This is a genomic window from Pedobacter sp. T50_32 (assembly GCF_057652195.1).
In genome coordinates this window covers 461,371-665,824 of sequence record NZ_JBYFBY010000003.1, presented here as the reverse complement: position 1 = coordinate 665,824, position 204,454 = coordinate 461,371, and the positions used below count along the sequence as shown (strand labels likewise).

191 protein-coding genes, 2 tRNA genes, 1 pseudogene and 1 riboswitch (1 of these 195 cut by a window edge) are annotated in these 204,454 nt (G+C 39.1%); of the genes and pseudogenes, 102 read left to right on the top strand and 92 right to left on the bottom strand.

Annotation, left to right across the window (positions count from 1 at the left end; genetic code table 11):
- Window positions 1–299: 299 nt before the first annotated feature.
- The 3 genes from AC23ME_RS13575 to AC23ME_RS13565 form a co-directional block, all read right to left on the bottom strand.
- Window positions 300–503 (bottom strand): hypothetical protein, encoded by a 204-nt coding sequence (locus tag AC23ME_RS13575; protein ID WP_487728307.1) that lies wholly within the window; start codon window positions 501–503, stop codon window positions 300–302.
- A gap of 62 nt (window positions 504–565) precedes the next feature.
- The gene (locus AC23ME_RS13570; protein WP_487728306.1) at window positions 566–2,722 is read right to left on the bottom strand and encodes a sugar nucleotide-binding protein; all 2,157 of its coding nucleotides are present in this window, start codon (window positions 2,720–2,722) and stop codon (window positions 566–568) included.
- 52 nt (window positions 2,723–2,774) lie between these two features.
- Entirely contained in the window at window positions 2,775–3,917 is a 1,143-nt protein-coding gene (locus AC23ME_RS13565) for a glycosyltransferase family 1 protein (RefSeq protein ID WP_487728305.1), read from the bottom strand.
- A 582-nt stretch (window positions 3,918–4,499) separates the two neighbouring features.
- Here AC23ME_RS13565 and glf point away from each other — a divergent pair.
- The gene (gene glf / locus AC23ME_RS13560) at window positions 4,500–5,672 is read left to right on the top strand and encodes a UDP-galactopyranose mutase (RefSeq protein WP_487728304.1); all 1,173 of its coding nucleotides are present in this window, start codon (window positions 4,500–4,502) and stop codon (window positions 5,670–5,672) included.
- Window positions 5,673–5,734: 62 nt separating this feature from the next.
- Here the strand turns inward: glf and AC23ME_RS13555 are convergent, their stop codons facing one another.
- The 8 genes from AC23ME_RS13555 to AC23ME_RS13520 all read right to left on the bottom strand — a co-directional run bounded on the left by AC23ME_RS13555 (window position 5,735) and on the right by AC23ME_RS13520 (window position 11,286).
- A complete protein-coding gene (locus AC23ME_RS13555; RefSeq protein ID WP_487728303.1) occupies window positions 5,735–6,472 on the bottom strand; it encodes a sensor histidine kinase in 738 nt (245 codons plus the stop codon).
- The gene (locus AC23ME_RS13550) at window positions 6,469–6,816 is read right to left on the bottom strand and encodes a PAS domain-containing protein (RefSeq protein WP_487728302.1); all 348 of its coding nucleotides are present in this window, start codon (window positions 6,814–6,816) and stop codon (window positions 6,469–6,471) included. The genes AC23ME_RS13555 and AC23ME_RS13550 overlap by 4 nt, the downstream gene beginning before the upstream one ends.
- A gap of 240 nt (window positions 6,817–7,056) precedes the next feature.
- A complete protein-coding gene (locus tag AC23ME_RS13545; RefSeq protein WP_487728301.1) occupies window positions 7,057–7,380 on the bottom strand; it encodes an FAD-dependent oxidoreductase in 324 nt (107 codons plus the stop codon).
- Window positions 7,362–7,970, bottom strand: a complete 609-nt coding sequence (locus AC23ME_RS13540) for an NAD(P)/FAD-dependent oxidoreductase (protein WP_487728300.1) — start codon at window positions 7,968–7,970, stop codon at window positions 7,362–7,364. The genes AC23ME_RS13545 and AC23ME_RS13540 overlap by 19 nt, the downstream gene beginning before the upstream one ends.
- Window positions 7,971–7,980: 10 nt before the next feature.
- Window positions 7,981–8,472 carry a CinA family protein gene (locus tag AC23ME_RS13535; RefSeq protein ID WP_487728299.1) on the bottom strand — a complete coding sequence of 164 codons (492 nt, stop codon included), beginning with the start codon at window positions 8,470–8,472 and terminating at the stop codon, window positions 7,981–7,983.
- A gap of 6 nt (window positions 8,473–8,478) precedes the next feature.
- The gene (locus AC23ME_RS13530) at window positions 8,479–9,144 is read right to left on the bottom strand and encodes a DUF6766 family protein (RefSeq protein ID WP_487728298.1); all 666 of its coding nucleotides are present in this window, start codon (window positions 9,142–9,144) and stop codon (window positions 8,479–8,481) included.
- 10 nt (window positions 9,145–9,154) lie between these two features.
- Window positions 9,155–10,684, bottom strand: coding sequence for an FAD-dependent oxidoreductase (locus AC23ME_RS13525; protein WP_487728297.1), 1,530 nt, complete (start codon window positions 10,682–10,684; stop codon window positions 9,155–9,157).
- 92 nt (window positions 10,685–10,776) lie between these two features.
- Entirely contained in the window at window positions 10,777–11,286 is a 510-nt protein-coding gene (locus AC23ME_RS13520; RefSeq protein ID WP_487728296.1) for a ferritin-like domain-containing protein, read from the bottom strand.
- Window positions 11,287–11,604: 318 nt separating this feature from the next.
- Between AC23ME_RS13520 and AC23ME_RS13515 the strand changes: the two genes are divergently transcribed.
- From AC23ME_RS13515 to AC23ME_RS13505, 3 genes are all read left to right on the top strand, one after another.
- The gene (locus AC23ME_RS13515) at window positions 11,605–11,892 is read left to right on the top strand and encodes a hypothetical protein (protein WP_487728295.1); all 288 of its coding nucleotides are present in this window, start codon (window positions 11,605–11,607) and stop codon (window positions 11,890–11,892) included.
- A gap of 212 nt (window positions 11,893–12,104) precedes the next feature.
- Window positions 12,105–12,431 (top strand): hypothetical protein, encoded by a 327-nt coding sequence (locus AC23ME_RS13510; RefSeq protein ID WP_487728294.1) that lies wholly within the window; start codon window positions 12,105–12,107, stop codon window positions 12,429–12,431.
- Between the two features lie 24 nt (window positions 12,432–12,455).
- A complete protein-coding gene (locus AC23ME_RS13505; protein WP_487728293.1) occupies window positions 12,456–13,493 on the top strand; it encodes an SDR family oxidoreductase in 1,038 nt (345 codons plus the stop codon).
- Between the two features lie 21 nt (window positions 13,494–13,514).
- Here AC23ME_RS13505 and AC23ME_RS13500 read toward each other — a convergent pair whose 3' ends face one another.
- Together AC23ME_RS13500 and AC23ME_RS13495 are read right to left on the bottom strand one after the other, a co-directional pair.
- A complete protein-coding gene (locus tag AC23ME_RS13500) occupies window positions 13,515–13,778 on the bottom strand; it encodes a SemiSWEET family sugar transporter (protein ID WP_487728292.1) in 264 nt (87 codons plus the stop codon).
- Window positions 13,779–13,796: 18 nt separating this feature from the next.
- Window positions 13,797–14,420, bottom strand: coding sequence for a DUF4142 domain-containing protein (locus AC23ME_RS13495; protein WP_487728291.1), 624 nt, complete (start codon window positions 14,418–14,420; stop codon window positions 13,797–13,799).
- A gap of 357 nt (window positions 14,421–14,777) precedes the next feature.
- Between AC23ME_RS13495 and AC23ME_RS13490 the strand changes: the two genes are divergently transcribed.
- Window positions 14,778–15,422: a response regulator gene (locus tag AC23ME_RS13490; RefSeq protein WP_487728290.1), complete on the top strand. Its 645-nt coding sequence runs from the start codon at window positions 14,778–14,780 to the stop codon at window positions 15,420–15,422.
- Between the two features lie 123 nt (window positions 15,423–15,545).
- Here AC23ME_RS13490 and AC23ME_RS13485 read toward each other — a convergent pair whose 3' ends face one another.
- From AC23ME_RS13485 to AC23ME_RS13475, 3 genes are all read right to left on the bottom strand, one after another.
- A complete protein-coding gene (locus tag AC23ME_RS13485; RefSeq protein ID WP_487728289.1) occupies window positions 15,546–16,664 on the bottom strand; it encodes a PAS domain-containing sensor histidine kinase in 1,119 nt (372 codons plus the stop codon).
- 114 nt (window positions 16,665–16,778) lie between these two features.
- Window positions 16,779–17,714: a manganese catalase family protein gene (locus AC23ME_RS13480; protein WP_487728288.1), complete on the bottom strand. Its 936-nt coding sequence runs from the start codon at window positions 17,712–17,714 to the stop codon at window positions 16,779–16,781.
- Between the two features lie 12 nt (window positions 17,715–17,726).
- Window positions 17,727–17,972: a hypothetical protein gene (locus AC23ME_RS13475; RefSeq protein ID WP_487728287.1), complete on the bottom strand. Its 246-nt coding sequence runs from the start codon at window positions 17,970–17,972 to the stop codon at window positions 17,727–17,729.
- 201 nt (window positions 17,973–18,173) lie between these two features.
- Here AC23ME_RS13475 and AC23ME_RS13470 point away from each other — a divergent pair, with 201 nt between their 5' ends.
- Both AC23ME_RS13470 and AC23ME_RS13465 read left to right on the top strand, forming a co-directional pair.
- On the top strand, window positions 18,174–19,376 hold the full coding sequence (locus tag AC23ME_RS13470; protein ID WP_487728286.1) for a zinc-dependent alcohol dehydrogenase: 1,203 nt from the start codon (window positions 18,174–18,176) through the stop codon (window positions 19,374–19,376).
- Window positions 19,377–19,380: 4 nt separating this feature from the next.
- Window positions 19,381–19,863, top strand: coding sequence for a hypothetical protein (locus AC23ME_RS13465; protein WP_487728285.1), 483 nt, complete (start codon window positions 19,381–19,383; stop codon window positions 19,861–19,863).
- A gap of 82 nt (window positions 19,864–19,945) precedes the next feature.
- Here the strand turns inward: AC23ME_RS13465 and AC23ME_RS13460 are convergent, their stop codons facing one another.
- Window positions 19,946–20,116, bottom strand: coding sequence for a hypothetical protein (locus AC23ME_RS13460; protein ID WP_487728284.1), 171 nt, complete (start codon window positions 20,114–20,116; stop codon window positions 19,946–19,948).
- A gap of 142 nt (window positions 20,117–20,258) precedes the next feature.
- On the opposite strand from AC23ME_RS13460, the gene AC23ME_RS13455 reads away from it, so the two are divergent.
- The 6 genes from AC23ME_RS13455 to AC23ME_RS13430 all read left to right on the top strand — a co-directional run bounded on the left by AC23ME_RS13455 (window position 20,259) and on the right by AC23ME_RS13430 (window position 23,368).
- Window positions 20,259–20,471 (top strand): KTSC domain-containing protein, encoded by a 213-nt coding sequence (locus AC23ME_RS13455; RefSeq protein ID WP_487728283.1) that lies wholly within the window; start codon window positions 20,259–20,261, stop codon window positions 20,469–20,471.
- A 104-nt stretch (window positions 20,472–20,575) separates the two neighbouring features.
- Entirely contained in the window at window positions 20,576–20,797 is a 222-nt protein-coding gene (locus AC23ME_RS13450) for a hypothetical protein (RefSeq protein WP_487728282.1), read from the top strand.
- A 6-nt stretch (window positions 20,798–20,803) separates the two neighbouring features.
- Complete coding sequence (locus tag AC23ME_RS13445; protein ID WP_487728281.1) at window positions 20,804–21,013, top strand: hypothetical protein; 210 nt, start codon at window positions 20,804–20,806, stop codon at window positions 21,011–21,013.
- 70 nt (window positions 21,014–21,083) lie between these two features.
- The gene (locus AC23ME_RS13440; RefSeq protein ID WP_487728280.1) at window positions 21,084–21,254 is read left to right on the top strand and encodes a hypothetical protein; all 171 of its coding nucleotides are present in this window, start codon (window positions 21,084–21,086) and stop codon (window positions 21,252–21,254) included.
- Window positions 21,255–21,316: 62 nt separating this feature from the next.
- Window positions 21,317–22,075 carry a DUF72 domain-containing protein gene (locus AC23ME_RS13435; RefSeq protein WP_487728279.1) on the top strand — a complete coding sequence of 253 codons (759 nt, stop codon included), beginning with the start codon at window positions 21,317–21,319 and terminating at the stop codon, window positions 22,073–22,075.
- A gap of 204 nt (window positions 22,076–22,279) precedes the next feature.
- Window positions 22,280–23,368, top strand: coding sequence for a mechanosensitive ion channel family protein (locus tag AC23ME_RS13430; protein ID WP_487728278.1), 1,089 nt, complete (start codon window positions 22,280–22,282; stop codon window positions 23,366–23,368).
- Between the two features lie 7 nt (window positions 23,369–23,375).
- Here AC23ME_RS13430 and treY read toward each other — a convergent pair whose 3' ends face one another.
- The 7 genes from treY to AC23ME_RS13395 form a co-directional block, all read right to left on the bottom strand.
- Complete coding sequence (treY, locus tag AC23ME_RS13425) at window positions 23,376–27,383, bottom strand: malto-oligosyltrehalose synthase (RefSeq protein WP_487728277.1); 4,008 nt, start codon at window positions 27,381–27,383, stop codon at window positions 23,376–23,378.
- Window positions 27,376–29,214 carry a malto-oligosyltrehalose trehalohydrolase gene (treZ, locus tag AC23ME_RS13420; protein ID WP_487728276.1) on the bottom strand — a complete coding sequence of 613 codons (1,839 nt, stop codon included), beginning with the start codon at window positions 29,212–29,214 and terminating at the stop codon, window positions 27,376–27,378. The genes treY and treZ overlap by 8 nt, the downstream gene beginning before the upstream one ends.
- A gap of 11 nt (window positions 29,215–29,225) precedes the next feature.
- On the bottom strand, window positions 29,226–29,615 hold the full coding sequence (locus AC23ME_RS13415) for a hypothetical protein (protein WP_487728275.1): 390 nt from the start codon (window positions 29,613–29,615) through the stop codon (window positions 29,226–29,228).
- Window positions 29,616–29,645: 30 nt separating this feature from the next.
- Entirely contained in the window at window positions 29,646–31,289 is a 1,644-nt protein-coding gene (glgX, locus tag AC23ME_RS13410) for a glycogen debranching protein GlgX (protein WP_487728274.1), read from the bottom strand.
- 50 nt (window positions 31,290–31,339) lie between these two features.
- A complete protein-coding gene (locus AC23ME_RS13405; protein WP_487728273.1) occupies window positions 31,340–31,555 on the bottom strand; it encodes a DUF3606 domain-containing protein in 216 nt (71 codons plus the stop codon).
- Between the two features lie 149 nt (window positions 31,556–31,704).
- Window positions 31,705–33,201 (bottom strand): MBL fold metallo-hydrolase RNA specificity domain-containing protein, encoded by a 1,497-nt coding sequence (locus AC23ME_RS13400; protein ID WP_487728272.1) that lies wholly within the window; start codon window positions 33,199–33,201, stop codon window positions 31,705–31,707.
- Window positions 33,202–33,373: 172 nt separating this feature from the next.
- Window positions 33,374–33,511: a hypothetical protein gene (locus AC23ME_RS13395; protein ID WP_487728271.1), complete on the bottom strand. Its 138-nt coding sequence runs from the start codon at window positions 33,509–33,511 to the stop codon at window positions 33,374–33,376.
- Between the two features lie 49 nt (window positions 33,512–33,560).
- Here AC23ME_RS13395 and AC23ME_RS13390 point away from each other — a divergent pair, with 49 nt between their 5' ends.
- Window positions 33,561–33,779 carry a hypothetical protein gene (locus AC23ME_RS13390; RefSeq protein ID WP_487728270.1) on the top strand — a complete coding sequence of 73 codons (219 nt, stop codon included), beginning with the start codon at window positions 33,561–33,563 and terminating at the stop codon, window positions 33,777–33,779.
- Between the two features lie 842 nt (window positions 33,780–34,621).
- A pseudogene (locus AC23ME_RS13385) lies at window positions 34,622–35,401 on the top strand (recombinase family protein); the annotation flags it as partial.
- A gap of 742 nt (window positions 35,402–36,143) precedes the next feature.
- On the opposite strand, the gene AC23ME_RS13380 reads toward AC23ME_RS13385, so the two are convergent.
- Window positions 36,144–36,217 (bottom strand) — tRNA-His (locus tag AC23ME_RS13380).
- Window positions 36,218–36,407: 190 nt separating this feature from the next.
- Here AC23ME_RS13380 and AC23ME_RS13375 point away from each other — a divergent pair.
- The 5 genes from AC23ME_RS13375 to AC23ME_RS13355 all read left to right on the top strand — a co-directional run bounded on the left by AC23ME_RS13375 (window position 36,408) and on the right by AC23ME_RS13355 (window position 43,191).
- Window positions 36,408–37,679, top strand: coding sequence for a hemolysin family protein (locus AC23ME_RS13375; protein WP_487728269.1), 1,272 nt, complete (start codon window positions 36,408–36,410; stop codon window positions 37,677–37,679).
- Between the two features lie 139 nt (window positions 37,680–37,818).
- Window positions 37,819–39,324, top strand: a complete 1,506-nt coding sequence (locus AC23ME_RS13370) for an ankyrin repeat domain-containing protein (protein WP_487728268.1) — start codon at window positions 37,819–37,821, stop codon at window positions 39,322–39,324.
- 104 nt (window positions 39,325–39,428) lie between these two features.
- The gene (locus AC23ME_RS13365) at window positions 39,429–39,917 is read left to right on the top strand and encodes a DUF2271 domain-containing protein (protein ID WP_487728267.1); all 489 of its coding nucleotides are present in this window, start codon (window positions 39,429–39,431) and stop codon (window positions 39,915–39,917) included.
- A 9-nt stretch (window positions 39,918–39,926) separates the two neighbouring features.
- The gene (locus tag AC23ME_RS13360) at window positions 39,927–42,122 is read left to right on the top strand and encodes a PepSY domain-containing protein (RefSeq protein WP_487728266.1); all 2,196 of its coding nucleotides are present in this window, start codon (window positions 39,927–39,929) and stop codon (window positions 42,120–42,122) included.
- 70 nt (window positions 42,123–42,192) lie between these two features.
- A complete protein-coding gene (locus tag AC23ME_RS13355) occupies window positions 42,193–43,191 on the top strand; it encodes an FAD:protein FMN transferase (protein WP_487728265.1) in 999 nt (332 codons plus the stop codon).
- On the opposite strand, the gene AC23ME_RS13350 is transcribed toward AC23ME_RS13355, so the two are convergent.
- Both AC23ME_RS13350 and AC23ME_RS13345 read right to left on the bottom strand, forming a co-directional pair.
- Window positions 43,192–43,398 (bottom strand): hypothetical protein, encoded by a 207-nt coding sequence (locus AC23ME_RS13350; protein ID WP_487728264.1) that lies wholly within the window; start codon window positions 43,396–43,398, stop codon window positions 43,192–43,194.
- Window positions 43,399–43,446: 48 nt separating this feature from the next.
- Window positions 43,447–44,070: a LysE family translocator gene (locus AC23ME_RS13345; RefSeq protein ID WP_487728263.1), complete on the bottom strand. Its 624-nt coding sequence runs from the start codon at window positions 44,068–44,070 to the stop codon at window positions 43,447–43,449.
- 204 nt (window positions 44,071–44,274) lie between these two features.
- Between AC23ME_RS13345 and AC23ME_RS13340 the strand changes: the two genes are divergently transcribed.
- The 7 genes from AC23ME_RS13340 to AC23ME_RS13310 all read left to right on the top strand — a co-directional run bounded on the left by AC23ME_RS13340 (window position 44,275) and on the right by AC23ME_RS13310 (window position 54,115).
- Window positions 44,275–45,705 carry an MFS transporter gene (locus AC23ME_RS13340; protein ID WP_487728262.1) on the top strand — a complete coding sequence of 477 codons (1,431 nt, stop codon included), beginning with the start codon at window positions 44,275–44,277 and terminating at the stop codon, window positions 45,703–45,705.
- A 149-nt stretch (window positions 45,706–45,854) separates the two neighbouring features.
- Entirely contained in the window at window positions 45,855–47,141 is a 1,287-nt protein-coding gene (locus AC23ME_RS13335) for a sugar MFS transporter (protein ID WP_487728261.1), read from the top strand.
- 87 nt (window positions 47,142–47,228) lie between these two features.
- Entirely contained in the window at window positions 47,229–47,687 is a 459-nt protein-coding gene (locus AC23ME_RS13330; protein ID WP_487728260.1) for a deoxycytidylate deaminase, read from the top strand.
- A 25-nt stretch (window positions 47,688–47,712) separates the two neighbouring features.
- The gene (locus AC23ME_RS13325) at window positions 47,713–49,773 is read left to right on the top strand and encodes a tetratricopeptide repeat-containing sensor histidine kinase (RefSeq protein ID WP_487728259.1); all 2,061 of its coding nucleotides are present in this window, start codon (window positions 47,713–47,715) and stop codon (window positions 49,771–49,773) included.
- A gap of 287 nt (window positions 49,774–50,060) precedes the next feature.
- The gene (guaA, locus tag AC23ME_RS13320) at window positions 50,061–51,587 is read left to right on the top strand and encodes a glutamine-hydrolyzing GMP synthase (protein WP_487728258.1); all 1,527 of its coding nucleotides are present in this window, start codon (window positions 50,061–50,063) and stop codon (window positions 51,585–51,587) included.
- Entirely contained in the window at window positions 51,544–52,764 is a 1,221-nt protein-coding gene (locus tag AC23ME_RS13315; RefSeq protein WP_487728257.1) for an ABC transporter substrate-binding protein, read from the top strand. Before guaA ends, AC23ME_RS13315 begins: the two co-directional genes overlap by 44 nt.
- A gap of 187 nt (window positions 52,765–52,951) precedes the next feature.
- A complete protein-coding gene (locus AC23ME_RS13310; protein WP_487728256.1) occupies window positions 52,952–54,115 on the top strand; it encodes an RsmB/NOP family class I SAM-dependent RNA methyltransferase in 1,164 nt (387 codons plus the stop codon).
- A 307-nt stretch (window positions 54,116–54,422) separates the two neighbouring features.
- Here the strand turns inward: AC23ME_RS13310 and AC23ME_RS13305 are convergent, their stop codons facing one another.
- The 4 genes from AC23ME_RS13305 to pdxR form a co-directional block, all read right to left on the bottom strand.
- Window positions 54,423–54,998: a MarC family protein gene (locus AC23ME_RS13305; protein ID WP_487728255.1), complete on the bottom strand. Its 576-nt coding sequence runs from the start codon at window positions 54,996–54,998 to the stop codon at window positions 54,423–54,425.
- An 88-nt stretch (window positions 54,999–55,086) separates the two neighbouring features.
- On the bottom strand, window positions 55,087–55,872 hold the full coding sequence (locus AC23ME_RS13300) for a polysaccharide deacetylase family protein (RefSeq protein ID WP_487728254.1): 786 nt from the start codon (window positions 55,870–55,872) through the stop codon (window positions 55,087–55,089).
- A 52-nt stretch (window positions 55,873–55,924) separates the two neighbouring features.
- Complete coding sequence (gene ettA, locus AC23ME_RS13295) at window positions 55,925–57,604, bottom strand: energy-dependent translational throttle protein EttA (RefSeq protein WP_487728253.1); 1,680 nt, start codon at window positions 57,602–57,604, stop codon at window positions 55,925–55,927.
- 387 nt (window positions 57,605–57,991) lie between these two features.
- The gene (gene pdxR, locus AC23ME_RS13290; protein ID WP_487728252.1) at window positions 57,992–59,500 is read right to left on the bottom strand and encodes a MocR-like pyridoxine biosynthesis transcription factor PdxR; all 1,509 of its coding nucleotides are present in this window, start codon (window positions 59,498–59,500) and stop codon (window positions 57,992–57,994) included.
- 136 nt (window positions 59,501–59,636) lie between these two features.
- Here pdxR and AC23ME_RS13285 point away from each other — a divergent pair, with 136 nt between their 5' ends.
- Complete coding sequence (locus tag AC23ME_RS13285; protein WP_487728251.1) at window positions 59,637–61,493, top strand: TonB-dependent receptor plug domain-containing protein; 1,857 nt, start codon at window positions 59,637–59,639, stop codon at window positions 61,491–61,493.
- Window positions 61,494–61,592: 99 nt separating this feature from the next.
- On the opposite strand, the gene AC23ME_RS13280 is transcribed toward AC23ME_RS13285, so the two are convergent.
- The 5 genes from AC23ME_RS13280 to AC23ME_RS13260 all read right to left on the bottom strand — a co-directional run bounded on the left by AC23ME_RS13280 (window position 61,593) and on the right by AC23ME_RS13260 (window position 66,847).
- A complete protein-coding gene (locus AC23ME_RS13280; RefSeq protein WP_487728250.1) occupies window positions 61,593–62,108 on the bottom strand; it encodes a MepB family protein in 516 nt (171 codons plus the stop codon).
- On the bottom strand, window positions 62,083–62,625 hold the full coding sequence (locus AC23ME_RS13275) for a GNAT family N-acetyltransferase (RefSeq protein WP_487728249.1): 543 nt from the start codon (window positions 62,623–62,625) through the stop codon (window positions 62,083–62,085). The genes AC23ME_RS13280 and AC23ME_RS13275 overlap by 26 nt, the downstream gene beginning before the upstream one ends.
- Window positions 62,626–62,726: 101 nt before the next feature.
- On the bottom strand, window positions 62,727–64,064 hold the full coding sequence (locus AC23ME_RS13270; RefSeq protein WP_487728248.1) for an ABC transporter permease: 1,338 nt from the start codon (window positions 64,062–64,064) through the stop codon (window positions 62,727–62,729).
- Window positions 64,057–64,965, bottom strand: a complete 909-nt coding sequence (locus AC23ME_RS13265; protein WP_487728247.1) for an ABC transporter ATP-binding protein — start codon at window positions 64,963–64,965, stop codon at window positions 64,057–64,059. Before AC23ME_RS13265 ends, AC23ME_RS13270 begins: the two co-directional genes overlap by 8 nt.
- 799 nt (window positions 64,966–65,764) lie before the next feature.
- Window positions 65,765–66,847, bottom strand: coding sequence for an AI-2E family transporter (locus tag AC23ME_RS13260; protein ID WP_487728246.1), 1,083 nt, complete (start codon window positions 66,845–66,847; stop codon window positions 65,765–65,767).
- Between the two features lie 173 nt (window positions 66,848–67,020).
- Between AC23ME_RS13260 and AC23ME_RS13255 the strand changes: the two genes are divergently transcribed.
- Window positions 67,021–67,524 carry a hypothetical protein gene (locus AC23ME_RS13255; protein WP_487728245.1) on the top strand — a complete coding sequence of 168 codons (504 nt, stop codon included), beginning with the start codon at window positions 67,021–67,023 and terminating at the stop codon, window positions 67,522–67,524.
- Here the strand turns inward: AC23ME_RS13255 and AC23ME_RS13250 are convergent.
- The 3 genes from AC23ME_RS13250 to AC23ME_RS13240 all read right to left on the bottom strand — a co-directional run bounded on the left by AC23ME_RS13250 (window position 67,521) and on the right by AC23ME_RS13240 (window position 70,000).
- Window positions 67,521–68,087 carry a hypothetical protein gene (locus AC23ME_RS13250; RefSeq protein WP_487728244.1) on the bottom strand — a complete coding sequence of 189 codons (567 nt, stop codon included), beginning with the start codon at window positions 68,085–68,087 and terminating at the stop codon, window positions 67,521–67,523. The two genes, AC23ME_RS13255 and AC23ME_RS13250, sit on opposite strands and share 4 nt — an antisense overlap.
- Window positions 68,088–68,161: 74 nt before the next feature.
- On the bottom strand, window positions 68,162–69,322 hold the full coding sequence (gene dnaJ, locus AC23ME_RS13245) for a molecular chaperone DnaJ (RefSeq protein ID WP_487728243.1): 1,161 nt from the start codon (window positions 69,320–69,322) through the stop codon (window positions 68,162–68,164).
- Window positions 69,323–69,406: 84 nt separating this feature from the next.
- Window positions 69,407–70,000, bottom strand: coding sequence for a nucleotide exchange factor GrpE (locus tag AC23ME_RS13240; protein WP_487728242.1), 594 nt, complete (start codon window positions 69,998–70,000; stop codon window positions 69,407–69,409).
- Window positions 70,001–70,301: 301 nt separating this feature from the next.
- On the opposite strand from AC23ME_RS13240, the gene AC23ME_RS13235 reads away from it, so the two are divergent.
- Both AC23ME_RS13235 and AC23ME_RS13230 read left to right on the top strand, forming a co-directional pair.
- The gene (locus tag AC23ME_RS13235) at window positions 70,302–70,820 is read left to right on the top strand and encodes a glutathione peroxidase (RefSeq protein WP_487728241.1); all 519 of its coding nucleotides are present in this window, start codon (window positions 70,302–70,304) and stop codon (window positions 70,818–70,820) included.
- Between the two features lie 86 nt (window positions 70,821–70,906).
- Window positions 70,907–71,674, top strand: coding sequence for a M90 family metallopeptidase (locus AC23ME_RS13230; RefSeq protein WP_487728240.1), 768 nt, complete (start codon window positions 70,907–70,909; stop codon window positions 71,672–71,674).
- Window positions 71,675–71,983: 309 nt separating this feature from the next.
- On the opposite strand, the gene AC23ME_RS13225 is transcribed toward AC23ME_RS13230, so the two are convergent.
- The 3 genes from AC23ME_RS13225 to AC23ME_RS13215 form a co-directional block, all read right to left on the bottom strand.
- Window positions 71,984–73,615 carry an ABC-F family ATP-binding cassette domain-containing protein gene (locus tag AC23ME_RS13225; RefSeq protein WP_487728239.1) on the bottom strand — a complete coding sequence of 544 codons (1,632 nt, stop codon included), beginning with the start codon at window positions 73,613–73,615 and terminating at the stop codon, window positions 71,984–71,986.
- A gap of 458 nt (window positions 73,616–74,073) precedes the next feature.
- Window positions 74,074–75,165, bottom strand: a complete 1,092-nt coding sequence (gene mnmA / locus AC23ME_RS13220; protein WP_487728238.1) for a tRNA 2-thiouridine(34) synthase MnmA — start codon at window positions 75,163–75,165, stop codon at window positions 74,074–74,076.
- A gap of 185 nt (window positions 75,166–75,350) precedes the next feature.
- Window positions 75,351–76,370, bottom strand: coding sequence for a LacI family DNA-binding transcriptional regulator (locus AC23ME_RS13215; protein WP_487728237.1), 1,020 nt, complete (start codon window positions 76,368–76,370; stop codon window positions 75,351–75,353).
- Between the two features lie 177 nt (window positions 76,371–76,547).
- Here AC23ME_RS13215 and topB point away from each other — a divergent pair, with 177 nt between their 5' ends.
- The 5 genes from topB (at window position 76,548) to AC23ME_RS13190 (ending at window position 81,221) form a co-directional block, all read left to right on the top strand.
- Window positions 76,548–78,392, top strand: coding sequence for a DNA topoisomerase III (gene topB, locus AC23ME_RS13210; protein WP_487728236.1), 1,845 nt, complete (start codon window positions 76,548–76,550; stop codon window positions 78,390–78,392).
- A 226-nt stretch (window positions 78,393–78,618) separates the two neighbouring features.
- Window positions 78,619–78,990 (top strand): SpoIIAA family protein, encoded by a 372-nt coding sequence (locus AC23ME_RS13205; protein WP_487728235.1) that lies wholly within the window; start codon window positions 78,619–78,621, stop codon window positions 78,988–78,990.
- 2 nt (window positions 78,991–78,992) lie between these two features.
- The gene (locus AC23ME_RS13200; protein WP_487728234.1) at window positions 78,993–79,430 is read left to right on the top strand and encodes a hypothetical protein; all 438 of its coding nucleotides are present in this window, start codon (window positions 78,993–78,995) and stop codon (window positions 79,428–79,430) included.
- Window positions 79,431–79,443: 13 nt separating this feature from the next.
- The gene (locus AC23ME_RS13195; RefSeq protein WP_487728233.1) at window positions 79,444–80,004 is read left to right on the top strand and encodes a pyridoxamine 5'-phosphate oxidase family protein; all 561 of its coding nucleotides are present in this window, start codon (window positions 79,444–79,446) and stop codon (window positions 80,002–80,004) included.
- 179 nt (window positions 80,005–80,183) lie between these two features.
- Complete coding sequence (locus tag AC23ME_RS13190) at window positions 80,184–81,221, top strand: S66 peptidase family protein (RefSeq protein WP_487728232.1); 1,038 nt, start codon at window positions 80,184–80,186, stop codon at window positions 81,219–81,221.
- A 16-nt stretch (window positions 81,222–81,237) separates the two neighbouring features.
- Here the strand turns inward: AC23ME_RS13190 and AC23ME_RS13185 are convergent, their stop codons facing one another.
- On the bottom strand, window positions 81,238–82,101 hold the full coding sequence (locus AC23ME_RS13185; protein ID WP_487728231.1) for an MBL fold metallo-hydrolase: 864 nt from the start codon (window positions 82,099–82,101) through the stop codon (window positions 81,238–81,240).
- A 196-nt stretch (window positions 82,102–82,297) separates the two neighbouring features.
- Here AC23ME_RS13185 and AC23ME_RS13180 point away from each other — a divergent pair, with 196 nt between their 5' ends.
- From AC23ME_RS13180 to AC23ME_RS13170, 3 genes are all read left to right on the top strand, one after another.
- On the top strand, window positions 82,298–82,693 hold the full coding sequence (locus AC23ME_RS13180; protein ID WP_487728230.1) for a hypothetical protein: 396 nt from the start codon (window positions 82,298–82,300) through the stop codon (window positions 82,691–82,693).
- A gap of 123 nt (window positions 82,694–82,816) precedes the next feature.
- Window positions 82,817–82,996 (top strand): histone H1, encoded by a 180-nt coding sequence (locus tag AC23ME_RS13175; RefSeq protein ID WP_113635034.1) that lies wholly within the window; start codon window positions 82,817–82,819, stop codon window positions 82,994–82,996.
- A gap of 106 nt (window positions 82,997–83,102) precedes the next feature.
- Window positions 83,103–83,414: a hypothetical protein gene (locus AC23ME_RS13170; RefSeq protein WP_487728229.1), complete on the top strand. Its 312-nt coding sequence runs from the start codon at window positions 83,103–83,105 to the stop codon at window positions 83,412–83,414.
- A gap of 189 nt (window positions 83,415–83,603) precedes the next feature.
- On the opposite strand, the gene AC23ME_RS13165 is transcribed toward AC23ME_RS13170, so the two are convergent.
- Window positions 83,604–83,822 carry a hypothetical protein gene (locus AC23ME_RS13165; RefSeq protein WP_487728228.1) on the bottom strand — a complete coding sequence of 73 codons (219 nt, stop codon included), beginning with the start codon at window positions 83,820–83,822 and terminating at the stop codon, window positions 83,604–83,606.
- A 171-nt stretch (window positions 83,823–83,993) separates the two neighbouring features.
- On the opposite strand from AC23ME_RS13165, the gene AC23ME_RS13160 reads away from it, so the two are divergent.
- Window positions 83,994–86,429: a TonB-dependent receptor gene (locus tag AC23ME_RS13160; RefSeq protein WP_487728227.1), complete on the top strand. Its 2,436-nt coding sequence runs from the start codon at window positions 83,994–83,996 to the stop codon at window positions 86,427–86,429.
- Window positions 86,430–86,476: 47 nt separating this feature from the next.
- Complete coding sequence (locus AC23ME_RS13155) at window positions 86,477–87,253, top strand: hypothetical protein (RefSeq protein WP_487728226.1); 777 nt, start codon at window positions 86,477–86,479, stop codon at window positions 87,251–87,253.
- Between the two features lie 89 nt (window positions 87,254–87,342).
- Here the strand turns inward: AC23ME_RS13155 and AC23ME_RS13150 are convergent, their stop codons facing one another.
- The 5 genes from AC23ME_RS13150 to AC23ME_RS13130 all read right to left on the bottom strand — a co-directional run bounded on the left by AC23ME_RS13150 (window position 87,343) and on the right by AC23ME_RS13130 (window position 93,729).
- Complete coding sequence (locus AC23ME_RS13150) at window positions 87,343–87,711, bottom strand: response regulator (RefSeq protein WP_487728225.1); 369 nt, start codon at window positions 87,709–87,711, stop codon at window positions 87,343–87,345.
- Window positions 87,689–89,233, bottom strand: a complete 1,545-nt coding sequence (locus AC23ME_RS13145; protein WP_487728224.1) for a sensor histidine kinase — start codon at window positions 89,231–89,233, stop codon at window positions 87,689–87,691. Before AC23ME_RS13145 ends, AC23ME_RS13150 begins: the two co-directional genes overlap by 23 nt.
- Before the next feature lie 402 nt (window positions 89,234–89,635).
- Window positions 89,636–90,787: a sensor histidine kinase gene (locus AC23ME_RS13140; RefSeq protein ID WP_487728223.1), complete on the bottom strand. Its 1,152-nt coding sequence runs from the start codon at window positions 90,785–90,787 to the stop codon at window positions 89,636–89,638.
- Window positions 90,788–92,041: 1,254 nt separating this feature from the next.
- Window positions 92,042–93,232: a hypothetical protein gene (locus AC23ME_RS13135; RefSeq protein WP_487728222.1), complete on the bottom strand. Its 1,191-nt coding sequence runs from the start codon at window positions 93,230–93,232 to the stop codon at window positions 92,042–92,044.
- Window positions 93,205–93,729: a hypothetical protein gene (locus AC23ME_RS13130; protein WP_487728221.1), complete on the bottom strand. Its 525-nt coding sequence runs from the start codon at window positions 93,727–93,729 to the stop codon at window positions 93,205–93,207. The genes AC23ME_RS13135 and AC23ME_RS13130 overlap by 28 nt, the downstream gene beginning before the upstream one ends.
- 535 nt (window positions 93,730–94,264) lie before the next feature.
- On the opposite strand from AC23ME_RS13130, the gene AC23ME_RS13125 reads away from it, so the two are divergent.
- From AC23ME_RS13125 to arsB, 8 genes are all read left to right on the top strand, one after another.
- Entirely contained in the window at window positions 94,265–94,930 is a 666-nt protein-coding gene (locus tag AC23ME_RS13125) for a hypothetical protein (protein WP_487728220.1), read from the top strand.
- Between the two features lie 101 nt (window positions 94,931–95,031).
- Window positions 95,032–95,298: a helix-turn-helix domain-containing protein gene (locus AC23ME_RS13120; RefSeq protein ID WP_487728219.1), complete on the top strand. Its 267-nt coding sequence runs from the start codon at window positions 95,032–95,034 to the stop codon at window positions 95,296–95,298.
- Window positions 95,299–95,819: 521 nt separating this feature from the next.
- Window positions 95,820–96,368: a BfmA/BtgA family mobilization protein gene (locus AC23ME_RS13115; protein ID WP_487728218.1), complete on the top strand. Its 549-nt coding sequence runs from the start codon at window positions 95,820–95,822 to the stop codon at window positions 96,366–96,368.
- 1 nt (window position 96,369) lies between these two features.
- Entirely contained in the window at window positions 96,370–97,335 is a 966-nt protein-coding gene (locus tag AC23ME_RS13110) for a DUF5712 family protein (protein WP_487728217.1), read from the top strand.
- Between the two features lie 55 nt (window positions 97,336–97,390).
- On the top strand, window positions 97,391–97,720 hold the full coding sequence (locus tag AC23ME_RS13105) for an ArsR/SmtB family transcription factor (RefSeq protein WP_487728216.1): 330 nt from the start codon (window positions 97,391–97,393) through the stop codon (window positions 97,718–97,720).
- 49 nt (window positions 97,721–97,769) lie between these two features.
- Window positions 97,770–98,234: a DUF6428 family protein gene (locus tag AC23ME_RS13100; protein WP_487728215.1), complete on the top strand. Its 465-nt coding sequence runs from the start codon at window positions 97,770–97,772 to the stop codon at window positions 98,232–98,234.
- Between the two features lie 2 nt (window positions 98,235–98,236).
- Window positions 98,237–98,848: an arsenate-mycothiol transferase ArsC gene (locus AC23ME_RS13095; protein ID WP_487728214.1), complete on the top strand. Its 612-nt coding sequence runs from the start codon at window positions 98,237–98,239 to the stop codon at window positions 98,846–98,848.
- Window positions 98,848–99,879, top strand: a complete 1,032-nt coding sequence (arsB, locus tag AC23ME_RS13090; RefSeq protein WP_487728213.1) for an ACR3 family arsenite efflux transporter — start codon at window positions 98,848–98,850, stop codon at window positions 99,877–99,879. The genes AC23ME_RS13095 and arsB overlap by 1 nt, the downstream gene beginning before the upstream one ends.
- Before the next feature lie 294 nt (window positions 99,880–100,173).
- On the opposite strand, the gene AC23ME_RS13085 is transcribed toward arsB, so the two are convergent.
- Window positions 100,174–101,079 carry a hypothetical protein gene (locus AC23ME_RS13085; RefSeq protein WP_487728212.1) on the bottom strand — a complete coding sequence of 302 codons (906 nt, stop codon included), beginning with the start codon at window positions 101,077–101,079 and terminating at the stop codon, window positions 100,174–100,176.
- Window positions 101,080–101,269: 190 nt separating this feature from the next.
- Here AC23ME_RS13085 and AC23ME_RS13080 point away from each other — a divergent pair, with 190 nt between their 5' ends.
- The 3 genes from AC23ME_RS13080 to AC23ME_RS13070 all read left to right on the top strand — a co-directional run bounded on the left by AC23ME_RS13080 (window position 101,270) and on the right by AC23ME_RS13070 (window position 103,864).
- The gene (locus AC23ME_RS13080; RefSeq protein WP_487728211.1) at window positions 101,270–101,920 is read left to right on the top strand and encodes a LuxR C-terminal-related transcriptional regulator; all 651 of its coding nucleotides are present in this window, start codon (window positions 101,270–101,272) and stop codon (window positions 101,918–101,920) included.
- A gap of 199 nt (window positions 101,921–102,119) precedes the next feature.
- Window positions 102,120–102,275 carry a hypothetical protein gene (locus AC23ME_RS13075; protein ID WP_487728210.1) on the top strand — a complete coding sequence of 52 codons (156 nt, stop codon included), beginning with the start codon at window positions 102,120–102,122 and terminating at the stop codon, window positions 102,273–102,275.
- 95 nt (window positions 102,276–102,370) lie between these two features.
- Window positions 102,371–103,864: an alpha-amylase gene (locus tag AC23ME_RS13070; RefSeq protein WP_487728209.1), complete on the top strand. Its 1,494-nt coding sequence runs from the start codon at window positions 102,371–102,373 to the stop codon at window positions 103,862–103,864.
- A 77-nt stretch (window positions 103,865–103,941) separates the two neighbouring features.
- On the opposite strand, the gene AC23ME_RS13065 is transcribed toward AC23ME_RS13070, so the two are convergent.
- The 3 genes from AC23ME_RS13065 to AC23ME_RS13055 all read right to left on the bottom strand — a co-directional run bounded on the left by AC23ME_RS13065 (window position 103,942) and on the right by AC23ME_RS13055 (window position 106,158).
- On the bottom strand, window positions 103,942–104,133 hold the full coding sequence (locus AC23ME_RS13065) for a cold-shock protein (protein ID WP_138722098.1): 192 nt from the start codon (window positions 104,131–104,133) through the stop codon (window positions 103,942–103,944).
- Between the two features lie 364 nt (window positions 104,134–104,497).
- Window positions 104,498–105,199, bottom strand: coding sequence for a bestrophin family protein (locus tag AC23ME_RS13060; protein ID WP_487728208.1), 702 nt, complete (start codon window positions 105,197–105,199; stop codon window positions 104,498–104,500).
- A gap of 227 nt (window positions 105,200–105,426) precedes the next feature.
- Complete coding sequence (locus AC23ME_RS13055) at window positions 105,427–106,158, bottom strand: acyl-CoA desaturase (RefSeq protein ID WP_487728318.1); 732 nt, start codon at window positions 106,156–106,158, stop codon at window positions 105,427–105,429.
- A 2,342-nt stretch (window positions 106,159–108,500) separates the two neighbouring features.
- Between AC23ME_RS13055 and AC23ME_RS13050 the strand changes: the two genes are divergently transcribed.
- Window positions 108,501–108,878, top strand: coding sequence for a response regulator (locus tag AC23ME_RS13050; protein ID WP_487728207.1), 378 nt, complete (start codon window positions 108,501–108,503; stop codon window positions 108,876–108,878).
- 737 nt (window positions 108,879–109,615) lie between these two features.
- Here AC23ME_RS13050 and AC23ME_RS13045 read toward each other — a convergent pair.
- From AC23ME_RS13045 to AC23ME_RS13025, 5 genes are all read right to left on the bottom strand, one after another.
- Window positions 109,616–110,266: a nucleotidyl transferase AbiEii/AbiGii toxin family protein gene (locus AC23ME_RS13045; RefSeq protein ID WP_487728206.1), complete on the bottom strand. Its 651-nt coding sequence runs from the start codon at window positions 110,264–110,266 to the stop codon at window positions 109,616–109,618.
- Window positions 110,267–110,277: 11 nt separating this feature from the next.
- On the bottom strand, window positions 110,278–110,766 hold the full coding sequence (locus AC23ME_RS13040; protein ID WP_487728205.1) for a DUF6922 domain-containing protein: 489 nt from the start codon (window positions 110,764–110,766) through the stop codon (window positions 110,278–110,280).
- Between the two features lie 106 nt (window positions 110,767–110,872).
- Window positions 110,873–111,649, bottom strand: coding sequence for a tyrosine-type recombinase/integrase (locus AC23ME_RS13035; protein ID WP_487728317.1), 777 nt, complete (start codon window positions 111,647–111,649; stop codon window positions 110,873–110,875).
- 28 nt (window positions 111,650–111,677) lie between these two features.
- Window positions 111,678–112,088: an Arm DNA-binding domain-containing protein gene (locus tag AC23ME_RS13030; protein ID WP_487728204.1), complete on the bottom strand. Its 411-nt coding sequence runs from the start codon at window positions 112,086–112,088 to the stop codon at window positions 111,678–111,680.
- 310 nt (window positions 112,089–112,398) lie between these two features.
- Window positions 112,399–112,471: transfer RNA gene (locus tag AC23ME_RS13025), tRNA-Lys, on the bottom strand.
- 228 nt (window positions 112,472–112,699) lie between these two features.
- Here AC23ME_RS13025 and AC23ME_RS13020 point away from each other — a divergent pair.
- The 4 genes from AC23ME_RS13020 to AC23ME_RS13005 all read left to right on the top strand — a co-directional run bounded on the left by AC23ME_RS13020 (window position 112,700) and on the right by AC23ME_RS13005 (window position 117,009).
- Window positions 112,700–113,263: a UbiX family flavin prenyltransferase gene (locus AC23ME_RS13020; protein WP_487728203.1), complete on the top strand. Its 564-nt coding sequence runs from the start codon at window positions 112,700–112,702 to the stop codon at window positions 113,261–113,263.
- 91 nt (window positions 113,264–113,354) lie between these two features.
- A complete protein-coding gene (gene mtaB / locus AC23ME_RS13015) occupies window positions 113,355–114,677 on the top strand; it encodes a tRNA (N(6)-L-threonylcarbamoyladenosine(37)-C(2))-methylthiotransferase MtaB (RefSeq protein ID WP_487728202.1) in 1,323 nt (440 codons plus the stop codon).
- Between the two features lie 379 nt (window positions 114,678–115,056).
- Window positions 115,057–116,211: a prolipoprotein diacylglyceryl transferase gene (locus AC23ME_RS13010; RefSeq protein ID WP_487728201.1), complete on the top strand. Its 1,155-nt coding sequence runs from the start codon at window positions 115,057–115,059 to the stop codon at window positions 116,209–116,211.
- Between the two features lie 3 nt (window positions 116,212–116,214).
- Entirely contained in the window at window positions 116,215–117,009 is a 795-nt protein-coding gene (locus AC23ME_RS13005; RefSeq protein ID WP_487728200.1) for an inositol monophosphatase family protein, read from the top strand.
- A gap of 30 nt (window positions 117,010–117,039) precedes the next feature.
- Here the strand turns inward: AC23ME_RS13005 and AC23ME_RS13000 are convergent, their stop codons facing one another.
- The 4 genes from AC23ME_RS13000 to AC23ME_RS12985 form a co-directional block, all read right to left on the bottom strand.
- Window positions 117,040–120,195 carry an error-prone DNA polymerase gene (locus tag AC23ME_RS13000; RefSeq protein ID WP_487728199.1) on the bottom strand — a complete coding sequence of 1,052 codons (3,156 nt, stop codon included), beginning with the start codon at window positions 120,193–120,195 and terminating at the stop codon, window positions 117,040–117,042.
- Window positions 120,196–120,544: 349 nt separating this feature from the next.
- The gene (locus AC23ME_RS12995) at window positions 120,545–122,038 is read right to left on the bottom strand and encodes a Y-family DNA polymerase (protein ID WP_487728198.1); all 1,494 of its coding nucleotides are present in this window, start codon (window positions 122,036–122,038) and stop codon (window positions 120,545–120,547) included.
- Complete coding sequence (locus AC23ME_RS12990) at window positions 122,035–122,769, bottom strand: ImuA family protein (protein ID WP_487728197.1); 735 nt, start codon at window positions 122,767–122,769, stop codon at window positions 122,035–122,037. The genes AC23ME_RS12995 and AC23ME_RS12990 overlap by 4 nt, the downstream gene beginning before the upstream one ends.
- A 184-nt stretch (window positions 122,770–122,953) precedes the next feature.
- Window positions 122,954–124,351, bottom strand: coding sequence for a sigma-54-dependent transcriptional regulator (locus AC23ME_RS12985; protein WP_487728196.1), 1,398 nt, complete (start codon window positions 124,349–124,351; stop codon window positions 122,954–122,956).
- 424 nt (window positions 124,352–124,775) lie between these two features.
- Here AC23ME_RS12985 and rpsO point away from each other — a divergent pair, with 424 nt between their 5' ends.
- Together rpsO and AC23ME_RS12975 are read left to right on the top strand one after the other, a co-directional pair.
- A complete protein-coding gene (gene rpsO / locus AC23ME_RS12980; protein WP_487728195.1) occupies window positions 124,776–125,060 on the top strand; it encodes a 30S ribosomal protein S15 in 285 nt (94 codons plus the stop codon).
- Between the two features lie 114 nt (window positions 125,061–125,174).
- Window positions 125,175–127,319, top strand: coding sequence for a polyribonucleotide nucleotidyltransferase (locus tag AC23ME_RS12975; protein ID WP_487728194.1), 2,145 nt, complete (start codon window positions 125,175–125,177; stop codon window positions 127,317–127,319).
- A gap of 69 nt (window positions 127,320–127,388) precedes the next feature.
- Here AC23ME_RS12975 and AC23ME_RS12970 read toward each other — a convergent pair whose 3' ends face one another.
- From AC23ME_RS12970 to AC23ME_RS12925, 10 genes are all read right to left on the bottom strand, one after another.
- Window positions 127,389–128,111 carry a LytR/AlgR family response regulator transcription factor gene (locus AC23ME_RS12970; RefSeq protein ID WP_487728193.1) on the bottom strand — a complete coding sequence of 241 codons (723 nt, stop codon included), beginning with the start codon at window positions 128,109–128,111 and terminating at the stop codon, window positions 127,389–127,391.
- 82 nt (window positions 128,112–128,193) lie between these two features.
- Window positions 128,194–128,853 carry a hypothetical protein gene (locus AC23ME_RS12965; RefSeq protein WP_487728192.1) on the bottom strand — a complete coding sequence of 220 codons (660 nt, stop codon included), beginning with the start codon at window positions 128,851–128,853 and terminating at the stop codon, window positions 128,194–128,196.
- A gap of 20 nt (window positions 128,854–128,873) precedes the next feature.
- Window positions 128,874–129,545, bottom strand: a complete 672-nt coding sequence (locus AC23ME_RS12960) for a hypothetical protein (protein ID WP_487728191.1) — start codon at window positions 129,543–129,545, stop codon at window positions 128,874–128,876.
- A 34-nt stretch (window positions 129,546–129,579) separates the two neighbouring features.
- Window positions 129,580–130,152 carry a DUF3575 domain-containing protein gene (locus AC23ME_RS12955; RefSeq protein WP_487728190.1) on the bottom strand — a complete coding sequence of 191 codons (573 nt, stop codon included), beginning with the start codon at window positions 130,150–130,152 and terminating at the stop codon, window positions 129,580–129,582.
- Between the two features lie 12 nt (window positions 130,153–130,164).
- Complete coding sequence (locus AC23ME_RS12950) at window positions 130,165–131,220, bottom strand: glycoside hydrolase family 5 protein (protein ID WP_487728189.1); 1,056 nt, start codon at window positions 131,218–131,220, stop codon at window positions 130,165–130,167.
- Between the two features lie 23 nt (window positions 131,221–131,243).
- Complete coding sequence (locus AC23ME_RS12945) at window positions 131,244–131,921, bottom strand: hypothetical protein (RefSeq protein WP_487728188.1); 678 nt, start codon at window positions 131,919–131,921, stop codon at window positions 131,244–131,246.
- Window positions 131,922–132,072: 151 nt separating this feature from the next.
- Window positions 132,073–133,170 (bottom strand): RCC1 domain-containing protein, encoded by a 1,098-nt coding sequence (locus tag AC23ME_RS12940; protein WP_487728187.1) that lies wholly within the window; start codon window positions 133,168–133,170, stop codon window positions 132,073–132,075.
- A gap of 20 nt (window positions 133,171–133,190) precedes the next feature.
- Window positions 133,191–133,865 carry a hypothetical protein gene (locus tag AC23ME_RS12935; protein ID WP_487728186.1) on the bottom strand — a complete coding sequence of 225 codons (675 nt, stop codon included), beginning with the start codon at window positions 133,863–133,865 and terminating at the stop codon, window positions 133,191–133,193.
- Between the two features lie 25 nt (window positions 133,866–133,890).
- A complete protein-coding gene (locus tag AC23ME_RS12930) occupies window positions 133,891–134,637 on the bottom strand; it encodes a hypothetical protein (RefSeq protein ID WP_487728185.1) in 747 nt (248 codons plus the stop codon).
- Window positions 134,638–135,042: 405 nt separating this feature from the next.
- On the bottom strand, window positions 135,043–135,498 hold the full coding sequence (locus tag AC23ME_RS12925; RefSeq protein WP_487728184.1) for a hypothetical protein: 456 nt from the start codon (window positions 135,496–135,498) through the stop codon (window positions 135,043–135,045).
- Window positions 135,499–136,056: 558 nt separating this feature from the next.
- Here AC23ME_RS12925 and AC23ME_RS12920 point away from each other — a divergent pair.
- From AC23ME_RS12920 to AC23ME_RS12895, 6 genes are all read left to right on the top strand, one after another.
- A complete protein-coding gene (locus tag AC23ME_RS12920; protein ID WP_487728183.1) occupies window positions 136,057–138,267 on the top strand; it encodes a tetratricopeptide repeat-containing sensor histidine kinase in 2,211 nt (736 codons plus the stop codon).
- A gap of 25 nt (window positions 138,268–138,292) precedes the next feature.
- On the top strand, window positions 138,293–141,403 hold the full coding sequence (locus AC23ME_RS12915; protein WP_487728182.1) for a ligand-binding sensor domain-containing protein: 3,111 nt from the start codon (window positions 138,293–138,295) through the stop codon (window positions 141,401–141,403).
- 183 nt (window positions 141,404–141,586) lie between these two features.
- Window positions 141,587–142,258 carry a ribulose-phosphate 3-epimerase gene (gene rpe / locus AC23ME_RS12910; RefSeq protein WP_487728181.1) on the top strand — a complete coding sequence of 224 codons (672 nt, stop codon included), beginning with the start codon at window positions 141,587–141,589 and terminating at the stop codon, window positions 142,256–142,258.
- A gap of 8 nt (window positions 142,259–142,266) precedes the next feature.
- Window positions 142,267–144,693, top strand: coding sequence for a TonB-dependent receptor (locus AC23ME_RS12905; protein ID WP_487728180.1), 2,427 nt, complete (start codon window positions 142,267–142,269; stop codon window positions 144,691–144,693).
- Window positions 144,694–145,137: 444 nt separating this feature from the next.
- Window positions 145,138–146,205, top strand: coding sequence for a 3-phosphoserine/phosphohydroxythreonine transaminase (serC, locus tag AC23ME_RS12900; protein ID WP_487728179.1), 1,068 nt, complete (start codon window positions 145,138–145,140; stop codon window positions 146,203–146,205).
- A 3-nt stretch (window positions 146,206–146,208) separates the two neighbouring features.
- A complete protein-coding gene (locus tag AC23ME_RS12895) occupies window positions 146,209–147,159 on the top strand; it encodes a D-2-hydroxyacid dehydrogenase (protein WP_487728178.1) in 951 nt (316 codons plus the stop codon).
- 115 nt (window positions 147,160–147,274) lie between these two features.
- Here AC23ME_RS12895 and AC23ME_RS12890 read toward each other — a convergent pair whose 3' ends face one another.
- The 6 genes from AC23ME_RS12890 to AC23ME_RS12865 all read right to left on the bottom strand — a co-directional run bounded on the left by AC23ME_RS12890 (window position 147,275) and on the right by AC23ME_RS12865 (window position 155,307).
- Window positions 147,275–147,421: a hypothetical protein gene (locus tag AC23ME_RS12890; RefSeq protein WP_487728177.1), complete on the bottom strand. Its 147-nt coding sequence runs from the start codon at window positions 147,419–147,421 to the stop codon at window positions 147,275–147,277.
- 1 nt (window position 147,422) lies between these two features.
- Entirely contained in the window at window positions 147,423–147,965 is a 543-nt protein-coding gene (locus AC23ME_RS12885) for a hypothetical protein (protein WP_487728176.1), read from the bottom strand.
- A gap of 44 nt (window positions 147,966–148,009) precedes the next feature.
- Window positions 148,010–149,845: a T9SS type A sorting domain-containing protein gene (locus tag AC23ME_RS12880; protein WP_487728175.1), complete on the bottom strand. Its 1,836-nt coding sequence runs from the start codon at window positions 149,843–149,845 to the stop codon at window positions 148,010–148,012.
- A gap of 10 nt (window positions 149,846–149,855) precedes the next feature.
- Window positions 149,856–151,685: a T9SS type A sorting domain-containing protein gene (locus AC23ME_RS12875; RefSeq protein WP_487728174.1), complete on the bottom strand. Its 1,830-nt coding sequence runs from the start codon at window positions 151,683–151,685 to the stop codon at window positions 149,856–149,858.
- Between the two features lie 24 nt (window positions 151,686–151,709).
- A complete protein-coding gene (locus AC23ME_RS12870) occupies window positions 151,710–154,415 on the bottom strand; it encodes a T9SS type A sorting domain-containing protein (RefSeq protein ID WP_487728173.1) in 2,706 nt (901 codons plus the stop codon).
- 112 nt (window positions 154,416–154,527) lie between these two features.
- Entirely contained in the window at window positions 154,528–155,307 is a 780-nt protein-coding gene (locus AC23ME_RS12865; protein ID WP_487728172.1) for an SAM hydrolase/SAM-dependent halogenase family protein, read from the bottom strand.
- A 104-nt stretch (window positions 155,308–155,411) separates the two neighbouring features.
- On the opposite strand from AC23ME_RS12865, the gene AC23ME_RS12860 reads away from it, so the two are divergent.
- The 6 genes from AC23ME_RS12860 to AC23ME_RS12835 all read left to right on the top strand — a co-directional run bounded on the left by AC23ME_RS12860 (window position 155,412) and on the right by AC23ME_RS12835 (window position 159,583).
- On the top strand, window positions 155,412–156,374 hold the full coding sequence (locus AC23ME_RS12860; protein WP_487728171.1) for a PhoH family protein: 963 nt from the start codon (window positions 155,412–155,414) through the stop codon (window positions 156,372–156,374).
- Window positions 156,374–156,649, top strand: a complete 276-nt coding sequence (locus tag AC23ME_RS12855) for a hypothetical protein (protein WP_487728170.1) — start codon at window positions 156,374–156,376, stop codon at window positions 156,647–156,649. Before AC23ME_RS12860 ends, AC23ME_RS12855 begins: the two co-directional genes overlap by 1 nt.
- Before the next feature lie 214 nt (window positions 156,650–156,863).
- The gene (locus AC23ME_RS12850; protein WP_487728169.1) at window positions 156,864–157,814 is read left to right on the top strand and encodes a phosphoribosylaminoimidazolesuccinocarboxamide synthase; all 951 of its coding nucleotides are present in this window, start codon (window positions 156,864–156,866) and stop codon (window positions 157,812–157,814) included.
- 96 nt (window positions 157,815–157,910) lie between these two features.
- A complete protein-coding gene (locus AC23ME_RS12845; RefSeq protein WP_487728168.1) occupies window positions 157,911–158,297 on the top strand; it encodes an STAS domain-containing protein in 387 nt (128 codons plus the stop codon).
- Between the two features lie 9 nt (window positions 158,298–158,306).
- On the top strand, window positions 158,307–159,218 hold the full coding sequence (locus AC23ME_RS12840; protein ID WP_487728167.1) for a ribonuclease Z: 912 nt from the start codon (window positions 158,307–158,309) through the stop codon (window positions 159,216–159,218).
- A gap of 173 nt (window positions 159,219–159,391) precedes the next feature.
- Window positions 159,392–159,583 carry a cold-shock protein gene (locus AC23ME_RS12835; protein WP_487728166.1) on the top strand — a complete coding sequence of 64 codons (192 nt, stop codon included), beginning with the start codon at window positions 159,392–159,394 and terminating at the stop codon, window positions 159,581–159,583.
- Between the two features lie 294 nt (window positions 159,584–159,877).
- Here AC23ME_RS12835 and AC23ME_RS12830 read toward each other — a convergent pair whose 3' ends face one another.
- From AC23ME_RS12830 to AC23ME_RS12820, 3 genes are read right to left on the bottom strand one after another with little or no spacing between them, the layout of a single operon-like run.
- The gene (locus tag AC23ME_RS12830) at window positions 159,878–160,831 is read right to left on the bottom strand and encodes an MlaD family protein (protein ID WP_487728165.1); all 954 of its coding nucleotides are present in this window, start codon (window positions 160,829–160,831) and stop codon (window positions 159,878–159,880) included.
- Window positions 160,832–160,888: 57 nt separating this feature from the next.
- Entirely contained in the window at window positions 160,889–161,665 is a 777-nt protein-coding gene (locus AC23ME_RS12825; RefSeq protein ID WP_487728164.1) for an N-acetylmuramoyl-L-alanine amidase family protein, read from the bottom strand.
- A 30-nt stretch (window positions 161,666–161,695) separates the two neighbouring features.
- Complete coding sequence (locus tag AC23ME_RS12820; RefSeq protein WP_487728163.1) at window positions 161,696–162,574, bottom strand: N-acetylmuramoyl-L-alanine amidase family protein; 879 nt, start codon at window positions 162,572–162,574, stop codon at window positions 161,696–161,698.
- 56 nt (window positions 162,575–162,630) lie between these two features.
- Between AC23ME_RS12820 and AC23ME_RS12815 the strand changes: the two genes are divergently transcribed.
- The 3 genes from AC23ME_RS12815 to AC23ME_RS12805 all read left to right on the top strand — a co-directional run bounded on the left by AC23ME_RS12815 (window position 162,631) and on the right by AC23ME_RS12805 (window position 168,244).
- Window positions 162,631–165,336: a putative LPS assembly protein LptD gene (locus AC23ME_RS12815; RefSeq protein ID WP_487728162.1), complete on the top strand. Its 2,706-nt coding sequence runs from the start codon at window positions 162,631–162,633 to the stop codon at window positions 165,334–165,336.
- 176 nt (window positions 165,337–165,512) lie between these two features.
- Window positions 165,513–166,766, top strand: coding sequence for a competence/damage-inducible protein A (locus AC23ME_RS12810; protein ID WP_487728161.1), 1,254 nt, complete (start codon window positions 165,513–165,515; stop codon window positions 166,764–166,766).
- Between the two features lie 143 nt (window positions 166,767–166,909).
- Window positions 166,910–168,244, top strand: coding sequence for a dihydrolipoamide acetyltransferase family protein (locus AC23ME_RS12805; RefSeq protein ID WP_487728160.1), 1,335 nt, complete (start codon window positions 166,910–166,912; stop codon window positions 168,242–168,244).
- A gap of 688 nt (window positions 168,245–168,932) precedes the next feature.
- Here the strand turns inward: AC23ME_RS12805 and AC23ME_RS12800 are convergent.
- From AC23ME_RS12800 to AC23ME_RS12790, 3 genes are all read right to left on the bottom strand, one after another.
- On the bottom strand, window positions 168,933–170,177 hold the full coding sequence (locus AC23ME_RS12800; RefSeq protein ID WP_487728159.1) for a homoserine dehydrogenase: 1,245 nt from the start codon (window positions 170,175–170,177) through the stop codon (window positions 168,933–168,935).
- A gap of 100 nt (window positions 170,178–170,277) precedes the next feature.
- Window positions 170,278–171,336 carry a homoserine O-acetyltransferase family protein gene (locus tag AC23ME_RS12795; protein WP_487728158.1) on the bottom strand — a complete coding sequence of 353 codons (1,059 nt, stop codon included), beginning with the start codon at window positions 171,334–171,336 and terminating at the stop codon, window positions 170,278–170,280.
- Between the two features lie 50 nt (window positions 171,337–171,386).
- On the bottom strand, window positions 171,387–172,685 hold the full coding sequence (locus AC23ME_RS12790; RefSeq protein ID WP_487728157.1) for an O-acetylhomoserine aminocarboxypropyltransferase/cysteine synthase family protein: 1,299 nt from the start codon (window positions 172,683–172,685) through the stop codon (window positions 171,387–171,389).
- A gap of 261 nt (window positions 172,686–172,946) precedes the next feature.
- Window positions 172,947–173,057: riboswitch (SAM riboswitch) on the bottom strand.
- Window positions 173,058–173,340: 283 nt separating this feature from the next.
- On the opposite strand from AC23ME_RS12790, the gene AC23ME_RS12785 reads away from it, so the two are divergent.
- Both AC23ME_RS12785 and cysM read left to right on the top strand, forming a co-directional pair.
- A complete protein-coding gene (locus AC23ME_RS12785) occupies window positions 173,341–174,147 on the top strand; it encodes a serine O-acetyltransferase (protein ID WP_487728156.1) in 807 nt (268 codons plus the stop codon).
- 90 nt (window positions 174,148–174,237) lie between these two features.
- Complete coding sequence (cysM, locus tag AC23ME_RS12780) at window positions 174,238–175,110, top strand: cysteine synthase CysM (protein ID WP_487728155.1); 873 nt, start codon at window positions 174,238–174,240, stop codon at window positions 175,108–175,110.
- 147 nt (window positions 175,111–175,257) lie between these two features.
- Here cysM and AC23ME_RS12775 read toward each other — a convergent pair whose 3' ends face one another.
- Window positions 175,258–176,373, bottom strand: a complete 1,116-nt coding sequence (locus tag AC23ME_RS12775) for a trans-sulfuration enzyme family protein (RefSeq protein WP_487728154.1) — start codon at window positions 176,371–176,373, stop codon at window positions 175,258–175,260.
- A gap of 264 nt (window positions 176,374–176,637) precedes the next feature.
- On the opposite strand from AC23ME_RS12775, the gene AC23ME_RS12770 reads away from it, so the two are divergent.
- Window positions 176,638–177,129, top strand: a complete 492-nt coding sequence (locus tag AC23ME_RS12770) for a hypothetical protein (protein ID WP_487728153.1) — start codon at window positions 176,638–176,640, stop codon at window positions 177,127–177,129.
- Between the two features lie 153 nt (window positions 177,130–177,282).
- Window positions 177,283–178,167 (top strand): SDR family oxidoreductase, encoded by an 885-nt coding sequence (locus AC23ME_RS12765; protein WP_487728152.1) that lies wholly within the window; start codon window positions 177,283–177,285, stop codon window positions 178,165–178,167.
- Here AC23ME_RS12765 and AC23ME_RS12760 read toward each other — a convergent pair.
- Window positions 178,157–178,645: a CinA family protein gene (locus AC23ME_RS12760; protein WP_487728151.1), complete on the bottom strand. Its 489-nt coding sequence runs from the start codon at window positions 178,643–178,645 to the stop codon at window positions 178,157–178,159. The genes AC23ME_RS12765 and AC23ME_RS12760 overlap by 11 nt on opposite strands.
- A gap of 190 nt (window positions 178,646–178,835) precedes the next feature.
- Here AC23ME_RS12760 and AC23ME_RS12755 point away from each other — a divergent pair, with 190 nt between their 5' ends.
- The 4 genes from AC23ME_RS12755 (at window position 178,836) to AC23ME_RS12740 (ending at window position 181,633) form a co-directional block, all read left to right on the top strand.
- Complete coding sequence (locus AC23ME_RS12755) at window positions 178,836–179,369, top strand: DUF892 family protein (protein WP_487728150.1); 534 nt, start codon at window positions 178,836–178,838, stop codon at window positions 179,367–179,369.
- A gap of 4 nt (window positions 179,370–179,373) precedes the next feature.
- A complete protein-coding gene (locus tag AC23ME_RS12750; protein WP_487728149.1) occupies window positions 179,374–179,751 on the top strand; it encodes a hypothetical protein in 378 nt (125 codons plus the stop codon).
- Window positions 179,752–179,841: 90 nt separating this feature from the next.
- Entirely contained in the window at window positions 179,842–180,963 is a 1,122-nt protein-coding gene (locus tag AC23ME_RS12745) for a sensor histidine kinase (protein ID WP_487728148.1), read from the top strand.
- Window positions 180,950–181,633: a response regulator transcription factor gene (locus AC23ME_RS12740; protein ID WP_487728147.1), complete on the top strand. Its 684-nt coding sequence runs from the start codon at window positions 180,950–180,952 to the stop codon at window positions 181,631–181,633. The genes AC23ME_RS12745 and AC23ME_RS12740 overlap by 14 nt, the downstream gene beginning before the upstream one ends.
- Here AC23ME_RS12740 and AC23ME_RS12735 read toward each other — a convergent pair.
- Window positions 181,630–181,896 carry a hypothetical protein gene (locus tag AC23ME_RS12735; protein ID WP_487728146.1) on the bottom strand — a complete coding sequence of 89 codons (267 nt, stop codon included), beginning with the start codon at window positions 181,894–181,896 and terminating at the stop codon, window positions 181,630–181,632. The genes AC23ME_RS12740 and AC23ME_RS12735 overlap by 4 nt on opposite strands.
- A gap of 91 nt (window positions 181,897–181,987) precedes the next feature.
- On the opposite strand from AC23ME_RS12735, the gene AC23ME_RS12730 reads away from it, so the two are divergent.
- Window positions 181,988–183,466 carry a glycoside hydrolase family 130 protein gene (locus tag AC23ME_RS12730; RefSeq protein ID WP_487728145.1) on the top strand — a complete coding sequence of 493 codons (1,479 nt, stop codon included), beginning with the start codon at window positions 181,988–181,990 and terminating at the stop codon, window positions 183,464–183,466.
- 75 nt (window positions 183,467–183,541) lie between these two features.
- Here the strand turns inward: AC23ME_RS12730 and AC23ME_RS12725 are convergent, their stop codons facing one another.
- Together AC23ME_RS12725 and AC23ME_RS12720 are read right to left on the bottom strand one after the other, a co-directional pair.
- Entirely contained in the window at window positions 183,542–185,845 is a 2,304-nt protein-coding gene (locus tag AC23ME_RS12725) for a glycosyltransferase family 4 protein (protein WP_487728144.1), read from the bottom strand.
- 38 nt (window positions 185,846–185,883) lie between these two features.
- Window positions 185,884–186,462, bottom strand: coding sequence for a DUF4142 domain-containing protein (locus AC23ME_RS12720; RefSeq protein WP_487728143.1), 579 nt, complete (start codon window positions 186,460–186,462; stop codon window positions 185,884–185,886).
- Window positions 186,463–186,631: 169 nt separating this feature from the next.
- Here AC23ME_RS12720 and AC23ME_RS12715 point away from each other — a divergent pair, with 169 nt between their 5' ends.
- A complete protein-coding gene (locus tag AC23ME_RS12715) occupies window positions 186,632–186,808 on the top strand; it encodes a DUF6496 domain-containing protein (protein ID WP_487728142.1) in 177 nt (58 codons plus the stop codon).
- Window positions 186,809–186,852: 44 nt separating this feature from the next.
- Here AC23ME_RS12715 and AC23ME_RS12710 read toward each other — a convergent pair whose 3' ends face one another.
- Entirely contained in the window at window positions 186,853–187,026 is a 174-nt protein-coding gene (locus AC23ME_RS12710) for a hypothetical protein (RefSeq protein ID WP_487728141.1), read from the bottom strand.
- Between the two features lie 134 nt (window positions 187,027–187,160).
- Here AC23ME_RS12710 and AC23ME_RS12705 point away from each other — a divergent pair, with 134 nt between their 5' ends.
- The 5 genes from AC23ME_RS12705 to AC23ME_RS12685 all read left to right on the top strand — a co-directional run bounded on the left by AC23ME_RS12705 (window position 187,161) and on the right by AC23ME_RS12685 (window position 188,865).
- Entirely contained in the window at window positions 187,161–187,358 is a 198-nt protein-coding gene (locus tag AC23ME_RS12705) for a KTSC domain-containing protein (RefSeq protein ID WP_487728140.1), read from the top strand.
- Between the two features lie 107 nt (window positions 187,359–187,465).
- Entirely contained in the window at window positions 187,466–187,750 is a 285-nt protein-coding gene (locus AC23ME_RS12700; protein WP_487728139.1) for a hypothetical protein, read from the top strand.
- Window positions 187,751–187,774: 24 nt separating this feature from the next.
- Entirely contained in the window at window positions 187,775–188,140 is a 366-nt protein-coding gene (locus AC23ME_RS12695; RefSeq protein ID WP_487728138.1) for a hypothetical protein, read from the top strand.
- Entirely contained in the window at window positions 188,127–188,582 is a 456-nt protein-coding gene (locus AC23ME_RS12690) for a PA2169 family four-helix-bundle protein (protein WP_487728137.1), read from the top strand. The genes AC23ME_RS12695 and AC23ME_RS12690 overlap by 14 nt, the downstream gene beginning before the upstream one ends.
- Window positions 188,583–188,595: 13 nt before the next feature.
- Window positions 188,596–188,865: a hypothetical protein gene (locus AC23ME_RS12685; RefSeq protein WP_487728136.1), complete on the top strand. Its 270-nt coding sequence runs from the start codon at window positions 188,596–188,598 to the stop codon at window positions 188,863–188,865.
- A 1-nt stretch (window position 188,866) separates the two neighbouring features.
- Here the strand turns inward: AC23ME_RS12685 and AC23ME_RS12680 are convergent, their stop codons facing one another.
- Window positions 188,867–190,618, bottom strand: a complete 1,752-nt coding sequence (locus AC23ME_RS12680) for a PAS domain-containing sensor histidine kinase (RefSeq protein ID WP_487728135.1) — start codon at window positions 190,616–190,618, stop codon at window positions 188,867–188,869.
- 140 nt (window positions 190,619–190,758) lie between these two features.
- Between AC23ME_RS12680 and AC23ME_RS12675 the strand changes: the two genes are divergently transcribed.
- From AC23ME_RS12675 to AC23ME_RS12660, 4 genes are all read left to right on the top strand, one after another.
- Window positions 190,759–191,460: an MgtC/SapB family protein gene (locus tag AC23ME_RS12675; RefSeq protein WP_487728134.1), complete on the top strand. Its 702-nt coding sequence runs from the start codon at window positions 190,759–190,761 to the stop codon at window positions 191,458–191,460.
- Between the two features lie 156 nt (window positions 191,461–191,616).
- A complete protein-coding gene (locus AC23ME_RS12670; protein ID WP_487728133.1) occupies window positions 191,617–192,264 on the top strand; it encodes a response regulator in 648 nt (215 codons plus the stop codon).
- A 70-nt stretch (window positions 192,265–192,334) separates the two neighbouring features.
- Window positions 192,335–193,099, top strand: coding sequence for a non-homologous end joining protein Ku (ku, locus tag AC23ME_RS12665; protein WP_487728132.1), 765 nt, complete (start codon window positions 192,335–192,337; stop codon window positions 193,097–193,099).
- 6 nt (window positions 193,100–193,105) lie between these two features.
- Complete coding sequence (locus AC23ME_RS12660) at window positions 193,106–194,152, top strand: glycoside hydrolase family 130 protein (RefSeq protein WP_487728131.1); 1,047 nt, start codon at window positions 193,106–193,108, stop codon at window positions 194,150–194,152.
- Between the two features lie 22 nt (window positions 194,153–194,174).
- On the opposite strand, the gene AC23ME_RS12655 is transcribed toward AC23ME_RS12660, so the two are convergent.
- Window positions 194,175–194,309, bottom strand: a complete 135-nt coding sequence (locus tag AC23ME_RS12655; RefSeq protein WP_487728130.1) for a hypothetical protein — start codon at window positions 194,307–194,309, stop codon at window positions 194,175–194,177.
- A gap of 170 nt (window positions 194,310–194,479) precedes the next feature.
- Here AC23ME_RS12655 and AC23ME_RS12650 point away from each other — a divergent pair, with 170 nt between their 5' ends.
- The 9 genes from AC23ME_RS12650 to AC23ME_RS12610 all read left to right on the top strand — a co-directional run.
- Window positions 194,480–196,525 carry a BatA domain-containing protein gene (locus AC23ME_RS12650; RefSeq protein ID WP_487728129.1) on the top strand — a complete coding sequence of 682 codons (2,046 nt, stop codon included), beginning with the start codon at window positions 194,480–194,482 and terminating at the stop codon, window positions 196,523–196,525.
- Window positions 196,526–196,594: 69 nt separating this feature from the next.
- Window positions 196,595–197,854: a dihydroorotase gene (locus AC23ME_RS12645; protein WP_487728128.1), complete on the top strand. Its 1,260-nt coding sequence runs from the start codon at window positions 196,595–196,597 to the stop codon at window positions 197,852–197,854.
- Window positions 197,855–197,939: 85 nt separating this feature from the next.
- Window positions 197,940–198,614, top strand: a complete 675-nt coding sequence (locus AC23ME_RS12640; RefSeq protein WP_487728127.1) for a hypothetical protein — start codon at window positions 197,940–197,942, stop codon at window positions 198,612–198,614.
- 11 nt (window positions 198,615–198,625) lie between these two features.
- On the top strand, window positions 198,626–199,207 hold the full coding sequence (locus AC23ME_RS12635) for a DUF4199 domain-containing protein (RefSeq protein ID WP_487728126.1): 582 nt from the start codon (window positions 198,626–198,628) through the stop codon (window positions 199,205–199,207).
- 133 nt (window positions 199,208–199,340) lie between these two features.
- Window positions 199,341–200,291 (top strand): glycosyltransferase family 2 protein, encoded by a 951-nt coding sequence (locus tag AC23ME_RS12630; protein ID WP_487728125.1) that lies wholly within the window; start codon window positions 199,341–199,343, stop codon window positions 200,289–200,291.
- Window positions 200,292–200,359: 68 nt separating this feature from the next.
- On the top strand, window positions 200,360–201,325 hold the full coding sequence (locus AC23ME_RS12625) for a glycosyltransferase family 2 protein (protein WP_487728124.1): 966 nt from the start codon (window positions 200,360–200,362) through the stop codon (window positions 201,323–201,325).
- Window positions 201,326–201,400: 75 nt separating this feature from the next.
- A complete protein-coding gene (locus AC23ME_RS12620; protein WP_487728123.1) occupies window positions 201,401–202,276 on the top strand; it encodes a DUF7847 domain-containing protein in 876 nt (291 codons plus the stop codon).
- Between the two features lie 125 nt (window positions 202,277–202,401).
- The gene (locus AC23ME_RS12615) at window positions 202,402–203,901 is read left to right on the top strand and encodes a GH3 auxin-responsive promoter family protein (protein WP_487728122.1); all 1,500 of its coding nucleotides are present in this window, start codon (window positions 202,402–202,404) and stop codon (window positions 203,899–203,901) included.
- 36 nt (window positions 203,902–203,937) lie between these two features.
- Window positions 203,938–204,454, top strand: the 5' portion of a protein-coding gene (locus AC23ME_RS12610) for a 1-deoxy-D-xylulose-5-phosphate reductoisomerase (protein WP_487728121.1). It continues 689 nt past the right edge of the window; only the first 517 of its 1,206 coding nucleotides appear in the window; it begins with the start codon at window positions 203,938–203,940; its stop codon lies off the right edge, out of view.

Sequence of the window (204,454 nt, the reverse complement as noted above, 5' to 3'; positions counted from 1 at the left end):
TGAGGTGGTCAGTTTGCCGCGGAATAGGTGGTCAGCTTAAACCGAAATCAGATGGTCAATTTCAGCGAAATCTCCACGATATGTTTTAACGACTCTGATCGCTTTATAATCGGTTTTTTTGCGAAGTTTCGATGTAGCCTGCTGACCTAAATTTAAATAAGGTTATTAGCTATATCTGGAGCCCATTCCTGTGATTTTGCTACGCAAAAGGCTGATGCGGAAGCTTGATTGTCGGGGTATTGGAATTGAGAAATGTAAGTGGTGGGTGATGAACGCAGTCGGGATGAAAACAAAAACTATCAGCTGAAGTGGACAGTTTGGAACGGAATAGACTGGATACTATTACCGAAATCTACACAAATATCCTCCATCACCTGTTCTAGGTTGCAAAAGGGCTTCACTAGCAGCAGTAGGTCGCCATCCTCGGTAAAATCGGCAATCAGCAGATAGTCGTGGAAATAGAAAAAAAGCTCTTTTCTAAAGGATTCTAGTTGATAGGTCATGGATGGCTTTTAATTGTAATAGGATGGACACCTGTTTGTACATGGCTAATAATATTCCGAATTTAAGTGATTAGCAGAGGTTGAGGGTTTGCCTCCAAGAAGAATCGGTCAAGTCCATTGGAAAGGCTTGGCATCATTTGTCCTCTGTTGCTTTTGAGGTGGCTATGGGCAGGTCTGCGGGCCTGCATCACAATTTCTTTCTGGGAAATGGGAATGAGGAGTGCGCGATCAAGGTCCGAACGGACTGCAATTTCCGTCGCCAGTTCAAACCAGCTCAGTTTCCCATCATTGGAGAGATGCCAGATGCCGTTCTGGTCATCTATGAGCAGATCAATGGTATGATCGACCAGATCGGGAACGTAGGTCGGAGAAATGAACACATCATTTGCTATGTTTCGGGGGATTCCTTTTTGTAGCGACTGTAAGGTTTGGTACACGAAATTGTATTTGTCCCAGGGGCCAAAAAAGGCACTTGTCCGAACGATCAGCGCATTGGGATTTAACTTAAGTACATCAAGCTCGGCGGCAACTTTGCTCTTTCCATAGTTGTTCAATGGATTTACGGTATCCTGTTCTGTATAGCCACCCGTTTTTTGGCCATCAAATACAAGGTCTGAAGAAAAAGTGACCAGTTTGACGCCGTTTTTGGCGCAAGAGGCTGCAAGGAGGACTGGACCATCGGTATTTAATGAGAAGCAGAGGTTTGGGTTGGTTTCGGCAGCATCGACATCTACATATCCTGCCGCATTGATAATTGCCCAGGGCTGATATTTTAGGATGGCCTGCTCAACCTGTTGTGTATCGAGCAGGTTAAGTTCAGCACTATTGGGTGCGATAAAATTAATGTCCCGTGCCGTCAGCTTTCTGACGAATGCACTTCCAAGGGTGCCGCTACTGCCAATGATCAAGATCGGGGCACTTTGTGGGCAGGTGATAGATACAATACCGCCCGATTTGGGATAGATCAGTCTCTTCTCTGTATTCCACCAGCCTTTTCCATCCATCACGGGGTGATGATACAGTTGTCCTTTGGAGATATGGGTGATGAACTTGGAAACGGCAGTGGGCCTGGCTGCACCGGAACTGATATCAAATGCACCGCTTTCATAATTTCCCTTAGGTGTGGTCAATAGTTTGTCCCATCCATGTGAACCCAAAATAGACCAGGCGGTCACCGCCTTGATGTCGATTCCCTCGTGTTTTAATTGTAACGCTGATTGCCAGATGTGGTCGAGCCAACGGAGCTGCTCTTCCCTGCCGCAGTGCAAGTGGGCCTCGGTAATGGCCAAAGGCAGTCTATATCTTTCCCATGCCTGACGGATCAATTTCTTCAGCCCCATTAATTGCGCTTGATGGGTCCTGACGGCTTCAATATCGGCATAATGCTGGCGGCCGTTGCCGCCATGGGTATGCTGTGGATAGGCGGCCAGGTCTTCATCCAGGAAGCGTTCCGAGGTAATGTAATAGTTGAAGCCAAGGATATCGGGGGGTGTGGGATGTTTGGTAAAAAAGAACAGTTCCTCTTTACTGATGCCTTCGGCTATCATGTACTGCCAGAGCGGGTGTCCATGGTCCACCTTTCCGCACAACAGGTCAATGCTGAGCCATCTCCTGTAGTTTTCAAATTGGGCCTGGTGGCTAAGCGGCGGTGTGCTATGGATATGGCCCAAGTCCTCTGTGAGTACAAATTTTGCAGCTGGATTGACTTCCCGGATAGCCTGCATGGCCAATGTCGACGCCCTGCACTCGTTCAGCAGTATACGTAGAAAAGAAAGGCTGTCCCTTTGATGGGGATGCCATAGGCCGTAGAGTCCACAAAACCGTGCCGTGGTTAAAGGTTCGTTAATGGGCGTATAATGGTCAATCCATGGGAATTTTGTGGCTACCGCCCTGGCATAGACGGCGAGCTTTTCGGGAAAATCAGTCGAGTTGATGCCACAGTCCATCGGACCGGAACCATGGTGCACCAGTCCGGCGATGATCGTGACATTTCTGTTTTTTAGAAAGGTTAGGTTGTCCTCGACGGCCCAGGTGATCGGTTGGGTAGTGTCGGGCTGGTTTTTTTCCCATAGCACTGGATACCTTAATTTGGTGATGCCCAATTCACATATACCGTCCAGATAATCTCTGCGGTTATATTGGTCGTGGTAGGATAACTGGTCAAAATAATGATCCTCCACACGGTTGATACTGCATTCTATTCCGCCCCAAACTTCCATTTGATGTGTTGTTTATATTTGCGATTATGATATTTCCCTGGAAGTAAAGTGATCAGCTTGCGATGGAGATCTTGAGTAGGTTGCCCAAGGTAGCGCTGATCTGTGCCTGCATATCTTCGTGTGTTTTGTCCCATGAGATATTCTCTAGGAAGCGCTCGACCTTTGCTGTCCAGGCTTGTCTGTCCTTGCCCTTCAGCTCAAATTTTATGGCGCTGAGGAATCCATCACAGTCCGTAGAGATGTGCACCAGCTTTTTAACGCCATAGGGTTGGATTACATCTCTGATAGGGGTGGATACCACGGGAATGTTTGCGGCCAGATATTCGGGGGTTTTGGTGGGGCTGATGAAACGGGTGGATTCGTTCAGCAGGAATGGGATCAGTGCCACGTCCCAGCCGGCCAGGTAACTTGGCAGCTCCTGATAGGACTTTTGCCCGAGGTAATGGATGTTGTCCCGTCTTGGGAGTGTCCCGGGATCTATCTTGACTACAGGCCCGATAAGTATGAACTGCCATTCTGGTTTTTTTTCTGCCATCTGGGCAATCAGATCAATATCAAAACGCTCGTCGATTACGCCGAAAAAGCCAATCTTAGGCCCGATGATAGTACATTGGTCCGCTGCTTCCGGGAGCTGTTTTGCGGCACTGAAATGGTTTTTGTCGATGCTGCTGGGAAAGGGGAAGATATTGGAATGGTATTGTTTTTTGGCCTCGTACAGGGAGTGTCCACCGGTAAAGACCAGGTCCGCTTTGGCCATGAGCTGCTTTTCTAATTTGGCGATGTCCGGATCGGCAAATTTAAAAGCAAGGAGTTCATCCATGCAGTCGTAGACCGTGAGGCGGGGCTTGTGCTTACTGCTGAATTTTAATGCCATTGGCGTATAATACCAGAACAGGCAGTCATCCAGTTCAAAACCACCGATGAACTCATCGAACAGTTGGGTCAATAAGGCTTCCGTCTGGGAAGGGTCGATATTGTTGGATAGGTGAGGCACGACCACGAAAATATTTTCCGCCCGCTTGTTGATAGATAGGTAGCTGCCCTGCTGGTTGTGGAATACGTGTTCTTCATAAAAATATACGTTGGCATTTTTTGCAAACCTGCTCAATAAATGTTGGGGCCTTTGGTAGACAAAGTCCCATCTGAGGTGTGAAAGGCAGATGAGGTTGCCGGGCATGGTATTAGAATTTTCCATATATGGTTTAATTTTTAGTTATCATTTAAATTATAGTGAGAGGATACTTTAGTTAACGGCCAACAGGGATGTTTTTCCGTTACTTGTTATTCGGTCCAAACGACCGGAGCTTTTTTATGTTGACGCTATGGGATGTTGTTGGAATGCCGAATTGCGTGCTGGTATTTATTAATGGCTTGATCTTTATGACTCGGTATGCATCCTTGCCAGCCTTTTTATAACCAAATCACACGACAACGGTTTTACTTTTTACCGTATAAACTAACAATTGGGTATTTTAATACAGTCAATTCGTATTGGGCATATCTAGATCAGGTATACAACTTAATTTAGCGCAGATTTTCCATTTTCTAACGCGTACTACACGAAGCATCGACTACTTTTGGTACCTTTTAGGTCAAGCTCTCCTTGATTGACCGTTAATACGGTACGGCCAAGTATTTTGGTTGTAGATAAACTCGGTTTACGTGCCACTTGGGATCTTACTACCTCTTTTGGCTTTATAAAAAACTTTTAGATCTCAATCCGCCTTGTAATGATTGGTTATGGGCTGTCCTTTGCGACGATAAACCTTTGCCATTGATGATGGAGATAGATTTAGATAAAGGGAAGCAGCTTAAGGAAAGTGTTTATGATTACCTCATTGTAGGTAGCGGACTTTTCGGGTCGGTGTTCGCCCATGAGGCAAAAAAACGGGGCAAAAGATGTCTGGTAATAGACAAGAGAGGCCATACTGGCGGAAATGTGTACAATGAAAATGTTGCCGGGATCAACGTCCATACTTATGGAGCGCATATATTCCACACCAATGACCAGCGTATTTGGGATTATGTCAACCAATTTGTAAAGTTTAACCATTATGTCAACAGCCCCATTGCAAATTATAGGGGAGAACTTTATAACCTGCCCTTTAACATGAATACCTTCTATCAGCTGTGGAAGGTGAAAACGCCCAGTGAAGCAAAAGAGAAAATACGCTCACAGGTGGAAGGGGTAGCGATTAAAAAGCCGGAAAACCTGGAAGAGCAGGCACTTTCCCTGGTGGGCAGGGATATCTACGATAAACTGATCAAGGGGTATACGGAAAAGCAATGGGGTCGGCCTGCCACCCAGCTGCCCGCGTTTATCATCAAAAGGTTGCCCGTTAGGTTTACCTTTGACAACAACTATTTTTCGGATAAATATCAGGGCATTCCCATTGGGGGCTATAATAAACTGATCGATGGCCTGCTGGAGGGCATCGATGTACAACTGGGGGTCGATTATTTTACGGATAGAACATATTGGGATAGCCAGGCAGAAAATATCGTTTTTACGGGCAAGATAGATCAATATTATGGCTTCCGGTTTGGTCAGTTAAATTATCGCAGCCTGAGATTTGAGCATGAGATCAAGCCAGTAGAGAATTTCCAGGGCAATGCGGTTGTGAACTATACCGAAGGGGAAATCCCCTATACCCGCATCATTGAGCATAAGCATTTCGAATTCGGAACGCAGCAGCAGACGGTCGTTACCAAAGAATTTCCCCAAGATTGGGACGACACCAAAGAACCTTACTATCCGATCAATGATGACCAAAATAATAAAACCTATTTAAAGTACAAGGCTTTGGCGGATGGGGAAGAAAAGGTGGTTTTTGGTGGTCGATTGGCCGAATATCGCTATTATGATATGCATCAGGTTATTGGATCTGCATTAAAGAAGGTTGCTGTACATTTTGAAGGTGCTGTCGCATCGCAAGAAGCAGTGCTGTAATTCCTATCCCATGCTGGGACTCAAATAGCTATCCGGGGCGAGATTCCTGTATTTTAAACTAACTACTTTTTACATTGCTTTAAGTATATTTTAAAGGTAGAGCCCATGCCAGGTTCACTTTCAATGATAATTTTTCCTCCTGTTGCCATCACGATGGTGTGCACAAGGTAAAGCCCTACGCCAGAGCCCTCTGTTGAGGGTTTGATGCGCTGGAATTTGTCGAAAATATGCTCCTGGTCTTTTTTGCTAATGCCGATGCCGTTGTCCTTCACCGCCACAACCAGGAAGTTCTTGTCTTTGTAGGTACTCACTTGAATTTTTGGCGTACGGTCTACGGGAGTGTATTTGATGGCATTGTTGATCAGGTTGTAGAACAGGCTGCGCAGTTTTCGCCTTACAAAGGTAAACTCGGTAATCTGTAGGTCGTAGTCAATGATCGCCTCGCTTTGTAGGGCCTGTGGGGCCAAGGCAAGTCTTACATCTTCCAGCACGTTTTGTACATCCAGGATTTCCTCTTCCGCCTGATAGCGCTGATTAGACCATCGGGCATCTACCAGTCCTTCCACGATTGTCTTGATACCGTTAAGACTGGAGTCCAGGTTTTCCAATAACTTGATAAGTTTATTTTCGGCCTGGTCCGGCTTTCTTTTTAGGAATTCCAAGGTCAGGCCCATGGCAAGTATCGGATTCTTGATGTCATGGGTGATGGTGTCCAATAATAGTTCATGTTCGGCAACAAGCTTTTCCTGTTCCTTTAGGTCTCGTATCCGTGGGGTAATGTCAACGAAAGTGATGATCACACCGTTGGTGGTATTGGTTTTCCGAACGGTATAGGCAGGATATTCATCTGGTACCAGCGCATATCGGTGGTCTGGATTTCCTTTTCAAGGATTTTTCCCGTGGCAATCACCACCTTGATATTATCGATCAGCGTATGGTGGCGGAAATTTTCCCTGATTTCTTCGATAGGTTTTCCCACATGGTCTTCCCGTAGTTTGAACTGTTTCATCGCCGGCGGCGTAAACTTCCGTAAAATTAATTCGGCATCTACAAACAGTTGTGGGATAATGGTATTGGCAAAATAGTTTTCCAGGTCTTCATTGAGTTGTGTAAGATCGGCAATTTGTTGTTTCTGGCTTTGCATGAAAATCGTTTTAGCTATGGAATAACAGCTCAGCCGGATAATTGTGTGGATATATCAAAGGTCGGGGCAGTTCGATGGTGGTTTCGCTGTTATTATGTCGTGATGATTGCCAATATACCCATTTTATTGCCATCTCTGATAACTTGCCTGTTGCTGCCATGTAAGCACGTATTCTGCCTAGCATATACTTGTACTGGCAGGTTATTTGTTCATGATTATTTTGAAATGAAAGCACAAAAATTACCTACTGCTATCTGCTGCAAGCTGCAGGTTGATCATCGCCCCCGCTAGGTTACCAGAGGCTACCGCAGTGGCAATGCTTCTCATGGCCGACACGCAATCGCCACAGGCTAATACGCCGTAGACATTTGTCAAGGAATTATCGACTTCAATTAATCCTTTGTCGGTCAGCTTACAGCCAAGCCTCATGGGCAGGTCGCTATGCTGCCGAAAATCTGGCGTAATATAGAGTACATCAGGATCAAGACTGGTCTCATCTTCAAAAATCACTTTTTTCAGGATTCCCTTTTGATGTATCAGTTCCTTTATAGGCTTTGTAACCACGTCGATGATCCGATCGCTGAGCTGTTTGGTTTGGTACGATTGACGTCCGGCGCCGGCTCTGTCGAAGTTAGGATGGTAAGGCCGGGATTTAACCTGTTGAGCGTTAATGCCATTTGGTAGGCCGCTTCCCCCTTGGAGAGGATGGGAGCTTTTTTGCCACTGAACTCGTAGCCGTGGCAGTATGGACAGTGTACAACGCCCGCACCCCAGCATGCTTTGAGCCCTTTTATCTCTGGTAAGATGTCTGTTACGCCTGTAGCAAAAAGTATCTTTTTACCATAAAAAATATGTCCGGATTCAGTAGAAACTTTAAACCCATTGTCGATTTCCTGTATGTCGACTGCGCGGTCGTCCATTAAGCTGACCGATCTGTAATTTTTGATTTCCTGTTTTGCTACTTCCAAAATTTTTCCCGGCGGATGCCCGTCATGGGTAAGGAAATTGTGGGAGCGTGCTACCTTGCTGTTACAGGAAACACCGCTGTCTATAATCAAGGTGCTGCGTAACGTTCGCCCCAAGGATAGCCCGGCCGAAAGTCCGGCGTAGCTTCCGCCAATAATGATCACTTCAAAATTATTTGGTCGAACCATAGAACGAAGATTAAAAAGATAACTTTTGAAGTGCCCCATATAATTGACCGGCGATATGAATAGTTGCTTTTTGCACAATTTCTTCCTGGTTGCCTTCAAATACTCTCCTTTCTTCAAATAGTTTGGTTTCACCAAACAGGGCACAGAAGAACATGGTACCAACTGGTTTTTCCGCTGTTTCGCTGCCACCTGGGCGGGGTAATCCCGTAATACCGATATGGATATCGGCCGGAATCAGCGAGGTCAGTCCCTTGGTAACGGAAAGGGTAACTTCCTTTGATTCTGGTGTAAATTCGTCAATCAGGGCGGTGGGAACTTTTAGCAGCTTTTCTTTCAGACCTGCATCATAACAAATTAGACCACCCTTAAGAAAATCGCCTGCTTGTGCGCACAAACTGAAGGCAGCAGATACCTGTCCTGCCGTGGCGCTTTCGGCAAAAGCTATGGTTAGTTTTTTAGCAGCCAGTAATCTGCCGCACTGGTCAATGATTTCACGGTCCATAAATAATTATTTTCCTGTTTCTAAATGGGGAGCATCTACCGGTTTGGATTCTGGAGAACCTTTTTGGCGTAGGTAGATCGATAGGAAAACAATCCCTAGCACAGAAAGAAACTCACTTTGCCAGTTTTGAAAGGTTTCGAACCAGAAACGTGGTTCGGTTAGGAAATTGCCGATGCTGATCATAGGTTGGTGTTTAAGCAGGTTCTCCGCATTCTGGTCTTTCCAGCTACCAAACAGATGCATTGCCCAACTTGCCAGAAAAAGGATGGCAAATGCGATGGATAACGAGTGGCTATAGAGTTTCAATAACCATCCACCTTTTCTTACCGGCCAGGGCGCATCTGAATAGGGCTGGGGCTCGCGATCCACTTCCTCTTTTTCGTCCAAAGATTTTGATTCGGCTGAACCTATCTGCCTCAGACGGATAGTCAATAGCACGTATAGTGCCATTTGGAGGAATTCGCTTTCGAAGTTTTCGAATGTAGCAGATAGGAAATGTCCCGACCTCAGATAGGCCGATAGTTCACTTCCTGCCGTATTTTCTTCTGCCAATTGTTGGTTGTATGCTTTCCAACCTGTAAAAGCCTGTCCAGTAATTGCAATTAAAAATAATAAAAGAAAAACTAGGGAGAGACTGTTCCTGTATAAGAAACCCTTTGATTTGCTTGCCATTTCTAAAAGATTATTTTCCGATTTCAATGGTTTTCAGGTCTGCCATTGGTGGGCCGCAAAGTACCCTGCCATCCAGACCGAATCGACCGCCATGGCAAGGGCAGTCCCAGCTTTTTTCTTCGTCGTTAAAGGAAACGATACAGCCGGCATGGGTACAGACCGGACTAAGTGCCGTTATCAGTCCCTCCTTGTCCTTGTAGATCGCCAATTGTGTTCCTTCATGATTCACCACCTTGCCTTCATCTTTACGTATTTCTTTAAACGATTCCAAATCTTCGGCCTTAAAGCGGTCGACTACGAAATGGTAAGCCACGTCGGCGTTTTCTTTGACAAACTCGGTAAACCCTGCGATTGGTTTTATCCTACAGGGGTCAAATAGTTTGGTATACGGATTTTCGTTTTCCAATATCAGATCTGAAATAATGAGCCCGGCCATGGTTCCCCAGGTCATTCCGTTTCCGTTATAGCCGGTAGCCACAAACAGATGGTCTTCAGCCTCGTTCATTTGGCCAATGTAGGGCAGACCATCTATCGGTACATAGTATTGTGAGGACCATTTGTAGGGAATTGCCCCAATGTTAAAACGCTCGCCTGCATATTTTTCCAATTCCTCAAAAGCTTGGCGTGGATCATCGTGACCTGTCTTATGGTCTGCACCACCCAAAATGAGTATTTTTTTTCCATCAACTACGTGTGTACGGAAATAGTGATAGGGCTCCTGCATATCATAGGACAGCGCTGCCGGATGCTGACTGTCATCAGTCAGTGTGATCCCCAAAACGTAGCTGCGGTAGGGTGCGCAGCGAAGACTGAATTTGTTCATGCCTGGAGGGATGTGTGTCGCATAGACCAGGTACGGTGCCGTAAACGTCTGGTTTTGAGCTACTGCAACATATCGGCCATCTTCTTGTTTTACGTCGTTAATGAAAGTTTGGCCTTGGATGGTTCCACCTAAGTCCGTAAACGCTTTTGCTAGGCCGGTAAGGTACTTTAATGGATGGAATTGTGCCTGGCCTTCAAATTTTAACGATTGCAGAAATGAAATGGGCAGGCCATTGGTTGTACTTCGGTCTACATCTACACCGGCGTTCACTGCGGATTCGAAAATTTTGTCGAGCTGTTCGCTTTCTTTTTCAGTTTCTGAGAATAAATAGCCGACCTTGGTTTCCAGTTCACAATCTATTTGATGCTCACTTACTAATGAATGGATTGTTTCTAGCGCAAGCTTTCCGGCATCGGCAACCAATTTAGCGGCTTCCTTACTAAAATCGCTTTCTATTTCTGGATAGGTACTGTCAAAAAATGTATTGATATGTGCAGTGGTACCACCTGTGGTTCCAAAACCGATATTGCCCGCATCTAAAACCAAGCAATTTTTTCCAGCTTTTTGTAATAGCAGAGCGGTGGTGAGGCCACTGATACCAGCGCCGATGATAATTACATCATGTATACCCTGCACTGCATTGGTAGCTCCTTGTCCATCTGGTTGCTGGATATTTTGCCAAGGACTTTGGGTAATGCTATCTCTCTTTAAGCTCATGATCTAGGTGTGGGAAGTTTAGAAAGGAAAAATGGGGATGGCCGCTACGGCTGATGCTAGTTGGATCCGTCGGCAGCCATCCCCAATGTTGATTATGCGGCTACGTTAGCTTCGGAAACTGCAATTTCTGTAAGTTTTACGTCCGTTTCTTTTTCTTGTGCGAGGGTCATTTCTAGTAGTTCTTGGGCTTCGCTATGTCCCATTAACGATGCGTAGGTAACTAAACATCCGTAGCTTGCAATTTCATAATGTTCTACTTTTTGGGCGGCAGAGATCAATGCTGCATCTAATGCCGGATCACCTTCAAATTCTTCGATGATCTCTTCTGCTTCTTCCAGCAGACCTTCCATCGCCTTGCATTTTTTAGCTCTGGCTGCAATTCCAAGGCTAGAAAAAACCTGCTTCAATCGCTCAATCTGTTCTTCGGTTTCTGCACGGTGGGCAGTAAATGCTTCTTTTAACGTACTGCTTACTGAACTATCGGCCATTTTTTTGAGGCCTTTCAGTAGTTGTTTTTCTGCGCCCAGAATATCTTTAAGTTCGTCTACAAAAAGTTCGTGTAGATGCCCGTTGGGCATATTTTCTGTGTTTTGCTTTTTCATGTTGTTTTGATTTTAATGTTCTATGTACAAAGCGTATCCAATCTCCATTTGTTTCCTATTTGATTAAATAGGGTATTTTAAGTTGATTTTTAACATTTATACCTATGTTCTCTGCGTTGATTACGCTACTATTTTAGTCTAAGGTGATTGGTCTTCTAGATGGATAGATTTTCCAAATGCTTTTCTGGCGAGTCATTTGGGACCGTAGTTTTTTTAAGCCATCGAAAAATCAGGTTGTTGGGCTAGCTACGCCTTATCTCAGGCTGGCTACCTGTATTTCGCAATGGTGGTTATGCTGCCGTTGGCCATTCAGCTGCCTTGGCGGGCGTATGGATAAAAACTAGTTTATCGCAGGGCATACTGTTTGTTCACCAATCAAATGGTTTATTAACCCTAAAATTTAGAATGATGGAAAATTTAGCACCACAAGAAGGCAGCCCCAATGGGCAGATTACAAATTCACCTACCGATGGAACAGGTAAGGGGAGTGACAGGCCCAAATCGCCAGATGATGGATTTTCGGACCAGGGGAGCAAAGCGGAAGAACATGATCCGGCCGAACGGGAGCACACTACCGATGCCGATGTGCGGGAAATCCAGAATTAAATCCGGGCCTTAACGATGTAGAAAACCAAGGAAGCGAGGAATTTGATAATGATGAAAGTACAGCTTGACAGATTACGCGTTCGATTGGGAAATCTACGTCTAATTTTTAAAGAAATACGGTTTCTGGGATAATCTAAAACTTTTGGGCAGGTCGATCGCTTAACCTTTACCTGATGGGATGTTCCTATCACTAAACCTTAAAAGATAAAAACATGAACTATCCAGAAAATGAGCAAAGAGATGAACAAGGTTCGGACCAACAAAATAAAAATCAACCTGGCCAGCCGCTAGGTAATAGATCTGAAGGTGCCTTGGACCAAGATGGAGGTCAACAGGAAGATTGGTCTGAAGAAGAACCGGCTATTGATGACAAAAGCGTCGAGGATGGTGTAGCTGAAAGATACGATAAAGACGAGATTGGCGATAGCCAACAAGAGGAAGGCGTAGAAGAAGACGGAGATTTGGAAGATGGGGATCTAACCAAGGAGGAGGATACCGACGAAATTGACGAACAACAGCAAGGCAGTACACTCATTTAAAAAAAAATAAAATCCCATCCACAGATGGGATTTTATTTTTTCAACCTTTTAACAATTAAATCAATGAAAAAAGAAGACAAAATTAGCAGGCGTATGATGTTGGGGGGATTAGGGGTGGGGATGGTTTCTTTAAGTGTTCCGCCAGTTTTTGCCCATACTATCATTACCAATCACATGCCCTTGGCATTGGAAGACCCCAGGGGGAAATATCCAAAGCCGCCATTTAGGGGGCAGCGGCAGCCGTGGCCTGGCTTGGCCGGTAAAATGGATCCCATACCGGACCATGGCGAGAAAAGCTATAAAGGCTCTGGTAGGTTGATGGGCCGCAGGGCGCTCATTACCGGGGGTGATTCTGGAATGGGGCGTGCAGCTGCGATAGCCTATGCCAGGGAAGGGGCCGATGTAGCAATCAATTACCTGCCCAATGAGGAAGAAGATGCTAGAGAAGTGATTGCGCTGATTAGGGCAGCAGGTCGAAAAGCAGTTGCGGTGCCGGGGGATCTTCGTACCGAAGCCTTTTGCCAGCAATTGATAGACCGTGTAGTTTCGGAACTGGGAGGTTTGGATATTCTGGTCAATAATGCAGCCAGGCAACAGGCCTTTGCTTCGATAATGGAATTGCCCAGCGAGGAATTTGATGCGACGATGAAAACGAATATCTATGCGCCTTATTGGACGATTAAAGCGGCATTGCCCCATTTAAAACCGGGTGCCGTAATTATCGGGACGACTTCGGTCCAGGCCACGGATCCTTCTGAGGATCTGTATGACTATGCACAGACCAAGGCGGCCACAACGAGTTATATACGCTCGCTGGCCAAGCAATTGGCACCAAAAGGTATCCGTGTGAACGGTGTAGCGCCAGGTCCGATCTGGACACCTTTACAGGTCAGTGGTGGCGCAACGCAGGAGAAGCTGAAAAATTTTGGCGGGGATACGCCGATGGGCAGACCGGGACAACCTGCAGAGCTTGCCTCCATCTATGTACAGCTGGCAGCAGCAGACGCTAGTTACGCAACGGGGCAGATTTATGGTGCCGCCGGTGGCAGTGGCCAGCCATAGGTTAATTTCGCATTGCTGGGTTTAGGAACTTTTTCTATAAATGGCCTTCAGCACCAGCATTGTCACATCCATAGTGAGGGAAAATGCATTGGTCACTATGATGGGCCAATCTTTCAATAAAATACCGTAGTAGCACCAGGTCGCGTTACCCAATGCTAAAATGATAAACATTAGGGGCGAGACCTGGTCTACTTTTTTCGTGCGTATGACCTTTACGATCTGGGGTGTAGCGGAAACTGCCGTGAGGCAGCCCGCTAAAATTCCAATAAGTAGTTGGGTTTTCATGGCTATCAATACTTTAACCTACTTCTGTTTAAGTCTATCGTTAGTGGTGCGGGGCGAGATGCCGATTTGGCCACCTTGGCTGCCGCGCACCATTTTAAACACGTGGTTTGCTTCCATTAGATGATGTTCCAGGGTCGGCAGTTTGGTTCTGGCAAAATCAGCTAAGCTTTTATTAGCTTCGTTCTTTCCTGCGTTCCTGAACAATCTTACCGCATCTTCATGTTCCATCACCATCAGTTCGGCATAATAGTGGTTACGTTCCTCATCTTTTAGCGAGTCCAGTTTGGAAAGTATCAGCAGTTTCTCTGCCGGCAGGGATGGTGGCAGGCTCAGCTTTTCTTTTAATGCAATTTCCTTTAGTTCTTTTTGTGCCATCAGATGGTCTCTGACCATAATTGTGGCCAAGTTCTGTATATCCCGATTTTCGGTACGCTTGATCATTAAGGCACTACTTTCTATTTCCATCATGCTCCCAATGGCCGCATTAGCCGCAAATTCATTATGGATGCCATCCGCTAAGCTTTGATTGGGCTTTTCCTTTTTGATCTGGTCCAGGTCGTTCTGGCTAGAGGGATTAGGGTTTTGTCTGCACGAAGCCAGAACGCAGCCGAACAGCATCGGTATTAAGATTGATTTTCTCATGATTTGTTGTTTTACTTACCAGTCCAACATCTACATGCGGATATAGTTTAACCAAAAGCTACATCGGGTATAAGCCATTGCCGAATGGCTAAAATACTTGGCGGCCAATCTAAATACTGGTCGGGTCATGCATTTTTTGGTTCGTGGCACCTTAATGATGCCCATGGGGATTAAGCAAAAAATTAATGTAGGCCATAAGGATGTGGCTTATTGGTGACAAATGCTTCGGTACATGTAACTGGGCATGTTTTTGCGTTACTGGCACGCCCAATACTTGTTTTTTGGTCGCCTGTAACTTTCAACCGATTTAGCTGTTACTAATCCGTACCACATCAACTATATTAAATCAAAGCGAAAATGATACGTATTTTATTGGCTGAGGACCATCACATTGTTAGGAACGGCATAAAATTGCTCCTTGAATCCGATGAGGAGATCACGGTAGTGGGCGAGGCCGTTAACGGCGTAGGTGTTTTAGAACTGCTCGTAGATACCGATGTGGATATGGTGATTACGGACATTAACATGCCAGAAATGGACGGGATGGAACTGCTCAGGGAGATAAAGGGCAGCTATCCAAAGGTCAAAGTGATCATGCTGTCCATGCACGATCATGAAAAGTACGTGATCGAAGTATTCAAAATGGGTGGAGATGGCTATCTTTTAAAGAACACCAGTGCTGAAGAACTGATTTTTGCGATAAAACTTATCAGTAAGGGCGATCGATATCTTTGCACTGCATTAACCATGTTTCAGATAGATCGTTTGGCGCAGGGCAAGCTGCATCTGATAGCGCTGAAAGATGAAATGGAGTTTTCGTTGCGTGAACTTGAAATACTACAGTTTATCGCTGAAGGAATGACCAACTTGGAGATGTCGGATAAGCTTTTTCTGAGTAAACGTACCATTGAGGGGCACCGACAAAGTCTGTTGGATAAAACCGGTTGTAGGAACTCTGCTGCATTGATACGCTATGGGGTACAGCACGGATATGTCCAATAACTTTATTCAGGTATTACCAGTGGCAGCAACTACCTCGGTGTTCTTAACAAACTCAGAAAGGTAGGGCAGATAAAGCTAAGCGATATGTCCACATTAAAATAGTTTTTATCGGAAATATGGCATTTAGTATTGGAAATTTCCATCTATGAAATTGGGATGTGGAATAGCTATTTTGATTTCTGTCCCATCTTTTCCACTTGCGATGGATATTTGGCCCTTTAGTAGAGCTACTTTATTGCTGATAGACTTGAGACCAATTCCATGATGCTCACCTTTTGGGTCAAATCCGATGCCATTATCGGCCACCTGGATGCTGATTTCATGCTCCTTTATCTTTAGTGATATCCTACAGGCACTGGCCTGTGAATGCTTGTCCATGTTGTGCACTAATTCCTGGATGATGCGGAACATGGCTAATTCAATGTACTTTGGAACGAGCAGTTCCAGACCATTAAAGTCTAATGAAAAAGAGATTTTACTATCTACTTTCTGACAGACATCTTCGATAGCCGCCCTAACGCCAAAATCTTCCAGTACGGTGGGCATGAGCTCATGGGAAATTCTTTTGGTTTCTTTGATTCCCTGTTCTAGTAAATCTTGTGTATAACTGAGTGTCTGCAAAAAAGTATCGGGAGTGTCCAGGGTCAACCTTGATAGATTTAGTTTTATCCCGTAGAGCAATTGTCCCAGCCCGTTGTGCAGACTTTCAGACATTCTACGCCTTTCTTCTTCTTGCGTAGCTAAAATCGCCTTAAATATTTCTAGCTGTGCCTCTTCCTTCGAACGTCTCTTTTCCTCCTCCAGCTCTTGTTTTATTTGCTGCAGTGCCATCTCTTTGGAAATGTCCTGGGAAACACTGATGACGTGGGTGGGGATACCTTTTGGTGTCCGCTTATAGACGGTCCTGCGGGTGCGTACCCAGGTAGGGATTTTTTTTGCATCCAATAACCTGAAAGTTAATTCTTTTACTTCTCCATGAGGAGCGGCAAGCAGTTCGGAGATGTGCCGATCGAATTGTGCCCGGTCTTGCGGGAATACAAATTCGTCAAAAAGCTTGGCCCCCAGGTCGCCAAGTTCTTGCAGGGTCTTACCAAATAGCGAGAGTACTTTTTGATTGGCATAAACCATTTTCATCCCGCGAAGGTCAATCACATATAGCATTCCGGGAGCTGCATCTGCAATGCCCTGGATGAGTGCCGGATCGTTCAGTAGTCGCTTATTTTGGTCGGATTTTTCGTTCATATGACAGGAGATGGGTAGATGTGCTCGTTAACTAACAAAAAATAGTGCGTGTTTATACAGTTACTTTAATTTTAACAGCCATAGTGGCTACTACCATGGCTGTAATTCTGATCACTAGAGTTTATAATTACTCCATTGGGATTCACCTTTTGGTTCAGCGGCAATTACCTCTTCGCTTTTAAGCTTGCTCATTTTCAAATCCAGTTCCTTTGTTTGCGCTAATTCCCCCTGCTTGGGGTCAGGTAAATCTGTCTGACCCTGGGTATCACGAACATAGGCAATCGGATCTGGAATGAATTCCCAATCCTTGCCCATGCCTGGCATTTCACCTTCGTTCCATGGACCTTTTACACCTTCAGATGGCGACATGTTAAAATATTGTTGGGTAAACCTGGGGTCGGGCTGTAATACCCCTGGAGGGAAATTTGGTGCGATGGTGGACAGTGCCGCTTCGAACATCTTGTAGTGGGCAATCTCCCTGGTCATCAGGAAAGCAAGCGTATCCTTTACATAGGGATCGTCCGTAAACTTCATTAAATGCTCGTATACTAATTTGGCACGTGATTCCGAAGCCAGGTTGCTCCTTAAGTCTACAGTAAGGTCTCCATTGGAATGGATGTAGGATGCGCACCATGGAATGCCCTGACTATTGCTAAGCCTAGGTCCACCGCTGCTTAGGATATCAAAATGTGGATTGGCATCCAACGCTTGGTGGATAAGTGACTCCCTTGCATCGCTGCCGTCCATGGCCTGCATGATCTCTGATTGGTCAGCGGCGTCTTTCAGTTCGCCGTTTACACCTTTAAGCAACATCTGGATGGTGGCACCGACAATCTCCAGATGGCTAAATTCCTCCGTTGCAATGTCCATCAGCATGTCGTATTTATCGGGATGCGGCATTTTTGCGCCGAAAGCTTGGGTGAAATATTGCATGGCCGCGGCCAGCTCGCCATTTTCTCCACCAAATTGCTCTAGTAGGATGTTGGCAAAACGAGGGTCTGGCCTAGAGACCCTGGCGTTGTATTGTAAATCTTTTACGTGGTAAAACATAATGATATAGGTTTATTGGTCAAATTGATCGTGTCCCTGCGTTTTTACAATTTTGTTGTATACGCCAAATAATAGAAATGGTGCGGCCCATTGGCCAATAAAAAGCGCCAAATGTTTTTTTCCAATGCATTTTAAGGTCATTGAGACGCCCATTGCAGCAATCGCGGCTATCAGGTAGGCATCAGAGGGCAGTTTGGAGGTCTGGTTTTCAATCTCCTTGGTCAAATTTCCCTCTTGGGAATCGTTTGCTGTTTCCATAATTTTGATTTTAAGTCTATAACTATGTACCTATAAGCGTGTGCGGTATGGCATTGTTTAACTTTTCGGGAAAAGAGGTATTGGCTTACGTTATTTGCGTCCTATACTCACTTACAGGTCAACTACTGTCCATAGTTTGCGTGCTTTGCCTGTTTTTCCAAAACTGCCGTAGTTAGGTAAACAAAATCGCATAGCGGTTGTATGAATGAGGGTTGCCCTGATGGCAACACCTCACCATTAAAAGAAATCAATATGCTAGCAATGGATTATCGCGGGCCATACAGGGTCCGCACGGTAGAAAAGCCAATGCCCAAGATCCTGCATCCTGAGGATGCGATCGTAAGGGTGACCCGTACGTGTATCTGTGGGTCCGACCTCCATTTATACCACGGCATGGTCCCAGATACCAGGGTCGGGTCAACTTTCGGACATGAATTTGTAGGTGTTGTGGCCGAAGTTGGGCCACTGGTGCAAAAGCTGAAGGTTGGCGACCAGATACTGGTACCGTTCAATATTGCCTGTGGCAAATGTAATTTTTGCAAGCAGGGCCTATTTGGAAATTGTCATGAATCAAATCCCATGGCCACTGCAGTAGGCGGAATATTTGGTTACTCCCATACTGCCGGCGGTTACGACGGAGGGCAGGCTGAATATGTTAGGGTACCTTATGCGGATGTGGGGCCAACTGTTATCCCGCCCGATATGGACCCGGATGACGCCGTTCTACTGACTGATGTGGTACCTACGGGCTACCAGGCGGCAGAAATGGGAGGGATTAAACAGGGTGATACGGTAGTGGTCTTTGGTGCTGGTCCGATTGGGATCATGGCGGCCAGATGTGCCTGGTTCTTCGGCCCTTCCAGGGTAATCATCATTGATCATGTAGATTACAGACTGGAGTTTGCCAAGAATTACGCCTATTGTGAAGCTTACAATTTCAGGGATATGGAAGATCCAGTGGTCTTCCTGAAAAAGGCGACGGACTGGTACGGGGCGGATGTCTGTATAGACTGCGTAGGTTGCGAAGCTGAGGGAAATACGCTCCAGACTTTAAGTGGAAAAGTAACCATGATGCAGGCGGGCACGGGTACAGCATTGCAGTGGGCTATCAACTCCGTTAAAAAGGGAGGTATCGTTTCAATCGTTGGCGTTTACGGCCCGCCGTTTAATCTTATTCCAATTGGTAATGTGCTAAATAAGGGCATCACCATTAGGGCAAACCAGGCTTCTGTCAAGAGGTTACTGCCGAAGCTCATCGCCCATGTCCAGGAGGGGCGACTCAATCCCAAGGCACTTATTACGCATCGAGTTCCACTAGAGGAAGTAGCCGATGCTTATCGGATTTTCTCATCAAAATTGGATAATTGTATTAAAACCGTGCTGATTCCATCGGCAAAACCCTAAAGTCATGAAAAAACAAAATAACAATTATAAAGAAATTCCTGGCTGGGGCATGGATGCCGATCCGGAAAACGAGCCGACTTATCCGATGAAAAATTATACAGGGGATGATCACCATCGGTCGGATTACAAACGTTCTGCGCCACAACCAAAAGATGTGGAGATTTTAATGTCCAATGAACGGCCACGTATTAGTGCGGTATTTGGAAATTCGGTTCCCCCTTCCGGTTTAAGTGGGGTAATCCGCCGCTATGCATTTAAACATAGTGAGGATAGGTACCGCCATTGGCTGCCAATGGTTTTTGCCGACAGGGTCAATATGGTAGAGGGGCTTATAGATGATTTCCGTAGGGGCTACTTTCCCAACTTTTTCGCAGAAGGGGGATTAAAGATGGAATTGAAGCATAATCCGAAAGGCATTGCGGTAAAATTAGCCACTGTCGCCGCCTTTGGCTTCACGCTGTACCTATTGCTCAGAAAGAAAAAGTAAGTAATTGAATCGGGATGAAGGCAGGGGCTGGTTTTAAAATGGCAGGTTGAACTTACAGTCGGGTTGTCACTAATCAAAGAGGTTAAATTTTTTCCTCCTGTTTGGGATCTTTATCCTCTAAATGAATGAACTCGTCTGCCTTCTCCTTTAATGCATTTAACTTGTCCCCTGTTTCTTTCGACTTTGCCCTTAAAATTTTAGACTTTTCCATTAAGCTGTCCACTGCTGCTTTGTTCTTGTCCGTGTTTTCCATATCAACTGGGTTTACCCAAATGTAGTGAATATGTATGGGCTTTATCGGATTTTTATCAGAACAGGTAGTTATTTGGGAGCGTACGTAGGCAGTCCGTATAAATCGGGCCTAATTCAGACGTTATTTTCCAGCTTATATTATTATGCCATCTTCCGTGGTTGCCCATATTGCTTATGATGATGAAAAAGAAGCATTGACTATTGTGTTTCTTTCAGGAGATGCTTATGTATATGAACAGGTGCCACAAAAGATCTATAAAGAATTTAAGGCATGTATTTCTAAGGGGAATTATCTCAATCGTAAAATCAAGAAACTTTTTAAGGGCAAAAGCTTAATTAGCGGTAGGTCGGGTTAATTACGCTTAAGAATAAATAAAATACCTGATTTCGAGTTAATTAGAACATTTCTTGCCCTAGTGGCATTAAACATACAATCAATTTCACAATAAAATAAGAAAAGATGAAAAGATCAATAATCATAGGTGCAATTACGCTCGGCCTTTTTGTCGTGGGTTGCAGTTCAGAAAACAAACGGGAGCAAATGAACGACAGTGCGGGCCCGGATACGAGCTTCATGGATATGGATACTACCGGCGTGGCAGATACTGCTGGACGGGATACGATGTACCGCAACAGTCCAGCTACGTCAGATGGTAACGGAAATAGTGCTCCAAATCCGTAAAATAATATGGGTAATCATCACGATAGCAAGCGGGAAGGGCAAGGCTCTTCTCAGCAACAAGACCGGCCAGCTACTGGGCTTATCGACAAGGAACATCAGCAAAAGGGAGATGATGCAGAGTCTGAAATGGTGGGGAGCGATGCGGATAAGGATAGGGATGGAGCACCCAGTATTGATAAAGACCAAGATAAACAAAACGAAGATAGGAAGGGGTAAAACCCCTTACAAGAAGCAAAGGTAGAACTTAGGTGCTTTTTATTTAGGAATATACCCTTAGGTATGGAGCATGGATCATAGGTTTAATATGGAGAACATGGATGAAGTAGGGCTGGAACATATTCCGCCCCAGAAAGTTGGAGAAAAAATGGACGCGGTGGAAAAACGTTCGTTCAAAGATGAAGTCGATGCAGTTGCGTTTTTTGAGCTGGTCAAATACAGGTTGTTAGATGTTAACTAATAAAGCAGCAAGCTTCGCGAACATTCTGTGCCCAACGGTGTTCTTCCGGTAGCTAAAGGATCATGGAAAATAAATTAAGCAATTGTTATTTTGGTACCAGCGGGCTTCTACTCCCTGTACCCAATAAGCTGCATTATCCCCCAGCGTTCCAGGGACGTTCACGTCTATGCTACTATTCCTCACTGATGAACTCGATCGAGGTCAATAGCAGCTTTTATAAGATACCACAGCCTACTACTATAGCCAAATGGGCTGCCGAAGTCCCAGAGGATTTTAAGTTTACCTTTAAGGTTTTCCGGGAGATTACACACCATAAGGCTCTTGCCTTCAGCCCAGCGGTACTCGATCAGTTCATGGCCGCCGTTTCGGCAGTGGGGCAGAAAGCTGGATGTCTTTTGGTACAGTTTCCCTCCAGTATCAGGATCGGCCAGTTGCGACAGCTGGAAATGCTGATGAGGGCATTGCGGGAAAGGGATATCGAACAGAAATGGCACATCGCATTGGAATTTCGCCACCAAAGCTTGTATACAACTGAATTGTCTGGGCTGTTGAAAGAGTACCACATGGGCATGGTCCTACACGATAAGTTGGGTGCTCCGCCCATGGTAGACACACATCCGGATTTTTCTTACCTCAGAATGCATGGCCCCGATGGGAATTACCGCGGTAGCTATGATGATGGCATGCTTCATGAGTATGCTGGTTATGTATCACAATGGCTTTCTGAAAATAAGGCTGTGTACGTATATTTTAACAATACCATGGGAAGTGCAAATGCCAATCTGGAACGGATGAGAGAGGTTGTCATGGAAATACGCTAACTGTATTATATATCAGCTCGTCTGCAACCTTTGCCTTGACCTATAGAATTACTTCTATGCATAATTAGACTCTAAAAAAATGAATCTGTTAAAACATTAACCTTTGGATTTCCTTATCTAATGACAGGATTAATGTTGCCTACGGATGAGATGATGTGGGCTGATAAATAAATATAGTTTGACTTAACTCACCGATTGCCTGCTATGAAGTATTCTATCCAATCACTAGATAGTTGGCTGCCCGAATGGGCAGAATATATATTGCTATTTGCCGTCATTACCCTTGCCTCACTTTTGTTCAAATGGGTTTTGACCCTGGTGTTGAAAAGGAGCGCTCCTGCGACTGGTTATTCGATGTTGTTTTCTGTACTACGGCACTTGGGCGGACCGCTCAATTTTCTGTTGCCACTTTTCTTTATCAAGGCATCACTCCCTTATTTGAATATGGAAAGGACATGGCTGCGTACCCAGGAGAGGATAGTGGATATGCTATTGGTGATTGCCTTTGCCTACCTGTTGATCAGAACCATCAGGGTCTTTGAGGATTTTGTATATAACACCTATAGCCTGGACAAGTCCGATAACCTTAAGGAACGTAAAATCAGGACCCAGCTGCAGTTTGTCAGGAAGGTGGCCATCTCCCTGGTCGTGCTCGTCGCCATTTCCATCATTTTGCTCAGCTTCGACGGGGTGCGCAAGATTGGTGCAGGTCTGCTGACCGGGGTAGGGATCGGAGGAGTTATACTTGGATTTGCTGCTCAGAAATCCCTGGGCAATTTCTTGGCCGGCCTACAGATCGCCTTTACACAACCCATACGTATAGATGATGTGTTGGTGGTAGAAGGGGAATGGGGCAGGGTCGAAGAAATTACCCTAACCTACGTGGTGCTGAATATCTGGGACCAGCGCCGACTGATCCTGCCTGTCAACTATTTTATCGAGAAGCCTTTTCAGAACTGGACCCGGAATACTTCAGAGATATTGGGTACGGCGTTTATTTATGTGGATCCCACCTTTTCCGTGGATGGGCTGAGAACCGAATTGGAGCGGCTGTTAGTGGCGTCGAGCTTGTGGGACGGACGTGTGGGCCTACTCCAGGTTACGGATATCAGGGAAACCGTGGTAGAGCTGAGGGCCTTGGTAAGTGCCAGGAATTCGTCGGAGGCCTTCGACCTGCGATGTTATGTTAGGGAGCACTTACTAAAATATATCGGAGCAGATGGCCAGGGATTGCCCAAGACGAGGGTTGTCTTGCAGGGCTCAGATGAGCCATTGCTCCAGACAAAAAAATAGGGCCAGTTTATCTATCATAGGCCCTGAGCTGTATCGCCATGTATTCGGCTAATTCATTATAAAATAACTCATTTTCGAGTTTCCATGTCCAATTTCCAACCACTGACGCTGGTATGTTCATCCGGTCTTCAGCACCTTGGTTGAGGAGGTCTTGTATAGGGATCATTGCTATAGCTGCGGTTGAAGCTAATGCTAGCCTAATTAGATGTTGGGCAATGGTTTTATCGTTCACTTTAGTTCCTAGGTAACTGTCAATTCTTGCTTTGGTTGCTTCATCTGTATCTTCTTCGAACCAACCTCTGGTCGTATTGTTGTCGTGCGTACCGGTGTAAACAATACAGTTTGGGTTTTGATATTGATGTGGAATATGTACGGATTGTGCCATATCTTTTCCAAATGCGAATTGCAACACCTTCATTCCAGACAACTCCAAATCATCTCTTAGTTGGTAAACCTCTTCCGTGATCTCTCCCAGGTCTTCCGCGATCAAGGGCAGTTTACCTAGTGATTTTTCTATCGCTTCAAAGAAGGCTTTTTTCGGTCCAGCTTTCCATGTTCCCTTTTTGGCAGTTTTACTACCTGCTGGTACTTCCCAATATTCATCAAAAGCTCGGAAGTGGTCCAATCTTACCTTATCGTAAAGTGCAAGGTTCATTGCCATGCGTTTCTTCCACCAATCAAAGTTTTGTTTGGCCATTGCTTTCCAGTTATACACTGGCATGCCCCAAAGTTGGCCATCTGCATTAAAATAATCGGGTGGTACACCTGCCATACCCAATACACCCCCGTTTTTATCTAGGGCAAAAAGTTTTGGGTTTGCCCATACATCTGCCGAATTGTGCGCACAATAAAATGGGATATCGCCAATCACTTCGATGCCATGTATATAGGCTCTTTGTTTTAGGGCGTTCCATTGCCTGAAAAACACAAATTGCTGCCATTTCAGCTCCCTTAAATCTGAGTGGTGTTCTTGAGTGATATGCTGTAAAGCTTTCTTTTGGCGTTGTTTTAAAGCTGTTGGCCATTGGTGCCATGGTTTGCCATTTTCCAATTGACTGATGAGAACGAATAAAGTGTAATCATCTAGCCAATCATGCTGTTTGCTGCAAAATCCCTCAAATTCATCTTTTGAAATTGTTGAAGGTAGGGTGGTCCAGTTTTGATAAGCTTTTTTTAGCAATATGGTTTTGATCTGTCCGGCTTTTTCGTAAGCTACTTTTTTCTCTTTTTTCAGCTGATGGGAACCAAGTTCTTCCTTGCTAAGCAATCCCCAATTAGCCAGTTCTTCAGGACTGATGAGCAACACATTTCCCGCCATTGCCGAAGTAGAACTATAAGGTGAAAAAGATTGGTTCGCACTAACAGGGTTCATCGGTAGCACTTGCCAATGCTTCATTTTTGCGTCAGCTAAAAAGTCGAGAAAACGGTGCGCCGATGGGCCAAGATCACCAATACCATAGGCAGTCGGTAGAGAGGTGAGGTGCATCAGTATGCCCGCACTGCGTTTTTTCTGGGGAAGATCGATATGGTAAATTGCAAAAGGAAGTCCGTCCAAAAGTTTATCTAAACCGATTTTTCCTTCCTGGTCTATTTCAAGGTTTTGGGAAGTTTGGGCATTTAGCATGTTCGTCACCACTACATTTGCTTGGGTAAGCTCTATTGGCAGGGTTAAACTGATTTCACGCGAATTGAATTGCTTTATCGGCGCTTTGGAAGCCGTTTTATTAAACTTAAAAATTGGTACTACCACCAATAACCATTGGTTGTGATAACGCCTAGTGTAGGCAATAACTTCCGAAGTTTCGTTGCCACTAATCGCCAAAGCTTGGTAATCGCCTTTGTTAAATAACTCAGGATGCTGTTGCCTCAATCGTAGTAATTTTTGCAACAATTGAAGTTTGTCGTTATCGCTGGTTGTTTCTGAATGTAGCGAACTAGCCAATGCACTATCTTTCAACGCTTGTAGGCTTTCGTGTCGAGCTTGGTAAGCTACAGGTCTGCGGTTATCGGGGTCTACCATGCTCAGGTCAAAAAACTCGGTGCCCTGGTAGGTGTCTGGAATGCCTGGCAGTGTATGTTTCAGTACAAGTGCCGAAAGTGAATTAAGCTTGCCAACATTGATTGTTTTTTGTAGAAATGGATGAAAGCTGTTCCAAAAATTACCTTTGGTATCGAGTAATTTTTTGACAAAGTTTTGCATAGCCTCTTCGTAGGCCGCATCCGGTTCATCCCAATTGGAGCGTCGTTTCGACTCGCGGAGTGCTTTTTCCAGATATGCCGGTAAGCGTTCTGGATAATTATCTTGGTTTGGACCTTGCTCGGGGCACGTAGCGACCAAAGTTTGATAGATGAAATATTCGTCATTTTCATCAGGCATTTCTGCTGTCCTTAAAGCTTGGTTGATGGTACGCCATTGGGCGATATTTGCTGTCCATTCGCTGGCAAACGCTGTAAGTGCCGAAAGTCGGGAGCGACTATCTTCAGCACGTTTGGTATCGTGGGTAGCAGAAGCGTTCATGGCTAATGGCCATTGCTTGGCTCTATCTATGATTTGTTGATGGAATTGCTGCACATCCATTCCAAAATGTACTGGCGAATCGCCAACTTCATTGTTCCCAATAAATCTGTGGTAAGTGTACATCAAGGTATCTTCCACACCTTTAGCCATCAGCGGCCCCGTAAATTGCATCAAACGGTTAAAGTAGGAGATGCCCTTGTCATCTTTTATCTCCATATCCAATAAAAGCGCTTTAAACTCAGGTAGTACAATTTTAAACCTGCCTGCTTTTTCTAGTTTTTCGAAAATTTCATTGAAGATTTCTTTTTGGTTTCCTTCTAAACTAGGACCATTGGTGTACAATCGGTACACGGGCAATTCCACTAAAATTGAAGCGATCAGTTCTTTAATAACTAATGGCTGCTGTAGTCTACTGCTGTCTGGCAATAGCTTTAGAGTAAGTTGGTAGAGATTTTCGAGCTCGCCCTGCATATACTTTTCAAGGAAAGCTTTTTTCTTTTCCAGAATTTGCTCCTCCACATTGCCTTGCTTCCCCGTAAACATTTCGTAAGTACGCCCAAAATCCTTTTTGGCACCCATGCAGGTAAACAATTGGTTGGCCAAGCCTAAATAATCGTACCCAGTTGAACCTTGGATTGGCCAGTTTTTGGGAAGTTCTTCTCCGGGTTCCAAAATCTTCTCGACCACGATATAGACCTCATCGCCACAGAGTTCTCGCAACTGATGTAAATAGGCAGTTGGGTCTGCCAGACCATCTACATGGTCAATCCTTAAGCCTTGAAAAATTCCCTCATCCAATAACTGTTTGGTCAACTTATGATAGTCGTCAAAAACCTGTTTTAGCTGCATGTTCAGACAGATCAAACTGTTGACGGTAAAAAAACTACGGTAGTTGATTTTATTGTTGGTTTCCCGATAATTACACAACCTATAATATTGGTTTGTGGCAACTTCCTTGATATCGATGTCTTTAGGATTTGTGTACCTATGGTTGATTGGCCAATAGCTATCGTAATATTTAAGATAGTAATTGCCTTCATTTTCTGCCAATTCCAATTCGTTTCCGTCAATGACCTTCTCCAGATCATCTTCCAGAAAAGGCACCATGATTGGATCTTTTTCCATATCAGCTGTAATCAGGTCGAAATGTTGGCGATAAGCCGATTGTTCACCATTTTTCAATACATCCATCAGCCATCCGTTATCTTGATGGAAGCCCATGTGGTTGGGTACGATATCCTGTAGCCAATACATTTCTTTCGACTTTAGGACCGTCGAAATCTCTCGCAACTCTTCTAAAGTGCCGATTTCCGGATTGATCTGATTTGGGTCGGTCACATCGTAACCATGATTACTACCAGGAACAGCCGTGTAGATGGGCGAAGCATAGATGGTTTTAATGCCCAGCTCGTGCAGATAGGGGATGATCGACTTTAAATTTTTAAAGGTAAAGTCCTTATTAAATTGTATACGGTAGGTTGAAATCGGATCAATCATAGAAGGTGGTATAGGCAATAAAAGATTCGGGTTGAATGGTTAAGTGCGATGAGCATTCGTTTGGCGCATTGGTAGACGTCGAAGGCCCAAGCCATTTTTCTTCGGCAGAATCCAACAGCTTTTGGTCGATGGTCAAATGCGCGGGAATAGACAATTGCTGTACGCTTGAGGAAAAATTTAACAGACATAGGACACTTCTGTCTTCGTGGGCGGAACGGCGTTCTATTATTAAACTATTTTCTACCTGGAATACATGAGCTTTTACAGTGTCAAGGTTCGAAGTTTGGAACATGGTGTACTGCTTACGTAAGGCTATGAGGTGTTTATAATATTGGAACATCGTGGCGTGTGGAGCCTGCTGCATTAGTTTCCAATCCAATTTCGAACGATGGAAAGTGTCTTCAGCTTTTGGATCTGGCGCCTGTCCATCGATGTGCGAGGCGGCAAATTCCTTCCTGCGACCTTTACGTACTGCTTCGATCAAATCCGGGTCGCTGTGGTCAATAAAATACAGGAAAGGGTTGGGGTCCGCCCATTCTTCTCCCATAAACAACATGGGTACAAATGGTGCAGTCAGCACGGCAGCTGCCAATAATTTCTGCATTTCAAAACTGTACAGCGTGCTGCTACGTTCGCCAAGCATACGGTTGCCAATATGGTCGTGATTTTGCGAAAACACAGTGAATTTGGATCCATGATGGCCATGCGCACTTTTCCCAAAGAAATTGTCCCGCTCTTTGGAATACATTCCGGTATAGACATAGGCATCCTGATAAGCCTTTCCCAGATGTGCAATGCCATCAAAATCTGAGTAGTAACCCACCTTAGGTTCGCCGGCGGCTACACGTAGGGCATGATGAAATTCATCTACCCATTGACCATGCATGCCCAGACCATTTTGCGCCACTGGACTGATATATCTCGGATCGTTCAGGTCGCATTCTGCAATGAGGTAATAGGTTCTTCCCGTTTGCTTGCTCAATAAATCAGTCTGTTTGCTAATTTCTTGAAGAATGTGTGAGGCGCTATTGTCCTTAATGGCATGAACGGCATCTAATCTTAAAGCGTCGATATGAAAATCCCTGAACCACATGATGGCGTTTTCAATAATGTATTCACGTACGCCATGTGAGCTACGGTCATCGAAATTTACAGCCTTGCCCCAAGGTGTGCGGTATTTGTCTGTAAAGTACGGGCCGAACTCGTGCAGATAGTTTCCTTCCGGTCCAACGTGATTATAGACTACATCTAATATCACCGCCAGACCTTTGCTGTGGCACAAAGCCACTAATTGTTGTAATGCTTTTGGCCCGCCATAGGAAGCTTGTACTGCAAACGGAAAAACTCCATCGTAGCCCCAGTTTCTTTCTCCGGCAAAAGCAGCAATAGGCATCAGTTCGATTGCGGTCATTCCCAATTCAGTCAGATGGTCAAGTTTTTCCGCAATACCTTCAAAATCTCCACCTTCAGAAAAAGTGCCCGTATGTAGTTCGTAAATAATGTAATCCTTTAATGGGATGTTCTGCCAATCGTCGCCAACTGACATGCCATTAAGGCTAACAGCTTCTGATGGACCATGTACACCTTCGGGTTGGTGCACTGATGCTGGGTCTGGTAACTGTTTACCATCCAAAACAACCCAATATTGGTCGTTTTCTTTGATACTGGCAATGTCATTTGCTTCCCAGCAACCGAAATCTTTTGGGCTTAGGTCGATGATGTTTTTATTTTTGATTGATAGCTGTACTTGCTTGGCTTGTGGCGCCCAGATCCTAAAATTGCCATGGGCGCCATCAAACGTTAGACCTATGTTTCTTTTTTTTACGTTCATGTAATGCGTTTTTAGATGTTTGTCTTTAAAATCAACACTGTTCTGCCCTGTAACTTAAGTTCTTCTCCACTTTGATAGCTGGAGGGTATGTCATCTAGTCCAGTATTTAGGACCAGTTCCCAAGTTTTGCCCCATTCAATATTAGGAAATCGGAAATCTACAGTTTCGTCATGTGCATTGTAGATTACGTAGAAGGCATTATTTTGATCGTAAAGGTAAACTGCTAGTGACTTTGCAAAATCTTCATCCCAATGTATCTCTTCCATTTCTTGGCCCGAGGGTAAAAACCATGCAATGTCGGGTAGTCCGGTTTCGGGTTTGGGTTGACCTCTGAACCATTTACGTTTACGGAAAACTGCATTTTCTGCTCGTAAGGCAATCAGCTTTTTGGTAAAGTCCAATAGTTCTTCATCTATCTCATTCCAGTTTAATCAAGAAATTTCATTGTCTTGGCAATAGGCATTGTTGTTTCCTCTTTGCGTGCGTCCAAACTCGTCTCCTGCTACCAACATCGGGATACCTTGAGATAAAAAAAGTGTGGTCAACAGATTTCGCTTTTGGCGATTTCTTAGGGCTTTGATATTTTCATCATCGGTTTCGCCTTCTTCGCCATAATTGCTTGAGCTATTATGGTCTTCCCCATCCTGATTGTCCTCGCCATTAGCTTGGTTATGTTTTTCGTTGTAGCTGACCAGATCATGTAGTGTAAAACCATCGTGGGCGGTAATGAGGTTCACGCTGGCGGTTGGGCTGCGCTCGCTATCCTGGTACAAATCGGGACTCCCGGTAATACGCAGGGCAAATTCTGCCAGCATGCTTTCTTCGCCACGCCAATAATCGCGAATGCAATCTCGGAACTTACCGTTCCATTCGATCCATCCCTGCGGGAAATTGCCCACCTGATAACCACCTTCTCCGACATCCCAAGGCTCTGCAATCAGTTTTACCTGGGAAATTACCGGGTCTTGCTGGATGATGCTGAAAAATGCTCCCAACATATTTACCTCGTGCAGTCCACGGGCAAGGGTAGAAGCCAGATCGAACCTAAAACCATCTACCTGCATTTCTTGGATCCAATACCTCAAGCTGTCCATCATCAATCGAAGCACGTTCGGCGAGTTAGCGTTCAGTGTATTTCCGGTGCCCGTATAATCCATGTAGTAACGCTTGTCTTCGGTCAATCGGTAATAATCTTCATTATCGATACCTTTAAAAGAAAGGGTAGGCCCTAAATGGTTGCCTTCGGCAGTATGGTTATAAACTACATCCAAAATGACTTCGATACCAGCTTTATGTAGGGCCTTCACCATGTCCTTAAATTCCCTTACCTGCCCACCATTTTCACTATCGGCCGCATACCTGCCGTCTGGAGCAAAAAAGCCGATGGTATTGTAGCCCCAATAATTCGTTAGGCCCTCTTCGGTCAAATGTCGGTCGTTAACGAATTGATGAATGGGCATCAGCTCAATAGCTGTAATTCCCAAATCCTTTAAATAGCTGATGATGGCTGGATGGCCTAATGCGGCATAAGTTCCCCTGATTTCTTCGGGTACGGCTGGATGGAGGTAAGTCAATCCCTTTACATGTGCTTCGTAAATAACAGTTTCGTTATAGTGCGTTCGTGGCTTTTGAACACCTTCCCAATCGTAAGTAGTGTCTATCACCACAGATCTTAACATGTAAGGCGCACTATCCCGCCTGTCCTTGACCAGGTCGTCCTCACCTAAGGTATAGCCGAATAGACTATCATCCCAGGTTAGATCTCCAGTAATTGCTTTGGCATAGGGATCTAGCAATAATTTGTTAGCATTATATCTATATCCGTTGGCTGGCTCATAAGCACCATGTACACGATAGCCATAATGTTGTGCTGGTTGGATACCATAGATATAGATATGCCATATCGATCGGGTTTTTTCCGTCAATTTTATACGTTTTCTCTCCGTTTGGCTCCCGTGTTCGAAGAGGCAAAGTTCTACCGCATCGGCATTGGCAGCGAAAAGGGCGAAGTTCACTCCTTTTCCATCCCAGGTTGCGCCTAGCGGAAAGGGAGATCCAGATGGATAGTTGTTCATTTTACTTCTTTCGGCTGGTGTATTATTAACAGAATTATAAAAAGTTAGTTTTAGTGGGTTTGAAGGTGCTTCTGTCCCGCTGGTCTATCAACGTTTTTGAGATAGGCTGAAATGCATGCAATGCTATTGTTGCAACAGGCACGCACAGCAGATTTGACAGCTTGGGGAGTCACCTGAAAAATTTCTGCCCAAAAATTGATTTGATCTTCTTGTGAACAATCCAATAACAGATCGGGATCGATGGTTTGATGAACTAGCTTTTTCATTTCAATTTGGTTAATATTTATACCTATAAAGGATTGAAAACAGCATTTGTTTAACATTACCACATAACAGGTATTTAATGCGGATATTGGGGCATTTTACGGATGAAAAAGGTGAAATAAACGCAGTGGCTAAGGTAAATTGGTCTTAGCTACTCCATTTCATATTCTTGATGATATTCTGGAATGGAGATATGTTTAAAGCCTTTTGCTCTTAAGCGGTCGGTAAAACGCTGTTGGATATCATATTCGCCATGTACCAAGAAGATCTGCTTGTTCTTGGCGGGATCTTGGCAAGATAGAAAGCGCAGCAAATCCTCATAATCTCCATGGGCACTCATTGATTTGATGACTTCTATCGACGCATTTACCTGTAGCTCTTGACCAAAAAGCCAAACGCTAGGCTGTCCTGAAATGAGCTGTCCGCCCAAAGAATGTGGATCGCAATAACCGACCATCAGGATGGTATTTTTTGCGTTACTGATATTGTTGCGGATATGGTGTCGTACCCTGCCGCCTTCGGCCATGCCCGAAGAGGCAATAATTACACAAGGTCTGGGATCTTCGTTCAGTGCCATAGATTCTGTAGCACTTTCCACAAAGCGTAGACCCTTGAATGCAAAGATATCATCGTCCTGTTGGAGTAGCTGTTTCACCCCGTTATTGTAAACTTCTGGGTGGTTCTTCAGCACTTGGGTCGCCTGGGCTGCAAGGGGACTGTCTACATAATAATTCAGGTCGGGCAGTTTGCCCTGCAGCTCTAGTTCATTCAGTGCAAACAACAGTTCCTGAGTGCGCCCTACGCTGAATGCGGGAATGATGATCTTTCCCTTTTGACGGATACAGGTTTGATCAATAGTTTCCAAGAGCAATTCGGCAATGGGCAACTGGTCCTTGTGCAGGGAATCGCCGTAGGTGGATTCCATGATGATGTAGTCTGCCTGCTCAAAAGTCTGCGGACTGCGCAGCAATAGGTCGGAATATCTCCCGATGTCTCCACTGAAGGTCAGCTGAATGGTCTTTCCCTTCTCCTTGAGCGTTAGGTGTACTGCTGCACTGCCAACCACATGTCCGGCGTCGGTGAACAACAATGATACCTCTTCGTTGTGGTCAAATACCTCTCCGTAATCTACAATCTTAAACAGGCCCATGGTTGTGATGACATCCTGTTCGGTATAGAGTGGTAGCTGTTCCGCTTGGTCGATATTCAATTGCTGGTTGGCATACTCGGCATCCTGTTCGTGTATTTTTGCAGAATCCATCAACAGTACCCTTGCCAAGTCCATTGTAGCGGGTGTGGCATATATTGGTCCTTCGAAGCCTTCTGCAACCAATCTCGGCAATAAACCACAATGATCAATGTGGGCATGGGAGAGTACCATCATGCTGACTTCCGATGGCTTAAAGCCAAAGTAGCCGTTAAGCTTATCGGTAACTTCGCCCATGCCCTGAAACATCCCGCAGTCCAAAAGTATGTGTGTTCCGCTGTCTAATTTAATCAGGTGCTTACTGCCGGTAACTGCTCTTGCAGCGCCGTGAAATGCTACTTTCATATGTTGATTTTTATGGAGTTGATAATAATTGTAGGCAGTTAACAATCTTTTTCCCGTAATGGTTTGCTGATGCTTGAGAATGGATGGGCGAGGCATCTTTACTTCATTTTTGTCTAAGTAAGGTGTCGATGGTTAAGACGTGCTCGTCATAATATTGAGTAGGGATAACTATCTATGATGGCAACGAAATTAGTTTGATCAGATCAGATCTGTAGGGCTTATTGGATTGCGATGGCTTTAACTGTAAATCTACTGACATGATATGCGTTCAATACCTTATCTCACCAAAATGTACTGGAAAGTGGAAAAATGCTAAACCGTTGATGGCCCAATCTGTTGTCTTAGAAAGCACAGGCGGATTCAATATCTTGATCTTATCTGAAGTTTCAGGGATGTTGGTAGCCATACTCAAACGATATTTTTAAGATATGTTAATAAACTCTAAGGACAAAAAAATGTCTGAATTAAAACAGGATGTCCCGATAGCGATATTGCCAGCACTGGCTGATACGGTGGTGGAACTTTTGCCGAATAAAGAAACAGAACTAAAGAAGGTTCAGGTAATAGATTCGGAAAAACCTTTTTTCTTTACCCGCGAGATGGCCTGTATGGACTGCTTTAGATCGGAAACAATACATCACTTGGAATTTTTGCTAAGTAGGGCATGGTTTTAAAAGTCGTGGCTTGATTGCAAATGTTGATGGGAAAACCGATATGGATATTGACGCCGCCCTTTTTTGTCCTTTAGAGTGATCTGGCCATTTAGCCACTTATACCACCTATTACAACCAGTTTTCACTAGTAGTGAAATTTTTTGGATAAATATCCCTAGTAGAGACGTAGAGTCTACTACTGAGCGTGTTTTTAATTATACCGCCCCCGGCCAATTTTTAATCATACGTGAAATATTTTGAAAATCGTATCGGAAAGCCCTCCTTATATGACAAGATTTAATAGCGGTTCGAGGTAAAAAGCGAGAATGTCAAATTCACCAATATTTTAAAATATTTGTGTCAGTTTAATCGATCTTGATTTGAAAAATTGGTCGGGATTTTCTGTCCCGACCAGATTTTAGTTATTTTTTTGAATTACGTTTTTTATCCCTTAGAACGAATTTTTGGGGCTCTAAGTGCCTATGAAAGACAGGTTCATCAAGCTTAGAAATCTTTGTAAAACTCTCTAACAATCGGTTCGGGTCTACTATATCAGTGGGTACCTTAATAACATGTTTTACTCTAGTAGTGATAATGGGTAGGATATATGTTAGAGCTTTGTGAAAAAAACTTTAAATATGTTCCCTAATTGTCGAAATGAAAAGTTTAAGCTTACTCCAATTAAAGCCCAAAAGATCCTATCTAAACATGGAACACATCTTACTTTGGAAGATGTCAAACTCATGTTGGTTTTATTGAGGAAATTGTGTAAATTGTCTGTAAGCGAAATGTTTAACGATGTTTCTGCTTCCAAAAGTCAGGTCCCAATTGAGGGAGATGTTTAACCTTTAAATTTATTTGTTATGCAGGTAGCAGATCTGTATGTGCGAGTCAGTACCGACGAGCAGACTAAGGGCTATTCGCCTAGAAGTCAAGAGGCAGTATTAAGGCAATACTGTGAACTCAGGAACATTAATATTCGGAATGTGTTCTATGAAGATTACACCGCCAAGCATTTTAACCGCCCGGAGTGGAGAAAGATCATGATCATCCTTCGAAAGCAGAAGGGGAAGTCCAATCTTTTACTCTTCACTAAATGGGATAGGTTCAGTCGTAATACCTCGGATGCCTACCAGATGATCGACACGCTTAAGAGGCTAGGGGTAGACCCTCAAGCGGTAGAACAGCCATTAGATCTTACTATTCCGGAAAATAAAATGATGCTCGCTATATACCTGACGGCTCCTGAGATAGAGAATGATAGACGTGGGCTAAATACTAAAGCTGGTATAAGACAAGCTAAAAAGGAAGGCAGATATATGGGTAAGGCACCAAAAGGATACCTGAAAAAAGCGTATGAGAACGGCCGTAGATACATAGATATCAATGAACCTGATGCTTCGATTATGAAATGGGTGTTCGAGGAACTTAGTCAAGGCATCTACTCATCGGAGTCGATTCTGAACATGGCGAGAAAGAAGGGACTTGAGATGGATAAGAATACTTTCTTGATCAGTATTCGGAATCCAACCTATTGTGGTAAGATCAGAGTTCCAGCTTTAGGTGATGAGCCAGCTCATTTGGTGCAAGGGTTACATCAACCACTAATTTCCGAATTATTATTTTATAAAGTTCAGGATATTTTGGACGGAAGGTCGAAACTTTTGACTGGAGTGACAATTGCGACTCCCAAAGATTTACCGTTGCGAAATTTTATTAAGTGCAATAAATGTACGAGAATGCTTACAGGAAGCGCATCAAAAGGAAAAACAACCTATCGGGTCTATTATCATTGCCGCTCTTCTTGTGGTGTACGCTATCGAGCGGAAGATGTCAACGGTGCTTTTGTTGATGAGCTTACCAAATTTGTTCCAAGGGCGGGATACGCACAACTTTTTGTTGAAGGCATAAACGAAGCTTATAATAATAAGCATAGGGCAATTAAAGAGGAACGAGATCTTTTAGTGAAACAAATCAGTGATTTGAATAGAAAAATAGATAATGCGAGGGAGTTGATGCTGCTCGGAGACCTAGAATCTACAGAGTATCGAAAGGTCAAAGAGGAGCATGGTTCGACAATTGCACGTTTGGAGATGCAGTTTTCGGAGATCACTGTCCAGAAGTCGAACTCTTTAAATGTTAAAAAACTGGCTCAAGATGCTGTAAATGCACTTTTAGAGTTGGATAAGCTGTATGATTTGGCCTCTGTTCCGGCAAAAAGATATCTAGTAGGGCTTTTATTTCCTGAAAAATTGAGCTACTCAGATGGTACATGTCGAACTCCTCGTCTCAACCGGGCCGCCGAGCTAATCTATATGGAAAACAAAGAGTTACGGGCAAAAAAAATGGGGCAAAAACCTCTTAAAAAGTCTTTGCCCCATAAAGGGTGGCTGATGGGGCTCGAACCCACGACCCTCGGCACCACAAACCAATACTCTAACCAACTGAGCTACAGCCACCGTATTTTTTAGTGTCACAAAAGTACAACTTTATACATTCAAACCAAATATTTTTTCTCTAAAAAGTTAAAAAAAGCGCAAAATATTAACTGTCAATTATTTGTGTTTAATAGCTGGAGCGATTTTTTAGTTACACGTATAATTTGAATAAGATTAATGCTAATTTGTGAACCTAAAATTGTTATAAACGATGGAAATCCTGATTATTTTTGTGCTAGTGCTGCTCAACGGAATATTTGCAATGAGCGAGCTGTCTTTGGTATCATCAAGAAGATATAAACTTGAAAATGCCGCTAAAAAGGGAAACAGTGGAGCCAAGACTGCATTGGAACTCTCTGACAATCCGACAAGGTTTTTAAGTACGGTGCAAATTGGAATTACCCTAATTGGAATTTTGTTGGGGGTTTACAGTGGTGAAAGTATTACCAAAAATATAGCTCAATCTGTAGCTGAAATAGAGATGTTGGCTCCTTATGCCTCGCAGATAGGTACAGCACTTTCTGTGGTTTTTATCACTTATCTTTCCATTGTGTTGGGCGAATTGTTTCCAAAACGTGTGGGACTAACATTTCCTGAGCCTGTTGCCATCTTGGTTTCACGGCCGATGTTGATCTTATCTAAAATTACATCACCATTTGTATGGTTATTAACTACCTCTAACAACATTCTATTAAAAGTTTTCGGAATTAAGGCTACTAGCGAAAGCAGGGTAACTGAAGAAGAAATTAAAGCTATTGTAAAGGACAGTGCTGCGGGTGGCGAAATCCAAGAGATTGAGCAGCATATTGTGGAACGTGTTTTTGAGTTGGGGGACAAAAAAGTGAGTGCGCTTTATACGCATCGTAGCGACTTGGTGTATTTTAATGAAGATGATGATTTTGAAACCGTACGTAAAAAAATAAATGAAGACAAGCATTCTGCGTATCCAGTTTGTGTTAAAAATAACTTAGATCAAATTAAAGGGTTGGTACTTTTAAAAGATTTGTTTGATGATACCAATCAACCATTTTCTTTAACTCGTATCCTTAGGCAGCCGTTGTTCATTACGGAGAACCGCTCAGCTTATCAGGTAATTGAGCATTTTAAAAAGGAGAAAATGCACTACGCTATCGTGATTAACGAATACGGAACTACTGCAGGAATGGTAACGATGGATGACGTGCTCGACGCACTTATTGGAGATGTAACACAACATTATCAAAAGGAATATGCCATTACCCAAAGGGATGAAAATTCTTGGTTGGTAGATGGTTACTACAACTTGGGCGAGTTTCAGAAGTTTTTCGCCTTAGAGGTAGATCCGGAAGTTACGAGGCAATATACCACCGTATCTGGATTAATCATTTACCATCTGCAACGTATGCCAGAGGTGGGAGATAGGCTTAGTATTGATAACTTGACACTAGAAGTTGTAGATAAGGACGGGCAACGTATTGATAAGATTATGGTGACGAGGGATTAGTGCGAAGTAAATTTTTGATGACACATCTGCTGTAATCGGAAAAAATAGCACGTAAAGCGAAAAAAGAACAAAATACATTATGTAGATTTAGTCTAAATAAGTAATTTCGCAGGCATATTCATAAAGATATCCATTAGAAATGAAGAAAATAGCACTTATCGCCTCATTCGTTTTTGCTTTAGGTTCGGCAAATGCGCAGAATAGAAATACCTTGTTGCAAGGTGATTTTTGGAAACAAAAACCTAGCGTAGACGCTGTTAAAGCTGAAATAGCTAAAGGAAGCAACCCAACAGAGTCTGATCAAAGAGCATTTGACGCTACGTCGATGGCAATTAATGCTGATGCACCCTTAGAAACCATTAAATTTTTGTTAGACCAACCTGGTAATCCGGTAACAAAAGGTACACACCATAGCCGTACTTATTTACACTGGGCAGCAGCAAGAGGTAATGTAGATTTAGTAAATGAATTATTAAAGCGTGGGTCTGATAAAGAAAAGGCAGATAGCTACGGTACACCAATAGTTGCTTATGCAGCTTCAACAGGTCAGGCTAATACTGTACTTTACGATACTTTCTTCAAATTAGGAATTGATGCGAAGAAGAAATATGCAAATGGAGCAAACTTATTATTGTTAAGCATTGCTGGCGATAAGGATTTGAAATTGGTGGAGTATTTCACCAGCAAAGGAATGTCTATAAAAGATGTTGATGCTGATGGAGCTACTGCTTTTGATTATGCAGCTAGAAGTGGCAATATCGATTTTCTGAAAACTATTTTAGCTAAAGGTGCTAAACCAACAAATATGGCACTTTCATTCGCGTCGCAAGGTAGTCGTATGTCATCAGCTTCGCTAGAATTGTATAAATATTTAGTAGAGGATTTGAAATTAAACCCTACGGCAACCAACAAAGAAGGTAACAGTGTTTTGCACAACATCGTTCGCAGGCCAAATCAAGAAGAAATCATTAACTATTTCTTAGCAAAAGGTGTGGATGTAAACAAAGCTAACGAAGAAGGTAACACTGTATTTATGACCGCTGCTGGTGGCAGAAATGTAGCGTTGTTAGAGCTATTGGCTCCAAAAGTGAAAGACATCAATGCTGTAAATAAGAAAGGTGAGTCGGCATTAACTCAAGCAGTGAGCGCTAGTTCTCCAGAAGTAGTTGCCTATTTAATTGGTACGGGAGCAAACGTTAAAGTAGAAGATGCTGCTGGAAACAATTTGGCCTATTACTTAGTGCAAAGTTACAGACCTGCAGGAAGACCGGCTGGCCCTGGCGCTGCACCAGCTAAAGATGAGTTTGCAGAAAAATTAGCCTTGTTAACGGCTAAAGGTTTAGATATTAATGCCGCTCAAAAAGATGGCAGTACTTTATATCACGTAGCTATTGCTAGATTAGATTTGGCTTTATTGAAAAGACTAACAGATTTGAAAATTAACGTTAATGCAAAAAATAAAGAAGGAAATACTGTTTTACACAGAGCTGCGTTAATTTCGAAAGACGATGAGATTTTAAAATATTTGCTATCTATTGGAGCTGATAAAGCAGTAAAAACAGACTTCGACGAAACTGCTTATGACTTAGCAGCCGAAAACAAATTTTTATCAGAAAAGAGCATTTCTGTTAGCTTCTTAAAATAATTGTAATACATAGTAGAATGTGAAACTTCATGGTTTTTCGGACACAAAATTCACATCGAAATAAAATCATGAAAGCTTCATCACCCATAAAAACATATATATTAATGAAAAACTTTCTAAAGATTTGTGCGCTAGGTTTATTACTAACATTTGGTTTGCAGATACAAACGCAAGCCCAAACGTCTAAATATAAATGTATGGTGCAAATGATTGCCTATACAGGTGAAGAGGCTTATATTGTAGTATCGTTAATGAACCCAAAGGGAGATTACGAGAAAACTGTTTATATGATGGGCGATGAAAAGAAGTGGTATAATGGTTTTAAGGAGTGGTTTAAATTCTTCAATAAAAACAAAAAGATCGACGGTAAAACAAGTGCATCTGTTGGCGGTGGCGATAGAGCGTTAATTACAATCGATATAGATGATGCTGTAGTGAATAAAGGCTATAAATTACGTTTCGAGAGTTCTGTAGAAGCTCAAAAATATCACATGGCCGATGTTGAAATTCCCTTAACTACCGAAGCGCTTGCTGGTAAAGCAGATGGTAAAGGCTATATCAAATACATTAGATTTAGTAAAGTACAACCGTAAAAAAATAAGATGACCCTATCCATTTGGCGTTATGCCCATTTGGCACTGGCATTAATTTCATCACTTTTTCTAGTTATGGCATCGGTTACCGGTGCCATACTTGCTATAGATGCAGTGCAGGAGAAGATGCCGCCTTATAAAGTTGCTAATTTTGAAGAAATTACCTTGGCGCAAACGGTGCCAGTTTTAAAAAAAAGTTTCTCCGAAATCAGCGAAATTGATGTTGATCATAATGGCTTTGTTCGCTTAAAAGGTTTTGATGATGAAGGCAACGAGATCGACAACTACATTGATCCTACCAACGGTAAAGTTTTAGGTAAGCCGGTAGAGAAAAGTGAATTTGTAACTTGGAATATTGCTTTGCACCGTTCGCTGTTTTTAAAAGAAACAGGACGAGCAATTATAGGTGTAATTTCCTTTCTATTGGTGCTTATCGCCATTTCTGGCTTAGCTTTGGTTATCCAACGCCAGCGTGGAATGCGCAGGTTTTTTACCAAAGTAATTAGAGAGTATTTTGCGCAGTATTATCACGTAGTTACTGGTAGAATAATTTTAATTCCGGTACTTATTATTGCACTTACTGGAACTTATCTTTCTATGGCGCGGTTCCAGTTATTTCCTCAACAGCACGCCGAACATAAAGAAATAGTAGCGACTGAGGAAATTCCTGCGCAAGCTAATATTGCAGATTTCAAGCTTTTCAAAAACACTAAACTGTCAGAGGTAAAGAAGATCGAATTTCCATTTGCTGATGATCCGGAAGAATACTATAACCTGAAGTTGAACAACAGAGAGTTGATCGTTAATCAATTTACAGGGAAGATAGAGAGTGAGGTTAAATATCCTACAACCTTACTTTTAGAGCATCTGAGTTTAGACCTACATACTGGTCGCACCAATATCATTTGGGCAATTATTTTAGGTATTGCCTGCTTAAATATTTTGTTTTTTATCTATTCTGGATTTGCGATTACCCTTAAACGTAGAGCAACCAAAATCAAGAATAAACATAAGGGAAAAGATGCCGAATATATTTTATTGGTAGGCTCTGAAAATGGAAGTACGCTCCGTTTTGCGAACGCCATACACGAGCAATTAAATGCCCAAGGCAAAATTTCATATTTAACACAGTTAAATCAATATGAGGTTTATCTCAATGCAAAACACTTGTTAATTTTTGCGTCTACTTATGGTTTGGGAGATCCACCTTCTAACGGAAGTAAATTTCTGCAATTGATTGATAAACATCAGCAAAAACATCGAGTTAACTTTTCGGTAATAGGTTTTGGTTCGCATGCTTACCCAGATTTTTGTGAGTTTGCGAAGCAGGTAGATCAAAAACTATTGGCTCAAACTTGGGCAAATCAACTTTTAGGCTTACACACAGTGGATGATAAATCTGCCGTACAATTTGTAAATTGGGTTAAAGCTTGGGGCGAGCAAACTGATATAGAATTGGCAACAACACCGGCCTTATACGCTAAAAAGCCGAAAGGTTTGCAAAAGATGATGGTGTTGGATAGAACAGAGGTTAATGCAGAGGAGCAAACTTTTATGCTGACTATCCGCATTCCTGCCAGAACTAAATTTACATCGGGAGACTTATTGGCTATTTATCCTGCAGATGATAACCGTGAACGCTTGTATTCGGTTGCTCGTTGTAATGGAAATGTGCAGTTGGTCGTAAAACTCCATCAGCCGGGCTTGGGTTCTGGTTATTTGAACAAGCTAAAAGTTGGTGAGGTATTCAAGGCTCGTATGGTCACTAATGCTTCTTTCCATCGACCAAAAAATAGAGCTATTGCCATGATTGGTAACGGAACAGGCATTGCACCTTTCTTGGGTATGATTTCGCAAAGTGCCAAAAACTCAGATAATCGCTTGTACATCGGTTTCCGAAAAGAAACTGCAATTGTAAAACAGCACAAATCGTTTTTAGATCAACAGATACAAAATCACAGGCTAAAGAATTATCAGATTGCTTTTTCACGTGAGCGAAATCATTGTTATGTGATGGATTTGATTAGGAATGATGCAGCCCTGCTTGCAAAATTGTTAAAAGAAGAAGGTGTGATTATGATTTGCGGTTCTTTGTTGATGCAGCAAGATGTAGAAAAAGTACTGAACGAAGTTTGTTTGGAAATAAATGGCAATGCACTTTCGTTTTATAAAGAAAAAGGGCAGTTATTAACGGATTGTTATTAATTAACATTTGTTAAAGAACATGATGAATTCAAACTCATATAGTGTTGTAAGATTGCTTCGTAAACTCGCAATGACGAAGCAATCTCTTATGCTGCTGCTATTGCTTTTATACACAATCGCTACAAATGCCCAAATCCAGCGTCAACGCCCAGTAACCTTAATGGGCAGCCGTTTCGATATTACTATAGTAGCTGCTGATGAAGCACAAGCCGAAAAATATATCGACGAAGTTATATCGGAAATGAGTAGGATAGAAGAATTGATATCCGATTGGAAACCTAGCTCGCAAATTTCAGAGGTGAACCGTAACGCTGGAATTAAGCCAGTAAAAGTAGACAGGGAAGTGTTCGACCTTACAAAAAGAGCCATTTATCTTTCAAAAATTACTGATGGTGCTTTCGATATCAGCTACGCTGCAATGGATAGAATTTGGCGGTTTGATGGTTCTATGAAACAAATGCCTACGCCAGAAGAAATTAGACAGTCGGTAGCTAAAGTAGGCTACAAAAATATTGAATTGGATAGTTTAAATTCTACCATCTTTCTTAAAAAAGTGGGAATGAAAATTGGCTTTGGTGCCACTGGAAAAGGTTATGCAGCGGATAAGGGACGAGAGTTGATGGAAGCTAAAGGCATTAAAGCAGGTATCGTAAATGCTGCTGGAGATATGACCACCTGGGGGACAAAACCCAATGGTAAAGCTTGGAATGTAGGTATTACAAACCCTTTTGATGAAGCAAAGTATCTTGCTATTGTTCCATTAAAACGACAAGCTATTACCACCTCTGGCAGTTACGAGAAATATGTAGAGTTTAACGGAAAACGATATGCGCATATCATTAATCCGGTTACGGGATATCCGGCTACAGGATTAATCAGTGTTACTGTAGTTGGTGAAAAAGCAGAGCTGTGCAATGGTTTTAGCACATCCATCATGGTTTTAGGAAAAGTTAAGGGCTTAGAATTGATCAAGAAGTTTCCCGCTTATAGTTGTGTGATGGTGACTGATGATGGCGAAGTTGTTAAGTCAGCTAATTTTAAAGGGAAAGTGAAAAAGAAGCTGCGATAATCATAGCTTATGTTCATCAATCAACTCCCCAATCTGTTTAGCATAATCATTTCCTAATTCTTGCGAAGTCCAACTGGTTTGTTCATTAACTGAAGCAGGAGTAACAGCACCCATCAATTTACTGCCTTCAAAAATATCATAAGCACCATCTAAGCGTGGTTGGATAGTCAATACTTGACCAACTAAGTTAATTTCAAAAGGTTCCATAGCAACATAATTTGTTAAGGAATAACAAAGCGAAGAAGAACTTGTTTTTTATCTGTAAAACTGGAAATAGGTTTTTACAATAAGCCAAATGGCAAAGCCGATGATAACAACTCCGGCAATTTTGTTCAGTTTTTTTAAGGTGTTTTCTTTAATCCGATAACGGAGTTTACTAGCGTAGAAAGTCTTCAAACCATCAATAGCTAGCTGGGTAGCCATAGCGATAAGGAAACAGAAGATTTTTTCAGGCAACGAAGCTAATTTTACAGAGATAATTCCACTAACCACAACCCAAAACATTAATGTAGAAGGAGTAAGGATACACATTAAAAAGCCTTTTAACACATAACCACGTTTACTCACTTTGATGTGATCGCCTTCTGAGTAGTTAATTTTTACATTAGATAGCAGGTAATAAAGACCCACGCCGACAATAAAAATACCACCAACAATACCTACGTATTTATCGAATTCGCTCTTATATTCAAAAAAATGTGAACCAAAAAGAACGATGGTGATTAAAATAAGGTCGCTTACAATTACGCCAGATGCTAAAGAAAAGCCCGCTTTAAATCCTCTTTCTATACTGGTTTTAATCATAGCGAAGAAAACCGGACCTGTTAAAAACGATGAAATCAATCCCGCCCCAATACCCAAAATAACTGCTTCAAACATGTTTGCTTTCGTAATTTTTGCTAATATGCGATTTTCAGTTTTAAAACGTCAATTTTTAATTCAGTTTTTACAAATCTAGATTTCTGAAGTTTTCTAAAACTATAGGTAGTGCCCTTACTATCAAAGTGTATTTTGTACACTATAATTTTCATAAAAAATTCCTATGTTAGTCAAAATTTTCAAACCTTAAATATTTAACCAAATATGGAACAAAATGTAAAAACCAACTGGGCACAGTTTATCCCTTTAGTAACTGTGTTTTTCTTTTGGGGCTTCGTAGCAGCAAGTAACGACATTCTCATCCCTGTATTTAAAGAAGCATTTAATCTATCTCAAAGCGAGAGCCAGTTGGTATCATTGGCGTTTTATATTGCCTACACTGTTGGTTCTTTAATCTATATCGGTATTTCTGCCTTAATGAAAACCGACTTAATTAACAAAATTGGCTATAAAAACAGTTTAGCATTAGGTCTTGGTATTTCTGCGGTAGGTACTTTGTTATTTTACCCAGCCGCAAATTTGGGCTCGTTCCCATTAATGCTTGCAGGCTTGTTTACCGTAGCTTTGGGTTTTTCTTTACAGCAAACGGTAGCAAATCCTTTGGCAATTGCGTTGGGGCCAGTAAAAACAGGTTCTCAACGTTTAACAATGGCTGGCGGTATCAATAATTTCGGTACTACAATTGGCCCCTTAATTGTAAGTTTTGCAATTTTTGGTACAGCCACGAGCGAAAGTACAACGCTCGATATCGAAAGTGTTAAAATTCCTTACTTAATTCTTGGTGCTGCTTTTTTAGCTGTAGCTATTTTCTTAAAGTTTTCGGCTTTGCCAGACAAACCAGCCTTAGCTGAGGCTGATGTAGAAGAAGTTGGAGGTAGAACATCCGCATTGAAATATCCTCAATTGGTTTTAGGAATGATTGCTATTTTCGTGTATGTAGGTGTGGAAGTATCTACAGCGAGTAATTTGCCTGATTATATGAGCCACAAATTGGGTTTTGCAACGAAAGATATCGCACCATATATTTCGCTTTATTGGGCAAGTATGATGATTGGACGTTGGACTGGCGCAGTTGAAGCCTTTACAGACAAAATCAGTCTGCAAAAAGTATTGAGATTTGTAGCACCGTATTTAGCTTTTGGTGTGTTTTTATTAGTAAATGCTATTGCTAAGCATGATTTGGCTCCGTTTTATGTTTACGGATTAATTATTCTAGTGTTGATTGTAGCAGATGTTTTAAGTAAAGGCAATCCAGCTAGAATGCTAATGATTTTCTCTATAATCGGTATTTTAGCTTTAGTTACTGGTATGTCTACTTCGGGAATGGTAAGCGTTTACGCATTTACTAGCGTAGGTTTATTTTGTAGTACTTTATGGCCTTGTATTTTCACTTTGGCAGTTAGTGGTTTAGGCAAAAATACGAGTCAGGGCAGTAGCTTTTTAATTATGATGATTATGGGTGGAGGATTTATTAGCTATTTGCAGGGTTACGTTTCTGAATATACAGGAATACAGTATAGCTATATCGTAGGTGTACTTTGTTTCGCTTACCTAGTGTTCTATGCATTAAAGGCCAGTTCAGTATTAAAAGCCCAGGGTATCAGCTTCGATAAAAAAGTTTCAGGCGGACACTAGTCCTTAAAATATATTTAAAGATGCCTTCCGTTTTGGGAGGCATTTTTTTTGTGCCAACTCAAACGTTTGCGGAAGTTTTAATTTTTAAGATTATTTAAAATGTTGGTGCTTTTGTTTAAGTTAGGTGAAAATTTAAACCAAACTAAACGATGACTTCTATTCCAGACCAAAAAAAGACGGCATTACTTCCCATGGTAATATGTTGTGCCTTCTTCTTTATTTTAGGTTTCGTAACCTGGGCAAACGGCTCTTTAATTCCATTTGCTAAAAAGGCATTTGATCTCGAAACCGACTTGCAAGCTTTCTTAGTAACCTTTGCTTCGTATATTGCCTATTTTTTCTTAGCTATTCCAAGTTCTTGGATATTGAAAAAAATCGGTTTTCATAATGGTTTGGTGGTAAGTGTGGTGGTATTGGGAGTAGGTTCTTTATTGTTTATCCCGGCGGCAGAACAAAGTAGCTATATCTTATTCTTAACTGCCATATTTGTGCAAGGTTCTGGGATGGCTTTGTTACAAACAGCGGTAAATCCTTATTTAAGTATCATTGGCCCAATAGATAGTGCTGCCCAACGTATTTCTATTGCAGGTTTCTGTAATAAAACAGCTGGCATTATTGCACCGATTGTTTTAGGTGCTTTATTATTGAAAGGTGCAAATGCAGCAGAAGCTAGATTAGCAAACGCTGCTACCGAAGCAGAAAAACAGTCGATATTAAATGAGCTGTTAGATCAATTGCATACGCCATATATCGCATTAGCTGTATTTTTAGGTGTTTTTGCATTGCTACTTAAGTTTGTTAAGCTTCCAGAAGTTAACATGGAAGAGGAAGAAGTTTCTGAAACAGGTATAAGCACTTCCCGTAAAACTATTTTTGATTATCCACATCTCTTCTTAGGTGCGCTTGCCATTTTCTTTTGCGTGGCTGTAGAAGTAATGGCTGGTGATATTATTGGGACTTATGCAAGAGAGTTAGGTACCGTTCCTCAGGTTTTTAGAGATAATGCAACAGCCTTTACTTTAGGTTTTATGCTTGTTGGTTATTTAATAGGGATGATTACTATTCCTAAATTTATAAGTCAGCAAAAAGCATTGATGGTTTGTACCTCTGTAGGTATTTTGTTTACGGTATTATCTGTATTTACTTCTGGTGTAATTTCTTTTTGGTTTGTGGCTTTATTAGGCCTAGCAAACTCATTAATGTGGCCTGCAATTTTTCCCTTAGGTATTAAAGGCTTAGGTAAATTTACCAAAACCGGCTCTGCTATTATGATTATGGGTATTGCTGGTGGTGCAATTTGGCCGTTGGTTTATGGGTTTATGAAAGATAAATTGCATATCGATTTTCAACACGCATTCTTGTATGCAATGTTGCCAGGTTACCTTTACATTATTTACTTTGCGACCAAAGGGCATAAAGCTGGAGCTAGAAACTAAATAGTAGATAGAATTTTTTCCAACACGATAAAAACATTAATTTTGAAAGCTCTTCGATTTTTCGGAGAGCTTTTTTATTCAACCTACATGGCAAAAAAATCCTTCAACGAAATTTATATGAACTTGGCTTCAGATTTGGCTAGTCGTTCGCATTGTGTAAGAGCTCATGTAGGCGCAGTATTGACTAAAGATACCCGCATTATTTCTATTGGTTATAATGGCCCACCGCCAGATACGCACAATTGTGACGAAGAATGGCCTGAAACAGGTTGTGCTAGAGATAGTAAAGGTAGTTGTTCTTTAGCATTACATGCAGAAGAAAACGCAATTCTTTATGCCGTAAAAAACGGTTCAAAAATCGAAGGTTCTACTTTGTATACTACTTTATCTCCTTGCATTGCTTGTGCCAGATTAATTTTATCTTCTGGAATTAGAGAAGTTTTCTACCGCGACTCTTATGCTGCCTATAAAGGCTTAACCAGCGATGAAGGTGTAGATTTCTTGAACAGGTTTGGTGTTAAAACTACTCTTTTAAGGAGTAATTAATTTTTCCTATTTTAGACGGTATAAAATGCCGTTTAAGAAGAAGCTAAATTACGCAAATGTCTTGCTAATTGTTTTTGGTGCTGTTTTGTTGTCATGCGGCAAAAACCAAGAAACAAAGAGTGCCTCGTTTATTGATTCGATAGCCTATGCTACAGATTGGGGCTATAGTGATGATGAGACTAAAAAGGAGAAAGCCTACGATGTTCTACAAAAGACCTTAAGAAATGATAAGTCTCTAAGCCACAAGTCGAGGTACAATATTTACAACGGTTTATATTTCTATCATTTTTTTAAGGGAAATTTCGAGAAGGCGCTTCTTTATTCGGATAGCATGCTCTATGCCATAGATGCTACCAAAAATAAAAAGAAATATATTAAGGAACTGGCAACTGCCCATTACTGTAAAGGTGATGCCTTATTTCGTTTGCAGGCCTATGAATTGGCCTATAAAAACTATTTTTTAGCGAAGAGATTACAGCCGATAATTATAGATCAGTGCGCAAATAGCAATTACAGTTATCGCATTGCGATGATTTTGTTTAGGCAATCGAAATATAACGAGGCTATAAACTATTTCCATGAATGCTTAACCGAAGTGGCAACCTGCCAGCAAAGCTTTACCACAATCTTTAAACAACAAGAGCTGCTAAATAATATTGCTTTGGGTTATTCGAGGCAGGGAAAAATAGATAGCGCTTTGGTCTTCTACAAAAAGTCGATGGACTTTATTAACGCTAATGATACACTACAGGGTAAGAAGAGCTATTTTTTGATTGCTAGAGGAGTGCTGTACGGAAATATGGGGGGCGAGTTTCTGAAACAAAAGCAATATCGGCAAGCAGAAAGCCTACTTAAGAAAAGCATTCTCATTAACGGAAGACACGGTTTTGATAGTGTAGATGTGGTAACTGCGAAAGTGAAGCTCATAAAGGTTTATCTGGAAACGAACAAAACGGATTCTGCCCAAAAGTATTTACAGTCGTTGAACAGTAGCAATAGAAACCTTCCAATACTAGAAAATATTACTTCCTATCATTTGCTTTATGCTAAATACTCCAATCAAATAGGTAACAATAAGCAGGCATTTAACCATCTACAGCGTTATACTACGCTAACAGACTCCGTCCAAAAACAACTTGATAAATTAAAATCTACAAATATCGACGATCAGTTTAGGAATTTGAGCAATGAAACCGAGATTGATAATTTAAAAAGAGAGGCAGAAACTCAACAAAGATACCTCTACATCACAACCGTGTTTATAGTAATGGCAATTATAATTGTGGTGCTAGTTTTTAGCTATTTGAAAAAATCTAAAAAGAATGTTAGACTACTAACCGAGTTAAATGATGAAATCTCTTTACAAAAAGACAAATTACAGGAAGCGCTGACCAAGCTGGGGTTAAGCGATAAGGAGAAAGATACCATTTTACGTGCAGTGGCGCACGATTTAAGAAACCCAGTGGTGGGTATTTCTAGCTTAACAAAGTTGATGATTTTGGAAGATGAGCAAGGCGTAAATGCGGATAAGCTAAAGCTAATAGATGGCGCTTGTAATAATGCCCTAACATTAATAGACGATATTATCGAAGCTGCTGAGAACAAAGAGGAAGTTGACTTTGAAGGTAAAAAAACAAAGGCAAATTTAGTTGAAGTGGTAAAGAACGCAATTGCACTTTCGAGTTATAGAGCTGAGGAAAAACAACAGCATATTAAGTTGAAAACACCTTTTGATAATTTAGATGCTTTAATTTATGCACCTAAAGTAGCTAGGGTAGTAAGTAATTTAATCAATAACGCCATTAAGTTTAGTCAGGTGGGGCAGGATATTGAGGTGGTGATTGAAAAAAACAAGAATGATGCGCTAGTAAAGGTGATTGATAACGGTATTGGTATCCCGGCAAAATATGGTGATGATATTTTCCAATTGTTTACACCATCTAAAAGGTTTGGTACCCAAGGAGAGAAATCGTATGGTCTGGGCTTGTCTATTTGCAAGCAGATTGTAATTGCGCATGGCGGAAAAATTTGGTACGAGCCTAATCCAGCAGGTGGTACTATTTTCTGTTTTACTCTGCCTTTGTAGTTTGGATTTTTGAACCACCTAAGACACCTAAGTTCATTTTAGTTTTATTTTTTTAGTTTAGGTTCACTAAGGTGTCTTAGGTGGTGAATTTTTGTAAAAGATTAAGTTAAATAGACCTGATAGGAGCGAACATCCCGATGTCATCCTGAGCTTGTCGAAGGATATCGGGATAAAGCGGATAGCAGGACTTTAGGAACCTAGTATTACTGATACTGCTCTTCGTAAATTAATGCATAATCAAATCTAAAATCGTACTTCTAAAATCGTAAATTTCATTACCTTTGCGGATGCTAGAAAAAATCATTATCCTCGATTTTGGTTCGCAATTCACACAGCTAATTGCACGTCGTGTTCGCGAATTAAATGTATACTGCGAAATTCATCCATTTAACAACATTCCGGAATTAGATTCTACGGTAAAAGGAGTAATTCTTTCGGGAAGTCCATCTTCTGTGCGCCAAGAAAATGCGCCATTTGTTGATTTGAATTTGTTTAAAGCTTATCCATTATTGGCAGTATGCTACGGAGCGCAGTTTATTGCACAACAAAGCGGAGGAAATGTAGAAGCATCGGCAACGAGAGAGTACGGTAGAGCTAATTTGAGCTTCGTGAATAATGAAAATCCTTTATTTAAAGGCATCTTGGTTGATTCGCAAGTATGGATGAGCCACGGTGATTCGATTACTCAAGTGCCAGAAAATTTCGAAATTATTGCAAGTACTTCTGAAGTAAGAGTAGCTGGTTATCAAGTAAAAGGAGAGCAAACTTATGCTATCCAATTCCACCCAGAAGTTACGCACAGTACAGATGGTAAAACGTTATTGAGCAATTTCTTAGTTGGAATTTGCGGTTGTAGCCAAGATTGGACTTCGGATGCATTTGCAGAAACTACCATTGCCGAGTTGAAAGCGCAATTAGGTGATGATAAAGTTGTTTTAGCACTTTCTGGTGGTGTAGATAGTAGCGTGGCTGCGGTTCTATTGCACAAAGCTATTGGCAAAAACTTACACTGTATTTTCGTTGATAACGGTTTATTACGTAAAAACGAGTACGAGAGTGTATTAGAACAATATAAAGATTTTGGCTTAAACATTAAAGGTGTTGATGCGAAGGATAGATTTTTAGGTGAATTGGCTGGAGTTGAAGATCCTGAGAAGAAACGTAAAATTATTGGTCGTGTATTTATTGAAGTTTTTGATGATGAAGCACACCAAATTCAAGATGTGAAGTGGTTAGCGCAAGGAACAATTTATCCAGATGTGATCGAATCTGTTTCGGTTAACGGTCCATCGGCAACCATTAAATCTCACCATAACGTAGGTGGTTTGCCAGATTTCATGAAATTGAAAGTGGTTGAGCCTTTGAAAACTTTATTTAAGGATGAAGTGCGTAGAGTTGGAAACACTTTAGGTTTAGAATCGTTTATTTTAGGTAGACACCCTTTCCCTGGTCCTGGTTTAGGGATTAGAATTATTGGAGAGGTGACTGCGGAGAAAATTGCGATATTACAGGAAGCAGATCATATTTACATCCAAAACTTGAAAGATGCTGGCTTATATGACCAAATTTGGCAAGCTGGAGCGATATTTTTACCAGTGCGTTCGGTAGGTGTAATGGGCGATGAGCGTACTTATGAGAACGTAATTGCTCTGAGAGCGGTAGAGTCTTTAGATGGTATGACTGCAGATTGGTGTCATTTGCCTTATCCTGTGCTCGCTAAAATATCCAATGAAATTATTAATAAAGTAAGAGGGATTAACCGAGTTGTGTATGATATTAGTTCGAAACCGCCAGCAACTATTGAGTGGGAATAAGCTTTTAGCTTTACTAACTTTTATTGCTGTGTTGGCGAGTTGTTCGCCTAAAATAACTAAGCCGGTGGTGAAAACCCCGGCTAAACCTGTTGAACAGAAACCTGCTGCCAAGTTTACGCAAGGCAACATCAGTGTTTTTGTACCTTTTCAGCTGAACAAGTTTAATTTAAAAACGGTTACCAAAGCACAAATTGGCAAAGCCGATATGGCTATTGATTTCTATCAAGGCTTGATGTTGGGCATTGATTCGGCTGCTAACGAAGGTTTAAACTTTAAGGTAAATGTATTCGACAGTAGAGATGATAACAGTCAGTTGGCTGGTTTGATTAAACGCGATGCTGTTAAAAGCAGTAATTTGCTGATTGGTCCGATATTTCCCGATGGCATCAAGTACATGACGGGTTTTTCGGAAGCTAATAAAATGCCGTTGATATCTCCCTTGGCAGCATCGAAACCTAGTGAGTTTAACAATCCTTACTTAATTTCTGTGGTTAACGATATCGAGCAGCATGGAATTAAAATTGCCGATTATGTAGCGAAACAGTACAAGACAGATCAAACTATTGTGGTGTTGATCAATACCAAAAAGTCATCTGACGAAGCTTTTGCGGCTCCAATTAGGAAGCAATTTGCAGAGAAACATTCAAATTTTGTGGTGCAGGAGTTTTCATCTACCTACGTTTTGGAAACCAAGATGGTAAAGGGTAAGAAGTATGCAGTGATTATTTGCTCAGACGATTCGCCTTTTGTAGCACCAAGCTTAACTAAGCTTCATCGCCTAAAAAATACTGCTGGCTATCCAATTCAAGTTTTCGGACATCCAAATTGGGCAAAACAAACCTATAATATCGATCAATTACAGAACCTGCAAGCGGTGGTAAGTTCTTCATATTATATAGATTATAAAGCTAATAAGGTAATTAATTTTGTGAAAGCGTATCGAGCTAAGTACGAGTTTGAACCTACGGAATATGCTTTTAAAGGCTTTGATGTGGGCTATTATTTTGGTAAGTTGATTGCGAAACACGGAGCGAATTATACAGATTTTATCGTTAAGGAAGATTATAAAGGTTTGCATAACGATTTCGATTTTGGTTATGATGCAGAATATGGGTATTACAATCAGCATTTAATGATGTTACAATATAAAAATACCGCATTAGTGCAGGTAGATTAACCCCTAAATCCCCTAAAAGGGACTTTGAGAAATTGCTTTTTTGTCGGTGCGAGAGGCTAGAAGTACGACGAGTAATCTACCTGTTAGACGCTTTAAGATTGCTTCGCAAAGCTCGCAATGACGGAGGATTTACGGAAGAACTTTTAACCAACAATAAAGCAATTCTACAATACAACAATTTAATTTAATGAAAGTACACCATCATATCAGAGCATTTGAGCAGGTTTTAGCAAGTTACGATGGTAAGTTGCCTTTGCATCGTCATTTGGTTATTTATTTTAAACAGAATAAACAAATGGGCTCGTCGGATAGGAGATGGGCAAGTAGATATATTTACAGTTATTTTAGGTTAGGGAAAGCACTTTCTGCACTGCCAGCTACCGAGCGTTTAGCAATTGCTGATTTTCTTTGCAACACCGATTTAAGTTTAGTTACCGAACATATTTTTCCTGCGGCTGCGGCACATATTACAAAACCTATTGAAGAAAAAATTGCTTTCGTAAAATCGCAATATCCGAATTTTGAGCTAGCCGATGTTTTTCCTTTTAAAAATGAACTATCGGAAGGAATAGATAAACAAGCTTTCTTGTTGTCGTTATTTGTGCAACCAGATTTGTTTATCCGAGTAAAAGAAACGCATTTGCCAACTATTAAAGCTCGAATTGAAGCGACTGGTGTTGCGGTACAAGAACTTTCTGATACTACCTTGGCTTTACCAAACGGAACAAAGTTAGAGCAAATTATTGATGATGCACGTTTGTACCAAGTTCAAGATTTTTCATCGCAGAAGACTGGAGCTTATTTCCAACCACAACCTTATGACTACTGGTGGGATTGCTGTGCCGCATCTGGTGGGAAATCATTGCTAATCCATAGTATCGAGCCAAAAGTAAAGTTGCTAGCCAGCGATGTGAGAGAAACCAGTTTGGGTAATTTGCAAGAACGTTTTATTGCGGCTGGAATTAAGGATTTCCAAAAGAAAACCATTGATTTGTTGCAAAACAACGACCAGATATTACATCACTACGAGTTTGATGGCATTTTGCTAGATGCGCCTTGCTCTGGCGCTGGCACTTGGGGGCGCACACCTGAAATGCTGTATTTCTTTGAAGAGTATAAAGTTGCAAACTATGTGAAGTTGCAGAAAGCTATCGCCGAAAACGTAGTTAAATATTTGAAACCTGATAGGCCTTTAATTTACATGACTTGTTCTGTGTTTAAGCAAGAAAATGAGGATGTGGTGAATTATCTATTAGAGAAATTCCCGCTGAAATTGGAAAGCATGGAATTAATTAAAGGCTACAATGATAAAGCAGATAGCATGTTTGTAGCGAGATTGATTAAGAAGTAAATATGATATACAAGTCGTCGTCATTTCGAACGCAGAGAGAATTGAAAATCAACGAAGTTAAATCTAACATGAGAATAGAGATTGTACCATATGTATAATGTCTTTCGTGAGATCTCTCCTAAGGTCGAAATGACGCGTTATTGAAAGTTATAGCAAATGGGAATTTACTAACTCTTCCCCTTCAACTTTCCACGTAAATAACTGATAGCTTCAAAGAGAATAGCTAATGCTCCAATGTATACCGTAAATTGCTCAAATAAGTTCATCTTCGGTTATTTATATCTTAGATGAATTTAAGCAATTAATGTTACAATCCGGTATTTGTTCTGAAAAGTTTAATCGCGATAGCTAACAAAATTACCCCAAAGCTTTTTCTGAGCACGTTTAATCCGGTTTTTCCTAAAAGCTTTTCTAATCTTGCAGTATTTTTTAGTACGAAGTAAACGAACACCATATTCAATAAAACTCCTACTAATATGTTTTCTGTGCGATATTCTGTTTTTAAGGATAGGAGTGTGGTTAAAGTTCCAGCGCCAGCAATTAGAGGAAAAGCTAGGGGTACAATAGAAACTGTTTCGGGTTCTTCGTCTCTAAAAAAATGGATACCTAAAACCATTTCCATCGCAATAATGAAGATTACTAATGAACCTGCAATTGCAAAAGACTGCACATCTACACCAATGACACTTAAGACAGCTTTTCCACCAAAAAGAAATAAAATCATGATAGCTGTTGCTACTAATGTTGCTTTTTCCGATTGGATATGACCTGCCTTTTTGCGCAAGGAAATGATAATGGGAATAGAACCCAAAATATCAATAATCGCAAACAAAATCATCGAGGTAGATAAGATTTGATTGAAGTCGAAGTGCAGAGGTTCCATACGTTAAAATTTGAAGTAAAAGTACAGCTTTAAATGTTAAAGTTGTAAGAAGATTTTATAATTGCTTGTTAAACTAATGGTTTGGATATCAATTATTCACATTATTTTGCTTCATGTATTTAGCAACATCCAACATCGGAGCAATCCACGCTTCTTGCTCTTTACTTTTGATATAGTTTAATATTTTTCTGTGATCTTCGAGTGTCACATCCATCGGATTTCCACCATCCACACCGTGAAATAAAATAACTAAAAGTGAATTAGTTTCTATCGCTTCATCCACCCATTTTTTCATTTCTGCAAAAGTATGCTTGTTTACAGCGTAGCAATCAATGGCAAACAAATCTACTTTATCAATGGGTTTCATCTCGTGTTTAACGAAACGAGCAGCAACAAAATCCTTCTTAATATCCTTCACAAAGGAAACATTATTGACAACAGTATCTGCACAAGGGTAGGCGAATGTTCGTTCTTTTTTGCCGTCTAAGGCTTCTAAAAAAGCATTACTCATCCTAATTTCGTCGAGCAAACGCGTAACGGTGTAATTGTTAAGATTGTATTCTTTCTTCACCCACTCTCTACCGGGTTTATCGCCAATACAAGGATGATATAAGGTATGGTTTCCAAGCTCAAGACCATTGGTAGCAGCTTTCTTCCAAGCGGATAAATTACTTTTAGCAGTATAAGCAGTGAGGTAAAAAGTAGCTTTTAAATTTAACGAATCTAGTAACGGAATTGCATTAGTAATATGCTGCGGAATAGCATCATCATAAGTAATTACAATTGCAGCCTTTTTATTGTTCCAAGTATTTTGGGCAATGGCACAAATACAGAAACAAATCATCAAACTCAGTAACAATACCTTTTTCATCATCTATTTTAAGTCTAAACCAAAAAAGCCCCGATTTTAGGTCGGGGCTTTAGAATTATCCTAATTTTTTATACCTAATTCTTTTCGGAGTTACATCTCCTAAACGTTTTTTACGGTTTTCTTCGTAATCAGAATAGTTACCTTCAAAGAAATAAACTTGCGAATCGCCTTCGAAAGCTAAGATATGCGTACAGATACGGTCTAAGAACCATCTATCGTGACTAATTACTACCGCACAACCACCAAAGTTTTCTAAAGCTTCTTCCAAAGCACGTAAAGTATTCACGTCAATATCGTTGGTAGGCTCATCCAGTAATAAAACGTTAGCACCTTCTTTTAGCGTAATTGCCAAGTGCACACGGTTACGCTCACCACCAGATAACACACCAACTTTCTTTTGCTGATCAGCACCGTTGAAATTAAATTTAGAAACGTAAGCTCTAGAATTTACTTGCTTGTTACCTAACAACATATTATCTAAACCGTCGGTAATGTTTTCGTAAACCGTTTTCTCTGGATTTAGGTCGTTGTGCATTTGATCTACATAACCTAATTTCACAGTTTCTCCAACTTTAAAATCCCCAGCATCTGGTTGTTCCTGGCCAGTAATTAATCGGAACAAAGTAGTTTTACCCGCACCGTTCGGACCGATAATACCAACGATACCCGCTGGAGGTAAAGAGAAACTCAGATCTTCGAACAACAATTTGCCATCGTAAGCTTTTGAAATATTGTTAGCTTCAATTACTACGTTACCCAAACGAGGCCCTGCAGGAATGAATAGTTCTAATTTTTCTTCGCGTTCTTTCCCGTCTTCGCTTGCTAATTTATCATAGTTGCTTAAACGAGCTTTAGATTTCGCATGACGAGCTTTAGGAGCCATACGCACCCACTCTAACTCACGTTCTAAAGCTTTCTGACGTTTACTTTCTGTTTTATCTTCCTGGGCTAAACGTTTCGCTTTTTGGTCTAACCACGAAGAGTAGTTCCCCTTCCAAGGAATACCTTCGCCACGATCTAATTCTAAAATCCATCCAGCAACGTTATCTAAGAAATACCTATCGTGGGTTACTGCAATTACAGTTCCCTCATAGTTTTGCAAGAACTGCTCTAACCAATCAATACTTTCCGCATCCAAGTGGTTGGTAGGCTCATCTAGCAACAATACATCTGGAGATTGCAGTAACAAACGGCACATCGCTACACGACGGCGCTCACCACCCGATAATACCGCAATCTTTGTTTCTGGGTCAGGACAACGCAAAGCATCCATTGCACGCTCTAACTTGTTGTCTAATTCCCAAGCATTCGAAGCATCAATTTTATCTTGCAACTCACCTTGGCGAGCCATTAACTTCTCCATTTTATCGGCATCAGAATAGTTTTCTTCCAAGCCAAATGCTTCGTTAATTTCTTCGTATTCTTTCAATACAGCAGTAATTTCGGCAACGCCTTCTTCAACCACTTCACGTACTGTTTTTTCTGGATCTAATTCTGGTTCTTGGGCTAAATAACCGACAGAATAACCTGGTGAGAAGACTACCTCGCCTTGGATAGACTTATCTAAACCAGCAATAATTTTTAATAATGATGATTTACCCGATCCGTTTAAACCTACAACGCCAATTTTGGCACCGTAAAAGAAGGATAGGTATATATTTTTAAGAACTTGTTTTTGTGGCGGATAAATCTTGCTTACCCCAGCCATTGAAAATATGATCTTCTCGTCTGACATGTTAAAACTTTATTTCTGCAAAGATGCTGTTATTTCGGGAGAGAAAAAAACGTTTCGGGTTTTAGATTTAATATTAGAAAAGCAATTTTCTGCCGCTATTAATGTTAGTCGGGCTATACGCTACAATCTTTTTGTTTTAGGCATCTTGTCATTCCGAGGTACGAGGAATCTATTTCTTCAGTGCTTGTAACTTTCAGATCCTTCACTGCGTTCAGGATGACAAATAATACAAAAAGTATTTTCGCTGCTATCCCGTTTAGATAACGGAAGACCATGCTATTATTTCAAACCCCTCTCTGCCCTGTGGGCATCTCTCCCTAAAAGGGAGAGAAAAGCAATGATGAAAGTTTTGCGAATTATAACGTATCCATTCCTAAGTACTGCTCTCTACCCTTTGGGGAGAGATGCCGAAGGCAGAGAGGGGCTAATCAATGAACTTCTCAAAATCCCCAATCCCTTTTCCATTTCCTCTATCGTTAAATGCCCAAAGCCAATGCGTATGGCGGTTGTTTTTCTATTTTGGTAAAGTGTGTTTTTCGGAATAAACAAATCGTTTTTCTGGCAATTCTTAGCGAGCTGTAACAGAGAAATAGGAATATTCCATTCTAACCATACTGCTAAGCCTCCGTTAGGAACATTAAATGTTGTTTGATGGCCAAAATGTTTTGCTAATAATGCACAGCAATGATCTCGACGTTCTCGGTAAACTTTTGACGACTTTTTTAAATGGCGATGGATATCTCCCTCGGCAATCATCTCTCCCAAAACCTGCTCCATAACTATATCTCCTTTTCGATCTACGATGCCGAGGTACTTTTGCATTTCGATAACAAAGTTTTGCGGCGCCACAACAAAACCAGTGCTAAAAGATGGTGCTAAAGATTTTCCGAAAGAACCAACATAAATCACCATGCCATCTGTATCTGCACTGGCTAGCGGCATCATCGTATTTTTCTCGTACTGGAAATCATAATCATAATCATCCTCAATAATAACGAAACCATGCTCTTGTGCTAAATTTAGAAGCTGAACCCTACGTTGCGCACTTAAACTTACGGTAGTGGGGTAGTGGTGATGTGGCGTAATATAAACTGCCCTAATTTTCGTTGTTTTCAGTTTTTCTGCCAGTTGGTCTACAACAATTCCATGTTCATCTACCGCGATTGTTTTAACATTTGCACCCGTCTTTTGAAAAATCATATTTGCACTAAACAAACCTAATTCAGCAACTATCACAACATCATTCGGCTCAATTAAGAGTTGTGCAATAATGTAAAGGCTCATCTCTGTACTCCGAGTAATAAGCAGATCATTTTTAGAAATATGTAAACCACGAGAGTTATTCAGGTAATTACTTAACTGTTCTTTAAAGTATTCTCCTGCACGTAACGGATTATCTATTTTCTTGATTGTGTTTTTCCGTTTAAGCGCAGCACTGTATAAGCTCGATAAGTGTTTGATTTCCGTTAAACGGATATCTGGCATCCCGTCGTTAAATTGGTAGGTACAATTAGACTGCTCAAAAGGATTATCTAAGATATTTGATTGCTTAAATGAATAGCCCGTTTGTTTCGGATAATTCGATAAAGAAACCAAGGCATCATAAGGTCGCTCAATAATTCTGGTTTTGTTATCTATGATATAAGCTCCCTTGTTCGGATGAATAGCAATCCAACCTTGTTGATGCAAATCTTCGTAAGCAGCTATTACCGTTTTTCTATGCAGTTGGAGCAATTCGCTTAAAGTTCTGCTGCCTGGCATTTTTGTTCCAGCAACTAAATAACCTCTTTGTATAGCATTTATGAGCTGTTGGGTTAGCTGCAGATAAATGGGTGTCTTCAAATTTCTATCTATCTGAATGAAACTTAAAAAAGGAATATCAACCGGACTACTCATAATCTTAAAACTGGACTATTTTAATGCGCCGGAAAGATACGAGTTTTGCGATATATTATTTAACCACAGAGACACAAAGAAACACTAAGAGATTTTAAAGACGATAACATGTTTCCAACAATAAAGCAATAAAACAATGAAAAAATTTTTATACGCATTAACTCTTATCCCAACATTAGCTATTGCCCAACAAGACACAACTAAACTCAACGAAATCATTATTTCTGAAAACAGATTGCAAACACCTTTCAGCAAACAAGCCAGAAATATTCAATTGATAAGTAAAGAGGATATTGCTAAAATGCCAGTAAAATCTATTAATGAGGTTTTGAGTTTTATTGCTGGTGTAGATGTTCGTCAGCGTGGACCATTTGGTACGCAAGCCGATATCAGTATTGATGGTGGAAGTTTCGAACAAACGCTAATTCTTTTAAACGGCGTAAAAATCTCTGATGTTCAAACTGCGCATCATTCTATGAATATTCCTGTGCCTTTATCTGCTATCGAAAGGATAGAAGTGCTAAAAGGGCCAGCGGCCAGGGTTTATGGGATTAATGCTTTAACGGGAGCAATCAATATCGTCACCAAAACATCGGCTACATCAGCTATTGAAGTAAACCTGCAGACAGGCTCTTCTTTTGAAAACAAGGCAATGGGCGATGGCAGCGGAAAATACGGTGGTGCTTCTGCTCAGCTAGCCTTGAGCATGGCTGGAAAGAAAAGTCAACATTTGTTTGGCTTTGGCGTAACTGATTACAATGGGCAGCGTTATAACAGTAGCACTTACGACCATAAATTTTTCTATCAAGGTAACATCGAATTTGATGAAAAAAACAAACTGAATTTAATGGGTGGCTACATTGACAACGCTTTTGGAGCGAGCGGTTATTATGCAGCACCTGGCGATAAAGAAGCTTTCGAAATTGTAGAAACTGCTTTGTTTGCAGTGGGTTCATCGCACCAGCTAAGCAAAAATTTTAGTTTGCGCCCAAGAGTGAGTGCCCGTTACAATTGGGACGACTACCGTTATTTCCGCAACGATTTGACTAGAGCGAGGTCATTGCATCAAACCAAAGTGTGGTCGGCAGAATTAAATAGCACCTTACATTCTACCATAGGTGATTTCGGGTTTGGATTAGAAAGTCGTTCGGAAGATATTGAGAGTACCAACATAGGCGATAGAGACAGGTACAACCACGGTGCTTATGCCGAATACAAAACTGAAGCTTTTAAGAACTTGCTTTTGAATATCGGTACTTATGTGAATTACAATACGCAGTACGGTTGGCAGGCTTTTCCGGGCTTAGATGCTGCTTATTTGTTTGCACCAAAATGGAAACTGGCATTTAACGTAGGCTCTAGTCAGCGTATTCCATCTTTCACCGATTTATATTTAAACCAACGTCCTGGAAATATTGGTAACCCTAATTTGGTGTCGGAGAATGCTTGGCAATACGAGTTCTCTCTGCAATACAAAGCTCAAAGTTTCTATGTTCAGGGGGGATATTTTTATCGTAACATTTCAGATTTTATTGATTGGGTGAGAAATTCGACAGCTGTACCTTATCAGCCACAAAACTTTGGAAATAACAAAATACAAGGCATAAACTTGACAATAGGACAGGAACTTAATTTTAGTAGTAAAAGTGCCCTTAAATATGACTTGAGCTACAATTATTTGCACGCTGGCGAAATGAGTTATGCAAATAATATCACATCTAAATATGTGGTAGAGAACTTAAAGCATCAGGCTTTAATGAGGTTAAATTACCGTTACAGCAATTGGCAGGCAACATTAGCCAATAGGTGGATAGAAAGAGAACTCAAAAATCCTTATTTAATTACAGATTTCCGCTTGATGTATGGAAAATCTAATTGGAACATTTATACGGAAGTAACCAACTTATTTGATAAAGAATATATTGAAGTTGCTGCAGTGCCGCTACCGAAAAGATGGTTTGCACTGGGCGCTAATTTGAGGTTTGGACTTTAAACTTTGTTTTTCGCGTCATTGCGAGGTACGAAGCAATCTTAAAGCAAATTACTACTTCTTGAGTTGTAAGATTGCTTCGTACCTCGCAATGACGATTAACTAACCGGCAATGACGAAATATGCTTGAAGTTGTGATGCTAGTTTTTTGAAATCTTGCTCATCATCTAAATCAACAAAAAACTCCATTTGCCAAGCTTTGGTTTTTTCGGCTTGCTTATTTTCTGGAATATCCCAGTTGGGATAAACTCTAAAACCTCGTTTGCCTTCTTTAGTAGCGTTAGTTAGAATTTGGTTCTCGGTTAAAGCTGACTTCGAAAAAAGAAACAAACCGCGTTCGCCTTCTTTTTCTACGTAGATGATATAAAAGTCGAAATCATCTTTAACATTAAAAGGTTCGGTTATACCGTTAGCGTTTCTTCGCCAAAGCGTAACAAACTGTCCTATCTTTTTTGGGGTGATTTTAGCTTTTCTAAATTTGACTTTTGAAGTATTTAATTGGAAATTGTAACCAAAGTATTCTTCACATTCTAAGTCGGGTTTGATATCAGCTATCTTAAAATCAAAATGAGTAACTATTGGTTGTAGTACCCTAGTTATTATCGTTGATGATTGCATAAACTACGTGATCCTGATATTTTCCGTCTTTTTTTGTGTGACATTTCAGTATGCCTTCTTTTGTCATTCCGGCGTTCTCCATTACTTTTCCCGAAGCGATATTAAAATCGAAATGCGTTGCAAATATTCTTTTTAACTTTAATTCTTCAAACCCAAATTTAATGATTGCCTTTGTTGCTTCGGTAGCAAGTCCTTTGTTCCAAAAGTCTTGGTGCAGCCAATAACCTAATTCTGCTTTATTGAATTTCTTATCAATACCTAAACCTATACCGCCAATAATTTTACCATGTTCTGGATCTCTAACGGCAAAAATATAAGCACTTTCATTCTCAAAACTATCTTTAGCTAGCTTTATCCAAAATAGCGCACTTTCTTTGGTGTAAGGCTTTGGAATGTTGATCGTGTTTTGATAGTAAACATCATTTTGAAGTGCCTCAACAATATCTTCAGCATCGCTTAATAAAGGCTGATTTAGCATCAATCTATCTGTAATTAATGTGGGATACGTTTTCTGCATTTCTTAAGCTATTCTTTCAATAATATTACTCAAATATTTCTATTATAAAAATAGGCGGATGATTACACCCGCCTATTCCAAAATATTTAATTTAGAAGAGTTTAATTCTTATAAGTAAACCACTTAAACATTTCTTTAAAAGTAGTTTTCTTGCCGTACATTAAAATACCAACGCGGTAAATTCTGCCAGCTATCCACACTGTGGCAACAAAACCAGCAACTAAAACTGCCATAGACAATACCAGCTCCCAAGTTGGTACGCCATAAGGAATACGAACTACCATGGCAATAGGAGAGGTAAACGGCACCATAGACAACCAAAATGCGGTACTGCCGTAAGGATCGTTAGTTACCACACTTAACGAAAGTGCATAGCCCAACAATAGCGGCAACATTACGGGCATCATAAACTGTTGGGTTTCCGTTTCGCTGTCTACGGCAGAGCCGATGGCCGCATATAAAGCACTGTAGAATAGATATCCTCCCAAAAAGAAGAAGATGAAAACAAATACAATTTTACCAATATCTAAGCCAGCTAAACTTTTTTGGATATCGCCAATCGGTCCTGCCTGCGTTGCTGCAGCAGCCATCTGAGGACTAGCCTGCGTAACCTGACTTTGTGCCTGTGCAGCAGCAATTTCCTTCACATCATCTTTATTCACAAAAATGCTCACCGCCGCCGTGCTGATGGCCAAAGTAAGTACAATCCACAACATAAACTGTGTTAAACCAACCAAGGCAATGCCAATAATTTTGCCCATCATTAATTGAAAAGGCTTTACTGAGGATACCATTACTTCGATAATTCTGCTAGTCTTTTCCTCAATTACGCCACGCATTACCTGCACACCGTAAAGCATAATGAACATAAACATCATGATACCTGCAGTGAAGGCAATAAAGCTGCTTGCACCAGCGCTCGATTCTTTCTCATCGCCAGTTTCAGCTATTTTTTTGGTCGTAATGTCAACTTCCGTTTTCAGCTTATCTAAATCGGCCTGCGAAATACCCGATTGCTTCAGCTTTTGCGTTCTAATCAACTCCTCAATATCACCCGAAATACGTCTGTTCAGCGACATTCCTGCTTGTTTAGCGCCAAATAATTCAATTCCTTTTGGGGCCTCTAACGTAAACTCAGGTAAGTAGAGAATATAATCGTATTCAGATTTGTTGAGGTCTTTCTTCGCCTCTTCTAAGCTCGATTTAAGGTAAGTGTACGAAGTATTTTTGTCCGTTTGCAACTGCTCGGTTAAGGTTTTGTTGTCGCTCACCACCGCAACGCTGTCGTGTGTATCCTTAATTCCTTTGTACGTGAAATAGCCAATCAGTGCATAAACACCCGCAATTAACAGCGGTGTTAAGAAAGTCATCACAATGAACGATTTCTTCTTCACTCTCGAAAAATATTCCCTTTGGATAATGAGTAAGATTTTATTCATGGCTTTGCCCTTTCACTTTTTCAATAAAAATATCGTTCATGGTTGGTATCACTTCGTCTAAGCGGTGAATATTCACAATAGGTAGCAATTGCGCCAAAGCCTCGTTTGCTGTACGATTTTCGTTCAACTTTAATTTAACCACTTGGTGTCCCTTCACTTCTTCGCTTTGCAGCACGCTGTAAATTTCGTTGCTGGTAGCGCTGTAATCGCCTTCGTATTCTACCCAATAGGTATTGCTGCGGTAGCTCGCTTTAATATCATCAACCGCACCATCTAAAATCTTTTGCGATTTGTTAATCAGCGCAATGTTGTCGCAAAGTTCTTCCACACTTTCCATGCGGTGCGTAGAGAAAATGAAAGTTGCTCCGTTTTTGTTCAGTTCTAAGATTTCATTTTTAATGATATCAGCATTTACAGGGTCGAAACCAGAGAAAGGTTCGTCTAAGATAATCAGTTCAGGTTGGTGCAAAACTGTAGCTACAAATTGCACCTTTTGCTGCATCCCTTTACTCAAATCTTCCACTTTTTTATTCCACCAATCCTTCATTTCCAGCTTTTCAAACCAATATTTAATTCGTTTGGTGGCCTCTGCACTATTCAATCCTTTCAGTTTAGAAAGATATAGCACTTGCTCGCCAATCTCCATTTTTTTGTAGAGACCACGCTCTTCGGGCAGGTAGCCAATTTGCGAAATGTGTTTGGTGTTCAGGCGTTCGCCGTTGAAAAATACTTCCCCGCTATCGGGAGCTGTAATTTGGGTAATAATTCTAATGAGGGAGGTTTTACCAGCACCGTTTGGACCCAAAAGCCCGAAAATTTTGCCCTTCTCTACTTCCAAACTCACATCATCTAAGGCACGGTGCGTAGCATACTGCTTTACAATATTCTTTACGCTTAACATATCTATCGTTTAGTTTCGATGATAAGATAGCAAAAAGGTGGTTTTGTTACGTAAATTTTATGTTTTTTAGAAAATCGATGTCAGTTTTCATCGGCGGGTGTGGCCCTGTTATCCGTTACAATCTTTTTGATTTCTGTTGCCGTCATTTCGAACGCAGAGAGAAATCTCAAAAATAAATGCATCTATGTAACAGATTTCTCTCTACGTTCGAAATGACGCTCCAAAAAGTATTTTCACTACTATCAGGTTTAATTAACAAACAACTGTGCTTCAATGCCAAAAACACTCCGCCCGTTAGTACCTTTCTACAAGAGGGGTATGCGTGATGAATTCCCTCCGATAAATCGGAGGGTGGTTGAAAACCATGGTGTTTATAGTAATTGTAAAGCTTTGCGGCCTCTGCGTTGCTCTTCTTTTCTTTGCGGTTCAATTTCAACGCAAAGGATTTAAAGTATTCGCAAAGCAACGTAAAGAAAAATCTAAGATGAGGTAAGAACACTTCCAAAAACTAAAATGAACTTAGGTGTCTAATGTGGTTCAAAAAAAGGCGCTTTAAAATTTACTTACCACCTTAGACACCTTAGAAGACCTAAGACATTCGTGAGTATTTAAAAAATTAAGAAAATTATATCTTTAGTTGCTGATAAAAACTAAAATGAACTTAGGTGTCTAAGGTGGTTCAAATATGCAGACATATAAATTCGCAAAGCAAAAACTTCTACGTTCTTATATGCCTTCTATGGTCAAAAAAACTAAACGACCACATAAGACATATACAGTTCATATAAGAGCTAATCGCTTAATCCTTCTTCGTGAACAACCGTTTCACATAATCAATAACACTTGTTCTTTGCTTTCGTGGGTTTTCTGGACCAATTAAATAACCATACGGTTGTAAATCTGGATGACTATCACAAATAATTTTTACCATACCCAACAACGGAATTGCTAAAATCATCCCTGGAATACCCCAAATCATTTCACCCAATACAATAGCCATAATAGTAAACAGCGGATTAATATTCACTTGCTCGCCAACTACCAAAGGTTCTAAAATATAAGTCTGCACAAACTGAACAATGAAATAAGTAACTAACACCCAAATAATTTTGTCGTTGCCGTTACCTTGGGCCAACACTGCCAAAACCGTAATAGATGTGCCAGTTAAATTGCCTACAAAAGGGATAATCTCCAGCAAACCACAAAGCACTGCGAAAAATATAGCATTTTCTACACCAATCAAGCTGAAACCAATGCCGTACATTACCCAAAGCATCCCAATCATAGCAGCTAAGCCGCTAAGATATTTTTGCGAAACTTTGCCTGCTTTATGTACAACTTCATCTGTGTCTTCTTTCTCCTTTCGGGCTACCAATTTCAAAATAAAACGTTTAATGTGACCGCGATAAATTAAAAACAAATACATATAAACGATTACCAATACTGCGTTAACGGCAACACTAAACATTCCAGAAGCAAAGCTAAACAACATATTTCCAGAACTGCCATTGCCACTTTCTATCAATTCTTTCTGCTGTTTTGGGTCTATGCCTACGGTATTGTTGATCCAATTTCTGAAGTTGTTAAAAAGGTTCAGTAACCTAGATTTCATTTCGTCTAGGTTTTCGACCAAACTAGATAATTGTATAGATAGCAGTAAAATAATAATGGAAATACTGCTAATGAAAAGGAGCATGCAACAGAGCCCAGCAATGCCTCTACTCATGCCTTTGCGCTCAAAGTAATTGCTTAGGCGAATAAACAGCATCGATAATACTGCTGCCAAAACAATTGGCACCACAAAAGGCGCAGAGAAGTAAAGTCCAGCAAAGCTTAACGTAAAAAATAAAAGTATGTGAACAGCGTGTTGAAGTTTTTCCATTGTAGGAGATAACACTTCTGTATCATAAAATGTTTATGCATCTTGTTTAACAAAGTTTGTCAACCATTTAGTATTAGCTTAATTTAATGGTTTGAATGAATTTTTAAATATCCGCTTGTAGCGAACACTACCTTTTATGCGTATCTAATTAAAAAGAACCAAATCCTTAAAACATGAAAAAATTTATACTTGCATTTTTGGTGGTATTTGTAGCAAATTTAGGTTGCAAAAAGCTAGACGATGGTGACAAGCCATGCGCTTGTTCGCCTATGGAAGAGACACCGTTAACCTTGGTAATTAAAGGTGCAAATGGTGTAGATATGCTAAATCCAAGTAGTGCTAATGCGTTTACAAGTAATGATATTAAGTTATACTACTTGGATGCAAATGGTGCGCAAAAGCAGATGAATTTCTACATCAGACCTAATTTTAGTGTAGATAATACCAGGTTCGATTTTTATCAATTACACTCTTCTGAAATTGTAAGATTAGCTACATCGCTAACTAAAGATTTTTATTTGAAACTAGGCCAGAACGAGCCAATTAAAATCAATATTGAAAAAAATAAAGATAGTTTTAAGTTCGCTAAGCTAACTGTAAACGGAGTAGAGAAACTACCCGAAACTGGTGACATAAGTAAATACATTCCTAATATTTACTACATAAACGTTAACTAGTCTTTCCAGCCCCAAGGTGCAGTGGGAGTGGCTACAGGCTTATTCAAATCAAATTTTACGGTAAAAATTCTATCGCTCCCAATACGACGGAGATTGTAAGTAAAGCTTTCTCCATCAATGGTAATCCACCAAACATTGCCCACTGCTGCGGGTAATAGGTCTACCGTTTGTTGGTCGGCAGGAAAAATTTGAAGATTGGCTGTTCCGCTGTTTGAAGTTAAGCCACCATACTGTGTTACTTTATCTTCCGAACCATCTTTATGTCTGTGGTCGTGCTTTAATAAAATTCTGTTATCTTTTAATGTTAAAACCCAAGTCCTAGATTTATCATCGCCCACAAAAAAAGGAATTTTAATTAAATCATCGCTGCATTTTCTAACATGCATCACTAATGGGCCATTTTTAAAAGCATCCGTCATACCTTGTATAACTTCTCCTTGATAAGCTTTACCGCAATGTTGTTTGAGTAAATCCCAAAACTGCTGCGCTCCAGATTTTTGCTGTGCGTAAACGTTAACAGATAAAATAATTAAAAGGAAAGGAAATAAGAGTTTTTTCGCCATTTTGATGAGTGCTTTTATCGCAAAATATCAATTTTTAATAGAAACAAAAAATCCCGCTTGATGCGGGATTTACATTATTCGAAATATTCTTTCATTTTATCGAAGAAACTCTTGTCGTTTTTACCAGGTTGTGGTTTAAAGTTTGGAGATTCTCTTAATTTCTCAAGCAACGCTCTTTCTTCACTATTTAAGGCTTTCGGTGTCCAAATATTTACATGGATAATTTGATCGCCTCTATGGTAAGAGTTCACCTCTGGAATACCTTTTCCTTTTAAACGAAGCAGTTTTCCACTTTGTGTACCCGGCTCAATTTTGATTTTAGCTTTACCATCAATGGTCGGAACTTCCACACTAGCACCTAAAGCAGCTTCTGGAATACTTACGTGTAAATCGTAAACTACGTTATTGCCTTCTCTTTTTAGGGTTTCATGAGGAGTTTCCTCAATTAGGATAATTAAATCTCCAGGGACACCACCATTGGGAGCAGCATTCCCTTTGCCAGCCATGCTCAATTGCATGCCCTCACTTACTCCAGCAGGAATATTGATTGAAATAGTTTCTTCGCCGCGAACAGTTCCATCGCCGTGGCATGAACCACATTTTGCAGTAATTTGTTGTCCGCTACCATGACAAGTAGGGCAGGTAGCTGTAGTTTGCATCTGTCCTAAAATGGTATTGGTTACTCTGCGTACCGAACCTGCACCACCACAAGTTTTACAAGTGCTCACCGAACCTTTATCCTTTGCTCCAGTGCCATCGCAGGTTTTGCAGCTAACTTGCTTGTTAACTTTAATTTTTTTCTCAGCACCATTGGCAATTTCTTCCAAGGTTAGTTTTACTTTGATACGTAGATTAGAGCCTTTAACTACTCTACGGCCACCTCTCGATTGTCCGCCACCAAAGAAACTATCAAATGGGCTGCCGCCGCCGCCACCAAAAATATCTCCAAACTGACTGAAGATATCTTCCATGTTCATGCCGCCGCCGCCGTAACCGCCACCAGCAGCACCGCCAACTCCAGCGTGTCCATATTGGTCGTAACGTTGCTTTTTCTCCGGACTGCTCAGTACTTCGTAAGCTTCTGCAGCTTCCTTAAACTTATCTTCTGCAGATTTGTCATCTGGATTTTTATCGGGGTGATATTTAATTGCCAGCTTACGGTAAGCCTTTTTAATTTCTTCCGCCGATGCACCTTTAGCAACTCCTAGTACGTCGTAATAATCTCTTTTGCTCATCTTTTATTAATGATTAAATGACTAAATGAGAAAATGACAAAATGTATTATTCAATCATTCAAAATTTAATCATTCAAAATTTCTCTATGCTCCAACTACAACTTTAGCAAAACGAACCACTTTATCGTTAAGCGTGTAACCTTTTTCTAACTCGTCAATTACTTTTCCTTTTTGCTCATCTGTTGGCGAAGGAATTTGTGTAATTGCTTCATGTAAATCTGTGTCAAAAGGAGTATTTAAGCTTTCGATTTCCTTCAAACCTTTTTGGCTTAAAATGCTCTTCAATTTAGTTTGTACCAACTCAATACCTTCGCGAACTGGCGCAACTTCTGTCGATTTCTCAGTAGCTTTGATAGCACGCTCAAAATCGTCTAACACAGGTAAAAGCGAAACAACGATATCTTTGCCGGCAGTTTGTAACAACTCAACACGTTCTTTTTGAGTACGACGTTTGAAATTGTCGAACTCGGCAAATAAGCGTAAATATTTATCGTTCAATTCTGCCACTTGTTGCTGTAATTTTTCTTCTGCAGATAATTCTACGGCAGGCTCACCAGCCGTGTCATTGTTAGCTTGCTCTGCTATATTTTCAGCTGTATCGTTTACATTTTCTGCCGTTTCTTCGGCGGTATTGTTTTCAATCACTGGTTCTTCGTCCTTTTTCTTCTTATTAAACATGGTATACTCGTGTTTTATTCCAACGGGATTCCTTTGCAAGGCTTGTTCACAAATTTTTTGCCAATGCGAATAAAACAGTCATGCTGTCAGTTTTACGTCAAGTTAGACTCGCAGAATGGCTGCAAATTTAAATTTTGTCAGATTTGGTAAGTATGAAAACTAGTTTAGCTTTCTATTTCCCTTTGTACTAGAAAGGACTACAGCTTGTGTCATAAAATGATAAATGGATGATTTTAGTTTAAAGCATTAAATTGAGCAAAACGTTTTCTTTGTATATTCGTTATCAAATAAAATAAATATCATGATCAATACATTATTAATATTATTCGGCTTATTTGTAGCTCCAAATCCACCTAAAGATGTTTATGGCTTTTCGTTTAAAACATTAGATGGCAAGGAAGTAAAGTTGTCGAAGTTTAAAGGGAAGAAAATTTTAATTGTGAACACTGCTTCTAAATGCGGTTACACTAAGCAGTACGAAGATTTAGAAAAGTTGCACAAACAGTATGGTAAGGATGTAGTGCTAATTGGATTTCCATCAGCAAATTTCGGCGGACAAGAGTTGGGATCTAACGCAGAAATAAAAGAGTTTTGCTCTAGTAAATTTGCAACTACTTTTTTAATTGCAGAGAAAAGTGATGTAAAAGGCGAAGCAATCACACCTTTGTTCCAATATCTTACATCACAAACTAATCCAGATTTTACCGGCGATATTAAATGGAATTTTGAAAAGTTCTTGATCAATGAAAAAGGTCAGCTAGTGCACCGTTACCGATCTGCTGTTAAACCTTTAGATGAGCAGATTATAAAGAATTTTTAGTCATATTGATTTTTTTGTCATTCCAAGGAACGAGGAATCTGTTTAAATTTTAACAGTTCATCGTTCCTTTTTTCATGTAAATTTATATGAACTTATATCCATATCTTATTCTTCTAATTTTTTTCGCAGTTGCGCTCTATTTTATTTTTCGGAAAAAGAAAGTAGTTATAGCTACGTTAAGCAGTACTGATAAAGATCTTCTGCTAAATCATGTAGAATTTTATGCAGAGCTTGATGCTGAAAGGAAATTGATCTTTGAAGAAAAACTAGCTCACTTTTTAGGAAGAACAAAAATTGAAGGCATTGGAGTTGAAATTTCTCCTCTGGATAGAATTTTGGTAGGGGCAAGCGCTGTAATCCCTATTCTTGGTTTTAAGGATTGGGAGTACCGAAACTTAGGGACGGTAGTACTGTATCCAGATACGTTTAATAAAGACTTTCAATTTTCAGAAGGCGATAGAAATATTATGGGGATGGTGGGCGATGGTTACATGAACGGTCAAATGATTTTGTCGCAATCTGCATTGAGGCACGGTTTTTCTAAAAGTGCGGGAAGTGAAAATACGGGTATTCATGAGTTTGTTCATTTACTGGATAAATCTGATGGTGCAACAGACGGTGTACCTCAGTACTTTATGAAGCATGAATATACCATTCCGTGGGTTAAAATGATGCATAAAGAAATTCAGAAAATAGAAGATAATAAATCGGATATAAACCCCTACGCTATTACTAATGAAGCTGAATTTTTTGCTGTTACTTCAGAGTATTTCTTCGAAAATCCAGAGCGGATGAAGGAGAAGCATCCAGCTTTATATGATAGTTTGAGTAAGATTTTCGGGCAACAATTGTAGCCACCACTTCTTGTAACGCTATACGAGTTTAGTTAAATTAGTTTTCGACAATTTCTATAAAAATATAGTCGTCAATTATAGCTGAGAGTTTATCTAGTAGGATGTCTTCTTTTCCATTGATGAAAGAAGCAACCTGAGCTTTAGCGAAAGCATACCATCCATTGAAAAAAAATAAATCCGAGGTATAAAATCTAGGCCTCCTATTTTTTCTACAACAGAACTGCAAAGGCAAATTACTGCTATCCGAAAAAATAGGAGGCCGATTAACCGTTATTAATGGTCGCTGCTAACTGAGAACTGCCAGCTGAGTTATTTCTCAATCTCCTTTAAGCTATCCATTTTTTTATGTGCTAAGAAACCTTTGATGTCTTCAAAATGTTCGCGGACACGCTTGTTGCCAAACTCAAATACTTTTTCAGCCAATCCATCCAAGAAATCCCTATCGTGAGATACCAAAATTAAAGTACCATCGAAATCTTTTAGGGCATCTTTAATGATATCCTTGGTCTTCATATCCAAGTGGTTGGTCGGCTCATCCAGAATTAGAACGTTTACAGGCTCTAACAAGAGTTTAATCATTGCCAAACGTGTTTTTTCACCACCAGATAATACTTTTACTTTTTTGGTAGTATCGTCTCCGCTAAACATGAATGCGCCCAGCAAATCTTTAATTTTTACACGTACATCGCCAACAGCAATTTGATCAATGGTATCGAAAACAGTTAATTCGCCATCTAATAAAGCTGCCTGGTTTTGTGCGAAGTAGCCAATTTTCACATTGTGTCCAACTTTCAATTCGCCCTCAAAGTCAATTTCGCCCATTATGGCTTTAATCATGGTCGATTTACCTTCGCCATTTTTACCTACGAAAGCAACTTTCTGTCCACGCTCTATCACCATATTTGCTTTTTGGAAAACTACGTGATCACCGTAAGCTTTGGTCAACTCTTCAACCATTACTGGGTAACTGCCCGAACGTGGCGAAGGCGGAAATCTTAAACGCAATGCAGAGTTATCAACTTCATCAATCTCAATAACTTCAAGCTTTTCCAACATCTTCACCCTAGACTGTACCTGCAAAGTTTTAGAGTAGGTGCCTTTAAAACGGTCGATAAATTCTTGGTTATCGGCAATGAAACGTTGTTGCTCTTCGTAAGCCTTAATCTGATGTTCGCGACGTTCCTTACGTAACTGCAAATAATGCGTGTATTTGGCTTTATAATCGTAAATACGTCCCATAGTTACTTCGATGGTACGGTTGGTGATATTGTCTACAAAAGCACGGTCGTGGGAAATTACAATCACCGCTTTTGCCGAATTAAGTAGGAAGTCTTCCAGCCATTGAATACTTTCGATATCCATGTGGTTGGTAGGCTCATCTAGCAAGATTAGATCTGGCTTCTTCAATAAAATTTTGGCCAGTTCTATACGCATGCGCCATCCGCCAGAAAATTCTGAAGTTTGACGTGTAAAATCGCTACGTAAAAAGCCTAAGCCTTTCAATACTTTTTCTACTTCTGCATCATAGTTAACTTCCTCGATAGAATAGAATTTTTCGCTCAATTCCGACACTCGTTCAATCAGCTTCATGTAATCATCGCTGTCGTAGTCGGTACGGGTATTCAATTGTTCGTTAAGACTTTCGAGTTCGTCACGCATTTCGTAAACCTGACTAAACGCCTTAGACGTTTCTTCGAATACGGTAACATTATCTTGGGTTAGCAAATGCTGTGGCAAGTAAGCAATAACGGCATCTTTGGGACCTGAAACGTGGCCCGAAGTTGCTTTTCCAGCACCTGCAATAATTTTTAATAGAGTAGATTTTCCAGCACCATTTTTGCCCATTAAGGCAATCTTGTCGTTTTCGTTGATTGAAAAAGATACATCACTAAAAAGCGTTGTACCACCAAATGATACGGAGATATTATTTACGTCGATCAATGTCTTGAGTTTTAATAAGCGGCAAAGATAGTTTTTCGGTTGGCAATTTTCAGTTTTTCACTTTGTTTAAACCTAAAAACTAAAATCTAAATATATTTTGAAAAGCAATTGTTTTGTTCCTATGTAAAGTTAGCCCCGCCACACGCTCATACGCCTGCAGGCCTTAGCCTCTAGGCCGGTATCCGCTGTGTCGGGTTTAAAATGCAAGTGCTGTGCACAGGTTTAAGTTAGTTAAACCCGGTAGTAGCGGCATCTCCCGATTTATCGGGAATATAGCGGATAACGGGGCATCAGCTGCCAAAAGCTACTAAAAACCATTTTCGAATAAATAAAGAGTTGGGGTTGGTTGTCATTGATCTCTTGAACAAGACTTAGCTACAGTTCTCAGTGAGTTTCCAAACAATAGAACAATCAAGCAATAGTCAGCAATACCTTTGAGCTAATGCACTAATAAGAAATTACATCAAAAATCCGCCGCCCAGTAAATCGTTGCCTTCGTAAAACACAGCCGACTGACCAGGAGCAATAGCAGATACAGCATGGTCGAAAACAACACGCATATTTTCTTTTTCCTGCACAATTGTACTTAAGGTACCAGCATCTTTGTAACGGATTTTGGTAACTACGTTATCTAAAGGTTCGTTAATATTTGCGTATTTAATCAGATTTACGTTTTTAACCATCGCTTCTCTACGTTCCAATTCATCGGCCCTGCCTAAAACAACCGTATTGCTTTCTGGCAAAATTTGGGTTACAAACATCGGTTCGCCAAACGCTACGCCTAAACCTTTACGTTGGCCAATAGTGTAAAAAGGATAACCTTTATGCTGTCCAATCACCATTCCTTGGCTGTTTACGAAGTTTCCACCCGCTACACGCTCTTCCAAATCTTCTACTTTGTGTTTCAAGAAAGCACGGTAATCGTTATCTGGAACAAAGCAAATTTCGTAGCTTTCGCTTTTCTTTGCCAATTCTTCCTGTCCCATATCTAATGCCATTTGTCTAATTTCCGATTTAGCGAAACTACCCAAAGGGAATTTTGTCCTAGCTAGGTTTTCTTGCGAAACACCCCATAAAACGTATGATTGATCTTTGTTTTCGTCTTTTCCTTTAGAAATTACGTAGCGTCCGCTGTCTTGTTGACGAATGTTGGCGTAATGTCCGGTTGCAATAAATTCACAATCTAATTTATCGGCACGTTTCAAAAGCGCTTCCCATTTAATGTAGGTATTGCAAAGTACACAAGGATTTGGTGTTCTTCCAGCTAGGTATTCGTCTACAAAATTATCGATAACGAAATCACCAAACTCATTTCTAATGTCCAAAATGTAGTGTGGAAAGCCATAATTCACAGCCAATGTACGAGCATCATTGATGCTATCTAAGCTACAACATCCGGTTTCCTTGCTGTTAGTGCCCGATGTGGCGTAATCCCACGTCTTCATGGTTAGGCCAATTACTTCGTACCCTTGCTCATGCAACATCACCGATGCTACCGAACTATCTACCCCGCCACTCATGGCTACTAAAATTCTACCGTGTTTGCTCATTGCTGTAAATAAGGTTGCAAAATTACGGAATTAGTTTAAAAGTGTTGATAGATGAGGTCGTGGTAATGTAAAAAGAAACGCTTGCCGCAGATGCACAGATCAAAATTATCGTACTATATAAGATGAATGTCTAAAGCAAGGCTATTTTATCAAATAAAAGATCTGTGCATCTGTGGCAAACAAAGTTACCTGCTACTCGATTTTCTTATCTGTAATTCTGTATCTAGTAAAACAGTTTCGGCAGGGCCGATGTCCTTTCCCTTTACTAAATTGATGATGGTTTCTGCTGCCAGTTCGCCTATTTGCCTCGAAGGTTGTCTAACAGTGCTCAGCGGTGGATTTAGTATTGGTGCCAAATCTGAATTACTGAAACCTATTAAAGAAATATCCTCAGGAACTTTGTAACCGTTTTTGTTCAGGTAGGCAAGTGCTTTTGTGCTTAACAAATCTGTGGCTGTAAAAATGGCCTGAGGTTTTTGTGCAAGTAACTCGTCCATTGCTTTAGCCACGTTATCGTCTGTATTTTCGTTGATTGCAGTATTGCAAAATTTTACTAAATCTTCCTGATAAGAGATTTGATGATCTGCAAGTGCTTGTTTGTATCCTTCAAAACGCTCGCGGGTAATTGCCAAGGTAGATTTGCTGTTCAAATGTGCAATTTTTGTGTTTCCAGAAAGTATCAAATGTGCAGTAGCTTGGTAAGCACCTTTCACATTGTTAGCAGTGATTTTGTGCGCTGTGAGTTCTTCGGTGGTTCTGTCAAAGAGTACAATAGGAAAGCCCTGTGATTGTAATTCCTGCAAATGGCTGAAATCGGTAGTTTGTAGCGATGGAGAAATCATGATGCCATCTACACCACTAGCATATAAAAGGTTGATGCAGGCCTTTTCTTGCTCGTAAGATTCTTTACTCTGCATAATGATGATTTGGTAACCGCTTTCGGTACAAATTTGATCAATACCATCAAGCATTTGCGCCACAAAATTATTATCTATAGAACAGATAACCACACCGATAGAACGCGTTTTACCAACCTTCAAACTACGAGCCATTCTGTTGGGTACATAGTTGTGCTCTTTTGCATAAGCAAGTACCAATTTCTTAGTTTCTTCGCCAATTTCGTGGCTATCGGTAAGCGCTCTCGAAACGGTAGAAATCGAAATGTTTAAAGCTTTAGATATGTCTCTTAAAGTAATGTTGCTCATGTTAAATCAGCCTAAATATATTAAATCTTGAATGATTTTCCGCTAATTACAAAGTTCTAATTATTTAGGAGCTGCTTTATCCGTCTAACTTACAGCAGGATAGTTAAGGTGTTGATAAAATGAAATAGGGTAAGTGTTTTAAAATGTAGATATTTAGCCTCCCATTTTATTAGAGTTATGAAGTTAGTAATTGCCGAGAAACCATCTGTAGGACGTGAATTAGCCAAAGTTTTTGGGGCTACTACTCGTAAGGATGGCTATATAGAAGGCAAAGGCTACTCTTTCACTTGGGCTTTTGGTCACTTGCTGCAATTGGCACCACCACAAGAATATGGTTTTTATGGTTGGCGTAAAGAGCATTTGCCCATGCTGCCACAGAAATTCAAGCTTTCTATCCGTAAGATTAAAACTAAGGATGGGGTGGTAGAAGATCCGGGAGTAAGGAAACAACTGGATATTATACAAAAGTTGTTTGATGAGTGCACCGAAATTATTGTTGCGACGGATGCTGGACGTGAAGGCGAATTGATCTTCCGATACATCTATTCGTACCTTAAGTGTAAGAAACCATTTAAGCGACTTTGGATTTCCTCGCAAACAGATGAGGCAATTAAAGATGGTTTTAGAAATTTAAAGCCAGGCGAAGAATACGATACTTTATTCAGTTCTGCGCATTGCCGTTCTGTTTCAGATTGGTTGGTGGGCATGAATGCAACACAAGCTTTAAGTATCTCTGCGGGAAATAGAAGCGTGTTATCTTTAGGTAGAGTGCAAACGCCCACGCTCGCTATGATTTGTGCCCGTTTTTTGGAGATCAAAAACTTTGTGCCTAAAATCTATTTCCAAATTGGTATTCAGTTAGATAAAGACGGGCAGTTGTTTAAAGCAATTTCTGTAGATAACTTTGATACAAAGGAAGAAGGTGAAGCAATTTTCGCAAAGGTAGAAGATGTTGCTTCGGGTTTCAGTAACGGAGGAAATATCACTGCAGTAGAAGCGAAATCCAGAAAAGAACCACCTCCACTTTTGCACGACTTAAGTTCGTTGCAGCAGGAAGCGAACAAACGTAATGGTTTTACGGCAGATCAAACTTTAGGTTTGTTGCAAAACTTGTACGAAAGTAAGTTGGTGACCTATCCTCGTACTGGCAGTCGTTACATTGGCGATGATATTTTTGCTACTGTTCCTTCATTAATTGCAAGCTTGACAGATCATGTAATTTTTGCAAAACAAGCTGTTGCTTTAGGCGAAATGACACTGAACAAAAGAAGTGTAAATGCTAAAAAAGTAACCGATCACCATGCTGTTTTAACTACTGGAATTAAGCCTGGGTCGTTAAGTAAGGATCATCAAGCCATTTACGATTTGGTTGCTGGGAGAATGTTGGAGGCTTTTCATCAAGAGTGTGTGAAGGAAGTAACTAAAATTACTATTCAATCGGAAATTGTTTTTGTTGCCAACGGAACGGTTATCCGCTCTGCGGGATGGCGCTCTGTATTTAATGATGTAGAAGACGACAAAAAGGATGAAGACAACCCAGCTTTGCCAAAGGTAAAAAAAGGGGAGGCTTTGCCAATTGTAAATAAAGCTTTGTTAGAAAAGCAAACTAAGCCAAAGGCGATGTACAATGAGGCTTCATTATTGAAAGCGCTAGAAACTTGCGGTAAGGAGATTGAAGATGAAGAATTGCGCTACGCAATGAAAGACAGTGGTTTAGGTACACCTGCTACTCGTGCAGCTATCATCGAAACTTTGTTGACCAGAGAATACATTGTGCGTGAGAAACGTAATTTAGTGCCGACTGCAAAAGGTTTGGCAGTTTATGAAGTGGTGAAGGAAAAACGTATTGCACAAGCGGAGTTAACAGGTGCTTGGGAAAAACGTTTAGAGGAAATCCGTTCTGGTGCTTCGGTGCAAGATTTTAAAACCGAAATTATTGATTATACCCGTAGCATTACGCAAGAATTGCTAACAGATGGTGCTTCTATTTCTAAGCAATTGGCTGCCCCGGCTGCTGTTTAGGCCATCCCGTTGATTATTAAATTTCTAATTCATTGCCGTTGGCTTTAACCATCGATTAATTTGTGCTTAATATACCATGGCTTTAGCAAAACAACACAGCCATTTCTAAATTTTGCTGACAATCCTAATAAAGTGTAAAAATCAGTTCTCCCACATTGATTTAAATTCATAAATAAGAGAAACTTTCCTTTCAAAAATCTTGTTATGCTTAATAAAAAACGAAATTATGTTAAGCATTATAAGAGAAACACCACCACACGTATTTGGCGTTAGAGCCACAGGGCAAGTTACGGCCGACGATCTAAAAAGTGTGCTGCTGCCTGGTTTAGAGGTGCTCACACAGAAATATGGCGAGATCTACTATTTACTTGTGCTAGAAACTCCTGTAGAGAACTTTACGGTTGGTGCTTGGTTTCAAGATATGATTGCCGGATTAAAGCACTTTACCAAATGGAAAAAGGCGGCTGTAGTTACCGACGAAAAAGCGGTAGAAAAATTTACAGACGCATTTAGTTATGTCGCTCCCGGAGAATTTAAAGGCTTTCCCATCGCCCAACTAGACGAAGCACTTTCTTGGTTAAATATAAAATCTGAATAGTTATGAGATGGATTAGAAATATGGCTGCAGGCCTAATGGGCTCTGTTGCATTAAACATACTTCACGAAGTAATAAGAAAAAATGTAAGTAATGCGCCCAAAGTAAATCTGATTGGTGCAGAGGCAGTAAATAAAACATTGAGTCAGTATGGAAGGCCGATACAAAACCCTGATGATTTGCATAAAGTAACGTTAGAACTGGATCTTATTGCGAACGCTGCCTATTACAGTGCGATAGGTGGTGGTGGAAAATACATTTGGCCTAAAGCAATTGCAATGGGTTTAAGTGCCGGCATTGGTGCATTGAAACTTCCAGAGCCGCTGGGTTTAGACCCAACGCCGGTTACGGCAACTACCCAAAAGCAAGTAATGACCGTAGGCTACTATCTTTTTGGCGCTCTGGTTACTGCTTTAGCACTTAAAACAATTTTAAAACCTTAAAAATCAAAATAACATGGAACAATCAAATATAAGTAGAGATAGCTCTAACAACACCCAAAATACCGCAGATCATATCAAATCTTTAGAAGGAAAAGAGGCTGTAGAAAAATTAAAGGAATTGGCCAAAGGTGCCGAGAACTGTTTTTTCTGCACCAGTATTAAAACCGGTTTGCCACTTTCGGTAAGACCGATGTCGGTACTAGATGTGGATGATAACGGAAACCTTTGGTTTATGAGCCAGGTTGACAGTTCAAAAAACAAAGAGATAGAGGCAGATCCTTTTACACATCTATTTTTTCAGCACCACAAAAATTCTGGTTTCTTAAATATATATGGTATCAGCGAAATTATTGAGGACAGAAAAAAAATAGAAGAACTTTGGAATCCATTGCTTAAAGTTTGGTTTCAAGATGGGAAAGAGGACGATAAAATTAGTGTGATTAAAGTAGAACCAACTGATGTTTATTATTGGGATACGAAACATGGCGAAGCAGTTGCGTTTATCAAAATGGCAGCTTCTATCATTACCGGTAAAACGATGGATGACTCGGTAGAGGGGAAATTAGAGGTGTAGTCAAGAAATAGCGACATTAAAATGTAGACCCGATAGTAGCGAGCACGTAGCGGCAAACCTATGTGTTTGCCCGAAGTAAAGCGAATAGCGGGACTGAAGAGAGCGAAGAAGCAATGTTTTCGCTCTTCTTATTTTAAAAGGTTTTGCATACTCTGGGCTTATTGCTAAATTGCCGTATCATGAACCGCAAACTATTCCTATCTTCATTATTGCCAGCTTCGGCAATGTTATACGCTTTTAAAAGTAATGCCGCCACTAACGTATTGATCGCCGAAACGGCTGCAAAACACAAAAGACCGCCGTACTTAAAGCCAGGAGATTTGATAGGGATAACTTGTCCGGCTGGATTTATTACCCACGAAGAAGTTGAACCTGCCATACAGCAAATGGAAAGTTGGGGCTTTAAGGTGGTAAAAGGAAAAACAGTTGGCGCTAGAGATTTTACTTTTGGCGGCACCGACCAAGAGCGTTTGGCCGATTTGCAAGATATGCTGAACGATACCAGTATTAAGGCTATTATGTGTGCTCGTGGTGGTTATGGTGCCGTGAGAATTGTAGATCAGCTTGATTTTAGTGTGTTCAAAATATCGCCAAAATGGTTAATTGGTTTTAGTGATATCACGATTTTACATTGCCATTTAAATAGCAATTATCGTTTTGCAAGCATTCACTCTAAAATGTGCAATAGTTTTCCGTCTGATTGGAGCAAGGCGGAGCCGATACAAATTGATACGATTAAATCTATTGAGAAAGCTTTGAAAGGAGATGAGCTGATGAAGTATGATGCGCCTTATCAAAGCAATAATAGGATTGGCGAAGCTGATGGAGAATTGATTGGTGGCAATTTGCGCTGCATTGAAAATTTAGCTGGGAGTGCCTCGGAAATTAAAACGGATGGTAAAATATTATTTGTTGAGGATGTTGGCGAATATCTTTACAGCATTGATAGGATGTTTTATAACTTAAAACGTGCAGGGAAATTGAAGAAGTTAAAAGGTTTGGTTGTAGGCGGTTTTAGGGTGAAGAAAGATGACGATAATGATGGTTTTGGCAGAACTTTAGAAAATATTGTATTGGATAAAGTAAGAGAATATGGTTATCCGGTGTGTTTCGATTTTCCTGTTGGGCACCAAAAAGCTAACTATGCGTTAAAATGTGGTGTAAAACACAGATTAACCGTTGCTGAACAAGGTACTATTCTGCAAGAGCTAGCTTAAGAGGTTATTCTATTTTTTATCGAGTTTCGTCGTGCTGACCTATAGCGAAGTTTAAAGCTATTTGTAAATTCAGTTCAGCATTAGTTTGAAAATTTATAGAAGATTTAGTTTGTGCTGCTCCAATATGGTAAACGGGCGTTTCTTGCAAGCGAGAAGCTACTATAATTTCTACCCCGTTGGCCACTTCGTTAAATAACTTTTGTACCAAATCTGGACAGTTGTTTTCTCTGCTTAAATGAGATAAGAACAAATGGCTCATGAAATCGGGACGGTGATTATTAAACAACTCCAACGCTTTTTTATTAGATAAGTGACCGTTGCCACCGCTAATTCTCCTCTTTAAGAAATATGGATAGTTACCATTTTGTAACATCTCATCGCAGTAATTAGCTTCTAAAAATGCTGCGTGACACTGTTTGAAATGGTAGATCAGGTTTTCGCAATGGTCGCCGATGTCTGTAAACACGCCAATCTTGATATCCTTATAGGTTACAGTAAAACTATGTGGCTCTGCGGCATCATGTAATTTTGGAAAGGTAGTTACTTCTAAATTCCCGATGTTGATGGTTGAAGTGCCGGAAAAACCATAAACCAAATGCTGTGGAAGTAACTGCTTTCCACGTAAATGTGTTTTGGTAGTGATATAAATTGGTAGTTGATATTTCTTGGCCAGTACTGGTAAACCTTTAATATGATCTGAATGCTCGTGGCTAATGAAAATAGCTTTTACTTTTTGCATGCTTAGACCGAGCCTAGCAAGTCGTGCCTCCGTTTCCTTGCAACTTAAACCTGCATCTATAAGCACTGCATCTTCATCGTTTCCAATGTAGAAACAATTGCCGTTGCTGCCTGTATTAAGTGAAGTGATATATAATGACATTCATCACAAAGTTCGAGAATTTTAACGCGTTTCTAGGCAATAAATTTTAAACATTTATATGGTAGGTATTATTTTTTTAAAGGTCATATAGAATAACCATGTTAACTTTATTTGTATTTGTTCTTTTTGAAACATGGTTATTTCGTAAATTGGAAAAACATAGGGATTTGATTTACTGTTTTTAAAAGAAAAGGCCATGGAAGAAAAATACAATAACGCTACACCTCAGCGACCATCGGGGCATAGAGCTTTAGATGGTCAATTGGTATCTGTAGACCTGCCAAGGTACATCGAAGAGATTAAAAACGAAGCTGCTTATCATGATAATGGGAAGAACGCAATCACTGTTTTTAAGTCTGAACATGCCACTACTACCTTAGTAGCGCTAAAAAATGGTGAAAAAATTCAATCTGGCATAGAAGAGCAACATTTGTTAATGACTTTGTACGTGATAGAAGGTAATTTAAGTTTTTTAGCAAATGATAAAGAAGAGTATCTGTCAGTAGGTCAGTTGATTAACTATCATTATGAGCGTTCTTTTCAGGCTGTGGCACACGCCGATTGCGTTTGCTTATTAACTGTGATTAAATAAAAACATTTTGAAAGAATGTGAATTGTTAAGAAATAACTCTAAAAAAGAATATCAAAAAAATAAAGATTTGCTTGTTTATTCCGTTTAAATGATATATTTGACCAATAAATTAAAATTATAACAATGGAAAAATTTGCAAAAGTTAAAGAAGTAGTAGCTGCTATCGAAGCAGACGTAGAAAAATTTTATAATGCAGGTAATTCAGCTGCAGGTACAAGAGTGCGTAAAGCGATGCAAGATCTTAAAGGTTTAGCTCAAGAAATTCGTACTGAAGTTACAGAGAAAAAAAATAGCGCAAAATAGTAGAACGCTCAACGTAATTATGAAAGACCTTGTTGTTTTACAAGGTCTTTTTTTATATCTTAACTAAACAAACAAAGTATTTTGCATACTTAACAGATAACAGGAGATGATAGCAGTACAGGTTACTTATAAAATTAACGCCGATTTTGTAGAAGAGAATGAACGTAATATCGCTGCTTTTCTGAACGATTTTAAAGAACTGCGCAATAGCAAGTTCTTATATCATGTTTTTGTGAAAGAAGATGGGCTAACTTTTGTCCATGTTTCGATGTATCAAAATGAAGAGATACAGCAAGAGATTTTAAATACACCTAGTTTCTTAGCGTTTCAAAAACAAAGAGACGAGAGAGGCTTAACGGAAGCACCAGTTGTAGAAAGTTTACAACACGTGGGTTCTTCGTTAGGATTGGTGAAATAAGCTACAGGATATGAAAGCCATGAAGATTACATGGCTTTCATATTTTAAATCTAGATATTGATCTGGTTCATCAGGAGAACCTGTGAAGGCATCGTCTGTTAGTGAAGTATAGCCTTGGTTCCAGTATTATCATAACCATCTCTAGGTTTAATATGCGGCTCTGTTTTTTCTTCTTTCTTTGCCATTTTATTATCTATTGTTGTTGTTCATCGAATCCATTCGGATATTATCAGTTCCTAAAGCGGGACTATCAATATTCGCATTTTCTTTAATGGTCGTATCTATTTGAGGTCTGTTGGCTGCTACGGAGTCGGTAGCGTGACCTTCGGTGTTTGCTGTATTGCCGCCACATCCAAACCAAAAAATAGTTGCGGACATAGCTAGAATTAGTGGTGCTTTTCTCATCATTCGCTCTCCTTTATTCTAAACTAACAATCAATAACCGAGGTTGTTGTTCCTAAATGAATAACTTGTTTAAATAGCTAGGCATAATGTTACAGGAAATATGCGAATACGTTTGTTAAATAAGTAGGCTGGTTATTTATATTTGAACATTATTTCACTTTTTTATTGCTTAAATTGACACTTAGACAAATTCTCGTATTCGTTTTATTGGCGTGTAGCCAGTTCGTAAAAGCGCAAACTAACGGATTAATTACTGGGAGCGTACAAAACGCCAATACCAGTGCTGGTATTACTGGTGCAACTATTCTAATCAACGATATCAATTTAAAAACCGTAACAGACAGTGCGGGTAACTATAAAATACAAGTTCCGGTAGGTACTTATAAGGTATCTGTAAGCAGTGTTGGTTTTGCCAGTCAGATAAAATACAATATTGTGGTGGGCAGTGGTACGCCACAAATTGTTAATTTCGAACTACAATCCGAATCGAAAAACCTACAAGAAGTAAACATTAAATTTAGTAGGCAGAAATCGGCAGTAGCAACAGATTTAGTAACGCCATTGTCGGTTCAGCAACTTACTACAGAAGAAATTAGAAGTAATCCAGGAGGTAATTTCGATGTCTCGAAAGTTGTGCAAACCTTGCCGGGCGTGGGTATCAGCAACGGTACAGGCGAGCGTAACGATATCATCATCAGAGGAGGGGCGCCCAACGAAAATGTCTACTACTTAGATGGTATCGAAATTCCAGTGCTCAACCATTTTCAAACGCAGGGGAGCTCAGGTGGTGCTCAGGGGATTTTGAATGTTTCTTTTATAGAGAGTTTGAAATTAAGTTCTTCAGCATTTGATGCCCGCTACGATAATCCCTTAGCTTCAACTTTTGTGATTAAGCAGCGAGATGGAAATGCGGAGCGCTTTTCGGGAAATGCAAGGATAAGTTTTACAGAAACGGCGCTCACCTTAGAAGGTCCTATTTCAAAAAACACTACTTTTTTAGCATCTGCTCGCAAATCTTACCTCAGTTTTTTATTTAAGCTAATCGATTTGCCAATCCGCCCAGATTTTGATGATTTTCAATTTAAGATAAGCCATAAATTTAGCGAGAAAACTAAGTTGACAGCTATAGGCTTGGGCGCAATAGACAGGTTCAAATTTGCTCCAACTAAAAAATCTACCTTAGAAAATACCTATGTGTTACGCTCAACTCCATATATTAATCAATGGAACTATACCGTAGGATTTAACGTTAACCATAAAATTGAAGATGGTTTTCTGAACTTTACGCTAAGTAGAAACATGTTCGATAACAGTTTGGATAAATTTGAAGACCAGATGGTTGATGAGACTAAAAGGGTGTTGCAAGTTCAATCACAAGAAGCCGAAAATAAATTTAGGTTCGATATCAACAAATTTGTAAATGGGTGGAAAATTGGAGCTGGCGTTATGGCGCAATTGGTAGGCTACAATGGTAACCTTTATAATAAACTTTCTAACGATGTTTTTGATGGTAGCGGTAATCTTGTTTCGCCTGCGAGGGTAATCACTTTCAACAACGACATCAACTTCTGGAAATACGGCGCTTTCTTCCAAGCGTCTAAAAATCTTTTCGACGAGAAGTTATTGGTGTCTGGAGGTATTAGAACGGATATGAATTCATTCACCGACAATGGTTCAAACCCGCTAAACACACTCTCGCCACGCTTGTCGCTAAGTTACCACCTTAATCCTAAATGGGATATCAATGCTTCCATTGGTACTTATTTCAAAATCCCACCTTACACCGCATTGGGCTATTTAGACAACAATGGTTTTGCTGCCAATAAGAATTTAGATTACATCCAATCAACGCATTATGTGCTGGGTACACAGTTTTTACCGAAATCGGATCTGAGGTTTACTTTTGAAACCTTCTATAAGCGGTACAACAACTATTTAGTGTCTATCAATAACGGGATTTCGTTGGCTAATCAAGGTGCAGAATACACTTCATTTGGTAGCGAGCCTTTGCTAAGTATTGGCGATGGCCGTACCTATGGTTTCGAAGTTTTTGCGCAACAAAAATTAATCAAACAGTTGTTTTATGTAGCAAGTTATTCTTACGTGGTGAGTAAGTTTTCTGGTGCCGACGGTCGTTTTGTGTCTTCATCATGGGACAATAGACATCTTTTATCATTCACCGTAGGTTGTAAGTTAAAGAACAATTGGGATTTCGGATTGAAATATCGTTATGCAGGCGGTACACCTTACACTCCGTTCGATTTGACGGCCTCTCAGCTCAATTACTTAACTTTAGGAACAGGAGTTGCTAATTTTAGCAGGTTAAATTCAGAACGTTTGGGTGCTTTTAGTCAATTAGATTTTAGGGTCGATAAACGAATTAACTTCAAACGAACTGCCGTGAATTTCTATGTGGACATTCAGAATATCTCGAAATCGCAGAACGATGATTTTCCAAAGTATACTTTTCAACGTACTGCAGATAATGGAAATTTCATAACAACTGACGGACAAGCGATCAGGACGGATGGTTCTAATGCGGTTCCGTTTATCTTGAATACGAGGTCTGGAAATTTAATTCCTTCTTTGGGAGTAATTTTCGAATTTTAAACTTTTTTGGCTTTCGTTGGTTCTTAATCAAATCTAAATTTATAAAGATGAAAAAGATACTTCCAATCGTCAACGGAATTGCACTTGTTAGTACAATTTTTGTAAACTACCTATCAAACACTGGCGCTTTTAACGGTAATACAATGAAAACGGTGTCCGACCGTTATTTAAATCTTTTCACGCCTGCAGGTTATGCTTTTTCTATTTGGGGATTAATTTATCTTGGTTTGTTTTCATTTGCCATTTATACAGGTAGAAGTTTGTTTAACAAGCAAGAACCTCATCCAGCCCTAAGTAAAATTGGATGGTGGTTTTTAATCTCATGTATCTGCAATTCTTCTTGGGTAGTTGCTTGGCTATATAATTACACGTTATTAAGCGTAGGTTTAATGGCGATGATATTGATATCGTTACTAAAAATAATTTTGAACCTGCGCATTAGCTTGGCAAAAGAAAACATCAAAGACTATCTTTTGATATCGATACCTTTTACTTTATATGTGGGATGGATATCTGTAGCCAGTATTGCTAATATTGCTGCATATTTAACCAAAGTCCAATGGGATGGTTTCGGTTTGAGTTCTACTAACTGGACAATTATAATGATCGTAATTGCTGGCTTTGTAAATATTTATATGGTAACGCAACGTAATATGCGTGCTTATGGTTTAGTTGGTGTTTGGGCGCTGCTAGCAATTGCTTCAAATCAATCAGCCGATGCTGAAACTATAATTTACACTTGCTATGGTGTTTCTGCAGCAATATTATTGAGTATATTATTAAATTTTGCAAAGCCAAGGTATGAAGCTCATTCTATTTCATAAATACCTAATCTCATAGGCTCGCATCGTAAATGACTTAGTAAATGATAGTTTGCTAAGTCATTTATGCGTTTAGAAAGACATCATTAAATTTAAAGGCGATCTAGCTCTCCAATTAAATCTTCGATATCAAAAGGCTTGGCGATAAAATTATCTGCTCCTGCATTCATAGCAACAATTTGTGCATCTCTACCAGCCGACATCACCATTACTTTCAGTTTGTCTAATGCAGGGTCAGTACGTATCATCTTTAAAATGTCTTCACCGGAGAGTACTGGCATCCAGAGGTCTAAAAGTAAAAGTTCGGTATTTTCCTCATGTAGCCTTTTTACTAAATTTCGGCTATTGACTTCAGTGCTTACCTCAAAAGAAGTGTCTTCCATAATTATCTCTACCATTTCTAAAATTGCAATGTCATCATCGCAAATCATCAGTTTTTTATTCATGACCGCCCTTTCCATCAGCAATTGGTAAAGTAAAGCTAAAAGTGGCGCCTTGGCCAGGTTCACTGTCTACCCAAAGGTTGCCACCATGATGTATTATAATCTGTTCACTGATGTAAAGACCAACTCCCATTCCTGGGAAATGCTTTTGGATATCGGATGCACGGTAGAAGCGATCGAAAATGCGCTTTTGGTCTTCCATGGCTATACCCAAGCCATAATCTGTAACTGATAATTTGGCAAAGTTGGAAACTTCTGAAAGGTGGATGCTGATTTTTTTCTCGTTGGGAGAATATTTGATCGCATTAGAAATTAAATTGTGCAGTACCTGTACCAACTGCGACTCGTCACCTTGAACAGTTTTGCCTACTTTACCTTGCACTAAAATTTGATGCGAAGGAAAGAGATTACGACTTTCGGTTACAACCTCGGCAATTAGCTGATCGAAATCAAGGCTCTCTTTGTGAAGTTCTAAATTCCCTGTCTCAATTCGCGACATATCTAGCAAATCGCTAATAATTCGCTGCAAACGCTCAATTTGTTGTCCTGTTTTTTCAAGAATATTTAGCGCTTTGGGCGATAAATCTTTCCCAATTAATTTATGAAGTGTTTGATAGTAACCCTTTATAGTAGTTAGTGGCGTTTTCAGCTCATGACTAGATACCGACAAGAATTCATCTTTTCTCACTTCGGCTGCTCTGTACTCCGTGATGTCTTCTATAGCCAATAATATTCGATCTTTATATTTGCCATTAAGTTCAATTCTATGTGCATTAAGTAACATTAATTTTTTTCCAATATGTGGAAAGTCATGCTCTACTTCAAAGTCAAGTATTGGGTTGTTAGTTGGAAGCAACTGCTCAAGCAGCACTTTTAGCCCAATAATATCCCATTGCCCATTGCCTAATTTGTACAGTTTCTTGCCTATGGTATCTCTGTTTTCAACCTTAAAAGTTCGGAAGAAAAAATCATTGGCAGAAATAACATTAAGCTGCGGATCTAGCACTAACAATCCCTGGCGAACAGTTTGTACAATTCCATCAAGGTATTCTTGGCTTGCGTTTAATTCTTCTGTTCTATTTTTAACTTTTTGTTCAACAGCGTTCCTTTCGAAAATCAGATTTTCCTCAGCATTTTTTCTACGAGTTATATCATTTTGTACACCAATAAAATGAGTGATATTCCCAGCTTCATCTTTAATAGGAGAGATGTGCAACTCGTTCCAGAAGAGTTCGCCAGTTCGTTTGTAGTTCCTAATCTCAGCAATAATAGGCTCTCCCTTAGAGATTGCTTCACGAAGATCTTTTCTAGCTTTTTGGTCGCGTTCCCTGCCCTGTAGGAAGCGACAGTTTCTTCCTATAAGTTCGTCACGATGGTAGCCAGACAGCTTTTCAAAGGCTTGGTTACAATAGATGATTGGGTTATCTGGGAGATTGTTATCCGTTATAATGATGCCACTTATAGCCGAGTCTAATGCTGACTTTAATAGGTTAAAACTGGCATTTTGGTTGCCGCTGATGGGAAATTGATCTGTTTTCATTCGAGTTTAATCTCTTTGCTGTGAGATTGCTTTTTTTATTTCTGTTATCATCAACAATTTGATGAGCAGAATGTTGGGAGATTGCTATTAATTTAACATAAAAACCTTAGTAATATCGGAGGTGCCAGCTAACATCAGCTATGCTATAACCTAGATTGAATTGCGATGGAATGTGGCATTAAAGGTAATTTATTTAGGTTAGATTATAGAGATTGTAAAATCAAATTTTGTTGTGCCCAACTTCTTTGGTTAATGCCTTATAAATTAGCGTGATATGGGTTAAAGGCGATATTTAGGGCATCGAGAAATTACTTGATCAACATATTGTTTCTTTTAACGGCTGTAATTATTCTAATTTATAGGAAAAGACAGTTTTCTATTAGTTTCTCTGTGTTATCAAATTTAGGCTAGTGCTAGGCCAATGGAAAAGGTTGAACCCCTGTTTAATTCGCTTCTAGCATCAATACTTCCGCCCTGCAACTTTATGAATTCCCTGCATAGTTGCAATCCAAGTCCAACACCTCGTTCATTGTTTGTGCCAGTGGTGGAGGAAGTACCGCAGAATAAGTCTTTCATTTGATCAGGCGGTATTCCAACCCCTTGATCAGCTATGGAGATGTAGCAGAGTTGCTGTTCAATATGTGCAGAAACATTGATCGTTCCGCCGGGTGAAGAAAATTTGATGGCGTTTTGTAAGAGGTTGCGTATTACTAGTTGGAGCATATCCACGTCAGCCAAAACATAAATTTCCTCAGCAATATCGCTTCTTAGCACGATTTCTTTATCACGAGCAGTTCCGTTGGCAATTTCTATAGTATTTTTAAGGGTAGCAGCCAAAGGTTGTTTAGCTAGTTGTACGCGAAAACCTTCTAGTTGCGACTTGGACCAATAGAGCATATTTGTTACTAATAGAAGTGTCTGCTCGTTTTTCTTTTTAAGGGCTTGTTGCATTTGTGTGCGTTCCTCAGCAGATAATAAATCGTTATCTAACATGTCAAGGTACTGTTGCACTTGTACAAATGGGGTCCTAAGGTCATGTGCTAGAATAGATAGTAGGCGGCTTTTCTCGGCGTCACGTTGAGCAACTATAGTTCTTTCGCGTTCATAGTTTCTTCGGAAAGTTCCGATAATGATGGCGATTCCAACGACAGGCATAGGGAAAGCCGAAATTCGATCAATAAAACGCTCTTTTCCTCCTCTAAATGGATACTGTACAAGTTCTGGGCGGTAAAACTCTGCGATGTGTACAAAAGCAAATGCGATTAAATAGATGACAGTCCACGGAATAATATACCGATGTGGACAGATGGTCAGTAAGAATAATAGGTAAACTGGCCATATAAGATCCGTAGAACCCTCTATTCCTGCGTTGGCGAAATAATTTAAAGATAAAACAATGATGCCAATAGTGCCAAATACCACACTGCGGTGTGATCGGCCAAGAAAACGTGACCTGTAATACTCGAAATAAAAGATACTCGCCAAAACAATACATGATAAAGCGGCAATATATAGCCCAGCAAATAGGTTGTAAGGTAAGTAGCATGTAGCCACTATAACTATTCCGAGACTGATGGAGTGGAAAATTCTCGACTGTAGATCAAATGCTGATGGTGAACCTATCATAGCTAGCCATTGTCGACTTAAGATAGGTTTGACATGGGTGAAGGTTTGGGGCATGATACAAATATCAACTTTTATCTTTATAATTTGAACTGAAAGGAATCTCAATAACAAATGTGTAAACTTTAAAAGTTCCAGATAGAAGCGTCTATCTAATTTGATGCAAAAAATATTTGAGGTTAGCGGGTATCGTTTTTCTTTATTTGGCAAATATCAGTGAAGCCATTACTTAACAATGTCGCAAAAGTTGGCGTCCTTGTAGTTTTTAGTAATGCAAACTTACTTTATTAAACCATTCACTTTTTTTATGGGAATTCGTGTAAGTTTTGGTAAAGTCCTAAAAGCAAAAACCCTGCTAATCGTGCGATTGCAGGGTTTTATACGTTTTGTTAGTCATTTCTGTGATCCCGCTGGGATAGGAACCTTGTCCTATTTCCAGCGTTTAATGACTATCTATAAAGGCTTTGAATTCTAACTCACCGAATCGCTCACCTTTTTGCTTGTATCTTTTAGTTGCAATTGCTATAGTAATAAATATACGAAAATTAAGTTTATTAATTTAAGATTTTTTAAGAAATCCCTTCGAATACGATATAATTCTTTTAAGTCAAAAGTTGACAGCTTTTTGGTGTCATCAAAGTATACACCATCTCGATAGAATTTGGTATAAATAAACACTCTGCTTTTTGGTGTATTTTCTATTAAATCATAATGTCCGTCAACAATAGATTTACAACATCAATATATTCTTGTATAATTCCTGATCGTTGTGTTCAGAGGTTAATGTTCGTCCAGAAATTAGGTGGCAATTGGATTAATCATAATTTGTATTCACAACAAGTGATTCATGGATTTTAGGAATCATGCATGCTACGGTACTTAAAGAAAAGGTTACAAGCAGGATATCCAAAAACCTAATTCCAAAAGTTAAACTCTGGACGAGCAACATCAATACTTGGGGTATGAAGAAGCAAATAATTGCCCAAGTAAAACGCTTAAGTTTATAAATTCTGCGCAGTATTAAATGAATATTATATGTTATAAATATATTTAACAATGCAATCCCAAATGCTGCTGACCAGAGCAATCGATTATGAGACGGATCAACAAATATTGGATATAACAAGTAAAATAAAAATCCGCTAGCAAGCGTGCAACAGACCAGTACACTAAAATATTTTAACACTAACATCCTATTCTTTCTTTAAAGTCCTCATAAGTTATTTCACCCTTCAAATAATCTTTAACGGCTTCATAATCAGGCCTAGCGTTATAATCTTTTTTGTTGTAGTACGATGCAGAACCGCCATTAGCGTTTATATAATCCTTCATATTGGAGATCATATTATTCCATAGATTATCTGCTGCACTAAAACCCGCTCCAGTGCTATTACCTAATGAGAAAAACACATCAGAGGTCCGATCAACTCCCATAGTATAAAAAGTATACACACCTGGATTGTTACCATCTTGATAAATCCCAAATCTACGATTACCAGATACGGGATGATTAAAATCTAGTGGAGACTTCAATGTGGAGAAGGTAAATTGCGCATGCTGCGTATTAACATCATACTCAGACAATAATACAGTACCATCGTTGATCATATCGATATGAACCAGGGCGCCTATTGCTTGGCTTCCTGGCAAATTCCATTTTGCAACATCGTTTACACCACCATGAACATACGGCTCGAAATGTTCTGTAGTGGTTATAAAAGAGTTAATGTTTAACCTGAAATATTCAACTAGATCCCCCATATTGTAGCTATTTGGTAGACCTGTAACTCGCAAAGGGAAGAAATCTGTATTGACAATCGGTCCAAACGCATCTTCTAAATTTTGAACATTAAACTGATTAAAACCTAAACTATTCAGTCTATTCAATACTGAGTCTGGGGGTGTTTGGTTTGCTACATTTTGAAACATACTTCCGAAGGATTGATAAGAGCTAGTTTCTAGGAGCAATAAACTATCGCAGTCAAGAAGACTCTTTTCGTTGCTATCAAGTTTAGCTGCCAAAAAATCTATTCGATCATAGTAAAAGCCATTTTCATCGACGTTGCTGCCGCCACCACCTGGTTCAGGTTCTTCACCGCCGCCTCCATCATCATAACAATAAAGACTACAATCTTCACCCACAACTTGCCAATGGCAACTAGGTTCGCCACCAACACTTTCTATAGGGCCCACGCAAACCTCGATCATACGAGGAACACACCTAACCTCACATATAGTCCCACGCATATTGACGCTAGCCGTTTGCGGTGTTACCCTCCATCTTTTCGCAATTTTACCGTTTTCAATCCTTAAGAGCTTAATAACCTTTTGAGACCAATCCTTATATTCTATATAACCACTGAATTTATCGTCCATTTTTTTAACGAGATGTGGCTAAAATCCTGCTTTGAAGCCCGAATTGCTGACGGATCTGGTATATATGTAATTATTAACTTTTTTATCTTATTGGCTCGCTTGAATATTAATAACCTTGAAAAAGAATGTTTTGCCCTCATTAAGTCTTCATCACTAGAACTCTTCCGAGCAGTAAGGTTGTGTAAATTTACAACTCTATTCTCTATAGAAAGTGGGACTTCTACAACTTGATTATACTTGATTCTGTATTTCTTGGCTCGACTCCATATTGCAAAGCCCTGTTGAACACTGTTATTTCTTGCACCGCGGGCATCACTTTCGAATTTTAATAGCGATGACTTTAAATGTAGGTCCTTTATAAGGAATTGCTGCGCTTGCTTTTTATTGAAAGACGTGCCAATACCGTCGACTTTCGGATCAGACACTAATTCTTTACTACAAGAAAACAAAAGTGAAAAAATAAATAGAAGGGAAAGTAAGTAGTGAAAAATTTTCATGCAGTAATTAGAATTAGTTTTGCCGCAAAATAATAAAAAATAGAATTAATTTTTTATTATTTATTATAATTGGAAACAATCCATTATAATTGCAATTCAAAATATCCAAAATTTTAGATAAATCACTATTATGTCATCTATCAGAGTAAAGACGTCTTTTGTATTGTTAGTGTCAACTTATTTTTTCAATGTCAACGTGGAGGATATTCGAAAAGTGGCCACCTATTTCTTTACAAAGTGGCCACTTTTTTCAGCCTAAAGTATCCAATTGATTTCGCACTAAAGTGTGCAGTCGGCTGATTTTAAGCAGATTTTAGGGATTTTGGCTCCGTGGCTGATGTTCGTGTTCGGCGGTGGTATTATCTTTTGCCTAGCGCTCTAAATAATGTTTATTTCTTAAGATAAGATAGGTTTAACTGAAGGCCTTTGGCTTAAGCAACAAAGGAGCATAATAAGAGGCTTTTGCGTAGCAAAAGATCGTTTGATAGCTCGCCCCTAACGAGCTGTTGGAATTTCATTTCAGGAAAATGGAATAATGGCTGGTGAGCAAACTATACTAGAGCTTTGGACAGTTTGGAACGAAACAGTGTGGCTAATTACACCGGAATACACACATTGCCTGAAAAATGAGTTTGCCAAAGAAGACGAATTTTTTGGTAATGTATGGGAAATAGTAACTACCCGAATTAAGCACTTTAACAGACAAGATCCCTTTTCCAGTAAACATGGCTCAAACAGAAGAAATCTTGATAAGCTAAAGAAATTTCAGACTTATCTTACGTCCATAGACCAATGGAATGCCAGGCCTTCAAATATTGTTATCGATGAAAAGGATGAAATTATCCAGTCCCAAAAAAATGAGATTGAGGAACTAAGGACTGAATTAACCAAGCTTAGAGAATACGAGGTAAACGGAAAGATCAGGATTTCGGAAGGGCATCTCCCTACATTTATAGACCTGATACAGCAGATGCGGGAATTAACGATATCCGAAAGTCGAAAGCTCTTAAGGAGCGATCATAAGTTGCCATTTGCCAAAATGATTTCAAAATACTTTTCCCATGGAGAAAAGGATATACCTATCGAAACGGCACGAAATTACTTTGTCGAAAAAAAGGGAGACGTACCAATTAAAGGTACTACTATCCAGGAAGGGCACCAGTTATTCAAGATAATACCATCCAACCCCACCAAAAAATAGCAGCAAGTTCTTGTGCTGGACATGACCAACACGAACTGATGGTCATGATTTGAACACTTTCGAGTTGCAGATTTGCCCTGAATAATATAAAAGGAGGCAATATGCAGATTGAAATTTTAACAAAGGAGGAACTCCAAAAATTTAAGACGGAACTGATAGCTGAAATTAAACAGGCGATCAAACCAGATGAACCCGTACACAAAGAATGGCTCAGAAGTTCAGAGGTCAGGAAGCTGCTGAAAATTTCATCTGGGACTTTGCAGAACCTGCGCATTAACGGTTTGCTGAAATATGAGAAGCTGGGTGGCATTTTTTATTATGCACATTCAGAGATCGAACAGTTGTTGGGTAAAATCGGGAGGTCATAATGGAAACGGCAACGATACTTGCCAGTTTTCTTAAACTGGCGAGCGGAAACAAGATCTTCCGACAATCACATATCAGCCTGTTCTCGGCAATATTGGCCGTTCAGAATAAGGCTTCCAAGTTCAACAAGTTTCGGGTATCCAGAAGGGAGCTGATGAAATATTCGGCCATACGTTCATACACGACCTACCATAAATGTATGAGCGATCTGGTTGATCACGGGCTGTTGGAATATGAACCATCCTATCATCCGACAATTGCCAGTCGGATCAGGCTGTTGGATTTAGCTAGGAAACCATGAGGGATATACGTTTTGCAGGCTGTCCTTTTCCCAAAAGAAAAGGAGCAAGCGGAACTTGGGCTGCGCCCTAGTTTGCTTGCCATTTGCTGCGCAAATGGGGTTTGAAGAACCCTCCGAGGGTTCTTCTCCTTTCTAAAAGAGCATTCAAGTGCGAAAAAGGAACTCCGCTCGGGGTTCTGGATATCATTAAACAAAGATTGGTGGATATAGAGATATATGGATATGCAGGAAACATTGAGAACAGTTAAGTATTCGACCAGTGACGATATCAAGTTTGGAAAGATAGCAGGGAAATTAGGTCGGTCTAAACGTCAGTTACTATCACAGATGATAGATTATTTCTACAGGAACAAGAAAGATCCGACAGATCTTAATGATGAGCTGTTAAAAAACACCATCCTTAAGGGACAAAAGGAATATATCGGTTTTATCAAGAGACAGGAGGCAGACCTATTGATGCCGATAAAAAGGGACGCTATCTCTATAGTGGAATTACTAAAGAGGGTTGCATCTTCATTCGACAACCAAGTGCTCAATTATAATGAACAGGTACTTTCAAACCAAGCCAACCAAATGAAAGGTCTTTCATCAGTTTACCAAACCCTTGGCTATATCGAAAAAAAGGTAGAAGATAAAGCAATGCTGAAACAGAAAGCAATGAATATACTCAACCGCTACATCAGGGAAAGGGAGAATTTACGACTGATGAGTTCCGCAAGGGAAAAGGAAGAACTGGCAAACAAGGCACGTAAGGAATTAGAACTGCTCTGATATGTACATCAATATTACCGACAGTAAAACGGCAAACAATAAAGGTAGTAGCGGGGAACTGGTGCATTATCTGGAAAAGGAGAACAGGATTGAAAACAAGCTTGAATGGGAACATTGGTTCAATCAAGAGGGTCGGTTATTTGAGCCTTACGAGGTTCGGCACGCCATAGATGGAAATGTTGCCAAACTTGGAAAGGCCGATGCGAAATTCTTTCTGATTAATATCAGCCCCAGCCAAAAGGAATTGAAGCATCTTGCGTACAAATATGGGATAAAGGACATCAGGGAGCAATTGAAATTTTATGCCGAGCGATTGATGGATGTGTATGCCCGAAACTTTAAACGTGAAGGTGTAAACTCCGCTAAAGATCTGTTATGGTTCGGTAAGGTTGAAAACCATCGCTACTACGGCTATAAGGACAAGGAAGTAATCAACGGAGCGAAAAAACGGGGTCAACTAAAGGATGGAAACCAGTTGCACGTGCAGGTCATAGTCAGTAGGAAAGATGTGACCAACAGTATCAAGCTCAGTCCGATGAATAATTCAAGGGGCAAGAATGAGCAACATTCAAAAAAGCTTGGACAGTTTAATCGTGTCGCCTTTAAGCAATGTGGCGAAGATTTGTTTGATGGGACATTTGATTTCGATAGGCAACTAAAAGATAAGATGTCCTATGCGAATATACAGAAAAATGGAACTATGGAACAGCGTAGGCAACTCGATATTCTGGAAAAAACATTTGAGAACAGACCAGAAAAGGAAACCTTTGTGGGAGATTTATTTAACGATATAGCAGAAAACAAATTCCCATCTGTAGACGATATGTTCGCAAAAACAGAATACCATGGCGATAGTATTCTTGGTCTACTTCTAAGTCCAGCTATTGAACCGGCACAGCCAGATCCCAATAAAGCCAAAAAACGTAAAAGAAAAAAACACTCTATTGATCAAGGGCTGGGAAGATAGGTAACACAGCAGATTTTTCTTAATTTAAAATTATTATCGTAATATTGCGATATATATGGGACTAACAAAGAGCGACATCTTTACAGCTGAACAGAATGAACTGGCCAACACCTTAAAGGCTTTGGCACATCCTGCACGCATTGCCATACTACAGCACATCATTAAACAAAAGGCCTGTATCTGTAATGATCTAGTAGAAGAGTTGGGGCTTGCACAGGCTACAATATCACAGCATCTAAAAGAGCTTAAGGGAATTGGTATTATTAAAGGCAGTATTGAAGGTACCAGTATCTGTTATTGTATCAATGAAGTTGTTTGGCACAATATCAAGAATTTGTTGAATGGCTTCCTAGTGGATGATGTTACAACCAAGGGCTGCTGTTGAGTTTTTTTAATTTAATATATCGTAATATTGCAATATAACAATTGAACATATGAAGTTATCACAAGTAAAAGAGAGTTTGGCGAAGTTAGATAACGTCGAGTTCCAATTAGAGAACGGTAATTATGTACCTGAGTACTTTCATGTGACGGAGGTCGGTTTAGTAACTAAACGCTTTATAGATTGCGGTGGGACTGTAAGGGAAGAAGCGGCAGTTAACTTCCAATTATGGGATGCCAATGATTATGAACATAGGTTAAAGCCTGCGAAGTTGCTTTCAATCATTAAGTTATCAGAAGAGGTATTAGGATTAGAAGATTTAGAGGTAGATGTAGAGTATCAGAGTGATACAATCGGGAAATACGGATTAGAATTTAACGGAAAACATTTCATCCTTAAATCAAAGACTACTGCGTGTTTAGCAACTGATGCCTGTGGAGTTCCAAATATTAAACAGAAATTGAACCTCAATGTCTTGGGCAAATCTACATGTTCACCTAATTCTGGTTGCTGTTAGTTATGTACGACGCTATTAAGAACAATATTGTCGAGCTAACTGCACTGCCTATTAGCAACGAACGCAAGGAAACGTTAAGTGGATTGATAGAGTATGTGAGGGAAAAAGTTGCTGCTAGCAATGATGCCAACATCAATTTTATCTGTACCCATAATTCAAGACGTAGCCACCTTTGTCAGATATGGGCACAGGTTGCAGCATCTTTTTACGACGTGCCAAGGGTTTTCTGTTATTCTGGCGGAACAGAAGCAACAGCTCTCTACCCTAAAGTTGCAGATATCTTAACTAATACCGGATTTGAAATAGAAACGCTTGCAGGCTCAACCAACCCGATATACATGATTAAATACTCAGATGCATCTATGCCTATTATAGGCTTCTCAAAAGCCTATGACCACCCTTTCAATCCATCAACCAACTTTGCAGCAGTAATGACCTGCTCACAGGCTGACGGAGGTTGTCCGTTTATAGTTGGGGCGGAAAAACGGTTACCGATAACATTTGAAGACCCTAAAGTATCAGATGGCACGCCAGAACAGGCCGAAGTTTATAACGAGCGAAGCAGACAGATTGCATCTGAAATGTTCTACGTCTTCTCAATGATTAAAAGCTAATGAATGCTAAACTTAAGTTTCTAGACAGATACCTGACCCTCTGGATATTCCTATCGATGGTTGTAGGTGTGGGATTAGGTTATCTGTTCCCAAATATTTCAGATGTAAATGAAAGTCTTACAGTTGGATCAACTAACATTCCTCTTGCGATAGGGCTTATCATAATGATGTACCCACCATTAGCGAAGGTAGACTATTCTATTTTACCTAAAGCCTTCAAGGATGTAAAGGTAGTAAGCATATCGCTGCTGCTCAATTGGGTTATTGGCCCAGTTCTTATGTTCTTACTTGCTGTACTATTCCTTCGGGACGAGCCTAGTTACATGGTAGGTGTGATTATGATTGGTTTGGCAAGATGTATCGCTATGGTTATAGTCTGGAATGACTTGGCAAAAGGTAACCGCGAATATGCTGCCTTGCTTGTAGCCCTCAACAGCGTATTCCAATTGGTTGCATATTCCTTTTATATATGGTTATTTGTGAATGTGCTACCTATCAAACTTGGACTGGGCAGCTTTGCTGTGGATGTTGATATTAAAGATGTTGCTATCAGTGTGCTTACCTATCTCGGTATTCCATTCATATTGGGTTTCATGAGCAACTACGTCTTAATTAAACTTAAAGGTAGGGATTGGTATCATCACAGGTTTATTCGCTGGATATCCCCTTTGACATTGTACGCCCTACTGTTTACAATCATCCTAATGTTTAGTTTAAAGGGTGGTCAAATATTGGAGCTACCTTATGATGTACTCAAGGTTGCAGCCCCTCTGATAGTGTATTTTATATTGATGTTCTTTGTCAGCTTCATGGTCAACTGGAGGGCTAAGGTATCATACGATAAGAACGTCGCAATATCATTCACTGCTACGGGAAACAACTTTGAGCTTGCAATAGCGGTATCTATCGCTGTATTTGGCATACATTCTGCGCAGGCATTTGTGGGTGTGATCGGTCCGCTCGTAGAAGTTCCCGTACTGATTCTTCTAGTTAAGGTTAGTCATTGGTTAAGAGTGAGGCTGTATACATAATGATTTTAAGTTTTTATATACTGTAGTCAGGGCTGATCTTACGTACTGGCGACTATAATTACTTTTGTTCAGTGGATACAGTTCGTTTAAACTCTCATAATAGCTTATGAAGTTTAGCTTTAAGGAGATTTATGAAGAGGTAAGTATTCGCCAATCTATCATAATTATAGGGTTCAAGAAACAAACTATTATATTTTTGACATAGTTAATAGGATTTTTGCAAGTTCTTAGACAGATACTTCATGCTTTCCTAACAGGTAGGTGTTGATAGCAACTGCGCTTGTTCTTTATAACCTATAGCTGATCAGCGAGTGACTGTATGCGAATGAATTCGAGCTCGCTTTTCCATTCTAAATTTTCCATGCGATAAATCACCCTGGTAATTATTGATCTACCATCATTGCCGTCTCCAAATCCAACGATTTGAACTAGGGAGCCAGGTTTAAGTGGTGTGTGATGCGGCAGGAAAATCTTTCCCTCTACAATATACGGATTGTCAGGGAGAAGTTGTGCAATTGCACGCAAAGATCTGTTTGGGAGACCTATTCCGTGTATACCCAAGTAGAAACATACGCCTGGAGTGCCCAAAGTAATCGTTCGTAAGATCTGCCCTTTTAGAATTGGCGTACCCGCATGCAGGCGATCATTTTCTCCGCATTCAATCACGAAACCGTTACGCTCTGCAAGCAAACATAACAGTTCCCATTCGTTCGCAGTCTCAAGTGGCGCGTGATCAAGTATCACCTCGGTCTGTTCAACGGCAGGGTGAAGCCCGTGTGAACTGATGATCCTCTCCATCAGGTGGCTATCGGATAAGGGGCTGGCCATATGCCGCACTTCGTCCTGGGCTATCCTTGAAGCACGATGCTTGCAAATTATCCTGAGACATGCATTTTGTCCTTCACAGAACTCCCATCGAAGTGAGATTACGGATCCTGAGAAAAACTTTACGAGTTTATTCGGGCCGATATTGCCCATCAGTTCAATGTCGGCACCTGTCTTAAAGAACTTGCCGTGTAGTGAGGCCGGGCCGTAGTCTGGTTCTTCATAATTAAGCATGATTTCTGCCGTGGAAATCTCATTGAAGGCTTTGGATATTTCCACACGGACCAATGGGTAATGAGGGAGGTGGTCAGTGCCGGATATCCTTAGAATAAACGGGCGATTATCGGCCAAATCGGCCGAAGGTTTATAATCCATATGTTATCTTTGCTATGTAGAGAATGAGGTGAGCCAAGTTACCCTAAATAGTTCAGACCCGCTAATGATTTATTTTGCTTTAGTTAAAACTTTTTACAGCTATAATTGTTGATGAGATAGTTTTCCTCTTATGTCTGGAGTCGCCTTTATTCCCGATCTCGATTACTTAATATAGGCTTATCCAGTTTCAATGAAAAATATCCTGCTTTTTGATAGTGATCCCATTTTCAGGAGTAACATTGCCAGTTCCATTGGGGCAGATAGCCAATGGACCATTCTGGGTGACGGTGTGGATGTTTTGGATTTGGACGGCTACCTTAGCGGTCAGTCGGTTGATGTCCTTTTTATCGGCCTGGAGCTGCCATGGACGGTGCGAGTTGAATTGGTGGACCGGACCAAATCTATCTCGCCTGCCACACGTATAGTCTGGCTGGTGCGTGTCCATGGGGACGGCAGCTTCGCCGTCCCCCGGTTTGTCAATGGTATCGATGCCTATCTTTTAAGGGATGTTGCGCCCGTTGAGCTCCTGTTTTGCCTTCATCTGCTCAGCGATGGAGGCAGGTACCTGTCCAATGAGCTTTATCTATTGATTATGGCGGACAAGTTACGACACAGCCCTTTCCTGCAAACCTTCTCCACCCAGCACACTGCATTTTCACAGCATGAGGTGCAACTGCTTCAGTTAGTCGCCAGGGGCATGAGCGAGGTGGGTATCGGGCGGCAGCTCTCGATGTCTCTGTCTGCTGTAAAGCGCCATTTCGAGCTTCTTTTCGCTAGGACAGGGACTGTAAACTACGCTTCACTGATACGGTTTGCATTGCAAAATGGGATCGTTTCCTAGTATTTACCGTTGCGGAGAAGACTTATATACAATATAATTTTACCCTACATCATACGCTTTACCAATGAAAATTATAAGAAAGGATTTACTGCTAAAATCGCGCTACAACTGGCACCGTGACCAATCTTCACTGCCTTCTGCCACCGTTTTCGGAGACCATTTTGTTTTCGGGCGGCACGACGGCCTTCAGGTACTCTGCATGATAAACAAGCTAATGGACCAAAAAGGTGCGCTTTACTACCTTCCATTGAAGATGGAGGAGATGTTGATCTTTCTTCCCGAAAAGCAGTTTACCCACATTCAGGTGAGATTATGGCTGGTACGCAACTGGGATAAGAGGATGATAATCAGATGAGCTTGGACATTTGTCTACTGCCAGATGCCTATCTCCCTATAGGACGACTTAAGCGATCCAGAAATATTCTTAAATTTTAATCCCTCTTTAGTGGAATGGAAAACTATACCCTGATACAGTATTTTCATTGGTATCTTCCGTCCGATGGCCTTCACTGGAACCGGCTGGCGCAGGAAGCGCCAAGGTTGAGAGCCATGGGCATTGACAGCGTTTGGCTCCCACCGGCCCATAAGGGCATGTCGGGCAGCAGCTCAACCGGCTATGATTCATATGATCTCTACGACCTTGGGGAGTTCGACCAAAAGGGCGGCGTCGCTACAAAATATGGGACCAGGGAACAGTTGCTGGAAGCCGTCGAAATTGCCAAAAATAATGGGCTGCGTATCTATATGGATATCACCGTCAACCATCTGGGCGGGGGCGAACAGACCGAGCGTATTTGCGTCCGCAAGGTCGCTCCATTTGAAAGAAATAGTTTTATTTCAGATGAGTTTTTGATCGATGCCTTTACGAAATTCTCCTATCCCGCCAGGAAAGGCAAGTATTCACTCTTCGAATGGGACTTCCAGTGTTTCAGCGGGGTCGACTTCGACGAGCTATCCAGACAGGCTGGGGCGATCTACCGCATACAGAACCAATATGGACAGGACTGGGACGATGTTCCTGGAACCGAGTTTGGCAACTATGATTATCTTATGCTCAGCAATATAGATTTCCGCAACCCAGAGGTTAGGGCTGAGCTCAACCGCTGGGGAGAGTGGCTCCAACGGACAGTAGGCTTCGACGGCGTCCGCCTAGATGCAGTGAAGCATATACCGGCTGCATTTTTCAATGAGTGGCTGGACGGCTTGCAAGCTGGGCAAGCTGAGCTTTTTGCAGTGGGCGAATATTGGGCACCGCAAGACCTGTCATCGATGCTGGCCTATCTGGAACGGACAGGCGGTCGGATGTCACTCTTTGATGCATGTCTGCAGGAGAATTTCGCCAAGGCTTCCAACGATGGCAATTGCTTCGACCTGACCCGCATCTTTGAGGGAACACTTGTTGCCTGTCGTCCGGAGCTTGCCGTAACCTTGGTGGAGAACCATGATACCCAGCCACTCCAGGCGCTAGAACGACCAGTGTCCCGTTGGTTTCGGCCTTTGGCCTATGCTTTGATCCTGCTCAGGTCACAAGGTTATCCCTGTGTATTCTATCCAGATATCTATGGTGCAGTATATACCGACATTGGCGGGGATGGCCAGTTTTATGACATAGAACTATCCCCTGTAGATCAGTTGGAGACGATGCTGCGCTTAAGGAAGTGCTGCGCATATGGGCTGCAGAAAGACTATTTTGACCATCCGAACTGCATTGGCTGGGTCAGGCAGGGAGTTCCCGAATGGGGGGAAAGTGGAATGGCGGTAATCATGTCAAATGGCGACATGGGCCGAAAGCGGATGGAGATGGGCATTGCATTCGCTGGGCTTCTGTTTTCCGATGCGCTTGGGGGAAGCACAACGAGAGTATTGGTCGACGCTAATGGTTGGGCGGAGTTTATTTGCCCAGCGAAGGGCGTGGCGGCTTGGACTATACATAAGGATAGATAAAGGACTGAGCCCAACTGTAGCGGCAAAAAAAAAGCATCTGCCACCGGCAGATGCTCACAATTATAAGAAGGAAATACTTAATCTATCTTAACATTTACTGCGTTTAGGCCTTTTTTGCCCTGTTCCACATCATAGCTAACCGTATCGTGCTCACGAATTTCGTCGATGAGGCCAGAGATGTGCACAAAAATTTCGTTGTCACCGTTTGATGGGGTGATAAATCCGAAACCTTTGGTTTCATTGAAAAACTTTACTGTTCCTTGCATTATATTATTTTTAATAAGATATAAATATAATATAATTTATTGAAATTCAGTGATTTTTTATTATTTATTTAAATTATAAATTTAGTTTTGTCAAATTGCAATGGAATGATTTGATAGTATAGTTCTTCTGTGCGTGTTTAAGCAGTCAAGGATATCGTCATGGTGTCGGATCAGTTAACATGGGCAAGCGTTGGATCAACTGATCATGCCTCAATTACATTAGAATTCCATCTCTGGGCTGCCGCCTGCTTGGTAGCACGACATCGCCCAGCATTTCCTTCAGATCAATTTCTATAATCTTACTTAGGGCGATTACGGGAATATCATTTTCACTATTTGCAAATGGATCCTGTATTTCAATGGCAATTTACTCAATTGCCAAAAATATAAAGATTACGGCAATCGATACAGGCACGGTCAGCAAAGCAAGTTCAGCCATTCCAAAAGGGACCATTAGCGCAAATAGGTGAACCAGGATGCTTGTAAAGTAGCTGTAGGGTAATGGGAATGGTGTATTTTTGATGCGCTCTAACGCGCCAAAGCTAGCCGTCAGATGGGAAATCATATCCGACAGCCTTAGCATCTCGAAGTTGGTCAGCTGTCCATCCTTCTCCAACAGTTTAACTGCATATAGATTATGTAAGAGCAACAGGTTGGGCAGGTTCTGCTTACCTATCAACTGGCGGTGCTCGTCTTCAGCCAAAAAAGGCTTAATGATAGCTGTATACCGTTGCTGCCTAAGGCTATACCCCATAGCATATACAATTGCAATCTGCCTATAGATGACGCTTTCCAGGTGCTTCTTGGGAAGGCCCGATTGATGGGTAAAAGCGATAAGCTGTCCAGCAAAGCTACGAGAAGTGTTTACCACGTCGCCCCATATCTTTCTTGCTTCCCACCATCTGTCATAGGTGGAACTTATTCTAAAGCCCATCAGGATAGACAGTACGATACCGATCATCGAGATCACGCCACTTAGCGATAGATCAACTGCCAAATAGTCCAGTGCAAAATTTACGACAACGACAAATAGGCTGTGGAGTAGCAGGCCTGCCCACATACGGTACAAGATCCTCGCGGCCCTATGTTAACTCCAATTACCATAGGGCATATTCAACGTCATAGCGCATTTTTCAACCATTTTTCTTTTTTTTAGGAGGTTCAAGGTCAGCCGATTTAGATAGCTTACTAGTCTGATAGTCGGACTTACTTGTTTTAGGTTTGTCCGAGGGCGATTTCTTTGTGTTTTTGGTGTTCTTGTCTTTACTCATGATATTGTTGGATTAAGTCTGATTTTTAATAGTTCTTGCGTAGCTTGATCACTCGGAGCCAATGCATCGTCTTCATTACTGGATATACGGGATCTACTTCAAACCATCTTTTGCCAAAGTTGGCGCTGTTGGGATGGCGATGGTGATTATTTTGAAAAAGTTCGCCAAGCATTAATATGTCAAAGGGTGTAGTGTTTTTCGACTGGTCCTGGTTGTCGTAATTTTGGTAGCCATATTTATGTCCGCACCAGTTGACGATCGCCCCGTGCAATGGTCCCATAAGAAAATGGATGGGCAGCAATAGGAAAAGCCACCAATGGGGCGCAAAGGAAAAATAGAATAAGGTATACATAGCCCCGAATAAAAGGCGGGACAAAATTGAAGAACCTATCCTGTCAAGTAATGGCCATTCTGGATAGTAGCCCGCAAAACTTGTCTCGGGGTTTTGTTTACGGTTGAGATGCTCGCGAAAGGTAATCGCCGTAGCCTTCATCAGCTGAAACACGTCGGTAAAAAAATGTGGGGAATGAGGATCTTTTTCGGTGTCGCTATAGGCATGGTGGGCTCGGTGCATTATGGCATAGGCCCGCGGGCTAAGGAACGAGGAACCTTGGAATACATAGGCCATTAAATAGAAAGTCCGTTCCCAGAATGGACTGGTGGTAAACATACGATGGGATGCATATCGGTGCTGGAAAAATGTCTGAAAAAAAAGTGACAGGAACCAATGCCCCACAAAGAAAAAAATAATGATCATGTTGTCTGATAAGTTAAATGGCAAGACCGCTTTAGTCAGTTCTTGCAAAAAAGTTAAAGGTAATTCTAAAAGACTAGCTAGGATGGGGCTAGATATTCTAACTGTAGATAATAGTTGCCTAACAGCACTTGTAAATCATCAGTAACGGTGGTGATGAAATTTGAAAGGCTATTGAACAATGCGGTCGCTTTTATGAGGCCATGACCGCTTTTTCCTTAATTATTTTGGTGAAATTGCAAGGTACGGTTAATTAAATGAAAAGCACACATATATTTCGATCTATTTTATATCCCATTAGTAATAGTGCAAATGGAAATTTATTAGGGAAAAGGCCTTAAATCGCTTGGACATTTTTGGGAACGGATATCTCTCCAATTAGCAGATCGGCATGATCAGACGTATGGTTTAAAATAGACATACTTGTAGGTACAACTAACTCGATATACATGATAAAATAAAAACAGGGGAAGTTTATGCGAACGTAACGGACAGATTGGTTCGGAATGCTCTACATCTTCCCTATGACTAAAATCTTATGACGGCAAGCCTTATAACCCTTTTAAAATTCTTATTGATCGTTACAGGTGGACTATTAATATTTTTGTTCACAATATTCCAGCTATAAATAAGAGTCTTAGTATTGGAACATCTAGCATTCAATAAGCTTTTGCATTGATCATAATGTTTTACCCGGCATTAGCTCAACCAAACTGTCTTGTTATTGTGTAAAGGCGGTAAGCATATCGCTGCTGCTCAATTGTATTATTGTCCAAAGGATAAGAAGCTATCTGGTCGACTCATTGGTAGTGGAAATGAAAGCCCCGATATTTGTGGATGATGCTAACACATATATATTGACCAGAAATAAAAAAGGATATTTCCTAATTAGTCGGAGGTTATTTAAGTGGGATTGTAATAGCTAAATTATTAGTTTTTTTTTCCAACGTTCATTTTCGGCCTGCCTTTAGATTTACATTTTGTCATACAGCGTATTCAGAATTAGAACCTATGCCGAGAATCTCTCTAAAAATGTGTAATTTGATGTAAAGGGAAAACTGACCAGGGCGCATTAATCGGCCTGCGAGTGATATAAAAAGGACCTAAGTTTTGATTGAATCCCTGGTCAGTTGTTTAAACAAGCGTGAAGAACGCAAGAACAAGATGTCTGTACTGAATGCGATGAGAAATAAGCTTATCCACAGAATATTTACTTGCGTCAACCAGAATAAGAAATATCAGCAAAATTATCAGCCTCAGGTTATCAGCTGTGGCGGCGTCTGATTTTAATTGTCAACAACCTAGTGCCAAACACAAATTGGAGATCTTGGCTCATTATTAAGGCTTTGGCAGGGAGTTGGACACCGTTATTAGGAGAAGTAAATATTGGAATGGTAGAATAGAAAATTTATTACAGGCATTGTTTGCCCTGCCGGCGGCATGTTTATATATGTACAACTTTTTAAAGTTGTACATATATAAACAGATACAAAAGAAATTATAAAAATTAATTGTTTTGATTATAGAAATCGGAACGTCCACCCACTCGCCCAGACCAGTTCCCGCTTTTTGCATCTACGAAGTTTATTTTCTAAGGTTTGCTTATTAGATTTAGCTACCGAGCGGTACGTGATGTTTGTAATAGTCAGATGCTACTACTAATATTGTAGATGCGGAAATGAGCATCAGTAGCCTGAATAATTAATCGCTTATTTAGGTAAATATGTTTGACCGGTAACTCTACAACGGGAATTTTTCAATATCTTTCTAAGGTGAGGTATAATCAAGTCACATTTGACTAAATTATAAATAAGTTAAACAAAATATCTAATTATATGTTCCAGTATTGACCTATCAGTCTCAAAGCACCAGCTTTCTATAAAAGGACGGCTATCAAGCCGAAAATTCATGATAACAATAGGTGCATCGTAACAATGCTTCGACAAAGTCAACAACCAATGTTTTTGGTAAACGCTTACTGGTTTCTGGGAAACCATATTTTTCTTAAGACCGTGGACGGGAAGTGTTTACATTTATTCACTATCCCCTAAAAAATTATAATTGACTTTTCAAAGTTTAGGCCAGTGGCTTAATAACTTTTAATACAAAGTTGCAGTTCGCCACATAGGTGAATTTACAATACATTACTATTGTAATTTTTTAGTTTAATAAAAAGTTAAGATATAGCTCGCCGACGGAATTCATGTTCCATCAGGTATACAAGGCTATGGTTTAAAGCTATTGCCAAGATGTTTCCTTGAGCAAACGTCAAGATGATAATTATCTTAAGCAGACACCCTTAACTAAAAACAGCTCGTTGTTGCTCCCAAACAACTCAAGATATAATGACAAAGCGAATATTGGTAATTGAAGATGACCCAGATATTTTATATATAATAGATGACGTGTTGACCGATGAAGGCTTCTTTGTCCTAAAAAGCCAAAATGGAATGACTGCTGCGGAAATCCAGCTTTTAAGACCCGACCTGATCCTTTTGGACATCCGGATTTTTGGCTATGAAAAAACTGGGGCCGACATATGCAGGGAAATTAGGTTGAACCGGGGCACAAAAAGTATTCCTGTTATTCTACTTTCCGCGGAAAGGGAACTTGAGAAAATCGCCATTGACTGTAATGCTAATGGACATATATCCAAACCTTTTGATCTTACGCAACTTTTGCAAAAAATAAAAGAATCACTGACTTATCCAGCATCCGTATGATAAATATTTTGGTATAGAACGCATGTGATATGTAAAAAATAGATCGATTTAAATCTTTTTAATTCGATTAGTTATAGATAAGTTCATATACTACTTACAACAACTAACTTTAGAATTTCAATGAGACAAATCGTGTTGGCTTTAATTAGGCCCCGAATGGCGACGCCGAAGTTTTTGTGCAATTTAAAATCTTATCGATCAAATTCGCTAAATTGATCCGGCAAGTTACAATGTCGGACAACAAGAAAGACCTGAGCAAAATTGGCTTCCAGATAGCTTAAGATTTTCCTTTTTATACTTGCGCATCTGCAAATTGTGGATGCTTTTTTTTGAAACTTATTCACTGAGAATTTTGTTTATCCGAACTTTTCATCAAAGCTATTACATCATTAAAACAGAGCGACGGCAATCCGAAGATACCGCCTCCTGACTAAATTAACACCCTCATCGAACGTCGATAAAAAGATGTCAAGCTTTTACAGTTTTAACTGGCCGATTAACACAACCTTAATATCTGCTATGTCTTCGGAGTTTCGTCTCCGATATCCGTGCATACTTCTACACAGTGCTTATGTTATATGCTTGGCATTTTTGATACACTTTCAATGGCGCATTCATCGTCAGAATAATATTTTTTGCAGAACGGCGAGATCTTTTTTTGCTAGTTCTTATCAAAAGATAGTCCCCCTTTAAGGATTGGTCTCCACCGAAAAGATAGAAATAGCGTGTTGATTCTATTAGTAGCCCATCCCCCTGCCACGGTTATTTTGTTTGTTGTTTTTTGTTTCCTTTAGCTTACGGTAAAATTCCCTTCCTTCGAGAACATTGGTATGCTCGCGTACAGCCGTTACAATGCTGCCCTTCACATCCTGCCACTTTAGCTTCGGATCCATTAATTTAACTGGAATATTGAAGTCGATATCGTTATGGTACATGAGGGATGATTTGGCAATATTTGGGTCTGCATTCGGATACTTCTGGCAGTAGAACCCAAGGATTTCTTCGAGGGATATCTCTTTTAAGAGGTAGTGTATATCGATGAAATCCTTGATCCGCTGTCCGCTGTTCACAATTGCATTAATCTTCATCGCCGATATATCCTGATTGGACATTATCCTAATTCCATCTTTGTTTTCGATAGGTCTGATGGATGGATATTTATGGGAGATAAAATCAAAATCCACTTCGCCGATACTGCCACTGGCGTAATTTTCCCTGTAGTGTCTAACATTCGCACCGTAATTGTTGCATAGATGATCGGCGAGTTTATTGCCATCAAAATCCGAGGAGCTGAAAAGGTCAATATCTATGGATTCCCTATGTCCGATCCTCAGCGATAGCGCCGTACCTCCAACTAGGTAGAAAGAATTGAGTTGATGATCTTTCATCAGCTGGCGGATCAGATCCAGTGTCCCCGGTTTAACTGTTTCTTTGTGTAACATCTGAGTTTTTCCTTGCTCAACTGAAAATATTCGCAAACGGCTTCCATGGTCATGTCCGAAAGGTAGGTGATATCATTTTTAAGGGAATGGATTACATTTTCCCTTCCGTAAAACCTGATCATTTCCTCCCAGTCTTTTGGGCTGCCCTTATCGAGCACCCTTTCGATAATTGTCCTGTAACTTCTGTTCCAGTCCAGTTTGTCGAAATCAAAATCCCAGAACAGCACCTTGGGAAGATCGGGTCGCCTGACCTTTTGTATAAGTGGCTGTCTTTCGATCCTGATCTCGTCGTTTTCGAATGGAACCTTCTTTTTGGAAAGATAGTTGTTCAAAGTGTGATAGTTATAGGCAGGGTAGCTGTCGCAAAATCCCTTCAGACTTGAAAACACGTCAATGTCTGTATCGGAAAATCTTTTCCACTGCACAACGACTACTCTTTTGTTCAATTCCTTTGACATCATACAAATCTAACCAAAAAAGGGAATTAATGCCTAATATTTTTAAATATTTGTCAGCTGATAGTTGATTTAACTATTTATGTGATTGTTGTAATTAGGTATTGGCTAATTTTTTCTTCAAGAGCGCCATATCCTCGCTAAGCTTTATATCCAATATCTTTGCATAATGTTGTGTTGTCCTGATATTCGTATGTCCCAGCATCTTTGACACGCTTTCAATTGGGACCCCGTTCAAAAGTGTCACGGTAGTTGCAAAAGTGTGTCGGGCGATATGTGAGGTCAGTTTCTTTGTGATACCACATAGGTCGGCTATCTCCTTTAGGTATTCGTTCATCTTCTGGTTGCTTGGAACCGGGAATACGGTTCCAAGATTGCCGCAGATGGGATGGCCTTCGTATTTATTGATCAGCTCAACAGCATTCGGAAGTAAGGGGATGGAAGCCCTGACGTTGGTCTTCTGACGGTTCTTGATGATCCAAAGCTCGCCATCAATACCTTTTTGTATATCGGTTATCCTCAGCTTGTGCACATCGGCATAGGCAAGGCCGGTAAAGCAGCAGAAAAGGAAAACGTCCCTTATAACATCTAATCTTGCAGAAACAAACCGCTTCTGTAGTATGATCTGGATTTCCTCCTGTGAAAGAAAATTCCTGTCTACAGTTTTCGTGCGCCCTTTATAGAAAGCAATCGGATTACTTTCTGCTGTTCCGTTCTCGCAACAGATATTGATGATCTTGCCGAGGTTCTTTATCATTTTTACAGTATAGTTGTTGGCGCATGATCGTGACCTTAGGTAGTAATCGAAGTTGTTGAAGAATGAAATATCCACTTTTCGCACCTCCACATCATCAGCCCCATACTGCTTATTAATAAAAGTCTGTAAGTGATTGTAGAGTACTTTATATCTGTTCAGCGTTCCCCCTCACGTAATCTTTGCCAACTAGCGCCTCCATTTTTTCGTTGTGTTCTGAAACGGCATCCAAAAGCATGGATGATTTTGCGACCTTACCCACCAATACATCCCGAATAGATTGTGCAGTGATTTCCATACCTGATTGCACTAGTTTGGCGTGGGCATCATATACATTGTTCTGCAATTGGTCTAGGCTGGTGTTGAACAAACGATATTTTTCCTTGGTACCAGTTGCCCTTCCAGATTTGGAATGCCAGCGGTCGGGTTCACAAGATCTGCCAGTGGCAAGTTCTACACGTTTACCGTCTACCGTGATGCGCATGTAGATATGGGCTTCGCCCTCTGAATAGTTCTTTTGTCTTTTCATAAAGAAAAGCAGGCTAAAATTAGTTTTCATAATCTAACGATTAAAGTTTAACAACCCTAGGCCGATTTTCGGACTAGAGCTGTATCGCAGATAAAATCAGCAGATATCAACGATACAAATTTAGCATTGGCAACTAAAGGATACAAGATGTTCAGTTCGTAACAACCTGTACATTAAATGGATACAGCTTATTCGGTGAGTCGTACATTCTTTTAGGATGACTCACCGAATTACGCACCTTTTTTTTGGGAATTCGTGCAAGTTTTGGTAAAGTCCTAAATGCAAAAACCCTGCTAATCGTGCGATTGCAGGGTTTTATACGCTTTGTTAGTCATTTCTGTGATCCCGCTGGGATTCGAACCCAGGACCACTACATTAAAAGTGTAATGCTCTACCAGCTGAGCTACGGAATCTTCCTTGTTTTGAAGAACTTCTTCGTTCTAAGGAGGTGCAAATATAGAAACATGACACTTTACCTGCAAATAAAATTTAGAGATAAGTCGTAGTGTGTTGATTTAGAGTTAAATTATTTGTGTTTCTAGTTCCAAAAGTGCTATCTGTAGTTTAAAAATGCCTTAATTTGACAATCCGTGTATCTTATTTATAAACCGATATTGTTTTGTGTTGTTATATTTGTTGCTATGCAAAAGAAGAAAATTGTAGTTGCTGTTACCGGGGCCAGTGGTTCTATTTATGCCAAAGCGCTATTGGATAACTTGGCATTGTTAAATGCGCAGATAGAAAAAGTAGGAGTAGTAATGTCAGATAATGCAAAAGAAGTTTGGCGTTACGAACTTGGTAACGAAGACTACAATAACTACGGTTTTGATTTTTATGCAAAAATGGATTTCAATGCTCCTTTCGCATCAGGCTCTGCAAAGTATGACACCATGATTATTGCTCCTTGTTCAATGGGAACGCTCGGAAGAATTGCTCATGGTATCTCTAACGATCTAATTTCTAGAGCTGCTGATGTGATTTTAAAAGAACGTAGGAAACTAATTGCAGTAGTGCGTGACACACCGTTTAGTTTGATCCATTTAAATAATATGAAAACCGTAACAGAGGCAGGTGGGATTATATGCCCTGCCAACCCATCTTTTTACAGCTTGCCAAAAACCATTGAAGAAGTTGCACAAACAGTAGTAGATCGAGTAATTGATCTAGCAGGACTGGAAAAGGAAAGTTATCGTTGGAATGATTAATCAGTTTTCTGTAAACTGTTTGTAATGATTCCCATTGCCTCGGATGTGATATTACAATACTCGCATCTAATTCTTATCTTTGCAGCCTCTAATGAAGAAAGTAGCTTTTTATACCCTGGGCTGTAAGTTGAATTTCTCTGAAACTTCAACAATTGGTAGATTGTTTACCGATGCTGGCTACAATGTGGTAGAATTTACGGATGCGGCCGACGTTTACGTAATCAACACCTGCTCTGTAACCGACCACGCAGATAAGAAATGCCGAAAGGTAGTAAAAGAAGCGCTTAAATATTCTCCAAATGCTTATGTAACCATTGTTGGTTGCTATGCACAGTTAAAACCACAAGAAATTGCAGAGATTGAAGGCGTGGATATGGTTTTAGGTGCAGCAGAGAAGTTCCGAATTGTAGAATTTATTACTGATTTAACAAAGCAACCTAAAGCTGTTGTTCATCAGCAAGATATCGAAAAAGTAAACCATAACTTTATTGCCGCCTATTCAATTGGCGATAGAACCCGTACTTTCTTAAAAGTGCAGGATGGTTGCGATTATCCATGTACCTATTGCACTATTCCGCTAGCTCGTGGCGGTAGCCGTAGCGATACGATAGAAAATGTATTACAAAAGGCCCGGCAAATTGCAGCTAGTGGCGTTAAAGAGATTGTACTTACTGGTGTAAATCTTGGTGATTTTGGTATTAGAGAAGGACAACGTGAAGACCGCTTTTTCGATTTGGTAAAGGCTTTAGATGAGGTAGAAGGTATCGAAAGAATTCGTATTTCGTCTATCGAACCAAATTTATTGAGTAATGATATTATAGAGTTTGTAGCACAGTCTAAACGTTTTGTACCGCATTTTCATATTCCTTTGCAGTCGGGTTCTAACAAGATATTGGGCTTAATGAAACGCCGTTATCAACGTGAATTGTACGTAGATAGAGTAGCGAAAATTAAAGAGTTGATGCCTAATTGCTGCATAGGTGTAGATGTAATTGTTGGTTTTCCGGGCGAAACACAAGAAGATTTCTTAGATACTTACGAGTTCTTAAACGGACTAGATATTTCTTATCTGCACGTATTTACCTACTCGGAGCGTGAGCAAACGGAAGCTGCGGTAATGAAAGGCAAAGTAGCTGGAAGTACCCGTTTCGAACGTAATAAAATGCTCCACATCCTTTCCGATAAAAAACGCAGGGCTTTTTACCAATCTCAGGTAGGTAGCGAAGGGCAAGTACTTTTCGAAGACGATCAAAAAAATGGCTTTATGCATGGTTTTACCAAAAACTACGTGAAGGTAAAGGCCAAATATGATCCTTTGATGGTTAACGAGCTTAAAAACGTGAAATTAGTAGAGCTTACTGCAGACGGCGAAGTGGAAGTAGCCGAGCTGGAAACTGTTTACGCACACCATTAGCTTTAACCATTAAGAAATTGAGATAAATAGGTTCTTCATATCCTTAATTCCTTAATGATTAATTTCTTAATACTTTTTTGAAAAGCAATTTCACAGCTAAATACCAGGTTCAGTCCCGCTTTCCGCTTCTCCCGATGAAAAATCGGGATCCGCTTCAATCGGGTTTAATTAACGAAAACCTGTGCAATACAATTGCCACCTAAACCCGATAGGAGCGAACACAAAGCGTAGCGAAGTAAAGCGAATAGCGGGACTTTCCGTAGCTAAAAATACAGAACTTTGCTTTTCTAATTTTTAAGATACGATCAATAGCCTAAAAAGCTTTTAAAAAAGCAAAACAAGAGGCAAATTTTATATATTCGCCTAAACTTTTTAATGTATGTTTCCAACCGTATCCCATTTTATATCTTATTTGTTTGGCATTGAGGTACCTCTACCGTTTAATACCTTCGGTGTATTTGTGGCTTTGGCATTTTTAGCTGGCTATTGGGCATTTAGTAAAGAGCTAAAACGCAAAGAAGCTTTAGGGATTTTAAAGCCTGTAAAGCATACAACTACCATTGGCGAGTCAGCATCGGTAGGAGAGTTGGTTTCTAACGCTTTGTTTGGCTTCTTGATAGGTTATAAATTAATTTATGCGTTAGTTAACTACAAGCTTTTTGTAAGCGATTCGCAGGCTGTACTATTATCTACCAAAGGAAATATATTGGGTGGTTTAGGTTTGGCGGCACTTTTTGTGTATTGGTCTTATAAGGAAAAAGAGAAGACAAAATTACCAACCCCCAAAAAAGTAGAAGTTACCGTTCGTCCGCATGAGTTGATGAGCAATATGGTGGTTTGGGCTGCTGTATGGGGCTTTTTAGGGGCTAAGATATTCGACAATTTAGAGCATTGGGATACTTTTATACAAGATCCAATTGGTGGTTTGCTTTCGTTTAGTGGTTTAACCTTTTATGGTGGCTTAATTTGCGGTGGTGCTGCGGTGCTTTATATTGCTCATAAAAATGGTATTAAACCTTTACACATGTTAGATGTTGGCGGACCAGGTATGATGTTGGCGTACGGCGTAGGTCGTATTGGCTGTCATTTATCTGGAGATGGCGATTGGGGTATTGTGAATACTAACCCTAAACCTTTTGGCTGGTTGCCAGATTGGTTGTGGGCATATACTTATCCAAATAATGTTGCAGGAGAAGGAAATCCGATAGCGGGATGTGTAGGTAGGTATTGTAACGAATTGCCTAACCCGGTATATCCAACTCCAATTTATGAGGTGATTGCCGCATTGCTGATTTTCTGGTTTTTATGGAAAATTAGAACGAAAATTAAAATTCCGGGAATGATGTTCGGTATTTATTTAATGTTTAATGGTTTAGAGCGTTTCTTTGTTGAGTTAATTAGGGTTAATTCTAAATATACCGTTGCAGGAATTTCGTTTACGCAGGCAGAACTAATTTCGTCGATACTATTTCTTACGGGAGCTTACATGGTTTGGTACGCAACTAACAACAAAGAAAAGCTTGCAAAATACTAGCCAATGAACTATGAATTGTTATGCAGTAAGGTAATTGCCATTGCTAGACTTACAGGTAATTTTATTAGAAAAGAAGCTTTAGGGTTTGATAGCAGTGCTATCGAATATAAGGGTTTGAATGATCTGGTTTCTTATGTTGATAAAACTGCAGAACGCCAATTGGTTAAAAACTTAAAAAAAGTATTGCCAGAAGCGGGTTTCATTACTGAGGAAGACGAAACTGAAAATACCTACGATAAGCCTTTCACTTGGATTATTGATCCTTTAGATGGTACGACGAATTTTATTCACGGTATCCCCACTTTTTCTATCAGTATTGCTTTGTACGAAGGTGCGGAGCCAGTTTTGGGGGTGGTTTACGAGATTAATAGGGGCGAGATGTTCTATTCTTACAAAGGAGCTCCAGCTTATTTGAACAATAAGGAGATTAGGGTGTCTAAAGCTACAGATTTATCACAATGTCTGTTGGCTACTGGTTTTCCATATTACCAGTTCGATAAGCAACCTCAGTACATAAAACTGTTTACAGAAATGATGCAGAAGTGCCACGGATTGCGTAGAATAGGTTCGGCGGCGGTAGATTTGGCTTATGTTGCTTGTGGTAGGTTCGATGCTTATTTCGAGTATAATTTAAATTCTTATGATATGGCGGCCGGAGCTTTCTTGGTGAAACAAGCTGGCGGTACATTGCTCAACTTTTCTGGTGGAGATGAATACTTGAAAACTAGAGAAATCTTAGCAACCAATGGGCTGGTTACGCAAGAAATTTTAGATACAATTAAGAAGCATTTTCAATAGGATTGTGATAGGCCATATCATTGTGCGGCTCTATTTAAAATTTCTGCCATCATGAAATGCTTTTTCTCCCATGGTAGATGGAATATTTCTTGTTTTTGCTCCGTGTAACTGCTGTAACAAGCCGTTGTAATTATAACAGCGCTGCATTACAATGTGCACTACTTGACCTTCGCGTTGCACCTTGCCTTCAACCATCAATAATTTTGAGCCTAAAATTTCTTTTCTGAAGGTTTCAAATAAGCTTTGATATACCACCAAATTGGCAACACCTGTTTCGTCTTCAATAGTGATAAAGCAAATTCCGCTGGCTGTTCCGGGTCGTTGGCGAACTAAAATTAGTCCTGCAACTTTTACGTTTGAGCCATCTGTTAATTCATTTGCTGCCTTAGTGCTAGAGACACGCATTAAACTCAGTTGTTCGCGAACAAAACTAACCGGGTGTGCTTTTAAAGAGAGTCCAGTGTGGGCGTAATCGTGTACTACATGCTCTGATTTTGCCATTAATGGAAGTTCAATCTGTGCTTCATGCTGGCTGTTATCGGCTTTGCCTTCAAATAAAGCGATAGGCCTATCGTGCAATGCACTAATTTGCCAAAGAGCTGTTCTTCTATCCATATTCATGCTTCTAAAAGCATCGGCATCTGCCAGTTTTTCTAAGGTACTTTGTGCAATGCCGATATCGCGTAAGCTGGCTAAACTGCTATATCGTGAGTGACGATGCGATACCAATACATTCATTTCTTCTTCAGATAAGCCTTTTGCTTGTCTAAAACCTAGCCTCAACGCATAAAATTCTCCAACTTTATCTTCCAAGGTGTTATCCCATTCAGAATGGTTAATATCAATTGGTAAAACTGTTACGCCATGGTTTTTAGCATCAATTACAATTTGTGCAGGCTGGTAAAAGCCCATAGGCATACTGTTAAGCAAAGCGGCAGCAAATACATCGGGGTAAAAACATTTGATATAGCTAGAAACATACACTAATAAAGCAAAGCTAGCCGCATGACTTTCGGGGAAGCCATAGCCGCCAAAACCTTCTATTTGCTTAAAGAGGCGCAAAGCGAATTCTGGTTTGTAACCTTTTTTGTCCATTCCTTCAAGTAGTTTTTTCTTGAAATCGGTCACTTTGCCAACTGCTTTGAAAGTAGCCATGCTTCTTCGTAGTTCATCAGCTTCTGTGTGACTAAAGCCTGCTGCAACAATGGCAACTTCCATGGCCTGCTCTTGAAAAAGTGGCACACCACAAGTTTTTTCTAATATAGCTCTAAGCTCTTCTGAAGGATAGTCTACTTCTTCCTCTTTGTTTCTTCTTTTTAAATAAGGATGAACCATATTTCCCTGTATCGGTCCAGGGCGAACAATTGCTACTTCAATCACTAAATCATAAAATGTTTTAGGTTTTAAGCGAGGTAGCATAGACATTTGAGCACGGCTTTCGATTTGAAAAACACCCAAAGTATCAGCTCTGCTAATCATTTCATATACCTCTGGTACCTCTTGCCTCACGTTTGCTAAAGTATAATCTTTGTTATAATGGTTTTTTGCTAGTGTAAAAGCTTTGCGAATGCAGGTCAACATCCCTAGAGCCAAAACATCAACTTTTAAAAAGCCCAAAGCTTCAATGTCGTCTTTATTCCATTCTATGCAAGTACGGTTTTCCATACGTGCATTTAAAGTAGGGCATAAGTCGGTGAGTTTGCCTTGGGTAATGATAAAACCACCTGTATGCTGCCCCAACTGACGTGGGAAACCTACCATCTGCATGGTCAGTTCTAAAGTTTTCTTCAATAGAGGGTCTTTAGGGTTCAATCCGTAAGATTTTAAACGATCGGAATCGAAACCTTCTTCGTAATGGCTGCTTACCGTTGCCGATAAAATATTGAGCGTATCTACCGATAAACCCATCGCTTTACCAACATCTCTAACAGCACCTTTGCTGTGCAATTGCGTAACTGTGGCTACAATAGCAGCTCGGTCTCTACCATATTTTTCATAGATGTACTGCATTACTTCTTCACGACGTTCGTGCTCAAAATCTACATCAATATCGGGTGGTTCATTGCGGGCATCAGACATGAAGCGAGCAAAAAGTAGTTTAATTTCTGTGGGGTCTACCGAAGTAATGCCTAGACAATAGCAAATCACAGAATTGGCCGCAGAGCCTCTGCCTTGACAAAGAATATCGCGACTGCGGGCAAAACGTACAAAATCATGAACGGTTAAAAAGTACGACGCATAGTTCTTTCGGGCTATAAATGCTAATTCGTAATTGATGTTTTTCAATATGTCATCAGGAATGACATTTGGAAACCTATTTTTAGCACCTAGCCAAGTTAAATGTTCCAATTCTTCTTGTGGTGTTCTGCCTTCGCTGGTCAACTCTTCTGGATAAACATATTTCAGTTCATCTAAAGAAAACTGACATCGCTCTGCAATTTTAAGCGTGTTTTTAATGGCCTGCGGATATTTTCTGAACAAACGGTACATCTCTTCCACAGATTTAAGATGGCGTTCGGCATTTTCATGGAGTTTATAACCTGCATTGTAAATGGTGCATTTTTCCCTTACGCAGGTAAGGATATCCTGCAGCTGCCGGCGTTCCTTTTCATGGTAATGCACATCGTTATTGGCAGCTAAAGGGATATTAAGTTGCTCGCTCAATTGTACCAAACGGAACATTCGTTTTTGGTCTAATCCCGTATAACTTCTGTTGATGCTTAAATATAAATGATCTCCCAAAGCTTTTTTATACTGCTTTAGATGTGTTTTAAAGTCGGTCTCAAAATCAAAATTTTCATTTAAGGTATTGGGAGGGATGGCGATAAACAACATATCCACTTTGTGTGCCCAAACATCTGCTTGATACAGATGGCATTGACCTTTTTCAGCTCTGCTGTTGCCTAAACTTAACAAAGCTGATAAATTGCTGTAGCCGTTTTTATTGATGGGATAAGCGAGTAATGATGGTCCGTCCAATAAATCTAGTCTGCAAGCGGGGATGAGTTTAATGTTATGCTTTCTAGTAGCTACGTGTGCACGCACAATTCCAGCCAAACTGTTTCTGTCAATAATGGCAATTTTTGGATAGCCCAATTCTACTGCTTTGGCAACCAATTCTTCGGGATGCGATGCGCCACGTAAAAAGCTGAAATTACTGGTGGCTTGTAGTTCTACGTAGATCATTTTTTAAAATAGTTAGTAGATATGGTCATTTAGCTGTTCCATATTTATAATGTCGAGCTTCGTATCTCAGGATTATTTCATTAACTCGCTATGCTCGGTTTGTAATCTTGTTTAAAAAATCGGATTTCAAATCCGTAGATAGTGCTTCGGGATTGCAAATTGGAAGTGTTCGAAAAAAGCTTTTTCAAATATTACTTCAACACGTTGGCGAGGACGCCAACTTGGGACTGCTTTTGTTGGCGTCCTCGCCAACAAGCATTTTGTTTCGAATGCTATTAATTGCAAATTCCAAAGAGCGCAAGGCGGGTAGCTAATCTCAGTCATAGCTATCAGCCATCATCCACTTTCGTCAAGCAAAAAATCCATGAATAAACCACTGTGCGGCAACTTTGCTATCGTAATGTCCCGACCTGAACAACCAATACCTCTGTCCTTTTTCATCCTCCACATAATAATAATCTCTATGCTTACCCTCGTTTAACCACCATTCTTGTTCAATACGCTCTGGTCCATCGGCTTTGGCAATGCGGTGCATTTCGTTCTTATAAGTAAAGGTCATAGGTGGGTAATCGGGAATAGGTGCACTCACTTGTATAGGTTCTGGTTGGTTAAGCAATACCGTTGGACGAGGTTTGTGCGTTTGCCATTCTGTTTCGGGTTGTTGTTGTAAATCCATTACCGACTTAATACTATCTTCTGGCCAATGATGCTCTTGAGGCAAATATCGCCTGATGGCATTTTTACCTGCTTTTATGCTGATACGGTCTAGCAGCTCGGCAATTTCGCTTAAATCGGTTTGTGTTTGCAATTGCCATAAGGCCTCCTGTTGTTTAGGCAGATCCTCAACTTCACTAACAATCATTTCAAAAAGTTCAATGCCTAAATCGGGTTCAATCTGTTTAATTTTAAGCTCAAATAATTTAAAAAGATGTTTGATGTTAATAGATGCTTGATTGGTGCCAATGCTTATTTGTTGCAGTTTTCCATCAAGCCGATAAGCATTTAACTTGGCTTTTCTTAGCCCTATATCTTCGTTTTTTAGACGATCACACAGCTTTTCTAACAAGTTTTCGATAGCAATTTCGATACCTTTTGCTGTTTGAATAGGTTCTAAGCAATGCAATCTTTCCTGATAGGGATGTGGTTCTCTTATTGGTTCAAATGTCTCGGGCTTTTGTCCCAATGCCTGTCCAATTCGTAAGTTAATTTCATCACCAAAACGCCTGCGAAGGGTAGAAGGACTAATGTGTATAAAACTATCAATGCTATGAAAACCTAATTTGCCCAAACGTTGTAAAGTGTTTTCTTCCAATTGCAAAGCTTTGGGAGGTAAAGGCAGTAACGCCTGCAGTTGTTCGTTAGGTTTAGCAATTTTGATGGTGGCGTAATGTGCCAATGCCCAAGTGGCTCCTAAAGTATCGGCTATGGCCAATTTTATATGGTATTTATCTTCGAATCGTTTGCTAATTTCTGCTATATGTTGTTCTTCACTTTTCCAAACGGTACAGCCTGTAATATCTAAAAATAACCCATCTGGGGGATTTATAGCTACCTGTGGCGAGTAGCGGATAAACCATTCGGCCATTTCCTTTAATAACTTTTGCTGTTTTTGTGGCTGATATTTAAATGCTTCTAATGAAGGTAGAGTTATTCGAGCATCAGCAAGAGGCATATTAGGACGTAAGCCTAAGATTTTTGCTTGGTGGCTTATACTTACTATCATTTGTTTGTTACGATCTTGGGTAATTAGCGCATAGGGTTGCCCTTTCAGCTCGTTTTGCCGAATAGCCATTTGGTCGGTAAGCAAATGAGGAAACCATATTGCGAGGTAGCGCCTGTTCATGAGCTGATAGCTTGATGTGTAAACGGATAGATTTTGGCAGCTTGTTCGGTAGTAAACTCCCTATGCTGGTAAGTAATGGTACAGCTTGCAGTGCTGCCATTGCGTACTTTCAGAAGGTTTACCCTCCATCGGGCAAAGCCAACTCCGGGTAAATTTCCTTGGTTTTCGCTTGCAAGAGGTATAATTTGCCATCTAGCGGCACAAGCGGTAGCGTTAATGCGTTCGGTTTGTGTGCGTAAAATGAATCCAGTGACCTTGCTTTTTTCTACGGTAAGCTGTAAACGTTGCGATTGGGCGAAAGTGATATCTTCTAATTCGCTAATCACGCCACTTAAACTTTTACATTTTAAAGCCTCCTCGGTAGCCCAAAGTATATCTTTTTGTTTAACAAGGTTGATGAAAATAATTTGATGAGGATGGATGCCGTAGAAAATTAAACTAGAAGCAAATAATTGACGTTGCTTGCCAATCCATATATAAATTCCTTTATTGCTATGCAATTTGGATAGCAGGGCAAAAATAAAAGCACTTGTGCAGGCCGTATGCTCTGGCTGTCCGCTTACAAACTCGTGAATGGTTCCTGTTGGAAAAACCTGATTTGGAAAATGCTTCTCGATAATAGCAAAGTCAAGTTTTGATTGCTGTTGTTGTGCTTCGCTTTTGTAACCCTCTAAATCGAGAATTTGCTTTTGCAAGCGATCTATGATTGTTTTTTGGGCTAAACTCTGCATTTTAATACTAATATTTTTAGTAAAATTAATAAAAATATTAGTATTTATATTTGTTTGTTGAGAAAAATATTTCAAAAATTTTATGAAAATATAATACAGGCAGTAGTTAAGATGGAGTGAAATTTTAAACGGTACCTTAAGAGGTTCAAAAGAAAAGGAGCTTAATTTAAGCTCCTTTTTATATTTATTCGGCTCTTTTTAGGCCAAATTTTTCAATCTTACTATATAGATGACTTCGTTGTATGTCTATGTCATCTGCAGTTTTAGAAACGTTCCAATTATTTTTTTCCAGTTTGAATTTGATAAATTCTTTCTCCGCAAAATCTTTATACTCTTGGAAATTGCTAAAGCCATCATAATTGAAAGTACCGCCTTGCGAACCGCCTCCAGAACTTTGAGAAATAGCACCTACATTAGTTCCGCCTCCCGGATTTGCAAAAGCTACAACATCTTGTTCGGTAATGGTTTTATCACTAAGGATAATCAAACGCTCAATCATGTTGCGTAGCTCACGAACGTTACCCGTCCAAGGCAGTCTTTTTAACGCATCCATTGCACCGTCGGTAATTTTTTTGGCTGGCATACCGTATTCGCCACAAATTTCTTCTAAAAAGCTTTGTGCAATTACAGGAATATCATCTGTACGCTCCGTTAAATGCGGAACGTGAATATTGATTACGTTTAAACGGTGGTACAAATCCATCCTAAAGTTGCCTTCTTCAATCTCTTTTAAAAGGTCTTTGTTGGTTGCAGCTACAATTCTAACGTTAACGTCAATTTCTTTTTCACCACCAACGCGGGTAATTTTATGTTCTTGTAGGGCACGTAAAACTTTCGCTTGTGCCGACATGCTCATGTCGCCAATTTCATCTAGAAACAGTGTACCACCATTAGCTAGCTCAAACTTTCCTAAACGTTGCTTTACCGCTGATGTAAATGAACCCTTTTCGTGTCCAAATAATTCACTTTCTATTAATTCTGATGGGATTGCAGCACAGTTTACCTCAATTAACTGACCATCTGCACGATTAGATTTTTCGTGTAACCAACGTGCAACCAGTTCTTTACCACTACCATTTGCTCCGGTAATTAGTACTCTAGCTTCAGTAGGAGCAACACGCTCAATGGTTTCTTTTATTTTTCCGATAGTGTCAGAATTACCCAAGATATCACGGGTTTTGCTCGCTCTTCTTTTTAAAACTTTAGTTTCAGTTACTAAAGAGCCTCGGTCTAAACCATTACGTACGGTAATTAGTAAACGGTTTAAATCAGGTGGTTTCGAGATAAAATCAAAAGCTCCTTTTTTACTAGCTTCAACGGCTGTTTCTACTGTTCCGTGGCCAGAAATCATGATAAATGGTAGGTCTGGTTTAATGCCAAGTGCTGTTTCCAACACTTCCATGCCATCCATTTTGTTCATTTTAATATCGCAAAGAACCAAGTTGTAATCGTTCTTTTTGATGAGCTCTAGTCCGTCGATGCCATTATCTACATCATCAACTTCATAGTTTTCGTATTCTAGTATTTCTCTAAGCGTACTTCGTATCGCTCTCTCGTCATCAATGATTAGCAGTTTTGCCATTTCGTAGGTGTTAACTATTTATAGTGCGAATATATTATTTTTTATGAAATGTATAGTTTTTTGTACAATCAGTTTTATAACGATGATGTTTAAAAGTTGTTTGATTTTTTTAACCACAGATGCACAAATCTTTGTTTTCCTAAACCTGATAGGAGTGGAAATACTTTTTGTTGCATCAATCGAAGAGGAAAACACTTCGATTTTGTAGATTTCTCACATGCGTTCGAAATGACGGAGGGCGTAAAACAAAAAGATTGCAACGGATAGCAGGGCTACAGTACCCAAGGACCAATCCTATTGATTTTCAAATAAATATAATTACGAAACAATTTGACAATTAATCAATTCAACAATTTTTCAAATCAGAAAAATAGCTTATCTTTGCGCCACAATTAATTAATTTTAACTTTAATATTATTCAAGAATGTATTTAAGTACAGAAAAGAAAGCCGAAATTTTTAAAACACACGGCGAAGTAGCAACCAACACTGGTTCTGCTGAAGGTCAAGTTGCATTGTTTACTTACCGTATTGCACACTTAACAGAGCATTTGAAAAAAAATCGTAAAGATTTTTCTACTCAGTTAGCTCTACAAAAATTAGTGGGTAAACGTCGTGGCATTTTAGCTTATCTTTACAAAAAAGATATTAACCGTTACCGTGCTATCATCAAAGCTTTATCGCTTAGAGATATCATCAAATCGGTGTAATGTTATAAAAGCCATCGCCAATAGGCAGATGGCTTTTTTGGTTTTAATACTCGAAACAATAAATATAAACTCGATCTGTTCGAAAGAGGAAAAACAGGTCACAACAATTTGTAAATGAATGTAATAAAAAAATCGTTCGATTTGGGCGATGGAAGAATTGTAGAAATTGAAACAGGTAAATTAGCGAAACAAGCTGATGGTTCTGTTGTAGTTAAAATGGGCGATACGATGTTACTAGCAACTGTAGTATCAACCGTAGGTGCTAAACCAGGTACCGATTTTTTACCTTTATCGGTAGATTATCAAGAAAAATATGCGGCTACTGGTCGTATTCCAGGAGGTTTCTTACGTCGTGAGGCAAGATTATCTGATTACGAGGTTTTAATCTCTCGTTTGGTAGATAGAGCTTTACGTCCGTTGTTCCCTTCAGATTATCACTCTGATACTCAGGTGATGATTTCATTAATTTCTGCTGATAAAAATATCATGCCTGACTGTTTAGCTGGTTTAGCGGCATCGGCAGCATTAGCAGTGTCGGATATTCCTTTTAACGGACCAATATCTGAAGTGCGTGTAGCAAAAATTGATGGAAACTTAGTAATTAACCCTTACGCTAGCGATTTAGAGCGTGCAACTTTAGAATTTATGGTTGCTGGTTCTGCTAACGATATCGTGATGGTAGAGGGTGAGTGCGACGAAATCCAAGAAGAAGAAATGGTGGAAGCATTGAAATTTGCTCACGAGGCAATTAAAGTTCAATGTGCTGTTCAGGTTGAATTGACCGAAGCAACAGGTAAAACCGTTAAACGTACATATAGCCACGAAGACCACGACGAAGTTTTAAAAGAAAGAATTTATGCAGAAACTTATGATAAAGTTTATGCTATCGCTAAATCTGGTTTAGGTAAAGATGAGCGTTCTGAAGGCTTTACAGCTATCATTACCGAAATTTTAGAAGCTTTCCCAGAAGATACAGCAGATTTAACTAAAGCATTGGCTAAACATTATTACCATGATGTACAATATGATGCAGTACGTGCTTTATTGTTAGATGAAGGTATCCGTTTAGATGGTAGAGCAAATACACAAATTCGTCCAATTTGGAGTGAAGTAGGTTATTTGCCTGCTGCTCACGGTTCGGCGGTATTTACACGTGGCGAAACTCAATCTTTAACATCGGTTACCTTAGGTAGCAAAGACGATGAGCAAATGATTGATGGTGCTTTCATCAACGGTTACAACAAATTCTTATTGCACTATAATTTCCCTGGTTTCTCAACTGGTGAGGTTAGACCAAATAGAGGCGCTGGTCGTCGTGAAATTGGTCACGGTGCTTTAGCTCAACGTTCGTTGAAAAAAGTATTGCCAGAAGGTGCTGAAAATCCTTACACTATCCGTGTAGTATCTGACATTTTAGAGTCTAACGGTTCTTCGTCAATGGCTACAGTTTGTGCTGGTACATTAGCATTAATGGATGCAGGTATCAAAATTAAATCTCCGGTATCAGGTATCGCGATGGGTTTAATTACTGATGAGAAAACTGGTAAATATCAAATCCTTTCGGATATTTTAGGTGATGAAGATCACTTAGGAGATATGGACTTTAAAGTAACTGGTACTGAAAATGGTATCGTTGCTTGTCAAATGGACTTAAAAATCAACGGTTTGTCTTACGAAGTTTTAACTAAAGCTTTGTTGCAAGCTAAAGATGGTCGTTTACACATCTTAAACGAGATGAAGAAAACGATTGCTGCTCCAGCTGAAGATTACAAACCACACGCACCACGTATTGTTTCTCTAACTATCGAGAAAGAATTTATTGGCGCTGTAATTGGCCCAGGTGGTAAAATTATCCAAGAAATGCAACGCGAAACTGGCGCATCTATCTCTATCGAAGAGGTTGATAACAAAGGTATCGTAGAGATTTTTGCTGATAACAAAGCTGCTATTGATGCTGCTGTTGCTCGTATCCGTGCAATTGCTGCTAAGCCAGAAATTGGTGAGGTTTATACTGGTAAAGTTAAATCTATTATGCCATTTGGTGCTTTCGTAGAAATTATGCCAGGTAAAGATGGTTTGTTGCACATTTCTGAGATTGATTGGAAGCGTCTAGAAACTATGGATGGTGTATTGAAAGAAGGTGAGATTATTGAAGTGAAGTTATTGGATATCGATAAACAAGGTAAAATGAAACTTTCTCGTAAAGTGTTGTTGCCTCGTCCACCGAAACCAGAAGCTCCTGCTGCACCACAAGCTTAAGCAAAAGTCAGAAAAGTCCGATAAGACAATAAAAAATCCCTTTCAGTTTTACTGGAAGGGATTTTTTATTTAGAATAAGCGCTGGAGTAGGAGGTCTTTCTTTTGTGGAGAAACCTCAATTTCTGCTCCATCTGATAGTTCTAGTGTGCCGCCATCGCCTTTGCGGTATTTCACTACATAATCTAGGTTGATGATGACTGAACGATTAATCCGCATGAAATGTTCATCATCCAACACTGTTTCGTAATCTTTCAAGGTTTTAGAAACCACGATTTTTTTACCATCGGCAAGCAGAAAAACGCTGTAATTGCTCATGGCCTCAACTCTTAAAATGTTCGATTTTTCTACCAAATAAACACCTTCTGCAGTAGGTAGAGCCAGGCGATTGCTCTGTTTTTTATCAAGTTTTACAGCTTTGTACATTTGTTTTTCGGCCACCCGTTTTCTCAAACGAGTAATAGCAGTTCTCAAATCATCTTGGTCTACAGGTTTCAAAAGATAATCTACTGCACTAATTCGTAACGCATCTAATGTATAGCTGTCATAAGCTGTCGAAAAAATAACTTCGAAATTAAAAGTGCCCAGTCGCTCTAAAAACTGAAAACCATTCATTCCGGGCATTTCTACATCTAAGAACAGCACATCTATGCTCAGTTCTGTAATTGCGTCTAATGCCTTTGCAGGTTCATTAAAAATGCCAATCACTTGTAATTCATCCTCAAAAATATCGAGTTTGTGCGCAAGTAATTTACTGCCTTTAATTTCGTCGTCTAAGATGGCTGCTTTTAACATGGTATTTTGTTTATGTCAATTTCGTTAATTTATTTATAAATGCGCAATGTTTTTATTCAAATGAGGTAGCTGCACAACATTGTTATTTGCTTACCAAATCTAAAATTCCGTGGGTGGCACTTCCATCTCTATATATATTCATCACAACTAGCTGACTACCATATTGCACAAAAATATTTCTGATGATTTTAGTTTTTACTGTAGCTGGTCCGTTCCAATTGTAGCCTGCCATGTTGCCAACCAAATTATAGTCTTTATAGCTCGAAACCGTACCGTTTTCATCAGTAATACTAAATTTTGTGCCGATAAATTGATAGCTAGCCCTTACAGCAATATTTGAATTATGTTTATGTAAAATGCCTGTATAACGATTACCTTTTAATTGATTGCCAAAAATTTTCTTTTTAAATAGTGCAAAAGTTCTGTTGTTGGGCGAGGTTACAGTTTCTTCAATAATTTGATAGGTTTCGAAACCGCCTATGTACTCGCATGTTACTTTTCCATTCGTCACGGTATATTTCCCTTCGTGAAGTTTACCTTCTACATCAAGTTTATGGAATGTGTTTTTTTCTCCAAAGTTGATGATAAAAGGTGTTTTAAATGTAGCTGAAGCCGATTTGGCATAGTAGCCTGTAATTACATAATCTGCTAAATCTGTTGTTTGACTTCTTGCAGATAGTGATGCAATGCAAACTATTGTAAGTATCATCAAAGCTTTTAAATTCAATTTTATGATTTTCATAACCGTTGATATTAAGAGGATTAGAAAGTGTATTTAATACCAATACCGCCATTTTCAGCAGAAAAACCACTATTTGGGCTAAGCATATATCCTGGAACCCAATCTGCGCTGATAGCTAGTGGCAGTGTTTTTATTTTGTACTCTAAGCCTACCACGCCCGATATGCCGAAACTGGTAACTCCATCAGCATCCACATCTTTCCAACTGAAGTGATTTACGTGACCGCCACCACCTATATACCAACGTAAACCGTCTACGTCTTTAATGTCGTTGTGATATTGGTAAAGAGCCGTAAAAGCTATATTGCTACCTAAACCACCTGCACCATTATATCTCACAATGCCTTCTAAAGCGTGTTTATCTGTTAGGAAAACTTTACCAGTAGCAGAAATTCCGTAAATGAATTTTAAACCCAGAGCCGCTTTATAGCTCGTAGTTTCAGTTTTCGCTTTAGTTTGCTTAGTTGGTTGAGTACGAGGTTTTACACCCATTTTTTCATCAGTTTCTACAGGTTTGCTCGTGGTGGTTTTGGTAGTAGTAGGGGTTGCTGTAGTTTTGGTGGTAGTGGTTGTTTTTTTCGCAGGTGTGGTTTTAGTAGTTGTTGCTTTTTTAACCGGCTTTTTGGTTTGTGCCTGCGCTGTTACGCCCGAAATGCTAAACATGCTTAGTAAAATAATGAATAAATTTTTCATGATAATTTGTTTTTTATTAGTTAATATGTTCGTTTTAAAATCTTTTGCCGATAGATATGCCTAACCTTTTATACAAGCCTAAGTCGGTAGCTCCATCTTTTACTGGCTTGTTATTCAACTTGCTCCCTAAACCAAGAATTAATTCTGCAACAAATCCTTTTCCGAAAACTTGTTTCAAGCCAACACCACCGCCTAAACCATAGTAGGTTTTATCTTTACGGATACCGCCGTCATCAGCCTGTGCTGCATCATCAGAAAATATTGCGGCATTAGCCTCTAAGAAAAATCCATGTGCATGTTTTTTTCCGAAATAGTAATGATAGTGAGGCAAAATCATAAATTTATATTCTTCATTATAACCTTCGGTATTTTGAATTCCCATAGCTGCAGAAATACCTATACCCATTTTTTCATTAATTAATCTTTCGTAACTGAGTTCTGGTAAGCCAATAACCAAGCCTAACAAGTTTGCTTTAAACTCATTTTTTAGCTCATGATGATTTGATTTCGTGGTCTGTTGCGCATTGGAAACAATTGAAGTGAGCATGAACGAGCTAAATAGTATCAGCAATTTCATTTTTAGATAAATTTTAAATGTAGTTTTCATGGTAGTTTAGAATTATGGGCAAACTTTTTTAGCAGTGTTTTTGATAGAATTGACATCATCTACTGCGATGACTTTACCGCCGCCCTGCAAGCCAGTGTACAAACCGTCATTAGTCATGCTCAATTGATTGTTTGCACCAGGGTTATTATTAAATCCCCACCACCAAGCCATATAGCCAAAGTCGTTATCTCTACATAATTTCATCAATAGTCTATAATTGATGTTATAAGTAAGTCCATTTTGGATATCTGCAATAGCGAGTTCGCCTAATACAATTGGTAAATCTGTATTTTTTAACGCCATTAAATTTGACATAATTTGTGCATCACTGTAATTACCAAATGCACCGTTGGTTGGCCAATAAGCGTGTACACTAAACAATAAATTGTGCAATGGATCTGCATCCATTAAAGATTTACCTCTATCTACAAAAAAACTGTGATTTTTACCCCAATCTGGTGCGTCAATCATTATAGGAAAAGTATAACCTGCATCTCTTAAAGCTTTTACTGCTGTAGAGTTGGCACTGGCATAGTTGTCGTTATTTGCACTACCATTATCTGGTTCATTAGCAATATTAACAATGATAGATTTTTGGTGCTTCAACAGTGTATTTTTTATATCTGTTTTTGTCCACCATTGTGTTGCCTTTGGTAAATCGTTAGCTACGTTGGCCGTTCCGGTGTAGTCGTGTAATTCCAATACGGGTATCATGCCCTTGGTGATACAGGCATTAATTACACTTTCTATTTTAGTACCAGTTACGGCGGTCATTGCACCTCCATTAGTCCAATCTTGATATTGTTGTGTAAGTACAATTCGAACCGAGTTTGCGCCAGTTTTTTCAATTTCTTCTATTTCTTTTAAACCAAAATTTACCGCATATACATTTCCCATATTTATACCTCTCAATACGATTTTGTTGCCACACTTATCGGCTAAATATTTACCATCTACTATGTGTAAACCGCTAGTAATATCTGTAATTGGCGCTTGACGACTTTTTTTGCAACTGATACAAAAAGCAATGGCGAAAATTATGACTAAACTTATTTTTAGTGTTTTCATGGTTAAAAATTTTAATGTGATGATTATTGATCTTTAGAAAGATTCCCGTATAATAATGACTCTGCATTAGTACCGCCGCTTTTAAGCCGAACTATCGTAAGTTTGCCATCTACCATGAGAAAATATCTCAAGACACTATTTACAGAAGATATTGCAAATACATTATTAATAGGATTTAACACATAATCCAGCGGAGGTTGTCCGTTGTAACCTTCTCCGAACTGTGTTTGGTTAAAAGAGTAGCCATATGGTAATGCAGTATTAACCATATATGAGTTTAACAAACCACTATAACTACCGGTAAATTGGTTTGTACTTGGAAGTTCACGAAGTTTTGCGTTTTGAATCTCGTAGGTAAAACCTTTGGGATCAATTACGTTCCCCTCTTTAATTGTAAATCCTAAGATTTGGTTCGGGGTAGTTATCGTTAACTGATCATCAGTTAGGGTGTAAGAACCCTGAGTTGGAGCAGCATTGCTTCCAAAGTTGTACATCTTTATTTTTCCTTCATTTTCGAATACGACTAGAAGTGGCCAGTTGAAAATTCTGTTTCCAGTGTACGTTTTAGTTGGAACCTCCCAAGTAATAAAATATTTTGTTAAATCCATTTTGGCTTCTTCTGGAGTTGCTTCGTCTTTCTTTTTGCAGCCAACAACTATTAACAGCAACATAATTGGCAGATATAATTTTAAATTTTTCATGATGTTAGGTTCTTTAGTTGATGTTATTATTAGTCAAAAGAACAGCTATTAGCTATAAAATTTTTTGATAATGAGCGAGTTGGCTGTTTTAATGAGCGAACAGGGTTATAGCTTAGCGAAGGGAATTTGAGATTAGTTTTATTGAGTTTCTTTATGGTTGTATTTGCTCAAAACTTAACTTATTCACGTTTGTATTGTCGCCCAACTGACCATAAAAATTATAACCTGAAGCCCAAACCGTACCATCTTTTTTTAGCGCAAGGCTATGGTTAGCTCCTATACTAACAGCCTGTACATTTGCCATAATCTGTTTAGGGATTTTTGCAGCACTGGTTGTCCCGTCTCCAAACTTTCCAAATGTGTTAGAGCCAGTAGCCCAAAGTGTTTGGTCATTTTTCAATATCATGGTGGTGTTATTACCCGTATTTATTGCCTGTACATCATGCATAATTAGTTTAGGAATTTTAACACTCGAATTAGATCCATCTCCGAAATTACCATATCCATTATCACCAGTTGCCCAAAGAGTATTGTCTGTCCGCAATATCATGGCAGCAAACATATCCGCACTTACATCTTTAACATCAGTCATAATTTGTTTAGGAATTTTGGTGTTATTTACCGTTCCGTCTCCTAATTGCCCGAATTCTCCATACCCAGTTACCCAAAGCGTGCGATCTATTTTTATGATATATGATGCATACGAAGCTGCTATAGCTTGAACATTATTCATAATTTGCTTAGGAGTATTAATGCTAGTTGTAGTTCCGTCTCCTAATTGTCCGTACTGATTACTTCCTGTAACCCAGAGCGTATTATCCATTTTTAAAATCAGCGTATGACTATAACCTGCACTTACCGCTTTAACGTTTGTCATAATTTGCTTAGGAATAGTGACATTACTATTTGTACCATCACCAATGTTGCCATAAGCATTGCCTCCTGCTGCCCAAAGTGTATGATCGTTTTTTAAGAAAAAAATTGAAGAATTACTAGAACTTATTGTTGATACATTTTCCAACACCTTTACAGGCTTATTCACATCGGCAGTATTTCCATTACCCAACTGACCATAATTGTTGTTGCCGGTAGCCCAAAGCGTATGATCACCTTTCAAAAAATAACTTGAAGATTCATTTGCGAAAACAGCAACTATGTTGTTAGCTTTATCTGTTTTGGTTTTATCCTTTTTGCATGCCATAAAGCTTAACAGCAATAAAAGCATTGGTATTAATTTTAAAGTTTTCATGGTTATGTTGGTTTTAAATGTTATTGCAAGGTTAATACACCGTAGTAATGGGCATAATTTGTTGTGCCACTACCGCTTAGTTGCGAGTAGTAGAGTTTGTCGCCGCCAATGGTCATGAGGTGTAAACGACCTTCGTTACCAGTTCTGGCAGTGGCTACACCATTGTTTTGCAAGGTATAATCTGCACCTGTGCCGGTTTGCCCAAAACCATCTATGCTTACCGTAAATTTTTTGTCGGTTGTGTATCTTATTAAGCAAGATTTGCCATTAGCAACCCCGTTGGTAGCAACCGTACCTCTAAACGTTTTACCTGCAAAGGCATCGGCATCGGGTATTTTTTGTAAATGATAGGACCTATAGGCGCCATCACTACAATTTGTAATCGCGTTATTAGCAATGGTAAAGGTTAAATTGCCCATTTTAATAACGCCATCGGCGTAGGTGTAATTTGGGTTATTGGAAATGTAGCCTCCTTGCGAAGTGGTGTAGGTTTTGGCATTGGCAAAGAAACAGTACACATAACTTGTTGGTGACGAGCCGCCCCCGAGAGATGCATATTCTCCGGTGATGTAATATTTTGTAGGGTCAAAACTGTCTTCGGGGTTATTGTTCTTATCCTTTTTACAGGATGTAAATACAAATATTACAGAGAATATAAGGAGCGTTTTTGATACGATGTTTTTTAACGTTTTCATAATCTTTATGCTTTATATGTTGTAGTTATTGCATCCAAGCAGCCATTTTGGTGTACATTTTATCGGTCCAGTTGCCACCGCAATGCGTGTTGCAATTATTATCGGTTACGCCTTCGCTTTTTGCTTTAATAGGGGAGTTTGCCGGAATTTGGTCGTACAAGGCTTTGCCATTAAAATTGCCTTCAAAGTTTCCGCTGCAGTTAATGGCAAAAATTGGAATTTTAAAGTTCTGCGCATTCCAAGTGCCACTAGCACCACATGCACCCAATACACCTTTGGTATAACTTAAAGTGGTGTTCATAGAAATATCTGTGAAAAGCATAAACGAGGTGTAAGAAAATCCCGCAACTGCCGATTTATTTTTATCAATGCCGAATTTATTGGAGATAGCAACAATAGCTCTGTTGTAATCTTCGCCAACTAGTTTAGCTCTTGAGTTCCAATCGGCACCTGCTGGTGGTTTTTGATATTTCACAATTGCAGCAGCATAACCGTTGGTTGCAGCTTTTTCGCATAAAGCAGTTTCAGATGCGCCGTTAATAGCACCTTCGCTCGGGTTGTTCTCATCGTTGCCAGAACCAACCACCAAAATTCCTTTAAAACTGCTGGTGTTTATATTGGTAAATAATTTGTAGGTAATACCATTGGCAGTTTCCACAACTTGCTTAATGTCGCCTTTAATCACTTCTTTTTCATCTGCAGGAGTTTTATCTTTTTTACAAGCTACAATAGCTATGATAATGCAGATTGGGATTATTAATAATTTTTTCATGGTCTTATATTTTAGGTTAGCTCATATTTGCTTACCCAAACTTACAAGCCTTAAACTTTACAATTTTTAACAATGATTGGAACGCATCTTTAATTGAGCGAACTATAATTACCCATGAGTGAACACACGTTAAAAGTTTACAGAAAAGCCATAAAAAAAGGGCTAAACGTATCCACGCTTAACCCCATCATTAACTAACACAAACTATTAATTCTTATGATACAAAATTTGTAAGGTGCGTTTATTATAAAAATCTGTTGGGGTAAAGCCTTCGCTTGCTTTAGCCCCAGCAATACCGCCAACTATAAAAGTTGCCACTAGTTTACAATTTTCATCGTAGTATTTTAAAGTACTCGAGCAGTCTTTGCAATTTAATTTTTCTTTGGGTACGGCGTGTTCAAAGTGTTAGAGAATTTTATCTTTTATACTTACTTGCAAAACACGTAAAACTTCAACTTTATTTAGCGAATCTACATTAACAATTGCCTTCGCAATGCAGGTCGGTACCGCTGGTAATTCTTTTCCACGTTTTGCGTTGGCGTAAGCGCCCTTACCAAGTTCCAATGCCGTGTAGCCGTAATTAATATAAACATTCGGCCCTCTACCCATTATAAAACTGGCAATTTGGTTGCAATTGCTATCGTAAAAAACGGTTCCGTTTGGGCAGTCCATACATTGGCGTTTACTTGTAACAGCAAATTCGTATACAACCCTGTTGCCCTTTAAATTTAGTTGCCTAACAAACTTGGTCGAGGTTAGGTCATTAGCTTTATTTAAGCCTTTAATGCAGGTTGGTAAATTCTGAGCGGTAGCAAACATGCTTGCTCCAAGCAGAATAATAATGATGATAGTATTTTTCATGATGGTTGCATTTCTCTCAAAAGAGCAATTTTATTCTGCCACATTTTTTAACAATGAGCGAAGCGCTATTTTTGATGAGTGAACTGCCTATTAGCGCTAGCTCAAAATTGAATGGCCAAAGGATTTTATTAGAAGCGCAATGAAACTACAATTATTAACGTTCGTCCCGCTATTCGCTTTACTTCGTTGGCAAACACATAGGTTTGCCACTGCGTGTTCGCTACTATCGGGGCTGTAAAACCTAAGGCGGTGCAAAAGAAAACCCACCCAAAGAACTACTGCCTTGCTTAATTAAACCCGATTGTAAAGCGGGGCTGCAATAGCCAACAGCTACTAACATTGTTTTTCAAATCTTTCGAAATTTTAGAGTTTGCATTAAAAAACGCTGGCTTAATTTCACTTTTTAGCGTTTGATGTGTCAAAAGCTACTTTTAGTGAGTGAATAGCTAGCCTTACTTATTTAGAATTTAGTTATCGGAATAATAAATATGTTATTTAGCAATTAGGTAAACGACTATAATTTTCGTTAATTTTAATAGTGTCTAGACCTACTTATATATGAAATCACCAATCAAAATTCCGTTCATAATTTCTATATTAACTATACTAGTTTTTTTAGTAAGAGTTGATAGCTACGGTCAAAATAAAAAACTAGACTCGCTAACAAATGCCTTAAAAAAGCATCCGCAACAAGACGATGAGCGAGCAACAATGCTGTTTGAATTAGCTAAGCTAACCATCCATCCAGATACAAAAGCGGCCATAAAATATGTGGATGAAATTATGTCTTTTCAGGATAAAATCAAGAAAAAGCAAATAGTATCTGCAGCTTATAGGGCAAAAGGAATGGCGTTATTTTACTTATCTAGGTATCCCGAAGCACTTGAATTTTTACATAAAGCCATAAGTGTTGATGAACTGATCAAGCATGATTACGGAATTGCTGGTGGTTACGCCAATATTGGTATCGTTTACATGGCGCAATCTAAGTATCCGGAAGCGCTGAGGTATTACCTAGCCGCATTAAAAAAGTTTGATTTAAAGAAGAATGAGCTAGAAGCAGCCATCACTTATATGAATATGGCAACCGTTTACAATGAGATGAACAATTTGAGCCAAGCGATGGAGCAGTATCAAAAATCTTATTTGATTTTAAAAAAACACAATAACCATATAGGACAAGCCAATGCTTTGTCTAATATTGCGACCATACACTTTAAAAATAAGAATGTTGCCGAAGCTATTAAATATGGCAAGCTGTCTGTTAAATTAGCAGATTCGGTTGGAGATATCAGGTCTGTTGCTAGAGAAAACGGAAATTTATCTGCGTACTATGCAAATTTGAAGCAATCCGATATTGCTTTGGAATATGGCTTAAAAGCTATCGAGTTAAACAAGAAAATAAGCAGCATTAAAAGTCTGGGCTTCAATTATCAAAACGTATCATTGGCATATTTTAAAAAGGGAGATTATAATAAGGCAAAAACTTATGGGCTTAGTGCTTTAAAAGTTGGTTTTGATTTAAACGTTACAGAAATTAAAAGAGATGCAAGCTTAGGCTTAAGTGAGGTTTACGAAGCGTTAATAAGACCAGATAGTGCACTTTTTTACCATAAACAGTTTTTCAAATTCGCTGATAGCATAGGTAACGACAAAAAGAAAAATGAAATTACCAGAATGGGCTTGCAGTATGATTTCGATAAAAAAGAGTTATCGTATCAGCAGCAGCAATTGTTGGCAAGCGAGCAGTTAAAACAACAGGCGTTGCAATTAGCGCTAAACAAAGCTGAAATTCAAAAGGGAGTTCAGTTTAGGGATTTACAGCGCATATCTCTAGAAAATGAGCAGTTGATTAATAAAGAAAAAGAAAAGCAGCTTATCATTTCCAAAAACAACGAAAAACTTCAGTCTAACAAAGTAAAAGCATTGTCTCAAGAACAAGAACTTAACCGTTTGGAGTTAAAACAGCTGTGGCTTTATGGCATTATTGCAATTGTTGTGTTAGCATCCGTAATCGGATACTTAATTAATCTGTATCGAATTAGGCAACTGCGATTTAAAAATACTTTGCAGCAGCAGGAAGCAATACAAAATGAGATCTTGCTTAAGCATCAGTTTCAATTAACAGAAAGCGAGCTAAAAGCAATTCGCTCACAAATGAACCCACATTTTATTTTCAACGTGCTTAATTCTATCGAAGCTTATATCATGGATAATGATAAACAGACGGCTTCTAGGTTGATACAAAAATTTGCATCGTTAAGTAGGCTGATTTTAGAAAATTCTACCAGAAGTTTGGTTACTGCCGATAGAGAATGGAAAGCACTAAAATTGTACACCGAGTTAGAAGCCATGCGTTACAACAATACATTCAGCTTTAATTTTAATGCCGATGAAAGTTTACAGTTAAAGACTTTGCTTTTACCGCCAATGTTAATTCAGCCATTAATTGAGAACGCTATTTTACACGGCTTAATTGTAGATCCAAAACCAGGGGCACACTTAGAAGTTCAGTTAAAAAAGCACGAACAAGGAATTTATATTACTGTAGAAGACAACGGTAATGGTATTGAAGGTACTCCTAAAGCATTTACTAAAACTGGGGTTAAGGAAAAATCTATGGGCTTGGCATCTATCAAAGAAAGAATTGCGATAATTAATGCACAAAAACGCGATTTTTTTGCAAGCTTTAAGATAAGTTCAAAAGCGGAAGGTAGCGGTACTGTTGCAGAGATTTTTCTTCCACATTTTGAAAATTCTGTAGCTTAACGTTGCAATGAGGGTTGTGTTATAAATGAAAAATGAAATTGCTTGCAGTTGTAAAAATCTAATAAGCACTTGTTTGTTGCTGGTTTTTGGGAATTTTATGGCTCTTGGACAGTCGTTTCCTAACCTGAAATTTAACCAAATAACAGTAAAAGATGGCTTAAGTACCAATGCCGTTAAATGTACTTACGAAGATAAGAATGGTATTATCTGGATAGCTACCAGCAAGGGGTTAAATCGTTACGATGGTACAGGAGTTAAAGAGTATAAGCATGATGCTAAAGATAGCACCACCATTTGTAATGATGCCCTGAATAAAATTGTTCAGGATAGCGACAACTATCTTTGGTTGGGCACTGCAAAAGGGTTATCTCGTTTTAATCCTGTAACAGGAAAAGCTACTAACTTTTTTAATAATCCTAGCGATAGAAATAGTCTGGCAGCTAATGAAAACTGTGTGCCTTTTGTAGATAGCAAAGGAAATTTATGGGTTGCCACAACTGTAGGAATTCAATTGTTTGACTACAAAAGAAATCGCTTCACTAACTACGTGAGCTTTAAAAAAGGTGTGAAACAGCTTGTGGGTTTTTATGGCATAGCCGAAGATCGGGAGCATAGGTTATGGGCACTTGGTAACGATGGCTTATATCTGATAGATCAAAAAGCAAAAACCGTAAATTGTCGACAAGACGAAGGGGATCCCGTTCTAGCCTTACACCAAACTCCGAATGGAAGTATTTATTTAGGCGAAGCATCAAATGGGCTTAAATATTTCAACAAAGATGGCCTGGTAAAATCTGTATCTATTCCATTTAAAGATCGTATCACCAGAATAAATAGCATTACAGAGTGGACAGATAATTTACAGCAGAATTGGTTGTGTATTGCCGTAAATGGAGGGCTGCTGCTGAAAAAATTACAAAATAATCAGCTTAAAGCTTACGTTTCTGACGAACTCAATACATCTTCGTTAAATGCATTTACAATATTTCACATCGCTAAAGATCGGCAGAACAGGTTGTGGCTATCTACTGATAACGGTGTTAGCATAGTCGATCCAAATTATCAGAATTTCGAAAATATTCCGGTTTATCAGCAGGCTAAACTCACCAACCCGAAGTTGTTGGGTATACCTAATAATATGTTAGAAACTGCTGATCGATTTTACATCACCTGTTACTACGCGAAAGGGGTTTACGTGTTAGATAAAAACTGGAAACTGCTTTCGCACATTACCCAAGTGCCAGCAAACTCAAAAAGTTTCCTTAGTAAATCTATCAGTAGTATTTATCAAGATGGTGAAAAGAATTTCTGGTTCAGTACAGATTCTGGCTTGGTGAAAAAAACAGGAAATACATATAAAGTATTCTTGCCTCCGTTAGATTTAAGCATCAAAGATAACCTCTTCGTATCGAAGTTATATAGAAGAAAAGACGGCAAATTTTGGATTAGGGCAAGGCAAAACGGATTATTTGTTTTCGATCCCAAAACTGAAAAATTTATCAAACAATATCTGCCCGATGGCAAAAATATAGATGGCTCAGTTTTTTCGTGTTTAATAGACAAGCAGGGCGATTTCTGGGCTGGTGCTACCAAAGGGATAAGTTTATACAATGCAACAAAAGATGCTTTCGAAAAGATCAAAATTAAAGACAAAGATGGCAAATTTGCCGAAGTGACTTGGGTAACGGATATCACTCAGGATAACGAACAAACAATTTGGGCGGTTTCGGAAATTGGCTTGTTAAAAATTGATAAGAAAAATAAAACAGGTTTGCTCATTGACCATAAAATGGGATTGCCTGAAAACAACCTGAAACGTATCATGGTTGATACGCTTGGCTATTTATGGATACCATCGCAACAGGGAATTGTTAAATACGATAGAAAAAAGACATTTACTTATTTCAACTTTAACAACGGTTTGCCTTTTCAGTATGAGGGACACGGTTTTTTTGAGACAGATAAAGCGGGAAACTACCTTTTAAGTTACAGCGGTTACGTAACGAGGTTTAATCCATATTACATCAAATCTAACACTGCTGTACCAAAGGTAATTTTTATGGATATTAGTGCAGATGGGCATGAAAAGCAGATTGAAATTAAAGAAAATCAGAAACAAATTACGCTAAAAGCAGGAACAAAAATTGTGAATATTCATTTCGCAATTACAAGTTATACCGCAACGCAAGAGAATAAATTCTTCTATAAGGTTGGCGAAAAAGCAGAGTGGCAGCAGGTAAAAAATGGCGATATTGCTTTAGGAAGTATGCCCCATGGCGAATATGTGCTGCATGTTAAAGGCAGTAATAACGATGAGGTTTTTAGCTTGGAAGAACAGTTGATAATTACTGTATTGCCTTTTTGGTACGAAAAAACTTGGTTTGCAGTACTTTGCATTAGTTTGGGAGTGTTAACTGTTGTGTTTCTGCTGAGGCGAAGAATTACCTTTATTCAAGACCAGTTTTTGTTTAAGCAAAGACTTTCGCAAAGTGAACTGAAAGCCATTCGTTCGCAAATGAACCCGCATTTTATCTTCAATGTCCTAAATTCCATCGAATCTTATATTATGGATAACGATAAAACTGCAGCTTCTAGATTGATACAGAAATTTGCATCGCTGAGTAGGTTGATTTTAGAGAACTCGTCAAGGAGTTTAGTGACTGCCGAAAAGGAATGGAAAGCTTTAATGTTGTATACTGAACTGGAAGCAGATAGGTATAGCAATTCATTTACCTATAATTTTAGGGTAGATGATAAGATAAACTTGAAAGAGTGCCTAATACCGCCAATGCTGATACAACCTCTAATAGAAAATGCAATATTGCATGGTTTAATTGTTAGTCAAAATCCAGATGCACATTTAGAAGTTCAAATGAAATTACATGATGGTAGAATTTGTATCACAGTGGCAGATAATGGAGTAGGGGTAAACAATAAAGCCAAATCAACCATTAAAAGTAGTATTAAAGAAACGTCTATCGGTCTTTCATCTATCAAAGAAAGGATAGAAATGATCAATATTCAAGACAAACAAGAGAGTTCCAGTTTCAATATTTCAGCCGGTGCTAATGGCAAGGGAACGGTTGCTACCATTTGCCTTCCGGTAATTAGCTCCAGTGCTAATGTTGCTTTATAGATAGCTATTCAAATGTCGCAGCTCTGGAACTATTAAATTTCCGAGTTCTTTTTGTACCTTGCAGTGATTGTTTTGTGCTCGCAATAATGTAAATATATTCTTCATTGCGAGGAGGTACAACGAAGCAATCTCAAACAAATTATACAAATATTGCTCTGTACCAAGCAATGACGAAAGAGTTAAATGAAACACCTAATTGCCCCATCCATCTTATCAGCAGATTTTGCCAACCTACAACGCGATGTAGAAATGATCAACGACAGCCAAGCAGATTGGTTTCATGTTGATGTAATGGATGGTGTATTTGTACCAAATATCTCCTTCGGATTTCCAGTAATAACTGCGGCAAAAAAGCATGCGAAAAAGCCTTTTGATGTGCATTTGATGATTGTAGACCCAGACCGCTACATTGCCGAATTTGCAAAAGCTGGTGCTGATATCATTACCGTTCACTACGAAGCCTGTACACATTTACATCGTACCATTCAATTGATCAAATCTGTAGGATGCAAAGCAGGAGTGGCGCTAAATCCGCATACGCCCGTAAGTTTACTGAAAGATGTGCTGCACGATATCGACTTGGCTTTGGTAATGTCTGTTAACCCAGGTTTCGGTGGACAGGCTTTTATCCCTCAAACGCTAAATAAAGTAAGCGAATTAAGGCAAATGGCGCTACAAAGTAATCCTAATTTATTAATAGAAGTTGATGGTGGTGTAGGTATTCATAACATTGCTTCGCTAATTGAAGCAGGCGCAAATGTTTTCGTGGCAGGCAATGCAGTTTTTGCGGCACCAAGTCCAACGCAAATGATTGCCGATCTAAAGCAAGTTCAAACTTCAGTTCAACACATCTAACCTTATAAATGACGAAGACGCTTTTTCTATTCCTCTTTGTTGCCTTCTCATTAACTACAGCTGCTCAAGTAAAGGTGAGTGGTGTGGTTTATGATGAAAAAAATCAGCCGCTGCCAAAAGTAACGGTTACTTTAGTAGGATTGGCTGGTACAAGTATTACCGACGAAAATGGAAAATATACCATTCAATCTCGTTTATCTAACTTTAGCTTACGGTACAAGCTGGTAGGCTACAAAGTAGAAACCATAAAATTTAATGAAAGTAAGGGCGCTGATGTAGGAAAAGATGTTACTTTAAGGCCTGATATTAAGGAACTGAAAACAGTAAAGGTTATCAACAAACAAAACCAACTGAACAATGCCCAAAGTATAAACGTAATAGATATTGCTAGTTTGCCTACGGTTTCAATGAATTTTGAAGCTATTTTAAAAACGTTGCCAGGCGTTTCTACCAATAACGAGTTGAGTTCGCAGTACAACGTTCGGGGAGGTAATTTCGATGAAAACCTGATCTACGTTAACGATATCGAAATTAACAGACCGATCCTGATAAGAAATGGACAGCAAGAAGGTTTGAGCTTCATCAATCCAGATTTTGTGAGTAGTGCCCGCTTTTCTGCTGGCGGCTTTAATGCCAGATATAACGATAAATTATCGTCGGTTTTGGATGTACGCTACAACAAGCCAGATAGTAACCAATATATTTTAACGGCTGGTTTAATGGGAATATCGGCCACTGCCAAAACCGCATTTAAAAACAGCCATTTACTACTGGGTTTTAGAAGAAAAGACAACCGAAATATACTGGGTACGCAAGATACAAGGGGAAGTTACAGACCAAGTTTTAACGATTTTCAAGCCTTGTACCAACATAATTTTAGCTCAAAATTTAGTATCAATACCTTGCTGAATTTCAATTCTGGAAGTTTTAGATTGGTGCCAGAAAGTAGGGAAACGCAGTTCGGTACCATCAATAATCCCATTCGCTTAAAAGTAGATTACGAAGGGCAAGAGATTGATAATTACTATACTTACGGCGGTGCAGTTACTGGTTTGTTTCAGCCTAATAAAGATGTTTCAGTAAAATGGATTAACAGTTACTTCGAAATTGATGAACGTGAACGTTTTGATATTGATGGTAACTACGTTTTCGAAGAGGTAGATAATAATTACGGTGATGGTGGTTTTGGTCCAATCCGTAAAAATAGAGGCTTGGGGAGTTATTACAGCTACGCCCGCAACAGCTTAAAATCTACCATTGCAAGTACAGAATTAAAGATAGAACATCGCATAGGAAAACACGATTTTACTTACGGCGGCAGGTTTGAACAAGCTAAATATGCAGATAGAATAAACGAGTATAGTTACATCGATTCTGCTGGTTACATTTTACCTGCAAATACCAACTCTTTCACTTTTGAAGATGCCATCTTCTCTAATAACAACCTCAAAATCAATTCTATTTCTGCTTATTTACAAGACAGTTACGCCGTATCCGGTAAAACAGACGTGCAGTTAGGCGTTCGAGTAAATTACAATGATTTAAGTGGTGAGGTTTTGGTTAGTCCGAGGTTTTTAATGCTTTACAGACCAGAAGAATACAAACTTTGGAGATTTACGGCGGGTATTTATCGTCAGGCACCTAGTTACAGAAGTATTAGAGCATTTGATGGCTCGCTGTTCTTAGGTCAAAAATCCCAACGTTCTTATAATGTTTCTGCTGGCTACGATTTTGCCTTCAATGGTCTGGGAACACGTTTAAAGTTTACTTCAGAAGTTTACTACAAATACGCTGACCGTATGATCCCCTATGTAATAGACAATGTGAGGATCAAATATCTAGCTGCCGACGTTGCTAAAGGACATACTTACGGTGCAGATTTTTCTTTAGGCGGTGAGCTCGTTAAAGATTTGATGTCGTTTTTCAGGGTTTCGTTTTTAAATGCTAACCAAGATGTAATTGGCGATAGTTATGTTAGAAGAAATGCCGATGGTAGTAACGAAACGGTCTATCCAGGCTATTTAAAAAGACCAACCGACCAACGAGTTAATTTTTCGATGTTTTTTCAGGACAGGTTATTCAAAAGTCCTACCTATAAAGTGCACTTGAATTTGCTTTATGGCTCTAGGTTGCCAATCGGTTCGCCACAAATAGAAACTTATACAGATAATTTCAGCATTCCGGCCTATAGAAGGGTAGATATAGGTTTTTCTAACGATTTTCTGGATGCAGAAGCAGTAAAAAAACCTCAGTTTTTGAGCAAATATTTTAGTTCTGTAATAGCCTATGCCGAGGTTTTTAACTTGCTAAATATCAATAACACAGTGTCTTATATTTGGCTTAAAGATGTGAACAATGTCAACTACGGCATTCCAAATTATTTAACTGGCAGGCAGTTGAATTTCAAGCTTATTTTTAGATTGAAGAACAAATAGCTCAAGCTTTATTCTTTTTTGAAAAGCACTGTTCGTCACATTTTTTAACGACCGTCCCGCTATTCGCTTTACTTGCCTCATACTTCGGCTGCGTGTTGCTACTATCGGGTTTAAAATGCTAGTGCTGTGCACAGGTGCTAGTAAACTAAACCCGGTTGGAGCGAGCATGTAGTGGCAACACCTATGTGTTTGCCAAGGAATAAAGCGTAAAACGGGACTAGCCCAAGCGAAGAATTACTGCAATTGCTTTTCCAAAAAAAAAGTGCTGTATTTCATGCGATTAACTAAAAATACAAGTTAATTTTAAACAGTAATAGGTTAATATACTATAACTTCAGTTTTTCGTTTTTCTCAAACGTTTGTCATGTTAGTTATTTAGTTGATAAAAAAGCCGAATAATTAATGTCAAAGTGTTAATTTTACACCTAATCAAAAACAATAAAAATGAGACATAATTTTGGAGCTGGTCCATGTATTTTACCGCAAGAGGTTTTTAAGCAAGCTTCTGCTGCAGTATTAGATTTTAAAGACGGATTATCAATTTTAGAAATCTCCCACCGCTCACCTGAATTTGATGGTGTTGTAGAGGAAACTGTGAAATTGGTAAAAGAACTTTTGAATGTACCTTCCGGATATTCCGTGCTGTTATTGCAAGGAGGAGCGAGCCTGCAATTTTCTATGGTGCCACAGAATTTACTGCCAGAAGGCGGTACTGCTGCGTACTTAGATTCGGGTGTTTGGGCAAGCAAAGCGATCAAAGAAGTGAAACACTTTGGTAAAGCTAACGTAGTAGCTTCTTCAAAAGATGCCAACTATACTTTTATTCCTAAAGATTATGTAATTCCAGAAGATAGTGCTTATTTCCACTACACTTCTAACAATACAATTTACGGTACCGAGTTATTCGAATTGCCGGTAACTAAAGTTCCTGTGGTTTGCGATATGTCATCAGACATTATGAGCCGCGAAATTGATGTTGCCAAATATGATATCATTTACGCTGGTGCGCAAAAAAATATTGGTCCTGCTGGTTTAACGGTAGTGATTATCAAAGATGAGATTTTAGGTAAAACTGGGAGATCAATTCCTTCTATGTTAGACTACAAATCGCACATTGATGGTGGTTCTATGTACAACACACCGCCAGTATTTTCTATTTACACTGCCATGTTAAACTTAAGATGGTTAAAATCTAAAGGTGGCGTTGCCGAAATGGAAAAGGAAAATATTGCGAAAGCAAGAGCTTTGTATGCTGAGATTGATAGAAACACATTGTTCAAAGGAACTTGCGCAGTAGAAGATCGTTCTCGTATGAACATTTGTTTCGTAATGGAAGATCCAGAATTGGAAAAACCTTTTGCTAAATATGCAGATGAGAATGGTTTTGAAGGTTTAAAAGGACACAGAAGTGTAGGTGGTTTTAGAGCATCGATGTATAATGCACTGCCAATTACAAGCGTACATGCGCTAATAGATTTAATGCAAAGTTTCGAAGAACAACACAAAAAATAAAAAATGGCTAGAATACTTGCCAATGATGGCATAGATCCAATAGGAAAAAAATTATTAGAAGATGCTGGTTTTACAGTTGATACACAGACTGTTCCTCAAGACCAACTAATTGCTGCGTTGCAAAATTATGATGGTTTAACCGTTAGAAGTGCAACCAAAGTTAGAAAAGACGTTATTGATGCTTGTCCGAACCTTAAATTAATAGGTAGAGGTGGTGTTGGTATGGATAATATCGATGTAGAATATGCACGTTCGAAGGGAATTACTGTAGTAAATACACCTGCGGCTTCATCTTTATCTGTAGCAGAATTGGTATTTTCTCACTTGTTTACAGGTGTACGTTTCTTACAAGATGCTAACCGTAAAATGCCTGTAGAAGGTGGTTCTAAATTTAACGACCTTAAAAAAGCTTACGCTAAAGGTATTGAGTTAAGAGGTAAAACTATCGGTATTATTGGTTTTGGTAGAATTGGTAGAGAAACTGCTGCGGTAGCTTTAGGTTTAGGAATGAACGTATTAGCTTACGATTTGTTCCCGTTCAGTGGTAACATTACTTTGAACTTAACTTTAGGTATTAAGGTTGAAATTCCGGTAACTACAGTTTCTCTGGAAGAGGTAATTGCAAACAGTGATTTTATCTCTTTACACACGCCATTCGCAGATAAACCAATTTTAGGTGCTGCTGAGTTTGCTGCAATGAAACAAGGTGTTGGTGTGGTTAACTGTTCTCGTGGTGGAACTATTGACGAGCCAGCTTTAATTGAAGCTTTAAACTCTGGTAAGGTTTCTTTCGCAGGTTTAGATGTGTTTGATAATGAGCCAACTCCAGCTGCTGCACTTTTGGCACATCCAAAAATTTCGTTAACACCGCATATTGGTGCTTCAACTAACGAAGCGCAAGAGCGTATAGGTACAGAATTAGCTAATTTGATTATTGATCATTTTAAAGGCTAGTTTTAATATATAATGATATAAAAAAGGCTCGTTGTAATAACAATGAGCCTTTTTCTTTATAAACATTAAGAAGTTAAGATTGCTTAATATCTCTTAATTCCTTAATGTTTCAAAATTACTTCATCGAATTCGTTAAAGCCCAGTACCTAAATCCCAAAATCCCTTTTTGAAAAGTACTCAGCTTCATTGGGTCTTCTTTATATAAAGACGGCATCACTAAATTATTGAACTTCACTAATGCCTTAAAAAACGCTCTCTTCATATTATAAAACTTTAATTTCGCTATGCGGCTCTTTAGCTTTAATTACCTTGTTTTTTCTATAGATAATGAAAACACAGACCGCTGTAGAAATAACAAACAGCACTAAAAAAAGTTGTAAGTAATCGGCACTTTTGCCAATTTTCTGATTATAAGTCAGCAGTTCTTCATTCTTCACTTGTAAATCTCTAATCGTCTTTTTGTAGCTGTCAATCCTCACTTGGCTATGGTCAATATTAGTTTTTACTTCCTGAAATTGAAGGTCTTTGTAATCTAACAACACCTTCAATTCGGTGAAAATGTTATTGTCGTTAATGGCAATTTGTCTTAAAATCTCGTTCGAATTTTTAATGTCACGTTTAGTTTGAAAACCGAAAATTCCAGTTCTTGCGGTTAAGCTTTCATCGTATTGTCCAAAACGAGCACTTCTTTCGGCCAACATGGCATTGATTTTATTGCGTTGTAGCTGGTATGCAGTAGTGTCTTGAGCGTAAATATTTAAGCCCCCAAAAAAAGGCAAGAGGAAGATAATTAGAGTCTTATTCATCCTTTTGCCTAATCAAAATTTATGCCTTGATTGCAAATTATATTCTATGATTTGATAAATTTTATTTTTTTACCTGCTATAATGACAAAATACACCCCATTTTTCAGTTCGTGGATGTCTATCTGGCTTCCTGATATTTTAACTTGTTTAACCTTTTGACCTAATGAATTGTAGATGATCGCTATTTGTTGATCATTCACGTTTGTAATATTGATGTAGTTAATGGCAGGGTTTGGATATACTGAAATGTTATTGTCATCAAGTGATAGATTAACACTTACTATATCGCTATAACTGTGGTTTCCATTAAAGTCGAATTGTTTTAACCTATAGTAGTTTACACCCGCTTTAGGTTGCTTATCTATGAAAGAATAAACGCTAGGAGTGTTATTTCCGGTTACAAAGCCAATTTTCTCAAATTGTTGTTCGCCATTTTTTCTTTCAACTTCAAAGCCTTTATTGTCTCTTTCCATTAGCGTTTGCCAGTTTAACGTAATGCTGCTAGCAGTTTTTTTTGCAGTAAAGCTATTGAGCTTAATAGGAAGTATCCAGTCTTCTTGTAATTCATATGCTCCAATATCTATTATTCCTCCAGTACTGTGATTATAAACTCTAGGATATCCTGCTAAATCTTTCGTTTGGCTACTGAGGCCATTATATAGGTCGTTACTTCCTGTATTAATGGCTATGCTATTTGGTTTCAAAGCGTAGTTGCCAGCAATTGTAGGTGCAGTTTGAAAAGATACTGGCGCTTTAAAAATAGAAGTAACAGTTAAATCAGTAGGGATATTATTGATGTTCCCAATAGTGCTTCCCTCTATTAAATTGTTGCTGCTGTCGAAATCTATGTTTCCTAATATCGATTGTGAAGTATTGGTACCCCATACAATGCTATTGTTTATTAACACGATAGGCTCTGTACTCAGGTTTGATATACCTCCACCATTTTGCGCCGAGTTTCCACTAATAGTTACGTTGGTAAGTTGCGGATAGGAATGATGCCAATTACGTATCCCACCGCCATGGAAACCTCCATTATTTCCTGTAATGGAGACATTGTGCAAATTCGGGGAGCCGTTCCAATTGAACATTCCACCTCCTTCGGAGCTTGAGGAATTACCACAAATAATTGTATTAGTTACCAAAGGCGATGAACTTATATTAGCTAGGCCTCCACCAACATCACTCGAATTCTCTGCAATAACTACTTTTGCGAAGGTGGGATAAGCATTTTCATTATATAAGCCCCCACCAGCTAGGGCTGCTGTATTCCATTTGATGGCGATATTATTTAAGCGCGGCGAAGAATACATATTTAGCATGCCTCCTCCGTATTGATGATTAATTTGCAGTTCGTTAACAATAGACCTGCTATCACTATTTGCATTGCCACCTATAATAGAAAGGCCATCTATAAGTGCATTTTCAACATCACCTACTGATAGAACGACGTGATAAGCCGGAGTGCCACCTAGTGTTTCTCCATTTAGTACCGTACTATTAACAAGATGGTTGCGATCAGTCATAGTAGGATTTCCAGTTGTTGGAAAACCGCCATATAGCTGTACATTCTTTACCATTAAGAATGTTGCATTTTCATTTTGGGTGATAGTGTTGGTGCTGGGATGTATGGTAGGCTTGTAGTTTCCTTCGGCTATATAAACTTTTAAAGGATTGTTCGCATTCCAAAGATTGGAATTTTTGTTAGCTTGTGCCCACTGTAATACGGTTGTTAAATTGGCAGCGGCATTCCAAGAAGCGCCATTACCTGTTGCATTTTCGCGTACATAAATGATGTTATTATTGGGCGTAATTTGAGCTTTTGCTTTATAAGTTAATAAACCTACAAGAACTGCTAGTACTTTTTTAATATTATTCATGTTGCTACTGCTAAAGTTTAATGAACTTTATTTTTTTGCCAGTTACGACAATAAAATACACACCACTTTTCAGCTCTTGTATATTTATTTGATTCATGGAAAGTTTAACCTCTTTAACCTTTTGCCCAGATACGTTATAGATGATGGCTGTTTGTTGCGGGTCGATATTTGTGATATTGATATAGTTGCTCGCTGGGTTTGGATAAATCGAAACAGTATTTTCGGCAAGTGATAGGTTAACACTTACTATATCGCTATAGCTATGGTCTCCGTTAAGGTCAATTTGTTTTAACCTATAGTAGTTTACGCCAGCTTTAGGGTGTTTGTCTACAAAAGAATAACTGCTTGGAGTGTTATTTCCGTTTATAAAGCCAATTTTCTCAAACTGTTGTTCACCATTTTTTCTTTCAATTTCAAAGCCTTTATTGTCCCGCTCCATTAGCGTTTGCCAGTTTAACATAATGCTGTTAGCAGTCTTTTTTGCAGTAAAGCTGCTAAGTCTGATGGGAAGTATAGGTGGATCTCCCTGAAATTCATAAGCACCTAAATCAATTATGCCACCATTGTCAAATTTGTAAACCCTACTTTTTCCTGCTAAATCTTTTGTTTGATTATCGATACCACTATATAGATCGTTGCTCCCTTTATTTATAGCTATACTGTTGTTTTTTAAATCGTAAAGTCCTGCAATTGTAGGAGCATCTATATGGGGTTGCGGAGTGACAAAGATATCTGTAGCTTTTAGTCCGCTGGGTATATTCGCTGTTGTAATGCCTTCAATTAAATTATGAACGCTAGAAGCATCGACAGGTCCGAATATGCTTGTCTCACTATTTCCCCAAATAATACAATTTAATAATGTGGGCATCGACGTGTCTTGGGTTTCTATTGCACTACCGCCAGCATTAGATCTATTTCCGCTGATGGTTACATTAGTTAAAATTGGTAAAGAATGGGCTGCGTTAAATATTCCACCACCCGACAAGTCGCTTAGGTTTCCGGTTATAGCCACGCTATTTAGCGTAGGGGAGGAATTCCAATTCCATATTGCCGCACCATAAAAACCTGCTTGATTACCCGCTATTGTTACATTTGTTAGGCTTGGTGATGAATGCCAATTGGCAATTCCTCCACCCATTGACGCGTAATGTTCAGCTATGCTTACATTATTTAACGAAGGCGATGAATAACGATTGCAAATTCCACCACCCATTTGCCCTGAGTTCCACCTAATAAAAACATTGGTTAGTTTTGGTGACGATGATACATTCAAAATCCCACCTCCGTCTGAATGACTAACCAGTTCTCCATTCACAAAGATATCAACATTCGTATCTGCGTGACCACCGTTTATTGCAAAACCATCTAAAAGTGCATTTTCTAGGTTGCCAACAGCAAGTACCACGTGATAAGCAGGGAAGGCACTAAGCGTTTCGCCATCTAGAAGTGTACCATTGTCTGTCCAATTTCGATCAGCTATTGTTGGCGTACCAGTATCTGGAAAACCGCCATATAATTGAACATTTTTAACCATTAAAAAGGTGGCATCTCTGCCACTTGTATGTGTGTTTGTGCTAGGATGGAAACTCGGTTTATGATGGCCTTTCGCTACATAGATTTTTAATGGGTCACCACTACTCCAGAGTTGATTATCCTTGTTCGTTTGAGCCCACTGCAGGGCTACAGCGAGACTGGTTGGTGTAGCCCATGAAGCACCATTTCCAATACCATTTTCCTTAACATAAATAATTTTGTTAGTGGGAACTACTTGGGCATTAACAATTAATGTAGAAACAAATAGAAATGCAATTACCCAAGTTATTTTAAAAAAATGTATCATGCTGTAAGTATGATTTTTATCATTTTAAGCTTTAATAAATTTGATTTTTTTGCCAGCTACGACAATAAAATACACACCACTTTTCAGCTCTTGTATATTTATTTGATTCATGGAAAGTTTAACCTCTTTAACCTTTTGCCCAGATACGTTATAGATGATGGCTGTCTGTTGCGGGTCGATATTTGTGATACTGATATAGTTGCTGGCTGGGTTTGGATAAATCGAAACAGTATTTTCGGCAAGTGATAGGTTAACACTTACTATATCGCTATAGCTATGGTCTCCGTTAAGGTCAATCTGTTTTAACCTATAGTAGTTTACACCCGCTTTGGGTTGCTTGTCTACAAAAGAATAAGTGCTTGGAGTGTTATTTCCGTTTACAAAGCCGATTTTCTCAAACTGTTGTTCACCATTTTTTCTTTCAATTTCAAAGCCTTTATTGTCCCGCTCCATTTGTGTTTGCCAGTTTAATGTTACCACATTCGAAGTTTTCTTTGCTGTAAAGCTGCTAAGTCTGATGGGAAGTACTCCGGTATCGAAAGTTTGCATAAAAACACCATTGGCATTATAGGTAGTGTAAAGTTGTCCAGTTTCTGAAATTACCAGAGAGATTTGGCTTAAACCTCCTGGAGAAAGACGATCTTGTTCTCCAACCAATTTCCAGCTATTGTTATGGAAGCGTTTGATCACCGCCCTGTTGTTCTGTGTTTTTTCAACATATCCGATATAGGGTGTACCATTACCATCAACTGCAATCGATATTGCCCTAGGGTCATGCTCGTCCTCCTCAACTTCACCTATCGAAACCCATTCTGGTCCCGATTTGTTGAACGAAAAATTGTCGTTGCCAATAATTTTTTTTGAAACCGATGCCTTGTTGGTTTCCAAGTTTTTGTAACCCAAAATTACATTGTTGTTGGGATCTACAGCTATTGAGGGAAGGGCGGTGCGAGATGTAGTCGCGTTTCCGGAGCCGATATTGGTCCAGATACCTTCGGTCCACCTAACAGCAGTAAGCTCATCATTGTTGTTAACGTAGGCAATTACCGGATTTCCTTGATTGTCAAAGGTGGTAGCGATACTTTTTGCAGGAGCTGAGAAGCCCTGTCCACCCAGATAGTCCCATGCTTGAGCGCTTTGGTTGTATTTCATGGTAGAAATCCTGTTTCCCCTTGCTTCATCCACAAATGTGATAAACATTTCACCGTTATGGTTTATATTCAAGAAAGGGTCTTTTACACCACCTTCAGAAAAGCCTGCTGTACCATGTACCTGCCAACTGTTGGAACCTTGATTGTACCTCATCACGGTAGCCTTTCTTCCCTGGTCGCCGTCGGAAAAACATACGAACGGTATGCCCTGGCGGTCAAAAGTCATCGAGATACCTTCAGTCGTGCCGGTAGAAAAACCTTCTGGGCCAATATTGCTCCATGTTGTTCCATTAAGTTTTTTTACTGCGGCTTTTCTTCCAGTATTTTCGATATAGGCAATATGAGGTGTCATGTTTCTATCCATTACAGTAGTAAAACGTTCTGTTCTTGTCGCATCAACTCCAGGGTTGTCGATCGTCTCCCAGATGTTGTTGTTCGGATTGAAAGTTCGAGTTGACATATACGGACGTACGTTCTTATCAGTGCAGATTAAGCTTATTTTTCCGTCGCCGTCGCTAAGTAATGTGTTTTCGTAAGTTATGCCAGTAAAATTTGGGGTGCCAACAAATTCAAAATACCCCATTTGCCTATTGAATTTTGCAACAGATAATCTTCGAATGCTTGAAGTTGCTATGCCAGAAACGTAGATGTTATCATCCTTGTCAATATGCATGAAAGTCTCATCTGTAATGCTCGAAAACAAAGTAGTAGCATCGGTCCAATTTTCGTCTGCACCCAAACGTTTAAGTGTTATTCCATTCTGATGCACCACACATACATATGGCATGTTCTGCTTATCAATATCAAAAAGGACATCTCTGGTGCCCGAGCCAATAAGAAGGCGACTACTAATGTTTTGCCATGTAGCTCCATTAAGTCTGCTGATCACTACGTTTTTTGTATTAGCAGCAAAATTTTGTGCATAACAGATAGTAGGCACATTATTAAGATCAATTACTAATTTGATATAGTCTGTATTATTTCTAATGCCTATAAACTGATTTCCAACGTCCGTCCATTCATTGTTTAGAAGCTTTTTTACGAAAATGGCAGATTCAGTGGATTGGTACATGATGTAGGGAACATCATTTTGATCCAATGCTAATGAAATGCGATTTGTTTGAAACTGTGAATATAAAGTACCATTGAAACCACCTAGCTGCTCAAACTGGTTGTTTGGACCAATTTTATACACCAAAATATTCCAGGGCGTGCCCCATTGCTTCACGGCAACTATGGGTATGCCGTCTTTGGTAATGGCTATGGCAGTAGCTATTGCACCGCCACTCATCGGCGAAAAAGACCGAATATCTTCCCAAATTCCTGTAGCTCTATTTAACTTTCTAACGTATACGGATGTGTATTGTCCGTGATAGGCCATGTACATATCACCATTGGTGTGTATCGCTGTCGATATGTTTTGCATCATGTAGTCTGAAGTAGACGTATTGTTCGGTAATCCAAGAGGTGTCCAGTTTTGCGCCTTACTCTGATTGGCTAGTAGTATAATAAAAATACAAACGAAAGTTGTAGAGATAAGGTAGCTGTTAAAACACCTTACAGCAAGTTTTTGAAGCATAAGAAATAGTTATTGTACATATAATTAGATGTACAAAAATATTTCATGGAATAGGTGTTTTTTATGGTACTGTTACCTTGCTTTTAGTTTAAGTAGTATTACTTAGAAGGTGTTAAGGATGAAACTCAACTCGTACAATATCATTCAGATGCAAACCTAATAAACCACTTGCTTTACCTTTATTGATGGCAATTTCCAAGTGATTACTGATGCCAAACAAGCAAAGTTTTTCGCCTTCCGGTACCTCATTGTAATGCCAACTTAGCTGTGTAATGGTCTCGCTCTTTCTAAAGTATAAAGTGAAATCGCGGTTACGCTGAACTTTGGTGAAAAGATCTTTGGTAATATTGGTAATTACGTTGTTAAAAGTATCTATGAAAATTACGCTGCCTCTTATGATATCTCGTTCTATCACAGGGTGTAAGAGCATTCGCTGTTCAATGTCATCAGCATGAATACCTATTTCTTTCAATTTGCCGCCTTTGGCTAAATGTACTGCAGCTTTTACTAGAATATCAACCAATGGGAAGTGTAAAAACTTCAAATCTTGAATGATATTTAGTTCTACCAATTCGTCGGGTTGCTCATCAAATAAGAGTGAAAAAATTCCGTTATCTGCGCCAACAAAATAATGGTCTTTATAACGCAGTGCCACATATTTAGTGTTCTCGTTAAAAACGGAGTCAATTCCAATTAAGTGAACCGTGTTTTTTGGAAAGTAGGTGTACGCGTTTTTCAGAACAAAAGCAGCATAAGAAATGTTGAAGGCAGGTACTTCGTGAGTGACGTCTACAATATTAACATTTGGTAGGATACTCAGGATACTGCCTTTCAAAGCAGCCTGATAGAAATCCTTCGAGCCCAAATCTGTCGTTAATGTTATGATCGCCATTAAAAATTAAATATTTATGCTTATTCTTGCGTATAGGTAAATTGCCTACAAATATTCAAATTTAAATCGAATTACAGAGGACGCAACTTAAAAAAGACAATATTTTGAGCGAAATAAAATTGATACTGGAGACCACCGATCAAATACAATTTTGGGGTGCAAATAATGAGCATTACGAATTAATCAAAGCTGCGTTTCCAAAGCTAAAGATCGTAGCTCGTGGAAATGAGGTGAAGGCTCTAGGCGACGAAGCCGAGTTGAAAAAGTTCGAAGAGAAGATGAATGCCTTGGTAGCTCATCTAGATCAGTTCAGGACTTTATCAAGTAATGATATTGACTCTATCTTAGGTTCTAAAAAGTCTAGCGAACCAACTACGGAAGCAACTACAGCTGCTCCAGTAGGCAGTGGCGAGGTAATTGTGTACGGAAATCACGGTTTGATGATTAAAGCTCGTACAGCAAACCAGCGTAAAATGGTAGATAGCATAGGTAAAAACGATGTATTGTTTGCTATTGGCCCTGCCGGAACTGGTAAAACCTACACTGCTGTTGCTTTGGCTGTAAGAGCGTTAAAGAATAAAGAGATCAAACGCATTATCTTAACGCGTCCAGCGGTAGAAGCAGGAGAGAGCTTGGGTTTCTTACCTGGAGATTTGAAGGAAAAGGTAGATCCATATTTACGTCCATTGTACGATGCTTTGGAAGATATGATTCCGCCAGATAAGTTAAAATTGTACCTAGAGAACAGAACTATTGAGGTTGCACCATTGGCATTTATGCGTGGACGTACCTTAGACAACTGTTTCGTGATTTTAGATGAGGCGCAGAACTCTACGGATTTACAGCTAAAAATGTTCCTTACACGTATGGGGCCAACTGCAAAATTCATTGTTACGGGAGATATTACTCAAATCGACTTGCCTAAAAAGGCACAATCAGGTTTACATAACGCACTTCGTATTTTAGGAGATATTAAAGGTATCGATATTATTTACCTAACGGGAGAAGATGTGGTGCGTCATAAATTGGTGAAGCAAATCTTGAAGGCTTACGGTGATATCCAGTAATGAAAAGTATCAGTTTAAATGATAGCTTAACTTTCGTAATCGAACCTATAGATAATAAGGTGAGATTGGTTGTCATAAAAGCTGATAAAGAACTTGCTTGCCGGAAAGAGCGTATATATAAGCTTAAAAAGTTTCTAGCTGGTGCAGAAAAACAATTATTCAAAGGTAGGCTTCAAATATTTAAATTAGAGCAGGAAGTGGAAGTTGTTGTAAATGGAAATGCAATAGGAAAAATTTCTATCCAGATACTTAGTAAACTTTTAAGTGCTGTTTAAATTTCCAACTTAGAAATACCGACAGTATAAAATAAAATGTCCGAAGATCAGTTTGAATATGCTGCCTTCGGACATTTTTATTTGGGCGTATATGTACAAACTCTAGTTAACTAACTTTTGGATGGCGTAGTGGAGTCTAGTTCTTGGTTTCCACATCTTATATCTCATTTCTAACATCCCAATACTCATATCTTTTTCCTATTTTTATGCCCTCATGAAAGCAGTAAAAGAAACCAAATTTACTTTCCCAAAACAGAGTAGTTTTTATAAAGGCAAAGTACGCGATGTGTATACTATTGATAACCAGTTAATGGCAATGGTTGTTACAGATAGAATTTCGGCGTTTGATGTCGTGTTACCCGAAGCAATTCCCTACAAAGGTCAAGTGCTTAATCAAATTGCAGCGAAGTTTTTATCGGCAACAAAAGATATTGTACCTAATTGGGTTTTGGCTACGCCAGATGAAATGGTTACAATTGGACGCATTTGCGAACCTTTTAAAGTAGAAATGGTAATTAGAGGTTACCTAGCTGGTCATGCCGCTCGTGAGTATGCTTTGGGCAAGCGCCAAGTTTGTGGCGTTGCTTTACCAGAGGGATTGAAAGAAAATGATAAATTACCAAAGCCAATTATTACACCAACAACTAAAGCAGCTGTAGGGCACGATGAAGATATCTCGAAGGAAGATATTTTGGCAAAAGGTATCGTGTCTTTGTCAGATTATGAGAAATTAGAGGCTTACACTCATGCGCTGTACCAAAGAGGTGTGGAGATGGCTGCAGAACGAGGTTTGATTTTGGTAGATACGAAATACGAATTTGGTAAGGTTGGCGATGATATTTATTTGATAGATGAAATTCATACACCAGATTCATCACGTTATTTTTATGCTGAAGGTTATGCCGATAGACAAGCTGCTAATGAACCTCAAAAACAACTTTCAAAAGAATTTGTACGTAAGTGGTTAATCGAGAATGGTTTCCAAGGTAAAGATGGACAAGTGGTACCAACCATGACCGAAGAAATTGTAGAATCCATTTCAGATCGTTATATTGAGCTTTACGAACAAATAACCGGAGAAGAATTTGTAAAAAATCCTTCGGAAAATATTTTAAATAGAATAGAAGAGAACACGAAAACTGCAGTTGAAAAGTTGTTGTCATAAATAGTTTTCAGTTGGCAGTTCGCAACATTAACCAATTAAACCATTATTCAGTTAACCAGTTAAAAAATTAAAACAGTTAACCCAAAAATAGAACTTATGAAATTTAGTGTAGATAAGCACGAGAAATATGTAGTGTTGAAATTAGAGGAGTCGAAATTCACTAACGATAATGCACCTGCTTTAAAATCGGAATTTGTACTGTTGAATACAGAAGGCTACAGAAATATTGTTTTAGATTTATCGGCTGTAAAAGAGTGCGATGATGCACAAGATTTAAGTGCATTACTTGCTGGCGATAGACTTTGTAAAGCTGCTGACGGTATTTTTATTGTGTGCTGTGTGAATAAAAGCATTGCACAAATTATCCAAATGTCAAACCTTCACCAATCTGTTACGTTTGTTAATAAACTAGACGAAGCAACAGATCTGATTTTCATGGAAGAGATAGAAAAAGAGCTTCGCGGAGGAGTGGACAAAGGGTAATTTTATTTAATGAAGTTTGAAGTAACGATTCTAGGTAGCGCTTCAGCTACACCAGTTTATAACAGAAATCCAACGGCGCAATTGCTTAACTGTAATGAGCGTCAATATCTGATTGATTGTGGCGAAGGAACACAGCAGCAGTTGATTAGATATGGATTTAAAGCTTCTAAAATAGATTTTATATTCATTAGCCATTTGCATGGCGACCATTTTTTTGGTTTGGTAGGTCTGTTATCGAGTCTGCACTTGAACGGACGTACCAAACCCTTACATCTTTTTGCGCCGCCGGCACTTAAAGATATTCTTGATCTACAGTTCTTGCATTCTGATACGCATTTGCGCTATCCCATTAATTTTTATGCTATTGATCCTGCTAAACCAGCCGTGATTTTCAAGAATAATGATGTAACTGTAGAAACAATTATTCTAAATCATCGTATTCCTTGTACTGGTTTTAAGTTTACAGAAAAGAAGCGTTTAAGGAAACTCATTGTAGAAAAATTAGAACAAGACGGAGTTCCAGTTGAATATTATCCAATGCTTAAACGTAGTGTAGATGTGGATTTGCCTAACGGAAGAAGCATTAAGTATTTAGATTATACTAAAGACTCTGCACAGCCAAAAGTTTATTGCTACTGCTCAGATACGATGTACGACGAGCGTTACTTTGCGCAGATAGAAGGAGCGGATACCTTATACCATGAGGCTACGTTTTTACATGAGATGCTCGATAGAGCAAATGAAACACATCATACTACCGCACAACAGGCAGCGGAAATTGCTACGAAAGTAAATGCAAAGAAATTGCTGATTGGTCATTTCTCATCACGATATAAAACTTTGGAAGGTTTGCTAGAAGAAGCTAAAAGTATTTTCGAGAATACCGAATTAGCCTTGGAAGGTAGAACTTTCGAAATATAGATTATTGAAGTTATAATCTTTGTTCTTTGCTAAAATCATCTTTTAAATACATATTAAACGTGTTTAGTTAATAATATGCTTAATATTGCTAACCTTGATTTTATTTATAATTTAAAATTAACTGATTTTCAATAATTTATGTTTAAGTTTGCATCATATTAAAAATAAATATAATGCAACAAGGAACAGTAAAATTTTTCAATGAGTCAAAAGGTTTTGGATTTATCGTACCAGCAAATGGTGATGCCGAAATTTTTGTCCATGTATCAGGTTTGATCGATTCAATTCGTGAGAATGATTCGGTAAGCTATGATGTAGAGCAAGGCAAAAAAGGCCTAAATGCAGTAAATGTTAAGATAAGCTAAGATATTATCCTTCATACATTGTTATAAGCATCCGCTAATTTAGCGGATGCTTTTTTTTTGTAATTTAATTTAAGAAACTGTCTAATTTTTTACAAAATACAGATGCCACGTTGAGCTTTCCGATTATCGAAACAAGTCGTCGAAACGCCCTTTAACAAGTAGCCTTGGACAGGCTCAGACCGATAATTAAAAAAATCTAACCGAATTAAGCCAGTTTCTAAGATTAAGCATAAAAAAATCGAAGACTTAAATGTAAAGTCTTCGATTTTTTAGCTAATGATTGCTCTGCTATTATTATTTATCTTTTTTATTTCCTCCGCCAAATACCGAGAAGTGTACATAACGCTTAGGATTTGCTTTTAAGTCGATCATCAGTGCATCTAAGTTTTTTGATGCATTATTAAGGTTGTCATACATCTGTCTGTCGTTTAGCAAAGCACCCAAGGTACCTTTGCCACTCTTCACATCACTTAGTATGTTTTGTAAATCGGCCATTGCTTTATTAGCGTTATTAACTGTCTGTTCAAAGTTTAAAGCAGCAACCTTATCAGTAACTGTATTTAAATTATTCATTACAGCATCAATCTTAGCGCCGTTACTTTTAAAGTTTGCAGTAATTGCTTCTACATTTGATAAAATAGCAGATAGTTTTGAGCTTTCAGCACCTACCAAAGCATCAACTTTTTTAGAAGTAGCCTCTAACGAACCAAGCGTTCCGGCAATGCTGGTAAAGCTCTTATCTATGTTTTTCTGTAAGTTCGGATTTAAAATCGTGTTAACACTAGAAAGGATAGAATCCATTTTGGTGATAATCAGCTCTGCTTTCTTTTGTACTGGCTGAAAAGTTTCCATCAAGCCTTTTTCTACATTGGTTTCTAAAAAATCGCCATCTTCTGCGAAGTTTTTATCATTACCTAAAGTTAAAACAATGGCTTTGCTGCCTAATAAATCGGTGCCTTCTAATCTTGCTACTGTATTTTTAGGGATTTCGTATTTACCATTAATTTTCAGGGTAGCTTTTATAGTTGCATCTGGTTGTAATTCTAATGCAGCAACTCTACCAATTTGATAACCATTAATTAGCACAGGTTTTGAAACGGTCAGTCCATCTACTTGCGAATATCTAGCGAACAAAATAGTTTCGTTTGTAAATATGCTGTTCCCTTTTAAAAAGTTATATCCGATAATGAGTAGGGCGATAGCTACGGCAGCCAATACGCCTACTTTAGTTTCGTTTTTTATTTTCATTTGTGTTGTAGCGATTTATTGATGGGTATTTAATCGTTTTTTGTGCTAATGTTAAGTTTAGTTTTCAACTTCTTTTTTATATTGTTTAATGGCATTTACTATTGCCATTACAATTTCTTCCTGTCCTTCGTCTGAGTTAATATATTTTTCTTCTTCTCTATTGGATATAAAACCAATTTCCGTTAGTACCGAAGGCATAGCTGCACGCTGTAATATTAACAAACCTTGCTCTTTAACACCTCTATTAACTCTTTTGTTTACTTCTGTATAATTTTTTTGTATATGACTTGCCAAAGCTAAGCTTTTTGAGCGGTAAAGTGACTTGTACAGCGACAACAAGATTACTTCCTCAGGATCTGTTGGATCATAAGTGCCTTGCTTTTTATAGTTTTTATCTTTGATGATTTCCTCGTTTTCCTTCAACCCTGCATCCATCTCATTGATACGTCTGTAAGCACCAACAAAGGTTTCGGTGCCACGTACGTGCCCATTTCCTGGAGGCATAGAATTACAGTGTATCGAAATAAATAAATCGGCTTTGGCATCATTGGCAATTTCCGCTCTGCGATACCAATCTACATCTACATCCGTTTTACGAGTTTGTATAATTTTAATGCTTGGTAATTCTTCGGCTAACTTATTACCTAATTTAAGTGCTACCTTTAAGGCTACATCTTTTTCCCATGAGTAAGCACCCTTTGCGCCTGGTTTAACGCCGCCGTGCCCAGCATCAACTACAATGGTTTTAATTTTATAGCCTTGTGAGAAAGCCTTAGAGAACGAAAAAAAAGTTAATAAAAAAGTGAAGAATAGTAAGCTATTTTTTAACCGCATTTTGTGTGTTTTTTGCAAAAATACAAATTATTAGATTTCTACGCTCAATTTATATGCCTGAATAGCTTTTAGTAAACAATTTGTAATCTCAATTTGACCAGCTTCCGAGTTCATGTAATCTTCTTCGCCAGGATTTGACAAGAAACCAATTTCTGTAAGTACCGCCGGCATGCCAGCTCTGGCTAATACCGCTAAGCTTTTTTCTTGTACGCCTCTGTTTACCCTTCCAACTCTTACATATTCATCTTGTATCGATTTAGCAAACTTTAGGCTTTGTGTTCTAAAGGTGTTTTTCATTAAAGATAAAATGATGGCACTTTCGGGATCTGTAGCGTCAAAGCCTTCGTAATTCTCCTTATAGTTGTCCTCTAAAAAAATAGAAGCATTTTCCCGCTTGATAGCTTCGTCTTGCTCATCTATTCTGCCGGTACCAGATACAAAGGTTTCGGTACCACGGGTTGAGGTACTTTTTGCTCGTCGAGTTTTATAAACAGGAACTCTCTTACCTTTTTTATTTTTGATATAACCACTAATGTAGCGCTGAGTAATTACAGGCATATCATTACAATGTATTGAAATAAATAAATCTGCCTTAACTTGGTTGGCTAAACCAATGCGCTCGTAAAGCGGAATAAAAACATCTTCGGTTCTGGTGTAAACTACTTTTACATCGGGTAAAGTTTCTTCAATTAATTTACCTAACCGTAATGCCGTTCTTAACGCAACATCCTTTTCTGTAGAGTAAGCACCTCTAGTTGTTCCATCCTTACCTCCGTGGCCTGCATCTAGCACAATTGTTTTTATTTTATATTGTTGTGCAAATACTTGATTTACAGTCGTAAATGTTAAAAAAATGGAAATTAACCCAATCAATATTTCTTTTGCTCTGTTCAATGGTATATTTTTCATTAATTTTGAACGTTTTGTGGTAAAGATTATTGCAAAATAAACATTCACACACAAATTTGAAACTTTTACAGACACTCATTTTTTCCACGTTTTTGGTGTTGTTAGCCGTTCTGGCTGATACTAAAGTTTTTGCATCTGCAAATGCGGGATATTTCCAAACCCTGCCACAACAATCAGATACCGTAAGAAGAGACACTACAAAGAAGCCGATGACGAAAAGTAGTCTCGATTCTAAGTTGGAATACTACGCAAAAGACTCGGTTGTGGTAGATAAAAAGAATGAAATCCAATACTTATATGGTGGTGCACGTGTAAAATATGAAGGATTAGAATTAGACGCCGAGTTTATTAGGTTTGATAATAAAAACAAGCTAGTATTTGCAAGAGGCAGTACAAACGATAAGGGAAGGTATTTTGGACGCCCAATCTTTAAAATGGAAGGGCAAGGTACTTCCATGGCCGATTCATTAAGCTACAATATAGAAATAGGGAATGGTGTAGTGCATGGCGTATTTACAGAACAGGAAGGTGGTTTTTTCTCTGGTGGTAGAACAAAAATGCAGCCTGATAACGAATTTCATGTTCACAATACGACCTTCAGCACTTGTAATTTACCGCATCCACATTTTGGTATACAAATATCTAAAGGTATCGCTACTGAAAAGCATATCATCACAGGCCCTGTGTATATGAAGTTTGAGGATATACCGATGCCGCTAGGTTTGCCTTTTGCATTTTTTCCGAAGCCTAACAAAAAAGCATCTGGTTTTATTTTGCCTACTCCCGGAGAAGATGCAACTAAGGGGTTTTCTTTATTGGGCGGTGGTTATTATCTAGCATTTAATGATTACATGGATGCTAGGTTGGTTACCAATATATTTACCAATGGTTCTTATGATTTGAATTTGGTTTCTAACTATACCAAAAGATACAAATACAACGGTAATCTAAACCTAAATTATTCGAGTACGCGTAACGGATTGGAAGGTACACCAGAATTTGAACCAGTAAAAACTATTATGATTGGCTGGACCCACAGTCAAGGTGCAAATGCAAGGCCTGGAAGTACCTTTAGTGCCTCAGTTAATGCTGGTTCTAGTAGGCACAATGCCGTAACGGCTGGTAATGGTACTTATGATCCTAATAGATTTTTGCAAAATTCACTACGTTCCAGTATCTCGTACGGTAGGGTTTTTGGCGATGGTTTGTTCAACTTTACTTCTGCCTTATCGCACTCGCAAGAAACTCAAACAAGAAATGTAAGCTTAACCCTGCCAGACGTAAGTTTAAACATGACCACCATTAGTCCGTTTGATTCTAAAAAGCGAGTTGGCGAAGCTAAATGGTACCAAAGGTTAACCTTGGGTTACAGCATGAGTGCAACCAATAACGTAAGTACTACAGAAGATTTATTATTTACCAAAGGTGGTTTCAATAGGTTTACCAATAGTGTAAATCACAACGTGCCAATCAGTTTACCATTCACACTTTTAAAATATCTTAACTTCACTTCTAGTGTAAATTATTCTGAAAAATGGGATTTTAAAACCATAAGAAACAGATATATCAGAACCAATTCTGGTTACGAGATAAGGCCAGATACCATTAACGGTTTTAAACGCGGTGCACAATATAGCTTAAGTACCGGAATGTCTACCAAGATCTATGGTATCAAACAATTTAAAGGCAATGGAGCCATAAAGGCGATGCGCCACGTAATGACACCAACGGCTAGTTTTAGCTATACGCCAGATTTTTCTAGAGAAAGTTTGGGTTACTTTTTGCCAGCCCAGTATTACACTGATGATCTTAGGCCTGGTAGAAGTGTGCCAACTGGCGAATACGTTAGGGATAACTTAGGAAATCCATTGTTGTATTCTGTATTTATGAATGGTGGTCCTTCGCAAGGTAGAAACGGTAGTATTGGTTTTTCGGTAGATAATAACGTGGAGTTAAAAGTTAGAGATAGGAAAGATACTACAGGTGTAGGAGAAAGAAAGTTGGCTGTTTTACAAGGTCTAACATTCAATACTTCTTACAACATATTTGCAAAAGAAAAGAAACTTGCGCCAATTAATTTTAGCGGTCGTTCACAGTTTACCGAGAAATTGGGAATTAACTTCAACGGTATTTTTAGTCCTTATACTGTTGGTGAAGTGCCGTTTACCTCTGGCACTGGAGCCGATGCTGTAACTACTTTCTCCTACCGAGAAATAGATAGGTTTGTGTGGCAGGATGGGAAACTACCTCGTTTAACCAATTTTGGATTTTCTTTCGATTACAGTTTGAACCCTGAAGCATTTAAACGCAGAAATGAGAATTTGGATCAGTTGAACCAACAAGCGCCAGCGGCAAGTAGAACACAGGCGCAGATAGATGCCTTAAACGCCATTAGTAGAGATCCAAATGCCTTTGTAGATTTTAACATACCTTGGAATTTCTCTTTCAGTTACCGCTTTGATTACAATAATCCGCTAGGTAGACCAGAAACAAGAACTGTTACCAATACCCTAAACTTTAGTGGCGATTTTAACTTAACGCCAAAATGGAAAATCACCTACAGCTCTGGTTACGATTTTAAAGCGAAGAATCTTTCTCAAACCAATTTCTCAATTTACAGAGATCTACATTGCTGGGATTTAAGCGCTACTTGGGTTCCTTTTGGTGTTTATCAAAGTTATTCAATCGATATTCGTGTACGAGCTTCGGTATTACAAGATTTAAAATTGAGTAAACGTAAGGGATTCTATACTACTTACTAAGGCAGAGGGTTGGAAAGGTTTAGGGTTGGAAGGAAGAAAGACCAAAGACTAATGAACATATAGCAAGTACTAAAAAACTATTTAGTCATTTACTCATTCAAAATTCACTCATTTAAAATTCACTCATTTAAAATTCAATCCTTCTCTCATTAATTATTCAAAATTCATTAAAACGCATGTTTGCAGAAATTATAACCATAGGTGATGAAATTCTAATTGGTCAAATTGTAGATACCAATTCTGCTTGGATGGGTGTAGAGCTTAACAAAGTGGGAGTGAAGGTTAAGCAAATCACATCAATTTCTGATGATGCAGCACATATTGTCAATGCACTAGATGAAGCTCAAAAACGTGCAGATATCATCTTAATTACTGGTGGATTGGGCCCAACGAAAGACGATATTACGAAACATACTTTGTCGAAATATTTCAATATGCCCTTGCGTTTGGATGAAGGAACACTGGCTCATGTAAAGCTTTTTTTCGAAAAGTTAAACCGACCAATGATTGATGTAAATATCAAACAAGCAGAAGTGCCAAACGGTTGTACGGTAGTCAAAAATCAAAATGGTACGGCACCATGCATGTGGTTTGAGCACAATGGCAAAATTGTGGTTTCTATGCCGGGAGTGCCTTTCGAAATGAAATATTTAATGCAGGATGAAATTATTCCTCGCATTCAACAACGATTTCAAATGCCATTTATCGTTCATCAAACCATTTTAACTGCTGGTTTGGGCGAATCATTTTTGGCGCAGGAGATAGCCGATATTGAAGATGCTTTACCGCCACATATTAAACTAGCTTACCTTCCGAAATTAGGCTTGGTAAGGTTAAGGTTAAGTGCAACTGGCAGCGACGAGCAAGCCTTATTGGCTGAAGTGGCTTCCTACACGAAAAAGATTGTAGAGCGTGTGGAGAAATTTGTGGTGCTAACCGAAGATGTACCATTCGAAAAAGCTGTATTAAACTTAATGGGCAAACACGGATTGACCTTGTCTTTAGCCGAAAGTTGCACTGGTGGATATATTTCTCATCTGTTTACCCAACATTCTGGCTCATCTGCTGTTTTTCAGGGAGGAGCAGTAACTTATTCTAATGCCTTGAAACAATCGGTGCTAGGAGTAAAAGAACAAACACTCGCAGCTTTTGGTGCAGTGAGTGAGGAAACTGCCAGGGAAATGGCTTTAGGTGCTGTTGCCAACTTTAAAACTGATTATGCTATTGCTGTAACCGGCATTGCTGGTCCAGACGGCGGCACAGCAGAAAAACCTGTCGGAACGGTTTGGATTGCTGTAGCAAGTAAGACTGAAGTAAAAGCTAAACTATATAAATTCGCCAGCCAGCGAGCACAAAATATAGAGCGTGCTGCAATGGCTGCTTTAATGATGCTTTTTGTTCAGTTGAAACAAGATTTGAAAGAAGGTTAATTGTTTTATTGTTAGATTGTTTTATTGTTGTACTGCCAACTGTCAATTGTAAACTGTCAACTTCAAACTGAAAACTGCTTTTAATAACACATTAAAAAACGTATTTTTGCAGACGTAACCAAATTTACACTAACGAAAAATATATGGCTCAATACGAATTGTTATTGCCTAAAATGGGAGAGAGTGTTGCCGAAGCAACCATTATTAAATGGACTAAACAGCCAGGTGATAACATAGATTTAGATGATACCATTTTAGAGATTGCCACCGATAAGGTTGATTCTGAAGTACCATCGCCAGTAGCTGGTAAATTGGTAAAACATCTTTTCGCTGCTGATGATGTAGTACAAGTAGGCGCTGTAATTGCGATTATAGAAACTGAGGGTGGAGCTAGCGAGACTGCATCTCCTCAAGTGGAGGCACCAGTAGAAATAAAGGCCGAACCAGTTGCAGAAACAATACCAGGAATTAGTCAATTACCTGTACAAGTAAATGTAGATTTCAAATCTTCGGATAGATTTTACTCCCCTTTGGTTAAAAATATCGCGAAAGAAGAAGGTGTATCTATCGACGAATTAGACAGTATTAAAGGTTCTGGTGCCGATGGTCGTTTGACTAAGGAAGATTTACTAAACCATATTCAAGCTAAAAAAGGAGGTTCTACTTCTAGAATTAGCGATACTTTGGCGCAGGCAAAATCTGCTGTAGAAGCGCCAAAACAAGAGAAAGCAACTCAGCCTGCTCCAGTGGCTACTAGCGTAAGTGGCGGCGATGAAATTATTGAGATGGACAGAATGCGTAAGCTAATTTCTGACCACATGGTGATGAGCAAGCACACTTCGCCGCACGTAACTTCGTTTGTAGAGGCCGATGTAACCAATTTGGTGCTATGGCGAAACAAAGTGAAGAATACTTTCGAAAAACGTGAGAACGAAAAAATCACTTTCACGCCAATTTTTGTAGAGGCTGTAGCTAGAGCAATCAAAGATTTTCCAATGATTAATGTTTCTGTAAATGGAACGCAAATTATTAAGAAGAAAGATATTAATATTGGTATGGCGGCAGCTTTGCCGTCGGGTAATTTAATTGTGCCTGTAATTAAAAATGCAGACCAGTTGAATTTGGTGGGCTTAACCAAAGCAGTGAACGATTTAGCAAACAGAGCACGTATTTCTAAGCTAAAACCAGACGAGACGCAAAACGGTACCTTCACTTTAACCAATGTTGGTTCTTTCGGTAATGTAATGGGAACGCCAATCATTAACCAGCCGCAGGTGGCTATTTTAGCGGTTGGCGCAATTAAAAAGAAGCCAGCAGTTTTAGAAACCGAACATGGCGATGTAATTGCTATTAGACACATGATGTTCCTTTCGCTTTCTTACGACCATAGGGTTGTAGATGGCGCTTTGGGTGGTTCTTTCGTTCGCCGAGTGGCAGATTACCTAGAGAACTGGGACATTAACAGAGAAATTTCTTAAGACTTCTATTTGAATGATATAATCGAGCTTCGCAGGTTTTCTTGCGAAGCTTTTTTTTGAAAATGAAGGTCATCATTCCATCGGAGGTTGTAGCCCTGCTATCCGCTTTACTTCGTTTGGCAAACACAGAGGTTTGCCACTACGTGCTCGCTACTATCAGGTTTATTGAACAAAAAGCTGTGCAATAATTCAAAAACACCCCGGTCTTCGACCACCCCTCCGGAAGAGGCGAATGGCATGATGAATTCCCCTCTTTCAGAGGGGTGCCCAACGGGCGGGGTGTTTTCGACGCAATACAATCTAACGCTAATTATAACAAAAAATGAAGTTTACTAGACTGGATGGTAGTGAAAACCCCACAGCCGAGTGCAGCGAGGGCGAGGAGTTGTAATGAACAGCCAGACTTTCGGTAAATAGTTGTACTGAAATTGCTCTTCAAAAAATAGATGAACTGTAAATGTTTAAAGTTTTCTCCACTACGGTCGAAATGACGAATAGAATGCTAAAAAAAAATGCCTTAAAAGCGTAAAAGCCCAGACATCCATCTGGGCATTTTACTATCAAAACAAAACAATATAAAAATTTAATTTACTGAGTAACTATTGACGTTATTGGCTTAATTGATACGTTGGCGGGGACGCCAACGCCAGCGGTTTCCCTTGTTGGCGTCCCCGCCAACAAGCATATTTTAACCGTTTACTAAAATTCCTTCTTCGGCTATAGCTTTAATGTCTTGTTCGCTATAGCTAATTTTGCCAGTTTGAGCAATAAAAACATCCTTGTTTACTAAGATATCTTTGTTCTCCAAAAGGCTTTTTAAACTTACACTTCCAATTACGTATTTATAATCGTTACGAGAGAAACGTTCCGAGATGTTCTCAATTTGCAGCTTCTCTACAGTGTATTCATGTTGGTAGCGCAAGTAAACTTCCAAGCTCACTTTATCAGTGTGGATTAAGCCGTTTTGCTGCTTGTATTTTTTGTACTCGTAGCGATAATCATAGCGCAATGCTGCGATATCTGAAAGCACAGCTGCACCAGTTGGATGGCCACCAGCACCTTTTCCAAAGAAGAACTGTTTGTCGGCGAAAGCGGCTTGTACCGTTACGCCATTGTACTCATTTTCTACGTTATATAAGAAGTCATCGCTCTTTACAAACTTCGGCAATACAAAAGTAATAACCTGTTTAGTGCTGATTTTCCTAGTAGTCGGTACCAATTTGATTTTGAAATTCTTCTCTTTTGCGTATTGAATGTCTGCATCGCTTAGGTTTTGGATACCGATGTTCAAAATCTTATCAGGATTTAAGAACAAACCGTAAGCATGTGCCGTCGCGATAGTTAGTTTAAATTTAGGGTCGTAACCACCAACATCTAAAATTGGGTTGGTTTCTGCAAAACCTAAATCTTGAGCTTCTTTTAAAGCAGCATCGTAACTAGCGCCTTCGTTAAAAATTTTTGAAAGAATGTAGTTAGACGAACCGTTGAAAATACCACTGATGCCGTGTAAAAGCTCGTTATCGTAGTATTCTTCTAAGTTTCTGATGATTGGAATACTGCCGCAAACTGCACCTTCGTACAATAAGGAAGTACCATTTTCTTCTTGCAACTGTACCAATTCTGCCAAGTGAGTAGCAATCATTTTTTTATTGGCCGACACTACATTTTTACCGCTGGTTAACGCTCTTTTGGTAATTGCATAAGCTGCATCAGCATCGTCAATTAACTCTACAATGGTGTTGATTTCTGGATTATCTAAAATCTCATCGTGAGAGGTCGTGAACAAATGTGCATCTAAAGTTCTTTTCTTTTCAGGGTTTTTAATGGCAATTTTTACCACTTCCAGATTTAGGTTTTGTGCCTTAATGATATCATGTAGACCTTGTCCAACAACTCCAAATCCAAATAATCCTATTTTAAGTTTCTTACTCATGTGTTTAATTCGTATTGCGATAAGCGTATTGCGATGTATCGTTTAACACCAAACGCTCTCCACTTAGGTATATGCTATTTTTACTTTCTACTTTTAACTTTTAAGCGGTATGCTGTAGTTTAATTACTTTGTTATTTTTTGCGGCATTCTCTTTTAAAAAATTGCCAATGATGTTCGTTAATTTATCCGTTTCTATTAAAAATCCGTCGTGACCGTAAGCGCATTTAATGCTGGCAAATTTCGCATCGTTAATATGGTTAGCTAAAAACTGTTGTTCGGTAATAGGGAAGAGGATGTCGTTCTCTATGCCCACAACCAGCGTATTTGCTTTTACCAATTTCAAGGCATCAGCTACGCTTTTTCTACCACGACCAACATTGTGGCTATCCATCGCTTTGCTCAAATACCAATAACTGTAAGCGTTAAAGCGTTTGCACAATTTCTCGCCTTGGTAGTTTTGGTAAGACGAAGCTCTGAAATCAGTTACTTTATCGTTCACACTTTCCAACTGGGTTTCGTTGTAGGCTTCGTAAGTTCTGTAAGAAAGCAAAGCGATGCTTCTTGCCGTTTTCAAGCCTTTGTAACCACCATCGGGTTTGTTTGCGAAGAAAGTTCTATCGGTAGCAATGGCCAAACGCTGACTTTCGTTAAATGCAATTCCCCAAGGTGAATGAGCTGCATTGGTTGCTACTAAAATCAAATTTTCGATTTCGGTTTTATCAAGAATAGACCATTCTAAAGCCTGCTGACCACCCAACGAACCGCCAATTAACGTTTTAACTGTTTTAATACCCAAGTGCTCGGCCAATAACTGATGTATCGCTGCTAAATCTCTGATAGTGAACTCAGGAAAAGCCAAATAGTAAGGCTGGCCTGTCACTTGATTTACACTCAGCGGATTAGTAGTGCCATAATTAGAGCCTAAAACATTTGCGCATACAATAAAGTGTTCTTCTGGATTGAACAAATCTTTAGTGCCAAATAAACCTTTCCACCAATCTAAAACATCGGCGTTTGCCGTTAGCGCATGACAAGCCCAAATTACATTGTCCTTTTTGGCGTTTAATGTGCCATAAGTTTGATATGCAATTTCCAGATTACGGAGTTTTTTGCCGCTTTCTAGCTTGAATATTTTTGGATATTTATAGATGTTAGACATGTTTAAAAGTTGGAATGTTGTAAGGTTGCAGGTTAGTCAACTGTTAATTGTTAACTGAAAACTGATAATGCTTGTTCAAAATCTGCCTTAATATCGTCGATGTGCTCAATACCAACTGATACTCTTAATAATGCAGGTGTAACGCCAGCGGCTAATTGCTCTGCCTCGCTTAATTGTTGGTGCGTAGTCGCTGCAGGTTGTATAATCAATGTTTTTGCATCGCCTACGTTAGCTAAATGACTTACCAATTTCAAGTTATCAACCAATGCGATTGCATTTTCTTTATTGCCTTTTAGCTCGAAACTTAATACTGCGCCAAAGCCGTTTGATAAATATTTTTTCGCATTAGCATGATAAGGGCTGCTTTCTAAACCTGGGTAGTTTACTTTGGCAACTGCCGGATGGTTTTCTAACCATTTAGCCAAAGCCAATGCATTTTCTACGTGGCGTTGAACTCTCAGCGAAAGTGTTTCCAGTCCTTGCAATAATAAGAATGAATTGAATGGAGATTGCGACGCTCCGAAATCTCTCAAACCTTCTACACGAGCTCTGATGATGAATTGGATGTTTCCGAAAGGACCGTTCTGACCGAACACATCATTGAAAACCAAGCCGTGGTAACCATCAGATGGTTCGGTAAATGCAGCAAATTTTCCGTTGCCCCAGTTGTAGTTTCCACCGTCTACAATTACACCGCCAATGCTTGTACCGTGACCGCCAATCCACTTTGTGGCAGATTGTACTACTACGTTTGCACCGTGGTCAATCGGTCTGAATAAATAACCTGCTGCACCAAAAGTATTGTCTACAATTAAAGGTAAATCGTGCTTTTTAGCGATGGCAGCAATTTGTTCAAAATCGATGATGCTGAAAGATGGATTACCGATAGTTTCTAAGTAAATCGCTTTTGTGTTTTCGTCAATTTTTGCTTCAAAATCTGATGGATTATCGCCATCTGCAAATTTTACAGAGATACCCAAGCGTTTAAAAGCAACTTTGAATTGGTTATAAGAACCTCCGTATAAGTGACTAGATGACACGAAATTATCGCCAGCCTGTAAGATGTTATTTAGTGCAATAAACTGCGCCGCCTGTCCAGAAGCTACAGCCAAAGCTGCTACACCGCCTTCTAAAGCTGCAATGCGTTTCTCAAAAACATCCGTAGTTGGGTTCATGATACGGGTGTAAATATTTCCAAATTCTTTTAGTGCGAAAAGATTTGCACCATGTTCCGAGTTTTTAAAACCATATGATGTTGTTTGATATAAAGGAACCGCTCTAGAACCAGTTGTTGGGTCTACTTCTTGTCCTGCGTGTATTTGTAGTGTTTCGAATTTATGTTGTGACATGTTTTTTCAGTTTTAGTGTTGTAAAGTTGGAATGTTGACCTATTAAGGTACGTCAGTGGGGCGTATCCCGTTTTAGCGGGACCTTCCTAATTGTTAGAAAATTACAAGTGGAAGATTTTTGATTTAGTATATGCGAATGCACATACACATCGTCAATTGCATATTGCAGCAATTGTCAATCATAGAAATAGCAATAGAATTTTGTCCGACCTGCTCGGGAAACGTGTTTCTTGAAATAGAATTAATTAGTTTCATCTTATTAATTTATATCTCCAAAGTGCACCATGCAATTTGGTCAGGAATTGGCACCTTCTCTTTTTGAGGGTTGCCAGTGGGTCAGGGAGCCTGTCTCTCGCCACTTCTTTATAAATCAATAACCTTTTCGGTAATTGACTTTTATTTGCTTCCAAATAATGTTTCAAATATAGGATGTTTTTTATTTCGATACAAAATAAAATTCTGAAATATTTTTAAATTACTGATTTTGAGTAGCTTTTTGTTTTAACCACATAGACACATTAGGCTAAATTCGGGAAAAACTATGTGTCTATGTGGTTAGAATTTTTTACGAGTTAACTAATAAATCAATATTAGGATGATAATTCCTAGGAAAATAAAATACTAACTTTGTAGACTTACTATATATTATTAGATTTTGAATACTGAATTCCTAAATAGCATTATACAGCGCCAAAATCAACAGCAGGTTGTGCCTTCTAATCAGACTATTGCAAACTGGGCTCAATCTTTACTGAATTTGATTTTTCCAGAACGAGGAGCGTCTACCAATTACAATCAAGAGGTACTAAAAGGCGTTTTCTTTGAACTTAAAGAAGAACTGCAGTTGATATTGAAATCAACAAAGTCATCTAGCAAAGCTTTAAACAAAGGAATTGCAGAAGCATTTTTTGACAGGTTGCCTGAGGTTTACCGCAAATTAAATACAGATTTGGTTTCTTTGGTAGACGGAGACCCGGCTGCACAAAGTGAATTTGAAATTATTAGGTGTTATCCCGGTTTTTTTGCCGTGGCGATGTATCGCTTTGCGCATGAGCTGCATTTGTTGGAAGTACCGCATATTCCGCGTATCATCACAGAGTACGCACATACTGTGACGGGAATTGATATTCATCCAGCAGCAGAAATTGGTGAATATTTATACATCGACCACGGCACAGGCTTGGTAATTGGTGAAACCACTGTTATTGGCAACCACGTAAAATTGTATCAAGGCGTTACTTTAGGAGCGCTGAGTGTAGATAAGTCGAAGTCGCATACTAAACGACACCCGACTATTGGAAATCATGTGATTATTTATTCTGGTGCAACTATTTTAGGTGGTGAAACGTTTATTGGAGATGGTAGTATCATTGGCGGTAACGTTTGGTTAACGAAAAGTGTACCTGAAGGTTCTACGGTTTATCATCAGGCAGAGGTTACAATTAAAGGGAAGAATAGTTGATGGTTAATGGTCAATAGTTTTTGGCGACATAAATCATCTTAAATCTGCGTTATCATCTGCGGAAATCAGCGGGTAAAAAATAAAATAGAAATGAAAACCATTATAGATTGCATCGGAAATACGCCATTGGCAGAAATTAGATATTTGAATACTAATCCAAACGTTAAAATTTACGCGAAGCTAGAAGGAAATAATCCTGGCGGAAGTGTAAAAGATAGAGCAGCGTTAAATATGATACGCAGTGCTATGGAGCGTGGAGAAGTAGATAAAAACACTAAACTTATCGAAGCAACCAGTGGAAACACAGGAATTGCATTGGCTATGATTGCTTCCATTTACGGTATCGATATTGAGTTGGTGATGCCTTCAAGTTCTACTAGAGAGCGTACTTTAACCATGGAAGCTTTTGGTGCAAAAGTTACTTTACTGGAGTCTATTGAAGTTTGTAGGGACTATGCAGAAGAAAAGGGAACGCAACCTGGTTATTTCCTACTAAACCAATTCGCAAACCCTGATAATTATTTAGCGCATTATAAAACTACAGGTCCAGAAATTTGGGAAGAAACCGAAGGAAAGATTACCCATTTTGTAAGTAGCATGGGCACTACAGGTAGTATTATGGGTAACTCGAGATATTTAAAAGAAAAGAACGCCGACATTCAGATTGTAGGTTGTCAACCAACGGAAGAGTCTTCTATTCCTGGTATTCGCCGCTGGCCTATCGAATATTTGCCAAAGATTTACGAGCCTGAGCGTGTAGATAAAATTATGGATGTTTCTCAGCAAGATGCGACTTTAGCAGCTAGAGCACTAGTAAAAAAAGAAGGCATTTTCGCAGGAATGAGTACTGGTGGAGCATTGCATTGCACCCTGCAGTTAGCAAAAGAATTAGAGAGCGGCTTGATTGTGTTTATCGCTTGCGATAGGGGTGATAGGTATTTAAGCAGTGATTTGTTTGGTTAAAAGCACTAAACTACTGTCCTCGTCATTTCGAACATCGTGAGAAATCTTTGGAAATGCATCTTTAAAGATTTCTCTATTACGCTGCGCTCCAGTCAAAATGACGACAGCCTTTTTTGCATATAGCCACTTCAATTTTCCACTTTTTACTTAGCTCAGCGCTTGCTCCAAATCAGCAATTAAATCATCAATATGCTCTAAACCCACCGAAATACGAATTAAATTCTGAGGTGTTTTGGTCGTTGGTCCTTCCACAGAAGCTCGGTGTTCTATCAAACTTTCTACACCACCTAAGCTCGTTGCCTGACTAAAAACTTTCACACTATTCACTACTTTGCGGGCAAAATCAGCATCACCTTTGGTTAATATTGAAAGCATGCCGCCGAAGCCCTTCATCTGTTTCTTCACGATTTCATGTTGCGGATGAGAAGTCAATCCCGGATAAAAAACAGTTTCAACTTTTGGATGTTCGTTCAAGTAATTAGCCAATTTCTCTGCATTTTCGCAGTGTCCTTTAATGCGATAAGACAAAGTTTTAATGCTTCTCAGTAATAAGAAACAATCAAATGGAGAAGGTACGGCACCGCCAGTTTCTTGAATGTTTTTAACTTTATCGAAGAACTCATTTTTAGCGGCAAAAGTTAACGAACCACCTAAAACATCACTATGTCCGCCAATATATTTGGTAGTTGAATGCATTACAATATCAGCACCTAAGGCAATTGGATTTTGCAAAATTGGAGAGGCAAAAGTGCTATCTACAGCGTAAATTAATTGGTGCTTCTTTGCCACCTTGCCTATTGCTTCAACATCAGTAATTTTAAGCAAGGGATTAGATGGTGTTTCCACCCAAATCAACGCCGTATTCGGTTTTATGAAACTTTCTACTTCATCGACCGCTGTTAAATCAACAAAATCAAAGCTTAAAATATCTGCAAAAATAGTAAGCAATTGCTTTTTGAAACCCCAATACATATCATCAGGAGCAATAATATGGCTGCCCGGTTTTAAGGCTTGAAAAATTGCCATTCCTGCTGTGTTTCCCGAAGAAAAGGCACAAGTATCGGCACCGCCTTCTAATTCTGTAATTACTTTTTCTAGCGCAGAGCGATTTGGATTGCTTACTCTACTATACATGTGACCACCAGGATAGCCACCATCTTCGCCTCTAAAGTATGTTGTAGAAAGATGAATTGGAGAAGTAACATCGCCTGTGGCAGCTTTTATTAAGTTAGAAGCGTGGATAGCAGTAGTTTCTGGTTTCATGAAATTTGATTTTGAGAAGTATTAAAACAAATGTAGCGCAAATAGCTTTAATAACTCATTTTTGGCAAGATTTATGTAATGAGTTTCACAAAAATTATACAAAGTGGAGTTCGGTTTTATGAGAATGCCACTTCAATGAAAATCAAATTATGAAATCATTCCATTGGAATGTCTTCATTACAGATGAAAACAAAATCAAAAACGATGAAACCATTCCGATTTATCGGGATAGCTTCATTACAAATGAAAACAAAATCAAAAACAATGAAAAAACTATTTTTAGCAATCGCTTTATTTTCTGCATCATTAGTGGTGTTAGAAAGTTGCTCTCCAAAAACTACTACTGGTGCGCCTGCGGTTAGAAGAGGTAATGTTACCGGCAACTGGATGTTGAACAATATTACTTTCGAAGGTATTCCTGATGTAGCAGTGAGATCATTTCTAGGCGAAAGCTCTTATAAATGCTTTGTTGGAAGTACGTGGCGCTTAACCAATAGTGGAAATGGTAGCTACAGCTTGCCCACAAGTGCTAGTTGCTCAGCTAAAACACAAAACATTTTTTGGTCGGTAAGCACGGCTGATGAAACATTCCAATTTAAAAAGTTGTATGAAGGCGAAAAAGCTAAGAATGTAACAGAAGGTTATCGTATGATATTGACGAGTGCAAACGATGGTGCAATGACAATTAAATCTCCAATTGAGTATAGTGGTAAAACTGCTTATGTTGTAATGAACTTTGTAAAAGCAATCAATTAATAAAAAGCTTTTTTTGTAAGCCGTAAACATTTGTTTACGGCTTTTTTATTGCCGTATAAATACCTAATTCGACTAGTATTTGTTCTCGAAAGTTAATTCTAAGGAACTTTTCTTTTTGTCAATCGTTCAACTCTAAATAATCATGAAGAAGTTATGAATGAGAATATAGATCCAAAAAAAATGTATCCAGCACCGCCGTTTAATACGCCAGATCAAGAATATCCGGGTACGGAAGACAAAATGGAACCAAAAGCAGATCATGGCGAGGAAAGCTATGTTGGGTATGGTAGGTTTAAGGATAAAAAAGTAATTATTACTGGCGGCGATTCAGGCATTGGTAGGGCAGTAGCCATTGCATTTGCCAGAGAAGGCGCCGATATGTTGATTAGCTATCTTTCCGACGATGAAGATAAGGACGCTGAAGATACAGCAGCATACGTAAGAAAAGCTGGAAGGAAAGTGATCCTGATGAAAGGTGATATTACCAAAGAAAGTCAGTGCGAAGCGATTGTAGAGAGGGCAGTAGCAGAGTTTGGAAAGATAGATGTGCTGATCAATAATGCTGCTTTTCACATCAGTAGAAAAGAACTCGAAGATATCCCAACTGAGGAGTGGGATTTTACCTTCGCTACAAATGTGAATGCTATTTTCTATTTGTGCAAAGCCGCCGTGCCGCACATGCCTAAGGGTAGCAGCATCATCAATACCAGCTCGGTAGTAGCGTTTGATCCATCCGAAGATTTATTGCCTTATTCTGCTACAAAAAGTGCTGTGGTCAATCTAACGGCAAATCTTAGTCAGATTTTGTTGAAGCAGGGCAAAGGAATTAGGGTAAATTCGGTAGCGCCAGGTCCAGTTTGGACACCGCTTATCCCCGCAACAAAATTTAACGTAGAAAACTTTGGCAAAAATACTGCAATGGAACGCCCTGGGCAACCAGTAGAAATTGCACCAGCATATTTATTTTTAGCATCGGCCGAAGCAAGTTTTATTTCTGGGGCAGTTTTGCCGGTAACTGGCGGTCGAATTACAATTTAGTGAAGTAAGCAAGCACTTCTGTAATCACCTGTTGAACATAGTCTTTTTGTGCTTCGGCAGGTGAATTTTCTTTGCTTAGCAGTTTATGGGTATGCACCAGTTTACCATTTAATGCAATAGCCATAAATGCATGTAACTCGTTAATGTTTTTTTCTGGAACCGCACTTGCATATCCTGTAATTGCAATTCCCAAACTGCTGTTCATTAACTCACAAACTTCAAGAGCCATAGTTTGAGCGGTTGCTTTAGAAACACAATTACTGTTTATACCTACAATGTAATCTATACCAAGGTGTTTTACCTTTTGCCCAATATTGTAGGCGGTAATGCCTCCATTAAAAATTTTCATGGCTTCGGGCATTTGACTTAGCGTAAATTGTAAATATCCAGCGGTTACACTTTCGGCTACAGAAATAGAAACTTGCTCTCGTAAGCAATATTCGCTGAGTTCTTTTAGGGTCAGTTCGGTGATGTTCATATTTATCAAAACACTAAGCTTCAATAAATTGTTTATGATTTTAAAACCAAAACGCCACAATTAAATAGGGTATTAATACGTTGTTTTTTAGTATTAATATCCTTTTTAAGACCAATACGATATCGGATATTAGTTAATAGAAATCATCACGTAGTGAGATGGTTATGCTTTGAATTTAAAATAGTTAGTTATGGTAACAGTTCAATCTAACACTTCAAATGAGAAGACGCTCAACAAAGGAGATTTTAGTAGTAAATCTTTAATAAACAGTTTAAAACAGGTTTATTGCGCAGAAAAGCAATGGTTAGCCGTGTTGCCAATTTTGCAGTTGGCAGTAGGTTGCGAAGATCTTTTTGAAACATTGGATAAATTCCAAAAGGAAGGAAAAGAACATATCCATCGTTTAGAAAGTATTTTCAAAACTATTGATGTACCAGTAGAAGAAGTTGCTAATAAGGATGTGGAAGTGTTGATTGATGAATGTTACGATATCATAGATGTTACTCCACGGAATAGCTTTATAAGAGATGCAGGATTAATAGTTGGTATGCAGCAAATACAGCAATATCAAATTACAGCATATACTTCCTTGTTGGCACAGGCTTTAGAATGCGATGCTCAAAAAGTAGTTAATCTGATAAGAGTGATTATCCATAATAAACAACAAGAGGAAGAGCAATTGGCAATGGCAGGTACTAGTCAGATGCTCGATGAAATAACCTAACAGTATGATAAATAGAACTATCGGAACTACTGAAAAACGTAAATTATTGATTTTTGAAGATGAGGATAGTATGCAAACTATTTTGTCTGCTGCACTAAAGCCAGAAGACTTTCATCTTGAATTTTCTAGAAAGAGTTCGATAGGTTACTCGCATACGTTTAGCCCGGAAATTATTTTATTAGATCATTCTTCGGCACCATTGGCTGACGAACAAAATTTGTGCGAAAAAATTAAAGCTTTTTTTCCAGGTATTCCTTTAATAGTTCTTTCTGCATATCCTTTAAATAAGTTTGATAGCTATAGCGATCACATGGATTTATTTATTGCTAAGCCTTTTGATCTGAATTATTTCGTAAATTGTATGATGCTTTTTAATTGTTGAAATAGCTGCTACAATTGAAATTATTACAACTTTTAGGATTAGTCGTTCGAATTTTTCTTTATATTTATTTTGATAAAAGTGGAAGGATATATGGAGAAACATAAAGATGTAACTGTTTTTGAGCAATATCTGGGGCATGACATCATCATAGATGACTTCGAGCTTGAATCAACGGTTTTCTCTAAAATAGCCGATGCTGTGCCGGATATGCTCTATGTAACCGATATTCAGCAGATGCGTAAAGTGTATTCTAATGCACGTATCCACCAATTGTTTCAAATGGGGCGTAAGGAAATTAGTGATATGGGTACCCGTTTCTTTGAAAAAATAGTACACCCTGCAGATCAGCACAAGTATTTCGAGAGCATTCAGCATCTGCGTTTTGCAAGAGATAATGAGGTGCATGAACTGCAATATCGAATTATAGATCACGATGGGAAAACTCACTGGCTCAGTACCAAAAGAAAAGTGCTAAAGCGTGACCACTGTGGAAATCCTCTACATGTAATCGGTATTTCGCAAGATATTACCCAGCAGATAGAATTGAATGTAGAACGTGAACGATTGTTGGAAGAACAAACGAAATTAAAGGCTGCACAGCAACGCCGTTTGTTTAAAGCTATCATTAGTGCACAGGAAGAAGAACGGAGAAATATCGCTGAAAATTTGCACAATGAAGTTGGTCAGCTGTTATTTGCTGCACAGTTAAAACTAAGCCCATCTGAAAACGAAAGCAGGGCTTTGCTTAGCGCTGCCATTAAAAAAGTGCGACAAATTTCTTTCGAACTCACCCCCGTGCTTTTAAGCGATATGGGATTGGAAGTTGCATTGAAAGATATGTTGGAACGCAAGCTAGAACCGCATCAAATTTCCTTCAACTTAAGTTTTAATATCAAAGACATTCGCTTAAACATCAATATGGAGGTTGTGATTTTCCGTATTGTACAAGAATTGTTGAACAATACCATCAAATACGCCGATGCTACTCACGTAAATGTACTTGTGCTACAGAAAGGTGATGAACTTTACGTTAGCCAAACCGATAATGGAAAAGGCATGGATACCCAAGTGCTGTCTGATTTAAAAGAAGGTTTCGGATTGAAAAGTATTGTGAATAGGTTACGTCTTTTGAATGGCGTTATCGAAGTTTTCTCTCAACCTCAAAAAGGAACAAAAGTATTAATGAATATCCCTCTAAATGGCGCAGAATAATTTAAAAATTAACATCTTATTGGCCGACGACCATCATTTGGTACGCGACGGCATCAAATCTCTATTGTATAAATATGAAGAGTTTAACATCGTTGGCGAAGGTGCCGATGGCGAAGAAATTTTAAAAATTCTTGGCAATACCGATGAAAAGGTAGACTTGGTTTTAGCTGATATCAATATGCCAAATATGACTGGCCTGCAGCTATCTCAACATATTGCGAATAAGTTCCCAAACGTAAAGGTATTGATGCTTTCTATGCTCGATCATGAAAAATATGTTTCACAGGCAATACAGGCAGGTGCTAAAGGCTATTTGCTTAAAAGTGTAAGCGAAGACGAACTAGTATTTGCCATTAGACAAGTAATGCAAAACTCTTTTTACGTTTGTGCCGAGTTAACACATCAGCTGCTAAATAAAAGCTTGTTAGGTAATTATGGCATTAAAATATCGAACAATAAAACAATTAAAGTAGATTTTTCTACTAGAGAGATTGAAATCTTAGAGCTAATTGCCGAAGGTTATACCAATTTAGAAATTGCAGAAAAATTATTCACCAGTAAACGTACCGTAGAAGGCCACAGGCTGCAAATGATTGCCAAAACTGGAGTACGTAACACCGCTGCGTTGGTGAAATTTTGTATCACCAATGGTATTTTAAACTATGCTTAAGTTGATTTGATCTTTTCTTCAATTTGCGCTCCAATTTTCTGGATGGTTTGCTCATCTAGACTGCCCCAAAGTTGTTCCCACTTTCCGTAGGTTTCATTTCTTATCTGCGTAATTTCGGTATCGCCAACGTGGCAGGCATAATAAGGTACACCATCTGTAGTTTCGAGCTCTTTAACATTGAGGTGCTTTTCTTGTCCATCAATTTGGGCAATTACATAAAAATCTTGGTGTGGTGAATTCATATCCTTTTTTATAAAGAACATTTGGGGTGCGAATTAGTTTTTGGTACTTGCTTTTCATTCCTTAAAACATCTATCCTTTAAAAATTGTTATCCATTTTAAACCTAGTTATATATGAGGATAACAGTTAGTAGAAAACCAGTTAAAGTATATCCAGATCCTGGAAGAGTAATAGCAAGATTTTTTTATAATGGCGATGAACGAGCCAGAGAAGTAATTACGAAGGTGACGAGCCTTAGCGAAAGACAAATTTTTGATATCGTATCGCCGTTATTGCAAGAGTTCTCGAAGCGCCATCGTAATATTACCAAAGTCTTTTTAAGGCATTGCAAAAAAGTTCAATGGTTGATAGAGGAAATGGGAATTGACTACAAAGAGATGGATGAGTTCACGAAGTATCTCATTGGTTCTTATTTTACCCACGAATATTCTATCGAATCGGCAGCGTTTTTTAACCCTTCCATAGTAGAAGATCCAGACCAGTCTAACTTGGTAGAAGGAGAGAAGCGTGTAATCATTAGCTTTAGGGCCGTTGGAGAGGGACACATTTCTTCGGTGGTTTTTAGAAGAGCTTTGCTAGATGCGCATAATAATATCCATGTGTTGCCAGCTGGAAATTATATTGATGAAGCTGAAGTGGTTAAAAATGCCATCTACAACAAAAAATTGTTCTTGAAAAAAGCGGCAGATGCTAATATTTCCATGAGTGTAATTGTAGATGTAAATGCGCATTTGGGCGAGAAGTTTGATTATACCCAACTTAGAAAATTGGTGCTTGATGCGAAGGAACAACAGAAAGAAGATTCAGAAAAATTAGAATATGATCGGATACTTTGGTTATCTGACACTTACCATGAAATTTGTTTTTCGAAGGATACCGATATTTCAGATCGTGTAATTTTTCCAATTTCTGAGTTTGAAAGAAAAGGAATAGAAGATGCACGTTTTGTTCGTTTTACCAAAGATGACGGTAGCGTAATTTACTACGGTACTTATACTGCGTTCGACGGTTCCTTTATCATTCCAAAGTTGATGCAAACCACCGATTTTTACGATTTTAAAGTTAGTCCGCTGCACGGAAAGGGTGCTCAAAACAAAAACTTAGCTCTGTTTCCGAAAAAAATTAACGGCAAGTATGCAATGATGTCGAGAATTGATGGTTGGAACAATTATTTGATGTACTCAGATAGGATTACCGTGTGGGATCAGCCTGTTAAATTGCAGTCGCCACTGTACTCTTGGGAATTTATCCAGATAGGAAATTGTGGTTCGCCAATTGAAACAGAAGCTGGTTGGTTAATTATCACCCACGGCGTTGGACCAATGCGCAGGTATTGTTTAGGTGCAAGTTTGTTAGATTTAAACGATCCATCGAAAGAAATTGGTAGACTACATGAACCGCTTTTAGTGCCAAATCCTGATGAAAGGGAAGGATACGTACCAAACGTGCTGTATTCTTGCGGTTCTATCATCCATAACGGAGAGTTAATTATCCCTTACGGATTATCTGATTATTGTTCTTCGTTTGCCACCGTAAACCTAGAAAGATTATTGGAGAGAATAATGGAAACCAATAATGGTAGTTCAGTTTAGTTAAGATTTGCGTTAATCTCATAAAAAAATCCCTCGTTCATTTTTGAGCGAGGGATTTTTTTGATGTTGATAATTCTATTTCTCTAACATATCTTCTTTTAACTTTTGGTCATCAGCTAAATAGCGATACTCAATTTCTAATGCTTTAAACACCACCAAATGAGATATCAAATAAGCCAATGTGCTTTCTGCTCCCTGATTACGGTTCACACCTAGGTTTTGTAAACCATCGGCACAACCTTTAGTTTCATGATCGTATAGCGGTAGGTTTAAGCTGTTCTCGCCCAAAAACCACTGATAGCTTTGGTACAAATTGTGCATGTATTTTTCATCCTTGGTTACTTCGTAAGCTTTGAAATACACTAAAACCATCGCCATTGTTTCAATTGCTTGTTGGTCGTATTGTGCCATAGGTTTGTTTTTCTCAAGCCAACCATCATTACCCACTGGATTTAAGAACCCGAAACTCAATGTTTTGTCCGTTAGAAATTGAAGCGCTTCTAAAGCAATATTTAACGATTGTTTGTCTCCGCTAATTTCATAATGGCAAAGCAGCGCCAATGGCAATAAAGCGTTGTCGTATGTAAGTATTTGCTCAAACCAATGCCACTCGCCATCTTTATTGTTTTTGTAAGCATTTACCAATGGGATAGCCAATTTGTTTAACTCACTCAAAATATTTTCATCGTATGGGTTGGCTTTAAGGTAATGATTTACCCCAATCATAGTATTTGCAACGCCTCTTAAATGCTCAAGTTTAGAAAAATGAGGAACCGATTTTAGAAACAGTTCTACAGCAAATTCTTTGTAAGAATTGTTCGGGGCAAAATTGATCAGGTAACCTAACGACCAAATCGTTCTTCCAAATGAATCTTCAGAACCAACTTCGTCTAAATAGTTACGGTTAAAGCTCAGAAAATTGCGGAAATTTCCATCTTCCTTTTGCATATACTGAATGTAGCTCAGGTAGATCGGTAACAAATCAAGTGCTTCTTTGCTTTTATACTGCTCAAAAGCCATTAAAGCCATAATTAAAGCTCTCGAATTGTCATCTAAACAGTAACCTTCCTTTAAATTCGGGATACCATATTTTGCATGCTGTACTATTCCAGTATCATCTGTTAAGCGACGAATGTGACCTAGATCGAACGTCGGGATCGCATCTACATCAATAATGTTTCTATTTTCGGAGATAGCCTTCTGTTTTTCCTGTATAGCTTTGTCCAATACCTTGATGTAGTTTTTACCTATAGCTGGCCAACGTAAGGTTAAACCATATTGATACGCATTGTACTTCAGTTCGTTAAGTTTTTCTGGCTGTTCTAATAATTCGTTAACCATGCCAGCCAACTGCATACTGTCTTTAAAATCGAATAATAAACCACGTTTTTGAGCCAACAACTCTTGCGCATGCCAGTAGGGCGTAGAAATTACCGCCGCACCGGCGCCAACAGCGTAAGATAAAGTTCCGCTTGTAATTTGTGCTTCGTTTAAATAAGGAGTGATGTACACATCGGTAGCAGAAAGATAATGATGCAACTCTTGTTCACCTACAAACTTGTTTACAAACACTAAATGATTTTCTACGTTCAACTTTTTAGCCAAACGTTTTAAGCTGTCGCGATATTCTTCACCAGCGTTTTTTACTACGCCAGGATGAGTATTTCCTAAAACTACGTATTTCACGTCTGGATGACGTTTCACAATTTCTGGAAGTGCCTCAACAACTGTTTCTAAACCTTTTCCTCTACTAATTAAACCGAAGGTAAGTAACACCTTGCTATCTTTGAACGGATAGGCCTTTTTAATTGGGTTATCTTTTGCAGGTTCCAAATCTGGAACACCGTGTTCAATGTATTTGATTTTATCTTTAGGAACTTGGTAAATACTCGTCAAGAAACCAATTGCCTTTTGGCTCATTACCACAATGCTTTCAGAGCGTTTAGCAATTTGTTGGATAATGGTTTGTTGAATGTAAGTTGGCTGTTTAAGTACTGTGTGTAAAATGGTCACCATCGGCTTGTTAATCCTCGCCATCAATGTAAGCAAGTACAAACCGCTTTCACCACCATAAATACCAAATTCATGTTCAATAATGCAAGCATCTACTTGGCTGGTATTGATATAATCAGCTGCTCTTAAATAATCTTTTTGGTTGCTTTGTCTAATAATGTACTTCACATCACTAGGATATTTGTAGGTATCCAGACTTTCAGAATCACTTAAAGCAATTACAAAACTGTCTTTAGAAATGGTTTTGTGTTGATTAATTGCATTCGATAGGTTTGCATTAAAAGTGGCAATTCCGCATTCATTTGGTAGAGAGGTGCTGATATAAGCTATTTTCATCGATTTAATTTTCTTAAAGGGGTACGGCATTAATTTTAAAATAGAAGCGGATGGTTGTTTGTGAAAAATTATTTAAGTCCATCCTTTATTTTTCTAATGGCATTTAAATGGGCATTTACCACTGGAACTGTTTTAGCAGCAAACGCTTTAAAATCCGGATCGGTGCCTTTTCTAGCTTGGTGTTCCATAAAAGCCAATACTTTTACATGATTTTCTTCCATCATTTTGGTGTATGTTTTGTCGAAATCTTCACCCGACTTCCTACTAAGATCTTCTCTACGTTTTTGGTGCTCTGCGCTCATAGCAGCAGGTAAAGTCACGTTTTTGCTTTTTGCCAACAACATAAGTTCGTCGTTTGCAATGCCATGATCTTTTAGCATTATATTGGCGTATGCCTTAATTTCTGGGTTGGTTGTCTTACTGATGGCCAAGTTTGCAAAGTTGATTTCTGCTAAACTCGCATCAGCGGCATTGGTAGCAAACTCTGCTTCGTTTTCTCTAACAGTGATGATATCTTCAGTACTTGTAGCGGTATCTTTCGATGAGTTTATACTATCAGCTAGTTCCTTCGAATCTTTAGATTGCGAACTACAGGCAATCATAAACGTGAAGGCAACACTGTAGATAAAAAATAGTAGATTTTTCATGTCGATATCAATTTGTACCTACTAAATACAAATGATGGGCATATTGTTTGGTGTAGGTAGAAAACCCGTATTTTGCAAAATAGCGTAAGTACTAATACTCGATTGCTAATTTGTTTAAACAAAATATTGACAAACAGCTTTTTACTGTGGTTGGTTGAATTTGAAAATCATGGTAAAATATTCGAAAAAAGCTAGCGAAAAAGTTGGCGAAGCAATGCACGAAATGAAAGAAGGTAAGCTAAAGACTGGCAGTGGCAAAAAAGTAACCTCAAAAAAGCAGGCAATAGCAATTGGTTTATCGGAAGCTAAGGAAGCTGGAGCGAAAGTGCCAAAGAAGAAATCGTAAGAACTTTGATGGCGTTTGAAAAGTGAAAGATTTGGGTGATTAAACTAATCTTTGTTTTCTTCAGCAGCAGTAGGTTTTTTATCCGGATGTATAAATTCTTCTACCTGTGCTTTCAACTCATTCAATTTAGTTTCTGTCGCTTTAGACTTCGCCCTTAATGCTCTAGATTTTTCCAACAAGCTGTCCATGGCTTGTTTATTTTTTTCTGTTTTATCCATGTCATTTGTGTTTACCCAAATATAAGCTTTACATCTATTTTATCACTATTTAATTGATAAACGGGTATTGAGATGACAAAGTACTTGTCGATTAGGTATAAATCATAAAACATTTGTTAAATAATAGAGATCAAATGCCTTCTTCCGTAATCGCAAATTTTAAATATAACGAAGATAAAAAAGCACTGATAGTTGTGTTTTTGTCTGGCGATACCTATGTGTACGAAAATGTACCGGAGAAAATCTATAAAGAATTTAAGGTTGCAATTTCTAAAGGAAATTACCTTAACAGAAAAATCAAAAAGTTATTTAAGGTGAGAAAAGTTTCTTAGCGTGATAAAATACGTTTTGATAAAAATCTAAATACCCGATTTCGAGATAATGAGAACATTTTGTGGACTAATGGTATTAATAAAAGTGATCAACTTAAATTAATAATATGAAACGAGTAATTTTTATATGTGCAGTAGCAATTTGCTTTAGTGCTGTTGGCTGTAGTTCGGAAAATAAGCAAGATCAAATGGCCGACACCAGCATGGCTGCTGATACTGGAATGATGATGGATGCCGATACCATGAACATGGGCGATACTTCTAACGGAGGTATGTCTAGAGGTGCTTCAGGCACTAGTTCAGGGGTTATTGGTACTGGTTCACCAAACTCTGGATCTGTGGATACGGTGAATAGAAGCACTACAGTAAACCGAGATAGCGTAAGACAGTAAATTGAAACTATAAAACTTTGAACTATGGAAATTCAATTCGAACAGAACAAAAACTTCAATCAGTCGCATAGAGAAGATCCTTCTGTAGAGGATATTCGCGACGGGGAAAAAGCACAGCCACAAGGTAGGGAAGGAGATCCAAATATCAGAATTGTAAATAGAGAGGCTTTGGAAAGCGATAGGCCAGAGTTAGATCGCAGGCCAGCTGATGTTGCAACTGGCAATGCCAGCGAAATAGGCGATGAAAATTCTTCAGCAGTTGCAGGTGTGAGAAGTGATCAACAAGATGCAGCAAGTGGAGATAGTAAGCCAACTGGCGAAGAACCGGATTACGATACAGAATTAGAAAACAAAGAAGAAAATAGGAAGGAAAAAAATGATAGCGAATAAAACGGTGATTGAAGATTTAAAAGGATTGGTGAACATTGTTAATGATGGCAAAGAAGGTTATCTATCCGCTAGTGATACCACAGATAGTATCGAACTGAGAGATCTATTTCTTCGCTTATCCTCACAACGTGTTGCTTATGCAAACGAATTAAAAAGCCATATAACATTACACGGCGGCGAAAGCGAAAATGAGGAAGGTGGTATTTTAGGAGCCTTACACAGAACTTGGATCGACATTAAACAATCCTTAAGCAGCAAGGAAGACGAAGCTATATTGGCTGCTATAGAAACAGGGGAGCAAGCAGCTATTGAAAAATATGATGAAGTAATTGCGGACGAGGAAAATCATGCTGATCATTTAGAATTGTTGCAAAAGCAGCGCACAGGCATATTAGAAGCTTTGAAAGAGGTAGAAACGTATCGCTTGCGTTTAGAAAGATAATTAATAGGAAATAATGGAATACAGAAACGAAGAAGTGCACGATGAGCAAGGCTCGTCTCAGCAACAAAACCAAGGCGATGCTAAGGGTAAAGCGGAAGAAAAAAATGATGGTGGGGCAATAAGTGGTATTCCAAAATCGGAAATTGAGGGTAGTGATGCAGACCAAGACAAAGGCGGAGAACCCAGCATCGAAGAGGAAACTCAGCAAACGGTTAAACGCAACCATTGGAATTCCATCACTTTTGATTATGATGATTTCTTGGGCGGTCTTACTCCAGCCTAACTTACAGCGGGAATTGGATATGAATGGTCGTTTGTTTTGGTACTGATGAAATTGTCATTTTGCCATTAAGTAACTTTACTTTCGATTCGATCGTCTTTAATCCAATTCCCTTATCTCTTTTCTCTGAGGTGTCGAAGCCCTTACCATTATCTTTCACAGTAACTGTTGCTTGGCCATCTTCAACTGTGATATTTATTGATGCATGCAGCGCTTCAGAGTGTTTCATAATATTCAGCGCCAATTCTTGAATGATCCTATAAATAGCAAGTTGTAAATATTTATCTAATGGGGCATCAAGTCCCGAAAATGTACATTTGAATCGTGTTTTGCCTTTCAACTGAGCGCAGATATCGTTAACACCAGCTTTCAATCCGAAATCTTCTAAAATAGACGGCATTAACTCATGAGAAATTCTTCTACTTTCTTTAATGCACATGCCTAACAACTCTTTCGAGCGGTCAAGCACCCTCAAATTTTCCTCATAAGCATCTTCATCTTCTAATTTCAAACGCTCTAGGTTCGCTTTTACACCATACAGTACTTGCCCTAAACCATTATGCAACATTTCGGCAATACGTTGTCTTTCTTCTTCTTGTGCATTTAACGAAGCCTTCAGTATTTCCTTTTGCTGTTTTTTTTCTAGCTCTTTTAATTCATTTTGTCGTAAAACGTCTTGCGCTTTATTTCTTTCGGTAACATCATTAAATAATACACCAAGAACGTTTTCTCCCAATTCTGGTATTGGGAAAGCTTCAACTTCAAACCAGCCTTCTATTAAAATAGCAGGTAATTCAAAATGGGCAGATTTTTGTTCCTTTACAATTCTGCCATAAATATCAAACCAGTGCTGTTCTGCTTGTGGCCAAAGCTGTTTTATGGTTTTGCCACCATAATCGCTTAGCCCAGTTAAGCGCTCAAACGCTGGGTTTGCTTCTAGTAGCCAATAGTCTACAGGCTTGTTATCATCGTTCCAAATCAACTCAATAATACAAAAGCCTTGGCTAATGGCGTTAAACAACAATTTATACTTGTTTCTCAACTCGGCATTAAAAGCATCTTGGCTGTTTTTTAAGCTGGTAATATCCCTACTTATTTCTATTACGCTTTCCACTTTTCCACCAACTGTAAGCTCTGGAGACAGCTTGATGTCGTAGAAAACTTCATGGTCAGTAGTGGTAAAAGGAATTACAACAGTCTGCGAATGTCCCTCGTTGATAACTGTTTTCGCTTTATTAATTAACATATCGAAATCTGTGTTCGGCCAAATTTCTTGGTGCGTTTTGCCTAGCGCATCTGCGAGTGATATGCCAGCTTTTGCTTCAAAAGCTGCATTACCATAACTCAATTTTAAATCGCTGGTCCATTTGGTAATTACGTCAGGAGTGTTTTCTACGAGGGTTTTGTAGAGATTTTCGTTGTGTTTATCTCGTTCAATACAGCTAAAAGTTACAATCACACCTTCTAACAGTGGAGTTACCGTAAGTTTAATCCAACTTTTGCTAAAAACCGAAATATATTCGAAAGTAGTCTCCTTTTGATGAACTATAGCTTCGTTTACTTCCTTATAGTAATTGGTTTTTACTGATTCTGGAAACATTTTCCACACATTATTGCCTAACATTTCTTCTCTAGTCATGTTAAAGAAACGTAGTGCCTTGTTGTTTACGTAGCTAAAATTTGCATTCCCATCTAGCATATAGCAGGCCAGCGGAATTGTATTTAAGATTAATGTAGTGTCTAATGGGTTCGACATTTTGCTTGGTATTATCATAACTAAACACTAAGCATAGAAATAAGTTCTAGCATTTTAAGATTTATAAGCGTTTTAAAAAATTTTAAAACAAAACTAATGCACTTTGTATTTAAGGAATAAGTAGTAATAATTAACTGCAAATGAACCTGGAAAGCTCACATATAGATGAGAAAGAAATTCTAATCAGAATTATTATCGCCGCAGTTTTAGGCGGAATAGTAGGTATTGAAAGAGAGCAAAAGGAATGGGTTGCCGGCTTACGTACACATATTATCGTTACCGTTGGTGCAGCATTAGCTATGATTGTTTCTATTCATGGTTATGAAGATGTATTAGGCAAAAGAGGTTTCGATATTGATCCATCTCGAGTAGCTGCGCAGGTGGTAAGTGGGGTTGGATTTTTGGGAGCAGGTACAATTATTTTCCTCAAAAAAGAGGTAATCAAGGGATTAACCACGGCAGCATCTATTTGGAGTATGGCAGTAATTGGACTTGCCGTTGGTGGTGGTATGTATTGGGCTGCGGTTATAGCTACCTTACTAATACTTTTTGTTTTGGGCGGAATTAAATGGATTGAAAAGCGCTTTTTCATGAAAGGCAGTTGCACTGTAGTGGAGCTTAAAATGCCACAAGGTGCACTAGCCAGAATTACTGAAATGGAGCAGCTGTTCACAAAATACCATATTCCATTTAACGAAATCAGTTTTTCGGTAGATCAGAACGACAAAACCAACGACTTTGTGCTAAGCTTTGATAGAAAACAACAGCAAGAAAAAGTACTAAAAGCACTAGAAGAGATGCAACAAAATGACGAAATACTAAAGATACAGTTCAGGACTTAGGGGGTATTTGTACGGAATTAATTCCGAAGAATACTTGTTTTTGCGCTGCAAAGAAGATTATTGCCCTTAACGTTGTTTAGACACCAATTTGATATTTATTGTTTACATAATTTCGACCCTTTGGAAAATTCAGATACATCAAAATATAGAACAAGGATGATAAAAATCTTATTAGCTGAAGATCATAATATCGTTAGAAACGGCATTAAAATGCTTTTAGAATCTGATGAAAGTATTAAGGTTCTTGGAGAAGCAGTTAATGGTATAGAAGTAATGAAGCTGTTGGCTTCAGAAGAAGTGGATATGGTTCTAGCGGATATCAACATGCCAGAAATGGATGGTATTCAATTGTTAAAGGAAGTTAAGTCTAAATATCCAAAAGTTAAGGTGGTAATGCTTTCTATGCACGATCATGAAAAGTACGTAATGGAAGCTTTCAAGAATAATGCAGAAGGCTACTTACTGAAAAATATTGGTGCAGAAGAACTGATTTTTGCTGTGAAATTTGTAAGTCAGGGCAGAAAATATCTCTGCGCAGAACTTACCATGTCTTTTATGGACAAGCTGTTGCAAAGCAAACAATATTTAATGGCAATGCCAGATAATGAAATTGATTTTTCATTACGTGAGCTAGAAATTCTACAACTCATTGCCGAAGGATTAACGAATCTTGAGATGTCAGAAAAATTGTTTCTAAGTAAGCGAACAATTGAAGGACACAGACAGAGTTTATTGGATAAAACCAAGTGTAAAAACTCGGCAGCATTGATACGTTATGGCGTAATGCACGGGCTGATACAATAGTGCTCTTTTTGATAAAACTATTCGCTTTAACAGCTGTTTTTAAAAAGTAAAAATCTTTAAAAACAGAAGTATGAGATCAATTTGGAAAGGTGCTATAGGTTTTGGATTGGTAAATATTCCCGTGAAACTGTTCTCCGCAGTTCAAAATAGCAACTTAGATTTAGATATGCTCGATGGTAAAGATCTATCGAAAATCAAATTTCATCGTGTAAGTGAAAGCAGCGGCAAAGAAGTGCCATACGAACGAATTGTTAAAGGTTTTTTGCTGAAAGATAATTATGTGGTATTAGAAGATGACGACTTCGCCAGCGCTATGCCGGAAAAAACTAAGTTGATAGAACTAGAAAACTTCGTTGATATTTCAGAAATCAATCCAATTTATTACGAGACGTCTTACTACACCCAGCCAGAACCGCAGGGTAAAAAAGCTTATGCTTTATTGTTAAAAGCCTTGCAGAAATCTAAAAAAGCGGGAGTTGCACGTTTTGTCTTGCGTAGCAACGAGAATTTATGTGTAATCCATCCATTAGGTAATGTATTGGTAATTACCAAGATTAGGTTTGATGAAGAAATTAGAAACAGTAAAGAAATTGAAGCAGATCTACAAACAGTTAAACCTAAAGAGCTGGAAGTGGGGATGGCATTAATTAAGCAGTACAGTTCAGATTTTGATATCTCCGCTTTTAAAGATGAATACAGCAAAGAGCTAATGAAAATCATTCGGGCCAAGGCAAAAGGCAAGAAAACTGTAGTGAAGAAAATGCGTCCAGAGAAACGGGTGAGCGATGACTTGTACGAGCAATTGATGGAAAGTTTAAGTAAAAAGCAAGCTTAGTGGTTAATGGATATCGCCAGAAGATTTAAAGAAAATCCGTTGCTTAAACCGCAAGATTTAGCGCCAAGTGCCGCTAACTTGCAAGTAATTTGCTTACTTAATCCTGCTGTGTTTTCTTGGGATGGAAAAACTTGCCTTTTGGTAAGAGTAGCAGAAAATGTTGCGCCACAAGATGGAAAAATATTTGTTCCAATGCGTTCCACTTCAGATTTAATAGAGATTTTAGAATTGAAGCTCGACGATCCAGACTTAATTGCCGATGATCCTAGGGTAATCAATTACAAAGGTTTAGATTACTTAACCACCATTTCTTACCTGCGTTTATTTAGTAGCGATGATGGTATTAATTTTAACCCTGAACCTTTGGAATTGCATGGAAAGGGTTATGCAGAGCGATTTGGAATAGAAGATTGTCGCGTTAGCAAAATTGATGGAAAATTTTATCTTACCTACACTGCTGTTTCAGATAACGGCGTTGCTGTAGGTTTACGAACTACAACTGATTGGGATAGCTTCGAAAATCACGGGCTAATTTTTCCTCCACATAACAAGGATGTAGCGATTTTTGAGGAGAAGGTAAACGACAAATTTTATGCTTTGCACAGACCATCTAGCAAGAATATTGGCGGTAATTTTATCTGGCTAGCCGAGTCACACGATGGCTTACATTGGGGAAATCATAAATGTATTGTGAAAACTAGAACAGGTTACTGGGATAGTGAAAGGGTTGGGGCAGGTGCAGCTCCCATAAAAACCGAGCAGGGTTGGTTAGAGATTTACCATGGTGCCAATAAGGAAAATCGCTATTGCCTAGGAGCGGTGCTGTTAGATTTAGAAAACCCGTTAAAAGTTATTGCCCGTACAGAAAAGCCAATTATGGAACCGACAGAAAGCTATGAGTTAAAAGGCTTTTTCGGTTCGGTAGTTTTTACCAATGGACATGTAATTGATGGAGATGAGCTAACTATTTATTATGGCGCAGCCGATGAATTCATTTGCGGTGCAAGGTTTTCAATTAAGGAAATTCTTGAAAAGCTGAATTACGTTATTTAACGTTCATAGATTTTTAATTCATCTATTTTTCACTTTTCTTCCTTTGATTAGCCTCTGCCTGTTTCACCTCGTCTTTTTCAGCTAGAGGTTTATCAGTTTGCAACTTTGTTTTTTTAGTTTTATCCACTTCAGTGTTTTTGTTTTTATCTGTTTTCATTGTTTTATTCTTTACAGAAACAACAATTAACCTAAATATTTGTTAACTGCTTTTTAATAAGGCGTATTAATACCTTATGGCCTTGCGTTAAATGCTTTGTGCTATAAAATCGTAAAACGTTCCCTTGTGTACGGGATAAAATCGAAAATCTTTTGTACCTTTGGTTTTTAATGAATTTCCTCTATCCGGGCTTCCTTTTTGCACTTTTAGCGGTATTAATCCCGATAATAATCCATTTATTCAATTTCCGGAAGTTCAAGAAAGTCTATTTCAGTAATGTAGCATTTCTTAAGGAAGTAAAGGAGCAAAACTCATCCAGAGAAAAACTTAAAAACTTATTGATTTTAGTCGCTCGTATTTTGGCTATCATTTTTTTGGTATTGGCATTTGCCCGCCCATTCATCAACAGTAACGCCGAAACTAGTAAGACAAACGGCAATATTGTGAGTATTTACCTCGATAATTCTTATAGCATGGATGCGGTAAATAAGGAGGGAAGTTTACTAGATGAAGCTAAACGCAGAGCAAAGGAAATTGTAAAAACCTATCAGCTCAACGATCGTTTCCAACTTTTGACCAACGATTTTGAAGGCAAGCACCAAAGACTGCTAAATTCGGAAGAGTTTGTACAAGCGGTAGATGAAGTAAAGATATCGGCAGCAAATAGAAATTTACAACAGGTGGTTAATAGGCAGCAAGGCGTTTTTACTGGCGTAGCCAATCGTTATGCTTACGTAGTCTCCGATTTTCAAAAGAACTTTGCTGGTACAGAAACTATTAAAAAAGAACAAAACACGCAGCTTGCCTTAGTGAAGTTAAGTGCCAACGAGTTGCCTAATATTTCGGTAGATAGTGTTTGGTTTCTTTCTCCGGTACACCAGCCAAATGCTTCAGAAAAAATCATTGTTCGGCTGAAAAACTTTGGCAATGAAGAAGCGAAAAATGTTCCGCTAAAGTTAACGATTAACAATCAACAGAAAGCTGTTGGAAGTATTAACGTAGCTGCGGGAGCAACCGCAGTCGATACACTTTCTTACAGTGGCTTAGGTTTGGGCTGGCAAAAAGGAGTGTTGAGCATTAAAGATTTTCCTTTAACGTTCGATGATGAATTGAATTTCAGCTTTCAAGTGAGTGCTAATCAACAAGTGTTGAGCATTAATGGTAACAAAGCCGCTAAGTTTATTGAAGCGCTTTTCAATGCAGATCCTTATTTCCAATTGACATCGGTTTCTGAAAATAACATCAATTATGCTGCTTTTTCAAATTACAGTTTAATTGTGCTGAACGGAATTGTACAACCTTCCAGTGGTTTGGCACAGGAACTAAAAAACTACGTGAATAACGGTGGTTCGGTGGTCATTCTGCCTTCTACAACTACAGATCCTGCTAGCTATACCTCGTTTTTAACCACTTTGAATTTGCCTGCGGTTGCCAATTTAGTGACCGAACCAACCAAGGTTTCACAAATAGAATTGAACCATCCTTTGTTTAAAGATGTATTCGAATCCTTGCCTAGAAATATGGATTTGCCATTGGTTAATCGGTATTTTACTTATGCTGATAACAGTAGGACTGCCAAAGAACCTTTGCTACAATTACCAGCTGGAAAAACTTATTTAGCTCGCTACCCAATGGGTTCAGGACAAATTTTCTTAGCAGCTACAGGTTTAGAAGAGGCGGATGGAAATCTTTCAAAACACCCACTTTTTGTGCCGCTTATGTATAAAATAGCTTTTGAAAGTGCTAAAGATCAGCCATTATTTTATACTATTTCTAAAGATAATTTGATCACTTTGCCGTCGGTGAAGCTTGGAGCAAATCAATCTTTGAAGTTAATGAGCGATGGTTTTGAAGTAATCCCAGATATCAGCCATCAAAATGGTAAAACATTACTATATGTCGCAGATCAGATACAGAAAGCTGGATTTTATAACGTAAGAAAAGCAGACTCTACTTTAGCTGTGGTTGCTTTTAACGATAACAGAGCAGAATCGAATATGACATATGATAGTCAAAGTGATTTAGAAGAGCGTTTTGGTGCTCAGAAAGTTCACTTTATCGATGCTAAAAAGGAGAACATTTCATCGGCTATTTCCGAAAAAAATAATGGAACTGAGTTATGGAAACTTTGCCTAATTTTGAGCTTAGTTTTTATAGCCGCCGAGATATTGTTAGTTAGATTTTATCAGGTTAGAAATAAACACATAGTAACATAGGTTAACTAATTGTAAAATAGAACTATGTGTCTATGTAGTTAAAGTTGAAAAATAAAAATTTAGAAATTCATGAGCCTCTTAATTAAGGGAATTACAATTGCCGATGCGAGTAGCGAGTTTAACGGTAAAACTTGCGATGTGAGAGTTGATAAAGGAACTATTATTGCCATTGAAAGTAAACTGGAAGCGCAGAAATCGGAGACAGTTTTTGAAGGTAATGGCGCAGTGCTTTCTCCAGGTTTTTTCGATTTAAACTGCGTTTTTGGAGATCCTGGATTAGAGACCAAAGAAGATATTAGCACTGGTACGGCTGCCGCTGCTGCAGGTGGTTTTACCGGAATTGCTATTATGCCAAATACAAAACCGGTAGTGCATAGCAAGGGCGAGGTAGAGTACATTCTAAACAGAGCTAAAGGTAGTTTGGTAGATGTACATCCGATAGGTGCAATTAGCCAAAATTTAGAGGGTAAAGAGCTGGCCGAAATGTATGATATGAAACAAGCAGGCGCCGTTGCTTTTGCAGAAGCTGGCAAAGCCATTGCAGATGATGGTTTCATGAGCCGTGCCTTGCAATATGCCTTAGGTTTTGATGGTTTGTTGTTTACACATCCAGAAAATAAAGCATTGGTTGGAAAAGCTCAGGTAAATGAAAGTGCTACTACCATTTTATTAGGCATGAAAGGTATTCCAGCATTAGCAGAAGAAATGCAGGTTTCTAGAGATATTTTCCTAGCACAATATCATAACGCTCCAATTCATATCAGCAATATTTCTACCGCAGGTTCGGTAGCGTTAATTAAAAAAGCTAAGAAAGATGGCGTAAAAGTAACGTGCGATGTTGCTGCCCATCAGCTGGTGTTTACAGAAGAATTATTGAATGATTTCGATAGCAACTACAAAGTAAAGCCACCATTACGTAGCAAAGCCGATAACAAGGCGTTAATTGCGGGTTTAAAAGATGGTACCATCGATGCAATTTCTTCACAACATCGTCCCTATGAAATTGAATTTAAAAATGTAGAATTTGAGATTGCCAACTACGGAATTATAGCACTACAAACGGTTTTGCCTTTATTGGTACAAGCTGGCTTAGATACCGCACTAATTGTAGAAAAATTAGCCGTAGCACCGAGAAACTTGCTTAAATTGGAAGTTCCTAATATAAAAGTGGGGGCAGCGGCAAACTTTACCGTTTTCAATGCTACCAAAGAGTGGACTTTCAACAACGAAACGAATAAATCAAAATCAGCTAATTCACCTTTATTTAATAAAACATTAAAAGGAAAAGTAGAATTGGTTTGCAATAATAAGCAGTATCAGATTTTTTAAACCATTTGTCATTTCGACGATACGAGAAATCTAAAAAACATAGATCCTTCGCTGCGCTCAGGATGACAAGTAATCAAAAATAACAATGAACAACATCGTAAAAAAAACAATCACAGCTTCACTAACCAAATTCGGAGAAGTAAATAAAGCAGCTAGCGTAGAGCTAACGCACAAATTGGTAGCAGTTTTTGAAGCTGATGCTGATTTTATGGATAAAGTAGAAAAGTTCGATGCAGTTTTTGATGAATATCCAAAATTTGAAGAGCTAAGAGAGGTTTTCTTCGATTTATTGATGATCAATTTCTTTACCAGTGATGTAAATAAATTAGAAGAAGATTATTTAGACTCTAAAGAATGGGAAGCAATTGAAGATGAAACGATTGATAGAGGAACTGAATTGTTGAACTTGTTGTTGTACATCAACGAGTGCCATGATGAGCAGATTAAACCAGAGTTAGAAGATTTCTTGAAGGAGTTTTTATTGGTTGATGAAGACGAATTCCAAGATGAATTCCACATTTATGAGGATTTGATTAGCAACCAGCAATTAGCAGAAACAAGCATCCAGGAAATTTGTGAAAACGCCAAAATTTTAAACTTGGCAGAAGAAATGCAAGAGCTGTTTGTACCATTTATGGCGTTCTTCTTGCAGCCTGCTGCATCAGAACAAGCTTATAAAGATTTAGAAAAATATAGTAACAATAAGGCATTCGATGCGTCTGTTTATAGTTTAATTACTAATTTTAACCAAACTAGATAACAAAACTAATTATGGACAATACAGTAAACATCAAAAGTGAAGCCTTAAAGAATGGATTGATTTGGGGCATCGTAAACATTGTAATCTTTTTAGTTACTTGGTACGTGGCACCAGGTTTAATGAGCTCTTATTGGTATGCAGCATTCTCGCTAATTATTGGTTTGGTGCTAGCTATATTTTTCTGCTTAGATATGCGTAAAAAAGTAGGTGGGTACTGGAGTTTTGGAGAAGCTTTGTGGCCTATTTTTGTAATGTTCATCTTGGCAATGGGTTTAATGTTTGTCTTTAATATACTTTTTGGTAAGTATATCGACACTAGTTACCCAGAACAGATGAAAGAAATGGTGATGACTAAAACAGAAGCAACACTTAAATCATTTGGATTAAGTGACGAAGAATCTGCAAAGGCCTTAGATAAGACACGTGAAAACCTTGAACAACAGTTTACACCGTCATTCAGTCAAGCAATAATGGCATTTGGGATATCTTCAATTATGTATTTTATCGGTGCGCTTATTTTTGCGTTAATTTTTAAACGTAGCAATCCAAACCCTTTTGCTGGCCAAAATGATCCTAATTTCGGAACGAACTAAGGCATTTTGATTTATATTTTAAACGTGCAATTTTCTCAATTTATTTGATGAAATTTGCACGTTGTTTTTTATGGCAGTTGCAAGTTTAGACGATCAATCTCGATATGCAATGCGCAATATTCAATACTAAAGAATGGATATATCAATTGTAGTACCGCTATATAATGAAGATGAGTCGCTGCCCGAGTTAATTACTTGGATAGATGATGTGATGAAGAAGCACAACTTTTCTTACGAAGCAATTTTTATTGACGACGGAAGTACCGACCGTTCGTGGCAGGTAATTACAGAACTGAAATTGAGGTTTGCGAGTATCAGAGCCATCAAATTTAGGCGTAACTATGGTAAATCTGCGGCTTTAAATGTGGGTTTTGCTGTAGCGCAAGGCGATGTTGTAATTACCATGGATGCAGATTTGCAAGACAGTCCAGATGAAATACCAGCACTTTACAGCCGTATTAAAGATGAAGGATACGATGTGATTTCGGGCTGGAAGAAAAAACGCTACGATCCAATTACGAAGACTATTCCTACCAAATTGTTTAACGCTGCAACTCGTAAAATGAGCGGTATAGAACTAAACGATTTCAATTGCGGACTAAAATCTTACCGTAGCGATGTAATAAAAACCATAGAAGTTTATGGCGAAATGCATCGTTATATTCCAGTATTGGCTAAATGGGCAGGATTTACCAAAATAGGAGAGCAGGTGGTAGAACACAGAGCTCGTAAATATGGCGTAACTAAATTTGGTTTAAGCAGGTTTATCAATGGGTTTTTAGACTTGATGTCTATCTTCTTTGTAGGTAAATTTGGTAAACGCCCTATGCACTTTTTCGGTTCTTTAGGCGTGTTAAGTTTCTTCATCGGTATCATTATGGCTATTTACATTATGGTAGAAAAGCAGGTTCATATTTGGAACAACTTACCATATCGTAACTCTACAGACCAACCATTATTTTATTTAGCATTGGTGGCTATAGTAGTAGGCTCGCAAATGTTTTTGGCAGGTTTTGTAGCCGAATTAGTTGGTCGTAATGCCCCAGAAAGAAATCAGTATTTAATAGAAAAGGAAATTAATTAAGCTTAAAGACTAAAGCATAAAGCTTAAATCGCTTTGGTCTTTAGTCTTTCGGCTTTCAGCCTCAAGAAATGTTTTTCTCCATCATTATCCCTTTATACAATCGTCCGCAGGAAATTAAAGAACTGCTATCCACTTTGTGCAAGCAAACTTATATGCAGTTTGAGGTATTGGTGATAGAAGACGGTTCTGTTAATGATGCGAAGGATATTGTGGCAAGTTTCGAGAACAAGCTCGATGTAAAGTATTTCTTCAAAGAGAATTCTGGCCAGGGTTTTTCTAGAAACTTCGGTTTCGAACGTGCCAAAGGCGATTATTTTATCATCTTCGATTCTGATATTTTAGTTCCTTCTGACTATTTAGAAACTGTGAAGGACTATTTGTTTGAGCACCAATTAGATGCTTTTGGTGGTCCAGATGCAGCACATGAAAGCTTTACGCCAGTTCAAAAAGCCATCAGCTATGCCATGACGTCTCCTTTTACCACAGGAGGTATTCGAGGCAATAAAAAACATATCGGTCAATTCCATCCGCGTAGCTTTAACATGGGGCTTTCTAGAGAAGTTTATGAGAAGGTTGGTGGTTTTATCCTTACTCGTTTAGGCGAAGATATTGAGTATAGCATTCGTATACATGAGAATGGCTTTAAGATCGGCTTAATTCCAGCGGCAAAGGTTTATCATAAACGTAGAACAAGTTTCAAGCAGTTTTACAAACAATTGCACTTTTTCGGGAGAGCTCGTATCAATATTTACAAACATTTCCCATCGGAGCTAAAGGCGGTACATTTCTTTCCCGCAATTTTCACTTTAGGATTGGGTTTCACAATTGCGTGTAACATATTATATCGCCCTTTGGCATACGTTTGTAACTTCTTTCTGTTGCTTTACTTTTTGTTGATATTTTTTCATGCTTGGCAGGTCAATAAATCAATAAAAATTGCATTTTTGAGTGTTATAGCATCCTTCATTCAATTAACAGCTTATGGCCTAGGTTTTATACAAGATTTTGTGAAACGAGTTATATTTAGAAAGTAAAAAGTAGAGCGATAAGTATTTGGCGATTTTACATCAACGCCAAACGATTATCGCCAGACGAATAACAATAAAATAATGATTAACTACTTAAAAGAGAGTACTTTCGCGGTAAAAGATGTAATCATGCAGGCATGGAAAGTAACCAGAGATAATTACTTTTCTATTGCTACCCTCTGCTTTCTCATCTTTTTAACGGCATCAACATCAACGTTTATGGCTTTCTTTATGGAAGATGTAAACATGGGCATTAAATTTATCATGTTGCTAATTTTTATGATGAGTTACTGTGTGGTAGAACTTTGCATGATTAAATATATTTTCAAACTGTTGGATACTGAAAATGCTGATATACAAATTATAGAAACATTGCCAACCAGAACTGAAATTATCAAGTTTTTGATAGCAACGATATTTTTTGGCTTAAGCATATTTTTTGTTGGTATTTTATTGATGCCAGTTTTATATCTACTCGATTTGCTATTGAAATTATTGGTTAATCAGGGTGTGATTGATGGTTATGCCGAAACTGGAAAAATTATTGTAAACATAGCGGTTGGTATTGCCGTACTAAGTATTTTCTTTACTTTCATCAGAATAATTTTCTTCCCATTCTTTATCATAGATAAACACAGTTCACCTTGGGAATCTATCAAGCTAAGCTTAGCTACAACTAAAGGGAATTTCATTAAACTTTTAATGATTTTGTTAGGTTTGGTAGTGGTACAGGCAATTGTTTTTGGCTTTTTCTACATCGTAATTTTGATGGGTTTTAGATTAGTAAACCTATTTTTAGATTACGATATTAGTCAGTACAGTTCATTAATTGTAGTAGTTTTCAGTTCATTTGTGATTGTACCGTTTTCAACTGCTTTTTTTGCGGTAGCTTATCGTAAAATTATGAATGAATATAATGGTGATGAACATCCAGACATCATTCATAACATCATGTAAACCCCTAAATCCCCTAAAGGGGAGTTAATTTCTATGTGCAGAATAAATCATTCAAATATTAACGAGAGAAAGGAAAAGCCCCTTTAGAGCCTGTCCCGATTTTTCGGGAGGTTGGGGATAGAGTTATGGGATTAAAATCAGTTTTAGGTAGGGTATTTGCATCTTTTGTAGTGAAGGGAATTGAGCGTTGGAAAACCGACGCCGTTGCTGCGCAAGAGCGTACTTTAAAGAAGTTGATAGCTGAGGCAGGTCATACTGTTTTCGGTGTAGACCATCAGTTTTCTAAAATTAAAAATTACGAAGATTTTAAAGCAAATGTTCCTGTAAGAGATTACGAGGATTTGAAGCCATACATAGAGCGGGTTGTAGCGGGAGAACCAGATATTTTGTGGAAAGGAAAACCTTTGTACTTTGCTAAAACTTCGGGTACAACTTCTGGGGTAAAGTACATTCCACTTTCTAAAGAATCTACGCCAGAGCACGTTAAAGCAGCCAGAAATGCTTTGTTAACTTATATCCACGAAACTGGTAACGCAAATTTTGTAGATGGTAAAATTATCTTCTTGCAAGGCAGTCCGGTTTTAACGAAAAAGAACGGAATTAACATTGGTAGATTATCTGGAATTGTGGCGCATTTGGTGCCAGCATATTTGCAGAAAAATAGATTGCCGAGCTATCAAACCAACTGTATTGAAGATTGGGAACAGAAAGTTGACGCCATTGTAGATGAAACTATCCATCAAGATATGAGGTTGATTTCTGGTATTCCGCCTTGGGTACAAATGTATTTCGATAAGTTGAGCGAAAAATCTGGAGGCAAGCAGATCAAAGATATCTTTAAAAACTTTGAACTTTTTGTTTACGGAGGTGTAAACTACGAGCCTTACCGAGCTAAAATAGAAGCTAGTATTGGCAGAAAAATAGCTGCTATTGAGACTTATCCAGCATCAGAGGGTTTTATCGCTTATCAAGATAGTCAGACCGACAAAGGATTGTTATTGTTAGCAGATGCAGGAATGTTTTATGAATTTATTCCTTCGGAAGAATACTATAATGAAAATCCAACCAGATTAAGTTTAGCAGAAGTAGAACTAGATAAAAACTACGCATTAATTTTAAATACAAATGCTGGCTTATGGGCCTACAGTATTGGCGATACCGTTAAGTTTGTTTCTTTGAATCCTTACAAAATTATAGTTACAGGAAGGATAAAGCATTTTATTTCCGCTTTTGGTGAACATGTTATTGGCGAGGAAGTAGAACATGCATTGTTATCGGTAGCAAATGAAGAAGGAATCGAAATAACAGAGTTTACCGTAGCTCCACAGGTAAATCCAGCTGTTGGCGAGCTGCCTTACCACGAGTGGTTTGTAGAGTTTGTAAAAGCACCAGCAGATTTAGCTACGTTTGCTTTAAAGGTAGATAAGGCCCTACAACAGAAAAATATTTACTATTTTGATTTAATAGAAGGAAATATTCTGCAGCCATTAAAAATTACTTCCTTGCAAAAAGATGCGTTTGTGAATTACATGAAATCGCAAGGTAAGTTGGGTGGACAGAATAAAGTACCAAGGTTAAGTAACGATAGAAAGATAGCGGAGGGGTTGGAGAGATTTATAAATTAAACTGTCATTCCGAGGAACGAGGAATCTGTAAAATAGATGCTTCGCTTAGCTCTGCATGACAAAGAGAAAAAGTATTTGAAACACATATCCATACTAGGCTCCACAGGTTCAATAGGAACGCAAGCATTAGAAGTAGTGCGGGCAAACCCTAATTTGTACAAAGTTGACGCCCTTACTGCACAACACAACGCAGATTTACTTATTGCCCAAGCATTGGAATTCAAGCCCGAATTAGTGGTAATTGGAAACGAAAGCTTGTATCAGCAGGTTAAATCGGCATTGCCAAATACAAAAGTTATTGCTGGAGAAGAAGGTTTAATTGCTGCAGTGCAATTGCCACAAACACAATTGATTTTAACTGCTGTAATGGGTTCTGTGGGTCTAAAACCTACAGTTGCCGCCATTGAAGCTAAGAAAGACATCGGCCTTGCCAATAAAGAAACCTTGGTAGTAGCGGGAGAGTTGGTGATGGATTTGGCGAAGCAACACGGCGTGAAAATCATTCCGGTAGATTCAGAACATTCAGCTATTTTTCAGTGCTTGGTTGGCGAAG

What these genes read in the sequence shown, in the direction of transcription:
- AC23ME_RS13575 (WP_487728307.1), bottom strand. Translation starts at nt 503, where the DNA reads ATGACCTATCAACTAGAATCCTTTAGAAAAGAGCTTTTTTTCTATTTC.
- AC23ME_RS13570 (WP_487728306.1), bottom strand. Translation starts at nt 2,722, where the DNA reads ATGGAAGTTTGGGGCGGAATAGAATGCAGTATCAACCGTGTGGAGGAT.
- AC23ME_RS13565 (WP_487728305.1), bottom strand. Translation starts at nt 3,917, where the DNA reads ATGGAAAATTCTAATACCATGCCCGGCAACCTCATCTGCCTTTCACAC.
- glf (WP_487728304.1), top strand. Translation starts at nt 4,500, where the DNA reads ATGATGGAGATAGATTTAGATAAAGGGAAGCAGCTTAAGGAAAGTGTT.
- AC23ME_RS13550 (WP_487728302.1), bottom strand. Translation starts at nt 6,816, where the DNA reads ATGCAAAGCCAGAAACAACAAATTGCCGATCTTACACAACTCAATGAA.
- AC23ME_RS13540 (WP_487728300.1), bottom strand. Translation starts at nt 7,970, where the DNA reads ATGGTTCGACCAAATAATTTTGAAGTGATCATTATTGGCGGAAGCTAC.
- AC23ME_RS13535 (WP_487728299.1), bottom strand. Translation starts at nt 8,472, where the DNA reads ATGGACCGTGAAATCATTGACCAGTGCGGCAGATTACTGGCTGCTAAA.
- AC23ME_RS13530 (WP_487728298.1), bottom strand. Translation starts at nt 9,144, where the DNA reads ATGGCAAGCAAATCAAAGGGTTTCTTATACAGGAACAGTCTCTCCCTA.
- AC23ME_RS13525 (WP_487728297.1), bottom strand. Translation starts at nt 10,684, where the DNA reads ATGAGCTTAAAGAGAGATAGCATTACCCAAAGTCCTTGGCAAAATATC.
- AC23ME_RS13520 (WP_487728296.1), bottom strand. Translation starts at nt 11,286, where the DNA reads ATGAAAAAGCAAAACACAGAAAATATGCCCAACGGGCATCTACACGAA.
- AC23ME_RS13510 (WP_487728294.1), top strand. Translation starts at nt 12,105, where the DNA reads ATGAACTATCCAGAAAATGAGCAAAGAGATGAACAAGGTTCGGACCAA.
- AC23ME_RS13505 (WP_487728293.1), top strand. Translation starts at nt 12,456, where the DNA reads ATGGGATTTTATTTTTTCAACCTTTTAACAATTAAATCAATGAAAAAA.
- AC23ME_RS13500 (WP_487728292.1), bottom strand. Translation starts at nt 13,778, where the DNA reads ATGAAAACCCAACTACTTATTGGAATTTTAGCGGGCTGCCTCACGGCA.
- AC23ME_RS13495 (WP_487728291.1), bottom strand. Translation starts at nt 14,420, where the DNA reads ATGAGAAAATCAATCTTAATACCGATGCTGTTCGGCTGCGTTCTGGCT.
- AC23ME_RS13490 (WP_487728290.1), top strand. Translation starts at nt 14,778, where the DNA reads ATGATACGTATTTTATTGGCTGAGGACCATCACATTGTTAGGAACGGC.
- AC23ME_RS13485 (WP_487728289.1), bottom strand. Translation starts at nt 16,664, where the DNA reads ATGAACGAAAAATCCGACCAAAATAAGCGACTACTGAACGATCCGGCA.
- AC23ME_RS13480 (WP_487728288.1), bottom strand. Translation starts at nt 17,714, where the DNA reads ATGTTTTACCACGTAAAAGATTTACAATACAACGCCAGGGTCTCTAGG.
- AC23ME_RS13475 (WP_487728287.1), bottom strand. Translation starts at nt 17,972, where the DNA reads ATGGAAACAGCAAACGATTCCCAAGAGGGAAATTTGACCAAGGAGATT.
- AC23ME_RS13470 (WP_487728286.1), top strand. Translation starts at nt 18,174, where the DNA reads ATGAATGAGGGTTGCCCTGATGGCAACACCTCACCATTAAAAGAAATC.
- AC23ME_RS13465 (WP_487728285.1), top strand. Translation starts at nt 19,381, where the DNA reads ATGAAAAAACAAAATAACAATTATAAAGAAATTCCTGGCTGGGGCATG.
- AC23ME_RS13460 (WP_487728284.1), bottom strand. Translation starts at nt 20,116, where the DNA reads ATGGAAAACACGGACAAGAACAAAGCAGCAGTGGACAGCTTAATGGAA.
- AC23ME_RS13455 (WP_487728283.1), top strand. Translation starts at nt 20,259, where the DNA reads ATGCCATCTTCCGTGGTTGCCCATATTGCTTATGATGATGAAAAAGAA.
- AC23ME_RS13450 (WP_487728282.1), top strand. Translation starts at nt 20,576, where the DNA reads ATGAAAAGATCAATAATCATAGGTGCAATTACGCTCGGCCTTTTTGTC.
- AC23ME_RS13445 (WP_487728281.1), top strand. Translation starts at nt 20,804, where the DNA reads ATGGGTAATCATCACGATAGCAAGCGGGAAGGGCAAGGCTCTTCTCAG.
- AC23ME_RS13440 (WP_487728280.1), top strand. Translation starts at nt 21,084, where the DNA reads ATGGATCATAGGTTTAATATGGAGAACATGGATGAAGTAGGGCTGGAA.
- AC23ME_RS13435 (WP_487728279.1), top strand. Translation starts at nt 21,317, where the DNA reads ATGGAAAATAAATTAAGCAATTGTTATTTTGGTACCAGCGGGCTTCTA.
- AC23ME_RS13430 (WP_487728278.1), top strand. Translation starts at nt 22,280, where the DNA reads ATGAAGTATTCTATCCAATCACTAGATAGTTGGCTGCCCGAATGGGCA.
- treY (WP_487728277.1), bottom strand. Translation starts at nt 27,383, where the DNA reads ATGATTGATCCGATTTCAACCTACCGTATACAATTTAATAAGGACTTT.
- treZ (WP_487728276.1), bottom strand. Translation starts at nt 29,214, where the DNA reads ATGAACGTAAAAAAAAGAAACATAGGTCTAACGTTTGATGGCGCCCAT.
- glgX (WP_487728274.1), bottom strand. Translation starts at nt 31,289, where the DNA reads ATGAACAACTATCCATCTGGATCTCCCTTTCCGCTAGGCGCAACCTGG.
- AC23ME_RS13405 (WP_487728273.1), bottom strand. Translation starts at nt 31,555, where the DNA reads ATGAAAAAGCTAGTTCATCAAACCATCGATCCCGATCTGTTATTGGAT.
- AC23ME_RS13400 (WP_487728272.1), bottom strand. Translation starts at nt 33,201, where the DNA reads ATGCCTCGCCCATCCATTCTCAAGCATCAGCAAACCATTACGGGAAAA.
- AC23ME_RS13395 (WP_487728271.1), bottom strand. Translation starts at nt 33,511, where the DNA reads ATGGCTACCAACATCCCTGAAACTTCAGATAAGATCAAGATATTGAAT.
- AC23ME_RS13390 (WP_487728270.1), top strand. Translation starts at nt 33,561, where the DNA reads ATGTCTGAATTAAAACAGGATGTCCCGATAGCGATATTGCCAGCACTG.
- AC23ME_RS13375 (WP_487728269.1), top strand. Translation starts at nt 36,408, where the DNA reads ATGGAAATCCTGATTATTTTTGTGCTAGTGCTGCTCAACGGAATATTT.
- AC23ME_RS13370 (WP_487728268.1), top strand. Translation starts at nt 37,819, where the DNA reads ATGAAGAAAATAGCACTTATCGCCTCATTCGTTTTTGCTTTAGGTTCG.
- AC23ME_RS13365 (WP_487728267.1), top strand. Translation starts at nt 39,429, where the DNA reads ATGAAAAACTTTCTAAAGATTTGTGCGCTAGGTTTATTACTAACATTT.
- AC23ME_RS13360 (WP_487728266.1), top strand. Translation starts at nt 39,927, where the DNA reads ATGACCCTATCCATTTGGCGTTATGCCCATTTGGCACTGGCATTAATT.
- AC23ME_RS13355 (WP_487728265.1), top strand. Translation starts at nt 42,193, where the DNA reads ATGACGAAGCAATCTCTTATGCTGCTGCTATTGCTTTTATACACAATC.
- AC23ME_RS13350 (WP_487728264.1), bottom strand. Translation starts at nt 43,398, where the DNA reads ATGGAACCTTTTGAAATTAACTTAGTTGGTCAAGTATTGACTATCCAA.
- AC23ME_RS13345 (WP_487728263.1), bottom strand. Translation starts at nt 44,070, where the DNA reads ATGTTTGAAGCAGTTATTTTGGGTATTGGGGCGGGATTGATTTCATCG.
- AC23ME_RS13340 (WP_487728262.1), top strand. Translation starts at nt 44,275, where the DNA reads ATGGAACAAAATGTAAAAACCAACTGGGCACAGTTTATCCCTTTAGTA.
- AC23ME_RS13335 (WP_487728261.1), top strand. Translation starts at nt 45,855, where the DNA reads ATGACTTCTATTCCAGACCAAAAAAAGACGGCATTACTTCCCATGGTA.
- AC23ME_RS13330 (WP_487728260.1), top strand. Translation starts at nt 47,229, where the DNA reads ATGGCAAAAAAATCCTTCAACGAAATTTATATGAACTTGGCTTCAGAT.
- AC23ME_RS13325 (WP_487728259.1), top strand. Translation starts at nt 47,713, where the DNA reads ATGCCGTTTAAGAAGAAGCTAAATTACGCAAATGTCTTGCTAATTGTT.
- guaA (WP_487728258.1), top strand. Translation starts at nt 50,061, where the DNA reads ATGCTAGAAAAAATCATTATCCTCGATTTTGGTTCGCAATTCACACAG.
- AC23ME_RS13315 (WP_487728257.1), top strand. Translation starts at nt 51,544, where the DNA reads ATGATATTAGTTCGAAACCGCCAGCAACTATTGAGTGGGAATAAGCTT.
- AC23ME_RS13310 (WP_487728256.1), top strand. Translation starts at nt 52,952, where the DNA reads ATGAAAGTACACCATCATATCAGAGCATTTGAGCAGGTTTTAGCAAGT.
- AC23ME_RS13305 (WP_487728255.1), bottom strand. Translation starts at nt 54,998, where the DNA reads ATGGAACCTCTGCACTTCGACTTCAATCAAATCTTATCTACCTCGATG.
- AC23ME_RS13300 (WP_487728254.1), bottom strand. Translation starts at nt 55,872, where the DNA reads ATGATGAAAAAGGTATTGTTACTGAGTTTGATGATTTGTTTCTGTATT.
- ettA (WP_487728253.1), bottom strand. Translation starts at nt 57,604, where the DNA reads ATGTCAGACGAGAAGATCATATTTTCAATGGCTGGGGTAAGCAAGATT.
- pdxR (WP_487728252.1), bottom strand. Translation starts at nt 59,500, where the DNA reads ATGAGTAGTCCGGTTGATATTCCTTTTTTAAGTTTCATTCAGATAGAT.
- AC23ME_RS13285 (WP_487728251.1), top strand. Translation starts at nt 59,637, where the DNA reads ATGAAAAAATTTTTATACGCATTAACTCTTATCCCAACATTAGCTATT.
- AC23ME_RS13280 (WP_487728250.1), bottom strand. Translation starts at nt 62,108, where the DNA reads ATGCAATCATCAACGATAATAACTAGGGTACTACAACCAATAGTTACT.
- AC23ME_RS13275 (WP_487728249.1), bottom strand. Translation starts at nt 62,625, where the DNA reads ATGCAGAAAACGTATCCCACATTAATTACAGATAGATTGATGCTAAAT.
- AC23ME_RS13270 (WP_487728248.1), bottom strand. Translation starts at nt 64,064, where the DNA reads ATGAATAAAATCTTACTCATTATCCAAAGGGAATATTTTTCGAGAGTG.
- AC23ME_RS13265 (WP_487728247.1), bottom strand. Translation starts at nt 64,965, where the DNA reads ATGTTAAGCGTAAAGAATATTGTAAAGCAGTATGCTACGCACCGTGCC.
- AC23ME_RS13260 (WP_487728246.1), bottom strand. Translation starts at nt 66,847, where the DNA reads ATGGAAAAACTTCAACACGCTGTTCACATACTTTTATTTTTTACGTTA.
- AC23ME_RS13255 (WP_487728245.1), top strand. Translation starts at nt 67,021, where the DNA reads ATGAAAAAATTTATACTTGCATTTTTGGTGGTATTTGTAGCAAATTTA.
- AC23ME_RS13250 (WP_487728244.1), bottom strand. Translation starts at nt 68,087, where the DNA reads ATGGCGAAAAAACTCTTATTTCCTTTCCTTTTAATTATTTTATCTGTT.
- dnaJ (WP_487728243.1), bottom strand. Translation starts at nt 69,322, where the DNA reads ATGAGCAAAAGAGATTATTACGACGTACTAGGAGTTGCTAAAGGTGCA.
- AC23ME_RS13240 (WP_487728242.1), bottom strand. Translation starts at nt 70,000, where the DNA reads ATGTTTAATAAGAAGAAAAAGGACGAAGAACCAGTGATTGAAAACAAT.
- AC23ME_RS13235 (WP_487728241.1), top strand. Translation starts at nt 70,302, where the DNA reads ATGATCAATACATTATTAATATTATTCGGCTTATTTGTAGCTCCAAAT.
- AC23ME_RS13230 (WP_487728240.1), top strand. Translation starts at nt 70,907, where the DNA reads ATGAACTTATATCCATATCTTATTCTTCTAATTTTTTTCGCAGTTGCG.
- mnmA (WP_487728238.1), bottom strand. Translation starts at nt 75,165, where the DNA reads ATGAGCAAACACGGTAGAATTTTAGTAGCCATGAGTGGCGGGGTAGAT.
- AC23ME_RS13215 (WP_487728237.1), bottom strand. Translation starts at nt 76,370, where the DNA reads ATGAGCAACATTACTTTAAGAGACATATCTAAAGCTTTAAACATTTCG.
- topB (WP_487728236.1), top strand. Translation starts at nt 76,548, where the DNA reads ATGAAGTTAGTAATTGCCGAGAAACCATCTGTAGGACGTGAATTAGCC.
- AC23ME_RS13205 (WP_487728235.1), top strand. Translation starts at nt 78,619, where the DNA reads ATGTTAAGCATTATAAGAGAAACACCACCACACGTATTTGGCGTTAGA.
- AC23ME_RS13200 (WP_487728234.1), top strand. Translation starts at nt 78,993, where the DNA reads ATGAGATGGATTAGAAATATGGCTGCAGGCCTAATGGGCTCTGTTGCA.
- AC23ME_RS13195 (WP_487728233.1), top strand. Translation starts at nt 79,444, where the DNA reads ATGGAACAATCAAATATAAGTAGAGATAGCTCTAACAACACCCAAAAT.
- AC23ME_RS13190 (WP_487728232.1), top strand. Translation starts at nt 80,184, where the DNA reads ATGAACCGCAAACTATTCCTATCTTCATTATTGCCAGCTTCGGCAATG.
- AC23ME_RS13185 (WP_487728231.1), bottom strand. Translation starts at nt 82,101, where the DNA reads ATGTCATTATATATCACTTCACTTAATACAGGCAGCAACGGCAATTGT.
- AC23ME_RS13180 (WP_487728230.1), top strand. Translation starts at nt 82,298, where the DNA reads ATGGAAGAAAAATACAATAACGCTACACCTCAGCGACCATCGGGGCAT.
- AC23ME_RS13175 (WP_113635034.1), top strand. Translation starts at nt 82,817, where the DNA reads ATGGAAAAATTTGCAAAAGTTAAAGAAGTAGTAGCTGCTATCGAAGCA.
- AC23ME_RS13170 (WP_487728229.1), top strand. Translation starts at nt 83,103, where the DNA reads ATGATAGCAGTACAGGTTACTTATAAAATTAACGCCGATTTTGTAGAA.
- AC23ME_RS13165 (WP_487728228.1), bottom strand. Translation starts at nt 83,822, where the DNA reads ATGATGAGAAAAGCACCACTAATTCTAGCTATGTCCGCAACTATTTTT.
- AC23ME_RS13155 (WP_487728226.1), top strand. Translation starts at nt 86,477, where the DNA reads ATGAAAAAGATACTTCCAATCGTCAACGGAATTGCACTTGTTAGTACA.
- AC23ME_RS13150 (WP_487728225.1), bottom strand. Translation starts at nt 87,711, where the DNA reads ATGGAAAGGGCGGTCATGAATAAAAAACTGATGATTTGCGATGATGAC.
- AC23ME_RS13145 (WP_487728224.1), bottom strand. Translation starts at nt 89,233, where the DNA reads ATGAAAACAGATCAATTTCCCATCAGCGGCAACCAAAATGCCAGTTTT.
- AC23ME_RS13135 (WP_487728222.1), bottom strand. Translation starts at nt 93,232, where the DNA reads ATGGACGATAAATTCAGTGGTTATATAGAATATAAGGATTGGTCTCAA.
- AC23ME_RS13130 (WP_487728221.1), bottom strand. Translation starts at nt 93,729, where the DNA reads ATGAAAATTTTTCACTACTTACTTTCCCTTCTATTTATTTTTTCACTT.
- AC23ME_RS13125 (WP_487728220.1), top strand. Translation starts at nt 94,265, where the DNA reads ATGGCTGGTGAGCAAACTATACTAGAGCTTTGGACAGTTTGGAACGAA.
- AC23ME_RS13120 (WP_487728219.1), top strand. Translation starts at nt 95,032, where the DNA reads ATGCAGATTGAAATTTTAACAAAGGAGGAACTCCAAAAATTTAAGACG.
- AC23ME_RS13115 (WP_487728218.1), top strand. Translation starts at nt 95,820, where the DNA reads ATGCAGGAAACATTGAGAACAGTTAAGTATTCGACCAGTGACGATATC.
- AC23ME_RS13110 (WP_487728217.1), top strand. Translation starts at nt 96,370, where the DNA reads ATGTACATCAATATTACCGACAGTAAAACGGCAAACAATAAAGGTAGT.
- AC23ME_RS13105 (WP_487728216.1), top strand. Translation starts at nt 97,391, where the DNA reads ATGGGACTAACAAAGAGCGACATCTTTACAGCTGAACAGAATGAACTG.
- AC23ME_RS13100 (WP_487728215.1), top strand. Translation starts at nt 97,770, where the DNA reads ATGAAGTTATCACAAGTAAAAGAGAGTTTGGCGAAGTTAGATAACGTC.
- AC23ME_RS13095 (WP_487728214.1), top strand. Translation starts at nt 98,237, where the DNA reads ATGTACGACGCTATTAAGAACAATATTGTCGAGCTAACTGCACTGCCT.
- arsB (WP_487728213.1), top strand. Translation starts at nt 98,848, where the DNA reads ATGAATGCTAAACTTAAGTTTCTAGACAGATACCTGACCCTCTGGATA.
- AC23ME_RS13085 (WP_487728212.1), bottom strand. Translation starts at nt 101,079, where the DNA reads ATGGATTATAAACCTTCGGCCGATTTGGCCGATAATCGCCCGTTTATT.
- AC23ME_RS13080 (WP_487728211.1), top strand. Translation starts at nt 101,270, where the DNA reads ATGAAAAATATCCTGCTTTTTGATAGTGATCCCATTTTCAGGAGTAAC.
- AC23ME_RS13075 (WP_487728210.1), top strand. Translation starts at nt 102,120, where the DNA reads ATGATAAACAAGCTAATGGACCAAAAAGGTGCGCTTTACTACCTTCCA.
- AC23ME_RS13070 (WP_487728209.1), top strand. Translation starts at nt 102,371, where the DNA reads ATGGAAAACTATACCCTGATACAGTATTTTCATTGGTATCTTCCGTCC.
- AC23ME_RS13055 (WP_487728318.1), bottom strand. Translation starts at nt 106,158, where the DNA reads ATGATCATTATTTTTTTCTTTGTGGGGCATTGGTTCCTGTCACTTTTT.
- AC23ME_RS13050 (WP_487728207.1), top strand. Translation starts at nt 108,501, where the DNA reads ATGACAAAGCGAATATTGGTAATTGAAGATGACCCAGATATTTTATAT.
- AC23ME_RS13045 (WP_487728206.1), bottom strand. Translation starts at nt 110,266, where the DNA reads ATGAAAGATCATCAACTCAATTCTTTCTACCTAGTTGGAGGTACGGCG.
- AC23ME_RS13030 (WP_487728204.1), bottom strand. Translation starts at nt 112,088, where the DNA reads ATGAAAACTAATTTTAGCCTGCTTTTCTTTATGAAAAGACAAAAGAAC.
- AC23ME_RS13020 (WP_487728203.1), top strand. Translation starts at nt 112,700, where the DNA reads ATGCAAAAGAAGAAAATTGTAGTTGCTGTTACCGGGGCCAGTGGTTCT.
- mtaB (WP_487728202.1), top strand. Translation starts at nt 113,355, where the DNA reads ATGAAGAAAGTAGCTTTTTATACCCTGGGCTGTAAGTTGAATTTCTCT.
- AC23ME_RS13010 (WP_487728201.1), top strand. Translation starts at nt 115,057, where the DNA reads ATGTTTCCAACCGTATCCCATTTTATATCTTATTTGTTTGGCATTGAG.
- AC23ME_RS13005 (WP_487728200.1), top strand. Translation starts at nt 116,215, where the DNA reads ATGAACTATGAATTGTTATGCAGTAAGGTAATTGCCATTGCTAGACTT.
- AC23ME_RS13000 (WP_487728199.1), bottom strand. Translation starts at nt 120,195, where the DNA reads ATGATCTACGTAGAACTACAAGCCACCAGTAATTTCAGCTTTTTACGT.
- AC23ME_RS12995 (WP_487728198.1), bottom strand. Translation starts at nt 122,038, where the DNA reads ATGAACAGGCGCTACCTCGCAATATGGTTTCCTCATTTGCTTACCGAC.
- AC23ME_RS12990 (WP_487728197.1), bottom strand. Translation starts at nt 122,769, where the DNA reads ATGCAGAGTTTAGCCCAAAAAACAATCATAGATCGCTTGCAAAAGCAA.
- AC23ME_RS12985 (WP_487728196.1), bottom strand. Translation starts at nt 124,351, where the DNA reads ATGGCAAAACTGCTAATCATTGATGACGAGAGAGCGATACGAAGTACG.
- rpsO (WP_487728195.1), top strand. Translation starts at nt 124,776, where the DNA reads ATGTATTTAAGTACAGAAAAGAAAGCCGAAATTTTTAAAACACACGGC.
- AC23ME_RS12975 (WP_487728194.1), top strand. Translation starts at nt 125,175, where the DNA reads ATGAATGTAATAAAAAAATCGTTCGATTTGGGCGATGGAAGAATTGTA.
- AC23ME_RS12970 (WP_487728193.1), bottom strand. Translation starts at nt 128,111, where the DNA reads ATGTTAAAAGCAGCCATCTTAGACGACGAAATTAAAGGCAGTAAATTA.
- AC23ME_RS12965 (WP_487728192.1), bottom strand. Translation starts at nt 128,853, where the DNA reads ATGAAAATCATAAAATTGAATTTAAAAGCTTTGATGATACTTACAATA.
- AC23ME_RS12960 (WP_487728191.1), bottom strand. Translation starts at nt 129,545, where the DNA reads ATGAAAAATTTATTCATTATTTTACTAAGCATGTTTAGCATTTCGGGC.
- AC23ME_RS12955 (WP_487728190.1), bottom strand. Translation starts at nt 130,152, where the DNA reads ATGAAAACTACATTTAAAATTTATCTAAAAATGAAATTGCTGATACTA.
- AC23ME_RS12950 (WP_487728189.1), bottom strand. Translation starts at nt 131,220, where the DNA reads ATGAAAACACTAAAAATAAGTTTAGTCATAATTTTCGCCATTGCTTTT.
- AC23ME_RS12945 (WP_487728188.1), bottom strand. Translation starts at nt 131,921, where the DNA reads ATGAAAAATTTAAAATTATATCTGCCAATTATGTTGCTGTTAATAGTT.
- AC23ME_RS12940 (WP_487728187.1), bottom strand. Translation starts at nt 133,170, where the DNA reads ATGAAAACTTTAAAATTAATACCAATGCTTTTATTGCTGTTAAGCTTT.
- AC23ME_RS12935 (WP_487728186.1), bottom strand. Translation starts at nt 133,865, where the DNA reads ATGAAAACGTTAAAAAACATCGTATCAAAAACGCTCCTTATATTCTCT.
- AC23ME_RS12930 (WP_487728185.1), bottom strand. Translation starts at nt 134,637, where the DNA reads ATGAAAAAATTATTAATAATCCCAATCTGCATTATCATAGCTATTGTA.
- AC23ME_RS12925 (WP_487728184.1), bottom strand. Translation starts at nt 135,498, where the DNA reads ATGAAAAATACTATCATCATTATTATTCTGCTTGGAGCAAGCATGTTT.
- AC23ME_RS12920 (WP_487728183.1), top strand. Translation starts at nt 136,057, where the DNA reads ATGAAATCACCAATCAAAATTCCGTTCATAATTTCTATATTAACTATA.
- AC23ME_RS12915 (WP_487728182.1), top strand. Translation starts at nt 138,293, where the DNA reads ATGAAAAATGAAATTGCTTGCAGTTGTAAAAATCTAATAAGCACTTGT.
- rpe (WP_487728181.1), top strand. Translation starts at nt 141,587, where the DNA reads ATGAAACACCTAATTGCCCCATCCATCTTATCAGCAGATTTTGCCAAC.
- AC23ME_RS12905 (WP_487728180.1), top strand. Translation starts at nt 142,267, where the DNA reads ATGACGAAGACGCTTTTTCTATTCCTCTTTGTTGCCTTCTCATTAACT.
- serC (WP_487728179.1), top strand. Translation starts at nt 145,138, where the DNA reads ATGAGACATAATTTTGGAGCTGGTCCATGTATTTTACCGCAAGAGGTT.
- AC23ME_RS12895 (WP_487728178.1), top strand. Translation starts at nt 146,209, where the DNA reads ATGGCTAGAATACTTGCCAATGATGGCATAGATCCAATAGGAAAAAAA.
- AC23ME_RS12890 (WP_487728177.1), bottom strand. Translation starts at nt 147,421, where the DNA reads ATGAAGAGAGCGTTTTTTAAGGCATTAGTGAAGTTCAATAATTTAGTG.
- AC23ME_RS12885 (WP_487728176.1), bottom strand. Translation starts at nt 147,965, where the DNA reads ATGAATAAGACTCTAATTATCTTCCTCTTGCCTTTTTTTGGGGGCTTA.
- AC23ME_RS12880 (WP_487728175.1), bottom strand. Translation starts at nt 149,845, where the DNA reads ATGAATAATATTAAAAAAGTACTAGCAGTTCTTGTAGGTTTATTAACT.
- AC23ME_RS12875 (WP_487728174.1), bottom strand. Translation starts at nt 151,685, where the DNA reads ATGATACATTTTTTTAAAATAACTTGGGTAATTGCATTTCTATTTGTT.
- AC23ME_RS12870 (WP_487728173.1), bottom strand. Translation starts at nt 154,415, where the DNA reads ATGCTTCAAAAACTTGCTGTAAGGTGTTTTAACAGCTACCTTATCTCT.
- AC23ME_RS12865 (WP_487728172.1), bottom strand. Translation starts at nt 155,307, where the DNA reads ATGGCGATCATAACATTAACGACAGATTTGGGCTCGAAGGATTTCTAT.
- AC23ME_RS12855 (WP_487728170.1), top strand. Translation starts at nt 156,374, where the DNA reads ATGAAAAGTATCAGTTTAAATGATAGCTTAACTTTCGTAATCGAACCT.
- AC23ME_RS12850 (WP_487728169.1), top strand. Translation starts at nt 156,864, where the DNA reads ATGAAAGCAGTAAAAGAAACCAAATTTACTTTCCCAAAACAGAGTAGT.
- AC23ME_RS12845 (WP_487728168.1), top strand. Translation starts at nt 157,911, where the DNA reads ATGAAATTTAGTGTAGATAAGCACGAGAAATATGTAGTGTTGAAATTA.
- AC23ME_RS12840 (WP_487728167.1), top strand. Translation starts at nt 158,307, where the DNA reads ATGAAGTTTGAAGTAACGATTCTAGGTAGCGCTTCAGCTACACCAGTT.
- AC23ME_RS12835 (WP_487728166.1), top strand. Translation starts at nt 159,392, where the DNA reads ATGCAACAAGGAACAGTAAAATTTTTCAATGAGTCAAAAGGTTTTGGA.
- AC23ME_RS12830 (WP_487728165.1), bottom strand. Translation starts at nt 160,831, where the DNA reads ATGAAAATAAAAAACGAAACTAAAGTAGGCGTATTGGCTGCCGTAGCT.
- AC23ME_RS12825 (WP_487728164.1), bottom strand. Translation starts at nt 161,665, where the DNA reads ATGCGGTTAAAAAATAGCTTACTATTCTTCACTTTTTTATTAACTTTT.
- AC23ME_RS12820 (WP_487728163.1), bottom strand. Translation starts at nt 162,574, where the DNA reads ATGAAAAATATACCATTGAACAGAGCAAAAGAAATATTGATTGGGTTA.
- AC23ME_RS12810 (WP_487728161.1), top strand. Translation starts at nt 165,513, where the DNA reads ATGTTTGCAGAAATTATAACCATAGGTGATGAAATTCTAATTGGTCAA.
- AC23ME_RS12805 (WP_487728160.1), top strand. Translation starts at nt 166,910, where the DNA reads ATGGCTCAATACGAATTGTTATTGCCTAAAATGGGAGAGAGTGTTGCC.
- AC23ME_RS12800 (WP_487728159.1), bottom strand. Translation starts at nt 170,177, where the DNA reads ATGAGTAAGAAACTTAAAATAGGATTATTTGGATTTGGAGTTGTTGGA.
- AC23ME_RS12795 (WP_487728158.1), bottom strand. Translation starts at nt 171,336, where the DNA reads ATGTCTAACATCTATAAATATCCAAAAATATTCAAGCTAGAAAGCGGC.
- AC23ME_RS12790 (WP_487728157.1), bottom strand. Translation starts at nt 172,685, where the DNA reads ATGTCACAACATAAATTCGAAACACTACAAATACACGCAGGACAAGAA.
- cysM (WP_487728155.1), top strand. Translation starts at nt 174,238, where the DNA reads ATGAAAACCATTATAGATTGCATCGGAAATACGCCATTGGCAGAAATT.
- AC23ME_RS12775 (WP_487728154.1), bottom strand. Translation starts at nt 176,373, where the DNA reads ATGAAACCAGAAACTACTGCTATCCACGCTTCTAACTTAATAAAAGCT.
- AC23ME_RS12770 (WP_487728153.1), top strand. Translation starts at nt 176,638, where the DNA reads ATGAAAAAACTATTTTTAGCAATCGCTTTATTTTCTGCATCATTAGTG.
- AC23ME_RS12765 (WP_487728152.1), top strand. Translation starts at nt 177,283, where the DNA reads ATGAATGAGAATATAGATCCAAAAAAAATGTATCCAGCACCGCCGTTT.
- AC23ME_RS12760 (WP_487728151.1), bottom strand. Translation starts at nt 178,645, where the DNA reads ATGAACATCACCGAACTGACCCTAAAAGAACTCAGCGAATATTGCTTA.
- AC23ME_RS12755 (WP_487728150.1), top strand. Translation starts at nt 178,836, where the DNA reads ATGGTAACAGTTCAATCTAACACTTCAAATGAGAAGACGCTCAACAAA.
- AC23ME_RS12750 (WP_487728149.1), top strand. Translation starts at nt 179,374, where the DNA reads ATGATAAATAGAACTATCGGAACTACTGAAAAACGTAAATTATTGATT.
- AC23ME_RS12745 (WP_487728148.1), top strand. Translation starts at nt 179,842, where the DNA reads ATGGAGAAACATAAAGATGTAACTGTTTTTGAGCAATATCTGGGGCAT.
- AC23ME_RS12740 (WP_487728147.1), top strand. Translation starts at nt 180,950, where the DNA reads ATGGCGCAGAATAATTTAAAAATTAACATCTTATTGGCCGACGACCAT.
- AC23ME_RS12735 (WP_487728146.1), bottom strand. Translation starts at nt 181,896, where the DNA reads ATGTTCTTTATAAAAAAGGATATGAATTCACCACACCAAGATTTTTAT.
- AC23ME_RS12730 (WP_487728145.1), top strand. Translation starts at nt 181,988, where the DNA reads ATGAGGATAACAGTTAGTAGAAAACCAGTTAAAGTATATCCAGATCCT.
- AC23ME_RS12725 (WP_487728144.1), bottom strand. Translation starts at nt 185,845, where the DNA reads ATGCCGTACCCCTTTAAGAAAATTAAATCGATGAAAATAGCTTATATC.
- AC23ME_RS12720 (WP_487728143.1), bottom strand. Translation starts at nt 186,462, where the DNA reads ATGAAAAATCTACTATTTTTTATCTACAGTGTTGCCTTCACGTTTATG.
- AC23ME_RS12715 (WP_487728142.1), top strand. Translation starts at nt 186,632, where the DNA reads ATGGTAAAATATTCGAAAAAAGCTAGCGAAAAAGTTGGCGAAGCAATG.
- AC23ME_RS12710 (WP_487728141.1), bottom strand. Translation starts at nt 187,026, where the DNA reads ATGGATAAAACAGAAAAAAATAAACAAGCCATGGACAGCTTGTTGGAA.
- AC23ME_RS12705 (WP_487728140.1), top strand. Translation starts at nt 187,161, where the DNA reads ATGCCTTCTTCCGTAATCGCAAATTTTAAATATAACGAAGATAAAAAA.
- AC23ME_RS12700 (WP_487728139.1), top strand. Translation starts at nt 187,466, where the DNA reads ATGAAACGAGTAATTTTTATATGTGCAGTAGCAATTTGCTTTAGTGCT.
- AC23ME_RS12695 (WP_487728138.1), top strand. Translation starts at nt 187,775, where the DNA reads ATGGAAATTCAATTCGAACAGAACAAAAACTTCAATCAGTCGCATAGA.
- AC23ME_RS12690 (WP_487728137.1), top strand. Translation starts at nt 188,127, where the DNA reads ATGATAGCGAATAAAACGGTGATTGAAGATTTAAAAGGATTGGTGAAC.
- AC23ME_RS12685 (WP_487728136.1), top strand. Translation starts at nt 188,596, where the DNA reads ATGGAATACAGAAACGAAGAAGTGCACGATGAGCAAGGCTCGTCTCAG.
- AC23ME_RS12680 (WP_487728135.1), bottom strand. Translation starts at nt 190,618, where the DNA reads ATGTCGAACCCATTAGACACTACATTAATCTTAAATACAATTCCGCTG.
- AC23ME_RS12675 (WP_487728134.1), top strand. Translation starts at nt 190,759, where the DNA reads ATGAACCTGGAAAGCTCACATATAGATGAGAAAGAAATTCTAATCAGA.
- AC23ME_RS12670 (WP_487728133.1), top strand. Translation starts at nt 191,617, where the DNA reads ATGATAAAAATCTTATTAGCTGAAGATCATAATATCGTTAGAAACGGC.
- ku (WP_487728132.1), top strand. Translation starts at nt 192,335, where the DNA reads ATGAGATCAATTTGGAAAGGTGCTATAGGTTTTGGATTGGTAAATATT.
- AC23ME_RS12660 (WP_487728131.1), top strand. Translation starts at nt 193,106, where the DNA reads ATGGATATCGCCAGAAGATTTAAAGAAAATCCGTTGCTTAAACCGCAA.
- AC23ME_RS12655 (WP_487728130.1), bottom strand. Translation starts at nt 194,309, where the DNA reads ATGAAAACAGATAAAAACAAAAACACTGAAGTGGATAAAACTAAAAAA.
- AC23ME_RS12650 (WP_487728129.1), top strand. Translation starts at nt 194,480, where the DNA reads ATGAATTTCCTCTATCCGGGCTTCCTTTTTGCACTTTTAGCGGTATTA.
- AC23ME_RS12645 (WP_487728128.1), top strand. Translation starts at nt 196,595, where the DNA reads ATGAGCCTCTTAATTAAGGGAATTACAATTGCCGATGCGAGTAGCGAG.
- AC23ME_RS12640 (WP_487728127.1), top strand. Translation starts at nt 197,940, where the DNA reads ATGAACAACATCGTAAAAAAAACAATCACAGCTTCACTAACCAAATTC.
- AC23ME_RS12635 (WP_487728126.1), top strand. Translation starts at nt 198,626, where the DNA reads ATGGACAATACAGTAAACATCAAAAGTGAAGCCTTAAAGAATGGATTG.
- AC23ME_RS12630 (WP_487728125.1), top strand. Translation starts at nt 199,341, where the DNA reads ATGGATATATCAATTGTAGTACCGCTATATAATGAAGATGAGTCGCTG.
- AC23ME_RS12625 (WP_487728124.1), top strand. Translation starts at nt 200,360, where the DNA reads ATGTTTTTCTCCATCATTATCCCTTTATACAATCGTCCGCAGGAAATT.
- AC23ME_RS12620 (WP_487728123.1), top strand. Translation starts at nt 201,401, where the DNA reads ATGATTAACTACTTAAAAGAGAGTACTTTCGCGGTAAAAGATGTAATC.
- AC23ME_RS12615 (WP_487728122.1), top strand. Translation starts at nt 202,402, where the DNA reads ATGGGATTAAAATCAGTTTTAGGTAGGGTATTTGCATCTTTTGTAGTG.